Annotated in this window: 196 protein-coding genes, 3 tRNA genes and 3 pseudogenes (2 of these 202 only partly in view); 94 read left to right on the forward strand and 108 right to left on the reverse strand. The window is 71.7% G+C overall.

The window, feature by feature from the left end; genetic code table 11:
* Positions 1-351 carry the 3' end of an ATP-grasp domain-containing protein gene (locus ACN265_RS24255; RefSeq protein WP_421409703.1) on the forward strand. 903 nt of this gene lie to the left of the window's left edge, so 351 of the gene's 1,254 nt are visible here — the last part of the coding sequence; the start codon falls outside the window, past its left edge; it ends in the stop codon at positions 349-351.
* A gap of 63 nt (positions 352-414) precedes the next feature.
* Here the strand turns inward: ACN265_RS24255 and ACN265_RS24260 are convergent, their stop codons facing one another.
* Positions 415-876, reverse strand: a complete 462-nt coding sequence (locus ACN265_RS24260; protein WP_420118472.1) for a GNAT family N-acetyltransferase — start codon at positions 874-876, stop codon at positions 415-417.
* Between the two features lie 22 nt (positions 877-898).
* Positions 899-1,837: a thiamine-phosphate kinase gene (locus ACN265_RS24265; RefSeq protein ID WP_204923795.1), complete on the reverse strand. Its 939-nt coding sequence runs from the start codon at positions 1,835-1,837 to the stop codon at positions 899-901.
* Between the two features lie 121 nt (positions 1,838-1,958).
* Here ACN265_RS24265 and ACN265_RS24270 point away from each other — a divergent pair, with 121 nt between their 5' ends.
* The 11 genes from ACN265_RS24270 (at position 1,959) to ACN265_RS24320 (ending at position 15,474) form a co-directional block, all read left to right on the forward strand.
* Positions 1,959-2,192 carry an Lrp/AsnC ligand binding domain-containing protein gene (locus ACN265_RS24270; protein ID WP_088646044.1) on the forward strand — a complete coding sequence of 78 codons (234 nt, stop codon included), beginning with the start codon at positions 1,959-1,961 and terminating at the stop codon, positions 2,190-2,192.
* Entirely contained in the window at positions 2,193-2,822 is a 630-nt protein-coding gene (locus tag ACN265_RS24275; protein WP_204923794.1) for a DUF3515 family protein, read from the forward strand.
* A 139-nt stretch (positions 2,823-2,961) separates the two neighbouring features.
* Complete coding sequence (locus ACN265_RS24280) at positions 2,962-4,155, forward strand: MFS transporter (protein ID WP_421409708.1); 1,194 nt, start codon at positions 2,962-2,964, stop codon at positions 4,153-4,155.
* A gap of 967 nt (positions 4,156-5,122) precedes the next feature.
* Complete coding sequence (locus tag ACN265_RS24285) at positions 5,123-7,255, forward strand: hypothetical protein (protein WP_421409710.1); 2,133 nt, start codon at positions 5,123-5,125, stop codon at positions 7,253-7,255.
* Between the two features lie 46 nt (positions 7,256-7,301).
* Entirely contained in the window at positions 7,302-9,143 is a 1,842-nt protein-coding gene (pelF, locus tag ACN265_RS24290) for a GT4 family glycosyltransferase PelF (RefSeq protein ID WP_420119393.1), read from the forward strand.
* Positions 9,143-10,660, forward strand: a complete 1,518-nt coding sequence (locus ACN265_RS24295; protein ID WP_421409712.1) for a hypothetical protein — start codon at positions 9,143-9,145, stop codon at positions 10,658-10,660. The genes pelF and ACN265_RS24295 overlap by 1 nt, the downstream gene beginning before the upstream one ends.
* 37 nt (positions 10,661-10,697) lie before the next feature.
* Positions 10,698-11,501 carry a nucleotidyltransferase family protein gene (locus tag ACN265_RS24300; protein WP_357928885.1) on the forward strand — a complete coding sequence of 268 codons (804 nt, stop codon included), beginning with the start codon at positions 10,698-10,700 and terminating at the stop codon, positions 11,499-11,501.
* Positions 11,498-12,391, forward strand: coding sequence for an NAD-dependent epimerase/dehydratase family protein (locus tag ACN265_RS24305; RefSeq protein ID WP_421409714.1), 894 nt, complete (start codon positions 11,498-11,500; stop codon positions 12,389-12,391). Before ACN265_RS24300 ends, ACN265_RS24305 begins: the two co-directional genes overlap by 4 nt.
* Positions 12,392-12,443: 52 nt before the next feature.
* Positions 12,444-13,820, forward strand: coding sequence for a nucleotide sugar dehydrogenase (locus ACN265_RS24310; RefSeq protein WP_357928652.1), 1,377 nt, complete (start codon positions 12,444-12,446; stop codon positions 13,818-13,820).
* Positions 13,817-14,782: an NAD-dependent epimerase/dehydratase family protein gene (locus tag ACN265_RS24315; RefSeq protein ID WP_421409718.1), complete on the forward strand. Its 966-nt coding sequence runs from the start codon at positions 13,817-13,819 to the stop codon at positions 14,780-14,782. The genes ACN265_RS24310 and ACN265_RS24315 overlap by 4 nt, the downstream gene beginning before the upstream one ends.
* The gene (locus tag ACN265_RS24320) at positions 14,782-15,474 is read left to right on the forward strand and encodes a hypothetical protein (RefSeq protein ID WP_232377246.1); all 693 of its coding nucleotides are present in this window, start codon (positions 14,782-14,784) and stop codon (positions 15,472-15,474) included. Before ACN265_RS24315 ends, ACN265_RS24320 begins: the two co-directional genes overlap by 1 nt.
* 147 nt (positions 15,475-15,621) lie before the next feature.
* On the opposite strand, the gene ACN265_RS24325 is transcribed toward ACN265_RS24320, so the two are convergent.
* Positions 15,622-16,248, reverse strand: coding sequence for a TetR/AcrR family transcriptional regulator (locus ACN265_RS24325; protein ID WP_421409720.1), 627 nt, complete (start codon positions 16,246-16,248; stop codon positions 15,622-15,624).
* A gap of 106 nt (positions 16,249-16,354) precedes the next feature.
* Here ACN265_RS24325 and ACN265_RS24330 point away from each other — a divergent pair, with 106 nt between their 5' ends.
* Positions 16,355-17,377: a hypothetical protein gene (locus ACN265_RS24330; protein ID WP_421409722.1), complete on the forward strand. Its 1,023-nt coding sequence runs from the start codon at positions 16,355-16,357 to the stop codon at positions 17,375-17,377.
* A 30-nt stretch (positions 17,378-17,407) separates the two neighbouring features.
* Here ACN265_RS24330 and ACN265_RS24335 read toward each other — a convergent pair whose 3' ends face one another.
* Complete coding sequence (locus ACN265_RS24335; RefSeq protein WP_421409724.1) at positions 17,408-18,004, reverse strand: TetR/AcrR family transcriptional regulator; 597 nt, start codon at positions 18,002-18,004, stop codon at positions 17,408-17,410.
* Positions 18,005-18,219: 215 nt separating this feature from the next.
* Between ACN265_RS24335 and ACN265_RS24340 the strand changes: the two genes are divergently transcribed.
* Both ACN265_RS24340 and ACN265_RS24345 read left to right on the forward strand, forming a co-directional pair.
* On the forward strand, positions 18,220-19,239 hold the full coding sequence (locus tag ACN265_RS24340; RefSeq protein WP_421409726.1) for an aldo/keto reductase: 1,020 nt from the start codon (positions 18,220-18,222) through the stop codon (positions 19,237-19,239).
* 57 nt (positions 19,240-19,296) lie between these two features.
* Positions 19,297-20,142 (forward strand): LLM class flavin-dependent oxidoreductase, encoded by an 846-nt coding sequence (locus tag ACN265_RS24345; protein ID WP_421409729.1) that lies wholly within the window; start codon positions 19,297-19,299, stop codon positions 20,140-20,142.
* A 247-nt stretch (positions 20,143-20,389) separates the two neighbouring features.
* Here the strand turns inward: ACN265_RS24345 and ACN265_RS24350 are convergent, their stop codons facing one another.
* Positions 20,390-20,605, reverse strand: a complete 216-nt coding sequence (locus tag ACN265_RS24350) for a hypothetical protein (protein WP_420119398.1) — start codon at positions 20,603-20,605, stop codon at positions 20,390-20,392.
* A gap of 236 nt (positions 20,606-20,841) precedes the next feature.
* Here ACN265_RS24350 and ACN265_RS24355 point away from each other — a divergent pair, with 236 nt between their 5' ends.
* Positions 20,842-22,251: an alpha/beta fold hydrolase gene (locus ACN265_RS24355; RefSeq protein WP_421409733.1), complete on the forward strand. Its 1,410-nt coding sequence runs from the start codon at positions 20,842-20,844 to the stop codon at positions 22,249-22,251.
* A 51-nt stretch (positions 22,252-22,302) separates the two neighbouring features.
* Here ACN265_RS24355 and ACN265_RS24360 read toward each other — a convergent pair whose 3' ends face one another.
* Entirely contained in the window at positions 22,303-23,205 is a 903-nt protein-coding gene (locus ACN265_RS24360) for an oxidoreductase (RefSeq protein ID WP_204923779.1), read from the reverse strand.
* Between the two features lie 58 nt (positions 23,206-23,263).
* On the opposite strand from ACN265_RS24360, the gene ACN265_RS24365 reads away from it, so the two are divergent.
* Both ACN265_RS24365 and ACN265_RS24370 read left to right on the forward strand, forming a co-directional pair.
* A complete protein-coding gene (locus ACN265_RS24365; RefSeq protein WP_204923778.1) occupies positions 23,264-23,857 on the forward strand; it encodes a TetR/AcrR family transcriptional regulator in 594 nt (197 codons plus the stop codon).
* Between the two features lie 40 nt (positions 23,858-23,897).
* Positions 23,898-24,767, forward strand: coding sequence for an alpha/beta fold hydrolase (locus ACN265_RS24370; protein ID WP_357928673.1), 870 nt, complete (start codon positions 23,898-23,900; stop codon positions 24,765-24,767).
* 141 nt (positions 24,768-24,908) lie between these two features.
* On the opposite strand, the gene ACN265_RS24375 is transcribed toward ACN265_RS24370, so the two are convergent.
* Positions 24,909-26,003: a D-alanine--D-alanine ligase family protein gene (locus tag ACN265_RS24375; RefSeq protein ID WP_421409736.1), complete on the reverse strand. Its 1,095-nt coding sequence runs from the start codon at positions 26,001-26,003 to the stop codon at positions 24,909-24,911.
* A gap of 150 nt (positions 26,004-26,153) precedes the next feature.
* A complete protein-coding gene (locus ACN265_RS24380; protein ID WP_204924133.1) occupies positions 26,154-26,384 on the reverse strand; it encodes a hypothetical protein in 231 nt (76 codons plus the stop codon).
* Positions 26,385-26,637: 253 nt separating this feature from the next.
* Here ACN265_RS24380 and ACN265_RS24385 point away from each other — a divergent pair, with 253 nt between their 5' ends.
* Both ACN265_RS24385 and ACN265_RS24390 read left to right on the forward strand, forming a co-directional pair.
* On the forward strand, positions 26,638-27,483 hold the full coding sequence (locus ACN265_RS24385) for a helix-turn-helix domain-containing protein (protein ID WP_088646065.1): 846 nt from the start codon (positions 26,638-26,640) through the stop codon (positions 27,481-27,483).
* A gap of 7 nt (positions 27,484-27,490) precedes the next feature.
* Positions 27,491-27,691, forward strand: coding sequence for a DUF397 domain-containing protein (locus tag ACN265_RS24390; protein ID WP_204923775.1), 201 nt, complete (start codon positions 27,491-27,493; stop codon positions 27,689-27,691).
* A gap of 65 nt (positions 27,692-27,756) precedes the next feature.
* Here ACN265_RS24390 and ACN265_RS24395 read toward each other — a convergent pair whose 3' ends face one another.
* From ACN265_RS24395 to ACN265_RS24415, 5 genes are all read right to left on the reverse strand, one after another.
* A complete protein-coding gene (locus ACN265_RS24395) occupies positions 27,757-28,824 on the reverse strand; it encodes an ROK family protein (RefSeq protein WP_421409740.1) in 1,068 nt (355 codons plus the stop codon).
* Positions 28,825-29,021: 197 nt separating this feature from the next.
* Positions 29,022-29,813 carry a putative protein N(5)-glutamine methyltransferase gene (locus ACN265_RS24400; protein ID WP_357928681.1) on the reverse strand — a complete coding sequence of 264 codons (792 nt, stop codon included), beginning with the start codon at positions 29,811-29,813 and terminating at the stop codon, positions 29,022-29,024.
* Positions 29,814-29,970: 157 nt separating this feature from the next.
* Positions 29,971-31,134 carry a cystathionine gamma-lyase gene (locus tag ACN265_RS24405; RefSeq protein WP_421409742.1) on the reverse strand — a complete coding sequence of 388 codons (1,164 nt, stop codon included), beginning with the start codon at positions 31,132-31,134 and terminating at the stop codon, positions 29,971-29,973.
* Positions 31,131-32,138, reverse strand: coding sequence for an NAD(P)H-dependent glycerol-3-phosphate dehydrogenase (locus ACN265_RS24410; RefSeq protein WP_204923771.1), 1,008 nt, complete (start codon positions 32,136-32,138; stop codon positions 31,131-31,133). Before ACN265_RS24410 ends, ACN265_RS24405 begins: the two co-directional genes overlap by 4 nt.
* A gap of 40 nt (positions 32,139-32,178) precedes the next feature.
* On the reverse strand, positions 32,179-32,904 hold the full coding sequence (locus tag ACN265_RS24415; protein WP_420116274.1) for a lysophospholipid acyltransferase family protein: 726 nt from the start codon (positions 32,902-32,904) through the stop codon (positions 32,179-32,181).
* 128 nt (positions 32,905-33,032) lie between these two features.
* Here ACN265_RS24415 and cofC point away from each other — a divergent pair.
* The 3 genes and pseudogenes from cofC to ACN265_RS24430 form a co-directional block, all read left to right on the forward strand.
* Positions 33,033-33,683: pseudogene (gene cofC / locus ACN265_RS24420) on the forward strand (2-phospho-L-lactate guanylyltransferase); the annotation flags it as partial.
* A 288-nt stretch (positions 33,684-33,971) separates the two neighbouring features.
* Positions 33,972-36,293 (forward strand): RNA degradosome polyphosphate kinase, encoded by a 2,322-nt coding sequence (locus ACN265_RS24425; protein ID WP_421409744.1) that lies wholly within the window; start codon positions 33,972-33,974, stop codon positions 36,291-36,293.
* Positions 36,294-36,342: 49 nt separating this feature from the next.
* Positions 36,343-37,227, forward strand: coding sequence for an NUDIX hydrolase (locus ACN265_RS24430; RefSeq protein WP_421409746.1), 885 nt, complete (start codon positions 36,343-36,345; stop codon positions 37,225-37,227).
* A gap of 55 nt (positions 37,228-37,282) precedes the next feature.
* On the opposite strand, the gene ACN265_RS24435 is transcribed toward ACN265_RS24430, so the two are convergent.
* The 3 genes from ACN265_RS24435 to leuC form a co-directional block, all read right to left on the reverse strand.
* Positions 37,283-38,026, reverse strand: coding sequence for an HU family DNA-binding protein (locus ACN265_RS24435; RefSeq protein ID WP_421409749.1), 744 nt, complete (start codon positions 38,024-38,026; stop codon positions 37,283-37,285).
* Between the two features lie 172 nt (positions 38,027-38,198).
* Positions 38,199-38,786, reverse strand: coding sequence for a 3-isopropylmalate dehydratase small subunit (gene leuD / locus ACN265_RS24440; RefSeq protein WP_363794023.1), 588 nt, complete (start codon positions 38,784-38,786; stop codon positions 38,199-38,201).
* A 15-nt stretch (positions 38,787-38,801) separates the two neighbouring features.
* Entirely contained in the window at positions 38,802-40,244 is a 1,443-nt protein-coding gene (gene leuC, locus ACN265_RS24445; RefSeq protein ID WP_204923765.1) for a 3-isopropylmalate dehydratase large subunit, read from the reverse strand.
* Between the two features lie 49 nt (positions 40,245-40,293).
* Here leuC and ACN265_RS24450 point away from each other — a divergent pair, with 49 nt between their 5' ends.
* The gene (locus tag ACN265_RS24450) at positions 40,294-40,980 is read left to right on the forward strand and encodes an IclR family transcriptional regulator (RefSeq protein WP_088646078.1); all 687 of its coding nucleotides are present in this window, start codon (positions 40,294-40,296) and stop codon (positions 40,978-40,980) included.
* 208 nt (positions 40,981-41,188) lie between these two features.
* On the opposite strand, the gene ACN265_RS24455 is transcribed toward ACN265_RS24450, so the two are convergent.
* The 4 genes from ACN265_RS24455 to ACN265_RS24470 all read right to left on the reverse strand — a co-directional run bounded on the left by ACN265_RS24455 (position 41,189) and on the right by ACN265_RS24470 (position 42,757).
* A tRNA-Glu gene (locus ACN265_RS24455) sits at positions 41,189-41,264 on the reverse strand.
* 297 nt (positions 41,265-41,561) lie between these two features.
* Positions 41,562-41,634: transfer RNA gene (locus ACN265_RS24460), tRNA-Glu, on the reverse strand.
* Between the two features lie 140 nt (positions 41,635-41,774).
* Positions 41,775-41,846, reverse strand: a tRNA-Gln gene (locus ACN265_RS24465).
* A 107-nt stretch (positions 41,847-41,953) separates the two neighbouring features.
* Positions 41,954-42,757, reverse strand: a complete 804-nt coding sequence (locus ACN265_RS24470; RefSeq protein WP_421409753.1) for a fumarylacetoacetate hydrolase family protein — start codon at positions 42,755-42,757, stop codon at positions 41,954-41,956.
* 153 nt (positions 42,758-42,910) lie between these two features.
* Between ACN265_RS24470 and ACN265_RS24475 the strand changes: the two genes are divergently transcribed.
* Together ACN265_RS24475 and ACN265_RS24480 are read left to right on the forward strand one after the other, a co-directional pair.
* Positions 42,911-44,488, forward strand: a complete 1,578-nt coding sequence (locus ACN265_RS24475) for a hypothetical protein (protein WP_204923763.1) — start codon at positions 42,911-42,913, stop codon at positions 44,486-44,488.
* A gap of 33 nt (positions 44,489-44,521) precedes the next feature.
* A complete protein-coding gene (locus ACN265_RS24480; protein ID WP_421409756.1) occupies positions 44,522-45,406 on the forward strand; it encodes a 3-methyladenine DNA glycosylase in 885 nt (294 codons plus the stop codon).
* A 42-nt stretch (positions 45,407-45,448) separates the two neighbouring features.
* On the opposite strand, the gene ACN265_RS24485 is transcribed toward ACN265_RS24480, so the two are convergent.
* The 10 genes from ACN265_RS24485 to ACN265_RS24530 all read right to left on the reverse strand — a co-directional run bounded on the left by ACN265_RS24485 (position 45,449) and on the right by ACN265_RS24530 (position 53,447).
* Positions 45,449-46,630 (reverse strand): cellulose binding domain-containing protein, encoded by a 1,182-nt coding sequence (locus tag ACN265_RS24485; protein WP_421409758.1) that lies wholly within the window; start codon positions 46,628-46,630, stop codon positions 45,449-45,451.
* Between the two features lie 142 nt (positions 46,631-46,772).
* Complete coding sequence (locus ACN265_RS24490) at positions 46,773-47,351, reverse strand: GNAT family N-acetyltransferase (RefSeq protein WP_421409760.1); 579 nt, start codon at positions 47,349-47,351, stop codon at positions 46,773-46,775.
* Positions 47,352-47,358: 7 nt separating this feature from the next.
* Positions 47,359-47,775: a DUF4180 domain-containing protein gene (locus tag ACN265_RS24495; protein ID WP_421409763.1), complete on the reverse strand. Its 417-nt coding sequence runs from the start codon at positions 47,773-47,775 to the stop codon at positions 47,359-47,361.
* A 110-nt stretch (positions 47,776-47,885) separates the two neighbouring features.
* Positions 47,886-48,311: an alternative ribosome rescue aminoacyl-tRNA hydrolase ArfB gene (arfB, locus tag ACN265_RS24500; RefSeq protein WP_420115890.1), complete on the reverse strand. Its 426-nt coding sequence runs from the start codon at positions 48,309-48,311 to the stop codon at positions 47,886-47,888.
* A 9-nt stretch (positions 48,312-48,320) separates the two neighbouring features.
* Complete coding sequence (locus ACN265_RS24505) at positions 48,321-48,629, reverse strand: hypothetical protein (RefSeq protein ID WP_204923758.1); 309 nt, start codon at positions 48,627-48,629, stop codon at positions 48,321-48,323.
* 137 nt (positions 48,630-48,766) lie between these two features.
* Entirely contained in the window at positions 48,767-49,630 is an 864-nt protein-coding gene (locus ACN265_RS24510) for a S1C family serine protease (protein WP_204923757.1), read from the reverse strand.
* A gap of 62 nt (positions 49,631-49,692) precedes the next feature.
* A complete protein-coding gene (locus ACN265_RS24515; protein WP_204923756.1) occupies positions 49,693-50,652 on the reverse strand; it encodes a VWA domain-containing protein in 960 nt (319 codons plus the stop codon).
* A complete protein-coding gene (locus ACN265_RS24520) occupies positions 50,649-51,641 on the reverse strand; it encodes a DUF58 domain-containing protein (protein ID WP_420115889.1) in 993 nt (330 codons plus the stop codon). Before ACN265_RS24520 ends, ACN265_RS24515 begins: the two co-directional genes overlap by 4 nt.
* Positions 51,638-52,687 carry an AAA family ATPase gene (locus ACN265_RS24525; RefSeq protein WP_420115888.1) on the reverse strand — a complete coding sequence of 350 codons (1,050 nt, stop codon included), beginning with the start codon at positions 52,685-52,687 and terminating at the stop codon, positions 51,638-51,640. The genes ACN265_RS24520 and ACN265_RS24525 overlap by 4 nt, the downstream gene beginning before the upstream one ends.
* A 238-nt stretch (positions 52,688-52,925) precedes the next feature.
* The gene (locus ACN265_RS24530; RefSeq protein ID WP_204923753.1) at positions 52,926-53,447 is read right to left on the reverse strand and encodes a hypothetical protein; all 522 of its coding nucleotides are present in this window, start codon (positions 53,445-53,447) and stop codon (positions 52,926-52,928) included.
* A 397-nt stretch (positions 53,448-53,844) separates the two neighbouring features.
* Here ACN265_RS24530 and ACN265_RS24535 point away from each other — a divergent pair, with 397 nt between their 5' ends.
* Complete coding sequence (locus ACN265_RS24535; RefSeq protein ID WP_421411608.1) at positions 53,845-54,780, forward strand: endonuclease/exonuclease/phosphatase family protein; 936 nt, start codon at positions 53,845-53,847, stop codon at positions 54,778-54,780.
* Positions 54,781-54,795: 15 nt separating this feature from the next.
* Here ACN265_RS24535 and cimA read toward each other — a convergent pair whose 3' ends face one another.
* Complete coding sequence (cimA, locus tag ACN265_RS24540; RefSeq protein WP_204923751.1) at positions 54,796-56,379, reverse strand: citramalate synthase; 1,584 nt, start codon at positions 56,377-56,379, stop codon at positions 54,796-54,798.
* A gap of 252 nt (positions 56,380-56,631) precedes the next feature.
* Between cimA and ACN265_RS24545 the strand changes: the two genes are divergently transcribed.
* Together ACN265_RS24545 and ACN265_RS24550 are read left to right on the forward strand one after the other, a co-directional pair.
* Positions 56,632-57,090: a PRC-barrel domain-containing protein gene (locus ACN265_RS24545; protein WP_420115887.1), complete on the forward strand. Its 459-nt coding sequence runs from the start codon at positions 56,632-56,634 to the stop codon at positions 57,088-57,090.
* A 78-nt stretch (positions 57,091-57,168) separates the two neighbouring features.
* On the forward strand, positions 57,169-57,924 hold the full coding sequence (locus tag ACN265_RS24550) for a tyrosine-protein phosphatase (RefSeq protein WP_204923749.1): 756 nt from the start codon (positions 57,169-57,171) through the stop codon (positions 57,922-57,924).
* Between the two features lie 69 nt (positions 57,925-57,993).
* On the opposite strand, the gene ACN265_RS24555 is transcribed toward ACN265_RS24550, so the two are convergent.
* Together ACN265_RS24555 and ACN265_RS24560 are read right to left on the reverse strand one after the other, a co-directional pair.
* The gene (locus ACN265_RS24555; RefSeq protein WP_420115886.1) at positions 57,994-59,091 is read right to left on the reverse strand and encodes a branched-chain amino acid aminotransferase; all 1,098 of its coding nucleotides are present in this window, start codon (positions 59,089-59,091) and stop codon (positions 57,994-57,996) included.
* A gap of 111 nt (positions 59,092-59,202) precedes the next feature.
* Positions 59,203-60,234, reverse strand: coding sequence for a 3-isopropylmalate dehydrogenase (locus ACN265_RS24560; RefSeq protein WP_204923747.1), 1,032 nt, complete (start codon positions 60,232-60,234; stop codon positions 59,203-59,205).
* Positions 60,235-60,455: 221 nt separating this feature from the next.
* Here ACN265_RS24560 and ACN265_RS24565 point away from each other — a divergent pair, with 221 nt between their 5' ends.
* Together ACN265_RS24565 and ACN265_RS24570 are read left to right on the forward strand one after the other, a co-directional pair.
* Positions 60,456-61,331, forward strand: a complete 876-nt coding sequence (locus ACN265_RS24565) for an FAD:protein FMN transferase (protein WP_204923746.1) — start codon at positions 60,456-60,458, stop codon at positions 61,329-61,331.
* A 358-nt stretch (positions 61,332-61,689) separates the two neighbouring features.
* Positions 61,690-62,046 carry a hypothetical protein gene (locus ACN265_RS24570; protein WP_363792924.1) on the forward strand — a complete coding sequence of 119 codons (357 nt, stop codon included), beginning with the start codon at positions 61,690-61,692 and terminating at the stop codon, positions 62,044-62,046.
* Positions 62,047-62,131: 85 nt separating this feature from the next.
* Here the strand turns inward: ACN265_RS24570 and serA are convergent, their stop codons facing one another.
* The 5 genes from serA to ACN265_RS24595 form a co-directional block, all read right to left on the reverse strand.
* On the reverse strand, positions 62,132-63,730 hold the full coding sequence (gene serA, locus ACN265_RS24575; protein WP_204923744.1) for a phosphoglycerate dehydrogenase: 1,599 nt from the start codon (positions 63,728-63,730) through the stop codon (positions 62,132-62,134).
* A gap of 495 nt (positions 63,731-64,225) precedes the next feature.
* Entirely contained in the window at positions 64,226-65,239 is a 1,014-nt protein-coding gene (gene ilvC, locus ACN265_RS24580; protein WP_420115884.1) for a ketol-acid reductoisomerase, read from the reverse strand.
* A 69-nt stretch (positions 65,240-65,308) separates the two neighbouring features.
* Positions 65,309-65,824, reverse strand: a complete 516-nt coding sequence (gene ilvN / locus ACN265_RS24585; protein ID WP_204923742.1) for an acetolactate synthase small subunit — start codon at positions 65,822-65,824, stop codon at positions 65,309-65,311.
* A 66-nt stretch (positions 65,825-65,890) separates the two neighbouring features.
* Positions 65,891-67,774, reverse strand: a complete 1,884-nt coding sequence (locus tag ACN265_RS24590) for an acetolactate synthase large subunit (RefSeq protein WP_204923741.1) — start codon at positions 67,772-67,774, stop codon at positions 65,891-65,893.
* 239 nt (positions 67,775-68,013) lie between these two features.
* Positions 68,014-70,428, reverse strand: coding sequence for a putative bifunctional diguanylate cyclase/phosphodiesterase (locus tag ACN265_RS24595; protein ID WP_421409769.1), 2,415 nt, complete (start codon positions 70,426-70,428; stop codon positions 68,014-68,016).
* Positions 70,429-70,538: 110 nt separating this feature from the next.
* On the opposite strand from ACN265_RS24595, the gene ilvD reads away from it, so the two are divergent.
* On the forward strand, positions 70,539-72,386 hold the full coding sequence (gene ilvD / locus ACN265_RS24600; RefSeq protein WP_421409772.1) for a dihydroxy-acid dehydratase: 1,848 nt from the start codon (positions 70,539-70,541) through the stop codon (positions 72,384-72,386).
* 127 nt (positions 72,387-72,513) lie between these two features.
* On the opposite strand, the gene ACN265_RS24605 is transcribed toward ilvD, so the two are convergent.
* The 3 genes and pseudogenes from ACN265_RS24605 to ACN265_RS24615 all read right to left on the reverse strand — a co-directional run bounded on the left by ACN265_RS24605 (position 72,514) and on the right by ACN265_RS24615 (position 75,651).
* Positions 72,514-74,178 carry a SulP family inorganic anion transporter gene (locus ACN265_RS24605; RefSeq protein ID WP_421409774.1) on the reverse strand — a complete coding sequence of 555 codons (1,665 nt, stop codon included), beginning with the start codon at positions 74,176-74,178 and terminating at the stop codon, positions 72,514-72,516.
* A gap of 104 nt (positions 74,179-74,282) precedes the next feature.
* A pseudogene (locus ACN265_RS24610) lies at positions 74,283-74,606 on the reverse strand (ArsR/SmtB family transcription factor); the annotation flags it as partial.
* 145 nt (positions 74,607-74,751) lie between these two features.
* Positions 74,752-75,651, reverse strand: coding sequence for an acetyltransferase (locus tag ACN265_RS24615; protein ID WP_421409776.1), 900 nt, complete (start codon positions 75,649-75,651; stop codon positions 74,752-74,754).
* Between the two features lie 273 nt (positions 75,652-75,924).
* Here ACN265_RS24615 and ACN265_RS24620 point away from each other — a divergent pair, with 273 nt between their 5' ends.
* Positions 75,925-76,836 carry a hypothetical protein gene (locus ACN265_RS24620; protein WP_421409777.1) on the forward strand — a complete coding sequence of 304 codons (912 nt, stop codon included), beginning with the start codon at positions 75,925-75,927 and terminating at the stop codon, positions 76,834-76,836.
* A gap of 7 nt (positions 76,837-76,843) precedes the next feature.
* Here the strand turns inward: ACN265_RS24620 and ACN265_RS24625 are convergent, their stop codons facing one another.
* From ACN265_RS24625 to ACN265_RS24645, 5 genes are all read right to left on the reverse strand, one after another.
* Positions 76,844-78,853: an FAD-dependent oxidoreductase gene (locus tag ACN265_RS24625; RefSeq protein WP_421409780.1), complete on the reverse strand. Its 2,010-nt coding sequence runs from the start codon at positions 78,851-78,853 to the stop codon at positions 76,844-76,846.
* A gap of 147 nt (positions 78,854-79,000) precedes the next feature.
* Entirely contained in the window at positions 79,001-81,472 is a 2,472-nt protein-coding gene (locus tag ACN265_RS24630; RefSeq protein WP_421409782.1) for a glycoside hydrolase family 2 protein, read from the reverse strand.
* Positions 81,469-82,314 carry a carbohydrate ABC transporter permease gene (locus ACN265_RS24635; protein WP_421411610.1) on the reverse strand — a complete coding sequence of 282 codons (846 nt, stop codon included), beginning with the start codon at positions 82,312-82,314 and terminating at the stop codon, positions 81,469-81,471. Before ACN265_RS24635 ends, ACN265_RS24630 begins: the two co-directional genes overlap by 4 nt.
* Before the next feature lie 56 nt (positions 82,315-82,370).
* The gene (locus tag ACN265_RS24640; RefSeq protein WP_421409785.1) at positions 82,371-83,384 is read right to left on the reverse strand and encodes a carbohydrate ABC transporter permease; all 1,014 of its coding nucleotides are present in this window, start codon (positions 83,382-83,384) and stop codon (positions 82,371-82,373) included.
* 48 nt (positions 83,385-83,432) lie between these two features.
* Positions 83,433-84,710: an ABC transporter substrate-binding protein gene (locus ACN265_RS24645; RefSeq protein ID WP_421409786.1), complete on the reverse strand. Its 1,278-nt coding sequence runs from the start codon at positions 84,708-84,710 to the stop codon at positions 83,433-83,435.
* A 373-nt stretch (positions 84,711-85,083) separates the two neighbouring features.
* On the opposite strand from ACN265_RS24645, the gene ACN265_RS24650 reads away from it, so the two are divergent.
* On the forward strand, positions 85,084-86,103 hold the full coding sequence (locus ACN265_RS24650) for a LacI family DNA-binding transcriptional regulator (protein ID WP_363795349.1): 1,020 nt from the start codon (positions 85,084-85,086) through the stop codon (positions 86,101-86,103).
* Between the two features lie 33 nt (positions 86,104-86,136).
* Here the strand turns inward: ACN265_RS24650 and ACN265_RS24655 are convergent, their stop codons facing one another.
* Positions 86,137-88,761 carry a putative bifunctional diguanylate cyclase/phosphodiesterase gene (locus ACN265_RS24655; RefSeq protein ID WP_421409788.1) on the reverse strand — a complete coding sequence of 875 codons (2,625 nt, stop codon included), beginning with the start codon at positions 88,759-88,761 and terminating at the stop codon, positions 86,137-86,139.
* 219 nt (positions 88,762-88,980) lie between these two features.
* Between ACN265_RS24655 and ACN265_RS24660 the strand changes: the two genes are divergently transcribed.
* A complete protein-coding gene (locus tag ACN265_RS24660) occupies positions 88,981-89,355 on the forward strand; it encodes a PH domain-containing protein (RefSeq protein ID WP_421409791.1) in 375 nt (124 codons plus the stop codon).
* Positions 89,356-89,393: 38 nt separating this feature from the next.
* On the opposite strand, the gene ACN265_RS24665 is transcribed toward ACN265_RS24660, so the two are convergent.
* Positions 89,394-90,320, reverse strand: coding sequence for a 2-hydroxyacid dehydrogenase (locus ACN265_RS24665; RefSeq protein ID WP_421409793.1), 927 nt, complete (start codon positions 90,318-90,320; stop codon positions 89,394-89,396).
* Between the two features lie 168 nt (positions 90,321-90,488).
* Here ACN265_RS24665 and ACN265_RS24670 point away from each other — a divergent pair, with 168 nt between their 5' ends.
* The 3 genes from ACN265_RS24670 to ACN265_RS24680 all read left to right on the forward strand — a co-directional run bounded on the left by ACN265_RS24670 (position 90,489) and on the right by ACN265_RS24680 (position 95,280).
* Positions 90,489-92,294: a GAF domain-containing SpoIIE family protein phosphatase gene (locus ACN265_RS24670; RefSeq protein ID WP_421409794.1), complete on the forward strand. Its 1,806-nt coding sequence runs from the start codon at positions 90,489-90,491 to the stop codon at positions 92,292-92,294.
* A gap of 70 nt (positions 92,295-92,364) precedes the next feature.
* Positions 92,365-93,528 (forward strand): PQQ-dependent sugar dehydrogenase, encoded by a 1,164-nt coding sequence (locus tag ACN265_RS24675; RefSeq protein WP_420116469.1) that lies wholly within the window; start codon positions 92,365-92,367, stop codon positions 93,526-93,528.
* A 102-nt stretch (positions 93,529-93,630) separates the two neighbouring features.
* Positions 93,631-95,280, forward strand: a complete 1,650-nt coding sequence (locus ACN265_RS24680; RefSeq protein ID WP_421409796.1) for a metallophosphoesterase — start codon at positions 93,631-93,633, stop codon at positions 95,278-95,280.
* 696 nt (positions 95,281-95,976) lie between these two features.
* Here ACN265_RS24680 and ACN265_RS24685 read toward each other — a convergent pair.
* The 6 genes from ACN265_RS24685 to ligA form a co-directional block, all read right to left on the reverse strand.
* A complete protein-coding gene (locus tag ACN265_RS24685; protein WP_204923726.1) occupies positions 95,977-98,334 on the reverse strand; it encodes a transketolase-like TK C-terminal-containing protein in 2,358 nt (785 codons plus the stop codon).
* A 154-nt stretch (positions 98,335-98,488) separates the two neighbouring features.
* Positions 98,489-99,988, reverse strand: a complete 1,500-nt coding sequence (gene gatB, locus ACN265_RS24690; RefSeq protein ID WP_204923725.1) for an Asp-tRNA(Asn)/Glu-tRNA(Gln) amidotransferase subunit GatB — start codon at positions 99,986-99,988, stop codon at positions 98,489-98,491.
* A gap of 13 nt (positions 99,989-100,001) precedes the next feature.
* Positions 100,002-101,477 (reverse strand): Asp-tRNA(Asn)/Glu-tRNA(Gln) amidotransferase subunit GatA, encoded by a 1,476-nt coding sequence (gene gatA, locus ACN265_RS24695; protein WP_421409799.1) that lies wholly within the window; start codon positions 101,475-101,477, stop codon positions 100,002-100,004.
* Between the two features lie 94 nt (positions 101,478-101,571).
* A complete protein-coding gene (gatC, locus tag ACN265_RS24700) occupies positions 101,572-101,877 on the reverse strand; it encodes an Asp-tRNA(Asn)/Glu-tRNA(Gln) amidotransferase subunit GatC (protein WP_088641698.1) in 306 nt (101 codons plus the stop codon).
* Positions 101,878-102,065: 188 nt separating this feature from the next.
* A complete protein-coding gene (locus ACN265_RS24705) occupies positions 102,066-104,510 on the reverse strand; it encodes a putative bifunctional diguanylate cyclase/phosphodiesterase (RefSeq protein ID WP_421409801.1) in 2,445 nt (814 codons plus the stop codon).
* Between the two features lie 180 nt (positions 104,511-104,690).
* Positions 104,691-106,829: an NAD-dependent DNA ligase LigA gene (gene ligA, locus ACN265_RS24710; protein ID WP_377681998.1), complete on the reverse strand. Its 2,139-nt coding sequence runs from the start codon at positions 106,827-106,829 to the stop codon at positions 104,691-104,693.
* 180 nt (positions 106,830-107,009) lie between these two features.
* On the opposite strand from ligA, the gene ACN265_RS24715 reads away from it, so the two are divergent.
* Positions 107,010-107,522, forward strand: coding sequence for a type II toxin-antitoxin system PemK/MazF family toxin (locus ACN265_RS24715; RefSeq protein WP_357928806.1), 513 nt, complete (start codon positions 107,010-107,012; stop codon positions 107,520-107,522).
* A gap of 79 nt (positions 107,523-107,601) precedes the next feature.
* Here ACN265_RS24715 and ACN265_RS24720 read toward each other — a convergent pair whose 3' ends face one another.
* The 7 genes from ACN265_RS24720 to ACN265_RS24750 all read right to left on the reverse strand — a co-directional run bounded on the left by ACN265_RS24720 (position 107,602) and on the right by ACN265_RS24750 (position 114,411).
* Positions 107,602-108,615 (reverse strand): ADP-ribosylglycohydrolase family protein, encoded by a 1,014-nt coding sequence (locus ACN265_RS24720; protein ID WP_421409804.1) that lies wholly within the window; start codon positions 108,613-108,615, stop codon positions 107,602-107,604.
* Between the two features lie 88 nt (positions 108,616-108,703).
* A complete protein-coding gene (locus ACN265_RS24725) occupies positions 108,704-109,072 on the reverse strand; it encodes a VOC family protein (protein ID WP_420119468.1) in 369 nt (122 codons plus the stop codon).
* A 36-nt stretch (positions 109,073-109,108) separates the two neighbouring features.
* Positions 109,109-110,116 (reverse strand): methionine synthase, encoded by a 1,008-nt coding sequence (locus tag ACN265_RS24730; protein ID WP_421409806.1) that lies wholly within the window; start codon positions 110,114-110,116, stop codon positions 109,109-109,111.
* A 44-nt stretch (positions 110,117-110,160) separates the two neighbouring features.
* Positions 110,161-111,234 (reverse strand): tRNA 2-thiouridine(34) synthase MnmA, encoded by a 1,074-nt coding sequence (gene mnmA / locus ACN265_RS24735; RefSeq protein ID WP_420119466.1) that lies wholly within the window; start codon positions 111,232-111,234, stop codon positions 110,161-110,163.
* Between the two features lie 400 nt (positions 111,235-111,634).
* Positions 111,635-112,810 carry a cysteine desulfurase family protein gene (locus ACN265_RS24740; RefSeq protein ID WP_357928818.1) on the reverse strand — a complete coding sequence of 392 codons (1,176 nt, stop codon included), beginning with the start codon at positions 112,808-112,810 and terminating at the stop codon, positions 111,635-111,637.
* A gap of 105 nt (positions 112,811-112,915) precedes the next feature.
* Positions 112,916-113,584 (reverse strand): class F sortase, encoded by a 669-nt coding sequence (locus tag ACN265_RS24745; RefSeq protein ID WP_204923715.1) that lies wholly within the window; start codon positions 113,582-113,584, stop codon positions 112,916-112,918.
* Positions 113,581-114,411, reverse strand: coding sequence for a DUF4397 domain-containing protein (locus ACN265_RS24750; protein WP_421409811.1), 831 nt, complete (start codon positions 114,409-114,411; stop codon positions 113,581-113,583). Before ACN265_RS24750 ends, ACN265_RS24745 begins: the two co-directional genes overlap by 4 nt.
* A 250-nt stretch (positions 114,412-114,661) precedes the next feature.
* Between ACN265_RS24750 and ACN265_RS24755 the strand changes: the two genes are divergently transcribed.
* Both ACN265_RS24755 and ACN265_RS24760 read left to right on the forward strand, forming a co-directional pair.
* Positions 114,662-115,264: an RNA polymerase sigma factor gene (locus ACN265_RS24755; protein WP_204923713.1), complete on the forward strand. Its 603-nt coding sequence runs from the start codon at positions 114,662-114,664 to the stop codon at positions 115,262-115,264.
* The gene (locus ACN265_RS24760) at positions 115,218-116,159 is read left to right on the forward strand and encodes an anti-sigma factor domain-containing protein (protein ID WP_421409813.1); all 942 of its coding nucleotides are present in this window, start codon (positions 115,218-115,220) and stop codon (positions 116,157-116,159) included. Before ACN265_RS24755 ends, ACN265_RS24760 begins: the two co-directional genes overlap by 47 nt.
* A 154-nt stretch (positions 116,160-116,313) precedes the next feature.
* Here the strand turns inward: ACN265_RS24760 and ACN265_RS24765 are convergent, their stop codons facing one another.
* The 4 genes from ACN265_RS24765 to ACN265_RS24780 form a co-directional block, all read right to left on the reverse strand.
* Complete coding sequence (locus ACN265_RS24765; protein ID WP_357928828.1) at positions 116,314-117,273, reverse strand: electron transfer flavoprotein subunit alpha/FixB family protein; 960 nt, start codon at positions 117,271-117,273, stop codon at positions 116,314-116,316.
* A gap of 11 nt (positions 117,274-117,284) precedes the next feature.
* A complete protein-coding gene (locus tag ACN265_RS24770; protein ID WP_357928831.1) occupies positions 117,285-118,064 on the reverse strand; it encodes an electron transfer flavoprotein subunit beta/FixA family protein in 780 nt (259 codons plus the stop codon).
* 202 nt (positions 118,065-118,266) lie between these two features.
* The gene (locus tag ACN265_RS24775; protein WP_357928834.1) at positions 118,267-118,689 is read right to left on the reverse strand and encodes a hypothetical protein; all 423 of its coding nucleotides are present in this window, start codon (positions 118,687-118,689) and stop codon (positions 118,267-118,269) included.
* Complete coding sequence (locus ACN265_RS24780) at positions 118,686-119,483, reverse strand: GNAT family N-acetyltransferase (RefSeq protein ID WP_421409816.1); 798 nt, start codon at positions 119,481-119,483, stop codon at positions 118,686-118,688. The genes ACN265_RS24775 and ACN265_RS24780 overlap by 4 nt, the downstream gene beginning before the upstream one ends.
* Positions 119,484-119,494: 11 nt before the next feature.
* Between ACN265_RS24780 and ACN265_RS24785 the strand changes: the two genes are divergently transcribed.
* The 3 genes and pseudogenes from ACN265_RS24785 to ACN265_RS24795 form a co-directional block, all read left to right on the forward strand.
* A complete protein-coding gene (locus tag ACN265_RS24785) occupies positions 119,495-119,917 on the forward strand; it encodes a YidH family protein (RefSeq protein ID WP_232377242.1) in 423 nt (140 codons plus the stop codon).
* Positions 119,914-120,234 carry a DUF202 domain-containing protein gene (locus ACN265_RS24790; RefSeq protein WP_421409818.1) on the forward strand — a complete coding sequence of 107 codons (321 nt, stop codon included), beginning with the start codon at positions 119,914-119,916 and terminating at the stop codon, positions 120,232-120,234. The genes ACN265_RS24785 and ACN265_RS24790 overlap by 4 nt, the downstream gene beginning before the upstream one ends.
* 27 nt (positions 120,235-120,261) lie before the next feature.
* Positions 120,262-120,627 (forward strand): annotated as a pseudogene (locus ACN265_RS24795) (PLD nuclease N-terminal domain-containing protein); the annotation flags it as partial.
* A gap of 135 nt (positions 120,628-120,762) precedes the next feature.
* On the opposite strand, the gene ACN265_RS24800 reads toward ACN265_RS24795, so the two are convergent.
* The 4 genes from ACN265_RS24800 to ACN265_RS24815 form a co-directional block, all read right to left on the reverse strand.
* Positions 120,763-121,581: an ABC transporter permease gene (locus tag ACN265_RS24800; protein WP_204923704.1), complete on the reverse strand. Its 819-nt coding sequence runs from the start codon at positions 121,579-121,581 to the stop codon at positions 120,763-120,765.
* Entirely contained in the window at positions 121,578-122,546 is a 969-nt protein-coding gene (locus ACN265_RS24805; RefSeq protein WP_421409820.1) for an ATP-binding cassette domain-containing protein, read from the reverse strand. The genes ACN265_RS24800 and ACN265_RS24805 overlap by 4 nt, the downstream gene beginning before the upstream one ends.
* 144 nt (positions 122,547-122,690) lie before the next feature.
* The gene (locus ACN265_RS24810; protein ID WP_421409822.1) at positions 122,691-124,313 is read right to left on the reverse strand and encodes an acetolactate synthase; all 1,623 of its coding nucleotides are present in this window, start codon (positions 124,311-124,313) and stop codon (positions 122,691-122,693) included.
* A gap of 151 nt (positions 124,314-124,464) precedes the next feature.
* A complete protein-coding gene (locus ACN265_RS24815) occupies positions 124,465-125,238 on the reverse strand; it encodes an enoyl-CoA hydratase-related protein (RefSeq protein ID WP_421409824.1) in 774 nt (257 codons plus the stop codon).
* 100 nt (positions 125,239-125,338) lie between these two features.
* On the opposite strand from ACN265_RS24815, the gene ACN265_RS24820 reads away from it, so the two are divergent.
* Positions 125,339-125,887: a DUF6232 family protein gene (locus tag ACN265_RS24820; protein ID WP_421409826.1), complete on the forward strand. Its 549-nt coding sequence runs from the start codon at positions 125,339-125,341 to the stop codon at positions 125,885-125,887.
* Positions 125,888-126,015: 128 nt separating this feature from the next.
* Positions 126,016-126,498 (forward strand): DUF6232 family protein, encoded by a 483-nt coding sequence (locus tag ACN265_RS24825; protein ID WP_204923700.1) that lies wholly within the window; start codon positions 126,016-126,018, stop codon positions 126,496-126,498.
* Positions 126,499-126,538: 40 nt separating this feature from the next.
* On the opposite strand, the gene ACN265_RS24830 is transcribed toward ACN265_RS24825, so the two are convergent.
* Positions 126,539-128,083, reverse strand: coding sequence for a dienelactone hydrolase family protein (locus ACN265_RS24830; RefSeq protein WP_421409829.1), 1,545 nt, complete (start codon positions 128,081-128,083; stop codon positions 126,539-126,541).
* 210 nt (positions 128,084-128,293) lie between these two features.
* Here ACN265_RS24830 and ACN265_RS24835 point away from each other — a divergent pair, with 210 nt between their 5' ends.
* On the forward strand, positions 128,294-129,022 hold the full coding sequence (locus tag ACN265_RS24835) for a hypothetical protein (protein WP_421409832.1): 729 nt from the start codon (positions 128,294-128,296) through the stop codon (positions 129,020-129,022).
* An 8-nt stretch (positions 129,023-129,030) separates the two neighbouring features.
* Here the strand turns inward: ACN265_RS24835 and ACN265_RS24840 are convergent, their stop codons facing one another.
* Together ACN265_RS24840 and ACN265_RS24845 are read right to left on the reverse strand one after the other, a co-directional pair.
* Positions 129,031-129,936, reverse strand: coding sequence for a ribokinase (locus tag ACN265_RS24840; RefSeq protein ID WP_421409835.1), 906 nt, complete (start codon positions 129,934-129,936; stop codon positions 129,031-129,033).
* A gap of 201 nt (positions 129,937-130,137) precedes the next feature.
* On the reverse strand, positions 130,138-130,968 hold the full coding sequence (locus ACN265_RS24845; protein ID WP_420116676.1) for an ABC transporter ATP-binding protein: 831 nt from the start codon (positions 130,966-130,968) through the stop codon (positions 130,138-130,140).
* A gap of 128 nt (positions 130,969-131,096) precedes the next feature.
* Between ACN265_RS24845 and ACN265_RS24850 the strand changes: the two genes are divergently transcribed.
* Together ACN265_RS24850 and ACN265_RS24855 are read left to right on the forward strand one after the other, a co-directional pair.
* On the forward strand, positions 131,097-132,104 hold the full coding sequence (locus ACN265_RS24850) for an ABC transporter ATP-binding protein (protein ID WP_421409837.1): 1,008 nt from the start codon (positions 131,097-131,099) through the stop codon (positions 132,102-132,104).
* Positions 132,101-133,114, forward strand: a complete 1,014-nt coding sequence (locus ACN265_RS24855; protein ID WP_420116678.1) for an ABC transporter permease — start codon at positions 132,101-132,103, stop codon at positions 133,112-133,114. Before ACN265_RS24850 ends, ACN265_RS24855 begins: the two co-directional genes overlap by 4 nt.
* A gap of 95 nt (positions 133,115-133,209) precedes the next feature.
* On the opposite strand, the gene ACN265_RS24860 is transcribed toward ACN265_RS24855, so the two are convergent.
* On the reverse strand, positions 133,210-134,385 hold the full coding sequence (locus ACN265_RS24860) for an ROK family transcriptional regulator (protein ID WP_088641729.1): 1,176 nt from the start codon (positions 134,383-134,385) through the stop codon (positions 133,210-133,212).
* 200 nt (positions 134,386-134,585) lie between these two features.
* On the opposite strand from ACN265_RS24860, the gene ACN265_RS24865 reads away from it, so the two are divergent.
* Entirely contained in the window at positions 134,586-136,046 is a 1,461-nt protein-coding gene (locus ACN265_RS24865; RefSeq protein ID WP_421409840.1) for a glycoside hydrolase family 3 N-terminal domain-containing protein, read from the forward strand.
* Positions 136,047-136,095: 49 nt separating this feature from the next.
* Here ACN265_RS24865 and ACN265_RS24870 read toward each other — a convergent pair whose 3' ends face one another.
* A complete protein-coding gene (locus ACN265_RS24870) occupies positions 136,096-136,437 on the reverse strand; it encodes an STAS domain-containing protein (RefSeq protein WP_204923691.1) in 342 nt (113 codons plus the stop codon).
* A 351-nt stretch (positions 136,438-136,788) separates the two neighbouring features.
* A complete protein-coding gene (locus ACN265_RS24875) occupies positions 136,789-137,451 on the reverse strand; it encodes a GNAT family N-acetyltransferase (RefSeq protein ID WP_421409844.1) in 663 nt (220 codons plus the stop codon).
* A 196-nt stretch (positions 137,452-137,647) separates the two neighbouring features.
* Between ACN265_RS24875 and ACN265_RS24880 the strand changes: the two genes are divergently transcribed.
* Positions 137,648-137,848: a DNA repair protein gene (locus ACN265_RS24880; protein ID WP_204923689.1), complete on the forward strand. Its 201-nt coding sequence runs from the start codon at positions 137,648-137,650 to the stop codon at positions 137,846-137,848.
* A gap of 232 nt (positions 137,849-138,080) precedes the next feature.
* Complete coding sequence (locus ACN265_RS24885) at positions 138,081-138,599, forward strand: hypothetical protein (RefSeq protein WP_204923688.1); 519 nt, start codon at positions 138,081-138,083, stop codon at positions 138,597-138,599.
* A gap of 123 nt (positions 138,600-138,722) precedes the next feature.
* Here ACN265_RS24885 and ACN265_RS24890 read toward each other — a convergent pair whose 3' ends face one another.
* Positions 138,723-139,451 carry a Clp protease N-terminal domain-containing protein gene (locus ACN265_RS24890; protein WP_377686743.1) on the reverse strand — a complete coding sequence of 243 codons (729 nt, stop codon included), beginning with the start codon at positions 139,449-139,451 and terminating at the stop codon, positions 138,723-138,725.
* A gap of 209 nt (positions 139,452-139,660) precedes the next feature.
* On the opposite strand from ACN265_RS24890, the gene ACN265_RS24895 reads away from it, so the two are divergent.
* The 4 genes from ACN265_RS24895 to ACN265_RS24910 all read left to right on the forward strand — a co-directional run bounded on the left by ACN265_RS24895 (position 139,661) and on the right by ACN265_RS24910 (position 144,359).
* Positions 139,661-140,488 (forward strand): DUF72 domain-containing protein, encoded by an 828-nt coding sequence (locus ACN265_RS24895; protein ID WP_204924128.1) that lies wholly within the window; start codon positions 139,661-139,663, stop codon positions 140,486-140,488.
* 318 nt (positions 140,489-140,806) lie between these two features.
* The gene (locus tag ACN265_RS24900) at positions 140,807-141,409 is read left to right on the forward strand and encodes a DUF4956 domain-containing protein (RefSeq protein WP_357928873.1); all 603 of its coding nucleotides are present in this window, start codon (positions 140,807-140,809) and stop codon (positions 141,407-141,409) included.
* A complete protein-coding gene (locus ACN265_RS24905; protein WP_421409847.1) occupies positions 141,406-142,245 on the forward strand; it encodes a polyphosphate polymerase domain-containing protein in 840 nt (279 codons plus the stop codon). The genes ACN265_RS24900 and ACN265_RS24905 overlap by 4 nt, the downstream gene beginning before the upstream one ends.
* The gene (locus ACN265_RS24910; protein ID WP_421409849.1) at positions 142,236-144,359 is read left to right on the forward strand and encodes a CotH kinase family protein; all 2,124 of its coding nucleotides are present in this window, start codon (positions 142,236-142,238) and stop codon (positions 144,357-144,359) included. Before ACN265_RS24905 ends, ACN265_RS24910 begins: the two co-directional genes overlap by 10 nt.
* Positions 144,360-144,417: 58 nt before the next feature.
* Here the strand turns inward: ACN265_RS24910 and ACN265_RS24915 are convergent, their stop codons facing one another.
* Positions 144,418-146,838: an ATP-binding protein gene (locus tag ACN265_RS24915; RefSeq protein WP_421409852.1), complete on the reverse strand. Its 2,421-nt coding sequence runs from the start codon at positions 146,836-146,838 to the stop codon at positions 144,418-144,420.
* Between the two features lie 348 nt (positions 146,839-147,186).
* Between ACN265_RS24915 and ACN265_RS24920 the strand changes: the two genes are divergently transcribed.
* The 6 genes from ACN265_RS24920 to ACN265_RS24945 all read left to right on the forward strand — a co-directional run bounded on the left by ACN265_RS24920 (position 147,187) and on the right by ACN265_RS24945 (position 156,521).
* Positions 147,187-148,479, forward strand: a complete 1,293-nt coding sequence (locus tag ACN265_RS24920) for a hypothetical protein (RefSeq protein ID WP_421409854.1) — start codon at positions 147,187-147,189, stop codon at positions 148,477-148,479.
* A 498-nt stretch (positions 148,480-148,977) separates the two neighbouring features.
* Positions 148,978-150,282, forward strand: coding sequence for an MFS transporter (locus tag ACN265_RS24925; protein ID WP_421409857.1), 1,305 nt, complete (start codon positions 148,978-148,980; stop codon positions 150,280-150,282).
* Positions 150,279-152,096, forward strand: a complete 1,818-nt coding sequence (locus tag ACN265_RS24930) for a prolyl oligopeptidase family serine peptidase (protein ID WP_421409858.1) — start codon at positions 150,279-150,281, stop codon at positions 152,094-152,096. The genes ACN265_RS24925 and ACN265_RS24930 overlap by 4 nt, the downstream gene beginning before the upstream one ends.
* 246 nt (positions 152,097-152,342) lie before the next feature.
* Positions 152,343-154,328 carry a RiPP maturation radical SAM C-methyltransferase gene (locus tag ACN265_RS24935; RefSeq protein WP_420117761.1) on the forward strand — a complete coding sequence of 662 codons (1,986 nt, stop codon included), beginning with the start codon at positions 152,343-152,345 and terminating at the stop codon, positions 154,326-154,328.
* An 11-nt stretch (positions 154,329-154,339) separates the two neighbouring features.
* A complete protein-coding gene (locus ACN265_RS24940) occupies positions 154,340-155,023 on the forward strand; it encodes a DUF5825 family protein (protein ID WP_421409860.1) in 684 nt (227 codons plus the stop codon).
* A gap of 466 nt (positions 155,024-155,489) precedes the next feature.
* Positions 155,490-156,521, forward strand: a complete 1,032-nt coding sequence (locus ACN265_RS24945) for a glycoside hydrolase family 11 protein (protein ID WP_420117763.1) — start codon at positions 155,490-155,492, stop codon at positions 156,519-156,521.
* 84 nt (positions 156,522-156,605) lie between these two features.
* On the opposite strand, the gene ACN265_RS24950 is transcribed toward ACN265_RS24945, so the two are convergent.
* The 5 genes from ACN265_RS24950 to ACN265_RS24970 form a co-directional block, all read right to left on the reverse strand.
* Positions 156,606-159,056, reverse strand: coding sequence for a ricin-type beta-trefoil lectin domain protein (locus tag ACN265_RS24950; RefSeq protein WP_421409863.1), 2,451 nt, complete (start codon positions 159,054-159,056; stop codon positions 156,606-156,608).
* Positions 159,057-159,382: 326 nt separating this feature from the next.
* Positions 159,383-160,618, reverse strand: a complete 1,236-nt coding sequence (locus ACN265_RS24955) for an RCC1 domain-containing protein (RefSeq protein ID WP_421409866.1) — start codon at positions 160,616-160,618, stop codon at positions 159,383-159,385.
* A gap of 176 nt (positions 160,619-160,794) precedes the next feature.
* Entirely contained in the window at positions 160,795-162,180 is a 1,386-nt protein-coding gene (locus ACN265_RS24960; protein ID WP_204923674.1) for a lectin, read from the reverse strand.
* Between the two features lie 431 nt (positions 162,181-162,611).
* Positions 162,612-165,305 carry an RICIN domain-containing protein gene (locus tag ACN265_RS24965; protein WP_421409870.1) on the reverse strand — a complete coding sequence of 898 codons (2,694 nt, stop codon included), beginning with the start codon at positions 165,303-165,305 and terminating at the stop codon, positions 162,612-162,614.
* A 377-nt stretch (positions 165,306-165,682) separates the two neighbouring features.
* A complete protein-coding gene (locus ACN265_RS24970) occupies positions 165,683-167,341 on the reverse strand; it encodes a glycoside hydrolase family 44 protein (RefSeq protein WP_421409871.1) in 1,659 nt (552 codons plus the stop codon).
* Between the two features lie 194 nt (positions 167,342-167,535).
* Between ACN265_RS24970 and ACN265_RS24975 the strand changes: the two genes are divergently transcribed.
* Positions 167,536-168,426 carry a hypothetical protein gene (locus tag ACN265_RS24975; RefSeq protein ID WP_421411612.1) on the forward strand — a complete coding sequence of 297 codons (891 nt, stop codon included), beginning with the start codon at positions 167,536-167,538 and terminating at the stop codon, positions 168,424-168,426.
* Here the strand turns inward: ACN265_RS24975 and ACN265_RS24980 are convergent.
* From ACN265_RS24980 to ACN265_RS25000, 5 genes are all read right to left on the reverse strand, one after another.
* Complete coding sequence (locus ACN265_RS24980; RefSeq protein WP_421409873.1) at positions 168,416-168,709, reverse strand: DUF4326 domain-containing protein; 294 nt, start codon at positions 168,707-168,709, stop codon at positions 168,416-168,418. The genes ACN265_RS24975 and ACN265_RS24980 overlap by 11 nt on opposite strands.
* A 19-nt stretch (positions 168,710-168,728) precedes the next feature.
* On the reverse strand, positions 168,729-169,991 hold the full coding sequence (locus ACN265_RS24985) for a DUF6357 family protein (RefSeq protein ID WP_421409876.1): 1,263 nt from the start codon (positions 169,989-169,991) through the stop codon (positions 168,729-168,731).
* Positions 169,988-170,641 (reverse strand): hypothetical protein, encoded by a 654-nt coding sequence (locus ACN265_RS24990; protein ID WP_421409878.1) that lies wholly within the window; start codon positions 170,639-170,641, stop codon positions 169,988-169,990. The genes ACN265_RS24985 and ACN265_RS24990 overlap by 4 nt, the downstream gene beginning before the upstream one ends.
* 384 nt (positions 170,642-171,025) lie before the next feature.
* Complete coding sequence (locus ACN265_RS24995; RefSeq protein ID WP_421409881.1) at positions 171,026-172,549, reverse strand: DUF4041 domain-containing protein; 1,524 nt, start codon at positions 172,547-172,549, stop codon at positions 171,026-171,028.
* A 282-nt stretch (positions 172,550-172,831) separates the two neighbouring features.
* Positions 172,832-174,001 carry an EI24 domain-containing protein gene (locus tag ACN265_RS25000; RefSeq protein WP_421409883.1) on the reverse strand — a complete coding sequence of 390 codons (1,170 nt, stop codon included), beginning with the start codon at positions 173,999-174,001 and terminating at the stop codon, positions 172,832-172,834.
* Positions 174,002-175,022: 1,021 nt separating this feature from the next.
* On the opposite strand from ACN265_RS25000, the gene ACN265_RS25005 reads away from it, so the two are divergent.
* From ACN265_RS25005 to ACN265_RS25020, 4 genes are all read left to right on the forward strand, one after another.
* Positions 175,023-178,640: an NACHT domain-containing protein gene (locus ACN265_RS25005; protein WP_421409886.1), complete on the forward strand. Its 3,618-nt coding sequence runs from the start codon at positions 175,023-175,025 to the stop codon at positions 178,638-178,640.
* A 148-nt stretch (positions 178,641-178,788) separates the two neighbouring features.
* A complete protein-coding gene (locus tag ACN265_RS25010; RefSeq protein WP_421409888.1) occupies positions 178,789-179,613 on the forward strand; it encodes an ETEC_3214 domain-containing protein in 825 nt (274 codons plus the stop codon).
* Positions 179,614-180,031: 418 nt separating this feature from the next.
* Positions 180,032-182,212: a DEAD/DEAH box helicase gene (locus ACN265_RS25015; protein ID WP_421409889.1), complete on the forward strand. Its 2,181-nt coding sequence runs from the start codon at positions 180,032-180,034 to the stop codon at positions 182,210-182,212.
* On the forward strand, positions 182,205-182,894 hold the full coding sequence (locus ACN265_RS25020) for a DUF2290 domain-containing protein (protein ID WP_421409892.1): 690 nt from the start codon (positions 182,205-182,207) through the stop codon (positions 182,892-182,894). Before ACN265_RS25015 ends, ACN265_RS25020 begins: the two co-directional genes overlap by 8 nt.
* A gap of 506 nt (positions 182,895-183,400) precedes the next feature.
* On the opposite strand, the gene ACN265_RS25025 is transcribed toward ACN265_RS25020, so the two are convergent.
* The gene (locus tag ACN265_RS25025; RefSeq protein WP_421409894.1) at positions 183,401-184,237 is read right to left on the reverse strand and encodes a hypothetical protein; all 837 of its coding nucleotides are present in this window, start codon (positions 184,235-184,237) and stop codon (positions 183,401-183,403) included.
* A 196-nt stretch (positions 184,238-184,433) separates the two neighbouring features.
* Complete coding sequence (locus ACN265_RS25030) at positions 184,434-184,676, reverse strand: hypothetical protein (RefSeq protein ID WP_421409897.1); 243 nt, start codon at positions 184,674-184,676, stop codon at positions 184,434-184,436.
* A 255-nt stretch (positions 184,677-184,931) separates the two neighbouring features.
* Between ACN265_RS25030 and ACN265_RS25035 the strand changes: the two genes are divergently transcribed.
* From ACN265_RS25035 to ACN265_RS25045, 3 genes are all read left to right on the forward strand, one after another.
* Entirely contained in the window at positions 184,932-185,897 is a 966-nt protein-coding gene (locus ACN265_RS25035; protein ID WP_421409900.1) for a hypothetical protein, read from the forward strand.
* A 69-nt stretch (positions 185,898-185,966) separates the two neighbouring features.
* A complete protein-coding gene (locus ACN265_RS25040; protein WP_421409902.1) occupies positions 185,967-187,097 on the forward strand; it encodes an HNH endonuclease in 1,131 nt (376 codons plus the stop codon).
* Positions 187,098-187,240: 143 nt separating this feature from the next.
* Positions 187,241-187,735, forward strand: coding sequence for an SGNH/GDSL hydrolase family protein (locus ACN265_RS25045; protein WP_421409904.1), 495 nt, complete (start codon positions 187,241-187,243; stop codon positions 187,733-187,735).
* A gap of 182 nt (positions 187,736-187,917) precedes the next feature.
* Here ACN265_RS25045 and ACN265_RS25050 read toward each other — a convergent pair whose 3' ends face one another.
* From ACN265_RS25050 to ACN265_RS25065, 4 genes are all read right to left on the reverse strand, one after another.
* On the reverse strand, positions 187,918-190,992 hold the full coding sequence (locus ACN265_RS25050; RefSeq protein ID WP_421409907.1) for a type I restriction endonuclease subunit R: 3,075 nt from the start codon (positions 190,990-190,992) through the stop codon (positions 187,918-187,920).
* Between the two features lie 3 nt (positions 190,993-190,995).
* Positions 190,996-192,078 carry a hypothetical protein gene (locus ACN265_RS25055; protein WP_421409910.1) on the reverse strand — a complete coding sequence of 361 codons (1,083 nt, stop codon included), beginning with the start codon at positions 192,076-192,078 and terminating at the stop codon, positions 190,996-190,998.
* A gap of 82 nt (positions 192,079-192,160) precedes the next feature.
* A complete protein-coding gene (locus ACN265_RS25060) occupies positions 192,161-193,738 on the reverse strand; it encodes an N-6 DNA methylase (protein WP_421409912.1) in 1,578 nt (525 codons plus the stop codon).
* A gap of 182 nt (positions 193,739-193,920) precedes the next feature.
* Positions 193,921-195,153: a helix-turn-helix domain-containing protein gene (locus ACN265_RS25065; RefSeq protein WP_421409913.1), complete on the reverse strand. Its 1,233-nt coding sequence runs from the start codon at positions 195,151-195,153 to the stop codon at positions 193,921-193,923.
* A 164-nt stretch (positions 195,154-195,317) separates the two neighbouring features.
* Between ACN265_RS25065 and ACN265_RS25070 the strand changes: the two genes are divergently transcribed.
* The 7 genes from ACN265_RS25070 to ACN265_RS25100 are packed head-to-tail and all read left to right on the forward strand — an operon-like array spanning position 195,318 to position 200,220.
* Positions 195,318-195,671, forward strand: coding sequence for a dihydroneopterin aldolase (locus tag ACN265_RS25070; protein ID WP_421409916.1), 354 nt, complete (start codon positions 195,318-195,320; stop codon positions 195,669-195,671).
* Positions 195,668-196,255 (forward strand): GTP cyclohydrolase I, encoded by a 588-nt coding sequence (gene folE / locus ACN265_RS25075; protein WP_421409918.1) that lies wholly within the window; start codon positions 195,668-195,670, stop codon positions 196,253-196,255. Before ACN265_RS25070 ends, folE begins: the two co-directional genes overlap by 4 nt.
* Complete coding sequence (locus ACN265_RS25080) at positions 196,252-196,710, forward strand: 6-pyruvoyl trahydropterin synthase family protein (RefSeq protein WP_421409921.1); 459 nt, start codon at positions 196,252-196,254, stop codon at positions 196,708-196,710. Before folE ends, ACN265_RS25080 begins: the two co-directional genes overlap by 4 nt.
* Complete coding sequence (locus ACN265_RS25085) at positions 196,707-197,489, forward strand: hypothetical protein (protein ID WP_421409924.1); 783 nt, start codon at positions 196,707-196,709, stop codon at positions 197,487-197,489. Before ACN265_RS25080 ends, ACN265_RS25085 begins: the two co-directional genes overlap by 4 nt.
* Positions 197,434-198,354 carry a DUF2797 domain-containing protein gene (locus ACN265_RS25090; RefSeq protein WP_208567371.1) on the forward strand — a complete coding sequence of 307 codons (921 nt, stop codon included), beginning with the start codon at positions 197,434-197,436 and terminating at the stop codon, positions 198,352-198,354. Before ACN265_RS25085 ends, ACN265_RS25090 begins: the two co-directional genes overlap by 56 nt.
* Positions 198,323-198,973: an AAA family ATPase gene (locus tag ACN265_RS25095; protein WP_279632736.1), complete on the forward strand. Its 651-nt coding sequence runs from the start codon at positions 198,323-198,325 to the stop codon at positions 198,971-198,973. Before ACN265_RS25090 ends, ACN265_RS25095 begins: the two co-directional genes overlap by 32 nt.
* Positions 198,970-200,220: a glycosyltransferase family 4 protein gene (locus tag ACN265_RS25100; RefSeq protein WP_421409926.1), complete on the forward strand. Its 1,251-nt coding sequence runs from the start codon at positions 198,970-198,972 to the stop codon at positions 200,218-200,220. The genes ACN265_RS25095 and ACN265_RS25100 overlap by 4 nt, the downstream gene beginning before the upstream one ends.
* On the opposite strand, the gene ACN265_RS25105 is transcribed toward ACN265_RS25100, so the two are convergent.
* From ACN265_RS25105 to ACN265_RS25115, 3 genes are all read right to left on the reverse strand, one after another.
* Positions 200,217-200,705 carry an NUDIX hydrolase gene (locus ACN265_RS25105; protein ID WP_208567374.1) on the reverse strand — a complete coding sequence of 163 codons (489 nt, stop codon included), beginning with the start codon at positions 200,703-200,705 and terminating at the stop codon, positions 200,217-200,219. The genes ACN265_RS25100 and ACN265_RS25105 overlap by 4 nt on opposite strands.
* Positions 200,706-200,783: 78 nt before the next feature.
* Positions 200,784-201,338 (reverse strand): GNAT family N-acetyltransferase, encoded by a 555-nt coding sequence (locus ACN265_RS25110; protein WP_421409929.1) that lies wholly within the window; start codon positions 201,336-201,338, stop codon positions 200,784-200,786.
* A complete protein-coding gene (locus tag ACN265_RS25115) occupies positions 201,335-202,123 on the reverse strand; it encodes a GntR family transcriptional regulator (protein ID WP_421409931.1) in 789 nt (262 codons plus the stop codon). Before ACN265_RS25115 ends, ACN265_RS25110 begins: the two co-directional genes overlap by 4 nt.
* 128 nt (positions 202,124-202,251) lie before the next feature.
* On the opposite strand from ACN265_RS25115, the gene ACN265_RS25120 reads away from it, so the two are divergent.
* From ACN265_RS25120 to ACN265_RS25180, 13 genes are all read left to right on the forward strand, one after another.
* Positions 202,252-202,494 (forward strand): hypothetical protein, encoded by a 243-nt coding sequence (locus ACN265_RS25120; RefSeq protein WP_208567377.1) that lies wholly within the window; start codon positions 202,252-202,254, stop codon positions 202,492-202,494.
* A gap of 339 nt (positions 202,495-202,833) precedes the next feature.
* Positions 202,834-203,124 (forward strand): hypothetical protein, encoded by a 291-nt coding sequence (locus ACN265_RS25125; RefSeq protein ID WP_421409935.1) that lies wholly within the window; start codon positions 202,834-202,836, stop codon positions 203,122-203,124.
* Positions 203,121-203,351, forward strand: coding sequence for a hypothetical protein (locus tag ACN265_RS25130; protein ID WP_208567379.1), 231 nt, complete (start codon positions 203,121-203,123; stop codon positions 203,349-203,351). The genes ACN265_RS25125 and ACN265_RS25130 overlap by 4 nt, the downstream gene beginning before the upstream one ends.
* A complete protein-coding gene (locus tag ACN265_RS25135; RefSeq protein WP_421409938.1) occupies positions 203,348-204,082 on the forward strand; it encodes a GOLPH3/VPS74 family protein in 735 nt (244 codons plus the stop codon). Before ACN265_RS25130 ends, ACN265_RS25135 begins: the two co-directional genes overlap by 4 nt.
* 131 nt (positions 204,083-204,213) lie before the next feature.
* Positions 204,214-204,390 (forward strand): hypothetical protein, encoded by a 177-nt coding sequence (locus ACN265_RS25140; protein WP_208567380.1) that lies wholly within the window; start codon positions 204,214-204,216, stop codon positions 204,388-204,390.
* Positions 204,391-204,625: 235 nt separating this feature from the next.
* Positions 204,626-206,116, forward strand: a complete 1,491-nt coding sequence (locus ACN265_RS25145; protein WP_421409941.1) for an APC family permease — start codon at positions 204,626-204,628, stop codon at positions 206,114-206,116.
* An 18-nt stretch (positions 206,117-206,134) separates the two neighbouring features.
* Positions 206,135-206,791: a GNAT family N-acetyltransferase gene (locus ACN265_RS25150; protein ID WP_421409944.1), complete on the forward strand. Its 657-nt coding sequence runs from the start codon at positions 206,135-206,137 to the stop codon at positions 206,789-206,791.
* A 5-nt stretch (positions 206,792-206,796) separates the two neighbouring features.
* Positions 206,797-207,456 carry a hypothetical protein gene (locus tag ACN265_RS25155; protein WP_421409947.1) on the forward strand — a complete coding sequence of 220 codons (660 nt, stop codon included), beginning with the start codon at positions 206,797-206,799 and terminating at the stop codon, positions 207,454-207,456.
* Entirely contained in the window at positions 207,453-208,352 is a 900-nt protein-coding gene (locus tag ACN265_RS25160) for a hypothetical protein (protein WP_421409949.1), read from the forward strand. Before ACN265_RS25155 ends, ACN265_RS25160 begins: the two co-directional genes overlap by 4 nt.
* Entirely contained in the window at positions 208,349-209,389 is a 1,041-nt protein-coding gene (locus ACN265_RS25165; protein WP_421409951.1) for a S1 family peptidase, read from the forward strand. The genes ACN265_RS25160 and ACN265_RS25165 overlap by 4 nt, the downstream gene beginning before the upstream one ends.
* Positions 209,390-209,871: 482 nt before the next feature.
* On the forward strand, positions 209,872-210,204 hold the full coding sequence (locus tag ACN265_RS25170; RefSeq protein WP_421409953.1) for an HAD hydrolase-like protein: 333 nt from the start codon (positions 209,872-209,874) through the stop codon (positions 210,202-210,204).
* A gap of 84 nt (positions 210,205-210,288) precedes the next feature.
* Entirely contained in the window at positions 210,289-210,513 is a 225-nt protein-coding gene (locus tag ACN265_RS25175) for an SDR family NAD(P)-dependent oxidoreductase (RefSeq protein ID WP_421409955.1), read from the forward strand.
* A 335-nt stretch (positions 210,514-210,848) separates the two neighbouring features.
* Positions 210,849-212,354: a hypothetical protein gene (locus ACN265_RS25180; RefSeq protein ID WP_421409957.1), complete on the forward strand. Its 1,506-nt coding sequence runs from the start codon at positions 210,849-210,851 to the stop codon at positions 212,352-212,354.
* A gap of 1,083 nt (positions 212,355-213,437) precedes the next feature.
* Here ACN265_RS25180 and ACN265_RS25185 read toward each other — a convergent pair.
* From ACN265_RS25185 to ACN265_RS25195, 3 genes are read right to left on the reverse strand one after another with little or no spacing between them, the layout of a single operon-like run.
* A complete protein-coding gene (locus ACN265_RS25185; RefSeq protein ID WP_421409959.1) occupies positions 213,438-213,854 on the reverse strand; it encodes an Imm1 family immunity protein in 417 nt (138 codons plus the stop codon).
* Positions 213,851-214,339 (reverse strand): DddA-like double-stranded DNA deaminase toxin, encoded by a 489-nt coding sequence (locus ACN265_RS25190; RefSeq protein ID WP_421411614.1) that lies wholly within the window; start codon positions 214,337-214,339, stop codon positions 213,851-213,853. Before ACN265_RS25190 ends, ACN265_RS25185 begins: the two co-directional genes overlap by 4 nt.
* The gene (locus tag ACN265_RS25195) at positions 214,336-214,863 is read right to left on the reverse strand and encodes a DUF6244 family protein (protein WP_421409961.1); all 528 of its coding nucleotides are present in this window, start codon (positions 214,861-214,863) and stop codon (positions 214,336-214,338) included. The genes ACN265_RS25190 and ACN265_RS25195 overlap by 4 nt, the downstream gene beginning before the upstream one ends.
* An 812-nt stretch (positions 214,864-215,675) precedes the next feature.
* On the opposite strand from ACN265_RS25195, the gene ACN265_RS25200 reads away from it, so the two are divergent.
* Together ACN265_RS25200 and ACN265_RS25205 are read left to right on the forward strand one after the other, a co-directional pair.
* Positions 215,676-217,463, forward strand: a complete 1,788-nt coding sequence (locus tag ACN265_RS25200) for an Hsp70 family protein (RefSeq protein ID WP_421409964.1) — start codon at positions 215,676-215,678, stop codon at positions 217,461-217,463.
* Between the two features lies 1 nt (position 217,464).
* Entirely contained in the window at positions 217,465-219,519 is a 2,055-nt protein-coding gene (locus tag ACN265_RS25205; RefSeq protein ID WP_421409967.1) for a hypothetical protein, read from the forward strand.
* Positions 219,520-219,708: 189 nt separating this feature from the next.
* Here the strand turns inward: ACN265_RS25205 and ACN265_RS25210 are convergent, their stop codons facing one another.
* Positions 219,709-220,395, reverse strand: a complete 687-nt coding sequence (locus tag ACN265_RS25210) for a hypothetical protein (RefSeq protein WP_421409968.1) — start codon at positions 220,393-220,395, stop codon at positions 219,709-219,711.
* A 1,533-nt stretch (positions 220,396-221,928) separates the two neighbouring features.
* Between ACN265_RS25210 and ACN265_RS25215 the strand changes: the two genes are divergently transcribed.
* Entirely contained in the window at positions 221,929-224,688 is a 2,760-nt protein-coding gene (locus ACN265_RS25215; RefSeq protein ID WP_421409970.1) for a BTAD domain-containing putative transcriptional regulator, read from the forward strand.
* Positions 224,685-225,659: a DUF2637 domain-containing protein gene (locus ACN265_RS25220; protein WP_421409972.1), complete on the forward strand. Its 975-nt coding sequence runs from the start codon at positions 224,685-224,687 to the stop codon at positions 225,657-225,659. Before ACN265_RS25215 ends, ACN265_RS25220 begins: the two co-directional genes overlap by 4 nt.
* A gap of 190 nt (positions 225,660-225,849) precedes the next feature.
* Here the strand turns inward: ACN265_RS25220 and ACN265_RS25225 are convergent, their stop codons facing one another.
* The 8 genes from ACN265_RS25225 to ACN265_RS25260 form a co-directional block, all read right to left on the reverse strand.
* Positions 225,850-226,551: a hypothetical protein gene (locus ACN265_RS25225; RefSeq protein WP_421409974.1), complete on the reverse strand. Its 702-nt coding sequence runs from the start codon at positions 226,549-226,551 to the stop codon at positions 225,850-225,852.
* A 181-nt stretch (positions 226,552-226,732) separates the two neighbouring features.
* On the reverse strand, positions 226,733-227,128 hold the full coding sequence (locus ACN265_RS25230; protein ID WP_421409976.1) for a hypothetical protein: 396 nt from the start codon (positions 227,126-227,128) through the stop codon (positions 226,733-226,735).
* The gene (locus ACN265_RS25235; RefSeq protein WP_421409979.1) at positions 227,125-227,790 is read right to left on the reverse strand and encodes a hypothetical protein; all 666 of its coding nucleotides are present in this window, start codon (positions 227,788-227,790) and stop codon (positions 227,125-227,127) included. Before ACN265_RS25235 ends, ACN265_RS25230 begins: the two co-directional genes overlap by 4 nt.
* Positions 227,790-228,209 (reverse strand): hypothetical protein, encoded by a 420-nt coding sequence (locus ACN265_RS25240; protein ID WP_421409981.1) that lies wholly within the window; start codon positions 228,207-228,209, stop codon positions 227,790-227,792. Before ACN265_RS25240 ends, ACN265_RS25235 begins: the two co-directional genes overlap by 1 nt.
* A 99-nt stretch (positions 228,210-228,308) precedes the next feature.
* Positions 228,309-228,827 (reverse strand): hypothetical protein, encoded by a 519-nt coding sequence (locus tag ACN265_RS25245; protein ID WP_421409984.1) that lies wholly within the window; start codon positions 228,825-228,827, stop codon positions 228,309-228,311.
* A gap of 124 nt (positions 228,828-228,951) precedes the next feature.
* A complete protein-coding gene (locus ACN265_RS25250) occupies positions 228,952-229,938 on the reverse strand; it encodes a DUF932 domain-containing protein (RefSeq protein WP_421409987.1) in 987 nt (328 codons plus the stop codon).
* Between the two features lie 171 nt (positions 229,939-230,109).
* Positions 230,110-230,667, reverse strand: coding sequence for a hypothetical protein (locus ACN265_RS25255; protein WP_421409989.1), 558 nt, complete (start codon positions 230,665-230,667; stop codon positions 230,110-230,112).
* A protein-coding gene (locus tag ACN265_RS25260) for a hypothetical protein (RefSeq protein WP_421409992.1) crosses the window boundary here: on the reverse strand, positions 230,664-230,686 show its final stretch. Its footprint extends 610 nt past the window's final position; only the last 23 of its 633 coding nucleotides appear in the window; its start codon lies beyond the right edge, outside the window — the gene reads right to left on this strand; it ends in the stop codon at positions 230,664-230,666. Before ACN265_RS25260 ends, ACN265_RS25255 begins: the two co-directional genes overlap by 4 nt.

Here is a 230,686-nt window from a genome sequence, read left to right on the forward strand (position 1 = left end):
ATGATCGCCGCGCTGATCTCGCTGGCGTACGAGTGCGGGTTCATCGACGCCTACCTGCGGACGCTGCGCGGCGAGCGGCCCCGGCTGCCGGCCCGGCCGTCCGGGGCGTCGGCGGTGGAGTTCCTGCTGCCGCCGCCGGGGACGCTGACCGCGGTCGACGGGCTGCGCGACGCCCGCCGGGTGCCCGGCGTCCTCGCCGTGCAGCTCGACGTGGCCGTCGGGGACCGGGTCGGCGAGGTCACCTCGTCGGTACGCCGGGGTGGGCACGTGCTGGCCTGGGGCGCCGACCCGGCCGAGGCGGCGGCCGCCGCCCGTACCGGCGCCGACCGGCTCCGGTTCACCGTCGCCTGACGCCGCCGGGCCGACGCGCCGGTCCCCGCCGCCGCGAGTGGGACCGGCGCGTCGCACGACCGGTCAGAGCGTCCGGCCGAACGACAGGCAGCCGGGGGCGTCGGCGTAGTAGCCGAAGTTGGCGATCCGCTCGTACCCCGCCGAGGTGTAGAGGGCGACCGCCTCGGGTTGCCGGTCACCGCACTCCAGGATGATCCGCGTGCGCCCGTGCCGGAGGGCCGACTCCTCGATGGCGGCGAGCAGGGCGCGGGCCACCCCACGCCCCCGCACGGCCGGGGTGGTGTACATCCGTTTCAGCTCGGCGGCGTCCGCGCCGTGGCTGCGCCACCCCGCGCAGCCGACCGGCTCGCCGTCGAGGTGGGCGACGAGGAAGTCGCCGTGCGGCGGGACGAACTCGGTGTGGTCGATGGGGGTCTCGTCGCCGCTGCCGCCGTACCGGACGCCCAGGTCGGCCATGGTCGCCCGGATGAGCGTCTGGGCCGCCGGCGAGTCGAAGCCCAGCGGTCGGATCTCGATCTCACTCACGGGGGAAGGGTACGACCGCCCCTTACCGGAAGTGGTCCCAGCCTGCTGGTCCGTCGTACACGTCACCGTCGACGGTCACCCCGCCGCCCTCGATCACCCGGCCCACCGGACGCCACCGGTCCGGCAGCGCCACCGTCGCCGGGAAGGTGGCGACCAGGGCGTGATCGTCGCCACCGGCCAGGATCCAGGTGTACGGGTCGACGCCGAGCGCCTGGGCGGCGTCGCGCATCTGCGGGGGTACGTCGAAGGCGTCCCGGCGCAGGTCGACCCCGACACCGCTGGCCTTCGCCAGGTGGCCCAGGTCGGCCAGCAACCCGTCCGACACGTCGATCATGGCGGTGCCGCCGAGCCGGGCCGCCTCCGGCCCGGCCCGGTAGGGCACCTCCGGCCGCCGGTACGCCTCGACCAGCACCCGCGGGGTGCGGAACCCCCGGGAGAGCACGGTCAGCCCGGCGGCGGCCCAGCCGGTGCGGCCGGCGAGCGCCACCACGTCACCCGGCCGGGCGCCGGAGCGGACCACCGGTGCCCGGCCCGCCAGGTCGCCGAGAGCGGTCACCGCGATGGTCAGGGTGGGGCTGGCGGACATGTCCCCACCGACCACCCCCGCGTCGACCAGTGCCGCCTCGGCGGCCAGCCCGTCGGCCAGTTCCTCCACCCAGGCGGTGTCCAGGTCGGCGGGGATGCAGAGGGCCACCAGCAGGGCGGTGGGGGTGGCGCCCATGGCGGCGATGTCGGCGAGGTTGGCCGCCGCCGCCCGGTGTCCGACGTCCCGCGCGCCCGACCAGTCCCGCCGGAAGTGCCGCCCCTCGACCAGCACGTCGGTGGAGGCGACCACCCGCCGGTCGCCGGCGGCCACCACGGCGGCGTCGTCACCCGGCCCGAGCAGGCAGGCCGATCCGTACGTCAGCCGGGTGGTCACCCGGTCGATGAGGCCGAACTCGCCCACGTCCGCGACACCCATGTCTTCCTTCCGACACGCTCGCTAGCTGCTTAACCGCGACCACCGCCAGGGATCACGCCTGCTCCGTAGGGTATTTTCACCCTTCGGGCCGCCCCTGGCGGCGACGGACGGAGGTCGAGTCGTGGTACAGGCGTACATCCTCATCCAGACCGAGGTGGGCCGGGCGCGGGACGTGGCCGGTCTGATCGCGGATCTTGCCGGCGTGGTACGCGTCGACGCCGTCACCGGGCCGTACGACGTGGTCGTCCTCACCGAGGCGAACACCGTCGACGAACTCGGCAAACTGATCGTCAGCAACGTGCAGATGGTGCCCGGCATCACCCGCACCCTCACGTGTTCGGTGGTGCGCCTGTAAGTGGACGAGAAGACCTCCTCCCCCGAGACCCCGACCGACGTCGCGCCCACCGCCGACCGGCCGGCGGTGGACCGGTCGACCCGGCGGGCCGCGCTCTGGGCCACCCTGGTCGCCGTGCCGGTGACGGTGGCCGTGGCCGGCTTCACCTTCGCCAAGCTCTCCCCCGACGCGCCGGTGGCCGCACCGGAGGCGTCGCCGACCAGTGCCGGGCCGAGGTCCAGCGCCCCGGTCGAGATGCCCGCCCCGGCGCTGGCCGAACGGCCCGGTGTGGTGTGCCGGGCGCTGGTGTCGCAACTGCCGGCCACCGTGCGGGACCTCGCCCAGCGGCCGGTGACCGCCGGCGCCGAGCAGAACGCCGCCTACGGTGACCCGGCGTTGACCGTGGCCTGCGGGGGTGCCGAGCCGACCGTGGACGCCACCGCCGACGTGTGGACCGTCAACCGGGTCTGCTGGCACGCCGACGAGCGGTCGGACGCCACGGTGCTCACCACGCTCGACCGGGAGACCGCCGTCACGGTGACGGTGCCCCGGGCGTACGAGGGGGCGTTGCAGTGGCTCACCCCGATCTCCGACGCGGTGGTCGCCTCCGTGCCGTCGGGCGGCGACAGCCCGGCCGGCTGCCGGGGCTGAACCGCCTCCCGTGCCGGTGTCACGACGGCCGGCCGGTGAGGCGGAAAACCGGTTGACGGCACCGATAATCTGATCCTCCGTACCTGCGGCTGGCCGTGGGTGGCGAGGGGGCCCTGCCCCCTCGCCACCAGGAGCCGCCGTGCGCCGCCCACCCGCCCTCTCGTTCCTCCTCGTCACCGTCTTCCTGGACATGCTCGGGCTCGGCCTGGTCGTGCCCGTCGTACCGGCCCTGCTGGCCGACGTCGCCGGGGACGCCGCCGCCGCTGCCCGCTGGTCCGGCCTGCTCGGCTCGGTCTACGGCCTGCTGCAGTTCGTCGTCTCGCCGCTGCTCGGCCGGCTCGCCGACCGGTACGGCAGGCGGCCGGTCCTGCTCGGGTCGGTGGGCTGCCTCGGCGTGGACTGGCTGGCCCACGCGGCCTGCCCCGCACCGTGGACGCTGCTGCTGTTCCACGCCCTCGCCGGTGCCTGCGCGGGCACGTACACCGTGGTCAACGCCTATCTCGCCGACGTGACCGCCCCCGGGGCACGGGCCCGCGCGTACGGGCTGGTGGGAGCCGCGTCGGGGCTCGGGTTCGTCGCCGGCCCGACCGTCGGCGGTCTGCTCGGCGCGGTCGACGTACGCCTGCCGTTCCTCGCCGCCGCGGCGCTGTCCTTCGCCAACGTCGGGTACGGCTGGTTCGTCCTGCCCGAGTCGCGGCCCGGTGACCGCCGGACCCCGCTGACCCTGCGGACGGCGAACCCGTTCGGTGCCGTCGCCGCCACCTTACGACGCCCGGTGCTGGGCCGGCTCGCGTCGGCCCGGTTGTGCGCCGACGTCGCCCGGATGACCCACCAGTCGACCTGGACGTTCTTCCTGACCCACCAGTTCGCCTGGGGTACCGCGCGGGTGGGTGCGGTGCTGGCCGCGGGCGCGCTCGCCGGGGCGGTGTTCCAGGCGGGAGCCGTCGGGCCGGCCGTACGGCGGCTCGGGGAGAAGCGGACCGCGGTGCTCGGCGGCCTGCTCGGCGTCGGATGGCTGGCGGGCACGGCGTTCGTGACCGCACCCTGGCCGCTGCACCTGCTCCAGGCGGTCGGTGTGCTCGCCGCGGCCGGTGGCGCCGCCGCACAGTCGTGGCTGTCCCGGATCGTGCCCGCCGACGAGCGGGGCACCGTGCAGGGGGCGCTGACCGGCGTCGGCGCCGTCGCCGAGACCGTGGTGCCGGTGCTGGCCGGGACGGCGTTCGCCTGGTCGCTGGCCCACGCGTCACCGGGCCTCGTCTTCGTCGGCGCGGCGGTCTTCGCGGCCGGGTCGACCCTCCTGCTGGCCACCACCCCCGACCCTCCACGGCCCTGACGAGGGCGGTCGGGAAGCTGCGCGACCGGTGCCGCCGGATCGGCTGCCTGATGCGTCGAGTGTGGAGTCGGCGGGGGTGCTCCGATCCGGCGTCCGCCGTTTTATCCGACGCTGCCCGACCGACTCCGCCGACGCACGTCCACTTCTGCATTTGCGTACCGTGGAAGTTCCACGAAACCGATCGGGTCAGCAAAACGATTTGGCTCCGGACGCGTTGATAGGTGGGACAGTGGAGGGCTTCCATTGGCTGGGAATGGGCAACTCCTGACGCTGGGAACCGCTTCTGCCGAAACTGGCTGATTCGACGGTCAGCGCTGCGGTATTCGCCATTTCCCGACGGGTTCACCCGCCGTCCCCGCCGCAGAAAGTCAACATTCTCCACGATGTGCCGTCGATCAAGCGATTGCCCGACAAAAGGCGCAAGCGACCACCGGTGGCACCGGCCTCACAGGTACCCCGGGCTGCGAAAACGTCGGGTACGACAGGCTCCGGCGTGACCCGCCGCCGGCGCAGCGGCCGGCACCAGCCGAAGGGATGGCCGAAAATCGGCTGATCGGTGGGCCAGCATGGACTGATCGGCCACTCTTGCCGCACCGTGACAGGTACAACCCGAGCGAATGGCCGATGCGCGCGACGTTCCGCACCCGACCGCCGACCACATTCTGGCCACCGTCGGCTACAGCCGTGTGAAGTGAACGTGAATGAGGTGTTTCGATCACTTCGAAAAAGAGCACGTCAGTGCGCCTGACACCGACCGGCAACATCACCAAGATCAGCGCAAAGCGCGTTTACCGGAAGGCGACTTCGTACGCACGGCGCTAACACCCGACCCCGCTTGCGTCAATGCTCCACATGCGACAGGATCATGCGCGGAATCCGAACCAATAATTGCTAGCCTTCGATGGCAACCCCGCGGTCCATACAGGATCGGCGGCATTGTTCACATCTCCTCATCGGAGGTCACCACATGGTCCACACCGGACCTACGCGCCGTCGCGCGAACCGATTCGCCCTCGCCGGGCTGACCGCGCTCACGGTCCTGCTCGGCACCCAGACCCCGGGCCTCGCCCAGCCGCCGACCGCGCCGCACACGCTGGCCCAGCCGCCGAGCGCACCCGGCCTCGGCCAGGTCGCCAGCAAGAAGGAGGCCCGCCCCGGCCCGCTGCCCACCCGGGCCGGCACCGTCAAGGTCGCCCCGTCGTCGGGTGCCCGCAGCGGCGGCGTGGGCACCCAGGCGATCAACGACAAGGTCGCCCTCCGGTCGCTGATCGTGGCCACCAACACGGCGGACTTCGGCGTAGCCACGCTCACCACCACCCTCGACCGGGTCGGCGCGAGCTACGACATCATCTACACCGCCAGCCAGACCCTCTCGGCGAGCACGCTCGTCGACTCCAACGGAGTCGGCAAGTACAACGCGATCCTGCTCACCAACAGCATGTTGATCTACGAGTCGGGCGGCAACTACCTGGAGGGCCTCAGCAGCACGGAGTGGACCACCCTCTGGGCCTACGAGCGCAACTTCCAGGTCCGGCAGGTGGCCCTCTACACCAGCTACGGCACCTGGCCGGAGGACTACTGCCTCAACTCCGCAGGTGAGACCGCGGTCGGCGACACCCCCCTGCCGGTCTCCCTGACCACCGCCGGCGCCGGGGTCTTCGACTACCTCAAGAGCACCGCAGAGATCCCGGTGACGCAGTCCTACGTCTACAAGACGTCGATCAAGAGCGGCTGCAACGCCGACGCCCTGCTGACCAACGGGTCCAACGTGCTGGCCGTCCGCACGACGTCGACCGACGGTCGGGAGCGCCTCGCCCTGACGTTCACCTCGAACCAGTACCTGCTCCACTCGGACCTGCTGGTCTACGGCCTGATCCGGTGGGCGACCAAGGGCCTGCACTTCGGTGAGCAGAAGCACCACCTCAACGTCGACATCGACGACTGGTTCAGCTTCTCGGACCACTACAAGGAAGACGGCACCGTCGAGTACAGCCCCGGCTTCCAGACCACCGGGCACGACGCGGTCAACCTCGACGCCAAGCAGACCGCGCTGCGCGCCGCGCACCCGCTGGCGTCCGGGTTCACCTTCAACATCCCCTACAACGGTGCCGAGATCGACCCGTTCGCCGGCAGCACGTGCAGCCCGAACGGCGACGCCACCACGCTGACCGCCACCACGAAGTGCCTGAAGAACAACTTCCGGTGGATCAACCACACCCTGACCCACCCCGCGCTGAACACCACCGACTACACCACCACCCACGACGAGATCAGCGCGAACCAGACCGCGGGCACCTCGATCGGGCTGAACCCGCCGGCCAGCGTGCTGAAGACCCCCGAGTACTCCGGCCTCGGGGTCTACAACAACTCCAGCGGCGTGCTCACCGACTACGGCCTCGCCGCGTCCAACCCGGACCTGATCGACGCGGCCGCCGACCTCGGCATCACCACGCTGGCCGGCAACATGTCGTTCGCCAGCCACGTGCCGGCGCACTTCAACGCGTCCACCGCGCACCCGCTGGACGCGAGCATCGCCGTGGTGCCGTGCTGGCCGACCAACATCGCCTACCACACCACCAACCAGGCCGAGGAGACGCACTTCTACAACGCGTTCTACGGCCCGAACGGCCACTTCCCCTACTGGCCCACCGACCGCACCTACGCCCAGCTCCTGGACTACGAGGCCTCGGTCGGCCTGCAGCACGTGACGTCCGGCTCGATCTACGCGCACACGTTCCACGTCGCCAACGTGCGTGACTACGGCTCGGGCAACAGCCTGGTCACCGACTGGGTGGGCGCGGTGCTGACCAAGTACAGCTCCTACTACTCGGTGCCGCTGCTGAACTCGGCGTGGACCGACATCGCCACCTACACCAGGGCGCGTACGGCCCACTTCGCCACGCTCGGCGCCGGGGCGTCGGCGATCTACGACCGGACCACCGGTGAGATCACGGTGACCTCGCCGGCCGCCGGCTCGCTCCAGCTCGGGGGCGTGGCCGCGACCACCACGGGTGCCGGCAGCTACGGCACCGACGTCACCGTCCCGGTGACGCTGGCGGCGAACACCCCGGTCACGTTCACCGCCGCGCCTCGCCTGTAGGGCGAGACGGCGACATCAGAACAGCAAAGGTAAACGGGAGCAATTGGTGAGGATCGCACTGGTCTCGGAGGGCACCTACCCGTACGCGATGGGTGGGGTGAGCATCTGGTGCGAACAGCTCATCCGGGGAATGCCGGACTACCGGTGGGAGGTCGTGGCGCTCACCGTGGACGGCACCGAGGAGCCGGTGTTCGACCGGCCGGCCAACCTCGACCGTGTGCACTCGATCCCGCTGTGGGGCGGCCGGCCGACAGGCCGCCGCCCCCGGCGGGGGGTGCTGGTCCCCGCCGGACGGCCCGGCACCGAGTTCATGCAGTCCTACGAGGTGTTCCTGCGGGCCCTGGTCACCCCCCTGGAGTCGACCCGGTCCCAGGCCGGTGCGGTCAACCGGAGCACCTTCCTGCTCGCCCTGCGCGGCATGTTCGAGTACGCCTCCGCCGGCGGCGACCTGGGCGCGGCCCTGCTGTCCAACGAGGCGCTGCGGATGATGCTGGAGGCCTGGCACACCCTGCGGGTCGAGGAGACCGGGCCGGCCCCCACCGTCGCCGACGCGTTGGAGGCGGCCTGGCTCATCTCGCACATGCTGCGGCCGTTGAGCGCGCCACCGGTACGCGCCGACATCGTGCACTCGTCGATGAACGGTCTGGCCACCCTCGTCGGAATGGCCGCCACCTGGACGTACGGCACCCCGCTGGTGCTCTCGGAGCACGGCATCTACCTGCGCGAACGCTACATCTCCTACCTGCACGACGACGCGCCGCACCCGGTCCGGGTGCTGGTGCTGAGCTTCTTCCGCTCGCTCGCCGGTGCGGCCTACCTGATCACCGGCGCACTCGCCCCGCACTCGCAGTACAACCGGCGCTGGCAGCTGCACAACGGCGCCGACCCCGAGCGGATGTGGACGATGTACAACGGCGTCGACCCGGACGAGTTCCCACCCGCGGCCGGCGAGCCGGACGTGCCGACCATCTCGTTCATGGGCCGGATCGACCCGCTGAAGGACCTGCACACCCTGATCCGGGCGTTCGCGCTGGTACGGGCCGAGATCCCCGAGGCCCGGCTACGCATCTTCGGCGGTACGCCGGCCGCCAACAAGGTCTACCACGAGAGCTGCGAGGCGCTGATCGACGAACTCGGGCTGACCGGGCACGCGGTCCTGGAGGGCCGGGTCGGCAGCGCCGTCGAGGCGTACCACGCGGGCAGTCTGGTGGCGCTGACCAGCATCTCCGAGGGCTTCCCCTACACGGTGGTGGAGGCGATGGCATGCGGCCGGCCGACGGTGTGCACCAACGTCGGCGGGGTCGCCGAGGCCGTCGGCGACACCGGTTTCGTGGTCGCGCCGCGCGACGTCACCGCGATCGCCGCCGCCTGCGTCACGATGCTCAACGACCGGGACCTGCGGCTGCGGCTGGGGGCGACGGCCCGGCAACGGGTGCTGGAGCGGTTCACCCTGCAACGGTCGTTGCAGGCGTACCGCGACATCTACGAGCGGCTGGCCACGCCGCGGGGGGCGTCCCCCGCGCCGAAGCACCTGCGCGGTCAGGCCCAGGGTTTCGTCCGGGTGCCGAACCGGCCGACCCGCCCCGGGGTGGCATCGGTCGCCGCCCGCCCCGCCGCCGTGCCCACGGTCCGGCCCGAGGTGGCCCCCGCCGCCGCGACGCCCGTCGTCGCCCGGCCCGAGCCGACCCCGGTCACCGCCCGGCCCGAGGTGTCGCCGCTGGCCGGGCGGGTGCCCCGCCAGCGGGGGCCCGAGCAGTACTCGGCGGCGGCGTACCGGACCCGCCACGACCCGAACTCGGCCGCGCCGGAGCTGCCGCAGCCGGCCGGGCCGGGCCCGGACGACGACGAGACGACGACCGTCATCATGCGTACCACCGGTGGTCGCTGATGACCGAGGCCACCGACCCGGACGGCACCGATCCGTTGTTCCGCCCCGTCGCCACGATGACCACCGAGCCGGGGCCGGCCGAGAGCCCCGAGCGCACCATCCTGCTGCCCCGGATCTCCACCGACCCGGTGGACGACCTGGTCGAGCGGGTCCGGCCCCGGTTGACCCGCGCGGTGGACGCGCTGCAGGTCGCCGCCGCCCTGGAGGCGGACGGGCACACCGACCGGGCCGCCCAGGTCGAGTACGGCTACCGCGACGTCTTCGTCCTCGCCGCCGAGGTGTTCCGGCGGTTGGGCCCGGCCCCGGCGGTCGAGGAACAGCCGGCCGCCGCGCCGGGGGCCGGCCGGGACCGACGGAGCGACCTGCGGACGATCTCCCACGGCCTGCTGTACGTGCTGCCGAGCGCCGCGTTCCCCGCCGTCCTGTCGGTGGTGGGACGGTCGGGGCTGGTGGCCGGGATGATCCTCGCCGGCACGGTCGGCTGGATCTGGTCGGGCGTGGTCGCCTACGCGGCGTTCCGCCTGCTCGGCCTGGGCCGGGCCCGTTCGGCCAGCCGGGTGCTGCGGATCGCCGCGCTGACCGCCGTGCTGCTCGGCCTGGCCGCCGGTGCCCTGATGCTGCCCTACGGCGGGCTGCCGCTGGCCGCGATGATGGTCTGCCAACTGGCCTACCAGCTGGCCAGCACCCTGCTGGTCTTCTACCGGCGGGAGGGGTGGCTGGCCGCCGCGCTGGTCCCGGCCGTCCTGGCCAGCGGGGTGTTCCTGGTCGCCGGTGGGGTGACGGCGCGGCGCTGGGCGGTGGGCGCGGCGGCCCTCGGCGTGCTGGCCGCGTTCGCCGCCGGGCTCTGGGCCACCCGGTCCGCCGCCCGGTCGACCGAGCCGGCCCCCCGCGACCCGCTCTGGCCGGCGTGGCCCGCCCTGCTCGGCGTCGCCGGGTACGGGCTCTGCTCGGCGGCGCTGCTCTTCCACGCGCAGGCGCCCTACCTGCTGGGTCAGTGGGACGTCGCGGCGTCGGCGGTGCCGCTGATCCTGTCCATGGGGTTCGTCGAGTGGCGGACCAGCCGGTTCTGGGCGAGCGGGGTCGCCCTGTCCCGGCGGGCCCGGTTCCCGCACGCCTTCGTCGTCGGGATCTGGCGCACCATCGGCCGGGAGTTCGCGGTGTGCCTCGCGGTGCCGGCGGTGTTCGGGGCGCTGCTGCTCGTCGCGCTCGACCGGGCCGGCGTGCTGTCCACCGCCGGGGTGGTGATGACGGCCGCCCACGTGGCTCTCGCCGGGGCGTACTACCTGGCGTTCCTGCTGGCCGGTCAGGGCCGGTACGGCTGGCTGTGCCTGTCGATGACGGTCGTGATCGTGCTGCACGTCGGCGGGGGTGCGCTGCTCGGCGTCGCCCCGCTGCTCGGGCAGGGCGGCGACCCGCTCACCGACACCTCGCTGCACCTGGTCAGCGTGCTGCTGCTCCAGGCGCTGTTCGCGCTCGGTCTGGTTCCGGTGATCGGGCAGGTTCGGCACTACCGATAGTCCACTTGAGACCTATGGGGAGGTCCGGTTGCACGCGGTGATCCTTGCCGGTGGCAAAGGGGTACGGCTACGGCCGTACACGACGACGCTGCCGAAGCCCCTGATGCCGATCGGGGACAGCCACTCGATCCTGCAGATCGTGCTCGACCAGCTCGCCTCGCGCGGGTTCACCTCGGTGACCCTGGCGATCAACCATCTCGGCCCGCTGATCCGGGCGTTCGTGGGCGACGGCAACCGGTGGGGGCTGGCCATCGACTACATCGAGGAGGACCGGCCGCTGTCCACGGTCGGCCCGCTGTTCGGCCTCAAGGACCGGCTGCCCGAGGAGTTCCTGGTGATGAACGGGGACGTCCTCACCGACCTGGACTACGGCGACCTGCTGCGCAGCCACCAGCTCTCCGGGGCGGGCCTGACCCTGGCGACCTCCGAACGGGTGCACCGGATCGACTTCGGCGTGCTCGACGTGGACGCCGGCCGGGTCGTCGGGTTCCGGGAGAAGCCGGCGCTGCGCTACCCGGTCAGCATGGGCGTGTACGGGATGTCGCGGCGGACCCTGGAGCCCTACCCGGCCGGGTTGGCCCTCGGCTTCGACCAGCTCGTGCTGGACCTGCTCGCCGGCGGCGACCCGCCGATGACGTACCCGTTCGACGGGTTCTGGCTGGACATCGGGCGGCCGGAGGACTACGACGAGGCGAACCGGTCGTTCCACCAGCTCAAGCCGATCCTGTTGCCGGCCGGGGCCACCCCGGTGGAGGCGGGCGTCGGCGAGCCGGTGGGGGCCGTCGGCGAACCGCTGGCCGCCGACCTGACGGGCGTGGTGGGCGCCGGGGAGCTGACGTGACCCGGGTGCTGCTGTTCGGGGCGTCCGGGTTCATCGGGGGGCACGCCCGTGACGCGCTGACGGCGGACCCCCGGGTGACCGAGGTGGTCTGCCCGGGGCGGGCGACCCACGACCTGCTCGACGGCACGCCGGACGCGCTGGCCGGGCTGCTGCGGGAGGTCGCCCCGGACGCGGTGGTCAACTGCGTGGGGGCGCTCACCGGCTCCGCCGGGCAACTGGTCACGGCGAACACGCTGGTCGCGGCGAAACTGCTGGAGGCGACCGCCGCCGCGGCACCACGGGCCCGGCTGGTCCGGCTCGGTTCGGCAGGCGAGTACGGGCCGGTGCCGGACCGGGTGCCGGTCACCGAGGACTCCCCCGCCCGGCCGGTCAGCGCGTACGGCGTCAGCCACCTGGCCGGCACCCGGCTGTTCCAGCTCGCCGGGGAGGCCGGCGAGGTCGACGCGGTCTCGCTGCGGGTGTTCAACCCGATCGGCCCCGGCATGTCGCAGGAGAACCTGCTCGGTCGGGCGGCGGCCCGGCTGCGGGCCGCCCTGGACGACAGGGCCACCGAGATCACCCTGGGGCCGCTGTCGGCGTACCGGGACTTCGTCGACGTGCGGGACCTGGCCGCGCTGGTCGTCGCGGCGGTCCTCGCGCCGACGCTGCGGCACCGGGTCGTCAACGCCGGCAGCGGCCGGGCCGTCACCGCCCGGGAGGCGGTCGCCCTGCTGGCCGACGCGGCGGGCTACCGGGGCCGGGTCCGCGAGGCAGGTGCCGGGCCGCAGCGCTCGCAGGCGGTCGACTGGATCCAGGCCGACATCGGCCGGGCCGCCGAGCTGGGCTGGTCGCCGGTGCGTGACCTGGCCACCTCGATCAAGGACATCTGGGCCGTCGGCGACGCGCGGTGAGCCGGCGGACCGCTCCCCCTTCACGACACACCCGCACACGAGAGGACAGCAGATGAGCATGAAGATCGGGGTCGTGGGCCTGGGCTACGTGGGGCTCACCCTCACCGCCGCCCTCGCCGACAAGGGCTTCACGGTGTACGGCGCCGACGTGTCACCGGCGGTGCTGGACGCGCTGTCGCACGGCCGGCCGCACATCTTCGAGCCGGGCATCGAGGACGTCTTCGCCGCCCACCTCGGCACCCGCATCCACGTCGCCGCCGACCTGCCCAAGGACACCGTCGACGTGGCGGTGATCAGCGTGTCGACGCCGGTGGACAACATGACCCACCGGCCCAACCTGGCGAACCTGGCCGCCGCCGCCCGGGTGGTGGCGGCGAGCTGCCGGCCGGACACGCTGGTGGTGGTCCGCAGCACGGTCCCGGTGGGCACCAGCCGTCGGGTGGTGCTGCCGGAACTCCAGGCCGCCTGGGGTGAGCGGGTGAAGCTGGTGATGGCCCCGGAGCGCACCATCCAGGGGCAGGCGCTGCGGGAACTGGTGGAGCTGCCGCAGGTGATCGGGGGTCTGGACGACGACAGCCTGGTCGCCGCGACCGACTTCTTCAACGGGCTGGTCCGCACCATCGTCCCGGTCTCCAGCCTGGAGGCCGCCGAGTTGGTGAAGCTGTCCAACAACTGCCACACCGACCTGATCTACGCGTTCGGCAACGAGATCGCGCTGGTCGCCGAGCGGCACGGCCTCGACCCGCTGGAGGTGATCCGGGCGGCCAACGTCGACTACCCGCGCCCCGATCTCGCCAAGCCCGGGTACGTGGGCGGCGGCTGCCTCTCCAAGGACCCGTACATCATGATCGACAGTGCGGGTGACCGCCGGCCGTTCCTCGTCGGCAAGGCCCGCCAGCTCAACGAGTACCTGCCGATCCACGTCGGCGAGACGGTGGTGCGGATGCTCGTCGAGGCGCGCGGGCGCAGCCTCGGCGCCCGGCTGGCGGTGCTCGGGTGGGCGTACAAGGGCTGGCCGGCGACCGACGACATGCGCGGCACGCCGATCGAGCCGATGATGCGGGTGTTCTCCGCCGCCGGGGTCACCGTCCTCGGTCACGACCCGATGGTCACCGACGACGTGATCCGCCAGTACGGCGGCGAACCGGTCAGCCTGGACAAGGCGTTCACCGAGGCGGACGCCGTCCTGATCATCAACGACCACCCGGACTACCGGGCGTTGCGGGTGCCGGAGGTGCTCGGCGCGACGCCACCGGCGTTCGTCTACGACTCGTGGCGGGTGCTCGACGCGGACGCGGTGCTGGCCGCCGGGGTCCGCTACGCCGGGCTCGGCTACCTGCCGCCCGCCCCCGCCGAGGCGGCCGGCGCGGACGCGGCGACCGTCGCCGCCGGTGCGGGCGCGTCGAACACCGCGGCGGTGTCGGCATGAGGGCGCTGCTGCTCGGCGGGGCCGGCTTCATCGGCCTGCACCTGGCCCGGCGGCTCGTCGCCGACGGGCACCGGGTGACGATCGTGGACGACTTCTCCCGGGGCCGCGACGACGCCGACCTCGACCGGCTGCGCGCCGACCCGGCCGTGCAGGTGGTCTCCGGCGATCTGACCGACCCGGCCACCTGGGCGGCGCTGCCGACCGGCTGGGACCAGATCTACCTGCTCGCCGCCGTCGTCGGCGTGCGCAACGTGGAGCAGGACCCGGCCCGGGTGATCCGGGTCAACACCCTGTCGGCGCTGCACCTGCTCGACTGGGTGGCCCCGGGCGAGCGGGTCTTCTTCGCCTCCACCAGCGAGGTCTACGCCGGGGGCGTGACCGCCGGGGTGGTGCCGGTGCCGACGGACGAGACCGTGCCGCCGATGATCTCCGACATCGCCGCGCCCCGGTTCGCGTACGCGGCCAGCAAGCTGCTGGGCGAGGCCGCCTTCCTGCACACGGCGCGGGCCCGGGGGTTCGAGACCGTGGTGGGCCGGTTCCACAACGTGTACGGCCCCCGGATGGGCGCCGACCACGTCATCCCGGAGATGTCGCTGCGCGCCCTGCGTGGGGCCGACCCGTTCCCCGTCCCGGGGGCCGACCAGTTCCGGGCGTTCTGCCACGTCGACGACGCGGTCGAGGCGATGGTGCGGCTGATGGCGGCACCGGCGGCCGCCGGGCAGATCGTGCACATCGGCAACGACCGCGAGGAGACCAACATCGGCGACCTGGCCAAGCTGGTCCTGCGGGTGGCCGGGGTCAGCCCCGCCATCGCCCCCGGGAACGCGCCGCCGGGATCGGTCGTCCGCCGCTGCCCGGACCTGTCCCGGCTGCGTGAGCTGACCGGCTACGAGCCGGGCGTCAGCCTGGAGGAGGGGGTCCGCAGCACGTTCGCCTGGTACCGGGAACACGGGTGGACGTGATGAGCCGACGCCCCATCTGCTTCTACTACGGCGACGGCCGCCTGCCCGAACTGACCCGCTACGTACGGGTGGTGCTGCAACCGGACTTCTACCGTCCGGCCGAGCTGCGCTACCTCGCGGCGCAGGACGTGCAGACCCTCGGCTACCTGTCGCTGTCGGAGGACCAGGGGCCGCCCGCGCCCTGGCAGCGGCAGGAACGCAACCCGGACTGGGGTGGCGCGTTCGTCCACGTCGACCATCCCGGGTGGGTGTCGCACGTGGTGGGGCAGGCGAAGCAGGCGATCGCGCAGGGCTTCGCCGGGCTGTTCCTGGACACGCTCAACGTCGAGCTGACCTTCCCGGAGGACGTGCCGCACCTGCTGACCCTGGTCGCCGCGATCCGGGAGGAGGCGGAGCCGGCGTACCTGCTGGCGAACCGGGGTTTCGGCATGCTGCCCCGGCTGGCCGAGATCGTCGACGGGATCGTCTTCGAGTCGTTCTCGGCCCGGTGGACCGACCATGGCTACGCGCCGTGGCCGCCCGACGTGCTGGAGTTCCACGCCCAGATCGCCGAGCAGTTGCTCCAGCTGGAGCTGGACCTGTACAGCCTCGACTACGCCGACAGTCAGGGCCTGACCGATTTCGCCGAGCGCCGGGCCCGGCAGTTCGGGCTCCAGTCCTCGGTCAGCGACCGCGCCCTGTCGCGTACCTGACCGCCTCACCCGGGGCGGGACCGCTGCGGTCCCGCCCCGCCCGGTACCCCCGCCCCCGCCGGTCCGGGACCGGACCGCGCGTCGGCACCACGCGCGTGCGGCACCCGCCCGGCGGGGGCGGGGTTCCGGTGGAGCCGGTCGGGTGGGTCAGGTCGCGGCGGCGTCGAGTGCCGGGGCCAGCGGCAGCAGCGCGGCCCGGACGAGGTCCGGCAGCGGCGCGGACGGCACCACGAACCCGGCCATCGACGGCACCTCGCCCGTGCCGTGCAGCCACTGCCGCAGCGCCAACCGGGCGGCCGCGCCGACCGCGGCGGCGAGCACCTGGGCGGCCAGCGGTCCGACGCCGGGACAGCGGGTGGTGACCGCCCCGGCCAGGGGTTCCTCGAACGTGGTGACGGCCTCGACGTAGCAGGCGCGCAGCGTGGGGCTGGCGGCGATCATCAGCAGCGCGGCGGGCGGCTGGTCGCCGGGGTCGGCGTACAGGCCCACGACGGCGTCGACGACCGCGTCGGCGAGGCCGACCCCCGGTGGCCGGGCGAGCACCGCCGCCGCGACGCCGGCCGCGCGGTCGGCGGCGACCCCGGCGACGATGGCCTGCTCGCGGCTCGGGAAGTAGTTGTTGTAGGTCCGGGTCGACACGCCCGCCGCCTGGGCGATCTCCTCGACGCGGACGTTGTCCGGCCCCTGTTCCAGCGCGAGGCGCAGCGCCGCCGCCTGCAGCGCCTCCCGGGTGGCCCGCTTCTTGCGTTCCCGCAGCGTCGATGGACCGGTCACGGTGCCACTGTCGCACACACGATACGTGCGCGCAAAATTGCGTGCACGCAAAATTATGCTACGGTCCCTCCGGAAACCGGGAGCACCACGACCGAAAGGGACCGACATGCGCGCCAAAGGCATGGCCTACGACACCGGCTTCGTCACCGACGGCGTCACCTCGGTGCCGCACTGGGACCCCGAGGTGGTCCGGCGGGAGCTGGCCATCATCCGGGACGACCTGCACTGCACCGCCGTCCACCTGGTCGGCGGCGATCCCGGGCGGCTGGAGTCCGCCGCCCGGATCGCCGCCGAACTCGGCCTGGAGGTGTGGTTCTCGCCGTACCCCCTGGAGCTGGAACCGGACCTGATCCGCGCCCTGTTCCTCGACTGCGCCGAGCGGGCCGAGCGGCTCCGCGCGGCGGGGGCCGAGATCGTGTTCGTCGCCGGCGCCGAGCTGAGCATCATGAACCGCGGGTTCATCGAGGGGGAGCGCCTCGCGGACCGCCTCGACCACCTGTTCACCGACCCGGACGGCCGGGCCGGGCGCATCGCCGGGGTCCGCACCCGCCTCGATGCGTTCCTGCGCGCCACCGTGGCGGCGGTCCGCGAACGCTTCCACGGGAGGGTCACCTACGCCGCGATCCCGTTCGAGGGCGTCGACTGGGACCTGTTCGACGTGGTGACCGTCGAGCTGATCCGCTCCGCCGAGGTCGCCGACCAGTTCCGCGACGGCGTACGCCGGCTCGTCGACCAGCCCAAGCCGGTCGCCGTCACCGGCTTCGGCACCGCGACCTGGCGCGGCGCGGGCGACGTCGCGCCGCGCAGCATGGAGATCATCGAGTACGGCCCGGACGGCAGGCCCCACCGGCTGAACGGAGCGTACGAGCGCGACGAGCAGGGCCAGGCCGCCTACCTGAGAGAACTGCTCGACATCTTCGACAGCGAGGGGGTCGACAGCGCCTTCGTCCACCTGTTCGCGCTGCCCAGCCTCCCGCACCGGCCGGACGGAGACCCGCGCGACGACCTCGACCTCGCCAGCCCCGGGATCGTCAAGGTGCTCGACGGGCGCACCGGTACGACGTACCCCGGCCTGCCCTGGGAACCGAAGGCCGCGTTCGCCGCGGTCGCCGCGCACTACGCGCGCTGATCCGCCCGGCCGGGCGGACGGCGTCGCCCCTCAGCGCAGCCGCAGCCCCGCGACGAGGAGCCCGACCATCCGGCGGGCGTCGTAGTAGGGGGCGCGGCCGGCACAGAGGTTGCCGACGGCGAACAGCAGCTCCCGGGGATCAGTGCCGGGGCGGATCTCGCCGGCCGCGGCGGCGGCGTCGAGCAGGCGGGCGCAGGCGGGGACGAGGTGGTCGAGGAAGTACCCGTGCAGCGCCTCGAAGGCGGCGGCGTCCGAGTTCATCGCCCCGGCGAGGCCGTGCTTGGTGACCAGGAAGTCGACGAACTGGTCGATCCAGGCGGTCAGGGCGGCGTGCGGCGAGTGGCAGTCGACGAGCAGGGCCGGCGCGGCCTCGGCGCACGCCTGCACCTGGTGCCGGTAGACGCCGACGATCAGGTCGGCCCGGGTCGGGAAGTGGCGGTAGATGGTGCCGACGCCGACGCCGGCCCGCGCGGCGATGTCACGTACCGGCACGTCGACACCGGCGGCGAGGAAGGCCGCGGCGGCCGCCTCGAGCAGGGTCGCCTCGTTGCGCCGGGCGTCGGCCCGCTTCCGGGGCGCGTCGGCGCGTTCGGGTGGGGTGGGCGACCCCGGTCCACCGTCGGCCATGCGTCGCCACCTCCGGGCACCCTTGGCAAACGGAACAGCGTTCCGTATAGTTCAGAGCGGAACACGGTTCCACTTGCACCATGATGCCAGAGCCGGACGGCCGGCGGCCAGCCGCGCCCCGTCCCCTCCCCACCAGTCCACGGCGCGTCCACACGCGCCGTGGTTCCCGGCGGCACCGACCGGCCGCCACCCCGTCACCCGTGGAGGAAACCCTCATGCAGTACCGCACCCTCGGCCGCACCGGCGTCCAGGTCAGCACCCTCGTACTCGGCGCGATGAACTTCGGTGCCATCGGCCGCACCGGCCAGGCCGAGGCCACCGCGATCATCGACGCCGCCCTGGAGGGCGGGATCAACCTGATCGACACCGCCGACCGCTACAGCCAGGGCGAGTCGGAGGAACTGGTCGGCCGGGCCATCGCCGGCCGCCGCGACGACATCGTGCTGGCCACCAAGGCGGCCATGCCGATGGGCGACGAACGCAACCACCGGGGCACCTCCCGCCGCTGGCTGCACACCGCGCTCGACGGCAGCCTGCGCCGGCTCGGCGTCGACCACATCGACCTCTACCAGGTCCACCGCTGGGACCCGACGACCAGCGACGAGGAGACGCTGTCCGCGCTCACCGACCTCCAGCGGGCCGGCAAGATCCGCTACTTCGGCTGCTCGACGTTCCCCGCGTACCGGCTCGTGCAGGCCGAGTGGGCCGCCCGGGAACACCACCTGGGGCGGTACGTCACCGAACAGCCCAGCTACTCGATCCTGCAACGCGGCATCGAGACCCACGTCCTGCCCGTCACCGCGCAGTACGGCATGGGCGTGCTCGCCTGGAGCCCGCTGGCCTCCGGGTGGCTGTCGGGCGCGGTCCGGGCGGGCCAGGAGATCACCACCCACCGCGCCGACGTCCTGCCCGAGCGCTTCGACCTCACCATCGCCGGCAACCGGGCCCGGCTCGACGCGGTCGAGCAGCTGACCAAGGTCGCCGAGGAGGCCGGGCTCACCCTGATCCAGCTCGCGCTCGGCTTCGTCACCGCGCACCCCGCCGTGACCAGCGCGATCATCGGCCCGCGTACGCCGGAGCACCTGCGCAGCCAACTCGCCGCCGCCGACACCGTGCTCACCGCCGACGTGCTCGACGCCATCGACGCGATCGTCGCCCCCGGCGTCGACCTCGCCCCCGGCGAGAAGCACGACACCCCGCCGGCCCTGCTCGACCCGGCGCTGCGCCGCCGCTGAGCGCCGGATCAGGAAGGACGGCACATGCCGCACCCCACCCCCCTCCGCATCGGGATCATGACCGCACCGATGCAGGTCCACTACCACGACGTGCTGCGGGTCTGGCGCGAGGCGGACGACATCCCCGAGATCGCGCACGCCTGGCTCTTCGACCACCTGATGCCGATCGGCGGCGACCCCGACGGGCCGGCGTACGAGGGCTGGACGCTGCTCTCCGCCCTCGCCGCCCAGACCCGCCGGCTGCGCCTCGGCCTGCTCGTCACCAGCAACCGGTTCCGGCCCCCGGCGATGCTCGCCAAGATCGCCACGACCGTCGACATCGTCTCCGGCGGACGGCTCGACTTCGGCATCGGCGCCGGCTCCCGCCCCGGTCACCCGGCGGCCCGCCGCGAGTACACCGCCCACGGCCTGCCCTACCACGACTTCAGCCACTCGGTGCAGAGCCTCGCCGAGGCGTGCACGGTCATCAGGCGGCTGTGGACCGAGGACGCGCCGTTCGACTTCCACGGCGAGCACGTGCGGTTGACCGGGGCCTACGGTAATCCGAAGCCGGTGCAGCGGCCGTACCCGCCGATCGTCATCGGCGGACGCTCGTCGGCCCTGCTGCGGGTCGTCGCCGAGCACGCCGACGTGTGGAACGTCCCCGGCGGTGGGGACATCGGGGACGTGGCCGCCCGCAGCGCGCTGCTGGACCGCTACTGCGCCGAGATCGGCCGCGATCCCGCCTCGATCACCCGCTCGATCCACCTGCCGGTCTCCTACGACCGGCCCGAGGAGACCCGGGCCGCGATCGGCGCGGCGACCGCCGCCGGGTTCGGGCACGTGATCCTGGGGTTGACGCCGCCCTATCCCGTCGGCGTCGCCCGCTGGATCACCGACGAACTCATCACCCCGTCGGTGTAGCCGGGACGATGCCTCCGGTTCCTGCGCATCCGGCTCAGCCGACCCGGGCGTCCGTCCAGCACCGGCCACCCGGAGGTGGCCCGGGCACGTCCGGGCCGGAACGACGTCGGCTCACGCAGACAGGGCCGGGTCGTTCGCGTCGATCGTCAGCAGCCAGAACACCACAGCCCCACCCTGACCGCGCGGCGTCCGACGTCCCGGGGCGCGACCGACGGCGGCCGGTCGCAGCGCTGACGTCGCCGCGCGGTCACCGGGTCGACGGCACCGCTCCCGACCGGCCGGCCCGTCCGGAGCGCTTGAGCAGCACCGCGCCCCCGGCGACGAGGACGACACCCAGGACCATCCCGACGACGTTGCCCTGGGTCAGCGAGGCCAGCGCACCCAGCACGCCCACCACGACCAGCAGCACACCGAGAACCCGCAGCAGCAGACCACCGGCGGTCTTCATCTGTCCGTTCGCCATACCAACCCTGTTCCCCGCTCGCACCGTCCACAAACGACCGACGGCGGACCGCCCGGGCCGGCTACCGTGCGGTCGACTCCTCGGAGAGGAGTCCACCGCTGGATCACCGACGAGCCCGTCACCCCGTCGAGGTGGTCGGAACGCAACCTCAGGGACGAGATCCGGGTTCCTCCGCATACGGCTCGGGTGGGCCGGGGGCCAGGGTGGACGGGTAGCCACAACCTGGGAGGTCCGCCGTGTTCCGTCGTACCGTGACCGTCGTCGTCGCCCTGCTCACCGTCCTCGCCGGTCTCCCGGCGGTCGCCCAGGCGCGTCCCGGGCCACCACCGGGCCTGAGCTGGGGTGACTGTCCCGACGACCTGCCCGACGTGCCACCCGACCCGCGCGTGCGGTGCGCCCCGCTGCGCCTGCCGGTGGACTGGACCAGACCGGACGGCCCCACGTTCACCCTCGTCGTGGCCCGTCGGGCCGCCCGGATGGCGGAGCAGCGGGTGGGCACGCTGGTGTTCGGGCCGGGCGGCCCCGGGGACTCGGGGGTGGAACGCATCCGCCGGGGGGACCGGTTCAGCGACGAGCTGCTGGACCGCTTCGACCTGGTCAGCTTCGATCCGCGTACGGTGGCCCGCAGCGCCGCCCCGGTCTGCACGCCCGACCCGGAGCTGCGCAGGCCACCCGTCGTGCTGACCGGCCAGGCCGACTTCGACGCCACGGTGGCCTACAACCGGGCGCTGTGGAACCGGTGTCGCCCGACCAGCCCGGTGTTCGGGCACGCCGACACGCTCAGCACCGTGCACGACCTGGAGGCGCTGCGGCGTGCGCTGGGTGAGCGGCGGTTGACCTTCCACGGCAGCTCGTACGGCACGCTGCTGGGCCAGCAGTACGCCGAACGGTATCCCGACCGGGTACGGGCCGTGGTGCTGGAGGGCGTGTTCGACCACAGCCTGGACGTGTGGTCCTTCGTCCGTACCCAGGCGGCGGCGCTCCAGGACGCCTTCGACGAGTTCGTGACCTGGTGCGACAGCTCACCCGGGTGCGTGCTGCACGGCCGGGACGTCCGGGCGGTCTGGGCCGCGGTGCTGGCTCGCGCCGACAACGACGGGTACGCCCCGCGCACCGCCTTCGACGTCACCGCCGTGGCCCTCGGGATGCTCGCCGGCCCCCGCTTCCCACAGCTTGCCGAGGCCATTCGGGACATGGCCGCCGGCATGCCGCCGCCCGAGGTGAAACTCCCGGTGGCCGTGGCGGTCTTCTGCGCGGACTGGCCGGCCACCGTCCGCGACCACCACGAGTACACGGCCCTGCTCCGGGCAGCCAGGGCGGTCGCACCGGACGTCCGCTACGGTGCCGGTCTGCTGGCCGTGCACACCTGTCTGGGCTGGCAGTCCCCGGTCCGGAATCCACCGCACGAGCTACGGGTGCGCACCCACACGCCGTTGCTGCTGCTCAACGCCCGGCACGATCCCCGCACCGGCTACGCCTGGGCCACCAACGTCGCCCGACAGCTGGGCCGGCACGGACGCCTGGTCACCTACGAGGGCTCGGGCCACGGCACCTACCTGCGCAACGCGTGCACGGTCGCCGTGGTCGACAGGTACCTCGTCGACCTGACCCTGCCCGCTGCCGACGCCCGCTGCCCCGCAGGGTGAACCGTTCCGTCAGCGACCCACCGGGGTCCGGACCGCGCCGTCGGCGGTCACCTACCGGACGGGCTGGGCGGTCAGGGGGAAGGTGACGCCGGTCAGCTCCTCGGAAACCGTCCACAACCGACGGGCGACGGCACCGTCGCGGGCGTTCCTGGAGCGGCCGACGAGCTTCGGCGCGCCACGCCCCTCGAAAAGGCCGTCCGGCCCGGCGTAGCTGCCGCCCGGAATGTCGGCGACCGCCGCGTAGAGGGTGGGCGACGCGCCGTCGGCGTCGCTCTGCGCGAGCCGGTTGACCAGGGCCGTCTGGAGCCGGTTCCACCAGGAGCGGTCGCCGTCGAGGTGCCCAAGCAGGTTGGTGGCGGCCAGGCCGGGATGGGCGGCGGTCGCCAGCACCGGCGAGCCGGCCTCGGTGAGCCGGCGGTGCAGTTCGGCGGTGAACAGCAGGTTCGCCAGCTTCGACTGGGCGTACGCGGGGAACGCCCGGTAGGGGCGGCGCTCCCAGTTCAGGTCGGCGAAGTCGATCTTCCCGGCCCGGTGCGCGCCGGAGGCGACGGTGACCACCCGCCCCCGGATCTGCGGCAGCAGCAGGTTGGTGAGCGCGAAGTGCCCGAGGTGGTTGGTGCCGAACTGGAGCTCGAACCCGTCGGCGGTACGGGTCGGCGGCGGGATCATCACGCCGGCGTTGTTGACCAGCAGGTCGATCGGCCCGGTCCAGCCCTCGGCGAACGCGCGGACGGAGGCGAGGTCGGCCAGGTCGAGCCGGCGTACCTCGACGTCGCCGGTCATGCCCGCGGCGGCGGCGGCGCCCTTGGCGGGGTCGCGGACGGCGAGCACGACCCGGGCACCCCGGGCGGCGAGCGCCGTGGCGGCGACCCGGCCGATGCCGCTGTTCGCGCCGGTCACGATGACGGTACGGCCGGTCTGGGCGGGGATCTGGGCGGTCGTGAATGTTGTCATGGGAAACAATGTATACGGCGACAACAATGTCGGCAACGGCGACATTTTTCCGGCTACCATGACCCCCGTGCCCGCGTACCACCACGGAAACCTGCGGTCGACGCTGCTCGCCGCCGCCGAGCGCAGCCTGCGCCAACACGGCGCGGGCCAGCTCTCGCTGCGCGAACTGGCCCGGGAGGCGGGCGTCAGCCACGCCGCGCCGCGCCGGCACTTCGCCGACCGGCAGGCGCTGCTGGACGCCCTCGCCGAGGCCGGGTTCGCCCGGCTGCACGCCGAGCTGCGCACCGCGCTCGCCGCCGCGGGTACGGACTTCGGGTCACGCCTGCACGCCATGGCCGCCGCCTACCTGCGGTTCGCCACCGAGGACGCCGCCCTGCTGGAGCTGATGTTCACCGGCAAGCACCGCGAGGGGGCCGAGCACCTCGTCGCGGCCGCCGCCGGACCGTTCGGGCTGATGCACGACCTGATCGTCGAGGGGCAGGCCCGGGGGGTGCTGGAACCCGGCTCCCCGGACCGCGCCGGCATCGTGCTGTTCGCCACGTTGCAGGGCATCGCCACGCTGGTCAACGGCAACCTGGTCGCGCCCGGGCTGCTCGACGGGATCACCCGCACGGCGGTCGACCAGTTCCTCCGGGGGTCCCGCCCCCGGTGATCGCCGGACGATGTCGGGGGGCGGTCGTAGGCTCGGCGTCATGCCGAGGACGCACACGCTCACCCTGCCGGGAGTGGAACTGGTCTACGACGTTCGCGGCCCGCTCCCCCCGGCGGACGGGCGTCCCGCCCTGGTCATGATCGGCCAGCCGATGACGGCCGACGGCTTCGACGCGCTCGCCGCCCAGTTCGCCGACCGCACGGTCGTCACCTACGACCCGCGCGGCCTGGGTCGCAGCGTCCGCACCGACGGCCGGTCCGACCACACGCCCCAGCAGCAGGCCGACGACCTGCACCACCTGATCGGGGCGCTCGACGCCGGTCCGGTCGACATGTTCGCCAGCAGCGGCGGGGCGGTGACCGCCCTCGCCCTGGTCGCGGCCCACCCCAACGACGTCGTCACGCTGGTGGCGCACGAGCCGCCCGTCAACGCCGTGCTGCCCGACGCCGCCGCCGCCGAGCGCGCGCGGGCCGCCTTCCACGAGGCTTACCAGGCGAGGGGCACCGGCGCGGGGATGGCCGCGTTCATCGTGATGACGTCGTGGCAGGGCGAGTTCACCGACGCCTACTTCGCCCGGCCCGAGCCCGATCCGGCGACGTTCGGCCTGCCGACCGACGACGACGGCAGCCGTGACGATCCGCTGCTGTCGAAGAACTCGTGGCCGGTCACCGACTACCGCCCCGACGCGGCGGCACTCACCGCCGCACCGACCCGGATCGTCATCGCGGTCGGCGAGGAGTCGGCCGGGACGTACACCGCCCGGACCGCCGTCGGCACCGCCCACCTGCTCGGCCAGGAGGCCACCGTGTTCCCCAGCCACCACGGCGGTTTCCTCGGCGGTCACGCCGGCTACGCCGGCAAGCCCCGGGAGTTCGCCGCGAAGCTCCGTGAGGTGCTGGCCACCCCCTGACCGACCGGCGACGACGCCCCGGCCGGTGAGCCGAAACAGCGGTCAGCGGGGGCCCGGTGAACAACGGCGCAAAAGCGGTATCCCCTGGTCGGGATACCGCCACATCAGCTCCGATGAGTCGATCATCCGGGGCGCAGGTGGTCAGTACCGGTGCAGCGCCGTGCGGATCAGCCGGTTGACCAGCTTGGGGTACTCCAGGCCGCTGGCCGCCCACATCTGGGGGAACATCGACGTCGGGGTGAACCCGGGCATCGTGTTGATCTCGTTGAGGTAGACGTCCAGGTCGGGGGTGACGAAGAAGTCGACCCGGGCCAGGCCGGAGCAGTCCAGCGCGGTGAAGGCGCGGGTGGCGTACTCCTGGACCTGGTGGGTGACCCGGTCGGGCAGGACGGCGGGGACGTCGTACTCGCAGACCTCGTCGGCGAAGAGGTACTTGGCCTCGAAGTCGTACCACTCGCGGTCGCCGACCATCCGGACCTCGGCCAGCACGGACGCCTCGGGCGCCCCGCCGGCCTCGCCCTCCAGCACGCCACACTCGATCTCCCGGCCGACGACCGCGGCCTCGACGAGCACCTTGGTGTCGATCTCCCGGGCGACGGCGACCGCGTCGTCGAGCCGCGCCCAGTCGTCAACCCGGGTGATGCCGAACGACGACCCGGCCCGGGACGGCTTCACGAAGACCGGCAGGCCCAGCCGCTGCTTGTCGGCCTCGCTGAGGGTCATCCCGTTGCGCAGCACCGCGTACGGGCCGACCGGGATGCCCTCGGCGGCGCAGAGCTTCTTGGTGAACTCCTTGTCCATCGCGGCGGCGGAGGCGAAGACGTTCGCGCCGACGTACGGGATGTCGGCCATCTCCAGCATGCCCTGGATGGTGCCGTCCTCGCCGTACGCGCCGTGCAGCACCGGGAAGACCACGTCCACGTCGGCGAGCGCGCGGGGACCCTCGGTCGGGTCGAGCACCAGCAGACCGCCGGCGGTGGGGTCGGTCCGCAGCACCACCTCGGCCCCGGCCCCGGCGGTGACCTCCGGGAGCCGGCGCGCCCGGATCGCCAGCTCGCCCGGGTCCCCGCTGGTCAGCACCCACTGGCCCTGCCGGGTGATGCCGACCGGCACCACGTCGTACTCGTCGGGGTCGAGCGCGCCGAGCACGCTGCCCGCGCTGACGCAGGAGATGCCGTGCTCGGGGCTGCGTCCGCCGAACACGATCGCCACGCGGGTCTTGCCTGGGGTGGTCACTCGGGTCACCTCTCGGTACGCGACTGCGGAGCCGTCAGTTGCGCTCACCCGACTGACCTTACTGTGGGTTGCGGCGGACCGATGGTGATACCCGGCAGGAAGCGAGCGACCCTCGCAAACGGTCATCCGGCCCGATACGTTACGTGACGATCAGGGCCGGTGGGGGTGGTGGCCACGCCCCCGCCCGACCGCGATCACCTTCACCCGCTGCCGCCCGGCACGGACCATGCCCAGGGCCATGAACGCCCCGGCTATCCGGTCGGCGGCCTCCCGGCTGCTGGCGCCGACCACCTGCCGCCGACGCTCGGGCCGGGCCCGCTCGTCGCGGGTGGACGTCTCCACCGGCCGGACGTCGCTGAGCACCACCAGGAAGCGCGTCATCGCCGTCACCAGACCCCTCACTGTTGGAAGTCCTTTCTCGACGCATGCGGCGGCGGCACGTGGCGATCGGGAACGGGGGAGTAAACCCGATCGCCACGCGCCTCATCCCCTCCGGTCACTCACCATCGCCGTCGCCACGACAACCGTTGGTGAGGACTCCGTTACAGGTTGACAGGTGCACAGGCGTGAATGCAACTCTCATCGCCTCTTCTCTCATGCACGTCTTCCCATAGACCTGTGTCACCATCGATGCATGGCACCGAAGACCGCCCGTGCTCGCCGCCTCGGCATCGCCCTGCGCGCCCACCGGGAGGCGGCCGGCCTCACCCTGGAAGCCGCCGCCGACGAGATCAACAGCACCCGCAGCACGCTCAGCCGCTACGAGAACGCGCAGACGCTGGTCAGCCCGGCCACCGTCCGCGCGCTGCTCAGCCTCTACGGGGTCCGGCCCGACGAGATCGCCGCGGCGGTCCAGCTGGCCAAGGACACCCGCAAGCCCGGCTGGTGGGTGCCCTACTCACACCTGCTCGACAAACGCACCATCGACTTCATCGCGCTGGAGGCCGAGGCCACCGCGATCGCCAACTTCGAACCGTCCATCGTCCCGGGTCTGCTCCAGACCGCCGACTACATCCGGGGCGTGATGCGGGGCGGGCCGCACACCCTCACCGACGAGCAGGTCGAGCAGCGGGTCAAGCTCCGGCTGGACCGGCAACAGCGGATCACCGCCGCCGAACCGCCGATCTTCGACGCGATCATCGACGAGGGCGCGCTGCTGCGCCCGGTGGGCGACCGGACGGTGATGCAGGCGCAGCTCAGCCACCTGCTCAAGACCTCGGAGCTGCCGAACGTCACCGTCCAGGTGATCCCGCTCGCCGCCGGCTACCACCGGGGCACCCGGGGCTCGCTGCACATCCTGGAGTTCGCCGACCCGGAGGACCCGCTGATCGCCTCGGTGGAGACCGTCGCCGGTCAGATGGTCCTGGACCGGCCGGGTGACCTGCGTACCTGCACCAAGATCATGGAACACCTGCGGACCGTCGCGCTCAGCCCGGCCGACAGCCGCGACCAACTCGTGCAACTGATGAAGGGACGGTAGGAGACCGATGACACCCACGATCGGCGGGGCCCTGTCCGGGGCCGCCTGGCGCAAGAGCAGCCACAGCGGGGACGAGGGGGCCTGCGTCGAGCTGGCGTCGCTACCGGGCCGGGTCGCGATCCGCGACTCCAAGGACCCGGGCGGCCCGGTGCTGCTCTTCCCTCCCACCGCCTGGTCCGCCTTCGCCACCGCCCCGCCGCGCCGCTGACCACCCCGGCCCCGCCCCGCACCCGTCGTGACGGGGTACGGGGCGGGGCCGGGCGCGTCGGCGGGTCAGTCGACCGGGACGTCGGCGGGTGGGGGCGCGGCGGGTGGGGTGGCGGGGCGGACCGCCTCGGCGGCGGCGATGGCCACCCCCCGCGCGCCGGCCATGTCCCGGTCCGGCACCAGTGCGAACGTCGCCAGCGCGGCCTGCTCCTCCCGCAGCACGGTGTGCGCGCGGACGGCGTCGAGGAACCAGTCCCGGAACTCCGGTGCCGCCTCGACCACCCCGCCGCCGACGAAGTACGCGTGCGGATCGGTGAAGTTGGCCGCGATGGTGAACAGCCGGCCGAGCGCCGCCGCCTGCTGGGCGAAGACCTCCCGGGCCAGCGCGTCGCCCCGCTCGGCGTACCCACGCAACAGGGTGGCGGCCCGCTCGGGCGGCTCCTGCGCCAGCGGGTGCCCCGGATACCGGGACAGCCAGTACGGCAACAGGTTGCGCCGGATCGCGGTCAGCGAGGCGACGCTCTCCGCGTCCCCGGTGAAGCCGCAGGCGCAGCGCGGTTCGGGCTGGTCGGGGGCGAGCAGCCCGGCCAGCGGGATGTGCACGTGACCGAACTCGCCCGCCATCCCGGCCGCCCCGGTGACCACCCGGCCGTCGACCACCACCGCGCCGCCGAGACCGGTGCCGACGATCGCCGCCACCGACGACCGGGTCGCCGCGTCGGCTCCGAAGTGGACGTGGTGGGCGTAGAGTGCGGCGGCGTTGCCGTCGTTGTGGTAGATCACCGGCAGTCCGAGCCGCCGCTCCAGCGCGCCGCGCACGTCGAAGCCGTGCCAGGCCGGCTGGGCGAAGTTCGTCGAGCCCCGCGACGAGATGACGCCCGTCGCGCTGGCCGGGCCCGGGGTGTCCAACCCGACCGCCCGGACCAGCCCCCGGGGCACCCCGGCGTGGGCCAGCACCCCGTCGAACGCGCCGGCCAGCGCCTCGATGGCCGCCTGCGGGCCGGCGGTCACCTCGCTGGGGGTCTCCACCAGCCCGTCGACCAGGAACCGGCCGTCCAGACTCAGCACCGTGGCGTTGTTGCTGGTGCCACCGTTGTCGAGGCCGACCACCACCGGCACGTCCACGCTGACCATCCGCCACCTCCGACCGGGCCTGCTGCGAGGTTAGTTCCCGTTCCCACCGCCCGTCACGCCCCACGTGCGGCAATCCCGCCCGGCACCCGCCCGGCCGGCGACCGGCCCCGCGCCGGGGCCACCGGCCCCGCGCCGGCGGCCCGGGGCCGGCCCGACGACACGGGACCCGCACAGCGACACGGGGCCGGTTCGGCGGCTCACTCCGGCCGGCGGGCCAGGACCCCTGTCGCGTCCCACCGGTCGGCGTGCAGGACCCTCGGCAGCAGCCCCAGGCCGGTCATCGCCGCACAGAGCGCCTCTGCCTGCCCGGCGCTGACCTCCACCACCAGGTGCCCGCCGGGCCGCAGCCAGTCGACCGCACCGGCGGCGACCCGGCGCAGCACGGCCAGCCCGTCGACGCCCCCGTCCAACGCCACCGCCGCCTCGTGCAGCCGGGCCTCCGCCGGCATCAGCGCCACCGCCGGGGTCGGCACGTAGGGAGCATTGGCGACCACCACGTCCAGCCGGCCCCGCCAGTGCGCCGGCAGCGGGTCGTACAGGTCGCCCCGCACGACGGTGACGTCCCGGCCGGCCAGGTTGCGGCGGGCGCAGGCCACGGCGGCCGGGTCGACGTCGACGGCGGCGAGCCAGCGCGGGGCGAGCCGGTCGACGAGCGCCACGCTGATCGCCCCCGACCCGCAGCACAGGTCGACCAGCGCCGGGGCCGGCCCGGCGACCGACGCGGCGGCCTCCACCAGCAGCGCGGTCCGGGCCCGGGGGACGAACACCCCCGGGTCGACGGCGACCCGACGGCCGCAGAACTCGGCCCAGCCGAGCAGGTGTTCCAACGGTTCACCGGCGATCCGCCGGTCGGTGAGGGCGGTGAGCGCCTGCGGCGAGTCGGCGGCGGCGGTGAGCAGCGCGGCCTCGTCCTCGGCGTAGACGCAGCCGGCGGCGCGCAGCCGGGCGACGAGGGCGGCGGGGTCGTGGGGAAACGGATCGGATGCCATGGTGATGCCTTTCGGGAGCGCACGTCGGCGCTCCCACCGTCGCTACCGCGGCGACGGGGCTCCGTTGCCGCAGCGACGGGCCTCGACGGGGAGCGCCGGTCCTGACGTCTGGTGGATCGGACTCACCTCCTCCGGTCGGGGCCCGGGTGGGCCGGCATCACGATAGCGGACCGGCCGCCCCCGCGCCGTCCAGTGCGGCGGTCACGTCGGCGACCAGGTCGGCGGTGTCCTCCACGCCGCAGGAGAGCCGGACGAAGCCGGGAGCGGTGTCGTCGCCCCACTGCGCCCGCCGGTCGGCGCTGGTGTGCAGGCCACCGAACGAGGTCGCGGCGGCGACCAGCCGGGACCCGGCGACGAACCGGGCCACCCGGTCGGCGTCGCCGAGGTCGAACGAGAGCACCCCCGGCATCCGGCGCAGCTGCCGCGACGCCACCGGGTACGCCGGGTCCTCCGGACGGCCCGGCCACCGCAGCCCGGTCACGTCGGGCCGGCCGGCGAGCAGCTCGACCAGCGCCGCCGCGTTGGCGGACTGCCGGGCCAGCCGCAGGTCCAGGGTGGCCAGCGAGCGGTGGGCCAGCCAGGCGTCGAACGCCCCGGGCACCGCGCCGGTGGTGGTGCGCCACCCGGTCACCGTCTCCAGCAGCTCCGCCGACCGGGCCGCCACGTAGCCGAGCAGCAGATCGGAGTGGCCGGTCAACGCCTTCGTGCCGGAGGCGACCACCAGGTCCGCGCCGAGGTCCAACGGGCGCTGCCCCAGCGGGGTGGCGGTGGTGTTGTCCACCGCCACCAGCGCGCCGGCCGCGTGCGCCGCGTCGGCCACGGCGGCGATGTCGGCCACGTCCAGTCCCGGGTTCGCCGGGGTCTCCAGCAGCACCAGCCGTACGTCGTCGAACGACGGGTACGGCCCGGCGGTGGGCACGAAGCCGACCCGTACCCCCATCCCGGCGAGGGTGGCGGTGGCGAACGCCCGGACCGGGAAGTAGCCGTCGGCGGGCAGCAGCACGGTGTCGCCGGGGCGCAGCACGGCCAGCAGCAGCCCGGTGATGGCGGCCTGCCCGGAGGCGAACACCCGGCAGTCGCCGCCCTCCAGCTCGCCGATGGCCGCCTCCAGCAGCCGCCGGGTCGGATTGTCCGGCCGGCCGTAGCCGTTCGGTGTCGCCGCCGGCCCCTGCCACGGGTCGAGGTGGTACGGCGCGGCGAAGACCGGGCCGGGCAGGAACGGCTGCCCCGGCTCCGGCTCGGGCAGCCCGGCGTGCACGCACCGGGTGCCGTCGTGCCAGTGCGTCGTCGGGTCGCCCGGCCCGGTCGGCGGGCCGCTCACTCGTACGACTCCGGCTTGGCGGTACGGCTCATCAGGGTGTCCACCGCGAGTCTCGGGTCCATCCCCTCGTGGCAGATCCGCTCGATCTGTTCGGTGATCGGCATCTCCACCCCGTGCGCGCGGGCCAGGTCCCGGATGGCCAGGCAGCTCTTGACCCCCTCGGCGGTCTGCCGGGTGGCCGCCTGCGCCTGCTCCAGCGTCTCCCCCCGCCCCAGGTGCTCGCCGAAGGTGCGGTTGCGGGCCAGCGGCGACGAGCAGGAGGCCACCAGGTCCCCCATCCCGGCCAGACCGGCGAAGGTGATCGGGTCGGCGCCGAGCGCCACCCCCAGCCGGGCGGTCTCGGCCAGTCCCCGGGTCATCAGCATGGCCCGGGTGTTGTCGCCGAATCCCATCGCGGTGGCGATCCCGTACGACAGCGCGATCACGTTCTTGACCGCCCCGCCCAGCTCGCAGCCGATCACGTCGTCGTTGGTGTACGGCCGGAAGTACGGGGTGCGGATCGACTGCTGTACCAGCTCGGTGCGGCGGGCGTCGGTGCCGGCGACCACGGTCGCGGCCGGCTGTTCGACGGCGATCTCGGGGGCCAGGTTGGGGCCGGAGACCACCACCACCCGGTCCGGGGTGACCCGGGCGGTCTCCACGATCACCTCGCTCATCCGCCGGGTGGTGCCCAGCTCGATCCCCTTCATCAGGGAGACGAGGGTGGCGTCCGGGGCGAGGTGGCCGGCCCACTCGGCGAGGTTGCCGCGCAGCGTCTGCGACGGCACCGACAGCACCACCAGTTCCGCACCGGAGATCGCCTTGGCCGCGTCGCCGGTCGCGGTGACCCGGTCGGGCAGCCGCAGCTCCGGCAGGTAGTCGGGGTTACGCCGGTGGGTGCGGATCGCCTCGACGACCTGCTCCCGCCGGGCGAGGATGGTCACCTCCCGACCGGCGTCGGCGAGGATCTTGGCGAACGCCGTCCCCCAGGAACCGGCCCCCAGCACCGCCACGTGCCCGCTCACGCCACCCCTGCCCCTGCGTCGCACCGGTCGATCCACTGGCTCATTCGGTCCCCTCGGAAGTACGCGGACGGACGGGACGTTCCCACAGCGGCGGCGGTGTGCCACCCCGGACCCCGGCGAGCAGGTCCCGCAGGGTCAGCATGATCTGGTCGGTCATCTCCTCCAGCACCACCCGGCTGGGGGTGGCCCCCGCCCAGCGGCCGAGGTCGACCGGCGGGCCGGCCAGCACCGTCACCGGGGTCCGGGGCCGCAGGCCCACCCGGCTGGTCCGCGGGTCGAAGAGCCGTTCCGGGCCCCACATCACCACCGGGACCACCGGCGCGCCGGTGGCCAGGGCCAGCCGGGCCGCCCCGGTCTTGCCCCTCATCGGCCACAGGTCCGGCTCCCGGGTGATGGTGCCCTCCGGATAGATCACCACCGCGCCTCCGGCGTCCAGCGCGGCGACCAGCCGGTCCAGCGACTTGACCGCGGTGGCGGTCTCCCGTTCCACCGGGATCTGCCGGCAGCGGTGCAGGATGTAGCCGACCACCGGCACCCGGAACACGCTGGCCTTGCCGAGGAACTGCGGCCACCGCCCGGCCTCGTAGATGAAGTGGGCGCAGACCAGCGGGTCGGCGTGCGAGATGTGGTTGGGCACGATGATGACGCCCCCGGGGCGGCGCAGCTGCTCGATCCCGTGCCAGGTGCGCCGGGTCCAGGCCAGCATCACGGGCTTGACCAGCGCCACGGCGAACCGTCGCCAGAAACCCAGCCTGCGCCGTGCCACCGTGCCTCCTCGTCACCCCACCCGCGTGCCGCACCCCCACCGTTGCGTGCCCGCAGCGGAAATCATGCCTGCTCGTCCCGGGTACGGCCAGTGCGGGTACCACCGCCGCCGCTGGCAGGATTGTCGACGTGGGCCAGGCGAGGTGGGTGGCGGTGGTGCCGGTGAAGCGGCTCCACGCGGCGAAGAGCCGGTTGCGGGGGGCGCTGCCGGCCGTACCGCACGAGGAGCTGGCGCTGGCGCTGGTGGCCGACACGGTCGGCGCGGTGCTGGCCTGCCCGGCGGTGGCCGAGGTGCTGGTGGTCACCGCCGACCCGCGGGTGGCCGCGACGGTCGGCGCGGCCGGCGCGCGGGTGGTGCCGGACCACCCGGACGCCGGGTTGAACGCCGCCCTGCGGCACGGCGCGCAGGCGGCGGCCGACGACGGCCGGAGCTGGCTGGCCGCCCTCACCGCCGACCTGCCGGCGCTGCGCCCGGCCGAACTGGCCGCCGCGCTGCACGCGGTCGGCACCGGCCCGACGGGGGTACGCCGGTTCGTGGCCGACGCCCCCGGTACCGGGACCGTGCTGCTCACCACACCTCCCGGGGTGCCGCTTGCGCCCCGGTTCGGGGCCGGCTCGGCGGCGGCGCACCTGGCCTCCGGGGCGGTGCCGCTGCCCGGTGCCTGGCCGAGCCTGCGCCGCGACGTGGACACCGCCGCCGACCTGGCCGACGCGGCCCGGCTCGGTCTCGGCCCGGCGACCGGCGCGCTCACCGGCGTCGGCCCGGCGGCCCCCGGCCGGCGGCCCCGCGCCGACCGGCCGGTGTACGGTGCTGGCATGCAGGGCACCGTGGCGACCTTCGACGCGCAGAGCCGCACCGGCGTGCTGCTGCTCGACGACGGCACCGAGCTGCCCTTCCCGGCCCGCGCCTTCGACGCCTCCGGGCTGCGGCTGCTCCGCCTCGGCCAGCGGTTGACGGTGCACACCGATCCGGACGGCGGGGTCGTCCGGGTGACGTTGCCGACGATGGTCTGAACAACGCGGCCCAAGTTCATTTTGCGTTAACCGTAATCGGGTGATTATGAGCGGGTGAGCACCCCTCGCGAGCACCCCACCAGCCCGTCCGCCGCCACCGACCCGACCCGCAACGGCACCCGCCGTCGCAGCGGTTCCCGCACCCGCCGCGCCCCGGAGGAGGTCTCCACCACGGCCCCCGACTCCCCCGGCGCCAGCGCCGCCGGGGCCTCCGCCGGCCTGGACGAGGTGCTCGACACCGACGACCGCCCCGCCGACGGCGTCCCGGCCGGCGGCGAGGGGCCGACGGGCGACGGGCCGCCCGCCGTCGCGCCGCTGCCGGCGGACCGGTTCCTCAACCGGGAGCTGTCCTGGCTCGACTTCAACGGCCGGGTGCTGGCCCTGGCCGAGGACCCGCGCACGCCGCTGCTGGAACGGGCCAAGTTCCTGGCCATCTTCGCCAGCAACCTCGACGAGTTCTACATGGTGCGGGTGGCCGGGCTCAAGCGCCGGCTCTCCGCCGGCCTGCCGGTACGCGGCGGGGACCGGCTGCCGCTGCGCACCCAGCTGGAGCGGATCACCGAGTGCGCCGCCGGGCTGGTCGCCCGGCAGGCCGCCTGCTTCGTCGACGACCTGCTGCCGCAGCTCGCCCGGGAGGACATCCGGATCATCCGCTGGGCGGAGCTGGACGACCCGGAGCGGGAGCGGCTGCGCACCTACTTCCGGGAACACATCTTCCCGGTGCTCACCCCGCTCGCGGTGGACCCGGCGCACCCGTTCCCGTACATCTCCGGGCGGTCGCTGAACCTGGCGGTGGCGGTGCGGGACCCCGACGGCGGGTCGGAGCTGTTCGCCCGGGTGAAGGTGCCCAACAACGTGCCCCGTTTCGTCCGGGTGGGCCGGGACCAGCCGGGGCTGCGGATGCTGCCCGTGGAGGACCTCATCTCGGTGCACCTGGGGCAGCTCTTCTCCGGCATGCAGGTGGTCGAGTGCCACCTGTTCCGGGTCACCCGCAACGCCGAGGTGGAGGTCGACGAGGACCGCGACGAGGACCTGCTCCAGGCTCTCGAACGGGAGCTGGCCCGGCGGCGGTTCGGCCCGCCCGTCCGGCTGGAAGTCGCCGCCTCCATCTCCGACCACATGCTGGAGCTGCTGGTCCGCGAGCTGGACATGGACGACCACGACGTGCTGCGGGTGCCCGGCCTGCTGGACCTGTCGGCGCTGTGGCAGCTCTACGGCGAGGCGGACCGCCCCGACCTGAAGGACAAGCCGTTCGTGCCGGCCACCCACCCCCGGCTGGCCGAGGGCGAGGTGCCGCGCAGCGTCTTCGCCACCCTGCGCGACGGCGACGTGCTGGTGCACCACCCGTACCACTCGTTCGCCACCAGCGTGCAGCGCTTCGTCGAGCAGGCCGCCGCCGACCCGAACGTGCTGGCCATCAAGCAGACCCTCTACCGCACCAGCGGCGACTCCCCGATCGTCGACGCGCTTGTCGACGCCGCCGCCGCCGGCAAGCAGGTGGTGGTGCTGGTGGAGCTGAAGGCGCGCTTCGACGAGGTGGCGAACATCGGCTGGGCGCGCACCCTGGAACGGGCCGGCTGCCACGTCGTGTACGGCCTGGTCGGGCTCAAGACGCACTGCAAGACCGCCCTGGTGGTACGCCAGGAGGGCAACCAGATCCGCCGGTACTGCCACATCGGCACCGGCAACTACCACCCCAAGACCGCCCGGCTGTACGAGGACTTCGGCGTGCTCACCGCCGACCCGGAGATCGGCGCGGACCTGACCGACCTGTTCAACGTGCTCACCGGCTACAGCCGGCAGACCGCGTACCGGCGGCTGCTGGTGGCCCCGCAGGGCATCCGCAGCGGGTTGGTGGAGCGGATCGAGCGGGAGATCGCACACGTCCGGCTGGGCATGCCGGGGCTGGTGCAGTTCAAGGTGAACTCGCTGGTCGACGAGGAGATCACCGACGCGCTCTACCGGGCGTCGCAGGCCGGGGTGCACGTGGACCTGCTGATCCGGGGCATGTGCACGCTGCGGCCGGGGGTGCCGGGGTTGTCGGAGAACATCCGGGTCCGCTCGATCCTCGGCCGGTTCCTGGAACACTCGCGGATCTTCCGGTTCGGCAACAACGGCGACGCCGAGTTCTGGATGGGGTCGGCCGACCTGATGCACCGCAACCTCGACCGCCGGGTGGAGGCGCTGGTGCAGGTCAGCGACCCGGTCGCCCGCGCCGAGCTGGACCAGGTGATGACCACCGCGATGAGCCCGGACGTGGACGCGTTCGAGCTGGCCGCCGACGGCAGCTGGAGCCGGCGGACCGGCACCCCCGAGGAGCCGCTGCACGACCTGCAGGAGCTGCTGCTGCGCCGGGTGGGCGGTTCCGACGGCTGAGCCGGGCGGCCGGCCGGTACGGGGGATCGCCCGGACGTAGGGTGATCGGATGGTGGACGAGGAGCCGGTCGGCATCCGGGCGGCCGGTGGGGTGGCGTGGCGGCCGACCGACGACGGCGGGATCGAGGTCTGCCTGGTGCACCGGCCCCGCTACGGCGACTGGTCGCTGCCCAAGGGCAAGCTGGAACGGGGCGAGCATCCGTTGCTGGCCGCCGTGCGGGAGGTGGCCGAGGAGTCCGACGTCCGCGCGGTGCCGCAGGTCCGGCTGCCCAGCGTGCGGTACCGCAGTGAGGGCCGGCCGAAGCTGGTCGACTACTGGTCGATGCGGGCCGTGGGCACCGGCGGATTCCAACCGGGCACCGAGGTCGACGACGTGTGCTGGCTCGACGTCGACGCGGCGGTCGCCCGGGTGAGCTACCCGCACGACGCGCAGGTGCTTGCCGCGTTCGCCACCCTGCCCCGGGTCACCGGCACGGTGGCGCTGGTACGGCACGCGCACGCCGGCAGGCGGGCCACCTGGTCGGGGCCGGACACCGGCCGCCCGTTGGACGCCGAGGGGGTCACCCAGGCGCAGGCGTTGGCCCCGCTGGTCGCCCTGGTCCAGCCGGTACGGCTGCTGTCGGCCTCGCCCCGCCGGTGCGTGCAGACCCTCGGGCCGGCGGCCGCCGCGCTGGGCCTGCCGATCGAGGTGTGCGGTGACTTCGACGAGCCGCAGCCGGGCCAGCAGGTCGACGAGTGCGCGTTGGCCGCCGCCGGCCGGCTGGTCGAGCTGGCCGCCACCGGGCAGCCGGTCGGGGTGTGCAGCCAGGGCAAGGTGATCCCGGGCGCGTTGGCCCGGCTGGCGGGACGCGACGACGACTTCGGCACCGCCAAGGGCGGCGGCTGGCTGCTCGCCTTCACCGCCGACGGGCTGCTCGCCGCCGACCGGTTCTGAACACACCGACGGGCGTCCACCGTGCCGGTGGACGCCCGTCGGGTCGTACCCGGTGTCAGCGCTTGGCTGCGGCCTTGCGGGCCGGTGCCTTCTTGGCCGGCGCCTTCTTCGCGGCGGTCGCCTTGGCGGCCGTGCTCTTGGCCGCGGTGGCCTTCTTGGCCGCCGGGGTGCGGGCGGTGGTCGACTTGGTCGCCGTGGCGGTCTTCTTGGCCGGTGTGGCCTTCTTGGTGGCCGCCTTGGTCGCGGCGGTGGCCTTGGTGGCGCTCGCCGTGGTGGTCTTGCGGGCTGGGGTCGCCGTCGTCTTCTTGGCGGCGGTCGCCTTCGCCCCGGTGGCCTTCGCCCCGGTCGCCTTGGTGCCGGTCGCCTTGGCTGCGGTCGCCTTGGTGCCGGTGGCCTTCGCGCCCGTGGCCTTGGTGCCGGTCGCCTTGGCTGCGGTGGCCTTCGCACCTGTCGCCTTGGCGCCGGTGGCCTTGGTGGCCGCCGTGCTGGTGGTCTTCTTCGCCGGAGCGGCGGTCTTCGGCACCTTGCCGGTGGCCACCATCTCCTTGAAACCGGCGCCCGGCTTGAAGGCCGGGACGGATGTCTTCTTGACCTTCACCGCCTCACCGGTACGCGGGTTGCGCGCTGTTCGCGCCGCCCGGACACGCTTTTCGAACGATCCGAATCCGGTGATCGCCACTTTGTCGCCCTTGGTGACCGCCGCCTGGACCTCGGCGAGGACCGCGTCGAGCGCCGCCGTCGCCGACTTCCGGTCCCCCAGGCGAGCGGCGAGCGCCTCGATGAGCTCGGCCTTGTTCACGACTTCCTCCCGATTGTGCAACTGACTCGACGCGAGCCATTCTGCGCGCACCGTATGCCCTGTGCTGCCTGGACACAAACATTCGGTGGAAAAAAGCCCTTGTGTCGTAACGGATTCGCCCCCACCGGATGAACCGGTGGGGGCGAAAACGGTGCCGTGGCCCGGCGTACGGCTAGACCACGGCGGGGGTGAACGACGGTCGGCCGGCCTCGTACGCCTCAATGTCGGCGACGTGCCGCAGGGTGAGTCCAATGTCGTCGAGGCCCTCCATCAGCCGCCAGCGGCTGTGGTCGTCGAGCGGGAACGACCAGGTGGAATCCCCGACCCGGACCTCACGGGTGGTCAGGTCGACCGTCACCGCAGTGGTCGGATCGGCCTCCACGAGGTCCCAGATCTGCTCGACCGCGGTCAGTTCCAATTCGACCGGGAGGAGCCCTTCCTTGAGCGCGTTGCCCCGGAAGATGTCACCGAACCGGGGCGAGACGACCGCCTGGAAACCCCCGTCGCGCAGCGCCCACACAGCGTGCTCCCGGGACGACCCGGTGCCGAACTCCGGCCCCGCCACGAGGATGGTGGCCCCGGAATACGCCGGGTTGTTGAGCACGAATGCGGGATCGTCGCGCCAGGCCCGGAAGAGTCCGTCGGCGAAGCCGGTACGGGTCACCCGCTTGAGGTACACGGCCGGGATGATCTGATCGGTGTCCACATTGGAGCGGCGCAGCGGCGCCGCGGTGCCGGTGTGGGTGGTGAACTTGTCCATCTCTCGGCTGCCCTTCTACAGATCGGCCGGGGCGGCGAGCCGGCCGGTCACGGCGGTGGCGGCGGCGACCGGCGGCGACACCAGGTGGGTGCGCCCGCCCCGGCCCTGCCGGCCCTCGAAGTTGCGGTTGGAGGTCGAGGCCGAACGCTCGCCCGGCTTCAGCGTGTCGGGGTTCATGCCCAGGCACATCGAGCAGCCGGCGAACCGCCACTCCGCTCCGGCGTCGGCGAAGACCTTGTCCAGGCCCTCCGCCTCGGCGGCCTCCCGCACGGCGGCGGAGCCGGGCACCACCAGCATGCGTACCCCGTCGGCGACCCGGTGGCCGCGCAGCACGTCGGCGGCGGCGCGCAGGTCCTCCAGCCGGCCGTTGGTGCAGGAACCGACGAACACCACGTCGACGGCGAGGTCGCGCAGCGGGGTGCCCGGGGTGAGGTCCATGTACTCCAGGGCCCGGCGCGCCGCGGTCCGCTCGGCGTCGGTGGTGAACTCCTCCGGGTCCGGCACGGCCGCGCCGAGCGGGGCCCCCTGGCCGGGGTTGGTGCCCCAGGTGACGAACGGGGTGATCCGGCTCGCGTCCAGGGTCACCTCGGCGTCGAAGGTCGCGCCGTCGTCGGTGGGCAGCGTCCGCCAGTAGGCCAGCGCCGCGTCCCAGTCGGCCCCGGCCGGCGCGTGCGGCCGGCCCTTGAGGTACGCGAAGGTGGTCTCGTCCGGCGCGATCAGGCCCGCCTTGGCGCCCCACTCGATGGACATGTTCGCCACCGTCATCCGGCCCTCCATCGACAGCGCCCGGATGGCCTCGCCCCGGTACTCCACGATGTGGCCGCGTCCGCCGCCCGTGCCCACCTGCGCGATCAGCGCGAGGACCAGGTCCTTGGCGGTGACGCCGGGGCCGAGCTGACCGGTCACGTTGACCGCCATGGTCTTCGGGCGGGCCTGCGGCAGGGTCTGGGTGGCCAGGACGTGTTCGACCTCACTGGTGCCGATGCCGAAGGCCAACGCGCCGAACGCGCCGTGGGTCGCGGTGTGGGAGTCGCCACAGACGATCGTCATCCCCGGCTGGGTGACGCCCAGCTGGGGGCCGATCACGTGCACGATGCCCTGGTTCTCGTCGCCCAGGGGGTGCAGCCGCAGGCCGAACTCGGCGCAGTTGCGGCGCAACGTCTCGATCTGGGTACGCGAGGTCGGGTCCGCGATCGTCAGCAGGTCGCCCCGGCGCAGCCGGAACGCGGGGTCGTCGTACCCGGTCGGGGTGTTGTGATCCTCGGTCGCGAGCGTGAGATCGGGGCGGCGGACCCGCCGGCCGGCCTGGCGCAGCCCGTCGAACGCCTGCGGGCTGGTCACCTCGTGCAGCAGGTGCAGGTCGATGTAGAGCAGGTCCGGCTCACCCTCGGCGGTCCGTACGACGTGCGCGTCCCAGACCTTCTCGGCCAGGGTCCTCGGTTGAGTGACTCCCACCATCTGGACATCCTAAATTCTGGGAGGTAAATTTCGGCTTGTGGGACACAGTATGAGCGGTGTCGGCGTCCTCGACAAGGCGGTGGTCATCCTGGCCGCCTGTGTCGACGGCGCCAGCCTGGCCGAACTCGTTGAACGCACCAAGCTGCCCCGAGCCACCGCACACCGGCTGGCCCAGGCCCTGGAGATCCACCGGATGCTGGTCCGGGACACCCAGGGGCGATGGCGTCCCGGGCCCCGGCTCGGCGAGCTGGCCAACGCCGCCCCGGACGTCCTGCTGACCGCCGCCGAGCCGCTGCTCGCCGCGCTGCGCGACGCCACCGGGGAGAGCGCCCAACTCTACCTGCGCCGGGCCGACGAACGGGTCTGTGTGGCCGCCGCCGAGCGGGCCAGCGGCCTGCGGGACACCGTGCCGGTCGGCTCGGTGCTGCCCATGACGGCCGGCTCCGCGGCGCAGATCCTGCTCGCCTGGGAGCCGCCCGAGGCGGTCATGCCGCTGCTGCCCCGGTCCAAGTTCACCGGCCGCACCCTCGCCGAGGTACGCCGCCGGGGCTGGGCGCAGAGCGTCGCCGAACGGGAGGCCGGTGTGGCGAGCGTCTCCGCGCCGATCCGGGACCGCACCGGCCGGGTGATCGCCTCGATCAGCATCTCCGGCCCGATCGAGCGCCTCGGCCGCCGCCCCGGCGAACGACACGCCATGGCCGTCGTCCGCGCCGGCCAACGCCTCTCCGGCCTCTGACCACCCCCTCCCCCACCCCGCCCCTCTCCACCCCCACCCGCCTCTGACTCGGTGATCAAGAGGTTTGCGTCATGTTTCAGAGATCGAAGTGACGCAAACCTCTTGATCACCGAGGCGAGGGCGGCGGGGACAGGTGGGACCGGCGAGGTGGGAGGCGAGGGGGAGACGGCGATCGGCCCGCCTCGCGGGGCGAGACGGGCCGATCGTGTGGTAGCCCCGACCGGATTCGAACCGGCGCTACCGCCTTGAGAGGGCGGCGTCCTGGGCCACTAGACGACGGGGCCAGGCACTTTTTCCTGCTTCACCACCCCGTGGGGCGGTGCGGCATTAGTCTAACGGCACCGGCACCCGGCCCCCGAGACGGGGGTCGGCATCCCGGCGAGGTCGGTGCCCGGGTGGCGAAACAGGGGCGTCCGAGCGGCCGGTATAGCGCAACGTCACCACAAGCGGGCCCAGCCAGACGAGCGGGCCGGCCAGACGAAGCGGGCCCAGGCACACGAGCGTGGCCGGCCGGCCACGCGCACTCCCCCTGGACGCGAAGAAGCCCGTCCCAGCGAACGTGGGACGGGCTGTCAGCGTTGTAGCCCCGACCGGATTCGAACCGGCGCTACCGCCTTGAGAGGGCGGCGTCCTGGGCCACTAGACGACGGGGCCAGAACATAGCTAGTGCTTCCCTGCCCTGCCGGGCGGGGAAGCTGCACTCTATCAGAGATCAACTTCGCCCCGATGACGGGGACGGAGCCGATCTCCGTCAGAATCCAGCGTCCACGGATTCGGGTGAACCCGCGATTGCGCTGGGGTACCAGGACTCGAACCTAGACTAACTGAACCAGAATCAGTTGGGCTGCCAATTACCCCATACCCCATTGGCCCCTTGTGGCGCCGGGAAGGAACTTTACCCTCCCCGCGCCAACAGGCCAAATCCAATCCCCCAAACCGCCTGTGAGCTGCGGAAACAGGGGTGTCGTACGGGTCAGGCGACCGGTACCACCGTGTTGGTGAGCTCGCCGATCCCCTCGATCCGTACGGTGACCGTATCCCCGTCAGTGAGCGGACTAACCCCGGCCGGGGTGCCGGTCAGCACCACGTCCCCGGGCAGCAGCGTCATCACGTGCGAGATGTACGACACCAGCGCCGGCACGTCGAAGACCATGTCCTTGGTCCGGCCGAGCTGACGTACCTCCATCTCGTCCGGGTTGCGCCCCACCTCGCAGCGCACCTCCAGGTCGGAGACGTCCAGACCGGTGGTGATCCAGGGGCCGATGGGGCAGAACGAGTCGAACCCCTTGGCCCGGGTCCACTGCGAGTCGGAACGCTGCAGGTCCCGCGCGGTGACGTCGTTGGCGCAGGTGTAGCCGAAGACGGCCTTCGCGGCGGCGGCCCGGTCGGCCCGGCGGGCACCCGGTGCGCCGATCACCACGGCCAACTCGGCCTCGTGCTCCACCTGCCGGGAGAAGATCGGCAGCCGGATCGCGTCCCGGGGACCGATCACCGAGGTGGACGGCTTGAGGAAGAGCAACGGCTCCTTCGGCACCTCGTTGCCGTGCTCGGCGGCGTGCTCGGCGTAGTTACGCCCCACACAGACCACCTTGCTGGGCAGGATCGGCGACAGCAGCCGCACGTCGGAGAGCGCCCACCGGGCACCGGAGAACTGGATCTGCCCGAACGGGTGGCCCTCGATCTCGGCGACGGTCAGACCCTGCGGCCCGGCCTCCGACTCGCCCTCGACGACCCCGAACGACATTCCCTTGGCATGAGCGAAACGAGCGATACGCACCCGGCCAATCTATCCCCACGCCCGGCGTCACCCGTCGACCACCGGGACGTCGGCGCAGCGTAGGCCATCGGCCGGCGCGGCGGGCGGGGTTCGCCGCTTCGTACCCGCCCGGAGGGTGCGTGCTCCTAACGTCGGCTCCGGAGGTTCGTTGGTATGCCTGCATCGAGACGACACCACAGGGCCCTCGCGGTTTTCGTGAACTGCCTGGGCATCCTCGCCGCCGTACCGGCGCTGCCCGGTACCGGCCCCGCACCCCACGCCACCCCGGCCGGCCCGGCGGCGACCGCTGCGGCGGCAGGGCCCGCCACGACGGCCGGACCGCCTCGGGCACCGGCGGGCCACGCCGGCCCGGCGGAACCGGGCCGGGCACCGACGGGGCCGGTCACCCGGGCCCGACCGGCCGCCACCGCCCGGCCCGCCGTACCGGCCCGCCTCGCCGCCTGGGCGACGCCGGTGGCCCCGACCCGGGAGGCGGCACCTCCCCGACCGGCGCGGGCCGCGCCCGGTGTGGCGGCCAGCGGCGCGGTCGTACCGGTCACCCCGACCGCGCCGGCCCCCGGCATGACCACCGCCGGCAACCCGGGCGCGCCCCGGCCGGCACCGCAGGTCACCGTGGCCGTGGCGCCCGCCGCGACGGGGGTGCCGGGTTACCGGATCATGGTGCGCAACACGGGCGGCTCGACGGTGCAGACGATGGTCCGGCAGGAGTTGCCGGCCGGCACCTCGACCACCGCGGTCAGCGCGGGTGGCCTGGTCACCCGACCGGGCGGGGCGGGCGCGGGCGGGGAGGTCACCTGGCGGCTCGTCCTGCCGGCCGGAGCGACCCGGACCCTGGACACCGCCCTGGCCGCCGCCGCGCCGGGCCGGGCGCTGACCGCGCCGGCCTGCGCGTACACCGGTGACGGCGACCAGCCGTACGACTGCGCGACGGCCACCTGGCGCAGCGGGGCGGCCCCGGAGGCGTTCGTGCCCGCGACGCCGGCCTGGCGGCAGCCCCCGATCCTGCTCGGTGCGGCCCTGGTGGTGCTGGCGCTGCTGGCCGGCGCGCTCTGGTGGTGGCGGCGGGCCCGGCGACGGGTGGGCGGGATCGAGCCGACCGGCACCGCGCCGGTGGCGGCCGGCTCCCCGCCGTACGCGGGCGGTCCGGCGGCCCCGGGCGGCGGGACGGTGTACCCGCGCCCCGCCGTACCCGGAGAGGTCCGGCGACGCCGCAGCCCGTCGGTGTGGCTGGTGGTGGGGGTGGCCGCGACGGTGCTGGCCGCAGTGGTCTTCGCCGCCGCCTGGACGGCCACCCGCGAGGTCGCCGCCATCGACACCACCAAGCAGCCGACCGCCGGGGCGTGGACGGGCACGACCATGACCGGCCCGGTCGGCACCCCGCTGCGGGAGAAGGCGTTCGAGTTCACCGTCTACCGGGTGGCCTGCGCCACCGCGAGGGTGGCCAGCCAGCAGTGCCAGGCCACGGTCGGGGTGCGCAACGTCACCCCGGAGCAGCAGAGCTGGCACGGTCAGCTCCAGCGCGCGTACCTGCCGGGTGGGAGCTGGGTGAGCACCGACGAGGACGCCACCCGGCTGGCGAACCTGGGACGCGACGTCTTCGCCCAGCCCGTCTCGGCGGGCAGCCGGGTGGTGCTGCCGCTGGTCTTCACCGTGCACGGCGCGCAGAAGCCGAAGCAGTTGGAGCTGCGCAGCGGGGTGTTCTCCGCCGGGGTCCGGGTGGACGTGCCCTGAGCGGGGGCGGGCGGCGGTCGTACCCTGAGGGGTGTGACCGCCGCCCTCGCCCCCGCCGCCCTCGACGCGGCCGACTGGCAGGCCCGGCGGGCGGCCCACGCGGCGCGGGTGGCCACCTGGTTGGACCCGCACCTGGCCCGCCGCCGCACCGGCGGCCGGCATCCGGTGGAGGATTTCCTGTTCACCTACTACTCCTACCGCCCGGCGCAGTTGCGTCGTTGGCATCCGGGCGCGGGGGTGCTGCTGCGTGACGCGGACCCGGCCGAGTTCGGCCGGGACTACCGCGCCGACCCCGCCGGGGTCACCCTCGACACCGACCGGGTACGCGCACGCCGCGTCGACTCGATCGGCTGGATCAGAGCGTTGCTGGCCGCGACCGCCGGCCGACCGGCGCACCTGGGCTGCTTCGGGATGCACGAGTGGGCGATGGTCTACCGGCAGACCCAGGAGGAGGTCCGGCACAACGCCTGGCCGCTGCGGCTCAGCCCGGACGACACCGCCGCCGTGGTCCGCGAGCGGGGCGTTCGGTGCAGCCACTTCGACGCGTTCCGGTTCTTCACCGCGCCGGCCCGGCCGCTGAACCTGCTCCAGCCGAGCCGGGAGACCCAGCACGCGTTGGAGCAGCCGGGTTGCCTGCACGCCAACATGGATCTCTACAAGTGGGCGTACAAGCTCTCCCCGCTGGTCGCCTCGGAGCTGGTGGCGGACTGTTTCGCGCTGGCCCGGCAGATCCGGACGCTGGACATGCGGGCCAGTCCCTACGACCTGGCCGCCCTCGGCTACCCGCCGGTGCGGGTAGAGACCGCCGAGGGCCGGGCCGAGTACGCGGCGGCGCAGCGCGGCTTCGCCGAGCGGGCCGCCGTGCTGCGCGCCCGCCTGCTGACCGCACTGGACCACGCCACGGCGGCTGCCGGCTGACCCGGGCGAGGGTCCGGACCGGGGCCCGGACCCTCGGGCGGATCAACTGGCGGTGCAGGTCGCCGTGGGGGCGGTGGCGGTGCCGGTGTGGGTGCCGAGGAACCCGAAGGTGGCCTCGGCGGCCGGGGCGAGCGCCCCGTTCCAGTTCACGTTGCGGGCGGTGACCGCGCTGCCGGTCTGGGTCAGGTCGGCGTTCCAGGTCTGGGTGATCTGCTGCCCGGCGGGCAGGGTGAAGGTGACCCGCCAGCCGGTGGTCCGCGCGGTGCCGGTGCTGCGGACGGTCACCTCGCCCTGGTGCCCGCCCTGCCACTGGTTGGTGATCCGGTAGCTGGCGGTGCAGGCCACCCCGGCCGGCGGCGAGGTGGTCGGCGGGTCGACGGTGGGTGACCCGGTGGGCGGGACCGTGGGGCTGACCGTCGGGCTCGACGGGCCGGTGGGGGCGGGCGAGCCGGTCGGGGTGGTCGTCGGGGTGACCCCGCCGAGGGCGGCCACCAGCGCCGGGTACCACCGGTCGGACATCTTCTGGTCGCCGGCCGCGTTGGGGTGCACCCCGTCGTAGGTGTCGGTGGTGGTGCTGAACCCGGTCCACTGGTCGACCACGACGATCGGCGACGCGGCGGTGGTCTTCCCCGCCGCCCAGCCGTCGATCACGGCGTTGAGGGCCACCGCCCGCTGCCCGCACTCGGCGCAGCTCGACGGGGCCATCGGGATGATCTTGGCGACGATGATCCGCATCGCCGGGTTGCTGACCCGCATCTGGTCCACCAGCTTCGAGTACGCGGCGAGGATGGTGGCCGGGGGGATGTTGCTCCACACGTCGTTGGTGCCGAAGTGCATGAGCACGACGTCGGGGTGGGTCGCGGCGAGCCAGCCGGGCAGCAGGTTCTGGTTGGCGACGTTCGTCACCAGGTAGCCGCCGTGACCCTCGTTGTCCCCGTCGTACGGCTGCCCGCAGCCCTGCGGGCCGAGGGTGCCGACGAAGTCGACGTCGGTGTGGCCGGTGGACTGCAGGCGGTTCCACAGCAGGGAACGCCAGCAGCCGGGCGAGCCGGTGATCGAGTCGCCGAGCGGCATCACGCGGACCGGGGTGGCGGCGGCGGGGTGGGCCGCCGGGGTGGCGGCGGCGGGGTGGGCCGCCGGGGTGGCGACCAGCCCGACGAGCAGGGTGAGGGGGACGGCCGCGAACGCGGCGAGCAGGGCGGAGAGGAACGGCCTTCGGAGCATGGTGAGGGGACTCCTGTCACGTGACGACGTGCGGTCGGTGACGGCCCGGTTGCTCCCACGGACATCCCATCAGACCGGCCGCCCCGACTCAACGCCCTCCCGCATCCTGGCGAAGCGCTTCGACGCACCACCGCCGGCCGGGTCAGGTCGCCGGATGGCCCCGGTGTGCGGCCCACTCCGGGGCGAGGATCGACATCACTGTCGCGTCGACCCAGCCGTCGGTGTCCCGCAGCACCTGCCGCAGCACGCCCTCGGCGACGAAGCCCACCTTCTCGTACGCCCGGCGGGCGCGCGGATTGAACGCGAACACCTCCAGCGACACGCGGTGCAGGCCGAGGGTGTCGAAGGCGTACCCGACGACCAGCCGGGTCGCCTCGGTGCCGAGCCCCCGGTCGCGGCCGGCCGCCGCGAACAGGGTGCGGAAGTTGCAGGAGGCGTTGTGCCGGTCCCAGTCGTTGAGGACGACCTCGCCGACGCAGTCGCCGGTGGCGTGGTCCACCACCGCCAGGTCGAGCCGGTCGGTTTGCGCGTTGCGGCTGCCGTACCAGGAACGCAGCCGTCGCTCGTGGGGGCCGCCGGGTGGGCTGCCGGTCAGGCGGGCCACCTCCGGGTCGGCCATCGCCGCCCGGAAACAGGCGAGGTCGGCGTCGACGAACGGACGCAACGTCACCCGCTCGCCGGTGATCGTCGGTTTGGTGGCGAAGTCGACGGCGCTGGGCATGGGCCCATCATCGGTGGTGGCCGGGGGCGGGCTCCACCGGGTTTGCGCCGCCGGCCCGCGTGCGCAGCCGCTCCTCCAACTCGGCCGTGGTGTCGACGAACCAGAGCTGGTCGCCCCGGTTGGCCTCGACGACGAAGTCGCGCAGGGCGGTGCTCCGCTCGACGTGCCCCGAGATGTCGCCGACCACGGCCAGCCGCAGCCGGTAGTTGACGAACTTCTGCACCACCGCGCCCGCCACCCCGGTACGCAGCGTGAAGAACTCGACGGCGAGCCGGCGTACCGGAAGCACCACCAGGTCGACCCCGTGGCCCAGCGCCGCGCCGATCACGTCGGTGGCGTCGTCGCCGCCGCAGATCCTCGGCCCGTCGGGGGCGCCGGCGAGCGCGGTGACGCCGGCGAGGGTGACCAGGATGTCGGTGGACATGCCCGCCAGCCTAGGCAGCGCCGGCCCGCCCCGGCCCGGGTTTTCCGCCACCGGCACACCGCACCGCGTCGGCGGCGCCGCCGCCGGGACCCGACCGGCGCGGGCGGCGGTCAGTCGCCGTCGGCGCGACGGTCCCGCTTGCGCTGGGACTGGCGCTTCTTGTCGGCCAGCCGGCGTTCCTTGGCGCCCCGGGAGGGGCGGGTGGGACGCCGGGGCGGCGGGGGCGGGGCGACGGCCTCACGCAGCAGGGCGACCAGCCGTTCCCGGGCCGCCTCCCGGTTGGCCAGTTGCGCGCGGTGCTCGCTGGCGGCGATGGTGAGCACCCCGTCGACGAGCCGGCCGGCGAGGCGTTCCCGCACCCGCTCGCGCAGCGTCGGGGGCAGGCTGGTGGTGCCGGCCACGTCGAAGCTCAGCTCGACCCGGGAGTCGGTGGTGTTGACGCCCTGCCCGCCCGGCCCGGACGAACGCGAGAACCGTTCCCGCAGCTCGGCGGCGGGCACGGTCCACCGGTCGGTCACCCGCAGTCCGTCGTCCATCCGGCGAGGTTAGCGCCCCCGGCCGCCGGTGGGCGTCACGGTCGCGGAGGGTGCGGGTCCGGGTGCCGGTTCGGCCCGGTCGTGGTCGGGCCCGACGGTGGCGTAGGCGGCCGCGCCGAACAGCAGCAGCGCGATCACCCCGACCCGGGTGAAGACCGCCCGGACCAGTACGAGGGCGGCCCGGCGGGCGCCGGGGACGGCCCGCCTGGCGGCCCGGTAGTCGTTCCAGCCACGGCGGGCGCGGGCGTACCGCGCGCCGACCCCCCAGCCGACGACGAGGCCCACCACCAGCAGCAATGCGACGAGAGGTAGCTCCACCCACGCCAGTATCCATACTTAGCGCCATATTTCTATGGGCTGATGGCCTGACCTCGGCATCTGCAAGTTTTCCCTGGTCAGCGCCGCGCCGGCCGCCGCGCCGGTGGACGCGGCGGCCCCGCCCGCGCCCTCCGGGATCAGCCGCCCTTGCCGATGATGGTGTCGGCCGTCTGCTGCACCTGGTCGATGGGGATGGCGAAGCCGATGCCGATCGACCCGCTGCCGTCGATGGTGGCGATCGCCGTGTTCACCCCGACCACCTCGCCCCGGGCGTTGACCAGCGGGCCGCCGGAGTTGCCCGGGTTGATCGACGCGTCGGTCTGCACCGCGCTGCGGCGGTTGGTGCCCAGCCGCACCTGCCGGTTGAGGGCGCTGACGATCCCGGCGGTCACCGTGCCGGCCAGGCCGAGCGGCGAGCCGACCGCGAGCACCGGCTCGCCGACCCGGGTGGACCGGGGCTTGGCCAGCGGCAACGGGGCCAACCCGGCGGCCGACGGCACCTTCAGCACGGCCAGGTCGCTGCCCGGCTCCCGGCCGACCACCTCGGCGGCGTAGCGGCGGCCGTCGGGCATCTCCACGGTCACCGCGCCACCGCCCCCCTTGGCCAGGATGTGGTCGTTGGTGACGACGTGCTGCTCGTTGTCGATGGCGAAGCCGGAACCGGTCGCCGACTGCCCGGCGGCACCCCCGCCGACCAGCACGGACACCACGCCCGGGACGGTCTTCTGGGCGGCGGTGACCAGTTCCGCCGGGACCGGGGCGGCGGAGGCCGCCGTCGGGCCCGCGCCGTCCTGGCCGGCCACCCAGCCGCCGGCCGCCGCGCCGGAGACGGTGGACAGGGCGACCACCGCCACGGCGGTCCACAGCCGCCCGCGCCAGCGCCGCCGGGACGGGTCCTCCCCCGGCGACGGTACGTCCCACCGGGGTCGGCCGTCCGGCCCCAGGTCGGGTGAGAGGAACCAGGGGCCCCGGGGCTCCCCCAGGCCGGTCGGTACTGCCATACGTCCGCTCCTCACTGTGTGCTGCGACGGATCAGGGGCAGGTGGGCCAGCACGGTCCCCGCTCAGGGCAGGCGGGAGAACCAGCGCATCGACCCGGCCGCCGCCCCCATGGCGAAGACCAGCCCGAGCCCGATGAACCGGGCGGAGATGTCCTGACGTTCCTTGCGGTAGCCGACGGAGGACCCGATGTCCTCGTAGACGTCGCGCAGTTCGGCGCTGCTGCCCGCCTCGTGGAACCCGCCCCCGGTCTGGTCGGCGACCGCCTGCAGGGTCTGCCCGTCGACCGGCACCTGGATCGGGCGGCCACCCCGGTCGACGAACCCGCCCGGGGTGCCGAACGAGATGGTGTGCACCGGCACCTTCGCCGCGACGGCCGCCGCGGCGGCCTCCATCGGGTCGGCCCCGGAGGTGTTCGCCCCGTCGGAGAGCAGGACTACCCGGGCCGGCGGCGGTTGCTTGGCCGCCTTCCCGTCGAGGCTCTTCACCGCGCCGAGGCAGGCGCTGATCGCCTCGCCGATGGCGGTACCCTGCACCCCGGTGATCCCCTCGGCGAGCCGGTCGATCCCGTCGTGCAGGGCGCCCCGGTCGGTGCTCGGCGGCACCAGCACCGCCGCGCTGCCGGCGAACGCGACCAGCCCCACGTTGAACTCGTCGGGCAGCCCGTCGACGAAGGTCCGGGCGGCCTCCTTGGCGGCGGTCAACCGGTCCGGTTCCACGTCGGTGGCGAGCATCGACGTGGACACGTCCACGGCGACCATCACGGTGGCCCGCTCGCGGGGCACCCGTACCTCGGCGGTGGGACGGGCGAAGCCGACCACCAGCAGCGCCAGCATGGCCAGGAACAGGCCGGCGGGCACGTGCCGTCGCCAGGCCGGCCGCTGCGGGGCGACCCGGTCGAGCAGCCGCAGGTTGGTGAAGCGGACCGCGTACCGGCTGCGCCGGCGCTGCGCCAGCAGGTAGCCGACGGCCAGCGCGACCACCCCGAGCAGCAGCAGGAGCCGGGCGGGTGACTGCCAGTTCACGCGACACCTCCCCGGGGTGCGGCGGACGCCGCCAGCCGGCGCTGGGCGTGCACGTGCCGCACGATGTCGGCGGTCCAGTCCCGGTCGGTCCGCAACGCGAGGTGGTCGGCCCCGCTGCGGCGCAACGCGCGGGCCACCTGGGCGCGTTGCGCGGCGGCGGCGCTGGCGTACCGGCGGCGCAGCTCCGGGTCACCGGTCCACACCTCGCGCCGCCGGCCGGTCTCCGGGTCGAGCAGGGTGATCAGGCCGACGTCGGGCAGCTCCAGCTCACGCGGGTCGGTCACCTCGATTGCGAGCACCTGGTGGCGGGCGGCGAGGCGACGCAGCGCCGGCTCCCACCCGGTGGTGGCGTCGTGGTCGTCGGGCAGCCCGTCGAGGAAGTCGGAGACCACCACCACCAGCCCCCGTCGGACGGCGACCCGCTGCACCGCGGCGAGCGCGGCGGCCAGGTCGGGGCCGGCCGGCGGGGTGGCCGGTGCCGTGTCGTCCACCCGGGGGGCGTGCAGCAGCGCGCGGAGCAGGCTCAGCAGGTGGGTACGCCCGCAGCGGGCCGGGAAGCGGCGCAGCCCGTCGCTGCCGAGCACCTGCGCGCCGAGCCGGTTGCCGGTGCCGGCGGTGAGGAAGCCGACCGCGGCGACGGCCGCCACGGACAGTTCCCGTTTGTCCAGCGCGGCGGTGCCGTACTCCATGCTGGGGCTGGCGTCGACCAGCAGCCAGGTGGTCAGCTCCCGGTCGGCGTCGACCTCGCGGACGTGCGGGACGGTGGTGCGGGCGGTGACCGCCCAGTCCATCCGGCGTACCTCGTCCTCGCCGGGGCGGTACTCGCGGCTGCCGGCGATCTCGCTGCCGGGGCCGGGCAGCAGACCGCGCAGTTGACCGTGGAGCAGCCCGTCGAGGCGGCGGGTGACGGTCAGTTCGAGACGGCGCAGCCGCCGTTCGGGGGCGAGGTCGGCAAGCGTCGGGCCGGCCGGGGCGGCCGGGGCGCTCACGCCGCCGCCAGGTCGGGCGTGTACTCGGGGTGGCCGGTGGCGAGCACCGGGGGCGGCACCGCCTGCACCAGCCGGTGCACCACCGCCTCGGCGCTGACCCCGTCGGCGACCGCGTCGAACGAGAGCACCAGCCGGTGGGCGAGCACGTCGACCGCGAGTTCCCGGACGTCGTCGGGGAGCACGTACTCGCGGCCGCGCAGCATCGCCTGGGCGCGGGCGGCGGCGACCAGGCCGAGGGTGGCCCGGGGGCTCGCCCCGTACGCCAGCAGCGGGGCGATCTCCGGCAGCCCGAAGCGGCCCGGGTCACGGGTGGCGAGGATCAGCCGGACCACGTACTCGGCGAGCGCGTGGTGCACGAAGACCTGGGCGGCCCGGCGCTGGTAGTCGCGCAGCCGGACCGGGTCGAGCACCTGGCGGGGGCGGGGCCGGTCGCTGCTCATCCGGTAGAGGATGGCCAGCTCGTCGGCGTCGCCCGGGTAGTCGACGACGATCTTCATGAGGAACCGGTCGCGTTGTGCCTCGGGGAGCTGGTAGACCCCCTCGGACTCGATCGGGTTCTGGGTGGCCAGCACCAGGAACGGCTCCGGCACCGGCCAGCTCCGCCCGCCGATGGTGACCTGCCGTTCGGCCATCGCCTCCAGCAGCGCGGACTGCACCTTGGCGGGGGCCCGGTTGATCTCGTCGGCGAGCACCAGGTTGGCCATGATCGGGCCCAGCTCGACGTCGAAGTTCTCGGTCGAGGCCCGGTAGATCCGGGTGCCGACGATGTCGGAGGGGACCAGGTCGGGGGTGAACTGGATGCGGGTGAAGGTGCCGCCGACGACGGTGGCGAGGGTCTGCGCGGCAAGCGTCTTGGCGACGCCGGGCACCCCCTCCAGGAGGCAGTGGCCGTCGGCGATCAGCGCGGTGAGCAGCCGTTCGACGAGCCGGTCCTGCCCGACGATCACGCGTTTGACCTCAAAGAGGGTCTGTTCCAACTCGGCGCCCGCCGCGTCGGCATCGACCGGGCGGGGCAGGCTGGCCAGGGTGTCCGAGATGTCCGTCACGGTGCTTGCTTCCCGGGGTCACCCGCCGGCAAACGTCGGAATTTCGGGCGCTGGCGGGCCGATTCGCCCCGGACCGGGACGACCGGCCCGGCGGGGCGGCAACGCCGTGCGGCGACGCAATGCGTGCGTCACCGGGTGATCCGCGCCCTGCCCGGGCGGGCCGGACCACGGGCGCCGGGGTCCACAGCAGACGGTGCCGACCCCCTGCCGGGGCCGGCACCGCCGACGGGTCCGCGCCTCAGTTGGCGACGAACAGGTGGAACGGCTTGCTCGACACCGATCCGCTGGAGCTGTACGTCTGGATGAAGACGCCGTTCGGTGTCTGGTTGCGCGGGGCGACCGCGATCTCGCCGGCCGGCGGCACGTTGAACTGGTCGTTGGTGCCGATGGTGGCCTGGAACGCCTTCCCGACCACGCTGTAGTCGAGCAGCACCTGGTACTGGCCGGTGCCGTACCGGGTCGACGAGACGACGTTCGCCGAGTGCTGGAGCAGGGTGCCGTCGCTGGCGACGACCGCCCAGGCGACCGAACCCGAGGCCGGCGGGGCGAGCGAGGCCTTGAGCGCCGCGCGGGCCTGCTTGGCTTCGGCCGGAGTCACCGGCGGCTGACCGGTGGCACCGGACAGCCGCGCCCCGGGCTGGGCCACCTCGGCCGGAGCCTTGGTCGCCGGTTGCGCGACGGCGATCCCGCCGCCGGCCAGGGTGAGCGCCAGGACGCCGAGCGTCACCGCCGCCGCCTTACGCCTGAAGAATGTGGCCATGACAGGTCTCCCTTTTGTGACCGTGGCAATACGGCCGACCCACCGTACGGCGAGCCGGATACAGGTGGTGCGATCGAGCCGGAATTAACGTGGGCAGAAAGCCTTCCACCCACGCCGGAAATAGTGAAGAAGAAACACTTCCAACCGGCCTGAGCTGGGAAAACTACGCTCTGTTGCGGCACCTCAACGAGGAGGAACGTAGCACCGCCAAAAGCGGAGCGTCAATAGCGCACCAACCCGTTTTGCCATCTCGAAAACGATGTTGGAAATTGCGAAACATGAACTCTCGACCATTCACGGAACGGCTCCGCAGTCGGCGGGAACGACCTCGGCCGCTAGGCTGACCGCCGTGCTGACGACCCCGGTGCCGACCCCCACCCGCCGTCGCGCCGCTCCGCTGATCTGCTGGCTGGCGGTGGCACCCGGCCTCGCCTGGGCCGTGGTCCGCCTCGTCGGGTTCGACCGGGGCCCGCTCGTGCAGGCGCTCGCCTTCACCCCGTACGTGGCGGCGTGGAGCCTGCCGGCCCTGATGCTGACCCTCGCCCTGCGGTGCCGGTGGCCGGCGGTGGCCGCGGCGGTGGCGGCGCTGGCCCTCCTCGGCGCGGTGGCACCCCGCGCGCTGCCCGACCGGCAGCCGGCGGCCCGGGGGCCGCAACTGCGGGTGCTCACCGCCAACCTGCTCGCGGGCAACGCCGACGCGGCCACCCTGGTCGAGCTGGTCCGCCGGAACGAGGTGGACGTGCTCACCGTGCAGGAGTTCACCCCGGCGGCGCGGGACGCCCTCGACCGGGCCGGCCTCGCCGACCTGCTCCCCCACCGCCAGCTCAACCCCGAGGTGGGCACCACCGGCTCCGGGCTCTACGCCCGGTTCCCCCTCTCCGGCGGTGGTTTCCGGCGCAACGCCGGGTTCGCGTTCACCCAGGCGTACGCGACGGTGGCGGTGCCCGGCGCACCACCGTTACGGGTGGAGTCGGCCCACCCGGCGGCACCCTGGTCGGTCGGGGTGGTCGGCGAGTGGCGCACCGACCTGGCCGGCCAGCCGCGCGCCACCCCCGACGGTCAGCTCGGCATCCTCACCGGGGACTTCAACGCCACCCTCGACCACTCCCCGCTGCGTGCCCTCCTGGCCAGCGGCTACGTCGACGCCGCCGACGCCGTCGGGGCCGGGCTGGTGGGCACGTGGGGCCCGTACGACGGCGACCCCATCCCGCCGGTCACCATCGACCACGTCCTGGTCGACCGCCGGATCGCCGTCCGCGCGGTCACCGTCCACCGGGTGCCCGCCACCGACCACCGCGCCGTGCTGGCCACCCTGCGCCTGCCCGCCCCCTGACGCCGGGGGTTCAGCTCACACCGCCGCGCGGTCGAGGCCGTAGGTGAGGGCGTCGACGAGGGCGTGCCAGGACGCCTCGACCACGTTGGGGTGCACGCCCACGGTGGTCCAGTCCCGGCCGGTGCCGTCGGCGGTCTCCACCAGCACCCGGGTCACCGCGCCGGTGCCGTGGGTGCCCTCCAGGATGCGCACCTTGTAGTCGGCCAGCTCGAAGTCGCGCAGCTCCGGGTAGTGCCGGGACAGGCCGACCCGCAGCGCCTCGTCCAGGGCGTTGACCGGGCCGTTGCCCTCGGCGGTGGCGATCACCCGCTCGCCGCGTACCCGGATCTTCACCGTCGCCTCGGAGATCACCTCGCCGTCCTCCCGGTGCTCCACCAGCACCCGGTACGACTCCAGCGCGAACGGCCGCACCGGGGCGGCGTCCGGCAGCTCGGAGCGGACCAGCAGCTCGAAGGAGGCGTCGGCGGCCTCGAACGACCAGCCGCCCGCCTCCAGCTCCTTGACCCGGGCGGTCACCTTCGACACGGCGTCCGGATGGCCGGCCAGGTCAAGACCCAGCTCGCGGCTCTTCAGCTCGATGCTGGCCCGGCCGGCCATCTCGGTCACCAGGATCCGCATGTCGTTGCCCACCACCGACGGGTCCACGTGGTTGTAGAGCAACGGGTCGACCTTGATCGCGCTCGCGTGCAGCCCCGCCTTGTGGGCGAAGGCGGCGGCCCCGGCGTACGCCTGGTGGGTGTCGGGGGCGATGTTGGCGATCTCGGCGATGGCGTGCGAGACCCGCACCATCTGTTCCAGGCAGCCGTCGGGTAGGACGGGCAGCCCGAGCTTGAGCTGGAGGTTCGCCACGACGGCGAAGAGGTCGGCGTTGCCGGGGCGCTCGCCGTACCCGTTGGCGGTGCCCTGCACGTGCCGCACCCCGGCCTCGACGGCGGCGATCGTGTTGGCCACCGCGCAGGCGGTGTCGTTCTGGGCGTGCATGCCGAGCAGTTCCGGGGCGATCCCGGTCCGGGCGGTCAGGTCGGCGATCGCGGCGGTCACCCGGGACGGCAGCATCCCCCCGTTGGTGTCGCAGAGCACGAACCGTTCGGCCCCGGCGGCGAGCGCGGTCTCGACCACCGAGGCGGTGTACGCCGGGTCGTGCCGGAACCCGTCGAAGAAGTGTTCGCCGTCGACGAAGACCCGTCGCCCCTGCGCGACCAGGTGGGCGACCGTGTCCCGGACCATCGCCAGGTTCTCCGCGCCGGTGGTGCGCAGCGCGCGTTCGACGTGCCGGATGTCGGCCTTGGCGACCAGCGCGACGGCCGGGGTCTGCGCGTCGAGCAACGCGCGCACCTGCGGGTCGTCGGCGACGGCGACCCCGGCCTTGCGGGTGGCCCCGAACGCCACCAGCAGGGCGTGCCGCAGGTCCAGCTCGGTGCGGGCCCGGCGGAAGAACTCGGTGTCCTTCGGCACGGCGCCCGGCCACCCGCCCTCGATGAAACCGACGCCGAACTCGTCGAGCAGGCGGGCCACCGCCAGCTTGTCGATCACCGAGTAGCTGAGCCCCTCGCGCTGGGCGCCGTCGCGCAGCGTGGTGTCGTAGACCTGGAACGTCATCGAGAGTCCCTTCATCGGATCTTGGGGGAGCAACAAAAAGACCCCCCGCGGATGCGGGAGGTCTGCGCGCTCGGCAGAGGGGAGGCCGGCGCGCTAGCTGCCAATAATGCGGGCGGAGCTGGTCACGGTCGCCACTCTGCCACTCGATCCGGGTTCTGGGAGACAGAATCCACATCCCGGGACACGGTGTGTGCGAGGTCTCCCCGGGGGTAGCCCGGTTGACGGACACGACACTTCGAGGCAGGGGTTCCGATGGACAGGCTCGACCCGCACAGCGCGCACGCCACCACCGACCCGATGGTCGACGACGGTCAGGGCGCGATCGCCGGCGGCGCTCCCGGCGGGGCGTTCGACCCGTGGACCTACCGGGACGAGGCCGGGGTGGCCGACGCCGACCTGGTCGGCTACCGGGTCGAGGCGACCGACGGTGGGATCGGCAGGATCGACGAGGCGAGTCACGAGGTCGGCGGCAGCTACCTGGTCGTCGACACCGGGCCGTGGATCTTCGGCAAGAAGGTGATGCTGCCGGCCGGCACCGTCAACCAGGTCGACCACGACGACCGCAGGGTCCACGTCGACCGCACCAGGGACCAGATCAAGGCCGCTCCCGGGTACGACGAGAACAGCCACAGCGACGCCGCCTTCCGCGACAGGCTGGGCGGCTACTACGACGACACCTACGGCAACCTGCCACCCGGCACCGCCCGGTAGCGGGCCGGCCCCCGGCCCGCGTCGGCGGTCGACTCGGCGGGGCGGACCGCCGCCCCCGCCGGCCGTTACCGTGTCCGGGTGAACCCCACCGAGAACAGCCGCCGTATCCCGTTCTCCGCGATGTTCAACTTCCGTGACGTCGGCGGCTACCCCGGCCACGACGCCCGCGCCGTCCGCTGGGGCCGGCTCTACCGGTCGGACTCCCCGCACCGCATCGACGGCACCGACCGGGAGGCATTCGCCGCGCTCGGCATCCGTACGGTGATCGACCTGCGCCGCCCGACCGAGGTGGAGCGGGACGGTCGGGTGCCCGACCTCGACGGCCTCGCCTACCGGCACATCCACCCCGAGCACGCCGACTGGGCGCTGAGCCGCCACGAGCCGGACTCCAGCCTGGCCCGCTACCTCGCCGACCGGTACGCCGATCTCGCCGAGACCGGCACCGCCGGGCTGGCCGAGGCGGTCGGGCTGATCGCCGACAGCGCCAACGCGCCCGTCCTGGTGCACTGCGTCGCCGGTAAGGACCGCACCGGCATCGTCTGCGCGCTGACCCTGTCGGTGCTGGGCGTCGACGACGAGCAGATCGCCGAGGACTACGCGCTGAGCACCGAGGCGTCCCAGCGGTTCAGCGCCTGGCTGGCGGAGGCCATGCCGGAGGCTGAGGCGCTGCCCGCACCCTTCCTGGGGTCCCCCGCCGAGGCGATGGCGCTCTTCCTCGCCGAGCTGCGCGAGCGGCACGGCTCGATCGAGGACTACCTGCGGCACACCGGCGTCACCGACGCCCAGCTCGCCGCCCTGCGCGACCACCTGCTGGAGCCGCCCGCGCCACGGTGACCGCACCGCCGACCCGCCCTGCCGACCCCGGACGTCGGCGCTGGCAGGGCGGGTCGAAAGCTGGGGTGGTCAGCGGATGTGCGTGACCCAGCCGTGCGGGTCGGGGGCGTCACCCCGCTGGACCGCCACCAACTGCTCCCGCAGCGCCGAGGTGGACCGGCCCGGCTCACCGCCGCCGATCACGAACTCGCCGCCGGGGTGCCGCACCCGGGCGATCGGGGTGATCACCGCGGCGGTGCCGCAGGCGAAGACCTCGCGCAGCCGGCCGCTCTCGGCGTCGGCCTGCCACTCGTCGAAGCTCACCGGACGCTCGACGACCCGGTGCCCGGAGGCGGCGGCCAGGGCGAGCAGCGCGTCCCGGGTGATGCCGGGCAGGATGGTGCCGGTCAGCGGCGGGGTGACCAGGGTGTCGTCGTCGTAGACGAAGAACACGTTCATGCCGCCCAGTTCCTCGACGTAGCGGCGCTCGACCGCGTCGAGGAAGACCACCTGGTCGCAGCCGGCCTCGATCGCCTCGGCCTGGGCCGACAGCGACGCCGCGTAGTTGCCGCCGCACTTGGCCGCGCCGGTGCCGCCGGGTGCGGCCCGGGTGTAGTCCGGGGACACCCAGACGGTGACCGGCTTCACCCCGCCGGCGAAGTAGGAACCGGCCGGTGAGGCGATGACGCAGTAGAGGTACTCGCGGGACGGTCGGACGCCGAGGAAGACCTCGCTGGCGAACATGAACGGCCGCAGGTAGAGGCTGGCGTCGGCGGCGTCGGGGATCCAGTCCCGGTCGATCTCGACCAGCTTGCGCAGCGACTCGACGAACAGTTCCGCCGGCAGCTCCGGCATGGCCAGCCGCCGGGCGGAGGCGATGAACCGGGCGGCGTTGGCCTCGGGCCGGAACATGGTGATCGAGCCGTCGGCCCTGCGGTACGCCTTCAACCCCTCGAAGATCTCCTGCGCGTAGTGCAGGACGGCGCTGGCCGGGTCCATCGGGATCGGCGCGCGGGCCTCGACCCGGGGGTCGTACCAGCCCTTGCCGTCGGCGTACCGGATGGTCACCATGTGGTCGGTGAAGACCCGGCCGAAGCCGGGGTCGACCAGCAGGGCGGCCCGCTCGGCGGCGGATACCGGCGCGGGATTCGGACGGATCTCGAAATCGAGCATGTCACCACCGCTCATCGCGCTGACCTCCCTGCGGGTTTGACGGCGCGCGGGAACCACGCACCGGGCTGACGTCCCAGAAACCTACCCCGAACGGTCGTTCAGTGGATAGCTCCACCTCCCGAGGGGTCAGGCCACCGCCTGCGCGGCGAGCCGGTCCCCCACCTCGTCGGTGCGCAACGCCACACCCGGCGTCCGGGCGGCCAGCTCGGCGGCGACCGCGCCGGTCACCCGGGCGGCGGCGTCGGCGTGGCCGAGCTGGTCGAGCAGGAGCGCGGCGGAGAGCACCGCGGCCACCGGGTCGGCGACCCCCTTGCCGGCGATGTCCGGCGCGGAACCGTGCACCGGTTCGAACATCGACGGGTACGCCCCGGTGGGGTTGATGCAGCCGCTGGCGGCCAGCCCGATCCCCCCGGTGACCGCGGCGGCGATATCGGTGAGGATGTCACCGAACAGGTTGTCGGTGACCACCACGTCGTACCGCTGGGGCTGGGTGACCAGGAACATGGCGGCGGCGTCGACGTGCTGGTACTCGGTGGCGACGTCGGGGTGCTCGGCGGCGACGGCCGCGAAGGCACGGGCCCACAGCGAGCCGGCGTGGGTCAGCACGTTGGTCTTGTGCACCAGGGTGACCTTGCGCCGCTCACGGCGACCGGCGCGGGCGAAGGCGTCCCGGATGACCCGTTCCACCCCGTGCCGGGTGTTCAGGCTCTCCTCGGTGGCCACCTCGGCCGGGGTGTCCCGGTGCAGGCTGCCGCCGGCCCCGGCGTAGAGCCCCTCGGTGCCCTCCCGGACGACCACCAGGTCGACCTCGCCCGGCTTGACGGTGGCCAGCGGGCCGGGAACCCCCGGCCAGAGCCGGGACGGGCGCAGGTTGACGTACTGGTCGAAGGCGAAGCGCAGCTTCAGCAGCAGGCCGCGCTCCAGCACGCCGGGCGGCACGGTGGGGTCGCCCACCGCACCGAGCAGGATGGCGTCGTGGCCGGCCAGCTCGGTCAGCACCGAGTCGGGCAGCACCTCGCCGGTGCGGTGGTACCGCGCCGCGCCGAGGTCGTACTGCGTGGCCTCGACGCCGGGAAGCACGGCGTCGAGGACCTTGAGGGCCTGCGCGACCACCTCGGGTCCGATCCCGTCCCCGGCCACCACCGCGATCCGTGCCACCTGCTGCTCCTCACCTCGTCCGCTGTGCGCAACGGTACGTCCCCGTCCCGCCTCCCGGTACGCGCCTTCCACCATCTGGGAGGGCGAAATGCTCAGCAGGCTCCCAGCCAGCATTCATGGTGCGGTCATCTCCACTGCCTAGGGTCGGTGCAGGACGGGTCGTGGGGGCCCGGGACGGACCGGCCGCGACGCCGCGGCACCGTCGGTGAAGGAGCAGCGAGATGCGGACCGAACAGCAGCGGGGGCCAGGCCGACTGGACGAGCAACCGCGCACCCGCTGGGTGGACCAGAAGGCGTTCTCCCGCCGCCGTCCCGACCTGCGCCTGGGCACCCGAAGCCACCGCCTCGACTCCGCCGGTGACCCGTCCGGCGGCCGGATCACCGTGCAGCACTCCGTCCGGACCGGCACCGCCGGATACTCGCTCCTGCTCAACGCCCCCGAGGAACTGGGCCGCCGGGCGGTCGGCGACGCGCTGCGCGACGCCGTCGCCGAACTGCGGGCGATCGACCTCACCTACGGGCCGAACCGGCCGCAGAGCCTGGTCTCCCGGCTGCGGCGCGGCGAGATCAGCCCCGAGTCGTACCCGCCGCTGACCGACCTGGTCGACCGCTGCGCCGCCATGCGGGCCGCCACCGACGGCTGGTTCGACGCCTGGGCCGTCCCCGGCGGCTTCGACCCCGGCGGCCTGCTCAACGGCTGGGCGGTGGAGCGGGCCGCGGCCCGGTTGCGCGCCGCCGGCATCCACGACTACGCGGTGCTCTCCGGCGCCGACCTGACGGTACGCGGACACGCCGCGCACGGCGGACCGTGGCGGGTGGCGGTGCACCACCCGACCGACAGCCGGCGGGCCCCGCTGGTGCTGGAGATGACGGCCGGCGCGGTGGGCACCTCCGGGGTCAGCGGCCGGCAGGGACACGTGGTCGACCCGCACACCGGCGAACCGGCCGGACAGCTGGTCGCCGCGACCGTCGTCGGCCCGGACCTGGCGGTGGCCGACGCCTACGCGACCGCGTTGTACGCGGCCGGGCCGGTGGGACTCTCGTGGTTCCGCGCCGACTCGGCCTATCAGGCTCTCTTCGCCCACCGACGCCGCTGAGCGGTGTCGCGGCGCGTCGGCCGACCTGTGGAGGGGGTCCACGGGGTGGCGCGGTCGACGGGCCGGCGATCGGCCCCCACGGTCTCGGCAACGACCGTGGGGGCCGGTCAGCGACGAGTGCGCGTGGCTCGCGCATTCGAGGGGTGCGGACCGGCCGGCCGGACGCTCAGCCCCGTCACCCGAAGACGGGCCGACTTCCGACTTTCCCGATGACCGCTCCGGTACGCTAGCGAATCGACGCAACTCGACGCAAGAGTCTCCACAGCGGACCGTGTTCCTCCGTACACTCTCGACCACTCGCGGCGATCACGGCGGGTCAGTGTCGCTCGGGCGTCCGGGTGATGGCACGCTGTCCGCCGTGAGTTTCGATCTGAGCGTGTGGGCCCTGCACGACGGGGCCACGCCCGAGGACGTCCGGGCGGCGGTGCGGCAGTGCCACGAGGGGCGGCACGGCGAGCGGTATCCGGACCCGCGGGTGGTCGCCTTCTACCGCGCCATCACCGCCTCGTACCCCGACCGGCCCGCCCACCAGGGCACCCCGTGGGAGGTGTCGCCGCTGCACGCGGCGGCCGACCACGTGGCGCTGAACCTCGTACCGACATGTGAGGACCAGGTGCTGCTCGACATCGAGCGGCTGGCCGGCGAGTACGACCTGATGCTCTTCGACCCGCAGGACGGTTCGGTCTACCCGCCGCCGTCGCGCCTCGCCCGCTGAGGCCACCGCCCGCGACGCTCGGGCGTGGACGACGGAGGGCCCGGCCGTGCGGCCGGGCCCTCCGTGGTGAACCGTGCGGGTGCGACTACTCGTCGCGCAGGTCGGCCGCGCTCGCGGCGGTCGCCCCGATCGAGTCGGCGGCCGAGGTGAGCAGGTCCGCCCCGAGCGCCTGGTCGACGGTGAGCGTCATCAGGGTCTCGCCGCCGGCCTCCCGACGGGCCACCTGCATCGCGGCGATGTTGATGCCGGCCTCGCCGAGCAGCGTGCCGACGGTGCCGACCACGCCCGGCCGGTCGGCGTACCGCAGGAAGAGCAGGATGCCCTCCGCGCCGATCTCCACGTCGAACCCGTCCACCTCGGTCAGCTTGATGACGTCGCGGGTGCCGGTGTGGGCGACCGTGCCGGAGACGCTGACCGTACGACCGTCGGGCAGCGCGCCCCGCACGGTGACCAGGTTCGGGTGGTCGACCGTCTCGGCCTGGGTGGCGAGGGTCACCTCGACGCCCCGCTCGGCGGCCAGGTGCGGCGCGTTGACGTAGGTGACCTGATCCTCGACCACCGAGCTGAACAGGCCCTTGGTGGCGGCGAGCTTGAGCACCGACACGTCGTGGTTGACGATCTCGCCGCGTACCTCGACGGTGACGCTGGCGGCCACCCCGCCGGCCACGGCGGTGAACGCCCGGCCCAGCTTCTCGGCCAGCGGCAGCAGCGGCCGGACGTCCTCGGCGACGACGCCGCCGGCCTGCACGTTCACCGCGTCCGGCACGAACTCGCCCTGCAACGCCAGCTTGACGCTCTTGGCCACGGCCAGGCCGGCCTTGTCCTGCGCCTCGTGGGTGGAGGCGCCCAGGTGCGGGGTGGCCACCACGTTGTCGAAGGCGAACAGCGGCGAGGAGGTGCACGGCTCCTTGGCGTACACGTCGACGCCGGCACCGGCGACCCGGCCCTCGGCGATCGCGTCGGCCAGGGCCTGCTCGTCGACCAGGCCACCCCGGGCGGCGTTGACGATCCGGACGCCCGGCTTGACGATCGCCAGCTCCTTCTCGCCGATCAGGCCGACCGTCTCCGGGGTCTTCGGCAGGTGGATCGAGATGAAGTCGGCCTCCCGCAGCAGCTCCTCCAGCCCCACCAGGCGGACGCCGAGCTGGGCGGCGCGGGCCGGCTGGATGTAGGGGTCGTACGCGATCAGCCGGGTGCCGAAGGCGGCGATCCGCTGGGCGAACAGCACCCCGATGCGGCCGAGGCCGACCACGCCGACGGTCTTGCCCTGCAACTCGACGCCCGTGTACTTCGACCGCTTCCACTCGCCGGCCTTGAGCGCGGCGCTGGCGCTGGCGGTGTTGCGCGCGACGGCGAGCAGCAGTGCGACGGCCTGCTCGGCGGCGGAGACGATGTTGGAGGTGGGGGCGTTGACGACCATGACGCCCCGCGCGGTGGCGGCCGGGACCTCGACGTTGTCCAGCCCGACGCCGGCCCGGGCGACCACCTTCAGGCGCGGCGCGGCGGAGATCGCCTCGGCGTCGATCTGCGTGGCACTGCGCACGATGACCGCGTCGGCCTCCGCCAGCGCGGAGAGCAGGGCCGGGCGGTCGGTGCCGTCGACGTGGCGCACGTCGAAGTCGTGCGCGAGCACCTCGATGGCGGCGGGGGCGAGTTCTTCGGCGATCAGTACGACAGGATTCATCGGTCCTCGTAGACGTCGTATTAGGTTGGCCGGGGCGTCCGGGCGCCGCGATGCGCCCTTCGCCGATCCGTGCCGTGGCCGTCAGGTGCCGGTCACGCACCTCACCAAGGATGGTAGGGGGCGCTCCGGCCGGCATGTCCCGGTCTGTGGGGTGAGGGCCCTCACACAGGGTTGTCGCACGCCTGTCATCCCCCGTTCATCCGGCCCGGGAGCGCGCAGCGGGGGCCGATCGGGGCCGATGAGGCATCGATCACCCCATCCCGCCTGGTGAACCGGCCACCGCGGACCGCGACGGCGACCGGCGGGACGGGTGACGGCGCGGCGGGATCCGGCGGCGTCAGCGGCTCGGCCCCGGCCGCTGAGGGACGTGCTCACGCAGAAAGCGGTATGACTGGCAGGCATAAATATGCCTGCCAGTCATACCGCTTCACGTGACCAGGTCGACCGGTCCGCGACCCGCCCGAGGGCGCCGGCGGCCCGGTCAGGACCGACGGGTCAGGCGGTCTCGGTGAGCGGGCGGTCCACCCAGCTCATCATCGAGCGCAGCTTCTGCCCGGTCTCCTCGATCGGGTGCGCCGCGCCCTCGGCCCGCCACTTGGCGAAGTTCGGCCGGCCCGCCTCGTCCTCGGCCACCCACTCGCGGGCGAACTCGCCGGACTGGATCTCGCCGAGGATCTTGCGCATCTCCTCCTTGACCCGCGAGTCGACCACGCGCGGGCCCCGGGACAGGTCGCCGTACTCGGCGGTGTCGGAGATGCTGTACCGCATCCGGGCGATGCCGCCCTCGTACATCAGGTCGACGATGAGCTTCAGCTCGTGCAGGCACTCGAAGTAGGCCACCTCGGGGGCGTAGCCGGCCTCGGTGAGCACCTCGAACCCGGTCTGCACCAGGGCCGCCGCGCCACCGCAGAGCACCGCCTGCTCGCCGAAGAGGTCGGTCTCGGTCTCCTCGGTGAAGGTGGTCTTGATGGCGCCGGCCCGGGTGCCGCCGATGCCCTTGGCGTACGCCAGGGCGAGCGGGAAGGCGTTGCCGCTGGCGTCCTGCTCGACGGCGACCAGGCAGGGCACGCCCTTGCCGTCGACGTACTGGCGGCGGACCAGGTGGCCGGGGCCCTTCGGGGCGACCATCGCCACGTCCACGTCGGCCGGCGGGGTGATCAGGCCGTAGCGGATGTTGAAGCCGTGACCGAAGAAGATGGCCTTGCCGGGGGCGAGGTTGGGGGCGATCGAATCGGCGTAGATGGTCCGCTGGGCGGTGTCCGGCGCCAGGATCATGATCACGTCGGCCTCGGCCGCCGCCTCGGCCGGGGTGAGCACCCGCAGGCCCTGCTCCTCGGCCTTCGGCCGGCTCTTGGAACCCGCCGGCAGGCCGATCACCACGTCGACACCGGAGTCGCGCAGCGACAGCGCGTGGGCGTGACCCTGGCTGCCGTACCCGATCACGGCGACCTTGCGGCCCTGGATCAGGCCCAGGTCGGCGTCGTCGTCGTAGTACACCTCAACGCTCATTGACTTCCCTTTCGTACGGCGGTCTCGTCGACCGTCGTGGACTGTGTGCGGTGGCGGGTGGGCGCGCGGTCAGGCGGCGCGCAGCGCCGGGCCGGCGGTGATCGACCGCGAGCCGCGCCCGATCGCCACCGTGCCGGACTGGACCATCTCCTTGATCCCGAACGGCTCCAGGTCACGCAGCAGCGCGTCGAGCTTGTCGGGGGTGCCGGTCGCCTCGACGGTGAGGGTGTCCGGCGCGACGTCGACCACCCGGGCCCGGAACAAGGCGACCGTCTCCAGCACCTGCGCGCGGGCGGCGCGGTCGGCGCGGACCTTGACCAGCAGCAGCTCCCGCGCCACCGAGACCTGCGGGTCCAACTCGACGATCTTCAGTACGTTGACCAGCTTGTTGAGCTGCTTGGTGACCTGCTCCAGCGGCGACGAGTCGGCGTTGACCACGATGGTGATCCGGGAGACGTCGGGGTTCTCGGTCTCGCCGACGGCCAGGCTGTCGATGTTGAAGCCGCGCCGGGAGAACAGGCCGGAGACCCGGGCCAGGACACCCGGCTTGTTCTCCACCAGCACGGACAGGGTGTGCAGGGTCATGCCACCGTCTCGCTTCGCTCGGTCGGGCCGTGCCCGCGCACGGTCCCGGGGAATCGGTCACTCATCTCAGATGTCGTCCTCGTCGAACGTCGGGCGGACGCCCCGGGCGAACATGATCTCGTCGTTGCTGGTGCCGGCGGCCACCATCGGCCAGACCATCGCGTCCTTGCCGACCGTGAAGTCGATCACGACAGGTGCGTCGGTGATCGCCATCGCCGCCTCGATCGTCTTGTCGACGTCCTCAGCGTTCTCGCAGCGTAGGCCGACACAGCCGAGCGCCTCGGCCAGCTTGACGAAGTCCGGGATGCGGTGCTTGTGGGTGCCCAGCTCGGTGTTGGAGTAGCGCCCCTCGTAGAACAGGGTCTGCCACTGCCGCACCATGCCCAGGTTGCCGTTGTTGATCACCGCGATCTTGACCGGGATGCCCTCCAGCGCGCAGGTGGCCAGCTCCTGGTTGGTCATCTGGAAGCAGCCGTCGCCGTCCACCGCCCACACCACCGTGTCCGGCCGGCCGGCCTTCGCGCCCATCGCCGCTGGGACGGCGTACCCCATGGTGCCGAGGCCGCCGGAGTTGAGCCAGGTGCCCGGCTTCTCGTACGAGATGAACTGGCTGGCCCACATCTGGTGCTGGCCGACCCCGGCCACGTAGATCGCGTCCGGGCCGACGATCTCGCCCAGCCGCTTGATCACGTACTGCGGGGACAGGGTGCCGTCGGCCGGCTCGTCGTAACCCAGCGGGTACCGCTCGCGCAGGTCGTCGAGCTGGTGCCACCAGTCGTGCAGGTCGGTGCGGCGGCCGGCCTTCTGCTCGGTGGTCACCGCCGCGATCAGCTCGTCGATGACGTGCTTGGCGTCACCGACGATCGGGACGTCGGCGTGCCGGTTCTTGCCGATCTCGGCCGGGTCGATGTCGGCGTGCACCACCGTGGCGTCCGGGGCGAACGAGTCGAGCTTGCCGGTCACCCGGTCGTCGAACCGGGCCCCCAGCGCCACGATCAGGTCGGCCTTCTGCAGGCCGTAGACGGCGGCGACGGTGCCGTGCATGCCGGGCATGCCCAGGTGCTGACGGTGCGAGTCGGGGAACGCGCCCAGCGCCATCAGCGTGGTCACCACCGGGATGCCGGTCAGCTCGGCGAGCTGGCGCAGCGACTCGGTCGCACCGGCCTTGAGCACCCCGCCGCCGACGTAGAGCACCGGCCGGCGGGCGCCGCTCATCAGCCGCGCCGCCTCCCGGATCTGCTTGCCGTGCGGGTGCAGGGTCGGCCGGTAGCCGGGCAGGTCCAGGGTGGGCGGCCAGGAGAAGGTGGTCGCCGCCTGCAGGACGTCCTTGGGGATGTCGACCAGCACCGGGCCGGGACGCCCCGTCGCCGCCAGGTGGAACGCCTCGGCGAGCACCTGCGGGATCTCCTCGGCGTTCTGCACCAGGAAGTTGTGCTTGGTGATCGGCAGGGTGATGCCCTGGATGTCCGCCTCCTGGAAGGCGTCCGTGCCGATCATCGGTCGGGCCACCTGACCGGTGATCGCGACGATCGGCACCGAGTCCATGTACGCGTCGGCGATCGGGGTGACCAGGTTCGTCGCGCCCGGCCCGGAGGTGGCGATGCAGACGCCCACCCGGCCGGTGGCCTGCGCGTACCCGGTGGCGGCGTGTCCCGCGCCCTGCTCGTGCCGGACCAGGATGTGCCGCACCGAGGAGTCGTAGAGCGGGTCGTAGGCGGGCAGGATCGCCCCGCCGGGGATGCCGAAGACGACGTCGACGCCGAGCGCCTCCAACGACCGCACCAGGGAGCCGGCACCGGAGACCGGGACCGGCCCGGACGGCCGTACGGCCGGGGTGGCCGGCGCGGCGGCGCGCGGCGGGGTGGTGTGGTCGGCGTCGCCGGCCGGCTCGGTGACCGTACGGGCCCGCCGGGCGGAGTGGGCGAGGGTCTCTGGCGTGGGTCTCGTCATGGCGGTTCAGGCCTTCGGCTGGAGTTGGGTGGAGCTGCTACGACAGGTGCGACGGGGGCGGTGGCCCGCCCCGGTGGTTCCGACGGCAATAAAAACGGCCCTCGTGCAGATGCACGGGGCCAGCGCACTCTCGACAGCGGGAGAGTGCGCTCAGGTGAGTACTCGCAGCGACCGGTTCGACGACATGGGCCAAGCCTGACGCATCTCACGCGATGAGTCAACTGATCCCACATGTTGGTTCACGAACGGGGGACGCCATCCCCGTTGGGGGTCTCGTCAACCGGCCCGGCCTGCGCGGACTCGTCGTACGCCGGGCGCGGGGCGGGCGTCGCCGGGGATGCCGGTGGGTGGGATCGCAGCCGGGGCAGCAGCGGCGACGGGGCGGGTCGCCGAGGCGGGGGCGGCGGGGCCGGTGGCGCCGACGCGGGGCGGGCGCCCGGCGAGGTGGCCGCCTCCAGCATCGCCTCCAGGTGCTCGGCCGGCACCCCCCAGCCGAAGAGCGCACCCTGGCCGAACCGGCAGCCGGCGGCGACCACCGCGGCCAGCTCGGCCGGGTTGGTGACCCCCTCGGCGATCACCTCCAGGCCGAGCTGGTGACCCAGCCGCATGACGATGTCGACCATCGGGGCGAACGCCGGCCCGTCCCGGCCCACCGGGCGGACCGGCTCGTGCTCGGCGACCAGACTGTGGTCGATCTTGAGGATGTCGATCGGCAGCCGGCGCAACTGCCCCAGCGACGAGTACCCCGCGCCGAAGTCGTCGAGCGCGATCCGTACCCCGGTGCGCCGCAGCGCGGTCAGCCGGCGGATCAGCTCGTCCAGGTCGGTGGCGACGGCGTGCTCGGTGACCTCCAGCACCAGCCGCTGCGGCGGCACGTGGTGGGCGCGCAGCGCCTCGGCCACCTGCACCACGTACTCCGGGGCGTGCAGCTCGCGCGGCGAGACGTTGACCGACACCCACACGTCGTGGCCGTCGGCGAGCCAGCGGGACAGCTGCCAGCACGCCTGGTGCAGCACCCAGGCCCCCAGCTTGGCGATCATCCCGCACTCCTCGGCCAGCGGGATGAACTCGTCCGGCCGGACGTTGCCCAGCTCGGGGTGGTGCCAGCGCAGCAGCGCCTCGGCACCCACCGGCCGCACCGAGGGCAGCGACGCCACCGGCTGGAAGGCCAGCCGCAGCTCGTCGCGCTCGATCGCGCCGCGCATCTCGTGCTCCAGCCGGGTACGCCGGGTCAGCAGTTGGTCGTAGCTGCCGTCGTACCGCTCGATCCGGTTCTTGCCGCGCTGCTTGGCGTAGCGCAGGGCCAGATCGGCGTGGCGCAGCAGGCCGACCACGTCCGGATCGTCGCCGCCCTGGCCGGCCACCCCGATGCTGACCGAGAGGAAGACCGCCCCGCCCTCCTGCTCGTACGGCCGGCCGAGCACCCCCAGCAGCCGCTCGGCCACCACGTCCGCGTCGGTCGGCCGGCCCCGCATCAGCACCGCGAACTCGTCGCCGCCGAGCCGGGCGGCCAGGTCACCGGGGCGCAGGTTGCTCCGCAGCCGCCGCCCCACCTCGGCGAGCACCATGTCGCCGACGTCGTGGCCGCGCATGTCGTTGACGTTCTTGAAGCCGTCCAGGTCGAGGCCGAGCAGCACGCAGCCACCCCCCTCGGTGGCGCAGCGCTGCATCTCCCGCAGCAGGCCACGCCGGTTGGCGAGGGTGGTCAGCGGGTCGGTGTGCGCCAGTTCCCGGAAGTGCGCCTCCCGGTCGGCCAGCCGGTGGGCGTAGCTGCGGACGTCGTTGAGGGTGAGGTACTGCCGGGTGACCAGGGCGAAGCCCTCCAGGCTGCCGGCGATGATGCCCAGCGCGTCGAACCGGCCGCCCTGGACGAGGTGGTACATCGCCGAACCGGCCATCGCCACCATCGGGATGAAGGCGTACTCGCCGTCGCGGCGGATCAGGTCGATGTCGACCTGGCCGGGGGCGTCCACCCGGTGCACGGCGAGCGCCCCGGCGAGCATGCCCACGGCGAGCAGCGCGGCACCGGTCAGCGCCATCGTCGAGCCACCCTGGCAGACCCCGGCGGCCAGGCCGAGACCGCCGGTGGCGGTCGCGGTGATGCCGACGCCGAGCACGGCCAGCCGGGTCCGCGGGCCGTCGGCGCGGGCCACCACCATCGCGGTGAGCCCGGCGGTGAGCGCCACGGTCACCGACGCGAGCAGGATGGCCGGACAGGCGCTCGGCGTCGCCGGCCCGAGCAGCCGGGTCGGCTCCGAGAAGAGCACCCAGCCGACGAACCAGATCGCGGCGGCCACGGTCAGCCCGTCGAGCAGCAACCGCGCGGCGGCGGCCCGGGCCACCATCGCGCCGGGCAGCCGGAGCAGACCCGCGCAGTAGCCGAGCCCGCTCAGCGCGGTGCCGACCGCGATCAGTGACGCCCATCCCATTCCCTGACCGCGTTGGTGTGCCCCGTGTTCGGTCGCGCCGAGCACCGCGACGGTGCCGGCGATCAGGGTGGCCAGGGCGATCGTGGCGGCCACGGCGAACAGCAGGTGCGCCTGGCGGTGCGGCCCGCCACGCCGCCGGGCCGAGTCGGCCAGCAGTGCGGTGGCGGCGACGGCGAGCAGGCCGCTCAACACCGCCACGGCGACCATGCCCGGGGGTAAACGCACGACCTCAACTGTGCCGGATCGGCGCCCGCCACGGGGTACCGGGTGTGCAACTGTTGGGACACGGCGCGAGCGGTGGGAGCCGCCCGCCGGGCGGTGTAAGACTGGTACCCATGCCTGAGCTGCGGTCGAGGACCTCCACCCACGGTCGGACGATGGCCGGTGCCCGGGCCCTCTGGCGGGCCACCGGGATGACCGACGACGACTTCGGCAAGCCGATCGTCGCCATCGCGAACAGTTTCACCCAGTTCGTCCCCGGTCACGTCCATCTGAAGGACATGGGTGGCCTGGTCGCGGACGCGGTGGCCGAGGCCGGCGGGGTGGGGCGCGAGTTCAACACCATCGCCGTGGACGACGGCATCGCCATGGGCCACGGCGGGATGCTCTACTCGCTGCCCAGCCGGGAGCTGATCGCCGACGCGGTCGAATACATGGTCAACGCGCACTGCGCGGACGCGCTGGTCTGCATCTCGAACTGCGACAAGATCACCCCCGGGATGCTGCTGGCCGCGCTGCGGCTCAACATCCCGACCGTCTTCGTCTCCGGCGGCCCGATGGAGGCCGGCAAGACGGTGGCGATCGAGGGCGTCGTGCACTCCAAGCTCGACCTGATCGACGCGATGGTCGCCTCCTCCAACGAGGCGGTCACCGACGACCAGCTCGGCGAGATCGAACGTTCCGCCTGCCCCACCTGCGGCTCCTGCTCCGGCATGTTCACCGCCAACTCGATGAACTGCCTCACCGAGGCGATCGGTCTGGCCCTGCCCGGCAACGGCTCGACGCTGGCCACCCACGCCGCGCGCCGCTCGCTGTTCGTGGAGGCCGGCCGGACCGCGGTCGCGATCGCCAAGCGCTGGTACGACCACGACGACGCGTCCGTGCTGCCCCGCGCCGTCGCCAACCGCAAGGCGTTCGACAACGCGGTCGCCCTCGACGTGGCGATGGGCGGGTCGACCAACACGATCCTGCACCTGCTCGCCGCCGCCCGCGAGGCCGAACTCGACTTCAGCGTCGCCGACATCGACGCCGTCTCCCGGCGGGTGCCCTGCCTGGCCAAGGTCGCCCCGAACTCGCCGAACTACCACATGGAGGACGTGCACCGCGCCGGTGGCATCCCGGCCATCCTCGGTGAACTCGACCGCGCCGGCCTGCTGCACCGCGACGTGCACGCCGTGCACTCCCCCTCGCTGGCCCAGTGGCTCACCGACTGGGATGTCCGGAGCGGCTCGCCCCTTCCCGAGGCGGTCGAACTGTTCCACGCCGCGCCCGGCGGGGTGCGCACCATCGAGCCGTTCTCCACCACCAACCGCTGGTCCACCCTGGACACCGACGCCGCGCAGGGGTGCGTGCGGGACCGGGAGCACGCCTACACCGCCGACGGCGGGCTGGCCATCCTGCACGGCAACCTCGCGCCGGAGGGCTGCGTGGTGAAGACCGCCGGGGTGCCCGAGGAGTGCCTGACCTTCCGGGGCCCGGCCAAGGTCTACGAGTCGCAGGACGACGCGGTCGCGGCGATCCTCGCCAAGGAGGTCGTCGCCGGGGACGTCGTGGTGATCCGCTACGAGGGCCCCAAGGGCGGCCCCGGCATGCAGGAGATGCTCTACCCCACCTCGTTCCTCAAGGGGCGCGGGCTGGGCCGGTCGTGCGCGCTGCTCACCGACGGCCGGTTCTCCGGCGGCACGTCCGGGCTGTCCATCGGGCACGCCTCCCCGGAGGCGGCCTCCGGTGGGCTGATCGCCCTGGTCGAACCCGGCGACGAGATCGTCATCGACATCCCCGCCCGGTCGATCGAGCTGAACGTGCCCGACGACGTGCTGGAGGGCCGCCGGGTGGCGCAGGAGAAGCGGGACCGACCGTACACCCCGCTCGACCGGCAGCGCCCGGTGTCCGCCGCCCTGCGCGCGTACGCCTCGATGGCGACGTCGGCCAGCGACGGCGCGTACCGCCGCGTCCCGGAGTAGTCCGGACCCGCGCCGCCCGCGCCCGCGACGCCATATCGGCGATGTAGCGGTATCCCCGTGCGGGGACACCGCTACATCGCCCCCGATGAGTCGATCAACCGCCAGCCGGGCGCACGCCGGCTGGTCGTCAGGTGGGGACGGGGCCGCGGAGCAGGTCGCGGGCGTGGGCGATGGCGGCCGGGGTGTCGGGGAAGACCAGTCCGTCGCGGCGCAACTCGTCGGCCACCCCGAGGGTCGAAAGCACCTGGTCGTGGTCGGGGGTGATGCCGGAGAGCAGCACGGTGATCCCCCGTCCGCGCAGCCGCCCGATGGCGTCGCCGAGCACGTGCGCGCCGGTGGCGTCCAGCGCCGACACCCGGGACATCCGCAGGATGACCACCCGTACGTCGGCCACCTCGGACAGTTCCAGCAGGAAGGTGTGCGCGGCGGCGAAGAACAGCGGCCCGTCCAGCCGGTACGCCACGATGTGCTCGGCCAGCAGGGCGTGTTCCTCGGCGCTGTGCTCGCCCCGGTCGAGCGGGACCTGTTCCAGCCGGGCGCTGCGGGCCACCGCGCGCAGCGCGATCACCACCGCCACGGCGACCCCGACGGCGACGGCGGTGACCAGGTCCCAGGCCACGGTGACGGCGAAGGTGAGCACCAGCACCAGGGCGTCGCCCCGGGTGGCGCGGGCCAGCGCCCACAGCGATCCGGCCTCGATCATGCGTACCGTGGTGGCGAGCAGCACCCCGGCGAGCGCGGCGAGTGGGATCCGGCCGACCAGCGGGGCGGCGGCCAGCACGATCGCGGCGAGCGCCACCGCGTGGGTGAGCGCGGCCAGCTTCGACGCCGCCCCGGCGCGGACGTTGACGGCCGTGCGGGCGATGGCGGCGGTGGCCGGGATGCCGCCGAACACGGGTGCGGCGAGGTTGGCCAAGCCCTGACCGAACAGTTCCCGGTCCGGGTCGTGCCGTTGCCCGACGGTCATCCCGTCGGCGACGGTGGCCGACAGCAGGCTCTCCAGCGCGGCGAGCGCGGCCACCGCCAGTGCCGACGGCAGCAGCACGCCGACCGCGCCGGGGTCGAGGAAACCCAGCGACGGCGCGGGCAGCCCCTGCGGCAGGGCGCCGATCCGGGCCAGGTCGAGCGGGAGGGTCTCGGCGAGCACGGTGGCGACGGCCACCCCGAGCAGCGAGAACGGTACGCCGGGCCGGAAGCGTGCGCCGAGCAGCATCAGCGCCGCCACCCCGAGCGCGACCGCCAGCGCCACCGGCCGGGGGTGTACGATGAACCGGGCGACGGCGTCGGCGGCGACGGCCCACACCCGGTCGCCGTGCGCGTCGGTGACGCCGAGCGCGGCAGGCACCTGTTGCAGGGCGATGACCACGGCGATACCCGCGGTGAAGCCCTCGATGACGGGGGTGGGCAGGTAGCGGACGTAGCGGCCGAGGCGGGCCAGGGCGAGGGCGATCAGCAGCAGCCCGGCCAGCGCGCCGACCATCAGCACCCCGGTCGGGCCGAACTGCTGCACCACCGGCACCAGCACCACGGTCATCGCCCCGGTGGGGCCGGAGACCTGGAGGTGGGAGCCGCCGAACACGGCCGCCACCGCTCCGGCGACGACGGCGGTGACCAGCCCGGCCTGCGCGCCCAGCCCGGAGGTGACGCCGAAGGCGAGGGCGAGCGGCAGGGCCACCACGGCCACGGTCAGCCCGGCGACCAGGTCCCGCCGGGGTGAGCGGCGTACCGCCTGCCAGTCGGCGCGGTCGGGCAGCAGGCCGAGGACCCGGTCGGCGACGGCGGCGACGCTCACCGGCCCGGCCGGGTCGACGGGCCGTCGGTGACGTGGACGCGCGGCCCGTCGCCGGCTCCGGCGGGGCCGGGTGGGCCGGAGACGGGGCCGGTGGCCGCGTCGGGGGCGGCGCGGAGTTCGTCGAGGAGGGCGTCGCGGTCGGTGAGGACGGTGCCGAGGATGCGTCGGCCGGCGGCCAGCAGGTCGGCCACGTCGGGGGTGCTCAGCGAGTACATCACCAGCGGGCCGTCCCGGTAGGAGGTGACCATGCCGGCCCGGCGCAGCACGGCGAGCTGCTGGGAGAGGTTGGACGGCTCGACCTCGATGACGGCGAGCAGGTCGCGGACCGGCTTCGGGCCGTCCTGGAGCAGTTCGAGCACCCGGATCCGCACCGGGTGCCCGAGGGTGCGGAACAACTCCGCCTTGGCCTGGTACAGCGGGACCGACACCCGGAGCCTTCTTCCGTCGACGACGTGAACACTTTAGCACTTGCGAAATTCTTCAATTGACCTGTCGCGTGGTTCGTGACTCCCGGTTCGTGGCCGCGCCGGGCGGCGTGCCCCCGGCAGGTCCGCCGGGGGCACGCCGCGCCTGTCAGTCGATGCTGGAAGCCGTCGGGGCCGGCTCGAAGAACAGCCGGGTGCGCAACTGCCGGAACCCGGTGCGTTCCAGCTCGGCGACCACCGCGACCCGGTGGGCGTCCACGTCGGCCACCACCTCCCGGGCCCCCTCGGCCACCAACGCCGCGACCGAGTCGGCAAGCAACTCGCCCCGCGCCGCCCCGTCCAGCAGGCCGAGGTAGCCGAGCTGTGGAAAACAGGCGTCCCCGGTCGTCCCGGCGAGCCCGACCGGCTCCCCGTCGACCAGGGCGACCCGCCAGGTCGCGCCGGTCAGCCAGGCCCGTGGATCGGTGGCCAGGTCCACCCCGGCCACCGCCCGGGCGACCTCCCGGCCGGTCAGCACGTCCGGCTCGGGGATCCGGGCGACGAGGGCGTCGACCTCGCTGCCGTCGGTGGCCGGGCGGACGGCGTAGCGGCCGGCGGACGCCGGCGGTGGGGTGCCCGCCCACGAGCAGCGGAGCCGCTCGCCCCGCTCGACCAGCCCGGCGAGTCGGGCCGCCGCCAGCGGCGCCCGGACCACGGCGAGCACCTCCGGCCGCCGCCGCCAGTGCGCGGGCAGCCCGGCGTGATAGGGGTACGGGCCGCCGAGCGCCTCGTGGGCCGCCCGCAGCAGCTCGGCACCCACCTCAGGTTCGGCGGTCAGGTCGAAGCGGTCCAGCCAGGGCGTACCGACGGCCCCGGGCGGCAGGAGCCACGCGGCCCGACCGACCACCCGGCCGCCCCGCAGGGCGATCCAGGTGCGCTCGGGCCGGTAGCCACCCCCGGCGACACCGTCGGCGTAACCGACCTTGCGTAGTTGGGGCAGCGGGTCGGGCATGGACTCGAACAGATCTTCCTCGCCCGCGACGAGCGGGCGGATGACCAGGTCGGTCATGGGGAATCCTCCGGAAGGCGAACGCCCCGGTCAGATCCGCGTGGACGCCGGGACGCGGAGGGGGCGCAGAACATCGGACATCGTTCTGACCTCCTTCCGGCTCGACGGCGTGCCGCCGAACGTACCCAACGTGCCGGCACGGTCGCAACACCGCTGTCACGCTGATCGCCTGTCGGGAGCCATCCAGGGCTGACGCCGTGTTCTACCGTGGACGGTGCCGCAGGGCCGCAAGGACCGGAGGCGGTACGGATCGCCGAGCATCGTTGGGGAGAGATGAGCGCTCATCCGCACCCGGACGCAGAACCGGAACTCCCGTTCTCCTGGCTTGCCGACGCCCCGCTGTTCATCGACCGGGACCAGGTGTCAGCGTTCTACGACGCGGTGGTCATGCCCGAACACGAGACCGGCAAGATCACTCTGTCGACCAGGGACATCCGGGTGTCGAGGAGCAGCACCAGCGGAAAGCTGGGGGCCCGCATCGGAACCAGGGACCTGCTGGCCTCCCTCTTCCCGTTCCTCGATGCTCACGTCGCCTTGGAGGGGACGCACGGTCGCGAGAAGTCGACGCAGGCCGAGCAGGGAGACTCGATCGAGCTTCACCCGATCAGGAACCCGCACCGGCAACTCCTCCAACTCGCCCTGCACTATGCGGCCCATCTACCCGACAGGGTGACATTCGCCCAGGACGAGAGCTGGCTGGACGACCTCGACCGGAACTTCATCGGGGACAGCCCCCGGGCACTCGTCTTCGTCGATCTTCCCGCCGGGCAGGCGATCATTCCGCTGGCCGCCGAACTGGCGACCGGAAGAGTGGTTGCGATCTTCGACGACCTGGTGGCCGAGATCTCCCGCACCGTCCGTACGCTGCCGCCGCACTACCCGGCGACCGAGGAACCTGCGACGAAGCGCGAGTACTGGCGCTGGTTCTCGGACAACTACAGCGCCATCGCCGCGATGAACGTGCTCGAACGGGGCATCGGCGACGGCGGCCCGGCCCAGTGGGTGGATTACCGGGTCCACCTCAACGACAGGTCGCTCCAACTCTCCCTGCGGGGTCGGCGCAACTTCGAGACAGGAATCTACGCATACTCGATGATCCGCCGTGGCAACCAGCACGGGCTGCGGATCGTGGGCACCCTGAAGTCCGGCCCCGGGCTCAACGTCCTCGCCGTCTTCGAGAAGTGAGGAAGGGTCAGGCCGGGACGAAGCGGGCCGCGTCGGCGACCACGTAGCCGTCGGTGCCCTCGGTGCGGATCAGCACGCTGCCGGCCGTACCCGCCGGGAACTGGTACGTCCCCAGCGACACCCACTGCCCGCCCGAGGTGCGCTGGTCGACCACCCGGGTGGTCACCCCGCCGCCGTGCACCACGTCGACCGGGACGTTGCCGGCCCGGTTCGGGTCGGCCGTCCAGCGCAGGTGCACCGCCCAGCTCCCGGCCGTCGGCAGGGACGGGGTGAACCGCAGCCGGTTGACGCCCTTGCCGGTGTTGCCGTCGTGCTCGTAGTCCGACCCCCAGTAGCCGCCGATCGCGGTGCTGCCCACCCAGACGCCGGCCCGGGTGACCCCGGCCGACCGGTTGTCCACCACGATCTCGCCGTCGACGGTGGGCGGCCAGGCGAGGATCTGCCCGTCCCGGCGCAGCCGGGCCTGGAGGGCCGCCACGTCCACCTGCTGCACCGGCGCGCCCGTGTCGAGCGCCAGTTTCGCCGCCGTGGCCGCCGACTGGGCGAGGATCATGAAGACCGGTTCCATCCGGATCGACCCGTACGCGATGTGGGTGGCCGACAGGCAGACCGGCACGAACAGGTTGGCGCACTGCCCGGCGGCGGGCACGACCGACCGGTAGCTGACCGGGTACGGGCCGGGCACCCCGACCTGCACGTCCCCCTCGTTCTTGACCAGCCCGTCGACCACCACCCGCTGGCAGTTGTGCGAGTCCATGGTGTAGCTGGCCAACCCGATCGAGTCGGCGGCCCGCACGGTGCCCCGGCAGTCCCGCTCGGTCATCACGTACGCCGACACCATCCGGCGGGCCTCCCGGACGTAGAGCTGCGGGGGCCAGTTGCCGGTGGCGGTGAACTCGTCGGCGGCCAGGCCCCAGCCGGCGACCCCGGACCGCACCGATGCCGGCAGCCGGGGGTCGTTGGCCAGGAACCACATCAGCCCCTGCTGGTACGTCAGGTGGTCGGCGGTCAGGCTGTCCCGCTGCGCCCGGGTCGCCGTCGGGTAGGCGTGGTTCGCGGCGATGAAGTCGGTGGAGAACGCCCCGGTGTTGTTCGAGTCGGTCTTGCCGCCGCCGACGCTCTGGGTGGTGAAGAACGGCCCGGTGTAGCCGGCCTGCACGTACCGCAGCAGCAGTTCGTAGTCGGCCGGGTCGTAGCCGGCCGGCTGCGGGAACGGGACCCGGCCGGCGGCCTGGGTCAGGCACATCCGGAAGTTGTACGCCTGGATCCGCTCGTCGCCGGTGCCGTTGCGCGCGACCGGAGCGGCGGAGATGCCGGGAAGCAGCCCGCTGGCCGGGTCACCCGGCACCACGTACGGGTCGACCGGCCTGGTGAACTGGTGTTCCCCGCGCAACTGCACCCCGTTGATGGTCTCGCCGTACGCGGTGTTGGCCTCCCGGCCGACGGTGTACGACACCCCGGCGGCGGCCATCAGGTCACCCTCGTACGTCGCGTCGACGAACATCGGGCCGGTGAAGAGTTGCCCGTGTTCGGTGACCAGCCCGGTGATCCGGTCGCCGGCCCGCGCGACCGTGGCCAGCGGGGCGTCCAGGTAGACCGGGACCGCGTGCTCGGTGAGCAGGTCGTCGAGGACCCCGGCGGCCACGTGCGGCTCGAATACCAGCCGCATCGGCGAGTCGGGGGTGACCGGGGTGCCGTGGTAGCGGGCGTACACCCGGCGGTAGAACTCCCCGGCGAGGCCACCGATGGCGGCGCTGGTCCCGCTGTCGGTGTAGCCGAGCCCGCCGGTGGTGAGCCCGCCGACGTGGCGGCCCGGTTCGACGATCACGGCGGTGCCGCCGAGCCGGCGCATCTGCACGGCGGCCATGATGCCGGCCGAGGTCGCGCCGTAGACCACCAGGTCGACGGTGACGGTGCCGGCGGCCAGGGCGGGCAGGCCGAGACCGGTGCCGGCGGCGACGACGAGGGTGGCCCCGCCGAGGCGGAACAGGTGCCGGCGAGTGAGCGCGGACGACATCACGGCTGCCCTTCGAGCGAGGGGAAGGAGCGCGCCGCCGCACCCGGAACGCATCGACCCTCGCTGATCGGATCGGGGCTGTCAAGGGGCGGCCCGCCCCGCGCCGGCCGGGAGGCCACCGGCCGGCGCGGGGCGGCGACCCGTCGGTCAGCCCGCCGGGGTCCCGGTCGCGTCGCCGACCAGGTCGTTGACGCAGCGCAACACCGGCCGGGTGGTCAACGCCGCCGGGTCCAGCGGCGTACCGGAACGCACCGTGAACGTGACCGACTCCCCCGGCAGCAGGGTGACCAGCGCGGTGTCCACCTCGGCGGCCGGATCGAGCCGGTCCGGGAAGAGCGTCAGGTCCCGCAGCACGGTCCGCGCGGTGACCCGGACCCGCTGACCGCCGTCGACCGCCTCCACCGTCGCGTCGAAGCGGGCCGCCGGCCAGTGCGCGTCCCGGTCCTCGGCGAAGAACCACAGGGCCCGCTCGGCGGTGTCCCCGGCCTCGGCGACCAGCAGCTCCCGGCGTTCCTCCTCGGCCACCGCCAGGTCCGCCGGCAGCGGCACCGTCACCGCCGCGTACGCCGGCACGTCGAGCGGGTACGACGTCTTCGCCTTCGGCTCGCCGGTCAGGGTGGACAGGGTCACCGTCAGCGGGGCCCGCCACGGGGTGCCGGTCTCGTTCACCGCGACCAGCACCAGCCCACCGTCGCGGGGCTGGACGGTGAGCAGCCGGTCGGCGTACGCCCGGCGCAGCGCGTACCACAGGGGTTTGCGGCGCCCGTCGCCGTCGACGGCCGACCAGGAGGTGACCGGCCAGCAGTCGTTGAGCTGCCAGACGATGGTGCCGGAGCAGACGTCCCGGTGCGACCGGAAGTGTTCCACCCCCAGCTGGATGGCCCGCGCCTGGTTGAGCTGGGTCAGGTAGTGCCAGTCGTCGAAGTCGACCGGGGCGGGCAGGTGCGCGTCGAGGCCACGGCGCAGCTTGGCGTCCCCGTCGGCGGCCTTCTGGTGGTGGGCCATCCCCGGCGAGTCGGGCGCGAGCGGATCGTCGGACAACGCCCGGCGCAGCGTCGCGTACGCCGGGGGCGCCTGGTAGCCGAACTCGGCGACGAACCGGGGGACGTACTCGCGGTACTTCGTGTAGTCGTCGGTGTTCCAGACGTCCCAGATGTGCGTGGTGCCGTGCGCCGGGTCGTTGGGGTGGACCGCCTCGTCGCCCGACCACGGGCTGCCCGGCCAGTACGGGCGGGTCGGGTCCAGCTCGCCCACCACCCGGGGCAGCAGGTCGAGATAGAAGCCCCGCCCCCAGGTGCGGCCGGCCAGCGGCTCCTGCCAGTCCCAGTCGTGCCAGCCCCAGATGTTCTCGTTGTTGCCGGTCCACAGCACCAGCGACGGGTGCCCGGCCAGCCGGGTCACCTGCTCGCGCGCCTCCGCCTCGACCTCGCCGCCGAACGGCTCCTCCTCCGGGTAGGCCGCGCAGGCGAACAGGAAGTCCTGCTGCACCAGCAGGCCGTACTCGTCGGCGAGGGAGTAGAAGTCGGTCGACTCGTACCGGCCGCCGCCCCAGACCCGCAGCAGGTTGACGTTGGCGTCGGCGGCCTGGGTGAACCGCTGGGCCAGCCGGTCCCGGGTGATCCGGGTGGGGAACGCGTCGTCGGGGATCCAGTTGACCCCCCGGACCAGCACCGGCACGTCGTTGACGTGCAGGGTGAACGGGGTGCCGTGGGCGTCGGGGGTGGTGTCCAGGCGTACCGAGCGGAAGCCGATCCGCTGCGACCAGGTGTCCAGCGGGCGACCGTCGGCCGTCGCCAGGGTCACCGTCAGCGGGTGCAGGGGCTGTGCGCCGTACCCCCGGGGCCACCACAGCTCGGGGTCGGCGACGGTGAGCGTCAGCACGGCCGTGCGCTGCCCGGCCGCGACGGTCGCCTCGCCGGTCACCCCGGCGACCTCGGCGCGGACGGTCAGCGGCGTGTCCGTCGCCCGCTCCACCGCGACGTGCAGCTCCACCCGGCCCCGCCCGTCGACGACCGTCACCAGTGGACGGACGGTGCCGAGCCGGGCGGTCGACCAGGCGTGCAGCCCGATCTCCTGCCAGATCCCGGCGGTGACCAGCGTCGGCCCCCAGTCCCAGCCGAAGTTGCAGGCCATCTTGCGGATGAACGGGAACGGCTCCGGGTAGGCGTTGGGCCGGTCGCCGAGCCGGTCCCGCTGCGCCTCGGCGTAGCGGTACGCCGAGGCGAACCGGACGGCGAGGGTGTTCTCCCCCGGCCGCAGCGCCGGGGCCACGTCGAACCGGTACGACCGGTGCATGTTGGCGGTGCGGCCGACCTCGACGCCGTTGAGGGTGACCGTGGCGACCGTGTCCAGCCCGGCGCAGACCAGCTCGACCCGGTCGTCGTCGCCGGGCCGGTGCACGAACGTGGTCGCGTACTCCCAGTCGGTGCGGCCGATCCAGGCCAGCGTCGTCTCGTTGGCGTCGAGGTAGGGGTCGTCGATCAGGCCGGCGGCGAGCAGGTCGGTGTGCACGCAGCCCGGCACGGTGGCGGGCACCGCCCGGCCGGCGACGGCGTCGGGCACCTGCGGCCCGGACACCGCGCGCAACTGCCATCCCTCGTGCAACGCCTGACGGTTCACGACTTCACCGCGCCTTCCATGATTCCCCGGACGATCTGCCGGCCGCCGACGAAGAGCATCACCAGCAGCGGGACCGTGGCGATGAACGCCCCCGCGAGCACCCGACGGTAGATGACGTAGTTGCCGCTCGCCAGATCGGAGACGGCCACCATCGAGGTCGGGTAGTCGGTGCCGCTGAGCGTGATCAGCGGCCACTGGAAGTCGTTCCAGGTGGCCACGAAGGTGAGCAGGCCCAGCACCGCCAGGGCCGGGCGGATCGCCGGCAGCGCGATGCTGCGGTAGATCCGCATGGTGGTCGCCCCGTCGACCCGGGCCGACTCGACCAGCTCGTCGGGGACGCTGTTGACGATGAACTGCCGCATGTAGAACACCCCGAACGCGGTGACCAGGCCCGGCGCGATCACCGCCAGCAGAGTGCCGTTCCAGCCGAGCCTGCCCATCACGATGTAGAGCGCGACGATGCCGAGCTGGTTGGGCACGGTGAGGGTGAGCACGACGAACAGCATCAGCGCGTTGCTGCCCCGGAACCGCAGCTTGGCGAAGGCGAACCCGGCCAGCGAGCAGAAGAACAGCACCGAGGCGGTCACCACGGTCGACACGATGACGCTGTTGACCAGGGAGGCGGCGAAGTAGACGTCCTGGAGGGAGAAGACCTCCTCCAGGTTGGCCAGGAACCGGTCGCCGGGCACGACCGCCGGGGGCAGCTTCGCCAGCGCCTCGTCGTCGCTGGTGGCGATGACGAACATCCAGTACAGCGGGAAGGCGGCGAACAGGAAGGTCAACGACAGCAGCAGGTACGTGCCGAGGCCGGCGGGGGTGTCCTGCGGCGCGCGACCCAGCAGGGCGGGCCGGCGCCGTCTGCGGACCGGCGCGGTGGGTCGCGGCGGGGCGACGGCGCTCACCGGCGACCCCCCGACAGGCGGTTGGTGAGCAGGGTGTTGAGGCCGGTGACCAGCAGGATGATCAGGAACAGCGCCCAGGACATCGCGGCGGCGTAGCCGAGGTTGAGGTCCTTCCAGCCGACCTTGTAGATGAGCTGGGCGATGGTCTGCCACTCGCCGTTCGGCCCGCCGGTGGCTGCCTGCGCGTTGAGGTCGAACAGCATCGGCTCGGTGAACAGTTGCAGCCCGCCGATGGTGGACAGCACCACCGTGAACACGATCACCGGCTGGATCATCGGCACGGTGATCCGCCAGAGCTGCCGCCACGGGCCGGCCCCGTCGATCGCCGACGCCTCGTAGACGTCGCGCGGGATGGACTGCATGGCGGCCAGGTAGAGCAGGGCGTTGTAGCCGATCCACTTCCAGTTGACCATCGTGGCGATGGCGATCCAGGCGTGCGGCTTGTCGGCCCGCCAGTCGATCGCCGCGTCCCCCGTCCCACCGATGCCCACCTCGGCGAGCAGCCAGTTCGCCATCCCGAAGCTGCGGGAGAAGAAGGCGCTGAACACCATCGTCGAGGCCACGATCGGGGTGACGTACGGCAGCAGCACCCCGACCCGCCACCAGGTCTGCGCCCGCAGTTTGCGGTTGAGCAGCGAGGCGACCACCAGCGCCAGCAGCAGTTGCGGCACCGAGGAGAGCAGGAAGATGCCGAACGTGTTGTAGAGCGCGTTCCAGAAATCCTCGTCGCCGAACAGCCGGGTGAAGTTCGCGAACCCGGCCCAGTAGGGCAGGGTGGGGTCGTCGAGCCGGTAGTTGCGCAGCGCGACGACCCCGTTGAACAGCAGCGGGAAGAGCCCGAAGACGCCGAACAGCAGGAAGAACGGCGCGACCATCAGGTAGGGCAGGTAGCGCAGGTCGAACCGGTACAGCCGGTCACGCCAGCCGGGCGACCGGTCGCCGGCCCCGGAGGCGGCACGCTCCGGACCGGTGCGGTGACTCGACGGCGGCACGGCACGGGTGGTGGACACGGGGCACCCTCCAGGGCCGGGGACGGTACGGGGGCGGGCGGCGTACGGTCAGGAGGTGCGGGCCTTCTCCGCCTCCTTGACCGCCTCGGCCCAGGCGGCGTCCGGCTTCAGGGTTCCGTTCTGCACCCGGTTGATGACGTTCTCCACGGCCACCCGGGTCGGGCCGTTCCTCCTGCCCAGGTACTGCGGGGTCAGCCCCTGCGCCATCTTCGGGAAGATCTGCCCGACCGGCGCGTCGTGGAAGAACGGGTTCTTGAACTCGGCGATCGCCGGGTCGGCGTAGAGCGCCGGCTGCGAGGGCAGGTTGCCGACCTTCTTGAAGATCTCGATCTGCTGCTCCGGCTGGACCAGCCACTCCAGCAGCTCATACGCCTCGTCGACGTGCCTGCCCTGCTTGGGGATGGTGAGGAACGAGCCGCCCCAGTTGCCGCCGCCGCCGGGCACCGCGGCGATGTCCCACTTGCCCTGGGTGCCGGGCGCGGTGTCCTTGATGTGGCCGAGCATCCACGCCGGGCAGGCGAGGACGGCGAACGAGCCGGCGGTGAAGCCCTTGTCCCAGTCGGCCTGGAAGCTGGCCAGGTTGGCCGAGAGACCGGCCTGGACCGCCCTGATCGTGTAGTCGAAGGCGACCTTCGGCCCCTGCTCCATCTGGAGCTGTTCCTGTTCGTCGTAGAAGCCGACGGGCTGCTGGCCCAGGATCGGGTTGAACAGGTTGGTGCCGGAGTCGAGGAACTTCTTCTTCGTCCGGCCGGTGTAGTCCTGGCCGACCTGGATGAACCTGTCCCAGGTGGGCCAGAGGGCGGAGACCTGGTCGCGGTCGGTGGGCAGCCCGGCGGCGGCGAACAGGTCGGTGCGGTAGCACATGGCCAGGCCGCCGACGTCCGTGCCGAGGCCGATCTGGGTCTTGCCGTCCGCCGACAGCGACTGCTTCCACTTCCACGGCAGGTACTTGCTCTCGTACGAGCCGGCGCCCTTGTCGAGCAGGTTGACGAACTTGTCGGACTGGCTGCGGAACTGGACCATGAAGCCCTCGTCGATGGCGGCGATGTCGGCTGCTCCGGAGCCGGCGACGAGTTTCTTCTGGAGATCCTCGTGCTGGGCGTTGTACTCGCCCGAGTTGAGTTGGATCTTGATGTTGGGGTGGTCGGCCTCGTAACGGGTCTTGAGGTCCTGGAGACCGAAGTCGCCCCAGAAATTGATCTTCAGGGTGACCTGGCCGCCACCGCCCGAGCCGGTGGTGCTCCTACCGCTGCACGCCGCGACCAGCGTCAGGCTGACGACGCCGACCGCCGCCGCGCGGGCCCAGCGGGTCCAGGACCGTGTCATCTCATCCTCCGCGCACGCTTGTGGAACGCTCCACACATCGAGGAACGTCGACTGAACCGGATAAGTCAGGCCACCGTACGACCCACCCCGGGCACTGTCAACGGCCGGTTAACAGCGCCCCCGGCCGGTAACGGGACCTGCCCCGAACGCCCTGCCGACGCGCTCAGCGGGCCCTTCCAGCAGGCGGAAGGGACGCCCCCCGCCCGGCGTGAACGGCACACTTAACCGAGCAAGCGAACCAGCCGCCCACGTCGATCGGGACCGGCCACGGCCGGGGACGACCGCCCGACCGGGCACCGGTAGCGTGAGGACCGCCGGCGACCCCGGCCCGAGAACGGCCTGCCCAGGCCGCGAGAAGTGGAGGAAACCGCCGGTGAAGCGGCCGACCATCGCCGACGTCGCCCGACGCGCCGGAGTGTCCAAGGGCGCGGTGTCGTACGCGCTCAACGGGCAGCCGGGCGTCTCGGAAGCCACCCGGCAACGCATCCTGGCGATCGCCACCGAGATCGGATTCAGCCCGAGCAGCGCCGCCCGCGCGCTCTCCGGCGCCACTGCCAACGCCGTCGGCCTGGCCCTGTGCCGACCGGCCCGGATACTCGGCATCGAACCGTTCTTCATGGAGCTGATCAGCGGCGTCGAGGCCGAACTCTCCGCCCGGTCGTACGCGCTGACCCTGCAGGTGGTGGCCGACCAGGAGGCGGAGATCGCGGTCTACCGCCGGTGGTGGGCCGAACGGCGGGTCGACGGGGTCCTCGTCTGCGACCTGCGGACCGACGACATCCGGGTGCCCGCCCTGGAGGAGCTGCAACTGCCCGCCGTGGTGATCGGCGGGCCGAGGCACACCGGCACGCTGGCCCACGTCTGGTCGGACGACGCGGCGGCGCTCGCCGAGGCGGTGGAGTACCTGGTCGCCCTCGGCCACCGCAAGATCGCCCGGATCGGCGGGCTGCCGTCGCTGCTGCACACCGAGATCCGTACCGACGCCTTCGCCGAGGTGTGCGGCCGGCTCGGGCTCACCGACGCGGCGACCGTGTGGTCGGACTACACCGGCGAGGAGGGGGCGCGCGCCACCCGGCGGCTGCTCAGCTCCGCCCGACGCCCCACCGCGGTGATCTACGACAACGACGTGATGGCGATCGCCGGGCTCGCGGTGGCCCAGGAGATGGGCCTCGGCGTCCCCACCGACCTGTCCATCGTGGCCTGGGACGACTCCCCGCTGTGCCAACTGGTGCACCCGCCGCTGACCGCGCTCGGCCGGGACATCCCCGCCTACGGCGCGCACGCCGCCCGGCAGTTGCTCGCCGTCATCGCCGGTGAACCGGTGCGCGGGCTCCAGGACGAGACGGCGCACCTGACCCCGCGGGGCAGCACCGCGCCGCCCCGGGTGAGGTGAACCGGTTCATCCCGACCCGACCTGACCTGACCGTCAGCGGGACGTCGTCGGAAACTCCGCGAAGTACGCCTCGACCCGCTCGGCGGTGGCCGGACGCGCCAACGCGAACCCCTGCCCGTACCGGCAGCCGGCCCGGGTGGCCCGCGCCACGTCCGGCTCCGACTCCAGCTCGGCCATCACCACGGTCACCCCCAGCCGCTCCCCCAACCCCACCACCACGTCGATCAACGGGCGGGAGTCCTCGTCTGGGTCGACCGGTCGGGGTTGCACCTTCAACAGGTCGATCGGCAGCCGACGCAGCTGGGCCAGGGAGGCGTGCTCCGCCCGGAAGCTGTCCAACGCGGTGCGTACCCCCAGCGACCGCAGGCCGGCCAGCCGGGCGACCACCGTGGGCAGGTCGGCCCCGAGCCGCGACTCGGCGATCTCCAGCACCAGCCGCTCCGCCGGGACGCCGTGCCCGGCCAGCACCGCCGCCACCCGGGGCACCAGATCCGGCGCCAACAGCTCGGCGAGGGTGACGTTGACCGCCAGCCACAGCTCCCGACCGCCGACCGACCAGTCGGCGAGCTGCCGGCAGGCCCGGTCGAGCACCCACCGGCCCAGCTCCCCCAGCAGACCGAGATCCTCGGCGACCGGCAGGAACTCGGCCGGCAGCACGGTGCCCAGCACCGGGCTGCGCCAGCGCAGCAACGCCTCGATGCCGGCCGGTCGGCGGTCGGCCAGCGCCAGCACCGGCTGGTAGACCAGGTCCAGCTCGCCCCGGTCCGCCGCCCCGGGCAGCTCCCGTTCCAGGTCCAGCCGGCGGACCAGCTCCTCCTCCAGGCAGGCGTCGTACCACTCGACCCGGTTGCGGCCGAGCTGGACGGCCCGGCGACGCGCCAGGTCGGCCTGGCGCACCGCGTCCTGCGGCGACGTCGCGGCCAGCTCGGTCAGGCCCACGCCGACCCGGAGCCGGGCCATCCCGGTCGGCACCGGGCACGGCTCGGTCAACGCGGCCAGCAGCCGCTCGCCCAACGCGTACGCCGGGACCGGGCCGGCGTCGGTGACCACCGCGAACTCCTCCCCGGACAACCGGGCGACCAGGTCCCGGGGGCCGACCACGTCGCGCAGCCGGCGGGCGGTGGCGGCCAGGAGCGGGTCCGGGCCGGCGGCGTCCCGCGCCGGGCCGAGCCCGTGCACGTCGAGCAGGAGCAGCGCGCCGGGGGTGCCGCCCCGTTCGTCGAGCACCCGCAGCAGCTCCCGCCGGGTGGACATGCCGGTGAGCGGGTCGGTGGCCGCGCCCCGGGGCCGCCCACGCTCCGGCCGGCGACGGTCACCGACGTCGCGGACGTTCAGCACCACCGCGGCCACCTCCGGCACGGTCCGCTGGTCGCTCACCGTCGACTCGGTCTCCCGCCAGCCGCCGTCACCGGTCCGCATCCGGGCCACCAGGAGCGGCACGGCGGGGTCGCCCGACAGTGGCACGGCGGCATCGCCCGGCAGCGGCGCGGCGGCATCGCCCGGCAGCAGCGCGGCGGCATCGCCATGCAGCGGCGCGACGGCGTTGCCCGGCCGCCCGGCCAGCCGGGTCAGGACGCCCGGCGCGTCGTCCGGATGCAGCAGGTCGGCCAGCGGCCGCCCGCACACCGCCTCCTGACGCAGCCCGAACCAGCGCTCCCCGGCCGCCGAGAGCCAGCGCACCCGCAACTCGTCGTCGAGGACGAGGACCAGGTCACGACCCCCGGCGACCAGCGTGCGGAAGTACGCCTCGCGGGCGGCCAGCCGCCCGGCCCACCGCCGCTGGTCGGTGACGGAGATGAACTCCCGGGCCACCAGCGGCGGGATCACCGCCAGCCCCAGCAGGACGGCGGTCGGGGTGAAGCCGCCGACGAACGCCAGGTGGCCGGCCGCCGCCACCGTCGCCACCGCCGCCGGTGCGGTCACCCGGGGCCAGGCCGGCGACGGGCCGGTCGGCACCGCCGGGTCGCCCGCCGCGGCCCGGGTCATCCCGGCAGCCGTCAGCAGGGCCCCGCCGACCAGCAGCGGCACCGCGGTCGGCAGGGCCGCCGAGGGGGCCCGGTAGGCCAGCAGCACCACCAGGTCGGCCAGGCCGAGCAGGACCGCCGCCACGCCGAGCCGGCACCGGGCCGCACCGGGGTGGCGACGGTGCCCGGCCAGCGCGCCCACCAGCAGCCCGGCCAGGACACCCGCGCCCACGACGGTGACCACCCGGACCACCGGGGGCACCGGGCCGGGCGGGACCAGCACCCAACCGGCGAAGAGCAGGGCGGTGCCGAGGCCGACAATGTCGACGCCGCGCCGCCACCGGGCCCGGGGCGTCAGCCGGGAGTGGCCGGGCAGCAGGAGCAGGCCGAGCGCGTAGACGAGCGTGGCCGCGCCGAGCCCGACCGCCGCGACCTCGGCCCGGTGGAACGCCGGTGCCAGCGGTAACACCGCCACGGTCGTCCCGACCACGGCCGCCGCGACGGTGAGCAGGACGGCGGCCCGGCGACGCCGGACGCGACGGTCCGGCCCGTCGCTGGCGGTGAGGCGGAGCAGCCGGGCGGCGGCCACGGCACAGCCGCCCGCGCCGGCCATGGTGGTGGCGGCCAGCGGCGCGACGGCGTCGACCAGGGCGGCGGCGACGAGGAGGAACGCGACCAGCAGGGTCAGCACCACGGGTGCGGACGGTGGACAGCGGAGGGGGCGGGCGACGGTCACGGCGGTCACCTTCGTGAGGGGGACACGGCGCGGTGCGGCGGAGGGTTAGCGGTTCAACGAGGCACCATCCTCCCGGTTATGCCCTCCGGTCGTGACCTACATCACCGGATAGCACCGGTCGCGGCCGGTCCGCCGCCCGCCCGGTGCCGCCCCGGCCCCGGGTGGAATCATCGGGGGGTGAGTCGCGCCGACACCATCCGCTTCCGGCACAACCAGGCCATCCTGGTCGCGGCCGTCATCGCCACCATCGGCGCGCTGCCCCTGGCCGCCGCCCGGTGGTACCTGCTGCCGGTGCTGCTGGTCCCGCTGACCGTCGCGGTCTGGGCCTGGCGCTCCGGTACCGACGCCGACCCGCGCGAGCTGCGGCTGCGGGCGCTCGCCGGGGGCCGGCGCATCCCCTGGGAGCAGGTCGTCGAGCTGGCCACCGACCCGCGCGGCCGGGCCGTCGTCCGGCTCACCGACGGACACCAGCTGCCACTGCCCGCCGTCCGGGGCATCGATCTGCCCCGGCTGGTCGCGGTCACCGGGCAGGCCCTACCGGACGCACGCTGAGCCGGGACACCCCCGCCGGCAGGTCGGCCCCGCCCGGGTCAGTAGCCGTCGACCACCGTGTTGACCAGCGATGATCCGGCGACGAACCGGCGCACCTGCTCCCCCACCAGCCGGTACGCCCGGGGCAGCAGCCCGCGTACCGAACCGGCCACGTGCGGGGTGAGCAGCACGTTCGGCAGCTCCCAGAGCGGATGGTCGGCCGGCAGCGGCTCCGGGTCGGTCACGTCCAACGCCGCCCGCAGCCGCCCCGACGTCAGCTCCTCGACCAGCGCCGCCGTGTCCGCCACCGGGCCCCGGGCGGCGTTGACCAGCAGCGCCCCGTCCGGCATGGCAGCCAGGAACGCGGCGTCGACCAGCCCCCGGGTGGCATCGGTCAGCGGCACCAGCAGCACCACCACGTCGGCCTCCGGCAGCAGGCGCGGCAGCTCGGTCACCGCGTGCACCCCCTCGTCCGGCCGGGCGGTCCGGGCGACCAGGGTGAAGGTGACGTCGAACGGGGCCAGCCGGGCCCGGACCGCCGCGCCGATCGACCCGGCCCCCACGATCAGCACCCGCTTACCGGTCAGCTCGTCGGTCGGCGCGACCCGGTCGTACGCCCATTCCCGGCGGGCCTGGGCGCGGGCCAGCTCGGGAAAACCGCGTAGCTGGGCGAGGATCGCGGTGACCACCCACTCGGCGGTACCGGCGTCGTGCACCCCCCGGGCGTCGCAGAGGGTGACCCCGGCGGGCACCCGGCCCGTCCAGGCGTCCGCCCCGGCGGAGAGCAGCTGCACCACCGCCACGTCGGGCAGCCGGTCCAGCATCGCCGTGGTGTCCACCCCGGCCAGGAACGGCGGCACCCAGAACCGGACGTCGGCCGGGTCGCCGGGCGGATTCGCGGGGTCGGTCCACGGCTGTACCGTGACACCGGCCGGGACGGCACCGAGCAGCTCGACCCCTTCGGGGTGCGGAATCCATACCTTCACGCGTGCCGACGATAGCCCTCCGGCGGGCGGGGGCCGCCGACGGGCCGGGGGACGACGCCGTACCGGGCGACGACGCCCACGGCCACGGGTGACGGTCGGGCGGGACGGGTATAACCGGGGGTCGGAACGCCGAACGGTGTCCTCCCCATCACGGCAGACAGGTGGTCGATGACCGAGCGCACCGCAGGGCCGGACCTGGACATCGCCGCGCTGGCCGATCCGGCCCGACTGCGGTCGCTGACCGAGACCGGCCTGGACGCCACACCGGACGAGGCGTTCGACCGGTTCGCCCGGCTGGTCAGCGACCTGCTCGACGTGCCGGTGGCGCTGGTCTCGCTGGTCACCGAGACCCGGCAGTTCTTCCCCGGCGCGGTCGGGCTACCCGAGCCGTGGGCCGCCCGCCGGCAGACCCCGCTGAGCCACTCGTTCTGCCAGCACGTGATCGACACCGAGATCCCGCTGGTGCTGCCGGACGCCCGCCTCTACCCCCGGGTGCGGGACAACCTGGCCGTGCCGGAGCTGGGCGTCGTCGCGTACGCCGGGATGCCGCTGACCGACCTGGACGGCCGGGTGCTCGGCTCGCTGTGCGCGATCGACAGCAAGCCCCGGGCCTGGACGAAGGCGCAGCTACGGACGCTTGCCGACCTGGCGGCGGCCTGCTCCTCGGAGCTGCGGCTGCGGATCGCGCTGGACGCGGCCGAGGCGGCCCGCCGGCTGGTCGAGCAGGCACACGAACGGCTGAACCTGCTCGCCTCGCTCAGCGAGGAGCTGACCGGCACGCTCGACGTGGAGACGGCGGTGGGGCGGCTGGCCGACGCGGTGGTGCCCCGGCTGGCCGACTGGGCGATGGTGACCCTGATCGACCAGGGCGGCGCGCCCCGCTGGGTGACCGCCGTGCACCGCGACCCGGCCCGCGCTGCCGACATCACCCGGTTCGGCGAGGTCGCGCTGCGCCGGCTCGGCCCCGCCTCGGTCACCCGGACGGTGCTACGGACGGGCCAGCCGGTGCTGCGCGGCGTGGCCGACCTGGACGAGGTCCGGTGGGCCAGCGACGCCCCGGAACTGGTGGACCTCGCCGAACGGCTGGGTTTCGCCTCGCACCTGACCGTGCCGGTGCCGGCCCCGGGCCGGGGCACGATCATGGGCGCGGTGACCCTGGTCAACGGCCCCGGCCGGCGGGCCTTCGACGACGACGACCTGGGCACCGCGCTGGAGATCGGCCGCCGCGCCGGGCAGGCGGTCGGTAACGGCTGGATCCACGGCGAGCAGCGGCACGTCGCCGAGGTGCTGCAGCACAGCATGTTGCCGCAGTTGCCGCAGAGCCCGTGGATGGAGCTGGCGGCCCGCTACCAGCCGGCCGCCGACCGGGTGGAGGTGGGCGGCGACTGGTATGACGCCTTCGTCCAGCCCGACGGCGACCTGGTGGCGGCGATCGGCGACGTCGCCGGCCACGACATCGAGGCCGCCGCGACCATGGGGCAGCTGCGCAACCTGGTGCGGGGCAACGCGTTCGGCCGGGACGACCCGGTCGAGGAGCTGATGCGGCGGTTGGACGCCACCATCTCGGGCCTGCGCATCCCGACCGCCGCCACGGCGGTGCTGGCCCGGCTGCGGCCGGTCCCGGGCGGGGTGGCGGTCACCTGGTGCAACGCCGGTCATCCCGCGCCGCTGCTGGTCACCGCCGACGGCACGGTACGGCTGCTCGACGGCCGGTGGGAGCCGCTGCTGGGGCTGACCCGGCCGACCCCGCGCACCGGGGCACGGGTGCTGCTCGCCCCCGGGGACACCCTGCTGCTCTACACCGACGGGCTGGTGGAGCGGCGGGACCAGTCGATCGACGAGGGGATGGCCCAGTTGTGCGCCCGGGTCGCGGCCGCCGGCACCCGCCCCGCCGCCGACCTGTGTGACCTGCTGCTCAGCACCGGTCACCGGCGCGAGGACGACGTGGCGCTGCTGGCCCTGCGGGCCCGCTGAGGCGGTCACCGGCCGGTGCGCCGTCCCCGGTGGCCCGGCCGACCGGGATTCGCGGGCTAGGCTGGGGCGGGTGAGCGCCCGTCTCCCGTACCCCCGCACCGTCCGGGTCCGCGCGGCCCTGGCGGCCTCCGGTGCCGCGCTGCTGCTGAGCGGGTGCAGTTTCGGCCCGCCGGAGCCCGATCCGGCCGGTGAGCCCCCCAACCTGCCGACCCCGTCGGCGTCGGCGAACACCCCCGAGCAGCAGGTGGTGGCCACGGTGCTCGCGAAGGGGCTGCGGGTGCCGTGGGGCATCGCCTTCCTGCCCGACGGGGCGGCGCTGGTCACCGAGCGGGACAGCGGCAGGATCCTCAAGGTCGGGCCCGAGTCGGGGCCACGGGGGTTGACCGTCACCCCGGCGCAGACCGTGCCGGGGGTGGCCGCGTCCGGCGAGGCGGGCCTGCTCGGCATCGCCGTCTCCCCGGCGTACGCGCAGGACCGGACGGTCTTCGTCTACTACACCACCGAGCAGGACAACCGGGTGGCCCGGCTGACGTTGGGCGGCACCCCGACGCCGGTCCTGACGGGCATCCCGAAGTCCGGCAACCACAACGGCGGCGGGTTGGCGTTCGGCCCGGACGGGCAGCTCTACGTCAGCACCGGCGACGCCGGTGACCGGGGCGCCGCCCAGGACAAGGCCAGCCTGGCCGGCAAGATCCTGCGGATCACCCCGGACGGCAAGCCGGCGGCGGGTAACCCGTTCCCCGGCTCGCCGGTCTGGTCGCTGGGGCACCGTAACGTGCAGGGTCTGGCCTGGGACGCCGGGAAACGGATGTACGCCACCGAGTTCGGGCAGAACACCTGGGACGAGATCAACAAGATCGACAAGGGCGCGAACTACGGCTGGCCGACGGTGGAGGGGCAGGCCGGCGACGGCAGGTTCGTCGATCCGGTCGTGCAGTGGGGCACCGACGAGGCGTCCTGCTCGGGTCTGGCGGCCACGGGTCGGCTGCTGGCCGCCGCCTGCCTGCGCGGCGAGCGGATCTGGCTGGTGGAGCTGACCGACGCCGGCACGGTGCTCGGCGCGCCCCGGGAACTGCTCACCGAGAAGTACGGTCGGTTGCGGGCGGTAGCCGCCGCCCCGGACGGTTCGCTCTGGGTCTCCACCTCCAACCACGACGGGCGGGGTCAGCCGACCCCGGAGGACGACCGGCTGCTGCGACTGGTCTTCGCCGACGGCGGGGCCGGCCGGAGCTGACGACACGCCGACGGGCCGGACAGCCGGGCAGGTACCGGGCGGATCGGCCACCCGTCTGTCGGGTTTGCCAAGATCTTTCACGGGGCAGGTCAGAATCTCATCATGGGCGGTCAGGAGAACGAGCAACGCGGAGCCGGGGAGAGGGATCTCCCCGCCCGGCGTGAGCGACGCTGGCGGACCTGGTGGTCGGCCCTGCGGTCGACCCGGGCCCGACGGGCCGGCGTGGTGCTGGCGGTGCTGCTGGTCGCCCTGACCGGGACGGTCATCGGCGTGTTCGCCGGTGGCCGGGTCAGCACCGACATCGGCCCGTTCCGCGCCGACCTGACCCTCGCCCCGGCGGTGCGGGGCGGCACCACCGTCGACATCCCCCCGCTGGGCGCGCTCCAGCTCGACAGTCACCAGGGCCCCACCCACCTGACGGTCGGGCTCGGCGCGCTGGACCAGCGCAAGACCGAGGCGTTGATCGACGACCCGGCCAGCATCAGCCGGGCCAGCCAGTCGGCGGTGACCGACGTCCGCAACGGGGTGCTACGGCTCGGTCTGCGTACCCTCGGGGCGGCCGTGCTGGTCACCCTGCTGCTGGCCGCGTTGGTCTTCCGGGACACCCGGCGGACCGCCTGGGCCGGCGGGGTGGCCCTGGTGGTCACCGCCGGCAGCCTCGGCCTGGCGGCCGGCACCGTCCGCCCGCAGGCCATCGAGGAGCCCCGCTACGAGGGCCTGCTCGTCAACGCCCCGGCGATCGTCGGTGACGCGCGGCGGATCGCCAACGACTACAGCCGCTACGCCGAGCAGTTGCAGCGGCTGGTCGGCAACGTCAGCCAGCTCTACACCACCGTCTCGGCGCTCCCGGTGTACGAACCGGCGCCGGGCACCACCCGGGTGCTGCACGTGTCCGACATGCACCTCAACCCGACGGGCTGGCAGCTCATCCGCACCGTGGTCGAGCAGTTCGGCATCGACGTGGTGATCGACACCGGCGACCTGACCGACTGGGGCAGCGAACCCGAGGCGTCGTACGTCGGCTCGATCGGGCTGCTCAAGAAGCCGTACGTCTACATCCGGGGCAACCACGACTCACCCCGGACGGCGGCGGCGGTGGCCCGGCAACCGAACGCGGTCGTGCTGAACAACTCGACCACCACCGTCGCCGGCCTGACCATCGCCGGCATCGGCGACCCCCGGTTCACCCCGGACAAGGAGACCTCCCCGGCCGGCAGCGGGCTCACCGCGCAGGTCGCCAACCAGGTGATCGGGGCCGGCGAGACGCTCGCCACCACGGTCCGCGACTCGCCGCGACCGGTGAACATCGCGCTGGTGCACGATCCGGCCTCGGCCGGTCCTCTCTCGGGCACCTGCCCGCTGGTGCTGGCCGGGCACACCCACGCCCGGCAGATCTCGAAGCTGCCGCAGGTGGACGGCCAGCAGCCGACCCAGCTGATGGTGGAGGGCTCGACCGGTGGTGCCGGGCTGCGTGGCCTGGAGGGTGAGAAGCCGACTCCGCTGTCGATGTCGGTGCTCTACTTCGACCAGCAGAAGCTGCTCCAGGCCTACGACGACATCACCGTCGGCGGCACCGGGCAGGCCCAGGTGAACCTGGAACGGCACGTGATCCGCGATCCGGCGAAGGGCGCCGACGTCCCGGTCACCCCCACCCCGACCCGGGGCGGCTCGGAGTCCCCGTCCCCCTCCGGGACCGGCCCGACCCCGACCTCGCCGACCCCCACCTCGCCGACCCCCAGCCCGACCGGCTGATCCGCCTGCGGTCAGCGCAACGGCAGGGCGGCCAGGGCGGCGGGCAGGCGGCCCATGCGTGGCCGGCAGCGCAGAGCCGGCGGCCGTGGCTGCGCCTCGACCGTCGGGCCGGGACTCGCGGCTGCGCCCGCGTCACCGGGGCCCACCCTCCGCCCGACGTCACCGAAGGTGACCTCCGCGCCGCACCCGCCTACCCACACTCGGAGACTTTGCTCTGCTGCCCCGACGGCGACAGTCACCGTGCGTTATGACGCCGAAGCTCGACGCCGCCGACAGTCATCGACACTTCCCCTGACCAACACCTTGTCGCCTCCATGGCAGCAGAGCAAAGGATGCGTACCTGAGTCATGGGACCTGCCGCGTCAAACACTGAGGGTGACCACAACCAGCACGAGTCACGAAAGGAACGGAGAGTGATCAGATCAGCGACGCGTTCCGCCGGTGGATGGCGGGGCACGACGCCGGCGCCGGGCAGAGTGTCACGCCCGCGCCAGCGCCGCGCATGGGTGCGACGGCGAGGTCCGTGGCACGGCAGCCACCACCGGCTCACCCACCTGCCCGTCCCGGCACGCCCAGGACCACGTCGTCGACCGCGACGGGCCGGGCCGGGCAGACCAGGCCGGGCAGAGCAGGCCAGGTAGACCAGGCCAGGCCAGGTAGACCAGGCGGGGCAGGGAGGGAGAGGCGGCGCAGCGGTCAGCGCAACGACAGGGCGGCCAGGGCGGCGTTGACGATGCTGCCGGGGAGCAGGTCGTGCAGCTCGTACAGCTCGCGGACGCTGCCGGACTGGCCGAACTCGTCCACCCCCAGCGGCACCGCCGGCACCCCGAGCGCCGAGCCGAGCCAGGCCATCGCATGCGAGGCGGCGTCGTGCACGGTCACCAGCGGGGCACGGTCCCCGAAGGCCGCCCGCAACGCCCCCGGCACGCTCGGCACGGTCGCCGTACGCACGCCCTGGCGCAGGGTGCGCTGCCAGGCTCGGTAGAGCCGGTCCAGGCTGGTCACGTCGACCACGTGCGCGGCGATGCCCTCCTCGGCAAGCTCAGCGGCGGCGGCCAGCGTCTCCGGCAGCACCGCCCCGGAGGCGGCCAGGGTCACCACCGGCGCGTCGGCCAGCTGCGGGTACGCCTGGTGCGCGTCCACCAGCCGGTACGCCCCGGCGACCACCTGCCGGCGCAGCACCGCGTCGCCGAGGCGGGCCCGGGCCGCCTCGAACGGCGTCTGGTCCAGCGGGCGGGTGCTCAACCGGAAGTAGTACGCCCCGTCCTCGGTGGGCGCCGCGGTGGCGGCCGGCGCCGAACCCTGCGCGATCTGCCCGAGCGCGTCGCAGAGCAGCCAGTCGAGGCTGGTGGCGTAGGCCGGTTCGCAGAAGGTGACGCCGGGCAGTTCCAGGCCGACGGAGGCGGTGATGGTGGACTGGTGGGCACCGCCCTCCGGGGCCAGGGTGACCCCCGACGGGGTGCCGGCCACCACGAACCGGGAACCCGAGTAGGTGCCGTAGAGGAACGCGTCCAGCCCGCGCAGCACGAACGGGTCGTAGACCGTGCCGACCGGCAGCAGCGGCTGCCCGGACAGGTCCCAGGACAGGCCGAGCTGGCCCAGCAGCAGGAACAGGTTCATCTCGGAGATGCCCAGCTCGATGTGCTGCCCGGCGGGGCTCTCCGTCCAGCGCAGCATCCGGTCCTGCGACCAGGACCGCCGCTCCGTCGGGGCGAACACCCCGGTCTTGTTGATGAACCCGGCCAGGTTGGTGGAGGTCGCCACGTCCGGCGCCGTGGTGACCAGGTAGGGCGCCACCTGCGGGTCCCGGGCCAGCTCCACCAACACCCGGCCGAAGACCTCCTGGGTGGAGACCGGCTTGTGGGTGCGTACCCCGGTGGTCTCCGGGACGGTGACCCCCAGCGACCGGTGCCGGGGAGCGCGGGCCAGCGCCTCCCGGCGCGCGCCGGCCCGGATGCCGGCCGGGCTCGCCGGGTCGAGCCGGTCCCACTCCGTCGCGGCGGTCAGCCCGTGCTCCGCCCGCAGCGCGTCGACCTGCGCGGTGGACAGCAACGCCGAATGGTTGCGCGGGTTGCCGGCGATCGGCAACCCCCACCCCTTGACGGTGTACGCGAAGACGACGCTGGGCCGGTCGGTCACCGCGTCGCACTGAGCGTACGCGTCGAGCATCGCCGCCAGGTCGTGCCCGCCCAGATCGGTGACGAGCGGGGCCAACTCCTCGTCGGTCAGGTCGGCGATGAACCCGGCGATGCCGTCGGGCGCGCCGTCCAGGAACTGTTGCCGCAGCGCCGGCCCGGTCAGCCCGAACAGCGACTGGTACTGCTCGTTGGGCATCCGGTCGATCCAGTCACGCAGCGCCGCCCCACCCGGCCGGGCGTACGCCTGCGCGAGCCGGCGGCCGTACTTGACCTCGACGACGTGCCAGCCGGCGGCCTCGAACTGCCCGCGCCACTGGTCGATCCGGATGCCGGGCACCACCCGGTCCAGCGACTGCCGGTTGAAGTCGACGAGCCACATCACGTTGCCCAGACCGGTGGTGGCCGGGTCGGCGACCGCCTCCCAGATGTTGCCCTCGTCGAGTTCGGCGTCGCCGATCAACGCGACGAACCGGGAGTGCGGGCGGGCCCCGAAGTGGGCGTCGACGTAGCGGCGGGTCACCGCGGCGAACAGCGGGGCCGCCGCGCCCAACCCGACGGAGCCGGTGGAGAAGTCCACCGCGTCCGGATCCTTGGTCCGCGACGGGTACGACTGCAGCCCACCCCGCGCCCGCAGCCTCGTCAGATACGACCGGTCCAGGTTGCCCAGCAGGTACTGGATCGCGTGGAACACCGGGGAGGCGTGCGGCTTGACCGCCACCCGGTCCTCGGCGTCCAGGTGGGCGAACCACAGCGCGGTCATCGCGGTGACCAGGGAGGCACTCGACGCCTGGTGCCCGCCGACCTTCACCCCGTCGCCGGTGTCCCGGTCGTGGTTGGCCGCGTCCACGATCCGGGTGGCGAGCCACAGCACCCGCCGCTGGATCTCGTCGAGGACGTCGAGGTCGTGCTCGTTCACGGCAACTCCATCCGGGCGTCGCCGTTGACGCCCTCGGTGGGGGGTCGCGCGGGTCGCGCGCGTACCCCGGGGGAAGGGGTGAGGGCCACCGTCGGGTCACGACGGCGGCCCTCGCCGGTCGCGGGCGGGAAGCCTCGGCTCCGGCCCGCTCGGGTCAGCCCTGGACGCCGAGGCGCTCCAGGATCAGATCACGGAGGGTCTTGGCGTCGGCCTGGCCACGGGTGGCCTTCATCACCGCGCCGACCAGCGCGCCGGCCGCCGCGACCTTGCCGCTGCGGATCTTGTCGGCGATGCCCGGGTTGGCGGCGATCGCCTCGTCGACGGCGGCGGTGAGCGCGCCGGTGTCGGAGACCACCTCCAGACCCCGGTTGGTCATGATCTCGGTGGGCGATCCCTCGCCGTCGACCACGCCCTCCAGCACCGTCCGGGCCAGCTTGTCGTTGAGCTTGCCCGCGTCGACCAGCCCCTGCAGCTCGGCCACCTGCGCCGGGGTGGCCCCGATGTCGGCCAGCTCGACACCCGTCTCGTTGGCCCGGCGGGACAGCTCACCAAGCCACCACTTGCGGGCCGCCGCCGGGGTGGTGCCGGCCGCCACGGTCGCCTCGATCAGCTCGACCGCACCGGCGTTGAGCACCGACTGCATGTCGAGGTCGGACAGGCCCCACTGCTCCTGGAGCCGGCGACGGTGCAGCCGGGGCAGCTCCGGCAGGGCCGCCTTCAGCTCGGCCACCCAGGCGGTGTCCGGGGCGAGCGGCACCAGGTCCGGCTCCGGGAAGTACCGGTAGTCGGTGGCGGTCTCCTTGGACCGGCCCGGCGTGGTGTCCCCGGTGTCCTCGTGGAAGTGCCGGGTCTCCTGGGTGATCCGGCCACCCGCGTCGAGCACCGACGCTTGGCGCAGGATCTCCGAGCGGACCGCCCGCTCCACCGACCGCAACGAGTTGACGTTCTTGGTCTCGGTGCGGGTGCCCCACTCCTGCCCCGGCAGGTTGAGGGAGGTGTTGACGTCGCAGCGCAGCGACCCCTCCTCCATCCGGACGTCGGAGACGCCCAGCGAGCGCAGCACGTCCCGCAGCTCGGTCACGTACGCCTTGGCGACCTCGGGGGCGAGCGCACCGGTGCCGGGGACCGGCTTGGTGACGATCTCCACCAGCGGGATGCCGGCCCGGTTGTAGTCGACGAGCGACTCGGTCGCGCCGTGGATGCGACCGGTGGCCCCGCCGACGTGCAGCGTCTTGCCGGTGTCCTCCTCCAGGTGCACCCGCTCGATGCCGATGCGCACCAACTCGCCGTCGACCTCGACGTCCAGGTAGCCGTCGGAGCACAGCGGCTCGTCGTACTGGCTGATCTGGAAGTCCTTCGGCATGTCCGGGTAGAAGTAGTTCTTCCGGGCGAACCGGCACCACTGCGCGATGGAGCAGTTCAGCGCCAGGCCGATCCGGATGGTCGCCTCGATCGCCGCCTTGTTGGCCACCGGCAGCGAGCCGGGCAGGCCCAGGCACACCGGGCAGACCCGGGTGTTGGGCTCGCCACCGAAGTCGGTCGGGCAGCCGCAGAACATCTTGGTGTTCGTGCCCAGCTCGACGTGGGTCTCCAGGCCGATCACCGGCTCGTAACGCGCAACGACCTCGTCGTACGCGGGCAGTGTCGTCGTCATCTGAACTCCAGCCTCACAGTGCCGGTGGGGTGAACGTGCCGACCACGGACTCCAGCGCGGCGGCGACCCGGTACATCCGGTCGTCGGCCATCGTCGGGGCCATCACCTGCAGACCGACGGGCAGCCCCTCGGACAGGCCGCACGGCACCGAGATGCCCGGCCCGCCGTACAGGTTCGTCGGGATGGTGAACAGGTCCGCCAGGTACATCTGGTACGGGTCGGCGGTGCGCGCCCCGATCGGGAACGCCACGAACGGCGTGGTGGGCGAGATCAGCGCGTCGACCTGCTCGAACGCCGTGGTGAAGTCGCGGGTGATCAGGGTACGGACCTTCTGCGCCTGCCCGTAGTAGGCGTCGTAGTAGCCCGACGACAGCGCGTACGTGCCGACCATGATCCGGCGCTTGACCTCGGCGCCGAAACCGGCCTCCCGGGTCAGCGACATGACCTCCTCCAGCGACCGGTTGCCGTCGTCACCGACCCGCAGACCGAACCGGACCCCGTCGAACCGGGCCAGGTTGGAGGAGCACTCGCTCGGCGCGATCAGGTAGTACGCCGGCAGCGCGTACCGGAAGTGCGGGCAGGACACCTCGACGATCTCGGCACCCAGCTTGGCCAGGGTGTCCACCGACTCGCGGAACGCGGCCATCACACCCGGCTCCGCGCCCTCACCGGTGAACTCCTTGACGATGCCGAGCTTCACCCCGGTCAGGTCGCCCGTCGCACCGAGCTTCGCGGCGGCCACCACGTCCGGCACCGGCTGCGGGATGGAGGTGGAGTCGCGCGGGTCGTGCCCGCCGATGACCTGGTGCAGCAGCGCCGCGTCGAGCACGGTCCGGGCGCACGGGCCGGGGGTGTCCAGCGAGGAGGAGAACGCGACCAGGCCGTACCGGGAGGTGCCGCCGTAGGTGGGCTTCGCGCCGACGGTGCCGGTCACCGCGCCGGGCTGGCGGATCGAACCGCCGGTGTCGGAGCCGATGGCCAGCGGGGCCTCGTACGCGGCCAGCGCGGCGGCGCTGCCCCCACCCGAGCCGCCCGGGATCCGGTCGGTGTCCCACGGGTTGTGCGTCGGGCCGTACGCCGAGTACTCGGTGGAGGAGCCCATCGCGAACTCGTCCATGTTGGTCTTGCCGAGCATCACCGTGCCCGCGTCGCGCAGCCGCTGCACGATCGTCGCGTCGTACGGCGGACGCCAGCCTTCGAGGATCTTCGAGCCGACGGTGGTCGGCACGCCCTTCGTGGTGAGCACATCCTTCACGGCCACGGGCACCCCGGCCAGCGGCCCGAGCTGCTCACCGGCGGCCCGGCGCTCGTCGACGGCGCGGGCGGCGGCCAGCGCCCCCTCGGTGTCGACGTGCAGGAACGCGTGCACCCGGTCGTCGACGGCGGCGATCCGGTCCAGGTGGGCCCGGGCCACCTCGACCGCGGAGGTCTCCCCCGAGGCCACCAGCCCGGCCAGGTCGGTCGCGGTCATTCTGGTCAGGTCGGTCATGCCGTCGCCTCGCTCCGCTCACCGGTGCCCCGGGCAGCCGGCGCACTGGGCTCGATGGTTCGCCTGTCATGCCCGGTGTCAACTACACATCCGCTCACGACGCCACGTCCTCGTCCAGGATGCGCGGGACGCGGAACCGCTGCTCGGCGACGTCGGGGGCACCCGACAGCGCCTCCTGCGGGGTCAGTCCGGGCACCACCACGTCGTCGCGGAGCACGTTGGTCAGCGGCACCGAGTGGGAGGTCGGCGGGATGTCCGCCGCCGTGACCTCGCCGACCTGCGCGACCGACTGGAGGATCACGTCCAGTTGACCGGCGAAGGTGTCCAGCTCCTCCTCGGTGACGGCGAGCCGCGACAGTCGCGCGAGGTGCGCGACCTCCTCGCGGGAGATGGCGGCCATCGGTGCCCCCTTCGTGGCTGTGCTGCTGCGGGCGGGTGGGCCGGCCGCGACGTCGACGGGATGACGCGCGGTGACCGGAGCGAGTCTATTGTCCTGCGCCGGACCCGACGCCTCCGACTCCCCCCGCGTCCGGGCCGCCGGCCGGTCCGGGGCCGCCCACCCACCCCCCGGGGGTGTGCCGGCGACCGTCAGCGGGCGTGCCGGCGGGGGATCTCGGCGTCCGGGCTGGGGACGGGGCTCAGCGGCCGGTAACGGGCCAGCCAGGCGGTCAACTCCTCGGCGGGCATCGGGCGGGCGTAGAACCAGCCCTGTGCGGCGTCGCAACCGGCCGCGTACAGCAGCCGCCAGGTCCGCTCGTCCTCCACCCCCTCGGCGACCACCCGCAGGCCGAGCGCGCCGGCCAGCTCGATGGTCGACCTGACGATCGCCGCGTCGTCGGCGTCCCCGGCCATCCCCAGCACGAACGACCGGTCCACCTTCACCTCGGACAGCGGCAGCCGGCGCAGGTGCTGCAACGACGAGTAGCCGGTGCCGAAGTCGTCGAGCGAGATGGCCACCCCGAGCTGGTGCAGCCGGGTGATGGTGGCGAGCACCCGCCGGGGGTCGGCCATCAGCGCCCCCTCGGTGATCTCCAGTTGCAGCCGGTCCGGGCGTACCCCGTAGCTGGCGAGCCGGTCGGCGATCCGGTCGACGATCTCCCCGGTGTGCAGGTCGCGGACGCTGACGTTGAGCGCCGCCCGCAGCGTGGTGCCGGCGGCGGACCACTTCGCCAACTGCGCCACCACGTCGTCGATCACCCGGTAGGTGAGCAGGCGCATCACGGCGCTCTGCTCGGCGACCCGGATCAGCTCCTCCGGGTCGACCATTCCCCGGCGCGGGTGCCGCCAGCGCAGCAGCGCCTCCACCCCGACCACCTCGCCGGTGGCGATGGCGACCTGCGGTTGGTAGTACATGGTGATCTCGCCGACCTCGGCCGCCGGAGCGGGGGGCGTCGGCGGGGCGGGGGGCGTCGCCGCCGGCCCGGTGTCCGGGGTCGGCGTGGGCGGCAGGTGCTCCGGGGCGGTGCTGTGGCGGCGGACCGGGTCGGCGCCGGTGAGGATGCGGTTCAGCAGCTCGTCGGGGTGCGCCGGGGCCGGCCGGGAGCGTCGCCGGGGCAGCCACCACCGGCCGCTGCCGCCGACGCCCGTGCCGGTGCGCATGCCGCTGCCGGGCCCGGGCCCGGGGCCCGGTCCGGCGTCGGGGCGCGGGGCACGGTCGGGTCCGTCGTCGGGGGCCAGCCGGGGTGGCAGCGCCGCGCCGTCACCGCCCCGCACGGTCTGCCCGGCCACCGACCGGTTCTCCAGTACGCGCCGCAGGTCGGCCAGGAGGCCCAACCGCTCGGCGGAGTTGTGGTCGGACTCGGCCGTGTACACGGCGACGGTGTCGTTGCGGTGCTTCGCGTCGTACATGGCGACGTCGGCGTGGCGCATCAGGGTGGCGTAGTCCTCGCCGTGGTCGGGGAAGAGCGCGATGCCGATCGAGCCGCCGACGTCCAGCGGCAGGCCGTCCAGCGACACCGGCTCGGTCAGCGCGGCGACCACCCGGCCGGCCAGCTCACGCGCCTCGTCGACACCGTCGAGCCCGCCGGCCACGATGGCGAACTCGTCCCCGCCGAGCCGGGCCAGCAGGTCCCGGTCGCCGACCACTGCGGCGAGTCGGGCGCCCACCTCCACCAGCAGCCGGTCGCCGACGGCGTGGCCGAGCGCGTCGTTGACGTTCTTGAACCGGTCCAGGTCGATCAGCAGGAGCGCCACCTGCGCCCCCGGTTCACCCCGGGCGACCCGCTCGGCGTGCCGGTGCACCTGCTCGGCCACCTCGGCGAGCAGCGCCTTGCGGTTGGGCAGGCCGGTCAGCGGGTCGAGGGCGGCGAGCTGGACCTGTTCGTCGGAGAGGTGGGCCATCCGGTAGACCGCGAACAGCGGCACCAGCACCAGCGGGATCAGCGCGGCGCTGGCCCGCGCGGCGGTGACCAGGACGGGGGCGAGCAGCAGCAGCGATCCGGTGGAGAGCAGCTCGAACGGCAGCCCCTGCCGGACGGCCGGCCACCACCGGCCGCCGAAGCGCAGCCGCAGTGCGGTGCTGACCAGGCCGTAGTTGACGACGAACCAGGTGACCGTCGCGCCGCCGACGGCGAGCACGTCGGTCCAGCCCAACCGGTCGCCGTCGAACAGGCCGTCCGGCCCGAGCCGGAGCACGAGGTGGGCGGCGGCGAGCGCGCAGGCGTACTGGGCGGCGTTGAAGGTGGTCCGCCAGGGGGCGTGTCCCAGCCGGACGCCGGACACGGTGACCGCGACGGCCTGCACGAGCACCGCCGGGCCGAGGCCCCAGCCGAGCAGGATGGCGAAGGTGAAGCAGGTGGACGGGAAGACCGCGGAGGTCTGCCGGCGGCCGGAGGGCACGAAGGGGCGGGCGTCGCAGCCCACCGCGAGCACCGCCATCGTCCAGAACGCCGCCGGCAGCCCCGGCCGGTCGACGAGGTCGACCAGTGACGCGACGGAGACCAGGGCGGCCAGGCCGATCACCCCGGCGACGAGACCCAGGAACGGCTCCTCCCGCCCACCCGGGAACGAGTTGCGGGGGTCGGCGGTCTCCATGGCACCTCCCGGGCACGCCCATCAGGGTGTACGCCGGCCGTACACCTGCCACCATGAAACGCCCTGGGCGCCGGTGGACCCGCACGACAGCCGCGAATCGGTCGTAGTCGTGACTAAGTTGGTATACGGGCCAAGAGTCACCTATGGGTGCAGCGGGACAGGTGGCCGGGGGCCGGGCGGTCAGCTCTCGTCGACCCGGGCCACCTCGCGGGCCGCGTCCGGGCCGGCGTCGAGCAGCACCCGGAAACCGTCCTCGTCGAGCACCGGCACCTTGAGGCCGGCCGCCTTGTCGGCCTTGGAACCGGGGTTGTCGCCCACCACCACGAAGCCGGTCTTCTTGGAGACCGAGCCGGTGACCTTGCCGCCCCGGGTCTGGATCGCCTCGGCCGCCTGGTCCCGGCTGAAACCGGCGAGCGTGCCGGTCACCACCACGGTGACGCCCTCCAGCGGGCGGGGCCCCTCGTCGACCGCCTCCTCGGCCATCCGGACGCCCGCCTCGGCCCACTTGCGCACCACGTCGCGGTGCCAGTCGACGGCGAACCACTCAGTGATGCTGGCGGCGATGGTCGGGCCGACCCCGTCGACCGAGGACAGTTCCTCCTCGGCGGCCGCCTCGATCGCCTCGACGGAGCGGAAGTGCCGGGCCAGGGCCTGTGCGGCGGTCGGCCCGACGTGCCGGATGGAGAGCGCCACCAGCACCCGCCACAGGTCGCGTTCCCGGGCCACGGCGAGGTTGTCGAGCAGCTTGGTGGCGTTGGTGCCGAGGCTGCCGTCCTTGTTGACGAAGAACGGCGAACGGGCGAGCTGCGCGGCGTCGAGGGCGAACAGGTCCCCCTCGTCGCTGATGATCGCGGCGTCCAGCAGCGCGGCGGCCCCCTTGTAGCCGAGCACCTCGATGTCGAACGCGCCCCGCCCGGCGAGGTGGAAGACCCGTTCCCGCAACTGCGCCGGGCAGCTGCGGGTGTTCGGGCAGCGGATGTCGACGTCGCTCTCCTTGGCCGGGGCGAGCGCCGTGCCGCAGGACGGGCAGTGGGTGGGCATGACGAACGGGCGGGCGTCGGCGGGACGCAGCTCGACCACCGGGCCGAGCACCTCGGGGATCACGTCGCCGGCCTTGCGCAGCACCACCGTGTCGCCGATCAGCACCCCCTTGCGCTCCACCTCGCGGGCGTTGTGCAGGGTGGCCTGGGCGACCGTCGAACCGGCCACGTGCACCGGCTCGAGCACCGCGTACGGGGTGATCCGGCCCGTCCGCCCGACGCCGACCTCGATGTCGAGCAGCCGGGTGTTGACCTCCTCCGGCGGATACTTGAAGGCGATCGCCCACCGGGGCGCCCGGCTGGTCGAGCCGAGCCGACCCTGGATGGGCACCGGGTCGACCTTGACCACCACCCCGTCGATCTCGTGCTCGACGTCGTGCCGGTGCTCGGCGTAGTAGGCGATGTACTCCGCCACGCCGGCCAGGTCGGGCACCACCCGCCAGCGGTCACTGGTCGGCAGCCCCCACGCCCTCAGCGCCGCGTACGACTCGGACTGGGTGGCCGGCCGGAAGCCGGCGCGGGCGCCGGTGCCGTGCACCACCAGCCGCAGCGGCCGGGACGCGGTGATCCGGGGGTCCTTCTGGCGCAGACTGCCGGCGGCGGCGTTGCGCGGGTTGGCGAACGGCGCCTTGCCCTGCTCGACCAGGCTGGCGTTGAGGTCGGCGAACCCGGCGACCGGGAAGTAGATCTCGCCCCGCACCTCCAGCAGCTCCGGGATGTCGGGGAACTCGTCGGACGGGGTGAGCCGGGCCGGCACGCTGCGGATGCTGCGGACGTTGGCGGTGACGTCCTCGCCGGTACGCCCGTCGCCCCGGGTGGCGGCGCGGACCAGCCGGCCCTGCTCGTAGGTCAGGTTGATGGCCAGGCCGTCGACCTTCAGCTCGCACAGGTAGGAAACCGGGCCACCGGCGTCGCGCTCGACGCGCTCGGCCCAGGCGGCCAGCTCCTCGTCGGCGAACGCGTTGTCCAGCGAGAGCATCCGCTCGGCGTGGGTGACCGGGGTGAAGTCGGTGGAGAAGGTGCCGCCGACCCGCTGCGTCGGCGAGTCGGGGGTGCGCAGCGCCGGATACTCCGCCTCCAGCGCCTCCAGCTCCCGCAACTGCCTGTCGAACTCGGCGTCGGTGATGGTCGGCGCGTCGAGGACGTAGTAGCGGTACTGGTGTTCGGTCAGCTCCTGACCCAACGTGGCGTGCCGCTCCCGGGCCTCAGGGGTGGGCTCACCACCGGCCGCCGCCTCCTGGGCCGCGCTGACCTGCTGGGGAATCTCTTCTTCCGACACCCTGCCGCCTCCGGACACCGTGTGAACCTCCCCCGTGATCACGCTACGGGAGCACGGTAACCGGCCGGTAGGACATTCCCCTGCCTCCCCCCGTCCCGCCCGGCGGGCGGCCGACCCCGGGGCGTGCGACGATCGCCGCACGTCGGCGGCGGTGGCCGCCCGGGAGGGAGGCGGGGACCGATGCCGCAGTGGTTGCTGTGGGGGCTGCTGATCGTCCTGGCGGTGGCCGCCGGGTGGGTGTGGAACGAGTGGCGACGTCGGGGTGGCCGCCCGTCGAGCGGCGGCGGGCGCACCCGGCCGGAGCGGGGCACCCCGCCCCGGGACCGGGCCCGCCCGACCGCGCCGCCCCGCCCCCGCACCCCCACCGGGACGCCCCGGCCGGGTGACATCTGGTGGGCGGACGTGCCGTTCCACGACGGCACCGGCTCGAAGGTCCGGCCCTGCCTGGTGGTACGCGCCGACGACCGGGGCGCGGAGGTCCTGAAGATCACCAGCCAGGACAAGAGCGACCGGGACGACCACGTGCCGATCCCCACCCGGGACTGGGACCCGGACGCCGAGCACGACAGCTGGCTGGATCTCGCCGAGCCGCTGCGTATCCCGGCCGACGCCTTCTCCCGCCGGGCCGGTAGCTGCGACCCGGCCCTGTGGCGGCGGGTGAAGCGCCTGCACGGGCGACGCAGCCCGGCCTGAGCAGCGCACCGGCCCGGCCGCCCCGGCACCCCCCGTCGCGGTGGCCGGCACCCCGACGGGCGGCATCCGGGCGGGCGGGTCAGTCCCAGGTCGCGCCGAGAGTGGCGAGCTGGTCGGCGTACTCGATGCGGGTGGACCAGTCCGCGGGCCAGCCGGACATCCCGTGGGCCGCACCGAGGAACGCGCCGGCCAGCGCGGCGATCGAGTCGGAGTCGCCGGCGGTGCTCGCGCCCCGGCCGATCGCGGCCACCGGGTCGTCCGGGTGCCGCAGCACGCACAGCAGCGCGGTCGCCAGCGCCTCCTCGGCGATCCAGCCCTCACCGGTGTGCCGGCAGGGGTCGTCGCCGTCGTCGGGCCGGCGCAGCGCGGCGGCCAACCGGTCCAGCGCCGACAGGCACTCGTCCCAGCCGACGGCGCTGAACTGTGCCGGGGAGCCCGCACCGGCACGCCGCCACAGGTCGCCCAGCCAGTCGTCCCGGTAGGTGCCCCGCTGGCTGCGGGCCCGGTCGGCCAGCAGGCCGGGCAGTCGCGCCGGCGTCGCCCCGTCACGCAGCAGCCGCACCGCGTACGCGGTCAGTTCGCTGGCGGCCAGCCCGGTCGGGTGACCGTGGGTGAGGCCGGCCTGGAGCTGGGACAACCCGGCGAGGATGTCCGGGTCGACGTCGAGCAGCCCGACCGGGGTGACCCGCATGTTCGCCCCGCAGCCCTTCGAGTCGACCACCGTCGCCTGCTGCCAGGGCAGCCCCCGGCCCAGCTCGCCGCAGGCCCGAAGGCAGGTCATCCCCGGTGCCCGGTTGTTGTCCGGGCTGGCCGCCCACTCCAGGAAGCGCCGCCGCAGCAGCGGCTCGACCGCCTCGGCGGTGTGCTCCGGCGCGTCGTGCAGCGCCCAGGCGACCGCGAGCGCCATCTGGGTGTCGTCGGTGACCAGCACCGGATCACCGACCAGTTCCCGTGGACCGGCCGGGCCGTAGCGACGGTGGATCTCGGTGACGGAGAGGAATTCGGTCGGCTTGCCGAGCGCGTCGCCGTAGGCGAGCCCGAACAGCGAACCGGAGGCACGGCGCAGCGAGGAGTCGATCACGGACCCGATCATGCCCCGCCGGCACCACCCCGGCACGTCGGGCAGGCCGGGCCGACCGGTGGCCCGACCCGCCCGACGCGGGGACGTGCTCCCCGGAGGGTCAGTCCCAGCAGAGGCAGAACGGGTGGCCCACCGGGTCGGCGTACACCCGGAAGCCGTCGCCCTCGCCGGGCAGCCGCCGGGCGCCCAGGGCGAGCGCCGCCTTCTCGGCCACCTCGATGTCGTCGACCGTGACGTCGAGGTGGAGCTGCTGCGGACGCGCCGGATCAGGCCAGGCCGGGGGGACCAGGTCGGGCGCCTGCTGGAAGGCGAGCCGGGGCTGGTGCCCGACCGGACCGCCGAGTACCACCCACTCGTTACCGTCGGAGTCCTCCTCGACCAGGGGCAGACCGAGCAGCTCCGCGTAGAAGCCGGCCAGCGCCCGGGGGTCGGGGCAGTCGATGGCCACGGTACGCAGTTGTCCAATCATGGCCGTCATCCTGCCCACCGGGTACGACGGGAAACCTCACCCCTCGTGCAGCCGCCGCCCCGCGTCCCGGCAGGCGGTGAGCACCGCGCGGGCGTACCCGGGGGTGGCGCCGGCCAGCCCGCAGGCGGGGGTGACCACCACCTGCTCGGCGAGTTGGCGGCGCGGAAAGCCGAGCCGGTCCCAGAGTCCGCGTACCCGGTCGGCGAGCTGCGCCGAGGTCGGCGCGACGCCGGCCGACGACGGCAGGGTCGGTGCCACCCCGACCAGCAGGCCGAGGCCGGCGTCGATCGCCTCGCCCAGCGGGTCCAGGTCGGTGAGCAGGGCGAGGTCCAGCGCCGCCCCGACCGCCCCGGCGGTACGGATCAGCTCCAGCGGCACGTCCGGGGCGCAGCAGTGCACCACCGTCGGCACCCCGACCGCCGTGATCACCTCGCCGAGCAGGGTACGCGCGACGGCGGTGTCGACCGGCCGGTACGTGCCCAGGCCGCTCTCGGTGCGGACCCGACCGGCGAGCGCCGCCGGCAGCGACGGCTCGTCGAGTTGGAGCAGCACCGACGCCCGGGGCAGCCGCCGGGTCACCGCCTCGACGTGCAGCCGCAACCCCTCGGCCAGGGACGCGGTCAGCTCACGCACCGCGCCCGGGTCACGCAGCAGCCGCCCGCCGATCGGCAACTCCACCGCCGTGGCCATGGTGAACGGCCCGGCCGCCTGCACCTTCACCGGCCCGGCGTACGACTCGGCCTGCTCGGCGAGCTGGTCGAGGTCACGTTCCATCAGGTCCCGGGCGCGGCGCAGGTCCCGACCGGGACGGGGGGCGATCCGCCAGCGCGCGGCGTACAGCTCGACCGGCAGCTCCACGAGCAGCCCGCCGGTACGCCCGATCAGGTCGGCACCCGGCCCTCGGGCGGGCAGCTCCGGCAGGTGGGGCAGGGCGGGCAGTTCACCCAGGACGATCCGTTGCGCCTCGGCGATGTCGGTGCCGGGCAGCGAACCGATGCCGGTCGCCGCGCCCGCCGGCCAGGGCCAGAGCTGCTGTTGGGTCACGGCCGAAGGGTAGCCGGCCCCGGTCGACACACCCGGCCGGTGGGTCAGCCGGAGATGGTGGCGGAGCCGAGCACCACGTCCCCCGCCGGGTCCGGCCGGTACGCCACCACGGCCTGACCGGCGGCCACCCCGCGTACCGGCCGGCGCAGCTCGGCGGTGAGGCCGTCGCCGTCCACGGTCACGGTGGCCGGTACGACGTCGCCGTGCGCCCGCAACTGCACCTCGCAGGCGATCGGCGCGGCCGGCAGGTCGTCCCCGGTCCAGACCGGACGGGTGGCGCGGACCAGCGAGACCTCCAGCGCCTCGGCGGGGCCGACGGTGACCGTGTTGGTCTTCGGCGTGATGGACAGCACGTACCGGGGTCGCCCGTCCGGGGCCGGCCGGTCCAGGTGCAGGCCGCGTCGCTGGCCCACCGTGTAGGCGTACGCGCCGGTGTGACTGCCGACGACCGCGCCGGTCAGCGCGTCGACCACCGCGCCGGGCGTCTCGCCGAGCCGGCCGGCGAGGAACCCCCGGGTGTCGCCGTCGGCGATGAAGCAGATGTCGTGCGAGTCGGGCTTCTCGGCCACCGCCAGGTCACGCCGGGCCGCCTCGGCCCGGACCTCGGCCTTGGTGGCGTCGCCGAGCGGGAACATCGCCCGGTCGAGCTGCGCGCGGGTGAGCACCGCCAGCACGTACGACTGGTCCTTGGCGAGGTCGACGCTGCGACGCAGCAGCCCGTCGGGGCCGAGCCGGGCGTGGTGGCCGGTGACCACGGCGTCGAAGCCGAGGGCCACGGCCCGGTCCAGCACCGCCGCGAACTTGATCTTCTCGTTGCAGCGCAGGCACGGATTCGGGGTACGCCCGGCCGCGTACTCGGCGACGAAGTCGTCCACCACGTCGGCGTGGAAGCGCTCGGCCATGTCCCACACGTAGAAGGGGATGCCGATGACGTCGGCGGCCCGGCGCGCGTCCCGGGAATCCTCCAGCGTGCAGCACCCCCGGGCCCCGGTGCGGAAGGTCTGCGGGTTGCGGGACAGCGCCAGGTGCACCCCGGTCACGTCGTGCCCGGCATCCACCGCCCGCGCCGCCGCGACGGCGGAGTCCACCCCGCCCGACATCGCCGCCAGAACCTTCACCAGCCCACGCTCCCTTCCCCCATCGAGCCTACCCACCCCGCCCGCCTCCCCTCCCTCCCCGGCCCGCCCCCACTCCGTCCCGGCCCTGCCCCGCCGCTGCCCTCGGTGATCAAGAGGTTTGCGTCATCCCAGCGCCCGTTCCTGACCTCAACCTCTTGATCACCGAGCACCGCCACCGCTCAGCAGCCCGCAGGTGGGCTGGAAGGCGTGCGCGGTCGGGTGGGGAGGGGTGCAGGCCGGTAGGGGCGGGTGATCAAGAGATTCGCGTCAGAATCCGGCGGGCGGGTGACGCAAACCTCTTGATCACCGGGGGCAGGGCAGGGGCGGAGCGGGTGCGGAGCCTGGAGAGAGCCGGGGCGGGGCGGGGGTGGAGCCGGGGCGAAGAGGGCAGGCGGGGCGGTCAGCGGGGGGTGCGGAGGGCGGCGGCTCGGCGGGCGCGGTCGACGGCGGCGGGGAGGGCCGCGATCAGGGCGTCGACGTCGGCGGGGGTGCTGGTGTGGCCGAGGGTGAAGCGCAGCGAGGAGCGGGCCCGGTCGTGGTCGGCGCCCATCGCCAGCAGCACGTGGCTGGGCTGGGCCACCCCGGCCGAGCAGGCCGAGCCGGTGGAGCAGGCGATGCCCTGGGCGTCGAGCAGGAGCAACAGGGCGTCCCCCTCGCAGCCCGGGAAGGAGAAGTGCGCGTTGCCGGGCAGCCGGTCATCGGGGTGGCCGTTGAACACCACCTCGGGCACCGCCTCCCGGACCCGCCGCACCAGGTCGTCGCGGAGCGCCGCCACCCGGGCGGCGTACTCCTGCTGGCCCTTGACCGCCGTCTCGACGGCGACCGCGAAGGCGACGATGCCCGCGGTGTCCAGGGTGCCGGAGCGGACGTCGCGTTCCTGCCCACCGCCGTGCAGCAGCGGGGTGGCGGCGACGTCCCGGGCGAGCAGCAGCGCGCCCACCCCGGTCGGGCCGCCGAGCTTGTGCCCGGTCACGGTGAGCGCGGAGACCCCGCTGGCCGCGAAGTCGACGGGCACCTGGCCGACCGCCTGCACCGCGTCGGTGTGGAACGGCACGCCGTGCTCGGCGGCGACGGCGGCCAGCTCGGCCACCGGCTGCACGGTGCCGACCTCGTTGTTGGCCCACATCGCGGTCACCACGGCGACCCGGTCGGCGTGCGCGGACAGCTCGGCGCGCAGCAGCGCCGGGTCGAGCTTGCCGGCGGCGTCCGTGGGCAGCCAGGCGACCTCGGCGTCCTCGTGGTCGGCCAGCCAGTCGACCGCGTCGAGGACGGCATGGTGCTCGACCGCGCTGGAGACCACCCGGACCCGGTCGGGCCGGGCGGCCCGTCGGGCCCAGAAGACGCCCTTGACGGCGAGGTTGTCGCTCTCGGTGCCGCCGCCGGTGAAGATGACCTCGGAGGGGCGGGCGCCCAGCACGGCGGCCACCCGCTCGCGGGACTCCTCCACCCGACGCCGGGCACGCCGGCCCGTCGCGTGCAGCGACGACGCGTTGCCGACCTCGCGGGCGGTGGCGACGTACGCCGCCAACGCCTCGTCGAGCATCGGGGTGGTCGCCGCGTGATCAAGGTATGCCATCACCGTTCAGCGTAACGGCCAGCGCACGGCGCGTTGGATGCCGGACCACCCGTACCGAAGCGTGGATGGGACCGGGCCGGGACCGGATCGGCCCCGACCCGGTCCTCAGGCCGGTACGGCGGTGACAACGATGTTGTCCCGGTAGTGCCGGGTCTTCGGGTCGAACGGCCCGCCGCAGGTGATCAGGGTCAGCCGCGGCTTGCCGTCCCGGGCGAAGTACCGGTCCAGCGGGATCTTCGTCTTGGCGTACTCCTCGCGGGAGACGACCCGGTAGGCGCGCTGCTCGCCGTCCGCGCCGGTGGCGGTGACGGTGTCCCCCCGGTCGAGTTCGCGGAGCCGGAAGAACGCCCCCTTGCCCTGCTCCGAGCTGTCGACGTGACCGGCGATCACCACCGAGCCGGCGTCGGTCTCCAGCCCGGGGCCGAACCGGTACCAGCCGATCTGGTCCACGCTCGGCGGGACGTCGAACTCGTCGGTGCGGGTGTCGATGCCCACCGGGTTGACCGTGGCGGTGACGTCGATCGCCGGGATGCGCAGCTTCACCGGCGGCACGGTCCGTTCGGCCGTGGGCAGGTCACCTGCGGTCACCGGCACCGACGGGCCGCCACCGGTTCCGGCGGTCGGGCCCGGCGGACTGCTGCTGGCCAGCGCCGCCGCCTCGTCCGCGCCGACGTCCTCGGCCGGCTGCGAGCCGCAGGCCACGACGGTGGCGATGGTGAGCGCGGCGACGCCGGCGGCCATCGCCGCCAGCGCCCCGCGGTGTCGCACCGTCACCGGCGACCGGTCCGGGTGGCGGCCACCCGCGCCCCGCCGCCGACCAGCAGCAGTACGCCGGCACCGGCCAGCACGTACCACCAGGTGCCCACGCCGGTGCCGGCCTGCCCACCGGTGCCGCTGGGCACGCCGCCCGGGGCCGAGTGCAGACCGGTGATGGTCTGGGCGACCAGGTCGAGGTTCTTGGCCTCGGCCGAGCCGATCGCGTAGACGATGGTGGCGGTGCCCTCCTTGAGGTTCAGGTCCGCCGGGCCGATCGCCACGGTGTCGGTGCCGGCCAGCACCACGTCGGCCTTGACCGTGCCCGCGTCGACGTCGGCCTTGGCCTCCTTCGGGTTGGTCAGGTCCTCGAAGACAGGCTTGCCACCGGCCCGCACGTCGACCGCCGGGGCGGCGGCGGTGTGCCGGACGATCAGCCGGGCCTTGCCGGCGGCCAGCTTGGCGGTGTCGTTGACGAACGGGGTGATCTGCGGCTTGCCGTCCGCGCCGAGGTGCGCGGCGAGGCTGATGTTGGCGCCGCCGGGAACCTCGGCGTCATCGACCTTGAGAATCGCGCTGCCGACCGGCTCGCCCGGCTTGGTCAGGGCGATGTCGTACTCGCCCTCGGGCAGGGTCAGCGGGCCGGCGACGTCACCGGGCTTGAAGTTGTCGAGGGTCTTCTTGCCGTTGACGTAGACGTCCACCGGGGTGTCCGGGATGCCGTGCACGACGGAGACCTTGGACGAGGCGGCGTACGCCGGGCCCGTGGTCGCGGCGCCGACGCCGGCGAAGGCCAGAGCGGCCACCGCGCTGCCTGCGGCGACCCGACGGAAGATAGCGAGCTGCATGTCTGCCTCCTGGTGATTGGTGCTGGTTCGTCAGGTCTGGCTTGCAGAACGGGTTACGCCACCCGTCGCACCGCCGGATGCAGCCCGACACCACTTTCTTTTTCTTCGCCCGGGGTGCATCCGGGGCCGACTGCGGCGACGAATAGCTGGTGAGACGAGTGGAGGCGGACCGGACCAGGAGAGTGGGGCGGAGGCTGTGGGCGTTACAGTCGGGCATGCCCCAGGGAAGGCGACCCGCCCGGTGACAGCGGTGGGAACAGCAGGACACGAACCCGAACCACCCCCCGACGAGTTGGCCGCGCGCTTCCGGGCGGGCGACGAGACCGCGCTGCGGGAGGCGTACGACCGGTTCGGCCGGGCCGTGCTCCACCTGGCCACCAGTACGTTGGCCAACCGCAGCGATGCGGAGGACGTGACCCAGGCGACGTTCGTCGCCGCCTGGCTGGGGCGGGAGACCTTCGACCCGACCAAGGGCTCGTTGATCGGGTGGCTGCTCGGCATCGGCCGGCGCAAGGTGATCGACCGGCTGCGCGCCTCGGCCCGGGAGGCCCGGGTGGTGGAGACGGTACGGCAGCTACCCGAACCGGTCGGCACCGGCGCAGACCCGGACACGGTGGTCGACCGGCTGGTGGTCGCCGACGAGCTGGCCCGGCTCCCCGACGACCAACGACGGATGTTGGAACTGGCCTTCTACGACGACCTGACACACCAACAGATCGCGACGGTGACCGGGGTGCCGCTGGGCACGGTCAAGAGCCACATCAGGCGGGGCATGGCGAGCTTGAAACGCAGATGGGAGGTGGACGGTGCAGCACCTGGACCACGACCGGCTGGTCTTTCTGGCGCTCGGTGAGAGCGAGGCGGACCACGGTGAGACCGACCATCTCGGCGGCTGCGTGACCTGCCGGGGCGAGCTGGACACCCTCCGGCACGTCGCCGGGCTGGGCGCGCAGACCCAGGGCCTGCACGACCTGCCCGACCCGCCGGCCCACCTCTGGGCGGGCATCCTGGCCGAGCTCGACGCCGTCGCGCAGGTGCCGTCGCCGGCCGAGACCCACCGGCAGGCTCTCGGGCCGGACCCGACGCAGGCCCCTCCGGCGGCCAGGAACGGCGTCGACCCGGCCTACCGGCATCCGCCGGCGGTGACCGGCGACCCGCAACCGTCGGTGAGGGCCGGTGACCGGCAACCGTCGGTGAGGGCCGGCGACCCGCACCCGTCGGTGGTGACCGGCGACCGGCCGGAGTCCCGGCGGCCGTCGTCGTCCCCCGGCGGCGGGCGTGCCGTCCGACCGGCGGGCCGGTCACGGCGTTGGCCACGCTGGGCGACCACCGTCGTCTCGGCGACAGCCGCCGCCGCGATCGCGGTGCTCGGCACCGTCTTCGTGCTCGGCGACCGGGGGGCCACGCCCCGGCAGGACGTGCTGGCCAGCGCGCCGCTGGCCGCGTACGGGAGCACGCCGGCCGACGCCCGAGGCGACGCCCGGGTCTTCGCCGACGGACGACTGCACCTGCACGTCGCGAATCTCCCGGACGTTACGGGGTACTACGAGGTCTGGCTGATCAATCCGACGACCATGGAGATGTTCTCGGTGGGTGTGCTGCGGGGTAGCTCCGGCGACGCCCTGCTGCCCCTGCCCCCGAATGTTGATCTTCAGGCATACTCGGTGGTCGACGTCTCCGCCGAGCAGTACGACAACAAGCCCGCCCACTCCGGCGACAGCCTGCTGAGGGGCACCCTGACGGGCTGATCGGCGGGCCGGCTCAGCTCCCCGGCCCGCCGATCAGCTCCCATCGGCACACCCACGTGCGGACCCGGCCGGGCCGGGGACGATCGCAAAGGTGAGGACGACGGAGCCGCCGCCCGGCGGACCGGACGGCGGCTCGGTGCGGACCCGCGACGGGTCACTTGCGCTTGCGGATCTCCTCGGCGGCCTGCGGTACGACCTTGAACAGGTCGCCCACCACGCCGTAGTCGGCCAGCTCGAAGATCGGGGCCTCGCCGTCCTTGTTCACGGCGACGATCGTCTTCGAGGTCTGCATGCCGGCCCGGTGCTGGATCGCGCCGGAGATGCCCAGCGCGACGTAGAGCTGCGGGGAGACGGTCTTGCCGGTCTGCCCGACCTGGAACTGGTGCGGGTAGTAGCCGGAGTCGACCGCCGCCCGGGACGCCCCGACGGCGCCGCCGAGCAGGTCGGCCAGCTCTTCGACCAGCTTGAAGTTGTCGGCGTTGCCGACCCCGCGACCGCCGGAGACGACGATGCCGGCCTCGGTCAGCTCGGGGCGGGAGCCCTTCTGCTCGGCGACCCGCTCGACGACCTTCGCCAGCCTGTCGGTGTCGGTGACCGACACGGTGAGCTGCTCGACGGTCGGGGTGGCCGCCGCCGGGGCCGGGGTGACCGAGTTCGGCCGCACGGTGACCAGCGGCAGCCCCTTGGTGACCTTGGACTTGACGATGGTGGAGCCGGCGAAGGCGACCTGGGTGGCGGTGCCGTCGGCGTCGAGGCCGACCACGTCGGTCAGGATGCCGTTGTCCAGCTTGACGGCCAGTCGGGCGGCGATCTCCTTGCCCTCCTGGGCGGAGGCGAGCAGGACGGCGGCCGGCTGCACCCGGTTGACCAGTTCGGCGAGCACCGTCGCCTTGGGGGCCACCAGGTAGCCGTCGATCTCCTCGCTCTCGGCGGCGTAGATCTTCTCCGCGCCGTACTCGCCGAGCTTGGCGCCGAGCGCCTCGGCGGCACCGGGGCCACCGAGCACCACGGCGCTCGGGGTGCCCAGCTCGCGGGCGAGGGTGAGCATTTCCAGGGTGACCTTCTTGACGCCGAATTCCCTGGTGGCTTCGACGACGACGAGTACCTCAGCCATGTTCAGACCCCTCACACGAACTTCTCGGTGGCGAGGAACTCGACGAGCTGGACGCCGCCGGAGCCCTCATCGGTGATCTTGGCGCCGCCCGAGCGCGGCGGACGCCTGGTGTGCTCGACGACGGCGCTGGTCGCGCCCTCGAAACCCACCTCGGTGGGCGCGACGCCCAGGTCCGCCAGGGACAGCGTCTTCACCGGCTTCTTCTTGGCGGCCATGATGCCCTTGAAGGAGGGGTAGCGCGGCTCGTTGATGGTGTCCCAGACGGAGACCACGGCCGGGGTCGAGGCGGTGACCACCTCGTAGCCCTCCTCGGTCTGCCGTTCCACGGTCAGCGTGCCGCCGTCGACGGTGAGCTTGCGCGCGCCGGTCAGCGCGGCGACTCCCAACCGTTCGGCCAGCATGTGCGGCATGACCTGGACCCGGCCGTCGGTCGACTCGGCGCCGCAGAGCACCAGGTCGGCATTGAGCTGCCCGAGGGCGGCGGCGAGCACCTTCGAGGTGGCCACGGCGCAGGACCCGTGCAGGGCGTCGTCGAGGACGTGCACGGCGGCGTCGGGGCCCATCGAGAGCGCCTTGCGGATCGACTCGGTGGCCCGGTCCGGTCCCATGGTCAGGACGGTGACCTCGCCACCGTGCGCCTCCTTGATCTTCAGCGCCTCCTCGATGGCGTACTCGTCCATCTCGTTGATCACGTTGTTCGCCGAACCGCGGTCGACGGTGTTGTCGTCAGCACGCAGGTTGCGGTCCGCGCCCGAATCAGGCACCTGCTTGACGAGTACGACGATGTTCATCGCGATTCGACAACCCTCCTGTTGGTGGTGTGCGATCTGCTCGCCCGGTTAAGGGCGGAGCTTTGCGCGTCGTTGACACCCGGTCAACCGCAGGCTGTTGTGCAGTTGCCCACGAACGCAATGTTACCTGCCAGTAGGTTACCCCTCCCGGGCACCCACGGTGACACACCTCACCACGCTGCGGCCCGACCCGGACCGGCTGTCAGGCCGGACCGGCGGGGTCGGCCAGCGCGGTCCTGATCCGGGCGATCGCGTCCTGTTCGGCCGGCGTCACCCCCCGGTGCGCCCGGGCCACCTCCGCCGCGGCGGTCAGCACCAGCTCGCGGTATACCGACACGTCGGCCGGGGACTTCTCCCGCAGGATGTCCACCGCCCGCGCCAGCGCCGGCAGCACCACCGACTCGACGTCCAGGGCCGAGTCCCGGGGCAGCCGGGGCAGCCCACCGGCGCCGAGCGCCTCCTTCACCAGCCCGCTCGCCCCGGCGAACGCCCCGGACGCGGCGAAACTCTCCCGGATCATCGCGAACACCCCCGGGTCCGCGTTCGACACCAGGAAGACCGCGCCGAACGCGCCCGTCTTGAGAACCTGCTGCTCGTCGTCCGTCAGCCGCTGCTCCATGATCACGGAGTGTAGACGTACGGGGTGGTCGTGGTGACCGGGACGAAGCCGAGTCGCTCCAGGATGGGCCGGCTGTCCTCCGAGGCGTCCACCTGCAACAACGTCTTGCCGCGCTGGTCGGCCAGCCGGGCCCGGTAGACCACCAGCGCCCGGTAGACGCCCCGGCGTCGCCACTGCGCCAGCGTCGAACCGCCCCACAGGCTGGCGAAGCCGGTGCCGTTGAGGTAGCGCACCCAACCGGCGCTGACCACCGTCTCCCCCGCCTCGGCCACCACCACGGTGATCGACTGCGGGTCCGCCTCGATCTCCCGCAGCAGGCCGGTGACGAGGTGGGAACGGTCCTCGCCCCAGACCTCCTCCTCCATCGCGGCGATCCGGTCCAGGTCGTCACGGCCGGTGACCTCGCGCAGGCGTACCCCGTCGGGTGGCACCGGCACGGCGGCGGCCAGGGGCGCGACCGGCCCGATCAGGACGGTCTCCCGGTCCTGCGGGACGAAGCCTGCGGCGCGCAGCCGGTCCGGCAGGTCGGCGGGCTCGTCGTGGGTGTTGTGCTTCCACTCCACCGACTCGCCGCGCTGCCGGAACAGCTCGACCTGGCGGGCGATCAGCGCGTCCAGCTCCGGCCCGGCCAGCCCGTCCAGGGTGCGGTAGGTGAGGAAACCGCCCTGGTCCAGACCCAGGATGCGCACCAGCGGGCCGTCGTGTTCGACCGTCACGCCGGCCGGGACCGGGTCGGGGATCTCCGGCCGGAGCTGCCGGTCGTAGCTGTCGCGCAGGGTGGAGGCATCAAGATCGGTCATCGGTCCAGGCTATGTCGGCGGTAAAGCGGATAATCGGTGTCGTGTGGCAGGCGATCAGACGGTGGTTCGACCCGTCGGACCTCGACTCCGTGGGCACCACCCCCGACTACCGCTTCTCCCTGGCCAACGAACGGACCTTCCTGGCCTGGCTGCGCACCGGACTGGCGCTGATCGCCGGTGGGCTGGCCGCCGCCCAGTTCCTGCCGCCGTTGCCGCTGCGGCACCTGCGGGAGGCGATCGCGGTGACGCTCCTGCTGCTCGGCGGCACCGTCGCCGTCCGGGCGGTGGACCACTGGTCCCGCACCGAGCAGGCCATCCGGCTCGGGCAACGCCTGCCGGCGTCCCGGTTCCCGGCCGTGCTCGCCCTGATCGTGGCGGTCGGCGCACTGCTGCTGGTGGTGGCCGTCCTGGCCCGTGGGGTGAGCGGCAGGTGACCGGGGTGCCGTCGGACGGGACCCGCGACCCCGGCCTGCAACCCGAGCGCACCCGGCTGGCCTGGCGTCGCCTCGGGCTGGCGTACACGGTGGTGGCGGTGCTGGCGGTCCGGCTGGCACTCACCGGCGACGTCGCCGGGGCGCTGCTCGCCGGGGCCATCGTGCTGGCCTGGTGGGCGACGCTGGTGGTGGGCTGGGGACGGGCCACCGGCCGCCGGCAGTCCCGCCTCGACACACGGGCCGTCCCGCTGGTAGCCCTCGGCACGGCCGGCCTGGCGCTGCTGTGCGTGTCGCTCGTGCTGCGCGGGGTGTGGTGACGCGCACGGCTGAGCAATGATAGGTGCATGGCCCGGCTCTATGTGCTGTTGTTCCTGCTCCAGGTGGTACTCGCCGCCTGCGCGCTGATCAGTTGCCTCTCCGCCGAGGACGGGACGGTCCGCGGGCTGCCCCGGTTCGCCTGGGCGGCGGTCATCCTGTTCTTCCCGCTGGTCGGCTCGATCGCCTGGTTCCTCGCCGGCCGCCCGGTCGCCCAGGGTGACGGCCGCCGGGGTCGGCCGGCGGCCAGCCGACGGCCCGTCGCACCCGACGACGACCCCGAGTTCCTCAAGTCGATCGACGAACGTGTCCGCCGCGACGACAACGCCCTCTTCCAGCGGTGGGAGGAGGACCTGCGTGGCCGGGAGGACGACCTGCGCCGCCGGGGCGGCCAGCCGTCCCCCGACGGCACCGCACCCGGGGGCGGCCCGGCGTCGGCCGATCGCTCGCCGCCCCGGGAGGACGCCGCTCCCCGCGACGGTGAGCGGCCCCGCGACGGCGAGCGACCCGAACTCTGACGGCGGCCGGGGTCACACCCGCCGGCGCAGGCCCCGCACCGCGAGCGGGGCGAAGACGGCGGCGATGGCCGCCGCCCAGAGCAGCGACTGGAGCACCGGCGCGGCCACCGGCCCGCCGACCAGCAGCCCCCGCAGCGCGTTCGCCAGGATGGTCACCGGGTTCACCTCGACCCAGTGCTGCAGCCAGGACGGCATGGTCTCGGTCGGCACGAAGGCGTTGCTGGTGAAGCTCAGCGGGAAGATCACCGTGAAGCCGAAGATCTGCACCTTGTCCGGTTCGCTGACCAGCACCCCGACCAGCACCGACATCCAGGCGGCGGCGAGCGAGAAGACCAGCAGCAGGGCGAACGCGCCGAGCAGGCCGAACACCCCGTTGCCGAGCCGGAAGCCGAGGATCATCCCGACGCCGAGCAGCAGGGTCAACGACCATGCCTGTTTGACCGTGTCGGCGACGATCCGGCCGGCGAGCGGGGACCAGCGGGCCACCGGCAGCGACCGGAGCCTGTCGAACACGCCCTTGGTCAGATCCTGGTTGAGCCCGAAACCGGTGGTCATCGTGGCGAAGAAGGCGTTCTGCACGATGATGCCCGGTAACGCGAAGGTCAGGTACTCCCCCGGGCTGCCGGAGATCGCCCCACCGAAGACGTACGTGAAGAGCAGCACGAACATCACCGGTTGGATGCTCAGGTCGAGCAGCTCCATCGGGTTGTGCTTGATCTGCACCAGGCTGCGCCAGGCCAGCGTGCCGGTGTGCCGCAGACCGGCGGTCGGGCCGAGCCGGCGGGCCGGCGTGGCGGGGGCCGCCGGAGCGGCGACGGTCGCGGCGGTCATGCCGGGCTCCCTTCCAGGGTCGGGGTGGTCTCGTCCTCGGCCCGGTGGCCGGTGAGGGAGAGGAACACCTCGTCGAGGCTGGACCCGCGCAGGGCCAGCTCGCCGACGTGCACCCCGGCGTCGTCGAGCCGGCGGACCACGGCGGGCAGCGCGTCCGGACCGGTGACCGGCGCGCTGACCGTCGTCTGGGCGACCTCCGGGTCGGCCCCGGTCACCTCGCCGACGACGGCGAGCACGGTGGGCAGGTCGGCGGCCTCCACCGGCCGGACGGTCAGCACCTGGCCGCCCGTCTTGGCCTTCAGCTCCTCCGGGGTGCCCTGGGCGATGACCCGCCCGTGGTCGACCACGGCGATCTCGTCGGCCAACTGGTCGGCCTCCTCCAGGTACTGCGTGGTCAGCAGCACGGTCACCCCCTCGGCGACCAGGCCCCGGACGATGTCCCACAGGTCGTTGCGGCTGCGCGGGTCGAGGCCGGTGGTGGGCTCGTCGAGGAAGAGCACCTGCGGCCGGCCGACGAGACTGGCCGCCAGGTCGAGCCGGCGGCGCATGCCCCCCGAGTAGGTCTTGGCGGCCCGCCCGGCGGCGTCGGTGAGCTGGAACCCGGCCAGCAGCTCGGCCGCCCGGTCCCGGGCGCCCCGCCGGGACAGGCCCAGCAGCCGGCCGATGAGCAGCAGGTTCTCGGTGCCGGTCAGGTTCTCGTCGACCGAGGCGTACTGGCCGGTGAGGCCGATCAGCTGGCGGACCCGGTGGGCGTCGCGGCGGACGTCGTACCCGCCGACGGTGGCGTGCCCCTCGTCGGCGGTGAGCAGGGTGGCGAGCACCCGTACCGCGGTGGTCTTGCCGGCGCCGTTGGGGCCGAGCAGACCGAAGACCGTGCCGGCCGGGACCGCCAGGTCGACCCCGGCCAGGGCGGTGGTGTCGCCGAACCGGCGCACCAGCCCCTCGGCGCGGATGGCGTATGTCATCAGAACTCCCGTCGTTATCGCTGGATCGTCCAACGATGGGCGAGGGGTCTGACGTTACGTGCGTCGCCGCTGACATTCCGCCGATTTATCCGCGCGGCAGAACACGGCCGCCGCCGGGTCCGGCGGCGGCCGTGGGCCGGGTGGTCAGGCCAGGTTGGACGAGCGAGGGTACGCGTCGGCCGGGTCGGTGAGCACGTTGACCAGGTACGGCACCCCGGCGTCGAACGCCCGCCCCAGGGCCGGACCGAGGTCGGCGGCCTTCGCCACCGTCTCCCCGGCACCGCCGAGCGCCTCGACCACCTTGTCGTAGCGCAGTTCGGGCTGTAGGTCGGCGGCGACGTCGTAGCCGTACATGGCCCGCATCGGGTGCTTCTCCAGCCCCCAGATGCCGTTGTTGCCGACCACGATCACCACCGGCAGCCGCTGCCGCACCAGCGACTCCACGTCCATCAGCGAGAACCCGGCCGCGCCGTCGCCCATCAGCACGCAGACCTGCCGGTCGGGGTGGCTGACCCGGGCACCCATCGCGTAGCCCATCCCGGTGCCCAGGCAGCCGTACGGGCCGGGGTCGAGCCAGGTGCCGGGCTGCGACGGCTCCAGGTAGCGCCCGGCGTACGAGACGAAGTCGCCGCCGTCGCCGATGGTGATGGCGTCCGGGGCGAGAGCGCGGCGCAGCTCGCCGTAGACCCGGGCGGGGCGGATCGGGTCGGTGTCGGCGGCCATCTCGGCGGCGTCGCGTGCCCGCGCCGCGTCCTCGGCCGTGCGCAACCGCTCGATCCAGTCGGCGTGGTCGGCCCGGTCGCCGGTGTGGTCGGCGAACGCGGACAGGATCAGCCGCAGGTCACCGGCGGGGCTGGCGGCGGGCTGGACGTGCCCGGCCCGTTGGGTGGGGGCGTCGACGACGTGCACCACCGCCGCGTCGCCGAAGTCGCCGAAGCTGAGCCGGAAGTCCAGCGGGGTGCCGACGACGACCACCACGTCGGCGTCGCCGAGCGCGACCCGGCGGGCCTTGGCGAAGGCGAGCGGGTGCTGCGGCGGGAGCGCGCCGCGACCCATGCCGTTGGTGAAGACCGGCACCTGCAACGCCTCGGCGGCCTCGCGGAGCGCGGCGACGGCGTCCCCGGCGTACACGTCGGAACCGGCGATGATCACCGGGCGGGCGGCGGCGGCGATCAACCGGGCGGCCCTGGTCACCTCGTCCGGGTCGGGTTCGACCGGCGCGACGGGCGTCGGGGCGGGCAGGTCCGCGTCGCCGACGGAGAAGATCGCCTCCAGCGGGAAGTCGAGGAAGACCGGGCCCCGGTGCGGGGTGAGCGCGGTGGTCAGCGCGGCGGAGACCGCGCGGGGGATGTCGTCGGCGGTGAACACCGTCTCGGCGTGCTTGGTGACCGGGGCGACCAGCGGCAGGTGGTCCATCTCCTGGAGGCTGCCGGAACCCCAGCGGAACTGCGGGGCCCGCCCGCCCATCACCAGCACCGGCGAGGCGTTGAAGAAGGCGCTGGTCAGGCCGGAGACGCCGTTGGTGACGCCGGGGCCGGCGGTGAGCACGGCGAGGCCGGGGCGACGCTGGAGCTTGGCCACCGCCTCGGCGGCGAAGACGGCGGACTGTTCGTGCCGGACGTCGTAGATCGGGAAGTCGGTGGTGTGGGCGGCGTCGTAGAGCGGGAAGACGTGCCCGCCGGAGAGGGTGAACATCTCCCGTACGCCGTACGCCCGCAGTGCCGCCAGCGCCAGCGCTCCGCCGTGACCCTCGACCCGTTCCGTCATCGCCGCTCCCCTCGTCCATGACCGGAGTCACACGCTACTGGCCGGTATCCGGGATGTGAACAGTTCTCGGCACGGTGCCGGCGGCGGGACCACCGTCGCCGCGACGCGGGTCCGCCCCGGGCCGACGGTGCGCGGCCCGGGGCGGGGCGGGTCAGCGGCCCGTGAAGTCGGGCTTGCGCTTCTCGACGAAGGCGGCCATCCCCTCGCGCCGGTCGTCGGTGGCGAAGAGCCCGGCGAAGAGCTGGCTCTCCCAGGCCAACCCGGAGCCGAGGTCCATGTCCAGCCCGACGTCGACCGCCAGCTTCGCCGCCCGCAACGCCTGCACCGGCCCGGTCAGGTACGGCCGCACCAGCGCCACGGCGGTGTCGTAGACCTCGGCGGCCGGGGCGACCCGGTCGGCCAGCCCGATCCGCAGCGCCTCCGCCGCGTCCACCATCCGGCCGGACATGATCAGATCCTTCGCGCGGGCCGGGCCGACCAGCCGGGCCAGCCGCTGGGTGCCGCCCGCGCCGGGGATGACACCGAGCTTGATCTCCGGCTGGCCGAGCTTGGCGTCCTCGGCCACCACCCGCCAGTCGCAGGCCAGCGCCAGCTCGCAGCCGCCGCCGAGGGCGTACCCGGTGATCGCGGCGACCACCGGCTTGGGGATCCGGGCGAGCGCACCGACGGCGCTGGACAGGTCGGCGGCCCGCTCGGCCATGTCCACGTAGGACATGTCGGCCATCTCCTTGATGTCCGCGCCGGCGGCGAAGACCTTCTCCCCGCCGTACACGATGACGGCGCGGACGCCCGGGTCGGCGGTGGCGGCCGTGGCGGCGGCCCGCAGTTCCTCCTGGACCTGCTTGTTGAGCGCGTTCATCGGTGGCCGCTCCAGCCGGATGGTGCCGATGCCGTCCCTGGTGGTAAGCCGCACGAACTCGCTCACGCTGCCCTCACTTCCTCGTCGAAGTCGCGTGCCAACCTTACGACCCGGGTCGTTGGGGTACGTAGTCTGGTGTTCGCCACCCGCGCTCGGGAGTCCAGCGATGATCACGTACTACGACGACCGGTCGGTGCAGGTCACCTCCGCCGCCATCCGGGTCGACGGCCGGGCCTTCCCGCTGGCCGAGATCGGCCTGGTCTGGCACCGCCGGGGCGACCGCTCCTGGCGGGTGCTGGCCGGGCGGGGTGCGATCGGAGCCGCCCTGGCGGGCCCGCTGGTGGCTGCGGCGATCGGCATCGCGGTGGCGGTCTGGCTGCACCGCTCCCCCACCGTCACGCTCGCCATCGTGGGAGCATCGGTGCTGGTCGGGCTGGCCGTCGGGCCGGTCGCCGACTTCCTCTTCGACCGCCTGGACCGCTCCTACGACCGGGGCAGCCGGCAGCGTGAGCTGTGGGTCCGCTGGCAGGGGCGGCCGGTGCTGCTGCTGAGCACCGGCGACGCGCTGCGCTTCGGACAGATCTACCGGGCGGTACAGCGCGCGATGGAGCACTCCGCCGCGCCCCGCCGGCACGACGGGTCACCGGTGCGGGCGACGGGGCCGACCGCGACCGGCCCGGCCGGGCAGGGACCGGCGGCGGGCGGCAGGCGGTGACCGCCGGGGGCGGACGCTGAGTCGGGACACAGGACGGACGGCCGCCCCGACCGCCGCTCGGCGCGTCGGGCGCGCGATCCGTCGGGCACACAGCGGCACCGGTCGCCTGCGAACGGTTAGGGTTAGTGATGACCCTCTATTACCGGGACGACACGGTGCAGGTGACCTCCGAGTCGATCCGGGCCGGTGGGCAGGTCGTACGGATCGCCGACGTCGCGTACGTCTGGCACGCACGCGGGGCCACCACCATGGCCGTCCGGTCCCGCATCCTCGGGCGCGGGGTGCTGGTGCTGCTGCTCTCGCTGCCCCCACTGGTCGCGCTGATCTGTGTGGTCTCGCTGGTCTGGTCGGCACAGGACCGGGGCGAGTGGAAACCGGCCCTGATCGTGCTGGCCGTCTGCGGCGTCGGGGTGCTCGCCCTGCTGCCCTTCCTGGAGCTGCCGCTCGGCTGGCTGGACCGGTCCTACGAACGCGGCAACAAGGTCAACGAGCTGTGGGTGCAGCACCTGGGGCAGGAGGTGATGCTGCTGCGTACCCCCGACGCGTTGCGGTTCGGACAGATCTACCGCGCCGTCCAACGCGCCGTCGAACAGCAGGGCGAACCCCGGTGACACCGTCCCGGGCGGTCGGCCCCGCCCGCGCGGCTGCGGGTCAGCTCAGCGGCAGCGCGGTGGCCAGCGGCCACGCCACCAGGACCGCGCCCACCACCGCCGGTGCCCAGCGGGGCGCACCGGCCCGCCGCAGCACCGCCGCCCAGGCGGCCTGCCACCCGAGCAGCACCACGAACAGCGGCACCACCAGCAGCACGAAACCGGGGGCCAACCCCACCACGGCCGCCCCGCCCAGCGCCGGTACGGCGAGCGCGCCGACCGCCGCGTACCGCCAGCTCCGCCCCTGCGTGAGCAGCTCCGCGCCGGCCAGGAACACCAGACAGCCGACCGTCACCACCGGCAGCAGCCACCATCGGGCGCCCACCGGCAGCGCCCAGGTGAGGCCGAGGTGGATCGGCACGGCGACGGCGGCCACGGCGTACCCGGTCAGCAGCAGGGCCGCGACCACCGGCCGCAGCGGCGTACGCCCGCCGGTGGTCGGAACGGGCCCACCTGCCGCAGCCGGCGCGCCGGGGGTGGGACCGGCGGTGAACAGGCGCAGCGGCCAGTACCGGGCGGCGGCCAGCAGGACGCCGGTGACCAGCAGGAAGCCGGTGAGGTAGCCGCCGACCGCGAGCGGCAGCCGGGTGGTCGGCAGCACCGGGGCGAGCAGCACCCCCACCCCGGTGACGGCAGTCGCCACCGCCAGCACGGCGGGTGCCGGCGCGACGGGTACGGGTGCGGCGGGCCGCCCGCGACGGCCGGTCAGCAGGGCCACCAGCGGCACGAAGCCGAGACCGAGACCGAGCAGCAGCAGACCCGCCGGGACCAGGCGGGCGGCCGGGCGCGGTGCCGCACCACCGGCGCCGCCGACCCAGGCGGCGACCTCGCGGTGGGTACGGCCGGCGAAGAGCACCGAGATGTGCTCGACGCCGGGAACGACCACCACCCGTCGCCCGGAGCCCCGCCGGGCGGTCGCCTCGGCGGTGGCCCGGAAGGCGGGGAACTCCAGGCCGCCGACGATCAGCAGCAGCCGCCGCGGCCGGGTGTCGGGCAGGTCACCGCCGTCGGGCAGCGAGATCGCGACGGTGCCGGCGACGTCGGGGTGGCCGGCGGCGTACCGGGTCACCGCCCCCGCACCCATCGAGTGTCCGACCAGGACGATCCGCGTCGGGTCGACGTCGGGCCGGCCCCGCAGGTAGGCGACGGCGACTGCCAGGTCGTGTTCCAGGGTGCCGCGGGACGCGGTGTCGTCGCGGCCCGCCCCGGGCAGGCCGGCCGGGTTGCCGCCGTGCCCGGCGAAGTCGAGCAGCAACGCGACCGCGCCCCGCCGGGCGACCGTGTCGGCGAGCGGACGCATCAACCGGGCCGAGCCGGCGAAGCCGTGCGCGATCACCACACCCGGCCGGCGCACCGTGCCCGCCCCGTCGTCGTCGGCCCGTACCACGGTCAGCGGTACGCCGTCGGCGGTGACCTGCCGGGTGGCCAGGCCGGCGTCCGCCCGCAGCAGCCCGTAGCCGCCGAGCACCAGGGCGAGCACGGCGAGGACCGTCAGCGCCGCGCGGCCCCGACCGGCCGGCGTCACGCCGGGGGGACGGAGCGACATGCGGGCACCCTACCGTCCGTCCAGCCACCCCCGTCCGCCCCGATTCCCGCACTCCCCGGGGCACCGTCCCCGCGCTCCTTCCGGGCGTACGGCCGGGTCCGTTCTCCCGTGCCGGCCCGGCCCGCGACCGCCGCGCCCGGGTCGGGTCCGGCCCACGCCCGGGACCGTCCCGGCGGGCGGCGCTGGCCGACCCGACGCACACTGGGTGACATGGCCATCCCCCTGCCCCGACCGGGCGACGTCGTCGGTCTCACCCGCTCCGCCCTCGACCAGGCGTTCGGTTCGGCCGCCTCGTTCGCCGCCGTGCCGGCCCGCGCCTTCGCCGTGCTCGACGGGGTGGAGGCGCTGCTGACCCGGATCAACGGGGTGGTGGACCGGATCGAGGGCACCCTGGACCGCACGGACCGGGTGCTCACCGACGCCGAAGTGGCGGTGCGCGAGGTGGCGGTGATCAGCGCGGCGGCGACCACGACCGTCACCCGGGCCACCGAGGTCGCCGACGCGGCGGCCGGGGTGGTGGCCGGGGCCGGTCAGGTGTCCCGGGCTGCCGGCAAGGTGGTCGCCGAGGCCGGGGCGGTGGCCGACCGGGCCGCCGGCACGGTGGCGACCGCCGAGGGCGCGGCCACCGTCGCAGCCGAGCTGATGACCGCGTACGAGCCGGCGTTGCGGCGGGGCGCGCCGATGGCGAACCGGTTCGTGGCGGAGCTGAGCCACGAGGAGCTGGCCGCGGCGATCCGGCTCGTCGACGAGCTGCCGAAGCTCAAGGAGCACCTGACCTCGGACGTGCTGCCGATCCTGGCCACCCTCGACCGGGTCGGCCCGGACCTGCACGACCTGCTCGACGTGACCCGTGACCTCAAGCTCGCCGTCGCCGGCATTCCCGGCCTGGGCATGCTGCGTCGCCGGGGTGAACGGCTCAGCGACGACCCGGCCGGCTGAGCTGCCGGTCAGGTGCCGGCCGTCGGGGTGTAGAGGGCGTCGATCTCGGCACGCTCGGGCAGCGCCACCGACGCGCCGAGCCGCCGGACGCACGCCGCGCCGGCCGCCGCCGCCCAGCGCACCGCGTCGACCACCGGCCGCCCCTCACCCCAGGCCACGGCCAGGGCGCCGGTGAACGCGTCCCCGGCGGCGGTCGTGTCGACCACGTCCACGACGACGGCGGGCACGTGCACGGCGGGGGCGTCCCGCTCGACGTACCAGGCGCCCCCGCCGCCGAGGGTGAGCACCGCCCGGGGCACCAGCGCCAGCAGCGCCCCCGGGTCGTCCCGCCCCCGGCCGGTGAGCAGGTGCGCCTCGGTCTCGTTGACCACCAGCAGGTCCACCGCCGCCAGCAGCTCGGCGGGCACCTGCCGGGCCGGCGCGGCGTTGAGGATCACCCGGGTGCCGGCGGCACGGGCGGCCACCGCCGCCTCGGTCACCGTCTCGACCGGGATCTCCAGCTGGGCGACCAGCACGTCCGCCCCGCGTACGGCGGACAGCTCGGCGTCGGTGAGGGCGGTGAAGGCGGCGTTCGCGCCGGGGGTGACCAGGATGGCGTTCTCCCCGGCGGCGTTGACCATCACCAGGGCGACCCCGGAGGCCCCGTAGACCACCCGCAGGTGGCTGGCGTCCACCTGGGCGGCGGTGATCCTGGCCCGCAGGGTGACGCCGAACGAGTCGGAGCCGAGCGCGCCGAGGAAGGTGCAGGCGGCACCGGCGCGGGCGGCGGCGATGGCCTGGTTGGCGCCCTTGCCGCCGGGCACCATCACGAAGTGGCTGCCGAGCACGGTCTCCCCCGGCCGGGGCAGCGTCGGGCCGGCTCCGACCACGTCCATGTTGGCGCTGCCCACCACGACGATCCGGCTCTGCCGCACCCCACCTCCCACCGACACCACAACCCCCCACCCCGCCAGTCACAACCACGACGAGTCTAAATCCCCACCCCACCCACCCTGCCCCGCCCTTCCCACCCGTCCATCCCGTCGATCATGGACTTACGGTGGCCGCGAAAGGGACATGGGAGGGTCTTTCCCCCACCACAACTCCAAGATCGACGCTGGGGTGGGGGTGGGGGGTTAGGCGGCGCGGGCGGTCCAGCGGTCGGCGTGGCGTTCGACCAGCAGGGGTAGGCCGAAGGTCTTGCTGAGGTTGTCGGCGGTCAGGGTGTCGGCGAGCAGCCCCTGGGCGACCACCGCGCCGTCGCGCAGCAGCAGCGCGTGGGTGAACCCGGGCGGGATCTCCTCGACGTGGTGGGTGACCAGCACCAGGGCCGGGGCGTCCGGGTCGTGGGCCAGCTCGGCGAGCCGGCCGACGAGGTCCTCGCGCCCGCCCAGGTCGAGCCCGGCCGCCGGCTCGTCGAGCAGCAGCAGCTCCGGGTCGGTCATCAGGGCGCGGGCGACCTGCACCCGCTTGCGTTCGCCCTCGGAGAGGGTGCCGTACGTGCGGTCCGCCAGGTGGGCGACGCCGAGCTGCCCGAGCAGGGCGCGGGCGCGGGCCTCGTCGGCCTGGTCGTAGCTCTCCCGCCAGCGGCCGACCACCGACCAGGCGGCGGTGAGCACGACGTCACCGACCCGTTCCTCGGCGGGGATGCGCTCGGCCACGGCGGCGGTGGTGAGGCCGATCCGGGTCCGCAGCTCGGTGAGGTCGGTGCGGCCGATCCGCTCGCCGAGCACGTGCACGACGCCGGTGCTCGGGTGCAGTTGACCGCAGGCGAGGTTGAGCAGGGTGGTCTTGCCGGCACCGTTGGGGCCGAGCACCACCCAGCGTTCGTCCAGCTCGACCCGCCAGTCGACGTCGTGCAGCAGTGCGGTGCCGGATCGCCGGACGGCGACGCCGTCCAGGCTGACCACCAGATCCGCGTCCACGGTCGAGGGGGCGGCTGCGGCGGGGAACGGGTCACCAGTCACCGCTCCATCCAACCACGCAGCCCGAGGCTGCCCCCACGGGCGGGTGGCCCGGCCTTAGGGTGCACCGTGTCGTTGGTCACCATCCCGGGAGGACGGCCCATGCCCGTACGAGACGAGGGGCGGTGCGGATGAGCGCGGTCATCGAGATCGCCGGTCTGCGCAAGACGTTCCGCACCATGCGGCGGGGCAGGCGGGTGGCGGTGGACGGCTTCGACATGGTCGTCGAGGCGGGCCAGGTGCACGGCTTCCTCGGCCCCAACGGCTCCGGTAAGACCACCACGCTGCGCGCCCTGCTGGGGCTGGTCAACGCCGACGCCGGGGAGTTGCGGGTGCTGGGTGCGCCGGCCCCGGAGCAGTTGGGTCGGGTCACCGGGCGGGTGGGCGCGATCGTGGAGAGTCCGCAGTTCTTCGGCAACTTCACCGGGCACCGGACGCTGCGGTTGCTGGCGGTGGCCGGCGGCGTGCCGACGTCCCGGGTGGACGAGGTGCTCGACCAGGTCGGCCTGCGGGAGCGGGGCGAGGACCGGGTGAGGAGCTACTCGCTGGGCATGAAGCAGCGTCTCGCCGTCGCGTCGGCGCTGTTGAAGAGCCCGGAGCTGCTGATCCTGGACGAGCCGGCGAACGGGCTGGACCCGGCCGGTATCCGGGAGATGCGGGACCTGATGCGTACGCTCGCCGGGTCCGGGGTGACCGTGCTGGTGTCGAGCCACATCCTGGCCGAGATCCAGCTGATCTGCGACCACGTCACGATCATCGCGCGGGGCCGTCGGGTGGCGGCCGGCCGGGTGGACGACGTGCTGGCCGGGCACGACCCGCACGAGTGGCGGGTCCGGGTGGCCGAGTCGGAGCGGGGCGCGCAGCTGCTGCGGGAGGCCGGGCTGACGGTCGCCGTCGACCCCGACGACGTGCTGGTGGTCGGGGGCGCCCCGGAGCCGGAGCTGATCAGCAGCACCCTCGGTGGGCAGGGCCTGTGGGTCCGCGAGCTGACCCCGGTCCGGCCGGACCTGGAGAGCGTCTTCCTCGACCTCACCGCCGGGACGACCCCGCCGGGGCAGCCGGACGACATCGACGCGGGTGACGCCGACGAACCGCTGATCGAACTGGACCGGACCGACGGTCGGAGGGTGGACGCGTGAACCTGGTCCGTGCCGAGGTGGAGCGGTTGACCGCCCGCCGCTTCGTCCAACTGATGGTGCTGCTGCTCGCGGTGGCGTTCGCGGTGACCACCACGACCACCCTGATCGGGTCGCACCGGCCGACGGCGCAGGAGATGTCCGCAGCCCAGGAGCAGGCCGCGCAGGCGGTGGCGGTGCTGGAGGCGGAGCACACCCGCTGCCTGCGGGTCCGGGCCGGCGAGATCCCGATCACCGAGGACGCCGGGTACGTACCGGCCGACTGCGCCGAGGTGGATCCGGCGCGGATGGAGCGGCTGCCGCTGGCCACCGACTACCTCACGTCGGTCTTCATCTTCTCCCAGGAGGCGCGCGGGCTGCTCTACTTCCTGATCGCGTTCCTGGTGCTGTTCGGTTTCCTGGTGGGCGCGTCGTACATCGGTGCCGACCTGAACTCCGGCGGGGTGGTCAACCTGCTGTTGTGGCGGCCGGGCCGGGTGACCGTGCTCGGTACGAAGCTGGGCACCCTGGTCGGGCTGGTGGCCGCGCTGGCGGTGCTGGCGTCGGCGCTCTACCTGGGCACGTTCTGGGTGATCGGGCAGACGGCGGGTGTGCCCGGCCCGCTGGACGGGCAGTTCTGGGGCGGGCTCGGGGCGATCTACGGGCGGGGTCTGGTGCTGGTGCTGCTGTCGACCGTGCTCGGCTTCGGGATCGCCACGCTGGGCCGGCACACCTCGGCGGCGCTCGGCGCGGTCGCCGCGTACGCGGTGGTGTGGGAGATGGGCGCGCGGCTGGTGTTGCAGATCCTCGACGTGGCCCGGGCGGACCTGCTGATGCTCTCCAACTATCTGGGCGCCTGGCTGTCCGGCCGGTTGGAGTTCTGGGACGACCGGGGTTGCCCGCCGGGCAGCGGCGTCTGCGACGGCGGCATCTACGCGATCACCTGGGGGCCGGCGCTGCTGGTGCTGTTGGCGCTGACCGGTGCGGTCACCGGGTCCGCGTTCGTCGCGTTCCGCCGCCGCGACCTGGTCTAGGGCGACCCGACCTGCGCCGGCCACGGCAACATCTTGCCGTGGCCGGCGCAGTGGTGAAGTATTCCTTCATGACGACGGACGGGCGGGGTGGTCGGTCAGCCGACGGTCGACCCGAACACCTCGTCCCGCACGGCGTCCAGCGCGGTCCGCAGCGCCCCCCGCAGGATCGGCTCCTCGGTCAGCCCGGTGGGCACCACCCGGGGCCGGACCAGGGTGATCGCGGCCACCTCGTGCTGCACCCGTTCGGCCAGCGCCGCCCCGCCGGCCTGCCCCACCTCACCGGCGAGCACCACAAGCGGCGGGTCCAGCACCACGCAGGTGCTGGCCACCCCGAGGGCGAGCCGTCGGGCCAGCTCGTCGAGCAGCGGGCCACCGGCGGTGCCGGCGGCGATGGCGGCCCGCACCGCGCCGGCCGCGTCCGGTGCGTCGATGCCGTGTTCCCGGGCCACCGCCTGGACCGCGTCCGCCCCGGCGAGCTGCTGGAACGCGGGCTTCGCCCGGCGCGAGACGTCCCGGGGGATCGGCACCCCCGGCACCGGCAGGTAGCCGATCTCGCCGGCCGCGCCGCTGCTGCCATGGTGCAGCCGGCCACCCAGCATGATCGCCAGACCCACCCCGGCACCCACCCAGACCAGGACGAAATCCGCCAGCCCCTGCGCCGCCCCGGACTGCGCCTCGGCGACGGCGGCCAGGTTGACGTCGTTCTCGAAGACGACCGGCGTGTGCAGGTCCTCGCGCAGCGCGGCGAGCAGGCCCCGGTGCCAGCGGGGCAGGTTGAACGCGAAGGTGATGTCGCCGGTGGCCGGGTCGACCAGACCGGGGGTGCCGAGCACCACCCGCCGTACGCTGTCCAGCTCCGCGCCGGCCCGGCTGGCCGCCTGCACCACCGCCGTGTGCACCACGCCGACCGGGTCGTCGGTGTCCCGGGTGGACTGCTCGACCTGACTGACGACCGCGCCCGTGATGTCCGCGCAGGCGGCCACCACCCGCTCCGCGCCGACGTCCACCCCGACCACGTACGCGCTGCCCGGCCGTACGGCGTAGAGCTGCGCGTTCGGACCCCGCCCACCGGCCTGTTCACCGACCCGGGCGACCAGCCCGCGCTCCTCCAGCCGCTCGACCAGCTGCGAGGCGGTGACCTTGGACAGGCCGGTCAGCTCGCCGAGCCGGGCGCGGGTGAGCGGGCCGCGTTCGAGCAGGAGCTCCAGCGCCGCACGGTCGTTGAGCGCCCGCAACAGTCGGGGGGTTCCGGGCAGCCGGGTCGCACTCATGCCATGTCCTCTGGTTTTCGTAAACTCTGCTTACCGAATCGCGTTGATCAGGGATGTCCGTAGCGTATCGGCCGCCCCGTGGCGGGGAACTCGGACGACCCGGCCGCCCGTGCCGACACACGTGCCGTCCACCGGCACCCGCCGACCGCCGGCCGGTCCGCCGTCGGCGCGGGTTCCGGGCGGCGGGAGAGGGGGTTCAGGTGGGGATCGATCCAGGACTTCGCCGGCTGGCGCTGGGCACGCTGCTGGCCGCGTACCCGGGGCCGGTGCCGCCGGACTGGGCGGTCGCGCTGGTCGCCGAGGGGCTGGCCGGGCACACCCTGTTCGGCGGCAACGTGCACGACCCGGGCCAGCTCGCGGCGAGCACCGCCGCGCTGCGCGCCGCCCGGCCCGACGTGCTGCTCGCCATCGACGAGGAGGGTGGCGACGTGACCCGGCTGGCGCACGCCACCGGCAGCCCGTACCCGGGCAACGCGGCGCTCGGCGCGGTCGACGACACCGCGCTCACCCGGGAGGTCTATGCGGCGATCGGCGGTGAACTGGCCGCCGTCGGCGTCACCGTCGACCTGGCCCCGACGGTCGACGTGAACACCGCCGACGAGAACCCGGTGATCGGCACCCGCGCGTTCGGGGCCGACCCGGGCCGGGTGGCCGCCCACACGGCCGCCGCCGTGGCGGGGCTCCAGTCGGTGGGGGTGGCGGCCTGCGCCAAGCACTTCCCCGGCCACGGCGCGACCGTCGCCGACTCACACCACGAGCTGCCCACCGTGGACGCCGACGCGGCGCTGCTGCGGGCCCGCGACCTGCCGCCCTTCGCGGCGGCGGTCGACGCGGGCGTGCGGGCGGTCATGACGGCGCACATCCGGGTGCCGGCACTGACCGGGGACGGGCCGGCCACCTTCAGCCGGGCCGTCCTGGTCGACCTGCTGCGCGGCGAGTACGGCTTCACCGGCGCGGTGGTCACCGACGCGTTGGAGATGAAGGGCGCGACCGTCGCCGCCGGTGGGGTCGGGCCGGCCGCCGTGCGGGCCCTGGCCGCCGGGGCGGACCTGCTCTGCCTGGGCGCGAAGGTCGACGCCGCGCTGGTCGAGCGGGTGGTGGCCGAGATCGTCGGGGCGCTCGGGGACGGCCGGCTGGACCGGGCCCGGGTGGAGCAGGCCGCCGGTCGCGCCGCCGCGCTCGCTGCCTGGACCGGTGCCGCCCGCCCGCCCGGTCCCACCGGCCCCGTCGAGGTCGGCCTCGGGTACCGGGCCGCCCGCCGGGCGGTGCGGGTGGAGGGCGACCCGACCGGGCCGGCACGCCCGCTCGTGGTGCAGGTGTACGCCGCCGCCACCGTCGCCGAGGGCCGGGTGCCGTGGGGGCTGGGCCCGCACCTGGCCGACGTCGAACAGCTCCGGGTGGTCGCCACCGAGGTCGACCCGGCGACGGTACGCCGGCTCGCCGGGGACCGGCCGGTCGTGCTGGTCGGACGGCACCTGCACCGGCTGCCCGGCGGTCCCGCGCTGGTCGAGGCGCTGGCCGCGACGCATCAGGTGACGGTGGTGGAGATGGGCTGGCCGGGGCGGTGGCGGCCGGCCGGGGTACGGGCCTTCGTCACCACCTTCGGCGCGAGCCACGCCAACGGTCGCGCAGCGGCGGAGGTGCTCGGCCTGACCTGCTGAGTGGCCGTCCCCGACGGGCGGGGCACCTGCGCGGGACGGGACGGGCCGGTCAGCGACGCCAGGGTGCCGGGTCGCCGTGGTCGTCGGGAAGGCCGAGCAGCCGGCCGACCGCGGTGATCCGCAGGACCCGGGACACCACCGGTTGCGGGTCGACCAGCCGCAGGGTGGCCCCCCGGCCGACCGCCTCGGCCGCCCCGCGCAGCAACGCGGCCACCCCCGTCGAGTCGAGGAAGGTGACGGCCGTCAGGTCGACGACGATCTCCGACAGACCGGGGTGGCACAGCGCCTCGTCGAGGTCGCGTTGCAACCCGGGGACGGTGGCGATGTCCAGGTCACCCACCGGTGCCAGGACCACCCGCCCGTGCCCCTCGCACGGCGTCGGCAGCTGCATGTCCGTCCACTCCTGGCCATCCGGCCGTCCCCGACCGCGCGCCGGTTCTCGCCGCGACGCCCGACCCTACCGGGGCCTCCTGACACCACCCTGCCGGGCAGCCGCCGGAGCAAACGACGAGCACGTTGCGTCACCGGGCTTCAACGGCGAATGCTTCCTTAACCCCAGCTCAAGTCCATTACTGGACAGAGAGAACCCGCCGATCACCCTTGCCGAGCGGGCATCCGAGTACGTAGCGTGACCGACACCGAGGTCGACCGGTGGACACCGGTCACGGCGGGGCCTGGGGCAGGCAGCGGACCGTGGATCCGGCCCGGGATCCACGGTCCGCGCCGCGGCCGGGCCGCGCCCTCACGGCGGGTAGACGCCGTAGGTCGACCAGCCCCGGTCGGCGAACCCGGCGGCCTCGGCGACCCGGGCGGAACCGGTGTTCGCCGGATCGTGCCGGTAGGTGGGGACGGCGCCCTCGTCGAGCACCCGACGGGCGGCCTGCGCGACGAGCCGTCGGGCCAGCCCCCGGCCGCGCGCCGCGGGCACCGTGCCGACGGCCAGCTCGTGCCCGTACGCGTCGTGCCGTTTGACGCCGACACCGGCCAGGTAGCCGCCGTCGGCGTCCCGCACGACGAGCACCTCGCGGTCGAACAGGTGCAGCCAGGGCGGTAGGGCGGGGTCGGTGGGGGCGGTCCAGGTGCCGACGTCGGGCAGCGCGGCCGGCGCGAGGCACCACCGGAACACGTCGTCGTTGACCACCCACCCGGGTTGCCCGACCAGCGCCGGCAGCGCCCCGTACAGGGCGGACCGGGGCCCGGCGGCCAGCTCCCGGACGGCCGCGACCAGCCCGGACGGCACGGAGAGCACGGTGCTGCCGGCGGCCCGGACCGCGACGGCCGGGCGGACCCGGCCGTCCCAGGCCGGACGTGTCCGCCGCCACGAGCCGACCACGTGCAGGCCCGGCGGTGCCGGCCACTGCCCGAGCCAGGTCGCCAGGTGCAGGTACAGCCGCCGGTCCAGCACCGCCCGCCCCTCTCACCCGGTGGATCGCTTCATGATCCACGGTACGCCGGGCCGCCACGGCCGACGCCCGGTTGCCGGGAGCGCGTCGTGGGTAGAGGGAACCGGACCGTGAGCTGCCTCACCGGAACCCGGTCCATCGACCGTGCGTCATATCTATTTCCATACATGGACACCTTTCTTTGGGACGGTAATGGCCATGCCTATGCAGCCGAACGAGCGGTACCAGCAGGACAGCGCACGAGTGTGGAACACGGCGGGGGGTGCCGGGCGGTTCCCGGCCCAGCCGCGCTACCGGGAGGCCCGGTGCGGTCGCGGCGTCAACGCCCGTCTGTCCTGGGGCGAGCTGAACACCCTCCCCGCCGGCATCTCCTCCCGACGCGGCCTCACCGCCCGCTGACCCGGCACGGCGCGCCCGCGACGACGGCCCCGGTCCGTCCCCCGTGGCCCCCGGCGGACGCGCCCCGCAGCGGCGACGGACGACCGCACCGACCCGTCGGTGCCACCGCGCCGCCCCTGGCGGCTCCGCCACGCGCAGGCCGTCCCACCGGGGTGTCCGGCCGGGGCGTTCGCACACCTGTCGGGTAGCGTCTTGTGGTCGATTCCGGCCAGCGACAGGAGAACCGCAGCGCATGGGCAAGAAGACGATCCACGTCTCCGACTTCAGCGGCACGGTGCTGCGTCCCGACGACGAGGTGGTCCGGGTCGTCGTGCTGGAGCATCCCGACCTGGTGGCCGGGCCCGTGCAGTTGGACGCCACCGTGACCGAGGTGGAGGGCATCGACGACGCCTCGCTCGACGTGGCGGTGGTCGAAATCCACGACCGGCACGCCGGCGGGGAACCGCGTCGGGTGGTGCTGACCGCCAGCGAGTTCGACGCGATGGCGACCGACACCCCGATGGCCCAGTTGCTGCGTACCGCCGAGCGGGTCCGTCCGCCGAAGGCCCGCAAGAGCGCCGAGAAGATCGACTACGGCACCCTCGACCACGCCGGGAAGCCGCACCGGGGGCGGGTCACCGAGGAGGAGGCCCGGCTGGTGCGCGAGCAGCTCGACGAGGTCAACAAGCGCCTCGCCGACGCCGGCATCCGGCAGATCGACCCGGCCGACCCGGAGCACGCGCTGCGGTACGGCTTCCCCACCGGGGACTGACCGGCCGGCCGGGCGTGCCCCCGGTGCCGCGCCCGACCCCGGCCCGCCGCGCCGCACGGCCGGCGGATCCCGCCGGGCGCGGCCCGGTGGCCGCGTCGGTCGGTCCGGTGAGCGACGCGGCTTCTACTCGCCCCCGGCGAAGCCGGCGAGGGCGGCGGCCACGTTGGCCTCGGCCCGGTCCTTGGTCAGACCGAGGCCGGACAGCACGCCCGTGCCGTCCTCCAGTTCGAGCAGGGCCAGCAGGATGTGCTCGGTGCCGACATAGTTGTGCCCGAGCCGCAGCGCCTCCCGGAAGGTGAGTTCGAGGGCCTTCTTGCCCTGTGCGTCGTACGGGATCAGGTCGGGGACCTGGTCGGACGCGGCGGGCAGGGTCGCGGTGACCGCCTCCCGGACGGCGTCCGGGCCCAGTCCCTCGGCGACCATGGCCTTGGCGGCGAGGCCGTCGGGTTCGGCGAGCAGGCCGAGCACCAGGTGTTCCGGGCGGATCTCCGCGTTGCCGGCGCTGCGGGCCTCCTCCTGCGAGGCGATCACCACGTTGCGGGCGCGTGGGGTGAACCGGCTGAAGCCGGCGTTGGGGTCCAGCGTCGCGGCCGCGTCGGCCTTCGCGGCGGAGCGCTTCTGGGCGGCCTGCTTGCTCACCCCCATGCTCGTGCCGATCTCGGTCCAGGAGGCTCCGGAGCGGCGGGCCTGGTCGACGAAGTGGCCGATCAGGTGGTCGGCGAGGTCGCCGAGGTGGTCGGCGACGAGCACCGCGTCACTGAGTTGGTCGAGCGCGTCCGGCCGGGCCTTCTTGATGGCCTGGATCAAGTCGTCGAGGCGGACAGGATGCGGGAGCTGGGCGGATTCCGTCATGCGTCAACCATAGGTTGACGCAACCCCGAGCGTCAACCGAAAGTTGACGATCGGGGTTGCTGGGTGCGGACCGGCACTCCGGTCGTCCGTCGACCCCCGCCGCACCCGACCCGGGTGGGCCGCCGACGCTCCGATAGCGTGCGGCGACGAACCGGGTCGGGTGACGTTACGGGAGGATCGGGATCATGCGGTTGCACGTCGGCTGCGCGATGTGGACCCACCGGTCCTGGCAGGGGCGGCTGATCGCCCACCCGCTGCCGGCGCACGAGCGACTGCGGCACTACGCCGGCTGGTGCGACGCGGTCGAGGGGAACACCACGTTCTACGCCACCCCGACCCGGGAGACCGTGGAGTCCTGGGCCCGGCAGACCGGCCCCGACTTCCGGTTCGTCCTCAAACTGCCGAAGGTGGTGACCCACGAACGGCGGCTCGTCGACGCCGACGCGCCGCTACGCGACTACTTCGACGCGATCGCCCCGCTCGGCGACCGGGCGCACGCCCTGTGGATCCAACTGCCGGGGTCGTTCACCCCGACGGACGTCCCCGCGCTCGCCGACCTGCTGCGTCGGCTGCCCGCCACCCACCGGTACGCCGTGGAGGTCCGGCACCCCGCGTTCTTCCTGGAGCCCGGCGCGACCCGCCTGCTGGAGGGGGTGCTCGCCGAGGCGTCCGCCGAGTGGGTCCCCTTCGACACCACCGCGTTCTTCCGCACCCCGCCGACCAGCGACGCGGAGCGGGAGGCGTGGACGAAGAAGCCCCGCCTGCCGTTGCGGACGGCGGCGCTGACCGACCGGCCGATCGTCCGCTACCTCGGCCGGGACGCCGAGTCGGAGACGGTCGAGGGCTGGCAGCGCTGGGTCGAGATCACCGTCGACTGGTTGCGGGAGGGCCGTTCGCCCACCGTGTTCGTGCACACCCCGGACAACGCCGACGCACCCCTGCTGGCCCGCCGGTTCCACGACGAGGTACGGGCCCGGGTGCCCGCCCTGGCCCCGCTGCCCGAGCCGATCCCGACCGGGCCGCTCACCCTGTTCTGACGCTCCGCGCCCTCCGCTGGCTGGGGTCCGGGGCGACGCGCGTCGGTCGGTACCGAAAGTTTCGAGCATCCGATCCGGACATCCCGTCGAGCGCACTTCCCACCGAACACCCCCATGCAGCGTTCCACCAGCGTCTCACCGCGTCACCCGCACAGGACATTTGATTGACGTTTCTCAATGTTATGCCTACAGTTCCGAAAGAGTAACCGAAAGTTTACCGAAAAGATGATCGGCTCCGGCTGACCGCCGTGGCTTCTCCCCGAGCTGACGCAGGCGGTGCCGGACCGGCACGCCGACGAGCCAGGAGGAACCAGAGACATGACGCAGGTCGTCCTGTTCGCGATCGACATCTGCGCGGTGGCGCTGCTCGTGTTCGGGCTCTACTTCCCCCGACATCGACGCCGCGACCTCGTCGTCGCCTACCTGGGGGTCAACATCGGCGTCCTCGCGGTGGCCAGCGCCCTGAGCGCCAGCAACGTCGGTGCCGGGGTCGGGCTGGGGATGGCCCTGTTCGGCGTGCTGTCCATCATCCGGCTCCGCTCGACCGAACTCGACCAGCACGAGGTGGCGTACTACTTCTCGGCGCTCGCCCTGGGCCTGCTCGGCGCGCTGGGCACCCGCTCGGTCTGGCTCAACGGCGGGCTGATGGCGCTCATCGTCGCGGTGATGTTCCTCGGCGACCACCGCCGCGTGTTCCGGCACTACCGGCACCAGGTCCTGGTGCTCGACTCGGCCCTCACCGACCACGTCGCCCTCGTCGCCCACCTGGAACAGCTGCTCAACGCCCGGGTGCACGTCGCCACCGCCCAGCGGGTCGACCTGGTCAACGAGACCACCGTGGTCGACGTGCGCTACTCGGTGGCCCGTCGTACCCCGGCGTCCACCCCCGGTTCACCGGCGCCGGCGGGAGCACGTCGATGACCGCGCCGCCGTTCACGTCGGTGCTGGCCGACCTGCCCCGCGTCGAACTCGCCGAGCTGATCGACCGGGCCGCGCTGCAGAGCCGGGTGGACCGCAAGTACGTCGTTCCGCTGGACGAGTTGCCGGGCCTGCTCGACCGGATCGCCCCGTACGCCCGGGTGCTGGACATCGGCGGCACCCGCACCTTCCGTTACGAGTCGGTGTACTTCGACACCCCGTGCCTGGCCAGCTACCACGGCGCGGCGTACCGGCGGCGGCGGCGCTTCAAGGTGCGCACCCGCACCTATCTCGACTCGGCGGAGTGCTGGCTGGAAGTCAAGATCAGCGGAGCCCGGGGGCTGGTCACCAAACACCGGCTGCCCTACCGGACGGAAGACCGTCGTACCGTCCGGTCGGGGCGGGACTTCGTCGACGAGGCACTCGACCGCGAGTCGATCCGGTCCGCCCCCGCCGGTGGTCAACTCGAACCGGTGCTGGTGACCGGCTACCGGCGCACCACGCTGCTGCTGCCGGCGACCGCGAGCCGGGTCACCATCGACACCGACCTGCACTGGCAGGACGACCGCCGGACCCTGGGTCTGCCCGGGGTCGCCGTGGTCGAGACCAAGACCCGGTCGGCGGCCGGCCCGGTCGACCGGCTGCTGTGGCAGCGCGGCACCCGACCCGCCCGCATCTCGAAGTACGCCACCGGCCTGGCCGCCCTGCGACCGGACCTGCCGGACGTGCCGTGGCGGCGCACGCTGCGCCGCCACTTCCGCGACGCCACCGGCTCGGCGGCACCGGCCCCGGCCCCCACCACCACCCCCCGAGTCACCCAGGAGACATCGTGCGTCTGACCGTTCGCCCGCCCACCCGGCGTGCCGTCGGGATCGCGGCCGTGGCCGTGCTCCTCACCGGACTCCTCGTGCCGCACACGGCACAGGCCGGACCATCCGCCGCGACCGCCGGCCCGCCCGCCGCCCGCGCCGGGGTCACCACCGGCCTGGACACCTCCGCCGCCGACGCCGTCGCCGCCGCCGGGGCGGCGGACGAGCTGGTCGGCGACATCGTCTTCTCCCGGCCGAGCGGCACCTTCCAGGGGGAGGTGACGGTCTCGCTGAGCACCGCGATCGGCGGCGCGCAGTTGCGGTACACCACCGACGGCCGGCTGCCCACCGCCCAGTCGCCGCTGTACGCGGGCACGCCGCTGCGGTTCACCCGCACCACCCAGCTACGCGTGCAGGCCTTCGTCGGCCAGACCGCCTCCGGTGCACCGGGGACCGCCATGTACGTCGCCCAGAACGTCGCCACCGCCCACGACCTGCCGGTGGTCCTGCTCGACTCGTACGGTGCCGGCAAGCCCGGCCGCGATTACCTCGACGCCACCGCCATGGTCTTCGAGCCGGGCGGCGGTGGCACCACCTCGCTGGCCGCGACCCCGACGGTCGCCACCCGCGCCGGGTTCCACCTGCGCGGCCAGTCGTCGGCGTCGTTCGAGAAGACGCCGTACCGCGTCGAACTGCGGGGCAACGACAACGACGACGCCGACTACCCGGTGCTGGGCATGCCGGCCGACTCCGACTGGGTGCTGCGCGGCCCGTTCAGCGACAAGGCGTTGATCCGGGAGGCGCTCGTCTACGATCTCGGGCGCGAGATGGGCATGCCGGCGCCGCGGTACCGGTTCGTGGAGTTCTATCTCAACACCGACGCCGCCCCGGTGGCCGCCGGTGACTACATGGGCGTCTACATGCTGGTCGAGACGATCAAGAACGCCAAGAACCGGCTCGACCTCAAGCAGCTCGACGAGGACGACCTGACCCTGCCCAAGATCCAGGGCGGGTACATCTGGAGCTTCGAGTGGCTGGCCGCCGAGGAACCGACGCTGACCTGCACCGGTGCGGCGGCGACCTGCTGGAACTACCTGGAGGTGCGGGACCCGTCACCGTTGCAGGCGCCCCAGCGGGACTGGCTGCGGGGCTACGTGCAGGAATTCCACGACGTGCTGCGGGCACCGAACTCCGCCGACCCGGTCACCGGCTACCGGAAGTACATCGACGTCGACTCGTTCGTGGACCAGATGGTCCTCAACGAACTCAGCCGGGAGATGGACTCCTACATCCGCAGCGCGTACTTCTACAAGGATCGGGACACCAAGATCTTCGCCGGCCCGCTGTGGGACTACGACCTCACCTTCGGCGTCGGCGGCTACTTCGGCAACGACCAGATCGCCGGCTGGCAGTACCAGCAGACCCGGCAACCGCTGGCCAACGACTGGTTCCCGCAACTCGTACGCGATCCGGCCTTCGTCAACCAGCTCCGGTCCCGCTGGCAGACGCTGCGCCGGGGCCCGCTCGCCGACACCGCCCTGCAGACCCGGATCACCGCGCTGGCCGCGCCGTTGACCAACGCCGCGCAGCGCAACTTCCAGCGCTGGCCGAACCTGACCGCGCCGATGGTCGGCCCCTTCTACACCCCGACCGCGTCCACCTGGCAGGGCCAGGTCCAGGCCATGCGGGACTGGATGCTGCGCCGGGCGGCCTGGTTGGACTCCACCGCCGGCTGGGGCGGCCCGGTCACCACCCCGCCCCCGTCGCCCACCACCACCCCACCGCCCACCACCCCACCGCCCACCACCCCACCGCCGTCCACCACGACCCCGCCGCCGGGCACCGCCCGCTGCACCGCGACGTACACGGTGACCGGCCAGTGGACCGGCGGGTTCCAGGGCGAGGTACGGGTCACCGCCGGCACCTCGGCGATCAGCAACTGGGCCGTGACCTGGACGTACACCAACGGCGAGCGGGTCACCCAGGCCTGGAACGCGACAGTGACCAGCCAGGGCGCGACGGTGACCGCCCGTAACGTCGCCTACAACGGCACACTCGCCGCCGGCGTCAGCACCTCGTTCGGGTTCCTCGGCTCGTCCACCGGCGGCCCCGGCGTACCGGTGCCGAGCTGCACGACGGGTTGACCCCGGGCCACCTGGCACCGGCCGGTCCCCGCCGCCGGTGCCGGGTGGCGTCGGGTCGTCAGTCCCCGGCCGCGCTCCCGGTCATCGCCCGGGCCAGCCGCTCCCGGACCCGGGCGGCGTCCGGGTGACCGAGGTCGTCGAAGATGTCCAGCGCCCGCCGCCAGGTCCGCAGGGCACCGTGGACGTCCCCCGCCGCCTGCCGGGTCTCACCGAGCCGGGTCAGGGTGTCGGCCTCGTCGTACCGGTCACCGATGCGCCGGTACAGCGCCAGCGCCCGACCGTAGCAGCGGATCGCCCGCCGGTGCTGGCCCAGCCGGTCGTGGATGAAGCCCAGGCTGTCCCAGGTGTTCGCCTCGCCGTGCCGGTCGCCGGTCGGGCGCAGCAGCGTCAGCGCCTGGGAGCAGTGCTCCAGCGCCGGCCCGTACTGGCCGAGTTGGGCGTGCGCCCAGCCGACCCCGTTGCGGGCGCTGGCCTCCCCGGCCAGGTGGCCGGCGGCCCGGTAGAGCGCCAGCGCCCGCTGCCCGTGCTCCAGCGCCTCGGCGTACCGGCCGAGCCCGTCGAACATCGCCCCGAACGCCCGGTGGGTGCGCGCCTGCCCGGTGTGGTCGCCCAACGCGCCGAACAGGATCAGCGCCTCCCGGTAGTGCGCGACCGCCTCGTCCAGCCGACCCAGCCGGCAGAGCACCCGGGCCAGGTCACGGTGGGCGTTCGCCTGCCCCACCCGGTCCCCCGCCTGCTGCGCCCCGGCCAGGGCGGCCTGCTGGGCGGCGGCCAGGTCCAGCCAGTTCCCCCGGCGCTGGAGGAAATCCACCAGGGTCCAGGCCAGTTGCCAGGCATGGCCGTCGAACCCGGCACGCCTCGCGTGTGAGACCGCCGCCAACAGCACCGGATACTCGGTGGTGAACCAGGCCAGGGCCGGACCGTGGGCGGTCAGCTCCTCGGGCGTCACCCCGGGCGGGACGGCGGCCAGCGTCACCGGGTCCCGACCGGGTTGCAGCAGCAGCGCCGCCGTGTGCGCGGTGTGCAGGTAGTGGTCGAGTCCACGCCGGACCGCCGACTGCCGCTCCTCGGCGAGGTCGAGGCTCTCGGCCAACTCGCCCGCGTACGCCCGCAGCAGGTCGTGCGCGGTGAACCGGCCGGGCGCGTGTTCGGTGACCAGGTGGGCGTGGGCCAGTTCGGCCAACAGCCGGGTCACCTGGCTGCGGGGCAGGCCGGCCAGGCTGGCCGCCGCGGCGATCCCGATGTCCGGCCCCGGGTGCGAGCCGAACAGCCGGAACAGTCGCGCCGCCGCCGGGGTCAGGTTCCGGTACGACCAGGAGAAGACCGACTGCACGTCCGTCCCGGTGTCCCCACCGTCGAAGGAGTCGAGCAGGCGCGGCGACTCGCGTAGCTCGTCGACGATGGTGGCCAGCGGGAACGTGGGGTGCGCCGCCCCGCGCGCGGCGAGCACGGCCAGCGCCAGCGGCAGCCGTACGCAGCGTTCGATCATCTCGTCGACCGCCTGCGGTTCGACGGTCAACCGGTCCGGGCCGAGCCGCCGGGCCAGCAGCTGCCACGCCTCGGCGGTGCTGAGCAGGTCGACGGCGATCTGCCGGGCCCCCTCGGCGGTGATCAGCCCGGCCAGCCGGTTGCGGCTGGTGACCAGGAACAGGCAGCCGGGACTGCCGGCCAGCAGCGGCCGTACCTGCTCGACGTCGCGGGCGTTGTCCAACAGCACCAGCATCCGCCGGCCGGCGAGCAGGCTGCGGTAGAGCCCCACCTGGGCGGGCAGGTGGGTGGGGATCCGCTCGGGCGGCACCTCCAGGGCCTCCAGGAAGCCCCGTACCGCCTCGGCGGGTGTGACCACCGCGCCGGTGGCGTCGAATCCGCGCAGGTCGACGTAGAGCTGCCCGTCGGGGAAGCGGTCGGCGACCCGGTGGGCCCAGTACACCGCCAGGGTCGTCTTGCCGACGCCGGCCGTACCCGACAGCGTCATCGTGGTGGTCGACTGGCCACCGCCGGGCGTGCCGTGGTCGGCGCAGCCCGCGTCGAGCTGGGCGAGCTGCGCGGCGCGCCCGACGAACCCGGGCAGCGCCGGGGGCAGTTGGCGGGGCACCGGTAGCCGGGCCGGCGCGCCCCCGGCCCGGCTACCGGTGCCCCGGGGGCGGACGACCGCGCGACCGGCCCGGCCGGTGGACGGGTGTTCCGGGCTGGCGAGCCGGCGACGCTCCTCGACCCGGTCCCGCGCGGTGGCCAGTGCCCCCTGCTCGGCGGGGCTGGCCCCGAGCAACCGGATCAGGGTGTCGAAACGCTCCGGCGGGGGCAGGATGTTCCCGGCGAAGTACTCCCCGATCACCCCCCGCGACCAGCCGGTCTTCGCCGCGAGCTGGCGGTAGGTCAGCGGGGTCTCGCCCTGTTGCCGGGCCTCCCGGCGGCGGAGCTGCCGCAGCAGGGCGGCAAGTTCCTGAACGGTGTTTATCCCGGTGTCCAGTGGGGACATCGGGGACGCCGAACGGACTGTCCCGGCCATCGGCTGCCGAGCGCCCGAAGGGACCCGTTGGTCGGTCATACGGCCTCCACCCCCCGGCCATCCGTCGCCCCGGATTGCCGACAGGGGGAGGGTATGACCGGCGGCACAGCGTCGGGTAGGCGACCGCCGATGTATGACAGTTCCATGTCGGTCCGGTTTCGCCTGCCGCCGCCGCCCGGCGTCCGTCCCCCGTCCGTCCGGCGCCGTCCGGGGGTGTCCGGTGGTGTCCAGGATGCACTGCCGGACACCACCGGCACCTGCCAATGTCCCCAGGGCGGGTCGAGGCCCGCACCACGAAGCCCTGGGGAAGGGGTACGTATGTCTCGTCCACAACCGACGGTGCTGCGGTCGACCGGGCTGCTGCGTCGGGCCGCCGCCGCGGCGTTCGGCGTCACCATGCTCGTCGCGGGGGTGGCCACCGCACCGGCCACCGCCGCGCCCGCTCCCGCCGCCGGGGGCAAGGCGACCGCCGCCGGCTCGTTCATCGACAGCACGCCAGTGCCGGGCGGCTTCGCCTCCTGGAAGGAGCTGCTCGAACTCCAGCAGCGGATGAACAACGCCGCCGCCCGGATCACGAAGATCGCGCAGCGCGACGCGAAGTCCGGTTTCGCCGGTGTGATCGCCGATCCCACCGCCCGGAAGCTGCAGGTCTTCTGGAAGGGCGAGGCGCCGGCCGGCCTGGTGGCGACCAGCCGGGCCACCGTGCCGACCGAGGTGCTGCCCGCCGCGTACACCCGACGGGAGTTGGACGTCGCGGCGGCCAAGCTGCGCCGCTCGGCCGGTGACAAGATCACCACGGTCGGGCCGCGGGCCGACGGCGCCGGACTCCTGGTCGGTACGCAGAGCGGCCTGCTCGGCGCGGCCAGCATGGCCGGCGTCCCGGTGACCGTGCAGACCGGGGTCTCCGCCTCCCCCGCCAGCCGGTGGGACGACACCGCGCCGTGGTGGGGCGGCGGCGCGTGGCGCAACGCCACCACCGGTGGCGGCTGCTCGACCGGCTTCGGGGTCTTCCAGGGCGGGTCGGCGCGGATGCTCTCCGCCGCGCACTGCGGCAACATCAACAACGCCGCGACCGACCCGACCGGGCAGTCGATCGGCATCGTCGGCACCCGCAACGCCGGCACCGACACCCTGCTGCTGTCGGGCAGCTCAGGCGGTCGGGTCTTCAACAACAGCACCGACGCCAACGGCGCGGTGGTCAGTGAGTTCAGCAACCAGGTGATCGGCGCGCAGGCCAGCCAGGTCGGCAACTTCGTCTGCACCTCCGGGGCGTACTCCGGGACCCGCTGCTCGATCCAGGTCAAGGCCCGGAACCTGTGCATCAACGTGCGTGACTTCGGCACGGTCTGCGGCCAGGTCCAGGCGGAGAGCACCACCCGCACCAACGCGGTCGGCCAGGGCGACAGCGGCGGCCCGGTGGAGATCGTCAACCCGGCGAACACCCTCCAGGTCTGGGCCACCGGCACCAACACCGCCATCGACGACGGCGGCGCGGCGACCGCCTGCACCGGCTACCGGCCCACCGGCCGGGTCTGCGCGTGGCGGATGTACTACGAGGACATCATCTCCGGGATGGCGGGCGTCGGCGCCTCGGGTGTGATCCTCGGCTGACGGATCCGGTCCCCGGTGAAACGGGGGGCTGGCGGAGGAGGGTGGACCGGCGCGACCCCGTGCGCCGGTCCACCCGACGGCCGGGTCGGTACGCGTGCCTCGCGTACCGACCCGGCCGTTCGCCGTCGACAGGTCGGAGCGGGATTCACGGAATCGTCAACCGGCACGGCGGCATCATCTTGTGACATCGTCGTACGTCACTAATTCACGACAAATGACGGCGGGGTGAAAACAACCGACGTCATCCGCCGACCGAAGGCTCGACGGGTAGTGCAGATACTTTGACAGAGGCGCACAAGCTGCCCATCATCCGCACAACCGAATAACTGCCATAACTGGCCGTATTTGAATCCTTGCTTTCCGCACACGACATTGTTAGCCTCGTACGCACCCCGCTCCCCATTGCGGGTCGAAATTGTCACCCGGATCACGCGAACTCGTACCGAAAGATCTCGCACACGGATTTGGGAAAAACATGGAAACTGTGCGGCCGATGCCATGACAGCCACTCCCACCGCAGCGGTGCAGCCGGGCGAGAGTTCCCACCGGGGCGGCGATTTCCACCGCTACTGGATCGCCGGGGCGATCGACCAGATCGGATCGCAGGCCACCGGCATCGTGCTCCCGCTGCTCACCCTGGCCGTGACCCGGTCACCGGCGGCGGCCGGGCTGGTGGGCGCGCTGGCCCTCACCGGTCGCCTCGTCGCCGCGCCGGTGGCGGGGGTGCTGGCCGACCGGCTGCCGCGCAAACGCATGATGGTCGTCTCGCTGCTGGTCGCGGCCGGCGCGATGACCGCGATCCTCGTCTCCGTCGCGGCCGGCGTGCCGACCCTCGGGCTGCTGGCCGCCGCCGCGTTCGTCGAGGGGGTCGCACAGAGCGGTTACGAGGCCGCCGGTTCCGGCGCGATCCGGCGGCTGCTGCCCGCCGACGACCAGAAGGCGCTGGCCCGGCTGGAGGCCCGCAACAACGCCGCCCGGATCGTCGGCCCACTGCTCGGCGGCGCGCTCTACCAGCTCGCCCGCTGGCTGCCGTTCCTGGCGGACGTGGTGTCCTACCTGGTCGCGGCGGGTATGGTGGCCACCATCCGCACCGACCTCACCCCCGAACGCAGGGAGCGCACCTCGTTCCGCTCCGACCTGCGGGAGGGGCTGCGGTTCGTCTGGCGGCAGCCGTTCCTGCGGTTCGTGACGATCTGGGCGGCCGGCATCAACGTCACCTTCGGCGCGCTGGTCTACTACGCCATCCTGACCGCCGGCCGGCAGGGCGCACCGGCCGCGTCGATCGGCCTGATTCTCACCATCGCCAGCGTCGGCGGCCTCGCCGGCGCGCTGGCCGCCCCGCTGGTCTTCAGCCGGGTCCGGCCGGTCACCGTCATCGTGTTCGCCTCGTGGGCCATGGTCGGGCTGGTCGTCGCGATGTCCCAGGCCCGGCAGACCTGGAGCTACGGCCTGCTGTTCGGGCTGGTCTTCCTGCTCAGCCCGCTGCTCGGGGTGATCTTCCAGTCCCGGGTGATCGCGTTGACTCCCGACGGGCTCCAGGGTCGGGTGGCCACCGTGATGGGCACCGTCGGCGAGGTGCTCCAGACGCCCGCACCGCTGCTGGCCGGGGTGCTGGTCGCCTGGTACAGCCCCGCCACCGTCGCCCTGGTGTTCGCCGCCGCGCTGGCGCTGCTGGCCACGTACACCACCCTCGTCGTGCGCCAGCTCCGCGCCGGCTCCGGCGCGACGGCCGGCACCGACGACGGCGCCGCCGCCGACGGCGCCGCCGGGGCCAGCTCCGACCCCGAGGAGGCCCACCGATGAGTCGCGGCCACCGGCTCTTCTACCCGGCGCTGCCGGTCGTCGCCGAACACGCGCCGCACCGGGCCGTCTACGTCGGCGACGCCGACGGCCGCTGCGAGATCCTGGCCTGGGACCGGGCCGCCGGCACCGCCCGGCAGGTGACCGACCGCCCGGCCGGCACGGTCCGGGCGGCGCTCGACCCGGCGGGGGCCACCATCTGGTGGTTCGACGACGATCTCGGCGGCGTGGGCACCTGGCGGACCTGCGACTTCGACCGGCCCGACCGGTCGGTCGAGGCGCTGCCGTCGGTGCTGCCCGGCCGGCACGCCGGCATCGCGATGGCGGCCGACGGCACCACCGCCGTCGGCCTCTCCGACGACGGCGGGATGACCGTCTTCCTGCGTACCGGCGACGGTCGGGTCGACGAACGCGTCCACGTCGGCGGCTACGCCTACCTGGTCGACCTCGACCCGGCCGGGCGGCTGCTGGTGGTCGGCGGCGACGCCGCCACCGATCCGGCGGTCACGGTGTTCACCGCCGACGGCACCCGGGTGGCGGGCATCCCCGGTGGGCCGGACCGTCGGGTGTGGGCGCTCGGCTTCGCACCGGGCGTCGACCCGGCCCGGCTGCTGCTGGTGGTGGAGGACGAGGGGGGTTACCTCCCGGCCACCTGGACCGCCGCCGAGGGGGTGGTGCGGCACGGGTGGTGCCGCTTCGACACCGAGATCACCGCCGGCTGGTTCCCCGACGGGCAGCGGCTGCTCGTCCGGCAGGACCGGCACGCCCGCACCCTGCTGCACGAGGTGGACCTCGCCGCCCGCACCCGGGCGGTGGTCGACACCCCGCCGGGCAGCGTCCTGGACGCCGCGGTCTGGCCCGACGGTGACGTCGCGTACGTGTGGACCGACTCGGTGACCCCGCCGCAACTGCGCTCCGTGCGGGGGGTGGAGCTGCCCGAACCCCCCGGCGGCCGGCCCGATCCGGGCGGACCGGACGCGGTCGCGGCACCGGCGGACTACCGCCGCGAGGAGATCCGGGTGCCCGGACCGGGCGGCGCGATCCCCGCCCTGGTGGCCCTCCCGGCCGACCGGGAGGGCCCCCGGCCGGCCGTCTTCCTGGTCCACGGTGGGCCGTTCCAGCACGCCCGCGACGCCTACGACCCGCTGGTCGAGATCCTGGTCAGCACCGGCTGCGCGGTGGTCCGGGTCAACTACCGGGGCTCCAGCGGGTACGGCGCGGCCTGGCGCAACGACTTCTCCGCCGGGGTCGGCCTCACCCAGTTGGAGGACCTCGCCGCGGTCCGCGCCCACCTGGTCGCCGAGGGGGTCGTCGAGGACCGGCGCACCGCCCTGTGGGGCACCTCGTGGGGTGGCTACCTGACCCTGCTCGCGCTCGGTCGGCAACCGGAACTGTGGCGGCTCGGGATCGCGATCAGCCCGGTCGCCGACTACGTCGCCGCGTTCGAGGCGGCCACCCCGGCGCTGCGGGCGCTGGACGTGCTGCTGTTCGGCGGCACCCCGGACGAGGTGCCGCAGCGCTACGCCCGCTCCTCGCCGGTCACCTACGTCGACCGGGTCCGGGCACCGGTGCTGCTGGCCGTCTCCACAGGTGACGTGCGCTGCCCGCCGGCGCCGGTGGAGCGCTACGCGCGGCTGCTGGCCGAGCGCCGCGTCCCGCACCAGGTGGTCCGGCGGCGGGCCGGACACGAGGACTTCGACGCGCAGAGCCACCTGGCTCTGATGCAGACCGTGCTGCTGTTCATGCAGCGGCACTTCGACGGCGTGCAGGACGAAGGCACCCCGGTCGCGCTCGCGATGGCGCGACCGGTGGGCTGACCCCGGCACGTGACCCGGTCCCCGCGATACGGAGAGGAGGTGAACGACATGCGCAAGAACGTTGTCGAGAACGACCCGATCAACGGCAACCGCGACCAGCTTCGGGCCTCGAACGTCACGGTCACGGTCACGGTCAAGGTCAGCTTCTAGCGGCCGTACGGGGTGTGGGCCATCCGCCCAGGCAGGTGGCCCGCGCCCCGTATCCCCGTCATCCGGTGCCCGACATCACGAGAAAGGAGAGTTCACGTGCGGGTTCTGCTGGTCAATACGCCCTGGACTTCCATAGACGTCCCCTCGTTGGCGGTTGGAATCCTCACCAACAGTGTCCGCCAGAAATTGCCGGATGCCGAGGTGGAGGCCGTCCACGCGAATCTCGACTTCGTCGACTGGGTGGTCGACCGGACGGAGTTCGGGCTGAGCGACTATTACTACTACTCGTTGTTCACCTATTTCGCCGGCTGCGGCGACTGGGTCTTCTCCTCCGCGCTGTACGACGATCCGCAATGGCGGGTGAAAGAGTTCACCGACCGGGTCCGGACCCAGATGACGGAGCGGGAACTCGCGCTCAACCTGGAGCTGCACCGGTTGGCGCCGGAGTTCGTCGCCGAGCTGGCCGACCGGATCGTCGCCCGGGAACCCGACGTGGTCGGCTTCACCTCCACGTTCCAGCAGAACGCCGCCGCGCTCGCCACGGCCCGGGCGGTCAAGAAGCGGGCGCCCGGCATCCGTACGGTGATGGGCGGCGCGAACTGCGACGGCGAGCAGGGCGCCGCGATCCACCGCAACTTCGCGTTCGTCGACTACGTGGTCCGTGGCGAGGGCGAGGCGGTGTTCCCCCGGCTGCTCGCCGCGATCGGCGCGACCCTGCCGGCAGCCGGCGCGACGCCGCCGACCGCCGACCCGACGCCACCGGCGGCCGGCGCGGCGGTACCGGCGGACGCGTTGACCGGCATCGAGGGTCTGTGCTGGGCCGACGCCGACGGTCGTTCGGTGGCGAACCCGATGAGCAGCAAGCCGCTGCCGCCGGCCGAGATCGTCGCCCCGGACTACGGGGGCTACTTCGAGCGGCTGGCCGCCTCCCGGGCCCGCAACTGGGTCGAGCCCCGGCTGGTCGTCGAGGGCGCGCGGGGCTGCTGGTGGGGCGAGAAGCACCACTGCACGTTCTGCGGCCTCAACGGATCGTTTATGCAGTTCCGCAGCAAGCACCCGGGCAGGTTCTACGACGAGATCATCGAGCTGGTCGAGCGGCACCAGGTGCTGGACATGTTCGTCGTGGACAACATCCTCGACATGAGCTACGTGACCTCGCTGCTGCCCCGGCTCACCGAATCCGGCTACGACCTGCGGTTGCAGTACGAGATCAAGTCGAACATGAAGGGCCCGCAGGTGCAGGCGTTGGCCGACGCCGGCCTGGTCAGCGTGCAGCCCGGCATCGAGAGCCTGAGCAGCCGGGTGCTCAAGCTGATGGACAAGGGGGTCAGCGGCTGCCTCAACATCCGGATGCTGCGCGACGCCGAGACCAGCGGGATCACCATCGCCTGGAACTATCTGTACGGGTTCCCGGGCGAGACCGACGCCGACTACCTGCCGGTCATCGAGCAGATGCCGGCCCTGCACCACCTGTGCCCGGCCGACGGCAGCACCCGGATCGCCATCGAGCGGTTCAGCCCGTTCTTCGTCCGCCCCGAACTCGGCTTCACCGACCTGCGGCCGGCGGCGCAGTACCGGCTGATCTACGACCTGCCCGAGTCGGAGCTGATGGACCTGGCGTACCTGTTCGACGTCCCGCCGCAGGGCATCGACGGCGAGACGGCCGACCGGCTGGACCGGGCGGTCACGCAGTGGCAGCACGAGTACGCCCGCAGCCGGCTCACCCACCACGACCTCGGCGACGAGATCGTGCTGGTCAGCCGGCGCAAGCACTTCGACTGGCACGTGCTGCGGCTGACCGACCCGGTCGAGGTGGCCGTCTTCCGGCAGCTCGACCAGCCGCACGGCATCGCCGCGTTGAGCCGGCGGCTGTCGGTCGACGAGCCGGTCCTTACGGCGTTGCTGCGGCGCTGGCGCGATCTCGGCCTGGTCTACGAGGACGCGGGGCAGTTCATCCAGATCGCCCCCCAGGCGATGAACCAGGATCTGCTGCGCATCGATCACCTGCACCTGGAACGTGCAGCCGCGGAGACCAGGGCCGCCGCCGAGGCGGGCGAGCCGGCCGTGCTCACCGCGGTCTGAGGGGAGGCAACGTGTCCACCACCGACACCGGGCCGCGGCCCATCCTGGTCGGTCTCGCCCGGGACCACGATCCGGCCGTCCTGTCCATTCCCGGTATGACCATCGGTCCGGCCGAGCTGCGCGAGCCGGCCGCGGACGCGGTCGCCCGCTGGCGTGCCGAGGGGGTGCGCCGGGTCGACCTTCCCGACGCGGTGGACCTGACGGTCACCGGGGACGACGCGACGGCCGTCGACACGGTCCGCCGGCTGGTGCTGGTCCGGGAGCTGACCAGCCACGGCATCGCCGTGGACTGGCGGCTGCGGCTGCCCGGCGTCGAGGCCGACGAGTGGCTCCCGTACAGCCACCTGCGGGCACCGGTCGAGCTGCTCCCCGCGCCGGGCGGCGAGGGTGACCCGGCCGCGCAGCTCGACGCCTGGGCCAGGGGTTTCTACTTCGACAAGTGCACCTACCGTCGGGGTCCCGGGTTCGTCCAGGTGCGGGACCGCCGCTCCGGTCGGTTGAACCTGCTGACCATCGACGATCCGGCCTACCTGGCGGTGCTCGACCGGTTGTTGAACGGTGCCGCCGTCACGGAGGTCGACCTCGCCATCGCCCGGGACTTCGGCGCGGAGGGTCTGGTCACGAAGATCGGCGAGCTGCTGGTGTGGCTGCCGCACCGGCTGCGCCGCTGGCCCCTGCCGTCGATGGTGATCTGAGCGTCCGACGCCCCACCCGCCCGTCCACCGCCCGCACCCCCGGGCCGGTGGGCGGGCGGTCTCGCGTTCTGCCCGGCTGGTGGTTCCCGAAAGTTTCGGGTATACAGGGGAGGCGGCCCCTTCGCGGCCGAATTAACACATGCCCTCCGCGGGCCCATCTCGGTGACAGCCGACGTCAAACCGTCGAAATCCGCCCCGCGTCCGACCGCTGCTCAGGACGATGTTTCGGGAAGATTTCCGAAACTTGTTGACAGGTGGAGTACCGACACCCTACCGTCGCCATCGACGGCACTCGATGCTGTCGACACCACCCACCGCGACCCGTCCCCCCGGTTCTGCTGGACGACCGGCCCACCACCGCGTGGTGGCACACCGTATGACCGGCTGCCGCACCTGGCCACGGACAGTCCACCGGGTCGTACCGCGTCGCTGGCGTCCGCCAGCTGTCACGAGGAGGAACACGTACATGAGCGACACCTCGACCCGACCGCGAAGGAGCGGTCGCCTGCGGCTGCTGCTCAGCGCCGCGTGCGCCGCGGCGCTCGCCGTCACCGGCACGTTCATCGCCTCGCCCAACGCGTACGCGGAGAACGACCGGACCCTCACCTCCAACCTCACCGGCACGCACAACGGCTACTTCTTCTCGTTCTGGAAGGACAGCGGCAACGCCAGCATGACGCTGCGCGCCGACGGCCGCTACAGCAGCAGCTGGGACCGGAGCACCAACAACTGGGTCGGCGGCAAGGGCTGGGCCACCGGCACCCGGCGGACGGTCAGCTACTCGGGCAGCTACAACCCGGGCAACAACAACACCTACCTCGCCCTGTACGGCTGGACCCGCAACCCGCTCATCGAGTACTACGTCGTCGAGAACTTCGGCAGCTACAACCCGAGCAGCGGCGCCACCCGGATGGGCACGGTGACCACCGACGGCGGCACCTACGACATCCTGCGCAGCCTGCGGGTCAACGCCCCGTCGATCGACGGCAACCAGACGTTCTACCAGTACTGGAGCGTCCGGCAGCAGAAGCGCAGCAGCGGCACCATCACCACCGCCAACCACTTCGACGCCTGGGCCCGCGCCGGCCTGAACCTCGGCACCAACCACAGCTACCAGATCATGGCGACCGAGGGCTACCAGAGCCAGGGCAGCTCCGACATCACCGTCCGCGAGGGTGGCAGCGGCAACCCGACCAGCGGGCCGACCGGCAACCCGACCACCCCGCCGGCCGGCGGCAACTGCACCGCGGTGCTCTCGGCCGCCGAGCAGTGGGGTGACCGGTTCAACCTGAACGTCGCGGTCAGCGGCACCAGCAACTGGGTGGTCAGTCTCGGGCTGAACGGCGGCCAGAGCATCCAGAACAGCTGGAACGCCTCGGTCAGCGGCACGAGCGGCACCGTCACCGCCAGGCCGAACGGCAACGGCAACAACTTCGGCATCACCATCATGGCGAACGGAAACTGGACCTGGCCCACGGTCAGCTGCCGAACGGCCTGACCCCGACCAGTTCCTGAGCGCACGCGACGGCGGGCGGTCCCGGTGACACCGGGACCGCCCGCTTGCTGCGTCAGGTGGGGCTGCTCAGCCGCGTATCCACTGCTGGTTGCTGCCGCCGTTGCAGGTCCAGAGCTGGACGGCGGACCCGTTGGCGGTGGCCCCGCCGTTGATGTCCAGGCACAGCCCCGAGGCGACCCCGACGATCGTGCCGTCGGCGTTGAGCCGCCACTGCTGGTTGGTGCCGCCGGTGCAGCTCCAGATCCGGGCCCGGGTCCCGGACGCGGCGCTCGCCACGTCGAGGCACTTGTTGCCGTAGACGGTGAGCTGGTTGGTGGAGCTGAGCGACCAGCGCTGGTTGGCGCCGCCGTTGCAGTCCCAGATCTGCACCACCGCGCCGTCGGTCTGGCTGGCCCCGTTGACGTCGAGGCACCGGTTCGAGCCCGCGCCCCGGATCTCACCGGTCGGGGTGCCCGGGGAGCCGACGGCGGTCACCGAGAGGTTGTCGAACTGGGCGGTGACGCCCTGGCCGGTGCCGTACCCGATCTGGCCGGCGACCCAGGTGGAGTCGGTGGCCGTGCCGACGGTGGTGCCGTCGATGGCGGCGGTCAGGGTGCTGCCGTTGAGCGTGAACGACAGGTTGTGCCACCGCCCGGTGCCCAGCGCCGAGGTGTTGCCGCTGGCCAGGGTGCGCCAGTTGCCGCTGGTGTTGTTGCTGCGGATCGACCAGGCCCCGCCGTCGGTGACCCGGAAGTAGTACCCGTTCATGTTCTGCGGGCCCTGGTGGTTGTAGGTGTTGCCGCGCCCGATGAGCTGCGCGTAGCCGGACTTCTCCAGCAGCACGTCGGAGGAGACCGTGTAGTTGCGCCAGGTCAGGTCGCCCAGCAGGGTGTACGGCTCGGCCTGGCCGGAGGTCCAGTAGATCGGTGCCTGCTCGGACATCTGCCGCACGCACTGCCCGCTGCGACCGGCGGCGCACCCGGCGATCTCGAACGAGCCCTGCTGGTCCATCAGGTACCGCGCCTCGCGGCCGGTGGCGTACGAGTCGAAGGTGTCGGTGTACGGCAGCTTCAGGTTGCCCTGCGCCGGGCTGGCCGCCGTGCCCTTGCCCTGCCCGCTGGTGGTGGTGATGCTGTAGACGTAGCCGGGCTGGACGGTGAGCGAGAAGCGCCCGCCGCTCGGGGTGATGTCGCTGCCCCGCACGAAGTGGTCGGCGGTGTTGTTGGAGCGTACGTTCGTCGACCAGACCCGCACCGTGCCGGTGGACAGGCCGCCGGTGACGGTGAAGTCGAGGGTCTGCGCGCCACCGGCGTCCATCGTCTCGATGATGATGCTGTAGTCGCTGTTGTTGGTGGACTTCAGCGAGACGTAGCTGCCGTTGTTACGGTTGCCGCCGATGTACCCGCTCGACGCGTCGAGATAGCGCCAGCCCGGTGCGGTGAACTGGGTGGTCTGCGCCATCACCCAGGCGTTCTTGCCGATCGAGTAGGCGCCGGACCACGGCTGCTGGGCCACCGCCACGCCCGTGGTCGCCCACGGGATGTTCGGGGTGATGGCGGCGATGACCGGCCAGTTGATGTACGCGGTCATCTTGCCGTCGAGGTAGCCCCGGTTGATGCCCCGGGCGAGCGCCTGCGCGCCCGCGTTGTAGTCGTCGGAGCCGTTCTCGCTGGCCCACAGCGACTTGCCGGTGGACACCGCGTTGTTGGAGCTGGGGCAGCTGGTCTGGGCGCTGCGGTAGCCGCAGACGTAGTGGCTGCCGAAGACCTGCACGGCGTTGCCGAAGGCCGGGTCGCGCAGCGACTCGTCGGCCGCGCCCCAACCGAAGTCGTCCGAGGCGACGATCTTGACGTTGCTGTAGCCGCGGGCGTTGAGGGTCGAGCGCAGGTTCTTGTACCAGGTGGCGTTGTACCCCTTCTCGTTCCACCCGCCCAGGTAGTTGATGGTCAACCCGTGGGTGCCCGCGCAGTCCAGCCAGGCCACCAGGTAGTCGATCGAGTCGGTGGACCAGAAGTTGCCGTTGCCGATCCAGCCGGGCGCGCCCCAGGCCAGGCCGACCAGGGCGATGTTGGGGTTGCGGGCCCGGGCCTGCTCCATCATCCACCACTCGTAGCCCCGGTTGCAGTTGATGCTGCCCCGGGTGTGCTCGTGGCTGGGCTCGGCGCCGGAGGTGGAGTTGGTGTCGCCGCCGATCTCCACCTTCATCAGCTGCATCGCCGCGCCGTAGCCCGGCTTGAACAGGTAGTCCAGGATGTCGCTGCGCTGTGGCTCGGGGTAGTCGACGAGCAGCCGGCTGTTGCCGCCGCCACCGCTGACCGCGCCGATGCCGTCCAGCGCCCGGCCGCCGGACCCGCCGTTGATCGTGATCGCGGTCGCCGCCTGGGCGGGCGAGGCGAACCCGGTGAGCACGGCCGCCGCCGCGACCGTCGCCCCGAGCAACGATGCGGCCCACCGCCGGGGACGCCATCCGCTGTGCCATGGTCCGCGCGGTGCCCCGCCGCCACCCACACTCCATCGACGACTTGTTGAACTGAACATCTGACTCGCCTCCCCAGCCGGTCTCCGGCCCCGAAGCTCTCCGGCGCGGGACGGGACACTGCCCGTGACCCACGCGGCCCTGACATCGTTGATCATCGATGATTAGACGTCACATGTTAGGCACCGTAACGCGCGTCGGTCAACGTCGCCAGTGGAGTGAAACCGCCGATCAAGCCGCCTTTCGGCAACCACCACCGATGGGGGACTTTTGTAATGATCAGACGAATGTGCCGGCGGAGCACCGCACCGGCAGGAGGCGGGCACACCGCCGACCCGGCCGTCGCCGGATCGGCGGCGGCGCGGGTCGGCGGCGTGGCGCGTCCGGGTCAGCCCGGCAGGACCAGCTGCGCCGGGGTCGAGCGGTGGGTGGTGGTGCCGTCACCCAACTGCCCGGACATGTTGTTGCCCCAGCACCACAGGCTCCCGTCGGTACGCACGCCGCAGCTGTGGTAGCTGACGGACAGGTTCTGCGTCCACGTGGTCAGGGTGCCGACGCGCAGCGGTGCGGACCGGTGGGTGGTGGTGCCGTCACCCAACTGCCCGAACCCGTTGTTGCCCCAGCACCACAGGCTCCCGTCGGTACGCAGCGCGCACGACGAGTCCACGCTGGCGTCCACCTTCGTCCAGGTGGTCGCGGTGCCGACCTGGATCGGGCTGGTCTGCACGCCGGTGCCGGCGCCGACCTGGCCGTACCCGTTCTCGCCCCAGCACCACAGCGTCCCGTCGGTACGGTTCGCGCAGGTGTGCGCGTGCCCGGCCGTCACGCCCGCCCACGAGGTCGCGGTGCCGACCTGCGCCGGGGTGGCCCGGTAGCCGAGGATGCCGACGCCGAGCTGCCCGTCGGTGCTGTCGCCCCAGCACCACAGGGTGCCGCCGGAACGCACGCCGCAGCTGTGCGCGTACCCGGTGGTGACGCTCGTCCAGGTGGTCTCCGTGCCCACCTGCACCGGGCTGGTCGCCCGGGAGGGGGACGTGCCGACGCCAAGCTGCGCGTTGCGGTTCAGGCCCCAGCACCACAGGGTGCCGGTGGTCTGCACGCCACAGGTGTGGTTGGCACCCGCGCTGACGCTGGCCCAGGTGGTGGCGGTGCCGACCTGCACCGGGGTGCTCCGGCTGGTGGTGGTGCCGTCACCGAGCTGCCCGCTGTAGTTGCCGCCCCAGCACCACAGCGTGCCGTCGGTGCGGATCGCGCAGGTGTTGCTGGTGCCGGCGTCGACCTTCGACCAGGTGGTGGCGGTGCCGACCTGCACCGGGGTGGTGCGGTTGGTGGTGGTGCCGTCACCGAGCTTGCCGCCGAAGTTGTCCCCCCAGCACCAGAGCGTCCCGTCGGTGCGGATCGCGCAGGTGTGCAGGTCACCGGTGGCGACCTGGGAGACCGTGGCGGCGGCGAGGGCGGTGTTGGACGCACCCCGCTCCGCGACGGTCGTACCCGCGACCGCCGCACCGGCCGAGAGGCCCACCGCGAGCGCGGCGACCCCGAGCGAGACCGCTGCCGCGGCGCCGGCGGTGCGGGCCGCCCGTCGCCAGCGGGCCCACAGCCGATTGTCCTGTTGTGCGTTCATGTTCTGTACTCTCCCCAGACGAACGTCGATTTCTGCACGGCGGAGGCAGCGTCGCCCCGGCGGGCCACCTCGACCCACCTCGTACAGCAGTGAGCCTATGCATTGAATCGCATCAATGCGAGGTCCCGCCGGGGCGACCTGGTACTACCGTTGTCCGCAGCTGACGTCCGAACGGCTCAGGTCCGGCTCCACCGTTGGCCGGCGCTGCCGTTGCAGTCCCAGATCTGGGTACGCGTGCCGTTGGCCGTACCACTGCCGACCACGTCCAGGCAGCGGCCCGAGCCGACGGCGGTGATCGTGCCGTCGGCGTTGAACCGCCACCGCTGGTTGGCCTGGCCGTTGCAGTCCCAGATGATCACCGAGCTGCCGTTGGCGGTCGCCGCGCCGTTGACGTCCAGGCACTTGCCGCCGAAGACCCGCAGCTCCTGGGCGGCCGTCGAGGTCCAGCTCTGGTTGGTCTGCCCGTGGCAGTCCCAGATGATCGCCGCCGAGCCGTTGGTCTGTGCGCCGCCGTTGACGTCCAGGCAGCGCCCGGAGGACGAGTTGCGCAGCGCGCCCGTGCCGCCCGGGGGCGGGGTGGTCGGGGGCGGGGTGGTCGGGTTGCCGGTCGGCGTCACCGTCGGGGTCGGCGTCGGAGTGGTGCCGCCGAACTGGGTGAAGAACCGCCACACCTCACCCTTGGTCCAGGTCCGCACGCCACTGTCGCCACCACCGTCGACCGGGCCCGGGGTGTGCCCGCCGTCGAACGCGGCCCACACGACCGGGTAGCCGGAGCGGCAGCCGGAGTAGGTGGTGGTGATGTGGGTCAGGCTGCCGGCGCGCGGCTCGGGCGGGCTCTGCGCCGTACACCCGTTGTTGCGCACGAAGGTGTCCCGCAGGGACCGGCCGGCCGAGACGTTGAGCACCGGGTCCCCGATGCCGTGGATGCCCATGTAGGCGATCGGCTGACCGCCGCCGCTGCACCCGCTGAGCTGTCCGCCGGAGTAGACCGCGACGGCCCGGAAGACGTTCGCCCGGGAGCAGGCCAGCGAGTAGCTCATCCCGCCGCCGTAGCTGAAGCCCAGCGCGAAAAGCTGCGTCGTGTCGACGCACAGGTCGTTCTCGATCAGCCGGACCATGTCGTCGACGAAGGTGACGTCCTGGCCGCCGGGGTTGGCCCAGCCGTTGCCGTTGCCCTGGGGAGCCACGAAGATCGTGCTGTTGTTCGCCTGCTGGCGCAGCCCGTAGTAGGACCAGGCGGCCCCGTCCGACCCACCCCCGTCAACGTCGTTGGCGGTGCCGCCGTTCCAGTGGAAGCCGAAGATCAGCCGGTACTGGTGGTTGCGGTCGTAGTTGTCGGGGATCCGGAGGATGAAGCTGCGGTTCTGGCCGCTGCTCTGGATGGACCGCTGGCCGCTGGTCAACGTGGGTGCCTTGCCGCACCCGGCGGTCGCGGCGGCTGCCGAGACACCGGCCGCCGCGGCGGTGGTCCCCGGGCCGCCGGCGAGGGCCGTCGCACCCACGGTCACGACGAGGGCCGCCGCCGCCGCGAGGGAACCAAGGATGGGTCTGCGCCTTGTCATGAGGGGGCTCCTGCCACTCGTCATGGACTGGTTCGGGGGGTACGGGGTCCACGCCGATCCCGACGTGTCGCGCCCGACGCGCTCCCGCTGACCGCACCCGCCAAGGACGGAACACCAGGAGACGCACGATGCGCCCACGACGCCGGCCGGCTCGTCGCCGCGGCTGCCAGCCGATGGTCCCGCTGCCCGGCGGGACCGACTGGTCGTCGAACCGATCGGTGGTCCATGTCGCGCCCGGACGCCACCGGCCGAGGCCCGGAGCAGTGACACCGGACGTCGAATCGATTCGGCAAGACCCTAGGTCGAACAGTGAAATATGTCAATGCTGTGTCGGGTCGGTTGCGACCCGGGGTCGGCCGCCCGACGGCGGCGAACCGCAGGTCACGGCGCGGTTCCCCGGGGCCGGGCCGACCCGGCCCCGGGGACGCCGGTCAGTTGCGCAGGCTCCACTGCTGGTTGGTCCCGCCGTTGCAGGACCACAGGATGATCTTCGTGCCGTTGGCGGTCGCCGCGCCGTTCGCGTCGAGACAGAGCCCCGACTGGGCGTTGGTCAGGGTGCCGTTGGCGTTGAGGTTCCACTGCTGGTTGGTGCCGCCGTGGCAGTCCCAGATGATGACCGTGGTGCCGTTGGTCGTACCCGCGCCGTTCGCATCCAGGCACTTGTTGCCGTTCGTGGTCAACTGCTTGCCGCTGGTGTACGTCCACTGCTGCCCGGTGCCGCCCGTGCAGTCCCACAACTGCACCTGGGTGCCGTTGGTGGTGCTGGCGTTGGGCACGTCGACGCAGCGGCCGGACTGCCCGCCCACCAGCCGGCCACCCTGCTGGCCGCTGCCGGTGCCCTGCTGGCGGACCAGCGAGCTGGACTCGGCCGACCGGTTGCCCTGGGCGTCCACCACGAACAGCCGGTACTCACCCTGGTTCGTCGGCACCGCGATGGAGGTGGCGGTGCCCGCCGCCCGGGTCATCGTCGGGCCGGCGGTGAAGGTGGTCGTGCCGGCCGGGGCCAGCCAGACCGTCCTTCCCGCGTCGCCGGTGCTGCGGATCGGGATGGTCGCCGAGGCGCTGGTGACGAAGGTGCTGGCGGGCAGCACGTAGTTCGGCAGGGAGAGGTTGGCCGCCGGGACGATGTCCCGGTACGCGTCCTCCAGCCCGGAGTTGGCCGCGATGCCGTACGCCGCAGCCGGCCAGACATAGTCGGACGAAACCAGGATGTCGTTGACCGTGCTGTTCGGCAGGTTCTTGTTCGACACCTTGTTGATCGGGCCGTAGATCTGGGTGATGCTCAGGTCGTGCTTGCGCCCGAAGTCGTCGGAGTTGATCATCCAGGTGATGTTCTTGTCCACGCTCAGCACGTTGTCCCGGAACGTGATGTACGCCGAACCCTCGTCCGGGTGCAGGCCGTACTTGTGCCCGGACGGCACACCCTGCAGGTAGTTGTTGGTGATCGTCGTCCCCGGCTGGGCACCGAGGGTGTAGATCGGTGCGGTGTCGCTGAGCCGCTGCACGGTGTCGATGATGTGGTTGTAGCTGATGGTGTTGTTCCGGGCCGTCGTGGTGGGCCGGTTCGGCGCGATCGAGCCCGATGACCCGTCGAAGTTCCACCAGCCCCAGCCGAGCGTGATGCCCGACCACGGCGACTTCTCGATCCGGTTGCGCTGGATCGTCAGGGTGTCCACGAAGTACGCCGAGATGGGGCTGTGCCCGTTGAACAGCACCGCGCTGTCGTACAGGTAGTTGTTCCTGATCTCGATGTTCTTCGGCAACCCTTCGACCTGCGGCAGCCACTTCTCCCGGTTGGTCGACGTGCCGTCGCCGATGTAGACGTGCTGGGGGTGGCCGACGGTGATCGCGGAACCGGCGATGTCGTTGGTGAAGTTCCCGGTCAACTGGCTGTTCTGCACGTCGTTGACCATGTTGACCCCGTCGGCGCCGCTGTGCTGGATGCGGTTGCGGCTCAACAGGATGCCGTCGGCGTTCTCCACCTGGATCATGCCCGGGGTGACGTCGACGTTGCGGTAGTAGTAGTCGTGGAAGTTCCGCTTCGCGTACGCCTGCGCCCCGAGGTTGCCCTGCTGCGCCTGCTTGAACGACGAACCGGCGACGGTGAACAGGTTCCAGTCGGAGTGCTGCACGGTGAGCCCGGCGAACGTGATGTTGCGGGCGTGGTTGTTCGTCGAGGTGCCGGCGACCCGCACCAGGGTGGTCACGTTGTTCGGCGCGAACACCGACGCGGTCGTCATGTTCTCGGCGCTGCTCTTGTAGTAGTAGAGCGTCCTGCTGCCCTTGTCGAAGAAGAACTCACCGGGCGCGTCCAGGAACTCGTAGGCGTTCATCAGCTTGTGGCTGCCGCCGCTCTGGGCGTTGCCGTTGAACGCGCCCTGGGCGATCGCGGCACCCGGCTGCTGGAACAGCGCCACCCGGTTCGCGCCGTCGGAGGTGACCTGGCGTACCCCGACGATGGCGGTGGTCCAGGTGGTCGCCGTCTCGATCTCGATGTCCTCGGCGTTGCGGGCGACGGCCGGGAAGTCGTTCAGGTTGTACTTCGCGCCGTCGCACTGCGAGCCCGACTCCCAGGCCCACGCGGCCTGCCCGGCCGTGACGTTGTACGTCCCGTAGCAGCCCGCCGAGCCGACCGTCTTCGTCGCCATGACGGCCCGCTTGTCGTTGACGTAGAGTGCGCGCAGCTTGTTGGCCCGGTCCAGCGGGGCCTTCCAGATGTTCCCGCTGTGCTGGGTCCACCCGGTGACCGGAACGCCCCCGTCGAGCACCGGGGTCTCACCGGGGTAGGCGGAATAGCTGACCCGGTAGCCGTTGCTGCCGGAGTCGGCCGCACCGAACTCGATGGTGCTGCTCACCGGATACCGGCCGCCCCGCAGGTAGACCTGGATGTCGCCGGCCATGTTCGCGTTAACAGTACGCACCACGTCCCGCGCGCGTTGCATCGTCCGGAACGGGGACTCGAGGGTGCCCGGGTTGCTGTCACTGCCGTCCGGCGCGACATAGTACGTTGCCTGGACGGCGGCCGAGGCCGACAGCGGGTGCGCGACAACGGCCGGCACGGCGGCCGCGACGAGCAGCGCACCTGCCAGCAGCGACCTTCGCACGGCGGAGAGGGCTGGGTTCACGTACCTGTCCTTTCGCATGCCGCCCACAGCCATGTCCGCTGGACACTCGTCCCGGGGGTGCGACAGTGAACCCGCCGTACGAACATGGAACGACCCGGCGGGAGGGCGTGCGCGCTCCCGGCGGTTCGACCGTTGGCGGGTTCCTGGGGAAGACGCCGTGACCGACGGCGGCAGGGTCCACGTGCGAGGCGAGCGGGGTCACTCCCTGCCACCGGGAACTCCCGCCGCCCGCGCACACGCTCCTGCCCGTGGTCACGGAATGCTGCCTGAAGCGTAGGCGTCGGAATCGGCGGAGGCAACCACCAATTGTCAACCGCCTATGCGTAATCGTGATCGACGGCACCCACCGTCGGTGCTGCCCGGGTCTCCTCGCGGCCTCAGTGCCGACGTTGCGGCACAACGAGCAGCGTCACCGAGTTCGCCGGGTACGTCGCGCTGACGCCACCCCGGTGCACCCGGAGGTCCTCGCCCCGGACGATCGAGGTGAGGTCGGCCGGACCGTAGCTGAACCGCTGCACCCGCTCCCCGCCGCGGAATCCGGCGAGCGCGGTCCGTGAGGTCAGGTCCCGGTCCGTCTTGTTGACCACCATCACGGTGAGCGCCCGGTCGGACGAGCGTTGCGCGGCGTAGACCGCGAGCTGCCCCTGGTCGCTGCTGGCCGCCGACACGCTCACGTCGCCGAACCTGCCGCCGGCGCCGTCGTAGTTGCGGTACATCCGGAACGCGTACGCCCCGGGGTCGGTCGGTTTCGGTTCGCCCCAGATGGTGGCCAGGTCCAGACCCTCACGCCCGAAGATGCCGAGCACGTCGGCCTGGGCGAGCGCGCCGTTGATGTCGTCCAGCGCACCCCAGTTGTATTCGGTGATGGCGACCTTCGTGCCGGGGTAGTGCTGGGCGACCCACGCCTTCATCTGGCGGATGAACTGCAACGGCGGCGCGTTCACCCCGCCGGGGCCGATCCACGACTCGTCGACGTACGTCGGGTCCCACAGGGACCGGGTGGAACGCAGCCGCAGCGCGTTGGAATCCGGGTCCTTGCCGCCGCTGATCTGCGGGTAGTAGTGCTGGTCGAAGTAGTCGAGGAAGCGCCTGCCGCCGTGGGCGTCGCTGAAGTCCTTCATGTTCTTCAGGTACCACTGGGAGAGGTTGAGCCCGCCGTGCGCCGCCGCGTCCGCGCCGGGCGCGCAGCCGTCCAGCCCGGACGCCACCCACTCGCAGTAGCCCCAGCCGGACGGGCCGAGCACCGCCGCACGCGGGTCGGCGGCCTTGATGGCCGCGGCGGTCGCCGTGCCCTTGCCGCCCAGTTCGTCGTAGCTCACCGGCTCGGGGTGCACGTCGCGGTGGGTGGAGTTCCACAGGACCGGCTCGTTGTCGAGTTCGTAGATCGACACGCCGCCCCGGGCCGCCGGGCCGAACTGGTTCACGAGATGCGACACCATCTCGCCCGCGAACGCCGGGCCGGCCGGGATCGAGGTGTCCGTGGGGACCGCGCCGGTCAGGTTCGCGTCGGCGTGCCGGCCGTTGCCGCAGTTGGGGTCCCACTGGTCGAACGAGTCCTGCTCCGGGAAGCGGGTGGCGGGGAAGCCGCAGGCGAACGGGTGCGACGACGGCGAGTCCTTCGCCACCCAGCCGATCAACGGCACGGCGACCACCTGTTTCGTGCCGTGCTCCCGGTTGCGCCGCACGAACGCCTCGACCGTGTTGTCCGGCCCGGCGACGATGTTCTCGAAATACCAGTCGCTGCCGGTGTTGTAGGTGTGGTTCCGGAAGTTGTAACGGCTGCTCGCGTTGCCACCCCAGCGGGCCACCGGCGTGCCGAGTTCGGCGACGAGCGCGGGATCCCCGCCGTTCATGCCGTAGATGTCGGGGCTGATCCGGTGCCGGGCGGCAGAGACGTCCACGGTCAGGGCGGGCCCGTCGGTGGCGGCCGCGGCCGGGCCGACACCCGCCTGGGTCGCCAGCAGCCCCACCACGAGGGATCCGGCCAGCCCGATCACCGTGGCCGGTCGTGGCTCACGCCGTCGTCGTACACCCATCGGAGCCTCCTGTCACCGATCGGCCACCAAGCCGAACCCCCACCCACATTACGGGTCACCACTATCAAGTCAATCGATTCCATGCATCGACGACCGACGATCTCGATACAGCCGGACGAGCGGGGTGGCATTTCATCGACATCGATGCAAAGCTGTTCACGTAGCTGCGCGTGTCCACCCGGACACACTGGGCGATGGTGGTGGTTCCGTTGGAACAACTTCCGCTGTGGGGGCCGAGCACCGACGTGCCGCCACCCCCGAGGCCGGTCCTCACCCGGCCGGTGACGCTCCGCCTCCTGATCACCGTGAAGACGGCACCCAACCCCTCCACCAGCTACGGCGAGACGGTCTGCGTCGGCGCGCTCAGCCTGGCCCCGCCCTGGACGGGGTGGATCCGGCTCTACCCGATCCACTTCCGCGAACTCGCCGCCGACAGCAGGTTCCGCCCGTACGACATCGTCCACCTCGACGCGCTGCCGGCCCGTCGGGACCCACGCCGCGAAAGCTGGCGGCCGATCGTGCACACCATCACCACCGAGCAGCACCTCGCCAGCGGGCGGTCCCGGCGCAGCCTTCTCGACCCGCTCGTCGAGGACTCCATGTGCCGGCTCAACGAACGGGCCCGTGACGACCACGGCGCGCGGTCGATCGCCCTGGTCCGCGTCGCCGACGTCGCCAGCCTGAAGGTCGAACGACGGGACGGCTGGTCGCCGGAGGACCGCAGAAAGATCGCCAGCTACCTCAACCAGCTCGACCTGCTGGAGCCGTCCAGGCGCAGCCCGCCGGAGGCACCGCGATTCACCGGCACCTACCGCTACCGGTGCGCGGACCGCCGATGCCGAGGACACCGGCAGACCCTCTGGGACTGGGAGTTCGTCGCCCTGCAACATCGCCTGACGCAGCTCACCGACGCCGAGGCCGAAGACCGGCTCCGACACAGGTTCTTCACCCAGCTCTGCGCCGCCGACCGGGACGTGGCCTTCTACGTCGGCAACCAGGCGGCGAGACCGCAGTCGTTCAGCATCGGCGGCGTCTACGCACCGCGCCGGTCCGCCACCCGGTACCGGCTACGCGTCAACCGATGATCTCGGTCAACACGTCGGCATGGCAAGGGTCCTCCGCCCGGCACCAGCACGCCAACTGTTTCCCGGCCAGATCCCGCCGCGCCCGCTCCACCAGCTCCGGCTGCCCGGTCAGCCACTGCCGGTACAGCCGCAACGCCTCGGCCCGGCCGTGCTCACGAAGGCTGAACGGATCGGCCCACGGAGAACGCCGCAACCCGAACCCCTGCCGCCCGACGTAGACGGCACCGGCCGGCACCACCGGGTGGTAGAGGTCCCCCTGCACGCGAACCCGTGACTGCGCCACCCTCCGCCCTCCCGTCGGGCTACCGGGCGTCGTCGCGTTTACGCCGCACCCGTTCGAACTCGGCGACATCCGCCATCCAGGGACCGTACCGGTCGAGTGCGGCGCAGCCACCACGGATGAAGGTGCTCACCAGCGTCCGGTACCCGCCGATCCCGTCGACCAGGCTGTACTCGACCCGGTACTGCGGGTCCGCCCCGCCGTCACCGAGGCGCACCGTCGTGATCCGGGCGAGGGAGTCCGCGTAGAAGTGCAACTGGACCCCCTCACCGCGTTCCTCGTCCTCGATGGTGAACACCTCGTTGTCCGCGGCGGAGCGATCGGCGACGAACTGCCAGAACTCGGCGGAGGCGGACCGCGAACCGTCCCGTACCCACGTCTTCGCGCCGCCCTTGTCGTCGGTGAACGACAGGGTCGTCCTGCGCGTACCCCCGCCGGCGTCGGCGTGGTCGCCGAGAGTCCCGTCGTCATCGTCGACAGGCGTGCTCCGGGCGCGGTCCGCGGCCTCCGAGCACATCAGGAAGCTCACCGTACGCACCGCGTCGTCGGCGAGCCCCGGGTACGCGCGACGCACGGCCGCCTCCACCGTCGACGCCAGCCGATCCCAGTCCCGCTTGTCGGTCGCCCGGTTCCCCCGGCGCGGGTCGAGACCGATCCGCATCCCGGCACCCGCCCGCTCGGCGGTGGCGATCACCCGCAGGACCTCCGGCAACAGTGCGGGGTCGACGGCGTCGGGCAGCCGCCTCGGCAGGGTCGCGCCGTGCAGATACTGGCCCGTGTACCGCAGAACCTGCGCGTCGAGCGGCCCGAGGACGACGCCCCGCTCGGCGCGACGACGCTCCGCGTGGTACTCCTGAACCCGCTTCTCGTCCGCCCGCTCCGTCGCCGGGCGTAGTGCCGCACAGAGCTGACCCCGGTCAAGCAGATCGAGGTCGGCCCCATGGGCGACGAGCCGGCCCCGGTCCCACCCGATCCGTCGGAAGAGCGCGTCGACCTCCGCGGGCGGGGCGAGCAGAACCGGGTCCAGGAGCGCGACGGCGGCGTTCTCGTCGAGCCGGCCCCGGGTTCCGGCCGCGTCACACAGCGGCAGTACGGCGCTCCACAGCAGCAGGTGTCGGGCCAGGTCCTCCCGGATCACCGCAAGATGGGCCGCGGAGACCGGAAACGTGAAGGTCCGGGGCTCGTGGTTGGCGTCGGCCCCGGCCGCGAGCATCAGCTTCAGCTCGCCGTCCTCGCGGATCACCCGCGGAAGCCAGCCGCCCCGCGCGAAGACGACGTCGCTCACGACCACCGCGCACACTCGACCTCGAGGCGCGGATCGGTGCGCACCCACACCTCACCCCCGGTGGCCCCGGCCGGTGCGTCGACCCGTTCCAGACCGAGGAATTCGATCAGTTTCAGCACCGTGGCCCGTTCGGCCCGGTCCTCGTCGACCTCATGCGCGTGGAAGAAGACGTAGTACCGGTCACTCGGGTCGACACAGCCGGTGTCCGCCCAGATCCGGGCGACCTCCTGGAGGGCCGCCTCTTCGGTCGTGATCGTCGCGGCGAAGGCGGCACCCCGGGTCTCCGGCGACGCGTCGAGGTCGGAGAGGTCGGAGAACCACTGACCGAAGCGGTCGAGGCCGGCGTAGCCGTTCTCGAAGAACAGCATGGCGCTCGGCAGGTAGCGGTTGGCCCGGCCGGCCCGGAGATGTTCCGCCCGGGGCTGGTCCGCTCCCCTGATCCGGGAGATCACCCCCTGACGGGGCATGAGCACCAAACTCTGCCCCGCCGCTGCGTCCCTGATGGTGTAGGTCCCGGCCTCCCGCCCCCGGAAGAACGCGGAGAAGGCCATGTACGCCTCCTGGGGGTCACCCACCGAGACCTGCTGGTCGTCGTCGTCACCGGCGGTGAAGACGAACTGTTTCGGTCCAGGCTGGTAGGGACGGGCCATAGTTCGTCCTCCGGTTCGGTAGGTACGTCCCGCCAGGGTAGTTGATCAGGGCGGACCCGCCTGCGGCCCTGGTCACAGACGTACCCCGCGCAGACGACGAGCCCTGGACCGTACCGGCCCGGAAGCGGGCCGGCGCATCGCCGAGCCGTGTACGCCCGTCCTCGGGACGGACGGCCACCGCAGGTCGGACCGCCACCGGTCCGGCCACGGCTCCGTCACCGACGGCGATGTCGCGCTGTGGCGGCGACCAGTGGGTCGTTGTGGCGTGCCGTCAGCGGCTGGCCGCCGGCGACCGTTGCTGACGACAGTGTCAGAACGGCTGCGGACGCGACTGATCCGTTGGACCCACCGGCCCACTGGGCGCCCGCCGCCAACCTCTGCAGGTCATGTGGTCGTAACCGGCTGGTCCTGGGTCTGGGTGAGGCTCTGCCGGTACTCGAGAGCTTCCGGGACCTCCTCGTACTGCAGCAGGCTGCCGGTCAACGCCAGCAGGTGTTCCTTGGCCTCCTCCGGCGTGGCGTAGAAGAACTCACGACGGTGGTTGACCAGGTTGACCCGCCGGTCGGCCAGCCGTGCGTGCATCTGCGCCTCGATACCGACAGCGTCGTCGGAGAAGAACAGGGCATGCACATCGAAGTTGAAGGGCACCGAGGCGTCACTGAGCTCGCGCACCCGGTCCAGCGGGTCCAGGCGACGGGTCATGCCGACCTTGACCATCTTCTCGCCGAACGCGCCGAGGTTGGAGATCACGTACACATAGCCGGCCCGCACGTTGGCGGCCCGATGGTCCACGTCCTGAATCGCGGTGTCGATCTGGGCCAACCGGTCCTGCATCAGGGCGGCACCGTCGGCATCGCCCTTGGCCTGCAAAGCGGCCAGGGCGTTGGCGTAGTGCTGGCGTTCCTTGTCGAGCCGGGCGCGTTCGCGTTCGATCTCCTGCTGCGCGCGTCGCTCCTCGCGCAGCCGGGCCTTCTCCTCCCGGTCCCGCTCCTTCTCCTCGGCCAACTTCTCCTGGTAATCGGCGGTCAGTTCCAACTCTCTGATCCGCATCCGGTGGTATTCCCCGGCAATCCGGATCTGCATCGTCTTACCGAGCTTGGCAATGGTGGCGGTCACCTTCCCCAGCCGGTCCACCGCCGAGTCGAGCTTGTAGGGCTTCAACCCGCGCACCAGGTTGTCGGCCTCGGCGTTGTAGGCACGGAGCATCAGCTTGGAGAAGTCCCGGACCATGACCCGCCCCTCGGCGGCTGAGCCGTTGACCGTCCATCCGGTGGCGGCCTTGACCGCGCCCCCGTCCTTCTTCGTCATCGCCTTGATCTGGTCCTGAAGCCGGCTGAGCTGGCTCTTGTAGGCCACGGAGTCCGACAGGGGATGCCGGTACCGATAGACGCCCGCTTCCTGCAGCAGTGCCGTCTCCTCCGTGACCACGATCTGCTGCCGGAGCTCGCGCAGATGCCGATCGAGCTCGGCCTTCCGCGCTTCCCCCTTGGCTGTCAGGCCGGCGATCTCCCGGGTCAGACGTTCCCGGTGCTGCTCCAACTCCATCGCCGACAGCACACCGAGCCGTGACATCTCCGCCCGTAAGCCCGTCAGCTCGACGCGCAACTGGTCCAGCTCGCTGCGGAGCTGCGCGTTCTCCACGGTCAGTTCACGCGCCTTGCCCCGGGCACCGAACAGAGGGATGTCCGGACTCCCATTGCGCTGCTGCAGGACGACGGCAGGGGCGCCAGCAGCCTGCGCGGCGGCCGTAACGGGTGCCGCCGGTGCCGGAGCTGGCACGTCCGGAATCCACAGCCGCCACCCCGGCGGAGGAGGGCCCCAGGCAGGATCCGGCGTCCAACCCGTGGGCGGCACCCAGCCCGCAGGCGGCGTCGGCCAGTTCGGCGGCGCATTGAAGCGATATCCCATTACTCTCCCCGGGCATCATGACTGTCCGACGAAAGTAGCGCCGTAGCCGCCGAGGGGACATCGACGACCCAGATCAGCAGGGCAGCCATCCAGCCGACCACGGATACCCGAGCGAGGACTTCAGTCTGCTTGCCGACAGAAAGGCATCCGGTTTGGTGAGGCGCACCGGTGAGCCTGTCTCGCTTCGGCCTTGGCCTCTTGAGAAGAACGGCCCAACGGCTCCCGAGCACCCACTGAGAATCGGCCCGTCAGGTAATTCCGGCAGGTAATTTCCGAAAGGTGTCAAGCCTGGGTCGCAGGGTTCGCGGGCGGCAACGCGCTGGGCTGGGTCGACCGAACACTCCCTGCGGAGTCGATGTCGCCGGCCGTCCCGGCGTTGCTGGCCGACTCGATCCGCTGGTGTAGCAGGATCGCCCCGACCAGGGTGGAGGGTGCGGTCAGCAGGTACAGGGCGACTCCCGGCACCGCGAGCACCGGGCTGACCGGCAGCAGCGTGAGCATTCGCAGCGACAACACCGGCAGGATCAGGACGCAGATGCTGGTCACACCGAAGCCGAGCGTGAACCCGAGGTTCCGCCAGGCGAAGCGCATCTGCTCGCCAACACCCCGCACGCCATGATGGTGCAGCGGCACGGCGAGCACCAACGAGCCGATCAGAAAGCCATTGAACAGCAGACCACCCCCGAAGGCCGCGACGAGGTTCACGCCGGGGATCCACAGCAGTGGCAGAACGATCAGCCAGCCCACGTGCAGAACCAGGGTGACGATGACCGTCTGACGCAGGCAGACCGCCGCCGAGCGATACCATGCCGGCGCTCTCTGGTTCGTCCCGCCGGTGCGCCGGATCACGTCGCGGGTCAGGGCCGGGAAGAACGCCGCACCGAACAGCATGGTCAGCGGCACGGTGAGCGCGGTCATCGCGCCATGGAAGAACAGGCTGATCGCGGCCCACAACACCTTGTCGATGATCCAACGGACTACCTCGGGCCAGCCGGACGCGAACCCGAGCAGCCAACCGGTGAGCCGCTCGACCAGCATCCCGGTGGCTTCCTGCAGTCCCAGCAGCGCCAGGCCGGTCAGCGTGAGGGGAAGCAGCACGAACGTCCAGAGGCCGGGCGTGGTGACGAACAGCTTGGCACCGCGGAAGAAGTACCCGACACCGATGAAGAAACGTCCGATCCTGGTACCGGCCGCCTTGGCGCCGCGCAGTGTCTGGTACCCCGCGACCCCGACAGCATGCCCGGCAGCCCCCGCCATCCGGGCTGCTGCCGAACCAGCCCCGTCTCGTGCCAGCGGCCCGCCCGCAGCCGGCACCGCTTGCTCCTCCGATGCCATTGGCGTCAGCTGTGCGCTCGACGGGACCTCGAAGGCCGGCGGGAAGCCATAGGCCGAGGGAAGTACCTGGGCGGTCGACAGATCACTCGGCGGAAATGGACGCGGCTGCGGATCCATGCGTCAGGGCCCTCCAGGAATTCGATCGACACGGCGAGCGGCAAGCACCGGAAAGGCTTCTCAGCGGTCGGTTTGGCGGTAGCCGATCCTGCGGATCTTCCGAGTTGTCGGGTGCACGATGGCATTCCCGACGCCCGATCACGCCCGGACCGTCGTCCATTCTGGACACTAGCGATCCAGTCCCGCCACCCGCCACCCCGTCCACGGCACACGGCAGCGCCCCCGCTGGAGAAGCACCACCGTAGACGTGACGCCGCCGGCCGGGTCAGCCCGGATCACCTCCGTCGACCGACGGCTCGACGTCCGCACCAGCCGACCATAAAGCAAGATCATCGACAGCGGACGGGCGCACGCAGGCGACGCTGAGGCCCGAGTGGCCGCCGACATGCCGTTCGTCCGCCCTGGGCCGGGACGGTCCACCGGCTCCCGAGCGCCCACCGAGACACCGGACCACCGGCAGAAACCCCAAAAGGCCCTGACCCAGAGAGAAACCCCAGGTCAGAGCCTTTTTGGTGGTGCGCCGCCAGGGACTCGAACCCCGAACCCGCGGTTACCGAAAGTAGCGGCCCCAACATGTCGCCGCCTGTCGAAGATTGCCACTGAGATGCCCAAACATGCCCACGCAATGATCGCTCCCTGTCACTGTTTGTCACCCATCGACGTGGGTTTTCGGGGGGTAAACGAGGGGTCCGACAGCACGTTGCCATGATCCATCTGCCTCTGCTCAGGGTCGGGCACCATCGGCATGTTTACGACCAGCATCCGCCCTCATCGCGACCCGCCCGCGACCGGCAGAGGTTCGTGTCGGCGGGAGATCGATACCGCAACGCCACGTGAGCACCGGTAAGCGAGATCGTCATCGACGGTGCCACGCCACATAGGTTCACCTGCTAGGGGCGACGGCGACCACGAATCCACGTCCCAGGCTACGGCAATTGATGCCCCACCCCCCTCACTCTGGACCACAAGCCTGGCGGATGTGCGGCCCGCAGATGTCGGTGCCTCGTGAGAGCATGCCGGGGTGCGCTACCGGTACGAAGACCTCGGCGACCGCGAGTTCCAGCAACTCATTCAGGCGCTGCTGGCTCACTCGCTGGGGTCGACCATGCAGGCAATGCCCATCGGTAAGGCTGACGGCGGGCGAGATGCCCTGCACGGTACTAGCGTCTACCAGGTCAAGTTCACCATCGCCCCACACAAGGTCAAAGATCCAGTCACCTGGCTAATCGATGCACTCGACGGCGAGACAGAGAAGATCATCGCCCTCGTGGAGAGGGGCGCGAGGACCTACTACCTGATCACCAACGTCGAGGGCACAGGGAACCTCGACACCGGGACCGTCGACCGGCTGAGCCAAGCGCTGGCGGATCGATCAAGGGCGTGGTCGATCGAGATCTTACCCTGGTGGCGGGAGACCATCGATGCTCAGGTGAGCGCTGCTCCCAACCACCTTCTTCGCCCGTTCATCCGGATTCTTCCACCCGACCAGATCCTGGCGCTGACAAAGCTCGACGGCTCCTCGGACGCTCGCCGCCGGGACCGGATCCTCCTCGCCTACCTGCGCGACCGGTACGCCTTCGATGACCCGATTCGGTTCGGCGAAGTGGACCTGATCGGCCCGACGGTCGACAAGCTATTCGTCGACGTGCCCGTGGCAAGCCGGGAAGCCGGCAGCGCCCCGTATCGGCTGATGGAACAGCTGGGTACCGCCGATGTCGAGGAGGTTGGCCGCAAGGCCGGCCACGGCCCTGGCCAATGGCAGACCGGGGCCTCCTTCCTGCTGCTACACGCTGCGTGGCGCGGCAACGCCTTGATCGTCGGTGGTCCGGGACAGGGCAAGACGACCCTGTTGCAATTCGTTTGCCAGGTCTATCGGTCCCTGCATCTCGACGACGGCAGGTACCTCAAGTCCGCCAAGGGCATTCGGCCACACGTGGTCCGGATTCCGTTTCGCGTAGAGCTTCGCGAGTACGGCGCGTGGCTGACCAGAGTGGCAAAGCGGCGCAAGAAGGATCCTTCCGCAAGCGAAGCCTTAGAGGAGTACCTCGCTTGGCATGTCGGCGAACATAGCGGCCGCCGGTTCACCACCGACGACCTCGCCGAGCTGTTAGCCGAGCATCCGGTCCTACTAGCTCTCGATGGGCTGGACGAGGTTGCTGACCTCACGACACGCGAGCGGGTCGCCGATCAGATCGGGCGCACCGCGACACGGCTCGCCGGACCAGACTTTGACGTCGTCATTGCTGTCACCACCCGGCCGGGTGCTAGCGGTGCCCTCGAGCAACTAGGCCCACGGTTTCCACACCTACTTATGCAGCGGCTCACCAAGCGGCTGCAACTTGCCTATCTGCGCCGCTGGGCTGAGCAGAGCGAGCTAGATACCGCCGCGACCGATGCGCTATGGCGCCAGTTCATCGCCAACCTGCACCTTCCGCATGTGGCAGAGCTAGCGTCCAGCCCGATGCAGATGGCGATCCTGCTGCACCTGCTGCAGCGCCGCCGGATCCTTCCAGAACAGCGCACCGAACTGTACGCCGATTACGTCAAGGTGTTCTTCGATCGGGAAAGTCCCAAAGAACCGATCGTGGACGCGCACCGCAAGCTGGTCTTGGCCCTGCACCGGTTCCTCGCCTGGCACCTGCAGTCCGCAGCCGAGCGCCGTGCGAGCAGCGGCGGCATCCCCCTTGCCGATCTCAGAATGCTGATCGGCGAGTTCCTGACCGCTTACGACGAAAATAGCCCAGACCTAACAACCCTGTTCACCTCGGTGACCTCTCGGGTGGTGTGCTTGGTGCAGCGAGCATCCGGCGTCATCGAGTTCGAGGTGCAGCCGCTACAGGAGTACTTTGCCGCCAGCTACCTCGCAGAACGAGCGCAACCACGTGGAAGGGGGACGAAAGATGCTCGCCTCAGCGAGCTGCTCAAGCGGCCCTACTGGTCTAACGTCCTACGGTTCTTCGTTGGCATGTGGAGCGAGGCAGAGCTCAAGGGCTTGCCAACGATAGTCCGGGAGGTACGCGCCGAGACACCGTTCGACGTACTGCCGCTCACCGGTGCAATCCTACTGCAGCTGCTGCGTGATCAGGTCTACCAAGGCCTGACGGCCGTTGCAGTGCGGGGCGCGGTCGAGGCCGCCCTTGAGGGCCCGCAATGTCTCCTCGCCACCGACGGCCTCATTGACGACACCGGTGAACCGGTACGTCTCTCTCAAGGGCCTGCCTCGCAAGTGGTCACTTACACCCGCGAACGTCTGCTCAAAGAGAGCGTCCCAGCGCTCCGCGATGCCCTGGCCGTCCTGCTGCGTACCCACGACACACTCCATGCTGCTCGCCAGTGGTGGTGGAGCCCGGAGGTGCGGCAGCCCACCATGGTATGGCTTAGAACAGCGGCCCACCTCGGCGCACTAAGCCAGCTCACCACAGCAGATGCCGAGCATCTCATCGCCTGTGTCGAGCAAGAGCAGGACTCCGGGGTGCGCGCGGCGGTTCTCCCGCTGCTGATTGCCGCCAACAGCGACATCAGCTCGGGTCCGCTGATTCGCCTGTGTCTCGACGACCTGGCCGACCGCTTCCAGTTCGATCCGGCACGCTCCAGCAGCGATAAGCCGGAGCGGCCACTGTCCAAGCTAGTGCGCCACGCCCACCCCGAGCACTTCTACGACCACCGACGTGCCGGTCTACGCCCCAGTGCCGCAGGGTGCGCCACGGCTCGACAACAACGCCAAGATCCGATCGCTGGACCGATGAACTGTGCAGACATCGTTGCGAGCCTCGCCGCGGCTCACCAGAACGGGGACTGGCGCGCCGAGGACTCGTGGCGCCAGCTATTTCAGGTTCTCACTGCCGCGTTCGGTGACAGCTGGCTGCTGCGCGAGGCCATTGTCGCCACGCCGGACAGCATCAGCTTCCTCCCGAGCAAACCACAGATAGGGGCAGGGGCGACAGTCAACGGCGTCGCCGCCTGGCTAAGACAGGCAGGTCATCACAATGCCGACGTCGGCTGGTGGACTCGCCAGCGCCCGCCAGCCACCGACCCCCTCGCCGCCCGGACTTGGCTCTGCGCTCTGACGTTGCGCGCGAAGGCCCAAGTGGTCGCCGCCTGCATCAATACCGCCGACGAACTCCTTCTAGCAATGTCGCCAGAGCACACTGCAAGCGTCCTCGCGACCGTGCACCGATTCTGCTCGCAGACCGCGCCAAGACGACTCGACCTTCACACGCAGCTCCATAGCCGCAGGGTCCGGCCAAGCCCCATCGCCGCCCTGCTGCTCTACGAGGTGGCGTTCGACACCACACGTCCCGAGCTCGCCCGCATCGTTCTGGAGGATCTACCCGCAGTGCTGAGGCTGCGCGAGGACGTAACACGACTAGCGCTCGAACTCATGGACGAGCACCAAAACCGGCCGCCGAAGCAGACCGTGTTCGCCGGCACGCGACCCTTCATCCCACCAGGCACGCTGTACCCCAGCCTCAGGGTCAGCCCCGTGACCGCAGGGTTCGCCCGCAGGGTCTTGGCTAGTCCCGAGCAGTGGCCGGTTGATGTAGTCTTGGGCGCTGCGCGAACACTGGCCTCGGCACTATCCTCTCAGCCACCGCTTGCCGAGATCGCGGCCGCCGACGGTTGGTTCGACGATGACTGACCCTGTCACCCCGCTATCCTGCCGGAATTGACGGCATAGAGTCCATGGGATGCTGGTGTTCGGGCCGATCACCACTAATGGCCCTGCTAACCCGGAGCTTTCGTGCTCAGGGCGTGCGTGGCCAGGATGGATGTCAGATAATCCTACTGTGAACTGGTTGCCCTGGCTCGTAGATGCGCTGAAAACCGTACCCCCTGTTGTCGCGTCGATTACCTTGTTCACGCTCCTGCGCGCTTGGTGGAGACGGACTCTTGGCCGGCGTCGAGGTTGGACAAGGAGCTACGACCGACTCGTGCCCGGAATACACCCGGACCTAGTAAAGGAGTTGTTCGGACATCCAACCTTCGAAGGCCGAGCCACGGGCAGGGCTCCCTCCGAGGAGGCATGGGCCGAGGCAGACCTGACCGTACGAACCTGGGTGCTCGATCGAGATGGCTACTTAGTCACTTGGACGACCCACGGCGATGCCGGGGATGCAGTGGTGGCGTACTCGCTTACTACAGCAAACCGCTGGTTCTCCCCTCGAATCCGAGTGGTGACCCCCGAGGATAGGTGGGTGAAGCTCGGCCGAACAGTCTTTGACGGAGCCCTAGACGATGAAGTTCCAGAGCACCTGGACCGCTCTGGATGGCTAGGGGCCAGGAGATCTAGCTATTGGGAACGCTACTACTGGGGTAATCCCGGCCTGTATCTGACATGGTACATCGGCTACACCAACTGCGGTTACTCGCGCCGTTCTGGAATTCCGGTGGATACAAGCGAGCCTGATGCAACAGAGGGATGGATCCAAGAGTTCCGCCGAACAACATCAATCAACAGCATCCTTGTTACGCACGGCTCGCCAGAAATCGACTTCCAAGACATCGGCCCGAATCTTGACCTTGTTCGGTTGGCCTCCCGGCCAACCACGGCCGAACGGCTACGCCACTGGTCACTCCGGTCGTTGCTGAGGAGACCTTCGCGAGCCGCCTGACATCCTTGCCGACGTCGCTACTTGGGACGACCAGCACGCAGCCAACAAGCCACAGTCGGCCGGCACCCCCATGATGCCATGACAGTCGGCCAGGGCTGTCGGTGATCGAGGCCTCCTTCGACTCGTCGCCATCGGCGTCGCCACAGCTCTGCTTCACGGCCCACAGGATGACAGGAGGAACCCAAGCAGGCTGGCCGGCTGGTCGGCACCAGGGCGAGCCAGTGAGTCCCTCCGTTCGTCGTCCCCAACGGACTCACGCGGAGCGAGTGACTCAACGCCGGCTTCCGTCAGCCCTTGGCCGCGATGCCTTAACGTAGTTAGATCAGGGGTAGTCGGTGCAGTTGCCGCTGCGCTCGCTGCCAGCGAGGCGACCAAACCGAAGCGTACGATTTCGGCAGCGGATCGAGGAACAGCAGCAATGACAGGAAACGCCACGATTGTTAAGGGCACCAACGACAAGCCCGTGGCTAGCGATAGCCTCGCTAGGTTCTTCGAAGGCACGACAGGTCTTGATGGTCAACTCTTCATCGGCTACCCCATCATTGGCGGGGTAGAGGGCAAGCACCCTATCGATGCCGTCTATGTATCGCCAACGCAAGGCGTCGTTATCTTCGATTTGGTGGAGGGCTCTGACGTCAGTGGCTACGATGAGCGCCAGGACGATGCCGCTACCAAGCTCGGATCTCGCCTGCTTGGATACAAGGAGCTTGTACAACGACGACAACTGGCCATCGAAATCCACACAATTACCTACGCTCCGGCGTTAAGCCGCGTGCCGCAACCGGACGAAGCCGGATACATCGTTGCGAACGACGATAATCTCAAATCCTCGCTCTCCGGCCTGACGTGGCCGAGCGCCCGGCCTGAAATTTACGAGCGGACGCTCTCAGCCATCCAGAACATCTCAACAATCCGCAAGGCGCGTTCAGGTCGGAAGATTGAGAATGCAGCATCCCGCGGTGCCAAGCTGCAGCATCTGGAAGCAGCCATCGCGACTCTCGACAACCTTCAGGGCAAGGCAGTCATCGAGACAGTCGAGGGAGTTCAGAGGATCAGGGGTTTGGCTGGCTCCGGCAAGACCATCGTCCTCGCACTTAAAGCGGCCTACCTGCACGCTCAACACCCCGAATGGCGCATCGCCGTCACCTTCAATACACGTTCACTAAAAGGCCATCTGGTCCGACTCATCAACCTCTTTGCTATTGAGGCAACCGGCGAGGAACCAGACTGGTCGAACCTGCGTGTAATAAACGCGTGGGGTGCCCGTGGCGGGTCAACCCGCGAAGGCATTTACTATGAATTCTGCAATGAGAACGGAACAGAATACCTCGATTACGGCGCCGCCAAAAACGCGTTCGGCCGAGTCGATGCGTTCAAGGGAGCCTGCCGCGCCGCCTTGGATGCGGTCCCAGATCCTAACCAGACATACGACGCCGTACTAATCGACGAGGCGCAAGATCTGCCTCCAGAGTTCTTGAACCTCTGCTACTTGATGCTCCGGGACCCAAAACGACTGGTCTACGCGTACGACGAGCTTCAAAATCTCTCGAACAGCAGTGTTCCCCCTGCCGAGAGTATCTTCGGGCTCGACGCAACCGGCCGTCCGAAGGTGAAGTTTGACGGAAGTGCTTACGACCTAGGGGCACGACGAGACATCATACTAAGCAAGTGTTACCGAAATTCCAGGCCAGTGCTAGTCACCGCCCACGCCTTAGGGTTTGGCATTTACCGGAAGCCCGCTGGGAACGAGAAGACTGGACTTGTGCAGATGTTCGATGAGGCGGACCTATGGAAGGACATCGGGTATCGCGTGAAGGAGGGCGCGCTCCGGGACGGGCGTGCGGTTACGCTGGAGCGAACTGCTGATACCAGTCCGGGTTTCCTGGAAGCGCACTCGCTGATTGACGACCTCGTTCAGTTTCATGTCTTCAATGACACCCGCGAGCAGGCCGAGTGGATCGCCGCACAGATCCAAGAGAACCTAACAATGGATGAACTTCGCCCAGACGACATTGTCGTGGTGAATCCCGACCCCCTGACGACAAGCGGCGCAGGCGTTGGCCGAATCCGAAAGCTCCTATTTGATAAGGGTGTAACCAACCACCTGGCCGGCGTAGACACAACAGCGGATGTCTTCTTCAGGCCAGAGTTAGAAAAGAGCGTGACCTTCTCCGGGATCCACAGAGCCAAGGGCAACGAGGCCGCAATGGTTTACGTTATAAATGCCCATGAATCATATGGCGCTCAGAGAAATTTGGCGACAGTACGAAATCGCCTCTTTACAGCTATCACCAGAAGTAAGGCCTGGGTTCGGGTGGTTGGAGTTGGCCCAGACATGGTGCGCCTAAAAGAGGAGTTCGAAGCCACGCGGAGAGCAAACTTCGAGCTGCGCTTTACGTATCCCACGGAGTCAGAGCGCAATCGCCTACAGGTCGTTCATCGTGACTTCTCACCCGAGCAAGCGAGGCTGGTCAAGCAACATGACCAAGACTTGGCTTCCCTGTTGCAGAGTATCCGCGCTCGAAAGATCTTGCCAGGCGACCTTGACGATGGTGTTCGAGCGGAGCTTCGCTCCATTCTTGAGCAGGACGATGAGTAGCTCCACCCACCCGCACAGGCGAGTCGCCAGAGAGATCCAGGATCTGACCGGCTTCTTAATCGAGCAGGGATTCTCACAGGACCAAAACTATCCGGTCGAGGTCCAAACAGGCAGAGACGCCTTTGTCGTCAGCTTCTCCAACACAACCTCGTTCGCTCCCATGCTTAAGGATCGACCATATCCGGAGATGCACAAGGAGCTGCAGGGGGATCGTGCCTTCAACGTCCTCATGATTGATGGCGCCATGCTCCAGCTGACCTACTCATTCGGCGGAGGGATGCTTGTGCAATCACGCCTGGCCTTTCTTCCCTCCCCAAGTCTCCTCGACTATCAGAACGATCCAGAGCTGTATGAAGAGGACATCCTCTACGCCGACGTGATCGACAAGAAGGCGGTAAGCGTGCCGCTTCGTTTTGACTATGACGCCCGCCCCGGCGTTGCGTCTAGTTTGTTGCACCCGGTTTCGCACCTCACGCTCGGGCAGTATACCAACTGTCGCATTGCGACCACGGCACCGCTCACGCCATTCCTGTTCGTCGAGTTCATTTTGAGAAGCTTCTACAACACGGCAATGCGTCCCGTCGCCTCGAAGCTTCCTGGCGGTAGTTACCAGCTAACTCGGTGCATAACGACAGAAGAAGAGAGTCTCATACACGTTGGCGTGCCCTCCACGATTAATTAGCCACGAACATCCGCTAGATGTTGGGCGCGGGCAAAACCTTCCGTCTCGTCTACCCTGATGCCATCTGTCCGCCGCCGACCCGCACAACCGTGGATCGGGCCAGGGCCATGGCGACAAGGTGGAGTGCCCTATCCGACCTACGATTTATCAGTCCGGCGAAGCGTAACGAAAGGCCGATTTGGTCGAAGATGCACAAATAGCGGCTTATCTTATAATTCAGAGAGCCAGGTGAGGGCCCCGACCACTGTGGAGCAGTCGGCCTGGGCCGTGGGGCAGGATCAGGCCGCTGCAGACGGCATCAAGGTCACAGCTGTAGGTCGCAAGCAAACACGGCCAGCGGTGCGAGGGCCGCCGAATTCGGTCAACCCATCACCGGCCCTGAACCTCGTGACAGCGCTACCTCACGTAGATCACTCAGGCAACAGCGTCTGCCGGCCATCACTATATCGGCGAGAGCGCACTCGATCTGGCTGGATGGCCCTGTCCGAATGGCGGCCCACACCGTCTCACTGACTGTCGATGCGCCGGTCCACGGAGCCTGGAAACCCCCATAACATGAAGTCGTTGAGGTCCGGCATGTGCCTCCCGCGAGAGAGCGCGGGCCGCCAGCCACTGACCTTCATTGCCCAGAGGTCACCCGATACCGTTCGGTCCGGGTGATGGTCCACCTCGACCGGCCAGCCTTGTCCGGCCGCTACTTCGCGGACCCGGCGGTACATCCGGTCGGCGACACCCCTCTTACGGAACTCCTTGCGCGTGTCGACACGCTTGACCTCCCCTACCATCAGCCCGGCTTCAAGGCCGTCGAGGCGCCCGCCTGGCCGGATAATCGTCCATGCAAGGTGACCGATCCAGGCGAGGGTGTCGGCCGCGAGCGCCACGACGACCGCGCTGCCCTCGCGGTGGAACACGATGTGCACATCCTCCGCCGCCGAACTTCCGTCAACTAGATCGACGATCGGATCAGGTTGCCGCGTGCTGATGGCGTCGGCATCCTGCAACGAGCACACTTCGTCCTCACTGTCCGGGACCGCCAACCCCGTCCAGATGTCAACACCGACCAGTTCCCGCGCGGCCCGGCACAGGACAACGCCGATGCCGCGCTCCGTCCTGTCCTCGCGGACCCAGGCGTCCTTGACCTCACCGACGTGATCGTTTGAGCCAGTAGTCCAGGTAATGTGCCCCATGACGGTCAGCGCGTCCGGGTCAAGGCCGAGGATGGTCGAAAGTCGGCCACGCCGGACCAGCACGACGAGCAGCTTGGCTCGGCCAGCGTGACCGATGACCTCCCAGGGCTCGTCATCAATGGCCACCACCGGCGGCGTCGATTCCTCGATTGTCATAGTGGTTGCCCCTCCACTGCTCTGTCGCTCGAGTAGCGAGACGCCGATCGATCCGGTGGTGGCTCTCCGCACTCAGACGGCACGCGATGCGACGCTCAGGGCACCGCCTTGCGAAGACTACGTCGAAGCGTCGACTGACGTCACCTTCCCACGTCCTCGCTTCTACGGGCGCCTTCGTCGTGTCACGCGATGAGCATCACCAGTCCCTGCTCTGATGACCCCGTCCGCTGTCCAACCCCTCAGGAGGGGGATTGAAGACGAAGTCTCGGTACGAGCGATCCGGGACGAGACGCCGGCCCGCCTGAGCCTTTTTCAGCCAGTCGACAAGCTCGACGATGTCTTGCTCACGCATGCCTTCGCTCCGGAGTTTCCCGGCGAAGGCATCAGGCGCGACCCCGTACCAGCGGCGGCGGACGTTCATGAGATCGGCCTTGAACATGGCCTACTCGTTCCACTTCAGGTGGTTGTCGTAGCCTTTGGCCTTCAGGGCGAGGTACTCGGCGATGCTGACGACCGCTGGGTGGGAGGTCTTCGGTGTTGGCCATGGGCTAGTTGTACCGGTCGGAGGTGACACCCATCGCGACGCGGCTGCCCTACCGCGATTCGGCCGAACCGGGGTCGTCACGCACGTTACCTGTCGGTGGCCGCGTGTAGCGTGTGCGCAACCTGTTGCCGGCGGTGAGGAAGATCAGCTATGGGCGACGCTGCCGCATTTCATGATCAGCTTGTGGATTGGCTGTACGACAAGGCGAACGGCACCTCCACCGAAAATGTGCCGATCATGGAGTTCGCTGAGAGCGTCGGCCTAGATCTCGATGGCGCGTACACGCTGCTCTGGTACTGCCGCGACGAAGGGCTCGTCAGCGACAAGGGCTCGGGCATGGGCGACCCCTGCGGCATCCTTACCGCCTTCGGGATCGCCTATGTGCGAGAGCAGCGGCGCCGTCGGGCCGACCCTGCGCTACGGGCGCGCGCGTGCCGGTCGGGTCTGCTGAACTGGTTCTACCGGCAGCGGATCGCCCAGGTGCACATGCCGATCACCGGGGAGTTCGGCCAGGACGACGGGTCGGTCTGGAAGGGCGTCCGATTCACGGACGTCGAGATCCAGGAAGCGGCCGAGTACCTATCCGCCAAGGGGTTGATCGAGGGGATCGAGGTCGACCAGCTTCGCGGTCCCGTACGCGCCGAGGTGACCACTGACGGCATCGACTGCGCGATTGACTGGGAGGGTAATGTGGCGGACTACCTGCGCGACCAGAAGGGATACGGCCCGACGATCAACCATGGGCCGGTGTTCCATGGCGCTTCTCAGGGTGGCCAGTTCGCGTGGGGTAACCGCGATGTGACGCAGCAGCAGAACATCGCGGAGCAGGTCTCGCCGGAGTTCCAGCCGCTCGTGGAAGCGGTTGTGGCGATCCTTCAGCAGCTTCCCGGCTACGGGCTAACGCCGCGGGATCAGCAGGACATCGAGGCTGCGGCGAACGAGGTCCTCGCCGAGGTGCAGCAGGAGCAGCCCGAGCCGGGCAAGCTTCGTCGCGGCGTCGCCATGCTCAAGGGTTTCCTGTTCCCGATCGCGAAGGAGGCAGCGACAGAGGAAGCACGGCAGCTGGCGCAGCATGGCCTAGATCAGGTCACGGCGGCGATCGGCTCGGTTCTGTGATGCCCCCTTACGTAGCCTGGCCGGGGCGAGGGTGGCTCCTTGCGTAAACGGCCACCCGAGGCAATGTCGGTGAATCGCGCGAACGGCGGCTCGCTGAGCTTTGGGATCGAGCCGCCGGGGTCGACTGAGACGGCACCGCTGCGGCTGATCGAGGTGCTGCGCCCGCGCATGTTCGATGACTGCCCCATCTGCGGTGACCCGGCGACGACAGAGGAGCACGTACCGCCACAGCGGCTCGGCGGTACGCGGATGACCCTGACCTGCGCCCGGTGCAATAACAGCTTCGGGACTCTCCTGGAAGCCGACCTGGTCGACTGGTTCGACGAAGCCTGGTCGACGTCGTCCTTCCAATCGGCCGCGGTCCCCGGCAGGCGGCAAACGAGCCGGCTGTTGAGACGCTGGACATCCGACGGACAGTTCGTCCTCCTGCCGGAAGGGCGCTGGGATCCTGCCGTCGGCGAGATTCTGGCGGCTGGCGGTGATGTAACTCTGGAAGTCTCGCCACCGAATCAGAATCGCTGCCGCCTGGCGCTACTCAAGTCGATGTACCTCGCGCTGTGCATCAAAGCCGGCGTTCCCGAAGGTGAACCAGCGGATCGCCTGCGGGCCGAACTGCTCGCAGCGCGCGACGCGAAGCGCAAGGCGGACGTGCCGGTCAGTCCGATTGCGCTGGGACTGACCGTGCTACGGCACTGGGGAGACCCGATCACCGAGGAGTCTGTGGTGTTGGCTGAACTCCAGCCGAAGACCGGGCCAGCATTGGGGTTCCTCCTCGCAGGCCGGGTGTTCGTCTCCGCATCGTCCTCGTGGACCGAAGCGACGGTCACGCCGTCCGGACGTCTGGTCAACCAACTCCAGGTCGGCGCTTCGGTGCGCGGCGAAGTAGCGTCCGTTCATCCCCAGCCGTCACCACAGGCTCGCGACGTCGGGCGTAGCCATGCCGCTCACCAGTACCAGTCCGCTCCGCTTGAAGTGGTTGAGCCGGCGTTGACAGCGGGACGCCGTCCCAGCGCATTGTCATCGTCGCTGCTGGAGCTGCCCGAAGCCGATCGCCACCCGATCATGCGGGATATCGGCGGGTCGGACGGCGCGGGGTATGACACTTCCCCCGGCCGTCGAACGCCGCCCGCTCGAACGGATTGGCTGAACCGGCAGCGCGGCCGGGGGAGCTTCACCGACGACCGAGACAGCCACGCCTGAAGCCGCATCCGACGACGGCGCAGCCGATGCAGTCGATACTCTGCGAGGACCGTTTCTTCTCGATTCTTCGATACGCAATGGAGGCGAGCGTGGGGTACCAGGATCCAGGTGCAGCAGGGGTCATCAGACGCACTACGGTCCGAATGCCCTACCTGCCCGACGCTCAGCTGGCCAAAGCCGACCGCCTTGGCGACAGCATCGTCGTCGATCCGAGCAGCCCGATCGCGTTGCGGCGCGCTGCGGCGCAGATGGCAGTACAGTTTCGCCGTGAGACTGGCTATGACTTCGCCCCCTACGATGCCGGGGAGCCAGACGGCGTCGTCGTCCTGATCCCAACCCGTCGGTTTCTCATCGCCTACGGCAGCCTTATCGCTGGCGCGATCGGTATCGATCCAACCGCGTTCTACGAAGGTCTGCCTCAGCCCGTGCCTCGCGCTACCTGGGTCTACCTGCATCCCTACGAACGCGGCAGAGCGGCCGTCACCGATGTATGGCCAGCATTGGCTCAACGCTGGCCTGGGCTCAGTCTCGCCGGCCCCTTCACTCCCGCCGGGAGAGCCCTCGTCGACCGCCTCATCGAGCAGGGCCAACATCCAACCCATCTCGGCGAGACGCCGATCCACGATATCGTGACATAACCCATCGGATCCTCCTGAATTTCAGGAACCTTCGCCAGGTAGGCGTCAGACCCAGTCCCGGTGGACTACCTCTGGGAAGGGCTCGTAGTTCAGCCGGGCCTGCCTCTGCCCTCGGGGGTACACGCCAACCCCTTTCGTGCTTGTCGGCGGCCCGCCAGATGTGCTGTGGCTCCACGCATTCATCAATCCACTAGGTAGTGGGCTTCGATGTACGCGACGGTGGAGTCATACGGCTCCCCCACTGGCTTCAGCATGTACCGGCGGAAGACCGCAGCGGTAGCACGGCGGACGCCTCGGTTGCGGGCGTCGGCGTTGTCCCACGACTGGGCGAGGGTGCGAGTGACCACTTGGTCGATCTCCTCGGCCAGGTTCCTTTCCGTGATGGTGAGGCCGGCGGGTGCGTGGTCGTGGATAATCCGTGACAGGACGCCCACGTGGTCGTCGTCCAGTACGACAGCTTCTTCAGGATGCTTCCCGGCGTTGACGATGGCGCGGGCGATCCGGAGTGCCTCCGAGAGAAAGTCCAGGGCGTCCTGGGCGGTCTGGATGATCCGGTCCCGCAGGAGCCTGATCCGTTCCGCGAGGGCGGTGTACTTCGCAGACCCGGGTTCAACTCCCTTGTCGAGGGCGGCCTTGATCCGGTCCAGGATCTCCGCTGCGGACGGCGGCTTCTCGTCTTCACCGTCGTCCTTGCCAGGCTTGGAGCGGACGAGGGCCATCAGCTCCTTGAGGATGGCGATGCCCTGGGCGTCCAGGACAAGGGGTTCCTCCTGGGAGGCGACCACGGCGAAGGAATGGACGTGGGCGTTGATGATCTCCAGGACCATCGGCCCCAACTCGGCCAGCCGTTCCTTTCGCTCCTCGTCAGAGGACCTCTTGAACAGGGTCGTGTACACGGACCCGAACAGCCCAAAGCCGTCCCGGTACTTGGCGATCCGCTTGTCGGTGCTGATGAGGGAGTACAGGCGGGCCAGCAGGCGGTAGTCCCTGCTGAAAACCTCGGCGGAGCCGGGTTTGGCGTCCAGGAAGACGTTGATGGCTCGCACGGACTCATATCCGTGGACCGTGAGGTCTAGGTCGTCCACGTCGGCGAGGAGGTCTTCGATGCGGGCGAAGGTGGTGCGGAACTCGGCGACCAGCTCGGACACGTCGGTGACAAATCCGCCGCCCTTGCCGGACCCTTCCGGGGTGGGATCGACGACGGCCCGTTGGACCTCTTCGGCCAGCCCGATATAGTCCACGACCACGCCGGAGGTCTTCACGAACCCGGTCGGTGACACCCAGGTGCGGTTCGGGCGAGTGATCGTCTGGAACAGGGTGTGGGCTTTCAGAGGCTTGTCCAGGTAGAGGACGCCCTCGTTGGGGGCGTCGAATCCCGTCATCAGCTTCGCGGTCACCACCAGGAAGCAGAGTGGGTCGTCCGGGGTGAGGAACCGCCGCTTTTGCCCCTCTTCCTCGGCCTCCGAGAGCCGGTACGGCCGCATGGCCGGGTCTTCGTCCTTGGAGTCCGAGACGGAGATGTTCACCTCGGCCGTGATTCGGTCGTGTTTGCCCACTTCGGCGAGTACCTGCGATGCCTCGAAGCCGGCCAGCAGCTCGTTGATCTTGTCGGTGTATGCCACGGCCAGCTCACGGTTGTAGGCCACGACTTGAGCCTTCAGGCCGTTGCGGTAGGCACCAGTCAGGTAGTGGTCCACGATGTCCTGGCAGACCGTGTGGATACGGTCGGGGTTGGCGAACACCGAGGTCAGGCGCCCGAACTTGCGAGACAGTGCCTCACGGTCGGGGTCGTCGAGGTCGAAGTCGTCGGCGAACTGGTCGAACTCGGCCTGCAACTTCTGGTCGTTCATCTCGAAGGACACCGGGTGCGGGTCCAGCATGACCGGGACGGTCGCCTCGTCCCGCAGCGACCGGGACACCGAATACCGGTGTAGCACTCGCCCCGGGTCGGCCTCGTCGCCGAAGAGGGCGAAGGTGTCGGTGGCGAGGTTCCTCAGCGGGGTGCCGGTCATGCCGAAGAACTTCGCCTGAGGGATCGCGGCGCGCATCTGCCCGGCCAGAGATTCTGATTTGGCGGACTGGGTCCGGTGCGCCTCGTCAACCAGCACGATGATGTTGTCTCGCTTAGACAGGCTCTTGCCGGCTTCGGCGAACTTGTGCACGGTCGTGGAGATGACCCCACGCACGTCGCTGGCGAGCAGGGACCGCAAGTCTTGACTGGTCTTCGGCTGGTGGAAGTAGGCGTCTCCCATCGCGGAGGTGAACACCCCGGAGGTCTGCCGCACGAGATCGGTCCGGTCCGAGAGCAAGATGATCGTGGGTGAGTCGGTATGGGTATCGGCCAGCAGCAGCGAGGCGGCGAACACCATCAGCAGGGTCTTCCCGCTGCCTTGGTGGTGCCAGATCAGGCCCTTCTGGCCGCCGGCGAGGACTCTCTGGTGGATCAGGTGGGCGGCTTCCCGCTGCGGGTAGCGGGGCAGGTACTTCTTGTCTACCCCACCCCCTGCGGTGTCGAACAGGGCAAAGTTGGCGAGCATGTCCAGGACGGTCGCCGGGTTGAGCAGCAGCTCCACGGAACGCTGCATGTCAGCCTGCCCGGACAGGCTTTCGTCGTCGGCGGTGGACCGGAACGGCTGCCACAGGTTCAGGGGCGCACCAACGGCGCCGAATCGCAGCTTCAGCCCGTCGGAGGCCACGGCGAAGACGTTCGGGGTGAAGAACCACGGGTACTCGGTGGCGTATACATCATTGATCTCGCGCGCAGCCTTAGCCCACCCAGACTTCGCAGTCGGCGACTTCACCTCGACCACGACCAGCGGCAGCCCGTTGACCCAGTACACGAGGTCGAGCCGGCGGGGGGTCTTCCCGGGGACGGTGATGGTCACCTCGTCCGAAACGATCAGCGTGTTGGCGGCTGGGTGCTCGACGTCGATGACCCTCAGGGCGCGCCACACGCCGTCGGCGTCCCGGAACTCCTTATGCCCGCGCAGCAGGCGTAGCACCTGCTCATTGGCGCGGACCAGCCCACCTTCAACAGCGTTGACCGTGCCGATGATCTCTTCGACCACCGCGTCCACGTCGAACCCGTCGACTATCCCCGGGTTGAGTCGGACGATGGCATCCCGCAGCTCGCCAGCGACCACCGTCTGCGTTGTCTCACGCAGTAGCGACCTGCCCGCGGTGAACCCCCATCCCATCGGGAGGGACCACTGGATCATCAGGTTCTGAAGCTCACGCTCTCGAATGCCCTTCGCCACGGCTCAGACCCCTAGCTCAGCAGACTCAATCTCGATGGTTCGGTCCAGCAAACCGGACAGGAGAGTTGCACGCACGGCACGCAGTCGGTTGGCCTCGGCGCGAACAGCCATGACAGGCGCCTCTAGCGCCTGCAACTCGCAGATCGCCCGCTTCTGCTCTGAAGCCGAGGGAATGCCGACCGGTGACTGCATCAGACGCTTGCGGTTCAGGGTACGGTTACGTCCGGCCCCGCCGGGAGAGCAGATAGCTAGGAGCCGCGTGCCTACCTTGCTGGAGAAGAAAAGTCGGAAGAACTCGGCGTCTCCACCATCGAGCCGCCGATAGGTCGGGAACCGGTGCGATCCACAGTATCCCTTTATATGCGGAGGCACAATCGCGACCGCACCCTCCCAGGCAAAGACGATGTTGATTACTAGGTCACCGGGCTCGACCCAGAACACCTTCTTGGACCCCAGGGACTCTCCGGTCACCGCCTCCTTGGTGAAGAGCCCGCGTCCGTGGGACCTGATCCCGATCTGCCGGTACTCGGCCACAGGGTTGACGGTGATCGGGCGCTTCACCTCCTCCAGCACCTCGCCGATTGGCAGTGGAGTCCCTGTAGCCGCGTAGCGCGCGAATAGTTCTTCCTTACGCCCCCGAAGCAGAGCATCCAGCGCGTCGGCCTCTGCGTCGAGTGCGGCGATGTGATCATCTACCGCATCGATGAGCTCGATGATCCGCCTCTGGACAGAAAGCGGGGGCACGGGAACTATCCACGCCTCAAAGTCAGCTTCCTTCCATCGAGCGCGCCCTTCTGATCCCGCACGTAGCGTACTGATCTGATGCAAAACTTCTGGTCGCCGGAAGTTGAGGAGAAGGAAACGGGCTTCCGCTTCTTCTTCGTCCACTTCATAGAGGGGGAATTCATTCGTCGCCAAGGCGCCATCAAGCTCAGCTGGGACGACATCAAAAGCGCCGTTCTGTGTATCAATTCTATTGAATGTAAAATCCCCTTCCCGCGCACGATAGAGAGACTTCGCCTTGACTGTTTCTGTCGTAACGATACCCCTACCGTAGGCGCCTTTGCCATGCCACCGAACACCCATCGTGCGATACTCAATCCCTGGTTCGAGACGGACGATCTCCCGCCTTTGGCGGGCGATCAGCCTCGCGGGAACATGTCGCCAGTCACTCATCAAAGCCCTCGATCCCGGCTGCAGCCAGGACGGCGAGCATGCGTTGCTCGGCCTTCTGGCGCTCTGCTCGCGCAATGTTGTAGGCGTCGATGAGCGTGCCGAAATCTTCTCGCTCGGCGGCGGCCTGCTCGATATAGCGGCCGATGCTGAGGTCGCACCCATTCGCCATAATCTCTGCGGCAGGGACGAATCGCGCCGCAATTCCGCCCTTTCGGCCGGGGTCTGCCGAGGTGCCGTCGACGTCGAATTTCGAGTGGTAGGCGGTCACGACGTTGGCGATGTCGGCGTCGGTGAAGATGTTGCGGTTCTTGGCCTTAGTGAACTGCTTGGAGGCATCGATGAAAAGCACACCGTCCCGCCGGTCCGGAGCCTTGGTACCCAGTGCACGGAACACCAGGATCGCCGTGGGGATGGTGGTGTTGTAGAAGAGGTTGGCAGGCAGGCCGATGACCGCTTCGAGTAGGTCGTCGTTCAGGACTCGCTTGCGGATGACTGCTTCCTGGCCGCTACGGAAGAGGACGCCGTGGGGCAGAACTACGCCAGCGCGGCCCTCCTTCGGGTCCATGCTGGCAATCATGTGCTGGACGAACGCCCAGTCGGCCGACGACTGCGGGGCAACACCGCCAATGGCGCGCGGGTCTTTGGTCCAGGACTTCCACTTCAGGCTGTAGGGCGGGTTGGCGAGGATCACATCGAACTGTGCGATAGACCCGTCCGGCTTCTTGAAACGGGGGTCCTTCAGGGTGTCGCCGACCTCGACCTGAAACTGGGTGAGGTTGTGCATGAAGAGGTTCATGCGTGCCACACCGGCGGTGTCCGGCACTGCCTCCTGCCCGTACAGCTTGAGCGTGTAGCCACGCCCGCCGCGGGCCTTCAGGAGGTTCGCGGAGGCGATGAGCATGCCGCCCGACCCGCAGGTCGGGTCGTACACCGACTCGTAGCTCTTCGGGGCCAGGATCTCGACGATCAACTCGACGACCTCACGTGGGGTGAAGAACTGGCCGGCGCGGGTGCCGGACCCGTCGGAGAACCGCTTCAGCAGGTACTCGTACGCCCCACCGAGCACGTCGTGGGACATGTTGCCCTCGTGCATCTTCGGGGTTCGGTCCATCGCCTGCATCACTGCCGCCAACACCTCACCCGACAGCACCTCTTCCGAGGTCCATGTCATGGACCCAAACAGCCGGGAGAACTTGTCAGGGTTGGCCGTCTCGATGGCCTGCAGGGCGGCGCGGACCCGCTTGCCGAGGCCAGGCTGGGTAACAGTGGCGAGGATGGACGACCAGGAGGCGCGACGCTGCTGGACGGTGCCGGGGTGGATGAACGGGATCTCGAACGACTGGTAGTCGCGGTACTCGATCTCATGGGCTTCCTCGACAGAGAGGTCGCTCAGCTGATCCTTGTTGTCGTATAGGAACTCCTGGTGGTGGTGGTCCCAGGTGTCCGACAGGTACTTCCAGAACATCAGCGGAAAGACGACCGAGGAATACTGCGCTTCGGGCATCGCCACGCGCAGTTCATCGGCGGCGTCCCACAGCCGGTTCTCGATCTCCTGCTGAGTCACTGTCATCAGTCGGGGGTCCTTGCTAGTCAAAGGGCGGCGATCCGAAGGCCGCGCGGTGTTCCTGCTGCTCACCAGCTTCGGGCATGCCCGGTATGCACTTGCCGGACGCGCCCTGCCGGGTGGACGTACGCGGGGGATCTTAGCCGCCCGAGCTGACGGCTCACGCAACGTCCTATCTAGGCTATGTCTCACATTCGTTTTACAGTCCCCTGCGCCGTGACGAACTCCGTCACGGACGCCGCCTTGTGGGCGTGGGGCTGCATACGGCGGGTCAGCCCGGCGAAGCGTAGCGAGAGTCTGCCGGACCGGATGTCGCCGGCCGCCTCCGTCGCTGCGACCGCGATGCGACCGGCCTCGTCGAACTCGCCGGCATACAACAGCGCTTCGGCCAGGCTGAGCTGGTCGAGGACGCGGTTGCGGGCCAGAGACACGCCGCGTAGGTCCAGGGCTTCGTTGAGGCGTTCGATGGCCGCGTCGGCGTACCGGTGGTTGGTACGGGCCAGGTCGGTGTAGGCGGCACCGGAGAGGCTGTAAAGCTCCGCTTCGGTGACGTGCTGCGCTGCCCAGTTTGGCGTACCCGTGTTGTCGACACGCGTGAACGCATCCTCGGCGTCGCCCACAGCACGACGCACCATGTCGGCGTCACCGACCTGCGCGTACGCCCAGGCGCGGATGCACGACTGGTTGGCGCGGTCGCCCGGGGTGAACAGGTCACCGGCTCGCTTCGCGGCTGCGTCCAGCAGCGACAGCGTCTTCTCGGGGCGGCGCAGTTCGATGTTGTGGCCCGCCATCCGGACCACGGTGTGGCCGCCGAGCGCGGTGTTGCCGGCGGCGGTGGCGGCGGACAGGGCGAGCCAGGCGTGCTCGTCTGCACTGCGGTGGTCACCGATGTCGCGGGCGATGTATGCGCCGAGCCCGGCGAGGTCGGCGATCGCGACGAGCAGCGCGGTTCGGACCTTCGGCTCGGAGGCAGCGGTGTGCATGGCGGCGGCCCGATCGAGCAACTGCGCGGCCGGCTTTTGAACGGCGGCTCCGCCGTGGCGGGACACCCAGCCTCGGTAGACGGCGGTGGTGTCGGCGATGTCTGCGACATGGTCCATGCCGACCCTGCGGGGCGTGGCCGCCGAGGGGAGGGGCCAGCCGGCTACCGCCATGCCGGCCGCGCCGAGGGCACCCAGTACCGTTCGCCGCCGCACGTCCTCACCGCCTTCCTGTTCTTCGCCCGCCAGGGCGAACAGTGCGCCGTTGGCACCGAGGGCCTGGTCCAGGCTGGCCGTCATGTCCGGGCCGGGCCGTCGGTGGCCGTTCTCGACCTTGCTCAGGTACCCCTGGTCGCAGGGGACCAGCTCGGCGAGCTGGTGCAGGGAGAGGTTGGCTTCCAGCCTCCGGCGGCGCAGCTCGGTACGGAAATTGTCGCTCACGGTGCTTCGCTCCTTGGCGATATGCCTCGCTGCTGGCATGGGGCAACCCCGTGGGGATCTGATTGCGCACTCGTACGGTCAATCTACACAGCCCGCTACACCCTGATTGCCTCGTGTGACCGCGGGGTGGATGGGGTGAACGGTCTCGACCCCGGGAGTGCAGAGTGGATCTGATCGAAGTGACGGCGCTACGGCTCCGCTGCATCATCGGCGTACGCGCCGAGGAACGTCGTGACCTCAGCGACGTGGTCATCGACCTGGCCATCGGCACCGAAGCACGGCCGGCTGCCCTCGTCGACGACGTCACGGAGGTGTGGAACTACCGCACCGCCACCAAGGGCGTCATCGCCCTGGTCCAACAGTCCGAGTACCACACGATCGAGGCGCTGGCCGAGGCGATCGCGACGCACCTGATGGACGATCACCACGCCCCGTACGCCAAGGTGCGGGTGTCCAAGCCCGGCGCTCTGCGGTTCGCCGACGACGTCGCCGTGGTCATCGAGCGGGGCCACCGGTGACCGCCCCGGCCGTCGTCCGGCCGGCCCGGGACCTGGTCGCCGCCGAAGAAGCCGCCCGCGCGTTCCTGGCCGCCCTGGGCTGGGATCTCAACACCCCATCGACACGGGACACCCCCCGCAGGATGGCGAAGGCGTATGCGGACCTGGCCAGCCCGCGTCAGTTCACCCCTACCGCCTTCGACAACGAAGAAGGCTGCGACCAACTGATCGTGCAGCAGGCGATCCCGTTCGCCAGCGTGTGCGAGCACCACTGCCTGCCGTTCGTCGGCACCGTGGACTTCGGCTACTTGCCGGGTAACCAGATCATCGGTCTGTCGAAGCTGGCCCGCGGCGTTGAGCTGTTCGCCCGGGGCCCACAGGTGCAGGAGCGGTTGACCAGCCAGATTGCGAACTGGCTGGTGGAGACCCTCCAGCCCAAGGGTGTCGGGGTGGTGGTGCGCGCGGAGCACATGTGCATGCGGCTGCGCGGCGCACAGGTATCCGGCACGTTGACGATCACGTCGGCGCTGCGCGGGCTCGTGCTCGACGACCCGCGCACCCGGTCAGAGTTCTACTCCTTCGTCAACGCGGGGGCCGGCAGATGACCGCCGTCATCGTGCTGCGCGGCGGCGAGTTCAGCTTCTGCGCCGCCCACGCCGGCCTACACGCCGACGGCTACGAGCCCTTGCACGGGCACACCTTCGTCGTCACGCTGCGCCTGGCCGGCCAGCCTGACGACAACGGCATGGTCACCGACTTCGGGCCCGTGAAGACGACCCTGCGGAGGGTTATCGCACCGCTGCGACGGCGGACCCTGGTCGCCGGCCGGGCCTCGGGCGTCGACCTGAGCGTGCCCCACCAGGTGCGGTTCGGCGACTACACCCTGCCCGCCCGCGCGGTGGCCGTCCTGCCGGTGGTCAACACCACCACGGAGGCCATCGCCGGTCACCTCCTCGACCAGGTGCTGCTGCACGCCTCGGTGCCCGGACTGCACTGGGCGGAGCTGGACCTCGCGGAGGCCCCGGACGTCTCCGCGACCGTTCGCAGGCTGATCGCGTGAGCGCCCCGGCGTACCGCGCCAGGGTCGCGGCCCTGCTCGCCTACGTCACCGAGTCCCGCCTGGTCGGTGCGCCCGTCGCGCCGGTCCGCGCCGACAACCCGTGGGACATCTGGTGGGTCTGCTACCGCGCCCAGACACCGGCGCCCGACCTCGGCCTGAAGGTGTGGGCGCACCCCAGAGCATGCGGAAGGTGCTTCGACACGGCCACCGCCCTGACGCACGCCGGGCCGGTGCGGCACCCGGACTCGCTGACGCAGAGCCCCTGCACCTGCCTCGTCGACTGGGCGACGCTGATGCGCGCAGACGGCGGCGACACCGACTGGCCGCCACTGCGCGCCAGCGTCGCCATGGTCAAGCCCGGCGGCGACGCACCCGCAGTGCTGCGGGCGCTGAGCCGGGACCATCTGGTCACCGCCGTCAGCACGAGATCGTTGACGGCCTCCGATGCCCGCCGGCTCTACCCCGACGCGTACGGCGCAGAGTACGTCGCCCGGCAGGACGATTACCTCACCAGCAGCCCGGTCACCGTGTACGCCCTGCTGCTCAACGGCGATGCCGCCCGGAACCCGAAGGACCTCAAGCTGGGCATCCGGGCACAACTCGCCGACGGCGACGTGTTGCGCAACCACCTGCACATGCCGGACTCTCCGGGGGACGCGCTCTGCGACCTGGCCCACCTGATCAGCGACAACATCCGCGACGACCTGTACGGGAGGTACGACCGTGTCGCAGCCGAGCACCGGATTGCTCGCTACCGGGACTGTCTGGACTTCGGGTAGCGCCACGCTGGCGCTCGCCGCGTCCGACGGCACGATCCGCCAGCAGCCGCTCTCGCTCGGCCAGCTCGTCGGCTGGAACCTGCACGGGCCGCGCCGCTGCATCGGCACCTGGAACGGCGAAACCCGGCGGCAGCAACTGTGCCCCCACCGACACCCCATCGAGGTGGACGCCTCCGCCAGCCAGTGCCCGCCCTGCCAAGCAGCAGACCCCGGCCGCCGGTTCGCCAGGGGTGACGATCTGACCGACCCTCGCACCTTCGGGCTGTACCTCGCCTGGTTCGCGCCCGGCCTGATCAAGGTCGGTCTCACCGCCGTCGACCGCGGCAACGACCGGCTCACCGAGCAGGCCGCCGTCGCCTTCACCTGGCTCGCCGAAGGACCGCTGCCCGCTGTCCGTCGCGCCGAAAGGCTGATCTCTGGGCTCGGCGAGTTCGGCGAATCAGTCCGCCGAGACCGGAAGGTCAGCGCGTGGTGGCACCTCGGCGAGCCGCAGCAGCGCATCGCGCAGCTCCGCGACGCGTGGCACCGCACCGTGCCGCAGATCGCAGGGGACGCGCGGCTCACCGTCGCCAGGCCGCGCATGTGCGACCTGGCCGACACCTACGGCCTCAACACACGGCCATCCTCACCCGCCCGAGAGATCGGGCCGCTTCGCGTCGACGTGACGCTGGTCGGCCGGATCAGCGCGGTCGCTGGCAGCGACCTCATCCTCGACACGATCGCCGGACCGGGCCTGCTGAACACTCGCACGCTCGCCGGCTGGACCCTGACCAGCGCGGACGTACGCGGTGCCGCCGCACCCCCGATGCGCGCCCTGAACCTGGTAGGAACCCATGAGCAGAACGTTCCCGAGACGCTCTTCTAGCCATCACGCCCGACTGGGCCGGCTCGTCGTCCTGGAAGGCATGCCCGGCTCCGGAAAGACCACCACGGCGAACACCCTCGCGGCCGCCGGGTACGCCGTCGTCGGCGAGTACGTCACCCCCGGCGGGATCACGATTCCGGTCCCGCACCATCCGCACGTCGGCGACGACGACGCGCACCAGGCGAACTGGCTCCTCAAGCACCGCCACATCACTTCGGCGTCCCACGGCGGGCCCGTCCTCAGCGACCGTGACTGGCTCTCCGCGCTGGCGTACGCCGCGTCGCTCGGCGACCAGGCGCTCCTGGCCCGCCGCGCGTCATGGGCGTACGGGCACCTGGCCCTCGGCCATCTTGCCGTTCCCGACGCGTACCTCATCGTCGGGTGCAGCCCGGAGACAAGCCTGGCCCGCCGCGCCGAGCGGCTCACCCCCGACCACCCATGGAGCACCCCGTCCAGCCTCGCCCGGCTGGCCGACTTCTACACCGACCCGCCAGCGGCCATCGGCCGCACGCACCCAGCGCTCGCCGCGGAACTACGGGCCGCCTCGTGGCACCGGCTCCCGGCGGTCGACCTCGCCACGATCCGCCAGCACGCCACCAGCCTGCTGACGACACCATGACCCGCCGAACCCTCATCGTTTGCCTCCACGACGGCTTCTACGGAGCAGGCACCGGAGCCGGGTACGCCAACCGGGCATTCCTACGCGCAGTGATCCGGCACCTCGCCCCGGACGTGCAACTGGTGGTCGCCCCGGTCTACCTGAACCCCACCAGCACCGAGTACGACACGGCGTGGGCGGCCGACATCGCGCACACGCTCAGCAGCATCGGCGCGCACGTCGCGCCCCTGCACAACGGCTCCGGCGGCGTCACCCGCTTCGGTGGGCTGGCCGCATTCCAGCACCTCGCCGCCAAAGCCGGCCGGATCCTGCCGGAGATCGCCCCGCCGACCGGCGCACCCCCGGCGATCGTCGCGTTCGACGTGCCCTTCGCTGGCCTCGCGCTACACCTACCCGCGCCGTACCTGCCATGCCTGACGTACGTGCCCCGATCGAGTGCCCTCCAGCATGACCCCGGCAACACCGATCGCATCGACTACGAGCATCGCGGCGTGGCGGCGGCCATCGCCGGTGGTACCCGGATCGGGGTGATCTCCGAACACATGCGAAGGCACCTGAACGACTCCCTGGCGGTGCCGGCCACAGCGATGGTCGACCTTCCCGACGGGCTCACCGTCGACGAGCGCCGCCCACTGCCCCCAGCTGACGACCTGATACCCGCCACCGCCAGAGCCGACTTCCTGCTATCGCTGGGCCGAGCGGAGCCCTACAAGGGCTTCGACGACCTTCTCGACGCACTGGCCCTACTGCGTAGCGATCATCCCGGCGGCCGTCTCCCGCACCTGGTGCTCGCGGCGGTGACCGACGGCGACTCGACCAACGACCACCAGCGGCACCTCGCCAGGCGGATCGCCGACCTGGAACCCGAGGTCACTCTCTACACCCGGTTCGACACCCGGTTGCGCACCCTACTAGCGCATCCCGGCTTGAGGGCGGTGGTGGTGCCGTCGCGACAGGAGCCGTTCGGCCGCATCCCCCTGGAAGCGTTCGCGGCCGGTGCCGCGCCGATCGTGACCACCACCGCCGGCGGCCTGGCCGAACAGGTGACGGACGGGGTCACCGGGTTCACCAGCGAACCGAACCGCCCTGACGCCCTGGCAGCCGCGATCGATCGGGCGCTGGCCACCACCCCGAAGCAGCGGGATCGGATGCGCCAGGCAGGCCAGAACGCGCTGAACTCCCGCTTCAACCACGATGCTGCGGTGGGCCGGTTCCTGGGTGAGGTCGCGCCGTGGGCTGTCCGCTAGTCGATCACGGCCGCCGGTGCCGTCGGCGACCCAACAGGCAGACCCCACCTGGTCGCTGCGACCCGGGCCGCGGCAGCCGCCTGCTCGGCTCCCGAGTCGCCCCACCCGAGCAGGGGAGGAACGTCGACCACCGGAACCAGTCGTCGCCCGAGCAGCCGGCCGCCATCCGGGTCCGGACGGCGCGCGTCGAATCCAACGATCCGCGCTGCCATCCGCAGGTACGCGTGACCGTCGGCCAGCTCATGGCCGAGGAGCACCGGGTCAGTCAGGCGCACCTGGGACTCCTCGGCAGCTTCCCGATGCAGGGTGGCGGCCGGGTCGGCGTCGACCAGCTCGGGGCTTCCGCCGGGGAGGTTGTGGCCGTCCGGGGTGTCCTGCACGAGCACTCGCCCGTGGTCATCGAACAACCAGCCGTAGACCTGCACCACCGTTGCGGTTGGTGCTGGCCGGTCAGCGATCCACCGGAATGGGAGGGTGATGGACATGGCGGCAGGCTACGGGGTGGGCAGGCGCACGTCCTGGAGGCCCGCCGAACTGATCGTGCGGTGGGCGTGACCCGCTGCTCAGGCTCCCTCGGTCTTGAGTCTGCCGCTGACGTACGGCTGCGCCGGCCGCTGGAAGCAGGCACCCGATACCCGGGACTCAACGGTGCGGACGTGCTGGAAGTCCTGCCTGCGGTAGTAGTCGTGCAGCCGAGAGTTGGTCGTCCAGGCGTCCAACCGCAGCCACGTCAGCCCGGCCTCGTACGCCCGGCCGCCAGCCCAGTCCAGCATCTCGCCACCCAGCCCCTCGCCGGCATACCGCAGCGGGATCATCATCTTCGCCGCATACAGCGCGTCGGCCGGGTCGTCCTCCGGATACCACAGCGCCTCGGGATCCCGGTCAGGTTTCCACAAGCCGTCGACGTCGACGTACGCGGTCAGGGTGATCGTAGCGATCGGATCGTTACCGTCCCAGACCATCCATGTCTGCCCGGCGGAGACGGTCGACGCGACGGCGGAGCGCGGTAGGGGTATGGACCACTGCTCCTCGCCCCTCGCTGCGAGCCAGATGGCGCGCTCGCGTCGCCAGCTCATGATGACGTCGACATCGCTCAGTCGCGCAGGCGTGATGATCATCTGGGCTCTTCCTCCGGCCGGAATCGAGCGATGATGCTGGCATCGCCGTGAGTGCTGACGATCCGGTTTCGGTCGCCAGCGAACGGGGTCACGGACACCCGCACCGGCCGCTCCTCGGTGTACCCGGTGCGGATGTAGTGCAGCACCGGCGTGCCGGGCTGCAACCGCAGCAGCGTCGCCTCCTCCGGCGTCGGCATGCGCGAGACGTACTCGTCGTAGTACGCGACCTGCTTGTATCCGCGCTCGGCGAGCAACCTGGTGGTCCCTTGTGGGATATCCCTCGGCGACAGCAGCTCCGGCACCTTCTCGGCCAGGTCCATGGGGTAGTAGGTGTCCTGCACGGACGATGGCTGCCCGTTGACGAACCGGACGCAGCGGCGCAGTACCGCAGCAGACTCCGGTTCCACCTTCAGCCGTTCGGCAAGTTCCCCTGGCAGAACCTCGATGGTCAGCCGAAACTCCTGCGTCGCCTCGTATCCCTGCTGCTCTACTTCCGAGCGCCACGCATCAGTCTCGGCCGTCGGGCCCGGCATCTCCGCACGGTGGGCGTGGAAGGTCAGCGTGACCTTCTCACGGACCAGCATGCCGCCGCTGCGGCCCGGCACGCTCTCGACCAGCCCTTCGTGCACGAGTAGCGCGGTGGCGTCGCGGACGGTGTTGCGCGATACGCCGTACTGCTCCTGAAGCTGAGGCTCGGTCGGAAGCCGGTCGCCCACGCGCAGCGCTCCGGAGACGATGCGTTCCCGGAGCTCGTCTGCGATCTGGCGGTACTTCGGCTGCGCCACGCTCTCACCCTCCCTTATTTCGTCCCAACCAATCTAGCGGGATGGCCTTGACTGTGCCCCATCACACTGCAATGGTTGGTATGATTCCAACGTTACCCACGTTGGGTGATGATCGCCAGGGAGCAGACATGAGCGATGAGGGCAGGCAGGCTACGCCGGCCAGTCTCGAAGCTGGGGACTTCGCGCGGGAGATGGAACGCGTGAATCGTGCGCTCGACAACGTCGGTGTCCTGCTGGCCGGTCTCGACCAGGCCGACAGCGCACGTGCTCTGAGGAACCCGAGCTACTCGCCGCTGCGCACCCTCATCGAGCAGGCCAGAACGTCGGCCGCCCGGGTGACGGAGTACCTGCGGGCACAAGCCCGCCCGTGAGCCGGCGCAGGACCGGCCCCCGTCCCCGCGCGGGGCGGTCTCTGCGCCCATCGGTCAGGGTCCGCACCCCGCACCAGGGAGTGCTCGGACGCGAATCTCACACAGGGAGGTGATGGCATTGACCCGTATCAAGTGGTTCGTTCCTCGGGAGGGGCAGTCGTACCGGCCGTTCGGTATCGATCGGGAGGGCGCGGCCACGCTCTACGGTCACCGGGGCGGTTGGAGCCGAACCGCAGAGGCCACGGCCCAGGACGTGGCACGCGACAACCGCCGATTCTGGGCCAGCCTCAGCCTCCCGACGCAGACTCCCAACCGCCCGAAGCGACGCCGCTGGCGTTGGTGGCCACGCGCATGAACGGCAGCAACCATCCCCCACCCCGGGTCGACCCCGGCACCCTGCTGCAACTCGACGGCGACGACTGGTCCTTCGGCCGCAGCCTCACACCCGGAGTCCACGTCGATGTCGTCCTGGTACGGCTACGCACCGACCTCGCACATCTCAGTGACGAGTGGATGTGGGTCCTCGGCCACCGTCCACAGTGCGAGTACACGCACGTGGAGCAGCACCCGCCCTGCCTGGAACTACGGGTCCGCATCACCGCGCTGCGTCGTTACGGCCCCACACGATGACCGGCACCCACGAGAGCGACCACCCCGGCGCACGGTACGACTCAGCCCGCAGGACGGTCCTGGGCCACCTCGGCCGCACCTGCTTCGAGTGCCGCGACAACGGATGCGCGCAGCACCGCTGGGCCGTCGCGGAGCTGCGCGACCACCCGATCGGCCGTGGCCTCCTCCAACGTCACGGCCTCCTCGACCCCTCCGACGACCCGACCCAGGAAGGCCAGCAGCGGTGACCACCTCCCCCGCCGACGGCGACGAGCACACTCGGCCCGCCCACCACGCACCCGCCCACCGGCCGGCGCGCGCGGTCGCCACCGCCCCCCGTCAGCCGCCACTGATCGCCAACGACTTTTACTTCCTCGCCCACCACGATCAGACCGGGCAGCCCCGCCTGTTCCCCGCCGCGATCTCCCTCGGGCTGGCAGCCGGACTGCTCATGGAGCTGCACTACGCCGGCCGAATCAGCTTCTCCCAAGGCGCGGTCCACGTCTGGCGCGACGGCCCCACCCCGGCGGACTGGCTGCAACACAAGATCCTCGACCGGATGCTCACCGAGCCGCAGAACACCCCCGTACGGCAGTGGCTGTCGTACCTCGCCACCACCGCCGAGGAACAGGTCGCCCAGCGTATGACCCAGGCCGGTCTGCTCCGGGAGCAGACGACCGGCCCGAGGTGGCGACGGCGCACCGTCTACGTACCGACGGACATCAACACCGCCGCCTGGCCCTGGGCCCGGCTGTCCCAACAGCTCCGCAACCGCAGCGACCTCTTCGAGCACGACGTCCTCCTCGCCGGCCTGGTCCTACGCACCCAACTGGACATGGCGCTGCTCGACGGAGCCTCCTGGCTCGCCCGTGACTACCTGGCCCGCCTGGTCAGGCAGCTCTGGCCGCCCTGGCCGGAACTGCTCGGCGAACTCGGCGCCGCCGTCGGCGCAGCCGTGCTGAGCCACCGCACCTCCTGAGGGTGCGCGAAGCATCGCCTGCCGCCGATAGCCGGCAGCACCTCATCGATCTCAAGAGACGTTCCATGACCAACGGAGAACCACGCCCACCTCGGGCCTCCACCGGTCGAGACCGCCGGCCGCCGGGACAGGTGGGCGTCATCGTCGGTGTGCTGGTAGCAGCCGCCGTCGCCGCGGACCTCGCCGCGTGCGCCGCCCTCCTCACCAGGCCGTTCGTGGCGGAATCCACGGCCACGCTGGTTCGCCTGCTCCGGCCGCTGCTCAGGCTGTTCATCGACGCAACGGTCCTCACCGGCGGCGGAACCTAGCCCACCGGCCGAACCCCCTGCCCGCCATCCCGTCGCCTGTTCCTCATCGCCCCCCGGGGAGTCCCACCATGTCCGCTCCCGTTCTCCGTCCACCCGCGCCGGGCTCGCCAACGCCTCCGTGACTCGCGTCCTGGCCGCCGTCGCACCCGCCGCCGTTTTCCCGCCCCACCTCACCGCCTATCCCGCCCCGACCTCCCCCGCCCATCCCCCAATCCACCCGTATGGAAGAGGGCCCATGTTCCCCACCTCACCCGAAACCATCTCCGCGGCCCTGGCACGCGGTCGGCTCGGTATCCCCTCCGTCGTGTTCTTCGTGATCGCCGCCGCTGCGCCGCTGACCGTCGTCGCCGGGGGCGCGACCACCGGGTACGCCGTCACCGGTGTCACCGGCATCCCGGTGGCGTACCTGGTGGTCGCCGCCGTGCTCGCGCTCTTCGCGGTCGGCTACGTGGCGATGTCCCGACACATCGTCAACGCCGGAGCGTTCTACACCTACGTCACCCGGGGACTCGGCCGCCCGGCCGGCGTCGCCGCCGCAGCCGTCGCGCTGCTGGCGTACAACGCCATGCAGATCGGCTTGTACGGCGGCTTCGGCGCGGTCCTCGCCCAGTTCCTCCACGACCGGTACGGGTGGGGCGTCGCCTGGTGGCTGTGTGCCCTGGCCGCCTGGGCGGCGGTGGCGGTCCTCGGGGTGCTGCGTATCGACCTCAACGGCGCGGTCCTGGCCGTCATGCTGATCGCCGAGTGCGCGGTGGTGGTCGTCTTCGACGCTGTCATGGTCACCCACCCCGCCGGCGGGACCGTCACCGTCGACAGCCTCGCCCCGACGCACGTCTTCGCCGCCGGGATCGGCGCGGCGCTGGTCACCGCGATCACCGGGTTCGTGGGCTTCGAGGGCACGGTCGTGTTCTCCGAGGAGACGAAGGACCCGCGCCGCACCGTCGCCCGCGCCACGTACCTCGCCGTCGCGGTCACCGGCCTGCTCTACGGGCTGTCCGCGTGGGCGATGTCGGTAGCCACCGGCCCGGACCGGATCGTCGACGCCGCCCGCGCCGACGGCACGGACCTCATCTTCCACCTGGTCTCCCCGCACCTCGGCGCGAGTGTCGTGACCATCGGCCGGGTCCTCTTCGTCACCAGCCTGTTCGCCGCGCTGCTCAGCTTCCACCACACCGTGGCCCGGTACCTGTTCGCCCTCGGCCGGGAACGAGTCGTCCCCGCCCCGTTCGGCCGCACCAGCCGGCGCACCGGTGCGCCGAAGGTCGGCTCGATCACCCAGAGCGGCCTCGCCCTCGCCGTCCTCGTCGGCTACGCGGCAGCCGACGCCGACCCGATCGTGCACCTGTTCTTCTGGGTCACCGTCACCGGCGGGCTCGGCGTCCTGATCCTGATGACCGTCACCTCGGCCGCCGTCGTCGGCTACTTCGCCCGGACCAGCCACCACGAGGGCCACTGGCGGGGCACGGTCGCGCCGCTGACCGCCACGCTGGCGCTCGCCGCGATCCTCGCCGTCACCCTCCGCGAGTTCGACACCCTCCTCGGCGTCGACCCGCACTCCCCGCTGCGCTGGCTCTTCCCCGCGGCCTACGCCGCCGCCGCGCTGCTCGGCGCGGTCTGGGCGCTGACCCTGCGCACCACGAACCCGCCCGTCTACGCCGCCATCGGCTTGGGCGCGGACAGCCACACCCTGCCCCTGCGCAACGACCCGATCCGCCAACCGGCCTGACCCCGCGAGGGAGACACCATGCCCGACACCCACACCGTCGCCGTACGTCGAGCGACACCCGAGAACGCGGGGCCGCTGATCGCCGTCCTCGCCGAGGCCTTCCACGACGGACCCGTCGCCGACTGGCTGATCCCCGACCCCGCCGACCGGCGCGTGGTCTTCTACCGCTACTTCAGAGACGCGTTCCAGCACGGCCTGGCGCACGGCCACGTCGACACCACCGCCGACCTGTCCGCCGTGGCGATCTGGTATCCCCGGCTCGACCCACCCCAGGGCCACACCCGGGAACGCCAGGAGGCGCTGGAACGAGCCACCGGCCCCTACGCGCCGAAGTTCACGCTGATGGAGGCCATGTTCGACGCCTTCCACCCCGACGAGCCGCACCACTACCTCGCGTACCTCGCGGTCGACCCGGAGCAGCAGAACCGGGGCATCGGCGCGGCCCTGCTCCACGAGCACCACCGGCAGCTCGACAAGCTGGGCCTACCGGCGTACCTGGAGGCCAGCAACACCCGCAACCGGCAGCTCTACCGTCGGCTCGGCTACACCGCCGGCCCACCGCTGATCCTGCCCACCGACGGCCTGCCGATCTGGCGGATGTGGCGCGGCCGACAGACCCCCACCGGCCGGTCGCCGTTCCCGCCCGCCCCGCAGCCCCGACGGCGGACCCGGTGAACCCGATGGCCGAGATCCGACCCGCGCTACCCGGCGACGTGCCCACGATCACCGCCCTGCTCGTCGAGGCCGTCACCGACGACCCCGTCGCCGAATGGCTGGTGCCCGACGCCGCCGAGCGGCAGACGGTCTTCCACGGCCTGCTGGCCATGGAGGTCGACCACGCCGTCGAGTGGGGCCACGTCGACGTCCCCCTCGACTTGACCGCAGTGGCGGTGTGGCACCGCCACCCCGTCCCCGACACCGCCGTGCTCTCCGAACACCACCTGGGCGTCTTCGCCGGCCGCGCGCTGCCCCGCTTCCGGCAGCTGCACGCACTCGTCGGCAGCTACCGATCCGACGCGCCGCACCACTGGCTGTCCTGGCTCCACGTCACCCCTACCCGACGGGGACAGGGCATCGGCGGGCGTCTGCTCGACCGGCACCACCACCGTGTCGACCAGCTCGGCGACCCCTACGACACCGTGGTGACGACGGAGGAGGCCCGGGACTTCCTGAGCGGCCACGGCTACCGCGCCGGCCTGCCCCTGCACCTGCCCAGCGGACCCCGGCTCTGGCCGCTCACCCGCAGCGGCAACCCGGCCGCCACCACGGAGAGCACCGGGTCCGCATCACCTGAACTGACCGTTCCCTACGACCTCCGCGACAGGAGGCGCAAACCATGACCAAGGTCCGAACCATCGCCGGGTGGCAGCGGCCCACCCGCGCCCTGGTCTTCGCTCTCGTTCTCGCCGTCACCGTGCCCACCGCCTGCGCCCCCGTCCGCACTTCCACGCCATCCGCCGACATGGCCGTGCAGCCGTCTGCCTCGTCGACACCGCCGAACGAGCCGCGGACCGCGCAGGATCGGCTGCGCCTCCTGGCCGACGCGATCACACCGGTCGCGGCCGACGCCGAGCCCGGCCCGCACACCTACCTGCACATTCAGTCGTGGTCCCGAGCGACGACGGTCGTCAGCCGGTGGGACATCCGTCGCTGGAGCCAGCCGGACGGATCCGGTCGGGTCATCGAGCGCCGGTTACCCGACCGGGGACATCTCACCCGGCTACCGGACGGCAGCGACCGGGACGCCCTCGCGGCGGCACCCGTGGTCGCCGACGAGACATACGCACGCGGCGGCCTCGCGCGCCCCGGCTCCGAGCCGATTCCCGGCGATCGTGCCGGCCTCCAACAGCAACTCGGCACCATATCCCCGCCCGAGAACGGCCCCGGCTCGGTCATCACCGGCGTGGTGAGTCTGAACAACGAGCACTACCTCGGCCACCGACAGCGCCAAGCCATCCTGCTGATCCTGGCCGACCTGCCCGGCATCACGATCGACACCACCGCCGCCGACATCGCCGGTCGCACCGGGATCGCCGTGAGCCTCAACCGCGACGGATCCACCAAGCGCCTGATCATCCACCCGACGAGCGGGGAACTCCTCGCCTTCCAGGAAACCTTCAACGCCTGCCCGGCCCGAGGCAAGCCATGCCCCCGGCCCGGCCTGTTCGACTACCGGCTCTACCTCGAACGCAGCCGCACCGCACCGGCCGACGGGTCACCCACAACACAGCGTTGAACCCGGCACCGGGAAGCCGTCGACACCACCTCGCGGTGATGCGCGCCCCGGTAACCCCTCAGTCTCGCCGCGTTCGTCGCGGCGATCCCTGCGGCACGGTGCCGGAGGGGACGAGAAAGGAACCCATGAAGATCACCCTGTACCGGCCGATCGCCACCGGCGCGGCCGTGCTCGGCCTGCTGGCCAGCGCCGTGCCGGCCTCGGCAGCACCGCTCGATCAGCAGCCCGCGCCCTCGGAGGTCACGCCGTCCGTCGTCGGTGGACACGACGCCACCGAGGACTACCCGGGCATGGCGACGTTGCAGTACAACCGCAACGGAGTGTTCGGGCATCTGTGCGGTGCGACCCTCGTCGACCGCCGTCACGTCGTCACCAACGCACACTGTGTGACCGAACCCGACTCCGGCACCGTCGACCCAACGCTGTTGCAGGTCCGGATCGGCTCAGCCGATCGGATCAGCGGCGGCGTGGTCGTCGGCATCGAACGGGTCCTCCCACACGCCGAGTGGGACTGGGGCACCGGCACCGACCGGGTCGCAGACGTGGCCGTGCTCCGCCTGAACAACCGGGTCAACCTCAAGCCCTTCACCATCGCCCCTCGCGTCACCGGGCGAGGGGCGGTCACCCGCATCCTCGGCTGGGGATCGACCAAGGCATCGGGCGAAGGACCGCTCCCGGTCACCCTCCAGGAGCTGGACACCACCGTCACGGGCAAGACGGCGTGCGCGGCAGCGGGCATCACCGCCGGTGAGATCTGCATCGCGAACGTGAACGGCACCGACGGTGCCTGCTACGGCGACAGCGGCAGCCCCGCCCTCCAACGGCTCACCCCACGCACGTGGGCCATCGTCGGCGGCGCAAGCCGCGAAACCGAACCCACCTGCGGAACGGGCCCAACCGTCTACACCTCCCTGCCCTACTACGCGGCCTGGATCCACCGAGTGATCGCCACCGGCAAGGTCCCGCCGCGCACCACCCCCGCCGACACCACCCCCTCGGCAACCGCCCGATCGCTGCGCTGGACCAGCGCGGCGTAAACGCCTGCGGCCCGGCCCGCCCCGGCAACACCCTCGCCGGGGCGGGCTGGCAGCAGCGAACCTCTAATCCAAGACGCAGACCGTGATCGGCCCTCGTGATGGCCGTGTTCCACCGAGCCTCCGCGACCGATGGCCGAGAACTTCTCCCACTTGGAGCATGCCCCTGATGCCGCTGCGATGAGCGGAGGCTCGTCGTGATCGAGATGGTTAACGCTGCCCTCCCCGACCGGGCCCAGTTCTTGGTGGGCTCGATCGGGACGGTGTGATCAACGAGCACGCGCCCGAACCGGCGGGAGGTCCACCCGAAGGCCCGTTGACACCGGAGCATGTCCGGCTGTGCCCCGGCGCGGCTGACGCAGTGCGGGCGATCACCACATGCGGTGGCGTAGTCGTCGTGGCATCCAACCAGCCCGGCGTCGGGATGGGTCAGGTGACCGTCCGGATCCTGGCCCGTATACACGCGGCCGTGGACCGGCAACTCATTGCACACCGCGCGACCGTGCCGCTACCTCTACTGCCCGGACCACCTCGACGTCCTGCCCGCGTTCCTGCGGCAAAGGTGCTACTGCCGCAAGCCGGGGCCGGCCATGCTGCGCCGGGTGTCCCAAGTGACAGCCCGGCTCGGTGTCCGCTCCGGCTGGATGGTCGGCGACTCGGACACCGACATCCAGGCCGCCGACGCCGCCGGATTTCGGAGTGCGCTCGTACTCAACCCCGACTCGACACACCGCCGCAACGGAAGCGTGCACCCCACCACGTCGGTCAATTCTCTCGCCGAAGCCATCGATCAAATCCTGCGAGCCGAGGCCCGGTAAGCGACATAACGGCCATGTCGAGGGGCACTTGACGACCGGGGGCGCCGGGCTCATCAGAAGCAGCTCTCCCCAGACGCCGACGGCTTGTCGGTAGCGGGCCAGCAGTTGCACATCGACGATCCGGCCAGCGTCGCTCGGGCTATGGCGGACGTCGGCTATCACCACGGCCGGCCCGAGATCCTCGTCAACAACGCCGGCATCGCCATCGACCGAGGTCAGACCGCGGCTAGCTTCGAGCAGGTACGCACCACCCTGGACACCAACCTCATGGCAACCTGGCGCTGCTACACCGCCGCATCCCCGAGATAAGGAAGAACCAGTACGGCAGGTGAACGTCACCAGCCACATGGGCACCTTCGCAAAAATGGGAACGGGCAGCGTCTCCTACCGCTCGAAGGTGGCTCCCTACGAGGCACCGTCCTCATGAACAGACGTCAGGTCATGTGCGGGGCCGGCCACCGGCGACATCCTCGCCTCTTACCGCCACAATGCCGGCGGAGGACCTCGCCGTACTCGTTCAGGCAGCGCGCAGCGGAGCAGCCAGGCCCGGTGCCAAGCCCTGGAACGTACCCGCCTCTTCTATGCCCGGTTGGTCCCGGAAAGCCGGTTGGAGATGCCACGGCGGTTTTTGCATCATGTAACCCATGTCCCCTGTTCCCAGCACTCGATACGCGGGCTTCGTCGCTGCGGCCCGGCGCGTCGCGCCGTCGGTCATGCTGCCTGTGCTGGCGAACGCATCGATCCAGCAGCTCCGTGGCAGCAGCGTCTACCGTCCACGCGCGGACGAGATAATCCAGGCGTGGGTCATCGCGGCGGCGGCTCGGGAGAACATCGCGTACGGCAACGAGTTCCGGCAACGGACGGTGTCCCGCAAGGACCTGCTCCGGCTCCGGAACACGTACCAGGAAATGCACGATCCCATCCTCAACACGGCCGGTCAGCCCGGTGCCGTGGAGTCGCTGATGGTCCGCACGGTGTTCGAGCAGTTCCCGTTCGCTCACTCACGCTACGAGGATCTGTCGCGCATCCTGCTCCTGTTCGACCGGGACTACTCCTCGTTGAACTGCGAAGTCCTCTCCGTCACTGCGTGGGAGGAGTTGCTGGGCGCTCCCCTGGAGCGGTTCATGCGGTCGGCGTTCTTCATCCTGGTCGGTGCCCTGTGCAACGGTGGACGGTTCGATCCGGGCTGGCTGTCGATGCCTCACTTCGCACCGGTGTTCGACGCGTACGAGATGGTCCCGGCCGAGGTGGTGGAGGTCTTCGACCGGGTGTTCGTGGCCGACTTCGCCGATGTGCACGCCCTGGCGGCAGCGAACCGCAACCCCGATCCGCATCTGCGGCGATTCGACCCGAACCCTCTGTTGGGGACACCGTTCGTCCGGATGCCCGACGGCACCAACTTGGCCCCGTGCGTGCACCTGGTCGCGCAGCGGGTCAGCCCTGGCTCGCTGTATTACGTGGGCTGGAACAAGTGGAAGAAGAAGTTCACCCGGGACTTGGGCAAGGTCACGGAGGCGTACGTCGGCGAGCAGCTCGGCCTCGTTAACCCGCCCATCCTCCTACACGATGTCGAGTACAAGAAGGGCCAGCACGCCTCTGACTACGTGATCGGATACCCCGGCCTCACGGTCATTGTGGAGGTCAAGTCGGCCCGCGTGGCCCAGCCCGGACGGCTCGACGTGGATGGATACCTCGCCGACGTCGAGAAGGACGTCGGAGACGCGATGAAGCGGCAGATCAAGGTCACGGCGGACCTCATCAAGGCCGGGCATCCGGCCTTCCAGGGGATCGACCCGGCTGCCGAGATCCGCGGCATCGTCGTGACAGCGGAGCCTCACTACATGCTGAATAGCCGGATGTTCCGTTCCTTGCTGCCGGACTCGGGCTACCCAACCGTCATCCTGTCGTTAAACGAGCTGGAGTTCGCGGTGTCAGCCGCTCTGGTAGGTGATCCGGCGGGTTTCTTCCGCGCGTTGACCGACTGGGGCCCTGACGGCATTGACGCGAACGCAGTCGCAAGCGCGCACGCCGCCAAGCTCGGCGAGCCGAACCCTCGCAATCCACTCCTTCAAGCAGCCGCCGAACGCGGCTGGGCGAAGGTTCTGGAAGGTGGATCGGCTGCCTCCGGCGGAGCCGCCGTTGCAACTTGAATCCGCCACCAGTAGCGGATCTCGGGGACTCCGTCACGGCCCGGGTACGTAGCGCGAAGCGTCGCGTTGACAGCATCAGCAACTCGCTACGGGACATACATTGACCAGGACGCATTTGCGACGGCAACCGCTTCCGGGCCGCCCTGAGCCCGGTGTTCGGCCTGATCACCGTGTCCGGATGACGAGGCACCTTTTCTCCCCTCAGCCTAGCTTGCCAGCCCTGCCGACTATGCCACCGGCTATCAATACGCCCCACGTTCGGCAGCGACACGACTGACGGCAGACTGAAACCCCGGCCCACCTCAAAGAACCTACGAATGCACTGTCGGCGGCCTCTGGCCAACCTGCCGAGCTTCCGCCACCTCGGCTCCGCCACCCCGCCGCCGCGCCTGAGGGCTGAAGGCCGGCGTCCAGGTCAGTTCATGGTGTCGTGCGAGACAGGGATTCTGCTCTTCGTGGCCTGCTCGACTGACGCCTCAGCGACGAGGCGGATGCTTCGTAACAAGCGGCGGAGACAGCGCGGACATCCCGTGCCTAGCGTCGCGCTGCGCCGGTCAGGTAGGCTATTGCCAAGTAGGCAGCGCTTCACGAACAACCGTACTCTGTGCGATGGCAAGACCGGGCCTGCCCGCAGGGGCCGCCCGATGGCGAGTCGTATGGGAACGACTCGGTTCACCAGTCAAGTACTGGTCGAGCTGAATCGTGCCCTGCGCAGGTGTCTCTCGACCGGATAAGCGAGAGGCGAGATCGTGGGGCTCGTAGAACCGGGGCTCTGGGTGGCGCTCCCCAGCGCCATAGCTGTGATGTCTTCCTTGGCGTTTCGCCTGATACGCGACAAGATCCATGCCGATCGGGACAGGGCCATGCTGGAAGTCGCGCTACGTGATACGCGGCCTCGTGAGCGTCGAGAGATCATGGAAGGGCTGGCCGCCCTGCGTCCACTCAACCCCCGGGTCCCTAATCATGACGAAGGGCCGCGAGCTGACCATCCACTGGCCTCTCCTGTTAGACGGCGTGGGAGGGGGCACCGCTGACGGTGTGTGCTCAGCAACAACTTCAATAGGCGATCCTCCGAAGCCGCCTTCACCCGGCGACGACCCTCAGGTGCGGCGGTTCACCTCCGGTCCTAAGGAAGGCGACTGCCAGTTCGATCGCCGTTTCAGGCCGAAGTCGTAGGTGCTCGGCTGGGTATTCCGTGGGCACTCCGCCGAAGTCGAATCGGAGCGCCTCGGCCGGGGTTTCTACCGTGGGGTCCTCAATGTAGCCGCCGTCGTCGGCGATGTGCACCGCGAAGGCGTGGGTGGGATGGCCAAGGCCGATCTGCATTCCGGGTGGTAGATCATCGGGGTCATCGGCGGTGTCGCTGAAGATGGTCAGCACGACGGGTTCGCCGGCCTGCTGGATCTCGCGCAGGAGCGCCTCCAGTGCGTCCGGGTCGGTCAGTTCGACCTCGTGGTTGTCGCGCTGGTCGCCCCGGTCGTAGGTCCAGGTCACCTTCATGCGATCGCCTTTCCGTTTCCGGTGTAGGTGCGCCAGTGGCGGACCCGCCCGTCATCGTCGCGTACGTAGACCGCCAACTGCGTGCCGGCTGGCAGCAGCCGGGAGAGGATCTTCTCGCAGCCGTAGGGGGTGTAGTCGCAGGGCGGGTTGTTCGTCACCACCGCCGCCTCCGACAGGTGGTCGCGGCGCATCCGGGCGGCGAGTTTGGCCTCCAGGTGGTCGGTCGTGGTGGCGATGAGCTGGTAGGCCGGCTTGAGGTCGGCGGCGGCAGCCGGATCACGGCCGGACCTCACGGGTATCCACTCACCGCCGACGAACGCCATACCGGACGTGGGGTCCTTCGCTTGCCGTCGCGGCAGGCTGCGGGCGGCTTCCGCCAGTCCTTCGGGTGACAGCCCGAAGGGAGCCGGCGGTTCCGTTGTACTCTCGGACGTGTCACGTGTGGCGGGCGGTCGGCCGCTGTCGCTACCGCCGCCCGGGGTCAGTTTCCCAGCTCACCGACCTGCCGGGCCTGCGCCAACGCCGCCTCGACGTGCTGCCCCGCCTCAGTCCGGCGAGTCCGTAGGGTCGTCAGGAGCTGCAGCACCTGCTGCAGCCGTGCCAGCGTGGGACCGGGTTGTCCTCCATGCAACGCCGCCGCGAGCAGCCGTCGCGTGTCGTCAACCGCAGACCCCGCCGCAGAGACATGGCCGTCGAGAGCGGTCAGCGCGGCCAGGACCGGGGTGAGCGCGGCGATCGTCTCCTGCGGCGATGACTGCTGCGGCACGGCCCTCAACGACCGCGACGCCTCACCCAGCACCCCGTCCGCCTGCGCCAGCCGAGACCGGGCCTGCCCGAGCGTTTCCCGAGCGCGAGCCAAGCTCACCGCGATGCCGGCGAAGCCGGAAGCCACCGACCGTGCGCTGATCTGCTCGATCGCCTGGTCGACAGCCGCAGTCTCCTGCTGCCCCCGGTCCACACCCGCTGCCATCGCCTGCAAGTCAGCACCAATGGTGTCGGTCAGCGACATCACGCCACCCTCCGGCCCGGATTTACAGGGAACCGTGGCAGCGTAAAGACGGGTATCGGCAGGGCACAACTAATCGATCATGGTCCTCGCCATGGCGGCTCTGCGGCGGCATCAGGCGACTCCATGTGCGGTCGTCGCATCGATGGCTCCGGTCGGGTACGCTTCTTGCGTACCGCCACACGGCGGACCCAGGCCTAATTCGAACTATTGACGCCTGGTGCTAGATCCCGTTCACCGGCATCTAACTCGGCGACCCAAAGACGAATAAGGACGAATCAAGATCACGACCAACCCACCCTGGTTGGTCACTCTGAGAACCCCGCTCTGCCGGTAGCGCGGACTCAGCGAAAACCAGTCATGTCATTTGCGACTGGTCGAGCTGAGCCGTGCTGCGCACTCTCACTCGGCCGGAGTGGGAGAAGATAGGCCGTGGGACTCACGCATCTTGAGCCGTCCGTCGGCGCCGGCCCGTGGCTCGTGATCGCCTTCGCCGTCTCAGCCGCAGGAAGAATCATCATCACCGCCTTGGCCCTTCGTGGCACCAACCCGAAGGACAGGCCCAGCATCATCAAGGCTCTAGCCGAGCTGTTCCGGGGGCGTTGGCGAGGATCAGCCCCGCCTGACAACTGAGGATTCCTACCGAAACGAGCTATTAGCTAGAGGTAATCGACTCTCCTGAGTGATCAGGAGGTGACTTGAATGGGCATTCATGTTTGACTACCTGCGTGGGGGCGGGGGGAGCATGGCTGTCGATCGACTGCGGTAGCGCGAGCACCGTGGCCGTGTTGGCATGGGCCGACGGTGGTGCGTCGGTGTTGCCGTTCGATGGTCTTCCCTACCTGCCCAGCGGCCTGTTCCTGGCCGAGGGTGGGCAGGTATGGACGGGCCGGCAGGCGTGGCAGGCCGCCGAGGCGCAGCCGCACCGGTTCGTACCGAATCCCCACCGTACCGGCGATGGCGAGTCGGTCGTCGACGGTGTTGAGGCAGAGGCGGTGGAGCTGGCAGCGGCACCGTTGCGGCGGGCTGCTGCGGAGGCCGAGGGTGTTGTCGGTGAGCCGGTGCCGGATGTGCGGTTGGTGGTGCCGGCCGGGTGGGGGCCGCGTCGGCGTACCTGGATGCGGCGGGTCGCGCACCGGGCGGGTCTCGGGCAGCCGCGTCTGGTGGAGGCTCCGGTGGCCGTCGCGGAGCACATGGTGGCCACCGGTGTACGGCTGACGGTCGGGTCGTTCGTTGTCGTGTGTGATGTTGGCGCGGGTGCCGAGGTGACGGTGCTGCGTCGAGGCCCGGCAGGGTTCGAGGTCCTCGCCACGCTCGCCGACCCTGCGACCGGTGGCGCTGCCGTCGACCTGGCGTTGACCGCTGCTGTGCTCAATGGCCGGGAGGTGCCTGCCGGGGGTATGGGCCAGTGGGTGATGGCGGAAAGCGTCCGGGTCGCGAAGGAAACCCTGGGCTCGCACCCGGCGGTCACAGTGCCGGTCGCCGGCCACCACCCGGTGATCGCGGACCGCACAATGCTCGACGCCGCCGCCCAACCGGTCGTACGACGGGTCGCGGAGTTGACCCAGCAGTGCATCGCCGCCGCCGAACTGACCCCCGGCGACCTCGCGGGAATCTACTGCGTCGGGGGCAGTGCCCACCTTCCACGCCTGGACATCGCCATCGCCGAGCACACGGGGATCACGCCGGTGCTGGTGGCGGAGCCTCAACTCGTCGCGGCGCGGGGCGCCGCCGAGGTGGGTGCTCCCGCGGTCGGGGTGGGTGCGGTGGAGGTGCCGGTGCCGCCGATCCGGCGGGCCGTCGCCATCGCGGTGCCCGGCCTCGCCTCCCTGGCACTGCTGTGGCAGGCCCTGCTGACCGCCGAACGCAACAACACCCTCAGCGCGTACTACTACGTCCTGTTCAACCTCGGCGAGTTGACCATGGCGGCGGTGTTCGCTCTGGTGGCCTGCATCGCAGCGGGCACTATCCTCGGCTCGTTGATCGCCGCCCGCAGCCCCACCCCCGAACTACGCACCGAAGGCGGAAAGGTCAGCATCGGCATCCTCGCCGGGGTCTCCCTCGGCGTCGCCATCGCCGCCCTCTACGCCATCGTCATCAGCCAATACTTCGGCCTACCCCCGCGCGGGTTCCTCACCTGGGCGCTCTGGCCGATCGCCCCCACCGCCGTCCTCGCCGTGGTCATGGCGATGATCGCCGCACGACAATGGCGGACACCCTCCAGCGGCTGGTCCGCGCTCCTGGCCACACCGACCGGCTCGGTCGTCACCGCCGCCGTGGGCATGGGACTCATCCAGTACGCACGCACCGCCGACCGATGGCCCCACCTGGTGGTCTGGCTCGACCTCACCGCCCGCATCGGCGGACTCCTCCTCGGCATCGGCACCGTCATGGCCCTCGTGACACCCCTGATGTTCCGCATCGTGCTCGCCGCCCCGATAGCGGTGATCAGCGCCGCGATCGTCACCGGACAATCCACCGGCATCCTCGGCGTCAGCTACGCCATAGCCATCACCGTCTGGTGGGCAGCACGCGTCTGGACCCGCCTCATCCACCCCACCACCGGCCCCACCACCCTCAAACCACCAGGTCGAGGCGGATGACATGCGCTGGCCACGGCAACTGATGTCGCTGATCTTCGTCCTGGCGTTCCTGGTCGGCCCACCAGCGGTGCTCCTGACAGTGATCGGCCCGCCCCTTCGCGGATGGCCCACCACGGACCAGTTACGAGCCTGGTTGCAGCAGCCGTTGACCGAGGAAACCCTCACCGCCGGACTCGCCATCGGCGCGTGGCTGATCTGGCTGCTCGTCGCCTACACCGTTGCCGTCCGGGTCATCATCCGCCTCCGCGCGACCACGGCGTGGCTACGGCGGATGCCCCTTCCCACACCGTTACAGGCGACGGCCAGTGGAATGGCCGGTGCGGCCGTCTTCGGCGTCGCCACCAACACCGTCACCACCACCCCGCCGGAACCGCCACAGCCTCTAGCAACAGGCACCGCCACATTCCACGACGAGACCGCCCCGGACGACCATCGCGACCAGGCCGTACGCGAGGACGGGGTCACGGTTACCGGCGGTTGGCTGCCCCGGGACGTCGCCGAACAGGTCACCGCCGCCGCAGCACTGGTCTGGCTACGCCGCCGCCGCGACTACCAACCCCACCCCACCCACCCCGACGACACCGACCTCACCCCACTACCGCCCACCGTCACCGCCGTCCAAGCCGCTCTCGCCGATACCCCCACCGCACCGCCGTCGGACGGAAGCACGGCCTCCCTCGAAGCCCTGCCGGGCGGCGGCGTGGGTCTTACCGGACCGGGCGCACTGCCCGTCGGGCGAGGACTGCTGGTCACCGCCATCCTGGCCGGACAACGCCACAGCCCGACGACGTTGATCGTCACCAAGGCAACGCTGGCCCTCCTTCTCGGACCAGCTGCGGAGACGCTCGGGCGACGCCTACCACTAACGATCGCCGACACCGCTGATGAAGCAGCGCAGCCACTCCAACCCGCCGACATTGTCGCTGGTGCAGCCATCCCTGGTCAGAGTCAGGGTGAGACGCCGAGTGGACACGGCCATCGAAAGATCGTGCTGCTCAGCGACCACGACGGCAACGAGCAGCAGTTGAAGCACCTCGCCGAGACAGGCACCGCCACAGCTGCTCTCGTCGTCGTACTGGGAGAACGGCCGGACGGGCCAAACTGGCACGCCGACTCCACTGGTCACCTGCGCGACCCACACCACCCCGACAAGCCGGGCCCACGGCTGTGCGTCCTGGACCGGACGGCAACTACCGACCTGCTCACCGTCATCGCCAGTACCGGCCCGGCACCGCCCCACCCCGCCAGCGGACGCCCACCCCTCGCCCACACGGGACCACCGAAGCTGCCATTGCCACGACAGGTCGCCCGGCACGAACCTTCACGCCTGTCCACCACACCCCGGCAACGGCTTCATCTGCGCATCCTGGGTGACCCGCAACTGCTCATCGACGGTGAGCCCCTGGCCATCCGTCGCAGCGCCGGGCTTCAAGTCCTCGTCTACCTCGCTATCCATTCCAGCGGAGCCGACACCGCACAACTCACCGACGCCATCTGGCCAGGACTGCCCCGCCACTCCCTCACCGGACGCCTCTACACCGCCCTCAGCGACCTCCGCAGCACCATCCGAACCGCAACTGACCTACCCCTCATCGACCACGCTGATGACCGCTACCACCTCAACCCCACAAACATCGACGTCGACCTGTGGCAGCTCCACGCTTCCATCCACCAAGCCGCCGCCGAGCTCGCCCACACCACGGCAGCCTGGCAGGCCGTCCTCGACGCTTACCCCGCCGACCTCGCCAACACCCGCACCTGGCCCTGGCTCGACCCCCACCGCGAAGCGACCCGCCGCCGCGTCATCGACCTGTGCGCCAACCTCGCCGCCAAGGAGCCCGACCCACACCGCGCCCTGCAGTTGCTGCAGGACGGCATCCGCATCGACCCGTACAACACCGACCTACACAGGCTTGCCGGTCGTGCCCTCATCGCCTCGGGTAAGCCGGAAGCCGCCACCGAGCTCCAGCACCGCTATCAGCAGTCCCTCACACAAGTTGAGCTCGACAGCGAGTCCTCTCCTCGCTTCTCGTTTACCGACATCAGACGCCTATAGCTGATGCTCGCGCGGGCCATAACCGGCCATCCGCGCCGAGGGACGAGCGGCAGCGGGTCACTGCAGGTGCCCCAAGGGCAGCCGAGGCACCCGCCAAGCGAGACCAGCGCAACTAAGCGGCTGGATCCGAACCTACGCGAAAGCGAATAGAGACGCTGTCGCCGAGGGGCATTATCACATGAGGGCGATTCAGCAGTCAGGCACAGCAGGGTCGAAAGCAGTTTTGCCACCCTCCGGCGGGTCACCATTCCGGAATGTGTCTGATGGTGAATAAAGGCCCTCCCATGGACTTGTAGCGATTTTATAGAGGTAGGTGACGGACTTCATCCCGGTGAGGTTCTCGGCCTTGCACGTTACCATGACACGCGACCCCATCGGGATCTTCGGGATCCCATCCGGAGCTGGCTGTCCCATGTTGTTGCCGTAGATCGGCGACCCGAGGCGGTTGCCAGCGATTTCCTCAAGGAGGGCTCCGCTATGCAAGGGCGTGCTGGAGGCGGTCGATCGAGTTGGGGGGGCGGATTGGTTTGCGCTGGTCATTGAGGCGGAGCTTGAGGGGAGCGAGTTCAGTCCGCCTGAGCGCCCGGCGACCACAAAACCGACTACCGCGCCAACACTAAGGGCAAGTGCTGCTACAGCCGTCGCCAATACAGCAGGCCGGGCGATAGCGCGCTGGATGTGACCCCGTTTCCAGAGTTCGTCAATGCCAACAGCCATCAAGACCAGGGCCAGGGTGATCAGGGCAGACCAAACGATCAGCAGCTTCCCGCTGATGAATCCGCCGATCAATTGCGCAATCCCAGACACCGCACCAACGGCCGCCAAAAGGGAGGCGACTGACTTGCGCTGGAAGAAGGAAGCATTGTTTCCTGTCACCAACGGTTTCCCCTTCTACGTCTCGCGCGCGTTAATGATCGCAAATCATTTTCCGTAGAGCACGTCTATACGAACGGCCAGCCCCTCTCGGATGCCGCTGATCCGATCGGGCGTGGAGCACCGCGGTGGGAGCCCATCTGAGCGCGCAGGGCCTCGACGTCGCCCATGGACGTCCCTCATGGACGAAGTGTGCCACAGTGCGGCCACGATGCTCGAACGGAAAATAACCTTCACATTCTGGCCCACCAGGTTTATCAAGATCGTCGGCGCGACGTCGCATCGTTCCTCACCTAAACCTGCGCGTGAAGTAGTTCACATTCCCGCAACCCGGAGGGTTTCGGCGTTGATTAACCGGCCCACCGTGCTCACAATTCAAGAGACTAGTGCTACGTGATCGCCCGACTTCAAGATCGATTCGGGTGGGTCAATCGGAGGCGTGTTCGGAGCGACCGCCGTTACTAGGTGTCCGATACCGACCAAGAGGAGACGAAGTGCGAGCCATCAAAATCGTCGTGTTGGCGACACTCGGCCTCGCTGCTACTCTAGTTGCCCCTGGCGCCGCCATCGCCACGCCCAGTGATCAGGGAAGTGTAATCAGTTCTCCGGAGTCGGGCGGGGCGAACCTTCGAACCTGCCCCGGCCTGCCGAACCCCAACGACACTACACACGGCTGCCCTGTTATCGATTGGCTGCCAAGTGGAACCCATGTACTGATGCGCTGCTGGCGTGACAGTGCCTCACCTGTCGATAACGGATCCCCCCGCTGGTTTTGGGTGACCGTGGCCGAAGGGCCGAGGCTCGACTGGTCCGGATATGTCTGGTCGGAGCTGGTGGCTGGACAGGTCCGGACACCGCGCTGCGTAGACCCTCTCTTCCAGTATGAGCCCGAAGGCCGAGGGATCCTGCTCGAGCCGGGACCGCCGGCCCCGCATGGCTTCCGTTATGCCATCACACTGACTGGCTTCCCCGCCAACTCGCAGGTCGTCCTAACCTGCCACGACTCCGTATCACCGGAGGGCTTCTACTCGTTCTCACTGACCACCGACGAGTCCGGCTGGGCTTTCACGAGCCGGCACTGCTACTCCTCCGACGGGCCCGACCATTGGGTCTCGGCCGGCGGCCTGCAGTCCTCACCGATTTCGTGGTGATCAGCCACAGCTGCAACAGCTGGCCTGCGCCTGCCCCGAGCTATAAGTCCACGTCAAGGGTCGACCTTGAAGGCCGGCAGTCCACCAGCGCGATACGTTTTGGTCGCCACAGGGACGGCCGCTAAGAGCCCGCCGCCACTACATTCCGGCGCCGCCATCCCCAAGGATGGCGGCGCCGGCTGTGGATCTAGGGAGACGTTTACCGGGACCTTGCCTTGATACCCCAACGCCTTGACGTACTGACTCCTACGACGCCGTGACCTGCGGTTGTGAGGTCGTGTGAGGAAGTGTGAGGTGCTGTAAGGTCCTCAACTCGCCGTCGTCGCCCATCGTGCTCCTACGGTCTGTCTCACCAACCGCGGCAACGTCGGAGGGAGAGCAGGCCATGGCGAAACGGGTCTCGGCGGCAGCCGTACGTACCGTCACCGCAGTCTTCGCGTTGGCACCGCCAGCGCTGCTCTACCAGGTCGGCTGGTTCACCGTCCCCGTGCTGTCTACGGACCAGCTTCGGGCGTGGGTGCACCAACCGCTGACCGCAGGCTTCATCGCCATGCTGGGGTACGCCGGAGCCTGGGCGCTGTGGGTACTACTCATGGCCGCCGGCACCGACCACGCACACCGGTACCTCACCGCTCGCCTGCGGTGGCAGTTCACCCCGCACCTGCCCGGCCCTCTGCAGGCGCTCGCGGCGGCGCTGCTGGGTACTACCGCCGTCACGACCGCTGCCGCCCTTCCCGCCGCCGCGCACGACCACACCGCAGCCGATACCGACCCACCACCGGCCGACACAGCCACCCCGATCCGCGATGCCCCGACCCAACCGCCGCCAGCCGACCCTTTACCTCCCCGCCAGGAAGCCACTACCACCTCGACAACAGCGTCCGCCGCCCCACCACTGCCGACGGAATCCGCACGTCACGCTTCCCTGCCGGTCCTCAACCGCACGAGCGCCCATCCCCCACCTCACGCCTCGGGCGAGAAGGTCCGGGTCGTTGCCGGAGACAGCCTGTGGGACCTGGCTGCCGAGCATCTCGGTGACGCGACCCGTTGGCGGGAGATCTACGCCGTCAATCGCGGACACCGCCAAGCCAACGGCTACGCGCTTACCAATCCCGACACGATCCACGTCGGATGGAAACTCACCATCCCCTCCCACCAGGCCACATCAGCACCCGCTCCACCCCGTCCCGAGCCTCCTGCCGCCGGCAACTCCGGGCCCGCCACGCCCGAAGCAGAAACGAGTCCCTCTGCACCACCTACCCCTCAAACGTCGCCTGCCCCGCAGCGCTCGACGCCGCCCACCACCGCGCCGAGCACATCAGCCGTGACGACCGACGCCACGACATCGGCCGCGCACCCCGAGCGGCCCCACACCGAGCCGTACGACGAGACAGGGATCGTGCTGCCATTGCGGGGCTGGATCAGTCTCGGTCTGGCCGCCGCCATCGCCGCCGTGGCCATGCTGCTACGCCTTCAACGACGCCGCCACGCCCGGCTGACCTTCACCACGGCCGCGAGCGCCACGCCACACCCTGCCCCGGTGCCGCCGTCTCTCGCGCACGCCGATGCGATCGGCCGCCGCCACCTCGGCCTCACCAGCAACGACCAACAGCCCGCTCACCCCATCGTGCCGGCTCCCATCGGAGTCGACGGCAACGGCACCGAGGTGAGCCTGTTCCGCCTCCCCGGTTCCGGCCTCGCCCTGCACGGCAAAGGGGCAGTACCGGCCACCCGCGCCATCCTCGCCGCAGTGCTCACCACCGGCGCGGCCGATACCGCCTCCGTCCGCCCGATCGTCGTCACGACCGCCAGCCTCCTGGCGCAGCTCCTGCCCGAAGCCCGCCCGATGGTGGGGTTGGACCCCGACGGCACCGCATACGACGGCGAACGTCTGATCGTCCTCGCCGACACTGATGCCGCCGTCACCCATGCCGAGGAGGAGATGACCAGCCGACGACGGCTGCTGGACTCCTTCGACACCACCACCATCGCCGATCTGCACGCCCGTAGTGACCACGCCGAGACCCCGCCGCCGTACGTCCTGCTCATCGAACCGACCACTCGGCACGCGGGCCGTGTGCAGGCCATCGCCGTCCACCGCAGCGCCCTGGACCTCCACCCGATCGTCCTCGGCCCCCACGACGGTCTTGCCACGGTCGAGATCACCCGCGACGGCACCACCCGCAGTGACCAACCGCACCCCCTGAGCCGGATGTCCACTCTGAGCGCAGAGGACTTGGCCGCCGTCCTGGCCATGCTTACCGACGCCCAGGCCCGCCCGGAGCCCGGCGTCGACATCGACGATCCGGCCGCCGCCGGCACACCGAGCGTGCCGATCGTCGAGCCCTGCCCGGTCCCGCCAGAGAGCCCGACAGCTCTGGTGCACCTTCGGGTCCTCGGCCCGGTCACCGTCACCACCGCCGCGGGCCCGGTGACCACCGGGATGCGCAGCGGCTCCTACACGGTCCTCGCCGTCCTCGCCGCCCAACCCGCCGGCCGCACTCTCCACCAGCTCACCGCCGACCTGCACCCCGACGTGGACCCCGCCTCCGCCGTCAAGCGCGTCCGGACCGACATCACCACCGCCCGCCGTGTCCTGCGTACCGCGAGCGGCCACGAGGAGCACATGTTCATCGTCTTCGACCCCGCCTCCGGCCGGTACCACCTCGACCCGCAGACCGTCACCGTGGACCTCTGGCACATGCTCACCGCCATCAACCACGCCACCACCAGCGACAACGACGACGAGACGCTCGCCGCGCTACGCCGCGCGACCGACCTGTACGCGGGTGACTTCGCCGAAGGCCACGATTACCCGTGGGCCGTCGACTACGCCACCAGCTACCGCCATCAGATCCTCACCGCCTACGCCCGCATCGCCGAGTTCCTCGAACCCGACCATCCCGACCGCGCGGTGGCCGCCCTCGAACGTGCCACCGACCTGGACCCGGTCAACGAGGAGTTGTACCAGCGGATCATGCGGATCCACGGTCGGCAGCAACGCCCCGACGCCGTCCGGCGCACCCTGCGCCGTCTGGAGGAACGCCTCGCCGATCTGGTCGACGCCGAACCGTCGCAGGCCACCCGCCGCGTCGCCGAACGCCAGCTCCTATCCGCCGCTTCCAGGGCGGGGAGGGCGTCGTGACCGAGACCCGGCTGCGTCGGATGCAGTGGGCGGTGCGCGCCACCCTGACTCTGGGGGTGGCAGCGTCGGTCACCGCGAACATCCTGCACGCGCAGGCAAACCCGATTGCGCAGGCCATCGCGGCATGGCCCCCTCTGGCCCTGCTGATCACCGTCGAGCTGGTCACTCGCATCCCCGTGCACCAGCGGGCGCTCGGTGCGATCCGGGTCATCGCCGCCTCGACCATCGCCGCCATCGCTGCCTGGATCAGCTACCACCACATGGTCGGAGTCGTCGCCCGCTACGGCGAGACCGGCACCGTGCCCTACCTCCTGCCGCTCTCCGTCGACGGGCTCATCATCGTCGCCTCGGTTTCCCTGGTGGAACTCTCCGCCCGCCGGCGCGAATCCGAGAACCCCCGACCGGCACCCGCCACAGCGACGCCCACACCCACACCCACCACCGCCCCCACCGCAACAGCGCAGCCGCCGGTTCCCGATCACGCCGCACCAACCCACCCGAATCCCGCACTCGAATGCCATGACGACGATGTCGATCGGTCGCGCCCAGAGGTCATACCCGTCCCCGAGCAGCGCCCGGCCACCCACAGCTCGGAGGGCCCCCGGCTCCAGAATGATCGGGACAGTGGGCGGCCTGCGAATGGAGTCTCCGTCGGGGAGATCGATGCGGACGATGACGTGGGCCTGTCTGCGGATCTCGTGCCGCTGTTGCCCGCCGCTCGTACTGCCCGCGACGAGCTGATCCGCGAAGGCCACACGGTCAGCCGTGATGCCCTCGCGCGCCGGTTACGCCGCAACGGCCATTCCCTCCGCAACAGCGGGGTGTCGGAACTTCTCGCCGCCATCCGGCCGAAGACCTCGTCGGCCGTCGGTTCCCGTTCGCCGTCCGCAGCCAGTGAGCCTCACCTCGTGGCTTCGCTCGCGCAGAGGCCGGTGTCCCCGGCCCCGGTTCGCCCTGACCGGCGGTCTTGATCGGGGCGTGGAGGTCGACGTGGATAGGCATGGCTGCCCGGCCGGGCTGCCGTGCCGAACACCGTCAGGAGGCACCAGAGATGACCGACCATCCACCCACGCGCCGCACCGTTGAGGTCGACGCTGACGTGTACGACGTGTTGGCGCGCACTGCAGCCAGTCGAGACACCGACGTCAACGGCGCGCTGCGCTACCTGATCGAGGCGCCGACGCCTCGGACCGTCGCGGACGACGACGAAGACTGAGTCGGCAGGAACACGTCGGCGGCAGCGGCGAGGAGTCGTTGCGCGGTGCGCGGGGTGATGCCGAGTTGTTGAGCAAGGATCACGCCGAGCCCTCGCCGGTCCTGCCCGGCGGCGTCGGCCTCGGCGAGGAGCGTGACGGCGGCCTGGAGGCGAGGGTCGTCGGCGTACGGGTGCGGCTGGCGGGCACCGGTCGCGCCGATGGGTCGGCCGGTGGACTGCCGGCCGGTGCGGGCGTCGGCGACGGCCCACACGGTGCGGCGGAACCACAGGCGGCGGACCCGTCCGTCGGGCAGCGTCTCGACCCGGTCGGGATGGTGGAGCAGGGTGTCGGGCAGGTTGCGGTACGAGCCGTAGCCGAGGACCCTCGCCGCTGCGCCCGAGCCGAGGAGATCCTCCGGGTCACCGCGGCGGTCGACCTTCGTCAGCTCAGCGCGTTTCGCTCTCAGGTGGGCGGTGTGGAACGCCTCGATGTCGTCGAGCCAGAACCACTCCCGGCCGTCGTGGGCGAAGCCTTCGGGGAAGCCGAAGCGGGCGCGGTGGCTGCGCCAGTGGATGACGGTGGAGTAGGCCGCGCCGGTGTGCGCGGCGACTCCGGCCCGGTCGAGGGCGGTCCGTCCGTCGATGACCTGTCGTGCCACGCCGTTCATCTTCCTCTCCGGCCAGCGGCTGCCGCTCGCATGGTCGAGGTGGCGGTGGCTCGGCCGGAGGCTCGGGTACGTCCTGGCTCGATGGGCGGCCGTGTGCTCAGCGGCCCCGCAGCGGGCGAGATGACCGGTCGGGCGGTGCCCGCACTTCCGGGTCCGCCCGCCGGTCACCGTTCCCACCCGGTCACGTGCGTGGGCGTAGCACCTTCCAGGCCACCTGCGCCATGCGGTCGATGCGCAGCGCGGCCAGTTTCGCGCGGGTGGCGGGCTTGAGCGCGTCGTACACGGTCAGGATCGCGGCGGCGGTGGTCGCGTCCACCAGCACCCCGTCGATCTTGCGGCACGCGCCGCCCTTCGCCTCGCGCAGCAACTCGATGACACGGGGGTCACCTGCGGTGGCGTCGTCGGGGAGCGCGTCGATGTCGGCCAGCCCTTCGCAGTCGGGGCAGGTGACCAGGTGCGGGTCCTCGGTGATTCGGCCCACCTGCACGGGCTCCGCCCCGCACACCGGCCCGACCCGGCGGCGGGCCTTCGCGTGGGTGAGCACGCGCCACCCGTGCGTCCCCGTGGCGTCGGTCATGATGCCTCCCCCGTCGGATGGGTCCAGATGCCGAGCGGTTGGCCAGGCGCGATCCGTCCTCGGCCGGGGACGAGGGTTGCGAACACGTCGGAATACCGTTCGTGGAGTTGGCCCCGGGTGCGCATGAGGTGTTTGCCTCGGGTGAGCTTCGCGGGCAGGGCCTCGACCACCCGGCCGATCAGGCCGTACAGGTCCCGGGCCTCGATGAGGTCGGCGCACCCGTCGCACGCCGACCATCCTTCGCCCCATGCCTGGGTGAAGGCGTGCTCGGCGTCGGTGCGGCGTACCCGTGCCGCGTGGTGTCGCGTCTGGTAGTCGCCTACGGCGATGACCTGTGCGGTGACTCGGCGGGCGTCGGTGATCTGGTTGGCGCACCGATAGATCCAGGCCGCGTCGGGTGCGGAGCAGAAGTCGCAGTCGATGATCGGATCGGGGATCTCGGTGAGGGGTGCGGGCTCGGGGCGGTGGTCGCTGGGCTGGCCGCGCTGCTCGGCCGCGTGCAGGTACTCGACGATCAGGCCCCGGTTGTTGAGGCGGACGTTGAGCGCGCGACGGCAACGGCGGCAGTAGAACGGCTCCGGGACCGGCGCCACACTCGCGCTGACTACTACCGCCTCGGGGAGTCGGGCGGATTCCTCGTGGTGCGGGGAGTGCGGTGGCATTACTGGTTGCCTCCGTCCTGGTTGTGGGTGGGCTGCGGTGGGGTGGGGTGGGCGGGGCCGAGGGTCAGGCCGAGGCGCAGGGTCGCGAGGTCGACCAGGCGTCGCAGCAGGCTCGCCGTGCCGGTGCTGAGGTCGGCGTCGTAGTCGTGGGCGATACGGCAGGCCTCGCGCACCGCCACGCACGCGGAGGTGAGGGCGGCCTCCAGGGCGGCGCGGTCGTCGTCGCGGGTGGCCCGCCTGACGTTCTCCGCCGGGTAGGTGCGCTCGTCACCGGTGGGAAAGCGCAGGGTGTAGCTGCGGGCGTAGGTGGTGTGCGGGGTGGAATAGCGAACATCGGTGACGGTGCCGAGGCGGTACTCGACCGGGTCGGCCGGGTTGACCACCCGGGCGGTGTCGCCGTACTCCAGAGACCGGTACATCAGGACTCCGTTCAGGGGTGCCTGCTGGTGGGATGGCCGTTCTCGGGGTTGCCGCGCGGCCCGGGGTGGGACCGGGTCGCGCGGCTCCCGTCGCGGCGGTCAGGGTTGGGCGGCCGGTGCGCCGTCGGCACCGCCGGGCGTGGTCGGTGGCCAGGTGGTCCCCTCGGTGGGGAACGGCGGGGCGGCCTTCACGTGGGGCAGGCCGGGGTCGAGTTTCTGGCCGATGCGGTCGAGGCTGACCGCTCCGTACGCGGTCAGGTGCGCGCCCACGGCGAGGGCCTGCGCACCGGTGAGCAGGACGACGAGGCGGCGGGCGTGGGTGTCGTGGACTCGCAGCTCAACATGACCGGTGGTCAACGGCCGGACCGGGAGGAACCGCTCGACCTGCGCACCACCGGGTGCCGTCGCCCAGATCGCCCCGCACAACGCGTTCCACTGCTCGTTGACAAGGCTTTCCCAGTGCTCCGCGCGAGCGGTGAGGGTGGCGTGTTCGGCCTGACTAGTGGAGTGTTCGGCGAGCGCGCGGGCGACCTCGGCCGCCGCGAAGTTCGCGCACACCCGGTTGGCCAGCGCGATCATGGCCCCGGCGGTGTGTTCCGACGTCGGCAGCGTCGTCACGGGAGACTCCGGTGGAGGCGGGGGCGTCGAGGCAGGCGGGGTGGGGGCGGTATCGGCGGCGGGGTGCACGCCGGTACCGGAGCCGGGCGGGGTGTTCCCGCGCCGGCCCCAATGCCGGCCCACCTCAGACCGCCAACAGCTCGAACGCGCGGGCCTTGAGGTCCGCTCCGGCACCGGTCAGCGCCCGGCTCGCCCGGACGAGGTTGGTCTTGGCGGGGGCGAAGTGGTCCACGTACTCGGTGATGGCCTGGTAGCCGGCCCACCGGGTGCCCTTGATCGCCTTCTGCGTGTCCGCGTCGCGGATGAGGTAGCGCAGCGTCGCGGTGCGCTGCTTCGCGTTGTTGCGCGCCGTGTCGGAGGCGTCGTCGGCGAGGGGCCACACCTGCGCGACGATCTTCTCGAACTCGCCCATCGTCAACGACTCGTTGATCATCTTCTCGGCTTCGGCCTCGAATGCGTCGAACGCCGTCCACATCAGCCCGAGAGCCTGCCGCGCCTCGGAGATCTTGCTGGTCACGTTCGAGGTGTGCCGGAACGTGTACGAGCTGCGCGACCGCTGGTAGGCGAGGGCCTGGGTGTTCGCGCACACGATCCGCACCGGGGTCGCGTCGAGGCGCAACGAGGCGGTGCCGTCGTGGGAGGTGGTCGCCGCGAGGTACAGGTCCATGTCGTCCACCCCGGCAATGCGCATCGCCGTCGGCAGCTTCATGGTCACGAACACCGACCGGCCCTTCCGCATCGAGCCGGCGGTCTCGAAGTGCGCACCGGAGGCGTCGACCAGGAGGTTGAGGGTTTCGGCGACCTGCTCGTTCTGCACCACCGAGTAGTCCTCGCCGACCACCCCGAGGTACTCGGTCTGCCCGGTGGCCGGGTTGGTGCGCACGGTCATGTACTTGTCGGGGCAGTCGACCTTCGTCACCCCGCGCTCGGTGACCTCGATGCCCTGAAGGGCGATCTTGCGGACCTCCCAGCCGCCGAGCCACGCCTTGCTCATGACCTCCTGCGCGGTCATGCAGGCATCGGTGACGGTGCCGAGTTGGTGCCAGGCGGTCAGCCGCGCGGAGGCGAAGGCCGTCTGGCCGTTGGCGAGGGTTTCCAGTTCGTGTGCCACGGTGGCACCCCTTCCCTGTCGTGTGGTGTTCGGGTGGGCGGCGGGCCGGGGTGGCAACCCCGGCCGCGCCGTCAATATCAATGTTTCCTACCTCCACGTGTCGATCAAGGCGATCGGTTCGAGTCGATGGAGGTTTCTGCGGCGAATCTGACGCCTGCCGCCGGGCGTGGCCTACCGGGTGTCGGTGGCCGGGCGTAGCCGCCCGTCCGGCCCATACACGTAGGTGTGCACGGTCTTGAACGGGGCCGGTAGGTACACGGTGAACCCGTGTTCGGGGATGAACCGGGTTCGATACGCGCGGGTGGTGCCCAGCAGGTACCGGTCGGGTTTGTCACCGTGCGACCCCGGCGGGATGATGCCCGCCCCGGGCCGGTCGGCACGGGCGCGGCGGTGCCGACCGAGCGCGAGGTGCGGGCACAGCGACAGGGCGGCGGTCATGCACTCGGGGTGCCCCGGCGGGTCCGCGTAACGCATCAGCTCCGCCGCCCGGGGACCGCCGAGAAACGCCACCCAATAGCCCATCGACTCACCGCACAACGAGCACCGCCGTTCGACCGCGAGGCGGGTCGAGACGGTGGTGTTGATCATGGTGAAGTCCACATGCGACCCTCCGCCCGTCGAGTCCGGGTGGATGTTGACCGGCGGGATGGGCAGGCCGCGCCGCGCGTCGTGAGGACGCGCGGCCAGCGAGGGCGGGATGCCGGGCCGATCGACGGCCGGGCCGGTCACGGGGCACCGTTCGCGCGGG

Origin of the sequence: Micromonospora sp. WMMD730 (assembly GCF_049178955.1) — a bacterium.
GTDB lineage: Bacteria > Actinomycetota > Actinomycetes > Mycobacteriales > Micromonosporaceae > Micromonospora > Micromonospora wenchangensis.

Coding starts and splice junctions, on each gene's coding strand:
- ACN265_RS24265 (WP_204923795.1), bottom strand. CDS start 1,837: ATGGGTGTCGCGGACGTGGGCGAGTTCGGCCTCATCGACCGGGTGACC.
- ACN265_RS24285 (WP_421409710.1), top strand. CDS start 5,123: ATGGTCCACACCGGACCTACGCGCCGTCGCGCGAACCGATTCGCCCTC.
- ACN265_RS24295 (WP_421409712.1), top strand. CDS start 9,143: ATGACCGAGGCCACCGACCCGGACGGCACCGATCCGTTGTTCCGCCCC.
- ACN265_RS24310 (WP_357928652.1), top strand. CDS start 12,444: ATGAGCATGAAGATCGGGGTCGTGGGCCTGGGCTACGTGGGGCTCACC.
- ACN265_RS24315 (WP_421409718.1), top strand. CDS start 13,817: ATGAGGGCGCTGCTGCTCGGCGGGGCCGGCTTCATCGGCCTGCACCTG.
- ACN265_RS24320 (WP_232377246.1), top strand. CDS start 14,782: ATGAGCCGACGCCCCATCTGCTTCTACTACGGCGACGGCCGCCTGCCC.
- ACN265_RS24330 (WP_421409722.1), top strand. CDS start 16,355: ATGCGCGCCAAAGGCATGGCCTACGACACCGGCTTCGTCACCGACGGC.
- ACN265_RS24335 (WP_421409724.1), bottom strand. CDS start 18,004: ATGGCCGACGGTGGACCGGGGTCGCCCACCCCACCCGAACGCGCCGAC.
- ACN265_RS24340 (WP_421409726.1), top strand. CDS start 18,220: ATGCAGTACCGCACCCTCGGCCGCACCGGCGTCCAGGTCAGCACCCTC.
- ACN265_RS24345 (WP_421409729.1), top strand. CDS start 19,297: ATGACCGCACCGATGCAGGTCCACTACCACGACGTGCTGCGGGTCTGG.
- ACN265_RS24350 (WP_420119398.1), bottom strand. CDS start 20,605: ATGGCGAACGGACAGATGAAGACCGCCGGTGGTCTGCTGCTGCGGGTT.
- ACN265_RS24360 (WP_204923779.1), bottom strand. CDS start 23,205: ATGACAACATTCACGACCGCCCAGATCCCCGCCCAGACCGGCCGTACC.
- ACN265_RS24365 (WP_204923778.1), top strand. CDS start 23,264: ATGACCCCCGTGCCCGCGTACCACCACGGAAACCTGCGGTCGACGCTG.
- ACN265_RS24370 (WP_357928673.1), top strand. CDS start 23,898: ATGCCGAGGACGCACACGCTCACCCTGCCGGGAGTGGAACTGGTCTAC.
- ACN265_RS24380 (WP_204924133.1), bottom strand. CDS start 26,384: ATGACGCGCTTCCTGGTGGTGCTCAGCGACGTCCGGCCGGTGGAGACG.
- ACN265_RS24385 (WP_088646065.1), top strand. CDS start 26,638: ATGGCACCGAAGACCGCCCGTGCTCGCCGCCTCGGCATCGCCCTGCGC.
- ACN265_RS24390 (WP_204923775.1), top strand. CDS start 27,491: ATGACACCCACGATCGGCGGGGCCCTGTCCGGGGCCGCCTGGCGCAAG.
- ACN265_RS24395 (WP_421409740.1), bottom strand. CDS start 28,824: ATGGTCAGCGTGGACGTGCCGGTGGTGGTCGGCCTCGACAACGGTGGC.
- ACN265_RS24400 (WP_357928681.1), bottom strand. CDS start 29,813: ATGGCATCCGATCCGTTTCCCCACGACCCCGCCGCCCTCGTCGCCCGG.
- ACN265_RS24430 (WP_421409746.1), top strand. CDS start 36,343: ATGGTGGACGAGGAGCCGGTCGGCATCCGGGCGGCCGGTGGGGTGGCG.
- leuD (WP_363794023.1), bottom strand. CDS start 38,786: ATGGACAAGTTCACCACCCACACCGGCACCGCGGCGCCGCTGCGCCGC.
- leuC (WP_204923765.1), bottom strand. CDS start 40,244: ATGGTGGGAGTCACTCAACCGAGGACCCTGGCCGAGAAGGTCTGGGAC.
- ACN265_RS24450 (WP_088646078.1), top strand. CDS start 40,294: ATGAGCGGTGTCGGCGTCCTCGACAAGGCGGTGGTCATCCTGGCCGCC.
- ACN265_RS24475 (WP_204923763.1), top strand. CDS start 42,911: ATGCCTGCATCGAGACGACACCACAGGGCCCTCGCGGTTTTCGTGAAC.
- ACN265_RS24485 (WP_421409758.1), bottom strand. CDS start 46,630: ATGCTCCGAAGGCCGTTCCTCTCCGCCCTGCTCGCCGCGTTCGCGGCC.
- ACN265_RS24490 (WP_421409760.1), bottom strand. CDS start 47,351: ATGCCCAGCGCCGTCGACTTCGCCACCAAACCGACGATCACCGGCGAG.
- ACN265_RS24495 (WP_421409763.1), bottom strand. CDS start 47,775: ATGTCCACCGACATCCTGGTCACCCTCGCCGGCGTCACCGCGCTCGCC.
- arfB (WP_420115890.1), bottom strand. CDS start 48,311: ATGGACGACGGACTGCGGGTGACCGACCGGTGGACCGTGCCCGCCGCC.
- ACN265_RS24510 (WP_204923757.1), bottom strand. CDS start 49,630: ATGGCAGTACCGACCGGCCTGGGGGAGCCCCGGGGCCCCTGGTTCCTC.
- ACN265_RS24530 (WP_204923753.1), bottom strand. CDS start 53,447: ATGGCCACATTCTTCAGGCGTAAGGCGGCGGCGGTGACGCTCGGCGTC.
- cimA (WP_204923751.1), bottom strand. CDS start 56,379: ATGACGTTCCAGGTCTACGACACCACGCTGCGCGACGGCGCCCAGCGC.
- ACN265_RS24545 (WP_420115887.1), top strand. CDS start 56,632: ATGGACAGGCTCGACCCGCACAGCGCGCACGCCACCACCGACCCGATG.
- ACN265_RS24555 (WP_420115886.1), bottom strand. CDS start 59,091: ATGAGCGGTGGTGACATGCTCGATTTCGAGATCCGTCCGAATCCCGCG.
- ACN265_RS24565 (WP_204923746.1), top strand. CDS start 60,456: ATGCGGACCGAACAGCAGCGGGGGCCAGGCCGACTGGACGAGCAACCG.
- serA (WP_204923744.1), bottom strand. CDS start 63,730: ATGAATCCTGTCGTACTGATCGCCGAAGAACTCGCCCCCGCCGCCATC.
- ilvC (WP_420115884.1), bottom strand. CDS start 65,239: ATGAGCGTTGAGGTGTACTACGACGACGACGCCGACCTGGGCCTGATC.
- ilvN (WP_204923742.1), bottom strand. CDS start 65,824: ATGACCCTGCACACCCTGTCCGTGCTGGTGGAGAACAAGCCGGGTGTC.
- ACN265_RS24590 (WP_204923741.1), bottom strand. CDS start 67,774: ATGACGAGACCCACGCCAGAGACCCTCGCCCACTCCGCCCGGCGGGCC.
- ilvD (WP_421409772.1), top strand. CDS start 70,539: ATGCCTGAGCTGCGGTCGAGGACCTCCACCCACGGTCGGACGATGGCC.
- ACN265_RS24615 (WP_421409776.1), bottom strand. CDS start 75,651: ATGACCGACCTGGTCATCCGCCCGCTCGTCGCGGGCGAGGAAGATCTG.
- ACN265_RS24620 (WP_421409777.1), top strand. CDS start 75,925: ATGAGCGCTCATCCGCACCCGGACGCAGAACCGGAACTCCCGTTCTCC.
- ACN265_RS24625 (WP_421409780.1), bottom strand. CDS start 78,853: ATGTCGTCCGCGCTCACTCGCCGGCACCTGTTCCGCCTCGGCGGGGCC.
- ACN265_RS24645 (WP_421409786.1), bottom strand. CDS start 84,710: ATGACACGGTCCTGGACCCGCTGGGCCCGCGCGGCGGCGGTCGGCGTC.
- ACN265_RS24670 (WP_421409794.1), top strand. CDS start 90,489: ATGACCGAGCGCACCGCAGGGCCGGACCTGGACATCGCCGCGCTGGCC.
- ACN265_RS24680 (WP_421409796.1), top strand. CDS start 93,631: ATGGGCGGTCAGGAGAACGAGCAACGCGGAGCCGGGGAGAGGGATCTC.
- gatB (WP_204923725.1), bottom strand. CDS start 99,988: ATGACGACGACACTGCCCGCGTACGACGAGGTCGTTGCGCGTTACGAG.
- gatA (WP_421409799.1), bottom strand. CDS start 101,477: ATGACCGACCTGACCAGAATGACCGCGACCGACCTGGCCGGGCTGGTG.
- gatC (WP_088641698.1), bottom strand. CDS start 101,877: ATGGCCGCCATCTCCCGCGAGGAGGTCGCGCACCTCGCGCGACTGTCG.
- ACN265_RS24705 (WP_421409801.1), bottom strand. CDS start 104,510: ATGGAGACCGCCGACCCCCGCAACTCGTTCCCGGGTGGGCGGGAGGAG.
- ACN265_RS24715 (WP_357928806.1), top strand. CDS start 107,010: ATGCCGCAGTGGTTGCTGTGGGGGCTGCTGATCGTCCTGGCGGTGGCC.
- ACN265_RS24720 (WP_421409804.1), bottom strand. CDS start 108,615: ATGATCGGGTCCGTGATCGACTCCTCGCTGCGCCGTGCCTCCGGTTCG.
- ACN265_RS24725 (WP_420119468.1), bottom strand. CDS start 109,072: ATGATTGGACAACTGCGTACCGTGGCCATCGACTGCCCCGACCCCCGG.
- ACN265_RS24740 (WP_357928818.1), bottom strand. CDS start 112,810: ATGGCATACCTTGATCACGCGGCGACCACCCCGATGCTCGACGAGGCG.
- ACN265_RS24750 (WP_421409811.1), bottom strand. CDS start 114,411: ATGCAGCTCGCTATCTTCCGTCGGGTCGCCGCAGGCAGCGCGGTGGCC.
- ACN265_RS24765 (WP_357928828.1), bottom strand. CDS start 117,273: ATGGCTGAGGTACTCGTCGTCGTCGAAGCCACCAGGGAATTCGGCGTC.
- ACN265_RS24770 (WP_357928831.1), bottom strand. CDS start 118,064: ATGAACATCGTCGTACTCGTCAAGCAGGTGCCTGATTCGGGCGCGGAC.
- ACN265_RS24780 (WP_421409816.1), bottom strand. CDS start 119,483: ATGACCGATCTTGATGCCTCCACCCTGCGCGACAGCTACGACCGGCAG.
- ACN265_RS24785 (WP_232377242.1), top strand. CDS start 119,495: ATGTCGGCGGTAAAGCGGATAATCGGTGTCGTGTGGCAGGCGATCAGA.
- ACN265_RS24800 (WP_204923704.1), bottom strand. CDS start 121,581: ATGACCGCCGCGACCGTCGCCGCTCCGGCGGCCCCCGCCACGCCGGCC.
- ACN265_RS24805 (WP_421409820.1), bottom strand. CDS start 122,546: ATGACATACGCCATCCGCGCCGAGGGGCTGGTGCGCCGGTTCGGCGAC.
- ACN265_RS24810 (WP_421409822.1), bottom strand. CDS start 124,313: ATGACGGAACGGGTCGAGGGTCACGGCGGAGCGCTGGCGCTGGCGGCA.
- ACN265_RS24820 (WP_421409826.1), top strand. CDS start 125,339: ATGATCACGTACTACGACGACCGGTCGGTGCAGGTCACCTCCGCCGCC.
- ACN265_RS24825 (WP_204923700.1), top strand. CDS start 126,016: ATGACCCTCTATTACCGGGACGACACGGTGCAGGTGACCTCCGAGTCG.
- ACN265_RS24830 (WP_421409829.1), bottom strand. CDS start 128,083: ATGTCGCTCCGTCCCCCCGGCGTGACGCCGGCCGGTCGGGGCCGCGCG.
- ACN265_RS24835 (WP_421409832.1), top strand. CDS start 128,294: ATGGCCATCCCCCTGCCCCGACCGGGCGACGTCGTCGGTCTCACCCGC.
- ACN265_RS24850 (WP_421409837.1), top strand. CDS start 131,097: ATGAGCGCGGTCATCGAGATCGCCGGTCTGCGCAAGACGTTCCGCACC.
- ACN265_RS24860 (WP_088641729.1), bottom strand. CDS start 134,385: ATGAGTGCGACCCGGCTGCCCGGAACCCCCCGACTGTTGCGGGCGCTC.
- ACN265_RS24870 (WP_204923691.1), bottom strand. CDS start 136,437: ATGCAGCTGCCGACGCCGTGCGAGGGGCACGGGCGGGTGGTCCTGGCA.
- ACN265_RS24880 (WP_204923689.1), top strand. CDS start 137,648: ATGCCTATGCAGCCGAACGAGCGGTACCAGCAGGACAGCGCACGAGTG.
- ACN265_RS24885 (WP_204923688.1), top strand. CDS start 138,081: ATGGGCAAGAAGACGATCCACGTCTCCGACTTCAGCGGCACGGTGCTG.
- ACN265_RS24890 (WP_377686743.1), bottom strand. CDS start 139,451: ATGACGGAATCCGCCCAGCTCCCGCATCCTGTCCGCCTCGACGACTTG.
- ACN265_RS24895 (WP_204924128.1), top strand. CDS start 139,661: ATGTGGACCCACCGGTCCTGGCAGGGGCGGCTGATCGCCCACCCGCTG.
- ACN265_RS24900 (WP_357928873.1), top strand. CDS start 140,807: ATGACGCAGGTCGTCCTGTTCGCGATCGACATCTGCGCGGTGGCGCTG.
- ACN265_RS24905 (WP_421409847.1), top strand. CDS start 141,406: ATGACCGCGCCGCCGTTCACGTCGGTGCTGGCCGACCTGCCCCGCGTC.
- ACN265_RS24915 (WP_421409852.1), bottom strand. CDS start 146,838: ATGTCCCCACTGGACACCGGGATAAACACCGTTCAGGAACTTGCCGCC.
- ACN265_RS24920 (WP_421409854.1), top strand. CDS start 147,187: ATGTCTCGTCCACAACCGACGGTGCTGCGGTCGACCGGGCTGCTGCGT.
- ACN265_RS24925 (WP_421409857.1), top strand. CDS start 148,978: ATGACAGCCACTCCCACCGCAGCGGTGCAGCCGGGCGAGAGTTCCCAC.
- ACN265_RS24930 (WP_421409858.1), top strand. CDS start 150,279: ATGAGTCGCGGCCACCGGCTCTTCTACCCGGCGCTGCCGGTCGTCGCC.
- ACN265_RS24945 (WP_420117763.1), top strand. CDS start 155,490: ATGAGCGACACCTCGACCCGACCGCGAAGGAGCGGTCGCCTGCGGCTG.
- ACN265_RS24950 (WP_421409863.1), bottom strand. CDS start 159,056: ATGTTCAGTTCAACAAGTCGTCGATGGAGTGTGGGTGGCGGCGGGGCA.
- ACN265_RS24955 (WP_421409866.1), bottom strand. CDS start 160,618: ATGAACGCACAACAGGACAATCGGCTGTGGGCCCGCTGGCGACGGGCG.
- ACN265_RS24960 (WP_204923674.1), bottom strand. CDS start 162,180: ATGACAAGGCGCAGACCCATCCTTGGTTCCCTCGCGGCGGCGGCGGCC.
- ACN265_RS24970 (WP_421409871.1), bottom strand. CDS start 167,341: ATGGGTGTACGACGACGGCGTGAGCCACGACCGGCCACGGTGATCGGG.
- ACN265_RS24975 (WP_421411612.1), top strand. CDS start 167,536: ATGGTGGTGGTTCCGTTGGAACAACTTCCGCTGTGGGGGCCGAGCACC.
- ACN265_RS24990 (WP_421409878.1), bottom strand. CDS start 170,641: ATGGCCCGTCCCTACCAGCCTGGACCGAAACAGTTCGTCTTCACCGCC.
- ACN265_RS24995 (WP_421409881.1), bottom strand. CDS start 172,549: ATGGGATATCGCTTCAATGCGCCGCCGAACTGGCCGACGCCGCCTGCG.
- ACN265_RS25000 (WP_421409883.1), bottom strand. CDS start 174,001: ATGGATCCGCAGCCGCGTCCATTTCCGCCGAGTGATCTGTCGACCGCC.
- ACN265_RS25015 (WP_421409889.1), top strand. CDS start 180,032: ATGACAGGAAACGCCACGATTGTTAAGGGCACCAACGACAAGCCCGTG.
- ACN265_RS25020 (WP_421409892.1), top strand. CDS start 182,205: ATGAGTAGCTCCACCCACCCGCACAGGCGAGTCGCCAGAGAGATCCAG.
- ACN265_RS25025 (WP_421409894.1), bottom strand. CDS start 184,237: ATGACAATCGAGGAATCGACGCCGCCGGTGGTGGCCATTGATGACGAG.
- ACN265_RS25030 (WP_421409897.1), bottom strand. CDS start 184,676: ATGTTCAAGGCCGATCTCATGAACGTCCGCCGCCGCTGGTACGGGGTC.
- ACN265_RS25035 (WP_421409900.1), top strand. CDS start 184,932: ATGGGCGACGCTGCCGCATTTCATGATCAGCTTGTGGATTGGCTGTAC.
- ACN265_RS25045 (WP_421409904.1), top strand. CDS start 187,241: ATGCCCTACCTGCCCGACGCTCAGCTGGCCAAAGCCGACCGCCTTGGC.
- ACN265_RS25055 (WP_421409910.1), bottom strand. CDS start 192,078: ATGGGTGTTCGGTGGCATGGCAAAGGCGCCTACGGTAGGGGTATCGTT.
- ACN265_RS25060 (WP_421409912.1), bottom strand. CDS start 193,738: ATGACAGTGACTCAGCAGGAGATCGAGAACCGGCTGTGGGACGCCGCC.
- ACN265_RS25080 (WP_421409921.1), top strand. CDS start 196,252: ATGACCGCCGTCATCGTGCTGCGCGGCGGCGAGTTCAGCTTCTGCGCC.
- ACN265_RS25095 (WP_279632736.1), top strand. CDS start 198,323: ATGAGCAGAACGTTCCCGAGACGCTCTTCTAGCCATCACGCCCGACTG.
- ACN265_RS25100 (WP_421409926.1), top strand. CDS start 198,970: ATGACCCGCCGAACCCTCATCGTTTGCCTCCACGACGGCTTCTACGGA.
- ACN265_RS25105 (WP_208567374.1), bottom strand. CDS start 200,705: ATGTCCATCACCCTCCCATTCCGGTGGATCGCTGACCGGCCAGCACCA.
- ACN265_RS25110 (WP_421409929.1), bottom strand. CDS start 201,338: ATGATCATCACGCCTGCGCGACTGAGCGATGTCGACGTCATCATGAGC.
- ACN265_RS25120 (WP_208567377.1), top strand. CDS start 202,252: ATGAGCGATGAGGGCAGGCAGGCTACGCCGGCCAGTCTCGAAGCTGGG.
- ACN265_RS25130 (WP_208567379.1), top strand. CDS start 203,121: ATGACCGGCACCCACGAGAGCGACCACCCCGGCGCACGGTACGACTCA.
- ACN265_RS25145 (WP_421409941.1), top strand. CDS start 204,626: ATGTTCCCCACCTCACCCGAAACCATCTCCGCGGCCCTGGCACGCGGT.
- ACN265_RS25150 (WP_421409944.1), top strand. CDS start 206,135: ATGCCCGACACCCACACCGTCGCCGTACGTCGAGCGACACCCGAGAAC.
- ACN265_RS25155 (WP_421409947.1), top strand. CDS start 206,797: ATGGCCGAGATCCGACCCGCGCTACCCGGCGACGTGCCCACGATCACC.
- ACN265_RS25160 (WP_421409949.1), top strand. CDS start 207,453: ATGACCAAGGTCCGAACCATCGCCGGGTGGCAGCGGCCCACCCGCGCC.
- ACN265_RS25180 (WP_421409957.1), top strand. CDS start 210,849: ATGTCCCCTGTTCCCAGCACTCGATACGCGGGCTTCGTCGCTGCGGCC.
- ACN265_RS25185 (WP_421409959.1), bottom strand. CDS start 213,854: ATGAAGGTGACCTGGACCTACGACCGGGGCGACCAGCGCGACAACCAC.
- ACN265_RS25195 (WP_421409961.1), bottom strand. CDS start 214,863: ATGTCGCTGACCGACACCATTGGTGCTGACTTGCAGGCGATGGCAGCG.
- ACN265_RS25205 (WP_421409967.1), top strand. CDS start 217,465: ATGCGCTGGCCACGGCAACTGATGTCGCTGATCTTCGTCCTGGCGTTC.
- ACN265_RS25215 (WP_421409970.1), top strand. CDS start 221,929: ATGGCGAAACGGGTCTCGGCGGCAGCCGTACGTACCGTCACCGCAGTC.
- ACN265_RS25225 (WP_421409974.1), bottom strand. CDS start 226,551: ATGAACGGCGTGGCACGACAGGTCATCGACGGACGGACCGCCCTCGAC.
- ACN265_RS25230 (WP_421409976.1), bottom strand. CDS start 227,128: ATGACCGACGCCACGGGGACGCACGGGTGGCGCGTGCTCACCCACGCG.
- ACN265_RS25235 (WP_421409979.1), bottom strand. CDS start 227,790: ATGCCACCGCACTCCCCGCACCACGAGGAATCCGCCCGACTCCCCGAG.
- ACN265_RS25240 (WP_421409981.1), bottom strand. CDS start 228,209: ATGTACCGGTCTCTGGAGTACGGCGACACCGCCCGGGTGGTCAACCCG.